The organism is Sphingomonas phoenicis (assembly GCF_047238005.1).
GTDB lineage: Bacteria > Pseudomonadota > Alphaproteobacteria > Sphingomonadales > Sphingomonadaceae > Sphingomonas.
Window position 1 is genome coordinate 1 of the sequence record NZ_JBDFMC010000002.1, and the last position, 225,099, is coordinate 225,099.

At 67.1% G+C, this 225,099-nt stretch carries 218 protein-coding genes, 4 tRNA genes and 4 pseudogenes (1 of these 226 only partly in view); 111 read left to right on the plus strand and 115 right to left on the minus strand.

The window, feature by feature from the left end; genetic code table 11:
• Positions 1-62 precede the first annotated feature (62 nt).
• A protein-coding gene (locus ABC319_RS00680; protein ID WP_413068384.1) for an IS3 family transposase occupies positions 63-1,192 on the plus strand; the annotation gives its coding sequence in 2 pieces (ribosomal slippage) (positions 63-315 and positions 315-1,192; 1,131 coding nt in all).
• Between the two features lie 80 nt (positions 1,193-1,272).
• On the opposite strand, the gene ABC319_RS00685 is transcribed toward ABC319_RS00680, so the two are convergent.
• The 11 genes from ABC319_RS00685 to ABC319_RS00735 form a co-directional block, all read right to left on the minus strand.
• The gene (locus tag ABC319_RS00685) at positions 1,273-4,173 is read right to left on the minus strand and encodes a TonB-dependent receptor (protein ID WP_413068385.1); all 2,901 of its coding nucleotides are present in this window, start codon (positions 4,171-4,173) and stop codon (positions 1,273-1,275) included.
• An 82-nt stretch (positions 4,174-4,255) separates the two neighbouring features.
• Complete coding sequence (locus ABC319_RS00690) at positions 4,256-5,164, minus strand: FecR family protein (RefSeq protein WP_413068386.1); 909 nt, start codon at positions 5,162-5,164, stop codon at positions 4,256-4,258.
• Positions 5,161-5,649: an RNA polymerase sigma factor gene (locus ABC319_RS00695; RefSeq protein ID WP_413068387.1), complete on the minus strand. Its 489-nt coding sequence runs from the start codon at positions 5,647-5,649 to the stop codon at positions 5,161-5,163. Before ABC319_RS00695 ends, ABC319_RS00690 begins: the two co-directional genes overlap by 4 nt.
• 69 nt (positions 5,650-5,718) lie before the next feature.
• Positions 5,719-6,231 (minus strand): DUF6880 family protein, encoded by a 513-nt coding sequence (locus tag ABC319_RS00700; RefSeq protein ID WP_413068388.1) that lies wholly within the window; start codon positions 6,229-6,231, stop codon positions 5,719-5,721.
• Positions 6,232-6,236: 5 nt separating this feature from the next.
• Positions 6,237-6,311 (minus strand) — tRNA-Glu (locus ABC319_RS00705).
• Between the two features lie 40 nt (positions 6,312-6,351).
• Positions 6,352-8,109: a single-stranded-DNA-specific exonuclease RecJ gene (gene recJ / locus ABC319_RS00710; RefSeq protein WP_413068389.1), complete on the minus strand. Its 1,758-nt coding sequence runs from the start codon at positions 8,107-8,109 to the stop codon at positions 6,352-6,354.
• 765 nt (positions 8,110-8,874) lie between these two features.
• Positions 8,875-9,555 (minus strand): prolyl hydroxylase family protein, encoded by a 681-nt coding sequence (locus ABC319_RS00715; protein WP_413068390.1) that lies wholly within the window; start codon positions 9,553-9,555, stop codon positions 8,875-8,877.
• A gap of 96 nt (positions 9,556-9,651) precedes the next feature.
• Positions 9,652-10,602 (minus strand): RcnB family protein, encoded by a 951-nt coding sequence (locus ABC319_RS00720; protein ID WP_413068391.1) that lies wholly within the window; start codon positions 10,600-10,602, stop codon positions 9,652-9,654.
• Positions 10,603-10,753: 151 nt separating this feature from the next.
• Entirely contained in the window at positions 10,754-11,338 is a 585-nt protein-coding gene (locus ABC319_RS00725) for a hypothetical protein (protein ID WP_413068392.1), read from the minus strand.
• 49 nt (positions 11,339-11,387) lie between these two features.
• On the minus strand, positions 11,388-12,338 hold the full coding sequence (locus ABC319_RS00730; protein ID WP_413071576.1) for an aldo/keto reductase: 951 nt from the start codon (positions 12,336-12,338) through the stop codon (positions 11,388-11,390).
• Positions 12,339-12,395: 57 nt separating this feature from the next.
• Positions 12,396-12,710 (minus strand): hypothetical protein, encoded by a 315-nt coding sequence (locus ABC319_RS00735; protein ID WP_413068393.1) that lies wholly within the window; start codon positions 12,708-12,710, stop codon positions 12,396-12,398.
• A gap of 122 nt (positions 12,711-12,832) precedes the next feature.
• On the opposite strand from ABC319_RS00735, the gene ABC319_RS00740 reads away from it, so the two are divergent.
• The 4 genes from ABC319_RS00740 to metH all read left to right on the plus strand — a co-directional run bounded on the left by ABC319_RS00740 (position 12,833) and on the right by metH (position 18,643).
• Entirely contained in the window at positions 12,833-13,795 is a 963-nt protein-coding gene (locus tag ABC319_RS00740) for an ArsR/SmtB family transcription factor (RefSeq protein WP_413071577.1), read from the plus strand.
• Complete coding sequence (gene metF / locus ABC319_RS00745) at positions 13,792-14,736, plus strand: methylenetetrahydrofolate reductase [NAD(P)H] (RefSeq protein ID WP_413068394.1); 945 nt, start codon at positions 13,792-13,794, stop codon at positions 14,734-14,736. Before ABC319_RS00740 ends, metF begins: the two co-directional genes overlap by 4 nt.
• A 75-nt stretch (positions 14,737-14,811) precedes the next feature.
• Positions 14,812-15,858, plus strand: a complete 1,047-nt coding sequence (locus tag ABC319_RS00750) for a homocysteine S-methyltransferase family protein (protein WP_413068395.1) — start codon at positions 14,812-14,814, stop codon at positions 15,856-15,858.
• Positions 15,859-15,970: 112 nt separating this feature from the next.
• Positions 15,971-18,643, plus strand: coding sequence for a methionine synthase (gene metH / locus ABC319_RS00755; protein WP_413068396.1), 2,673 nt, complete (start codon positions 15,971-15,973; stop codon positions 18,641-18,643).
• Between the two features lie 43 nt (positions 18,644-18,686).
• Here the strand turns inward: metH and ABC319_RS00760 are convergent, their stop codons facing one another.
• The gene (locus ABC319_RS00760) at positions 18,687-20,375 is read right to left on the minus strand and encodes an alkaline phosphatase family protein (RefSeq protein WP_413068397.1); all 1,689 of its coding nucleotides are present in this window, start codon (positions 20,373-20,375) and stop codon (positions 18,687-18,689) included.
• Positions 20,376-20,453: 78 nt separating this feature from the next.
• On the opposite strand from ABC319_RS00760, the gene ABC319_RS00765 reads away from it, so the two are divergent.
• The 4 genes from ABC319_RS00765 to ABC319_RS00780 all read left to right on the plus strand — a co-directional run bounded on the left by ABC319_RS00765 (position 20,454) and on the right by ABC319_RS00780 (position 25,831).
• Positions 20,454-22,469, plus strand: coding sequence for a protein-disulfide reductase DsbD family protein (locus ABC319_RS00765; protein WP_413068398.1), 2,016 nt, complete (start codon positions 20,454-20,456; stop codon positions 22,467-22,469).
• Between the two features lie 81 nt (positions 22,470-22,550).
• Entirely contained in the window at positions 22,551-24,056 is a 1,506-nt protein-coding gene (locus ABC319_RS00770; protein WP_413068399.1) for a circularly permuted type 2 ATP-grasp protein, read from the plus strand.
• Entirely contained in the window at positions 24,056-24,991 is a 936-nt protein-coding gene (locus ABC319_RS00775; protein WP_413068400.1) for an alpha-E domain-containing protein, read from the plus strand. The genes ABC319_RS00770 and ABC319_RS00775 overlap by 1 nt, the downstream gene beginning before the upstream one ends.
• 42 nt (positions 24,992-25,033) lie before the next feature.
• On the plus strand, positions 25,034-25,831 hold the full coding sequence (locus ABC319_RS00780; protein WP_413068401.1) for a transglutaminase family protein: 798 nt from the start codon (positions 25,034-25,036) through the stop codon (positions 25,829-25,831).
• A gap of 16 nt (positions 25,832-25,847) precedes the next feature.
• Here the strand turns inward: ABC319_RS00780 and ABC319_RS00785 are convergent, their stop codons facing one another.
• Positions 25,848-26,609 carry an arginyltransferase gene (locus tag ABC319_RS00785; RefSeq protein WP_413068402.1) on the minus strand — a complete coding sequence of 254 codons (762 nt, stop codon included), beginning with the start codon at positions 26,607-26,609 and terminating at the stop codon, positions 25,848-25,850.
• A gap of 214 nt (positions 26,610-26,823) precedes the next feature.
• Here ABC319_RS00785 and ABC319_RS00790 point away from each other — a divergent pair, with 214 nt between their 5' ends.
• On the plus strand, positions 26,824-27,078 hold the full coding sequence (locus ABC319_RS00790) for a hypothetical protein (protein ID WP_413068403.1): 255 nt from the start codon (positions 26,824-26,826) through the stop codon (positions 27,076-27,078).
• 56 nt (positions 27,079-27,134) lie between these two features.
• Here ABC319_RS00790 and ABC319_RS00795 read toward each other — a convergent pair whose 3' ends face one another.
• Entirely contained in the window at positions 27,135-28,385 is a 1,251-nt protein-coding gene (locus tag ABC319_RS00795; protein WP_413068404.1) for a threonine ammonia-lyase, read from the minus strand.
• Positions 28,386-28,441: 56 nt separating this feature from the next.
• Here ABC319_RS00795 and ABC319_RS00800 point away from each other — a divergent pair, with 56 nt between their 5' ends.
• Both ABC319_RS00800 and ABC319_RS00805 read left to right on the plus strand, forming a co-directional pair.
• Positions 28,442-30,106 carry an amidohydrolase gene (locus ABC319_RS00800; protein WP_413068405.1) on the plus strand — a complete coding sequence of 555 codons (1,665 nt, stop codon included), beginning with the start codon at positions 28,442-28,444 and terminating at the stop codon, positions 30,104-30,106.
• Between the two features lie 35 nt (positions 30,107-30,141).
• Positions 30,142-31,028: pseudogene (locus tag ABC319_RS00805) on the plus strand (glutaminase).
• Positions 31,029-31,044: 16 nt separating this feature from the next.
• On the opposite strand, the gene ctrA reads toward ABC319_RS00805, so the two are convergent.
• The 3 genes from ctrA to ABC319_RS00820 all read right to left on the minus strand — a co-directional run bounded on the left by ctrA (position 31,045) and on the right by ABC319_RS00820 (position 34,417).
• On the minus strand, positions 31,045-31,746 hold the full coding sequence (gene ctrA, locus ABC319_RS00810; protein WP_305172173.1) for a response regulator transcription factor CtrA: 702 nt from the start codon (positions 31,744-31,746) through the stop codon (positions 31,045-31,047).
• Positions 31,747-31,841: 95 nt separating this feature from the next.
• Positions 31,842-32,948 (minus strand): AI-2E family transporter, encoded by a 1,107-nt coding sequence (locus ABC319_RS00815; protein WP_413068406.1) that lies wholly within the window; start codon positions 32,946-32,948, stop codon positions 31,842-31,844.
• A 557-nt stretch (positions 32,949-33,505) separates the two neighbouring features.
• Positions 33,506-34,417, minus strand: a complete 912-nt coding sequence (locus ABC319_RS00820) for a LysR family transcriptional regulator (protein WP_413068407.1) — start codon at positions 34,415-34,417, stop codon at positions 33,506-33,508.
• A 120-nt stretch (positions 34,418-34,537) separates the two neighbouring features.
• On the opposite strand from ABC319_RS00820, the gene ABC319_RS00825 reads away from it, so the two are divergent.
• Together ABC319_RS00825 and wrbA are read left to right on the plus strand one after the other, a co-directional pair.
• Positions 34,538-35,251, plus strand: a complete 714-nt coding sequence (locus ABC319_RS00825) for a pirin family protein (protein ID WP_413068408.1) — start codon at positions 34,538-34,540, stop codon at positions 35,249-35,251.
• Positions 35,252-35,382: 131 nt separating this feature from the next.
• Complete coding sequence (wrbA, locus tag ABC319_RS00830) at positions 35,383-35,985, plus strand: NAD(P)H:quinone oxidoreductase (RefSeq protein WP_413068409.1); 603 nt, start codon at positions 35,383-35,385, stop codon at positions 35,983-35,985.
• 89 nt (positions 35,986-36,074) lie between these two features.
• Here the strand turns inward: wrbA and ABC319_RS00835 are convergent, their stop codons facing one another.
• Positions 36,075-36,776, minus strand: coding sequence for a M15 family metallopeptidase (locus tag ABC319_RS00835; RefSeq protein WP_413068410.1), 702 nt, complete (start codon positions 36,774-36,776; stop codon positions 36,075-36,077).
• A gap of 50 nt (positions 36,777-36,826) precedes the next feature.
• Between ABC319_RS00835 and ABC319_RS00840 the strand changes: the two genes are divergently transcribed.
• The 4 genes from ABC319_RS00840 to ABC319_RS00855 all read left to right on the plus strand — a co-directional run bounded on the left by ABC319_RS00840 (position 36,827) and on the right by ABC319_RS00855 (position 38,958).
• Positions 36,827-37,465, plus strand: a complete 639-nt coding sequence (locus ABC319_RS00840; RefSeq protein ID WP_413068411.1) for an RluA family pseudouridine synthase — start codon at positions 36,827-36,829, stop codon at positions 37,463-37,465.
• A 10-nt stretch (positions 37,466-37,475) separates the two neighbouring features.
• A complete protein-coding gene (gene arfB / locus ABC319_RS00845) occupies positions 37,476-37,898 on the plus strand; it encodes an alternative ribosome rescue aminoacyl-tRNA hydrolase ArfB (protein ID WP_413068412.1) in 423 nt (140 codons plus the stop codon).
• A gap of 40 nt (positions 37,899-37,938) precedes the next feature.
• A complete protein-coding gene (locus ABC319_RS00850) occupies positions 37,939-38,418 on the plus strand; it encodes a GAF domain-containing protein (protein WP_413068413.1) in 480 nt (159 codons plus the stop codon).
• 357 nt (positions 38,419-38,775) lie between these two features.
• Positions 38,776-38,958 (plus strand): hypothetical protein, encoded by a 183-nt coding sequence (locus ABC319_RS00855; RefSeq protein ID WP_413068414.1) that lies wholly within the window; start codon positions 38,776-38,778, stop codon positions 38,956-38,958.
• A 33-nt stretch (positions 38,959-38,991) separates the two neighbouring features.
• On the opposite strand, the gene ABC319_RS00860 is transcribed toward ABC319_RS00855, so the two are convergent.
• Positions 38,992-40,311, minus strand: coding sequence for an MFS transporter (locus tag ABC319_RS00860; protein WP_413068415.1), 1,320 nt, complete (start codon positions 40,309-40,311; stop codon positions 38,992-38,994).
• Positions 40,312-40,440: 129 nt separating this feature from the next.
• On the opposite strand from ABC319_RS00860, the gene pgsA reads away from it, so the two are divergent.
• The 3 genes from pgsA to ABC319_RS00875 are packed head-to-tail and all read left to right on the plus strand — an operon-like array spanning position 40,441 to position 41,720.
• A complete protein-coding gene (gene pgsA, locus ABC319_RS00865) occupies positions 40,441-40,992 on the plus strand; it encodes a CDP-diacylglycerol--glycerol-3-phosphate 3-phosphatidyltransferase (RefSeq protein WP_413068416.1) in 552 nt (183 codons plus the stop codon).
• Between the two features lie 3 nt (positions 40,993-40,995).
• A complete protein-coding gene (gene moaD, locus ABC319_RS00870; protein ID WP_413068417.1) occupies positions 40,996-41,253 on the plus strand; it encodes a molybdopterin converting factor subunit 1 in 258 nt (85 codons plus the stop codon).
• Positions 41,250-41,720: a molybdenum cofactor biosynthesis protein MoaE gene (locus ABC319_RS00875; protein ID WP_413068418.1), complete on the plus strand. Its 471-nt coding sequence runs from the start codon at positions 41,250-41,252 to the stop codon at positions 41,718-41,720. The genes moaD and ABC319_RS00875 overlap by 4 nt, the downstream gene beginning before the upstream one ends.
• Before the next feature lie 65 nt (positions 41,721-41,785).
• Here the strand turns inward: ABC319_RS00875 and ABC319_RS00880 are convergent, their stop codons facing one another.
• The 3 genes from ABC319_RS00880 to ABC319_RS00890 form a co-directional block, all read right to left on the minus strand.
• Positions 41,786-42,448, minus strand: a complete 663-nt coding sequence (locus ABC319_RS00880) for a fasciclin domain-containing protein (RefSeq protein WP_413068419.1) — start codon at positions 42,446-42,448, stop codon at positions 41,786-41,788.
• An 89-nt stretch (positions 42,449-42,537) separates the two neighbouring features.
• Positions 42,538-43,440 (minus strand): hydrogen peroxide-inducible genes activator, encoded by a 903-nt coding sequence (locus ABC319_RS00885; RefSeq protein ID WP_413068420.1) that lies wholly within the window; start codon positions 43,438-43,440, stop codon positions 42,538-42,540.
• A gap of 14 nt (positions 43,441-43,454) precedes the next feature.
• Entirely contained in the window at positions 43,455-44,222 is a 768-nt protein-coding gene (locus tag ABC319_RS00890; RefSeq protein WP_413068421.1) for a sulfite exporter TauE/SafE family protein, read from the minus strand.
• Between the two features lie 150 nt (positions 44,223-44,372).
• Here ABC319_RS00890 and epsC point away from each other — a divergent pair, with 150 nt between their 5' ends.
• Both epsC and ABC319_RS00900 read left to right on the plus strand, forming a co-directional pair.
• Positions 44,373-45,071: a serine O-acetyltransferase EpsC gene (epsC, locus tag ABC319_RS00895; protein WP_413068422.1), complete on the plus strand. Its 699-nt coding sequence runs from the start codon at positions 44,373-44,375 to the stop codon at positions 45,069-45,071.
• An 11-nt stretch (positions 45,072-45,082) separates the two neighbouring features.
• Positions 45,083-45,418: a DUF2794 domain-containing protein gene (locus ABC319_RS00900; RefSeq protein WP_413068423.1), complete on the plus strand. Its 336-nt coding sequence runs from the start codon at positions 45,083-45,085 to the stop codon at positions 45,416-45,418.
• Here the strand turns inward: ABC319_RS00900 and ABC319_RS00905 are convergent.
• From ABC319_RS00905 to ABC319_RS00950, 10 genes are all read right to left on the minus strand, one after another.
• A complete protein-coding gene (locus ABC319_RS00905; protein WP_413068424.1) occupies positions 45,399-46,448 on the minus strand; it encodes a hypothetical protein in 1,050 nt (349 codons plus the stop codon). The genes ABC319_RS00900 and ABC319_RS00905 overlap by 20 nt on opposite strands.
• Positions 46,449-46,613: 165 nt before the next feature.
• Entirely contained in the window at positions 46,614-47,066 is a 453-nt protein-coding gene (locus ABC319_RS00910; RefSeq protein ID WP_413068425.1) for a hypothetical protein, read from the minus strand.
• Between the two features lie 115 nt (positions 47,067-47,181).
• Positions 47,182-47,877, minus strand: coding sequence for a phosphate regulon transcriptional regulator PhoB (gene phoB / locus ABC319_RS00915; protein ID WP_413068426.1), 696 nt, complete (start codon positions 47,875-47,877; stop codon positions 47,182-47,184).
• A complete protein-coding gene (gene phoU / locus ABC319_RS00920) occupies positions 47,877-48,563 on the minus strand; it encodes a phosphate signaling complex protein PhoU (RefSeq protein WP_413068427.1) in 687 nt (228 codons plus the stop codon). Before phoU ends, phoB begins: the two co-directional genes overlap by 1 nt.
• Before the next feature lie 11 nt (positions 48,564-48,574).
• The gene (pstB, locus tag ABC319_RS00925) at positions 48,575-49,330 is read right to left on the minus strand and encodes a phosphate ABC transporter ATP-binding protein PstB (RefSeq protein WP_413068428.1); all 756 of its coding nucleotides are present in this window, start codon (positions 49,328-49,330) and stop codon (positions 48,575-48,577) included.
• Positions 49,330-50,628 carry a phosphate ABC transporter permease PstA gene (gene pstA / locus ABC319_RS00930; protein ID WP_413068429.1) on the minus strand — a complete coding sequence of 433 codons (1,299 nt, stop codon included), beginning with the start codon at positions 50,626-50,628 and terminating at the stop codon, positions 49,330-49,332. The genes pstB and pstA overlap by 1 nt, the downstream gene beginning before the upstream one ends.
• A complete protein-coding gene (gene pstC / locus ABC319_RS00935; protein WP_413068430.1) occupies positions 50,621-51,994 on the minus strand; it encodes a phosphate ABC transporter permease subunit PstC in 1,374 nt (457 codons plus the stop codon). The genes pstA and pstC overlap by 8 nt, the downstream gene beginning before the upstream one ends.
• Complete coding sequence (locus tag ABC319_RS00940; protein ID WP_413068431.1) at positions 51,991-53,055, minus strand: substrate-binding domain-containing protein; 1,065 nt, start codon at positions 53,053-53,055, stop codon at positions 51,991-51,993. Before ABC319_RS00940 ends, pstC begins: the two co-directional genes overlap by 4 nt.
• A 59-nt stretch (positions 53,056-53,114) precedes the next feature.
• On the minus strand, positions 53,115-54,302 hold the full coding sequence (locus tag ABC319_RS00945) for an ATP-binding protein (protein ID WP_413068432.1): 1,188 nt from the start codon (positions 54,300-54,302) through the stop codon (positions 53,115-53,117).
• A 5-nt stretch (positions 54,303-54,307) separates the two neighbouring features.
• Complete coding sequence (locus ABC319_RS00950; RefSeq protein WP_413068433.1) at positions 54,308-54,997, minus strand: HAD-IA family hydrolase; 690 nt, start codon at positions 54,995-54,997, stop codon at positions 54,308-54,310.
• A gap of 63 nt (positions 54,998-55,060) precedes the next feature.
• On the opposite strand from ABC319_RS00950, the gene glmU reads away from it, so the two are divergent.
• Positions 55,061-56,464, plus strand: a complete 1,404-nt coding sequence (gene glmU / locus ABC319_RS00955; RefSeq protein ID WP_413068434.1) for a bifunctional UDP-N-acetylglucosamine diphosphorylase/glucosamine-1-phosphate N-acetyltransferase GlmU — start codon at positions 55,061-55,063, stop codon at positions 56,462-56,464.
• Positions 56,464-57,381, plus strand: coding sequence for an ROK family protein (locus ABC319_RS00960; RefSeq protein ID WP_413068435.1), 918 nt, complete (start codon positions 56,464-56,466; stop codon positions 57,379-57,381). The genes glmU and ABC319_RS00960 overlap by 1 nt, the downstream gene beginning before the upstream one ends.
• 66 nt (positions 57,382-57,447) lie before the next feature.
• On the opposite strand, the gene ABC319_RS00965 is transcribed toward ABC319_RS00960, so the two are convergent.
• Both ABC319_RS00965 and dinB read right to left on the minus strand, forming a co-directional pair.
• Positions 57,448-57,813 (minus strand): DUF4440 domain-containing protein, encoded by a 366-nt coding sequence (locus tag ABC319_RS00965; RefSeq protein ID WP_413068436.1) that lies wholly within the window; start codon positions 57,811-57,813, stop codon positions 57,448-57,450.
• 56 nt (positions 57,814-57,869) lie between these two features.
• A complete protein-coding gene (gene dinB / locus ABC319_RS00970; RefSeq protein ID WP_413068437.1) occupies positions 57,870-58,970 on the minus strand; it encodes a DNA polymerase IV in 1,101 nt (366 codons plus the stop codon).
• Positions 58,971-59,036: 66 nt separating this feature from the next.
• Between dinB and ABC319_RS00975 the strand changes: the two genes are divergently transcribed.
• From ABC319_RS00975 to ABC319_RS00985, 3 genes are read left to right on the plus strand one after another with little or no spacing between them, the layout of a single operon-like run.
• A complete protein-coding gene (locus tag ABC319_RS00975) occupies positions 59,037-60,500 on the plus strand; it encodes a phospholipase D-like domain-containing protein (RefSeq protein ID WP_413068438.1) in 1,464 nt (487 codons plus the stop codon).
• Positions 60,501-60,545: 45 nt separating this feature from the next.
• Entirely contained in the window at positions 60,546-61,679 is a 1,134-nt protein-coding gene (locus tag ABC319_RS00980) for a DUF47 family protein (RefSeq protein WP_413071578.1), read from the plus strand.
• 13 nt (positions 61,680-61,692) lie between these two features.
• Positions 61,693-62,697, plus strand: a complete 1,005-nt coding sequence (locus tag ABC319_RS00985) for an inorganic phosphate transporter (RefSeq protein ID WP_413068439.1) — start codon at positions 61,693-61,695, stop codon at positions 62,695-62,697.
• A 431-nt stretch (positions 62,698-63,128) separates the two neighbouring features.
• Here ABC319_RS00985 and rpsI read toward each other — a convergent pair whose 3' ends face one another.
• From rpsI to ABC319_RS01000, 3 genes are all read right to left on the minus strand, one after another.
• Positions 63,129-63,686: a 30S ribosomal protein S9 gene (rpsI, locus tag ABC319_RS00990; RefSeq protein ID WP_413068440.1), complete on the minus strand. Its 558-nt coding sequence runs from the start codon at positions 63,684-63,686 to the stop codon at positions 63,129-63,131.
• Entirely contained in the window at positions 63,686-64,165 is a 480-nt protein-coding gene (rplM, locus tag ABC319_RS00995; RefSeq protein ID WP_413068441.1) for a 50S ribosomal protein L13, read from the minus strand. Before rplM ends, rpsI begins: the two co-directional genes overlap by 1 nt.
• Before the next feature lie 117 nt (positions 64,166-64,282).
• The gene (locus ABC319_RS01000; protein ID WP_413068442.1) at positions 64,283-65,341 is read right to left on the minus strand and encodes a COX15/CtaA family protein; all 1,059 of its coding nucleotides are present in this window, start codon (positions 65,339-65,341) and stop codon (positions 64,283-64,285) included.
• Positions 65,342-65,457: 116 nt separating this feature from the next.
• Here ABC319_RS01000 and ABC319_RS01005 point away from each other — a divergent pair, with 116 nt between their 5' ends.
• Together ABC319_RS01005 and dxs are read left to right on the plus strand one after the other, a co-directional pair.
• Entirely contained in the window at positions 65,458-65,925 is a 468-nt protein-coding gene (locus ABC319_RS01005) for a Fur family transcriptional regulator (protein ID WP_413071579.1), read from the plus strand.
• A gap of 58 nt (positions 65,926-65,983) precedes the next feature.
• Positions 65,984-67,906: a 1-deoxy-D-xylulose-5-phosphate synthase gene (gene dxs, locus ABC319_RS01010; RefSeq protein WP_413068443.1), complete on the plus strand. Its 1,923-nt coding sequence runs from the start codon at positions 65,984-65,986 to the stop codon at positions 67,904-67,906.
• Positions 67,907-67,963: 57 nt separating this feature from the next.
• Here the strand turns inward: dxs and ABC319_RS01015 are convergent, their stop codons facing one another.
• Genes ABC319_RS01015 through gntA form a run of 3 tightly spaced genes read right to left on the minus strand, consistent with a single transcriptional unit; the run spans position 67,964 to position 70,182 of the window.
• Entirely contained in the window at positions 67,964-68,842 is an 879-nt protein-coding gene (locus ABC319_RS01015; protein ID WP_413068444.1) for an SAM-dependent methyltransferase, read from the minus strand.
• A 51-nt stretch (positions 68,843-68,893) separates the two neighbouring features.
• Positions 68,894-69,499 (minus strand): DUF1989 domain-containing protein, encoded by a 606-nt coding sequence (locus ABC319_RS01020; protein WP_413068445.1) that lies wholly within the window; start codon positions 69,497-69,499, stop codon positions 68,894-68,896.
• Positions 69,496-70,182: a guanitoxin biosynthesis heme-dependent pre-guanitoxin N-hydroxylase GntA gene (gene gntA, locus ABC319_RS01025; RefSeq protein ID WP_413068446.1), complete on the minus strand. Its 687-nt coding sequence runs from the start codon at positions 70,180-70,182 to the stop codon at positions 69,496-69,498. Before gntA ends, ABC319_RS01020 begins: the two co-directional genes overlap by 4 nt.
• Positions 70,183-70,266: 84 nt before the next feature.
• Here gntA and ABC319_RS01030 point away from each other — a divergent pair, with 84 nt between their 5' ends.
• From ABC319_RS01030 to ABC319_RS01045, 4 genes are all read left to right on the plus strand, one after another.
• Positions 70,267-70,995, plus strand: a complete 729-nt coding sequence (locus ABC319_RS01030; RefSeq protein WP_413068447.1) for a Crp/Fnr family transcriptional regulator — start codon at positions 70,267-70,269, stop codon at positions 70,993-70,995.
• A gap of 19 nt (positions 70,996-71,014) precedes the next feature.
• A complete protein-coding gene (locus ABC319_RS01035; protein WP_413068448.1) occupies positions 71,015-71,197 on the plus strand; it encodes a hypothetical protein in 183 nt (60 codons plus the stop codon).
• A gap of 81 nt (positions 71,198-71,278) precedes the next feature.
• The gene (locus ABC319_RS01040; RefSeq protein WP_413068449.1) at positions 71,279-73,393 is read left to right on the plus strand and encodes a M3 family metallopeptidase; all 2,115 of its coding nucleotides are present in this window, start codon (positions 71,279-71,281) and stop codon (positions 73,391-73,393) included.
• Positions 73,394-73,504: 111 nt separating this feature from the next.
• A complete protein-coding gene (locus ABC319_RS01045; RefSeq protein ID WP_413068450.1) occupies positions 73,505-74,533 on the plus strand; it encodes a LacI family DNA-binding transcriptional regulator in 1,029 nt (342 codons plus the stop codon).
• Between the two features lie 6 nt (positions 74,534-74,539).
• On the opposite strand, the gene ABC319_RS01050 is transcribed toward ABC319_RS01045, so the two are convergent.
• The 7 genes from ABC319_RS01050 to ABC319_RS01080 form a co-directional block, all read right to left on the minus strand.
• On the minus strand, positions 74,540-75,844 hold the full coding sequence (locus tag ABC319_RS01050) for an ATP-binding protein (protein WP_413071580.1): 1,305 nt from the start codon (positions 75,842-75,844) through the stop codon (positions 74,540-74,542).
• A 38-nt stretch (positions 75,845-75,882) separates the two neighbouring features.
• Complete coding sequence (locus ABC319_RS01055) at positions 75,883-76,602, minus strand: response regulator (RefSeq protein WP_413071581.1); 720 nt, start codon at positions 76,600-76,602, stop codon at positions 75,883-75,885.
• A 65-nt stretch (positions 76,603-76,667) separates the two neighbouring features.
• A complete protein-coding gene (locus ABC319_RS01060) occupies positions 76,668-77,102 on the minus strand; it encodes an EF-hand domain-containing protein (protein WP_413068451.1) in 435 nt (144 codons plus the stop codon).
• A 124-nt stretch (positions 77,103-77,226) separates the two neighbouring features.
• Positions 77,227-78,003, minus strand: a complete 777-nt coding sequence (locus ABC319_RS01065) for a thioesterase family protein (RefSeq protein WP_413068452.1) — start codon at positions 78,001-78,003, stop codon at positions 77,227-77,229.
• Entirely contained in the window at positions 78,000-78,695 is a 696-nt protein-coding gene (locus ABC319_RS01070) for a glutathione binding-like protein (protein ID WP_413068453.1), read from the minus strand. The genes ABC319_RS01065 and ABC319_RS01070 overlap by 4 nt, the downstream gene beginning before the upstream one ends.
• Positions 78,692-79,915, minus strand: coding sequence for an MFS transporter (locus ABC319_RS01075; RefSeq protein WP_413068454.1), 1,224 nt, complete (start codon positions 79,913-79,915; stop codon positions 78,692-78,694). The genes ABC319_RS01070 and ABC319_RS01075 overlap by 4 nt, the downstream gene beginning before the upstream one ends.
• A 66-nt stretch (positions 79,916-79,981) precedes the next feature.
• On the minus strand, positions 79,982-80,770 hold the full coding sequence (locus ABC319_RS01080) for a tryptophan 2,3-dioxygenase (protein ID WP_413068455.1): 789 nt from the start codon (positions 80,768-80,770) through the stop codon (positions 79,982-79,984).
• Between the two features lie 68 nt (positions 80,771-80,838).
• Here ABC319_RS01080 and ABC319_RS01085 point away from each other — a divergent pair, with 68 nt between their 5' ends.
• The gene (locus ABC319_RS01085; protein WP_413068456.1) at positions 80,839-81,213 is read left to right on the plus strand and encodes a VOC family protein; all 375 of its coding nucleotides are present in this window, start codon (positions 80,839-80,841) and stop codon (positions 81,211-81,213) included.
• Here ABC319_RS01085 and ABC319_RS01090 read toward each other — a convergent pair.
• On the minus strand, positions 81,194-82,429 hold the full coding sequence (locus ABC319_RS01090) for a TetR/AcrR family transcriptional regulator (RefSeq protein ID WP_413068457.1): 1,236 nt from the start codon (positions 82,427-82,429) through the stop codon (positions 81,194-81,196). The two genes, ABC319_RS01085 and ABC319_RS01090, sit on opposite strands and share 20 nt — an antisense overlap.
• Before the next feature lie 142 nt (positions 82,430-82,571).
• Here ABC319_RS01090 and ABC319_RS01095 point away from each other — a divergent pair, with 142 nt between their 5' ends.
• The 4 genes from ABC319_RS01095 (at position 82,572) to ABC319_RS01110 (ending at position 86,815) form a co-directional block, all read left to right on the plus strand.
• Positions 82,572-83,834, plus strand: coding sequence for an acyl-CoA dehydrogenase family protein (locus tag ABC319_RS01095; RefSeq protein ID WP_413068458.1), 1,263 nt, complete (start codon positions 82,572-82,574; stop codon positions 83,832-83,834).
• Entirely contained in the window at positions 83,831-84,895 is a 1,065-nt protein-coding gene (locus ABC319_RS01100) for a phosphotransferase family protein (protein WP_413068459.1), read from the plus strand. The genes ABC319_RS01095 and ABC319_RS01100 overlap by 4 nt, the downstream gene beginning before the upstream one ends.
• Positions 84,892-85,683, plus strand: coding sequence for an SDR family NAD(P)-dependent oxidoreductase (locus ABC319_RS01105; protein ID WP_413068460.1), 792 nt, complete (start codon positions 84,892-84,894; stop codon positions 85,681-85,683). The genes ABC319_RS01100 and ABC319_RS01105 overlap by 4 nt, the downstream gene beginning before the upstream one ends.
• A 109-nt stretch (positions 85,684-85,792) precedes the next feature.
• Positions 85,793-86,815, plus strand: coding sequence for a methyl-accepting chemotaxis protein (locus ABC319_RS01110; RefSeq protein WP_413068461.1), 1,023 nt, complete (start codon positions 85,793-85,795; stop codon positions 86,813-86,815).
• Between the two features lie 9 nt (positions 86,816-86,824).
• Here the strand turns inward: ABC319_RS01110 and ABC319_RS01115 are convergent, their stop codons facing one another.
• The 5 genes from ABC319_RS01115 to ABC319_RS01135 form a co-directional block, all read right to left on the minus strand.
• Positions 86,825-87,715 carry an acyl-CoA thioesterase gene (locus ABC319_RS01115; protein WP_413068462.1) on the minus strand — a complete coding sequence of 297 codons (891 nt, stop codon included), beginning with the start codon at positions 87,713-87,715 and terminating at the stop codon, positions 86,825-86,827.
• A gap of 31 nt (positions 87,716-87,746) precedes the next feature.
• Positions 87,747-88,874 carry an acyl-CoA dehydrogenase family protein gene (locus ABC319_RS01120; RefSeq protein WP_413068463.1) on the minus strand — a complete coding sequence of 376 codons (1,128 nt, stop codon included), beginning with the start codon at positions 88,872-88,874 and terminating at the stop codon, positions 87,747-87,749.
• A gap of 114 nt (positions 88,875-88,988) precedes the next feature.
• Positions 88,989-90,185, minus strand: coding sequence for an acyl-CoA dehydrogenase family protein (locus ABC319_RS01125; RefSeq protein WP_413068464.1), 1,197 nt, complete (start codon positions 90,183-90,185; stop codon positions 88,989-88,991).
• Positions 90,186-90,234: 49 nt separating this feature from the next.
• A complete protein-coding gene (locus ABC319_RS01130; protein WP_413068465.1) occupies positions 90,235-92,265 on the minus strand; it encodes a 3-hydroxyacyl-CoA dehydrogenase NAD-binding domain-containing protein in 2,031 nt (676 codons plus the stop codon).
• Positions 92,266-92,446: 181 nt separating this feature from the next.
• The gene (locus ABC319_RS01135) at positions 92,447-92,995 is read right to left on the minus strand and encodes a glycine zipper 2TM domain-containing protein (protein WP_413068466.1); all 549 of its coding nucleotides are present in this window, start codon (positions 92,993-92,995) and stop codon (positions 92,447-92,449) included.
• A gap of 215 nt (positions 92,996-93,210) precedes the next feature.
• On the opposite strand from ABC319_RS01135, the gene ABC319_RS01140 reads away from it, so the two are divergent.
• The gene (locus ABC319_RS01140; RefSeq protein ID WP_413068467.1) at positions 93,211-93,438 is read left to right on the plus strand and encodes a hypothetical protein; all 228 of its coding nucleotides are present in this window, start codon (positions 93,211-93,213) and stop codon (positions 93,436-93,438) included.
• Positions 93,439-93,451: 13 nt separating this feature from the next.
• Here the strand turns inward: ABC319_RS01140 and ABC319_RS01145 are convergent, their stop codons facing one another.
• Entirely contained in the window at positions 93,452-95,731 is a 2,280-nt protein-coding gene (locus ABC319_RS01145) for an ATP-dependent helicase (RefSeq protein WP_413068468.1), read from the minus strand.
• Between the two features lie 196 nt (positions 95,732-95,927).
• On the opposite strand from ABC319_RS01145, the gene ABC319_RS01150 reads away from it, so the two are divergent.
• The 3 genes from ABC319_RS01150 (at position 95,928) to ABC319_RS01160 (ending at position 98,611) form a co-directional block, all read left to right on the plus strand.
• Positions 95,928-96,257, plus strand: coding sequence for a UrcA family protein (locus ABC319_RS01150; RefSeq protein WP_413068469.1), 330 nt, complete (start codon positions 95,928-95,930; stop codon positions 96,255-96,257).
• A 161-nt stretch (positions 96,258-96,418) separates the two neighbouring features.
• Positions 96,419-96,817 carry a GFA family protein gene (locus tag ABC319_RS01155; protein ID WP_413068470.1) on the plus strand — a complete coding sequence of 133 codons (399 nt, stop codon included), beginning with the start codon at positions 96,419-96,421 and terminating at the stop codon, positions 96,815-96,817.
• 510 nt (positions 96,818-97,327) lie between these two features.
• Positions 97,328-98,611, plus strand: coding sequence for an MFS transporter (locus ABC319_RS01160; RefSeq protein WP_413068471.1), 1,284 nt, complete (start codon positions 97,328-97,330; stop codon positions 98,609-98,611).
• Here the strand turns inward: ABC319_RS01160 and rsmD are convergent.
• Both rsmD and ABC319_RS01170 read right to left on the minus strand, forming a co-directional pair.
• Positions 98,586-99,125 carry a 16S rRNA (guanine(966)-N(2))-methyltransferase RsmD gene (gene rsmD, locus ABC319_RS01165; RefSeq protein WP_413068472.1) on the minus strand — a complete coding sequence of 180 codons (540 nt, stop codon included), beginning with the start codon at positions 99,123-99,125 and terminating at the stop codon, positions 98,586-98,588. The two genes, ABC319_RS01160 and rsmD, sit on opposite strands and share 26 nt — an antisense overlap.
• Before the next feature lie 3 nt (positions 99,126-99,128).
• The gene (locus tag ABC319_RS01170) at positions 99,129-100,370 is read right to left on the minus strand and encodes a pseudouridine synthase (RefSeq protein WP_413068473.1); all 1,242 of its coding nucleotides are present in this window, start codon (positions 100,368-100,370) and stop codon (positions 99,129-99,131) included.
• 101 nt (positions 100,371-100,471) lie between these two features.
• Here ABC319_RS01170 and ABC319_RS01175 point away from each other — a divergent pair, with 101 nt between their 5' ends.
• Positions 100,472-100,903 (plus strand): response regulator, encoded by a 432-nt coding sequence (locus ABC319_RS01175; RefSeq protein ID WP_413068474.1) that lies wholly within the window; start codon positions 100,472-100,474, stop codon positions 100,901-100,903.
• A gap of 94 nt (positions 100,904-100,997) precedes the next feature.
• Positions 100,998-102,332 (plus strand): AmpG family muropeptide MFS transporter, encoded by a 1,335-nt coding sequence (locus tag ABC319_RS01180; RefSeq protein WP_413068475.1) that lies wholly within the window; start codon positions 100,998-101,000, stop codon positions 102,330-102,332.
• Here the strand turns inward: ABC319_RS01180 and ABC319_RS01185 are convergent.
• The 10 genes from ABC319_RS01185 to ABC319_RS01230 all read right to left on the minus strand — a co-directional run bounded on the left by ABC319_RS01185 (position 102,329) and on the right by ABC319_RS01230 (position 111,823).
• Positions 102,329-102,748, minus strand: coding sequence for a DUF6628 family protein (locus ABC319_RS01185; RefSeq protein ID WP_413068476.1), 420 nt, complete (start codon positions 102,746-102,748; stop codon positions 102,329-102,331). The two genes, ABC319_RS01180 and ABC319_RS01185, sit on opposite strands and share 4 nt — an antisense overlap.
• Before the next feature lie 106 nt (positions 102,749-102,854).
• Entirely contained in the window at positions 102,855-104,162 is a 1,308-nt protein-coding gene (locus tag ABC319_RS01190) for a bifunctional folylpolyglutamate synthase/dihydrofolate synthase (protein ID WP_413068477.1), read from the minus strand.
• Positions 104,163-104,173: 11 nt separating this feature from the next.
• Positions 104,174-105,034, minus strand: coding sequence for an acetyl-CoA carboxylase, carboxyltransferase subunit beta (accD, locus tag ABC319_RS01195; protein ID WP_413068478.1), 861 nt, complete (start codon positions 105,032-105,034; stop codon positions 104,174-104,176).
• Positions 105,031-105,846, minus strand: a complete 816-nt coding sequence (gene trpA, locus ABC319_RS01200) for a tryptophan synthase subunit alpha (RefSeq protein ID WP_413068479.1) — start codon at positions 105,844-105,846, stop codon at positions 105,031-105,033. Before trpA ends, accD begins: the two co-directional genes overlap by 4 nt.
• The gene (gene trpB, locus ABC319_RS01205; protein ID WP_413068480.1) at positions 105,843-107,075 is read right to left on the minus strand and encodes a tryptophan synthase subunit beta; all 1,233 of its coding nucleotides are present in this window, start codon (positions 107,073-107,075) and stop codon (positions 105,843-105,845) included. Before trpB ends, trpA begins: the two co-directional genes overlap by 4 nt.
• Positions 107,072-107,707 carry a phosphoribosylanthranilate isomerase gene (locus ABC319_RS01210; RefSeq protein ID WP_413071582.1) on the minus strand — a complete coding sequence of 212 codons (636 nt, stop codon included), beginning with the start codon at positions 107,705-107,707 and terminating at the stop codon, positions 107,072-107,074. Before ABC319_RS01210 ends, trpB begins: the two co-directional genes overlap by 4 nt.
• A 72-nt stretch (positions 107,708-107,779) precedes the next feature.
• Complete coding sequence (gene pyrF / locus ABC319_RS01215) at positions 107,780-108,454, minus strand: orotidine-5'-phosphate decarboxylase (protein WP_413068481.1); 675 nt, start codon at positions 108,452-108,454, stop codon at positions 107,780-107,782.
• On the minus strand, positions 108,451-108,810 hold the full coding sequence (locus ABC319_RS01220) for a hypothetical protein (protein ID WP_413068482.1): 360 nt from the start codon (positions 108,808-108,810) through the stop codon (positions 108,451-108,453). The genes pyrF and ABC319_RS01220 overlap by 4 nt, the downstream gene beginning before the upstream one ends.
• A 51-nt stretch (positions 108,811-108,861) precedes the next feature.
• Complete coding sequence (locus tag ABC319_RS01225) at positions 108,862-111,099, minus strand: patatin-like protein (protein ID WP_413068483.1); 2,238 nt, start codon at positions 111,097-111,099, stop codon at positions 108,862-108,864.
• A 1-nt stretch (position 111,100) separates the two neighbouring features.
• Positions 111,101-111,823: an endonuclease/exonuclease/phosphatase family protein gene (locus tag ABC319_RS01230; protein WP_413068484.1), complete on the minus strand. Its 723-nt coding sequence runs from the start codon at positions 111,821-111,823 to the stop codon at positions 111,101-111,103.
• 219 nt (positions 111,824-112,042) lie between these two features.
• On the opposite strand from ABC319_RS01230, the gene ABC319_RS01235 reads away from it, so the two are divergent.
• Both ABC319_RS01235 and ABC319_RS01240 read left to right on the plus strand, forming a co-directional pair.
• Positions 112,043-112,732, plus strand: a complete 690-nt coding sequence (locus ABC319_RS01235) for an Npun_F0296 family exosortase-dependent surface protein (RefSeq protein ID WP_413068485.1) — start codon at positions 112,043-112,045, stop codon at positions 112,730-112,732.
• Positions 112,733-112,833: 101 nt separating this feature from the next.
• Positions 112,834-113,136 (plus strand): hypothetical protein, encoded by a 303-nt coding sequence (locus ABC319_RS01240; RefSeq protein WP_413068486.1) that lies wholly within the window; start codon positions 112,834-112,836, stop codon positions 113,134-113,136.
• Between the two features lie 297 nt (positions 113,137-113,433).
• Here the strand turns inward: ABC319_RS01240 and ABC319_RS01245 are convergent, their stop codons facing one another.
• Positions 113,434-114,903: a hypothetical protein gene (locus ABC319_RS01245; protein ID WP_413068487.1), complete on the minus strand. Its 1,470-nt coding sequence runs from the start codon at positions 114,901-114,903 to the stop codon at positions 113,434-113,436.
• Positions 114,904-115,289: 386 nt separating this feature from the next.
• On the opposite strand from ABC319_RS01245, the gene ABC319_RS01250 reads away from it, so the two are divergent.
• The 6 genes from ABC319_RS01250 to ABC319_RS01275 all read left to right on the plus strand — a co-directional run bounded on the left by ABC319_RS01250 (position 115,290) and on the right by ABC319_RS01275 (position 120,840).
• Entirely contained in the window at positions 115,290-116,489 is a 1,200-nt protein-coding gene (locus ABC319_RS01250; RefSeq protein WP_413068488.1) for a tyrosine-type recombinase/integrase, read from the plus strand.
• 64 nt (positions 116,490-116,553) lie between these two features.
• The gene (locus ABC319_RS01255) at positions 116,554-117,282 is read left to right on the plus strand and encodes a hypothetical protein (RefSeq protein ID WP_413068489.1); all 729 of its coding nucleotides are present in this window, start codon (positions 116,554-116,556) and stop codon (positions 117,280-117,282) included.
• Between the two features lie 85 nt (positions 117,283-117,367).
• A complete protein-coding gene (locus ABC319_RS01260; RefSeq protein ID WP_413068490.1) occupies positions 117,368-117,547 on the plus strand; it encodes a helix-turn-helix domain-containing protein in 180 nt (59 codons plus the stop codon).
• A 1-nt stretch (position 117,548) separates the two neighbouring features.
• Positions 117,549-118,445, plus strand: coding sequence for a hypothetical protein (locus ABC319_RS01265; protein WP_413068491.1), 897 nt, complete (start codon positions 117,549-117,551; stop codon positions 118,443-118,445).
• Positions 118,446-118,682: 237 nt separating this feature from the next.
• A complete protein-coding gene (locus ABC319_RS01270; protein WP_413068492.1) occupies positions 118,683-119,651 on the plus strand; it encodes a DUF927 domain-containing protein in 969 nt (322 codons plus the stop codon).
• Positions 119,652-119,710: 59 nt separating this feature from the next.
• Positions 119,711-120,840, plus strand: a protein-coding gene (locus ABC319_RS01275) for an IS3 family transposase (protein WP_413068384.1) whose coding sequence is annotated in 2 segments (ribosomal slippage) — positions 119,711-119,963 and positions 119,963-120,840 — 1,131 coding nt in all. Because the reading frame shifts where the segments join, the coding sequence is not laid out codon by codon here.
• Positions 120,841-120,868: 28 nt separating this feature from the next.
• Here the strand turns inward: ABC319_RS01275 and ABC319_RS01280 are convergent.
• Positions 120,869-121,042: pseudogene (locus ABC319_RS01280) on the minus strand (TetR family transcriptional regulator); the annotation flags it as partial.
• Positions 121,043-121,668: 626 nt separating this feature from the next.
• On the opposite strand from ABC319_RS01280, the gene ABC319_RS01285 reads away from it, so the two are divergent.
• A complete protein-coding gene (locus ABC319_RS01285; protein ID WP_413068493.1) occupies positions 121,669-122,652 on the plus strand; it encodes an SDR family oxidoreductase in 984 nt (327 codons plus the stop codon).
• Between the two features lie 234 nt (positions 122,653-122,886).
• Here ABC319_RS01285 and ABC319_RS01290 read toward each other — a convergent pair whose 3' ends face one another.
• From ABC319_RS01290 to ABC319_RS01310, 5 genes are all read right to left on the minus strand, one after another.
• Positions 122,887-123,609 carry an EAL domain-containing protein gene (locus ABC319_RS01290; protein ID WP_459565468.1) on the minus strand — a complete coding sequence of 241 codons (723 nt, stop codon included), beginning with the start codon at positions 123,607-123,609 and terminating at the stop codon, positions 122,887-122,889.
• A 553-nt stretch (positions 123,610-124,162) separates the two neighbouring features.
• Complete coding sequence (locus tag ABC319_RS01295; protein WP_413068495.1) at positions 124,163-124,963, minus strand: ATP-binding protein; 801 nt, start codon at positions 124,961-124,963, stop codon at positions 124,163-124,165.
• A gap of 15 nt (positions 124,964-124,978) precedes the next feature.
• Complete coding sequence (locus ABC319_RS01300) at positions 124,979-125,707, minus strand: PAS domain-containing protein (RefSeq protein ID WP_413068496.1); 729 nt, start codon at positions 125,705-125,707, stop codon at positions 124,979-124,981.
• A 502-nt stretch (positions 125,708-126,209) separates the two neighbouring features.
• Positions 126,210-126,587, minus strand: coding sequence for a response regulator (locus tag ABC319_RS01305; RefSeq protein ID WP_125994301.1), 378 nt, complete (start codon positions 126,585-126,587; stop codon positions 126,210-126,212).
• A gap of 9 nt (positions 126,588-126,596) precedes the next feature.
• A complete protein-coding gene (locus ABC319_RS01310; RefSeq protein ID WP_413068497.1) occupies positions 126,597-128,132 on the minus strand; it encodes a sensor histidine kinase in 1,536 nt (511 codons plus the stop codon).
• 406 nt (positions 128,133-128,538) lie between these two features.
• Here ABC319_RS01310 and ABC319_RS01315 point away from each other — a divergent pair, with 406 nt between their 5' ends.
• From ABC319_RS01315 to ABC319_RS01330, 4 genes are read left to right on the plus strand one after another with little or no spacing between them, the layout of a single operon-like run.
• On the plus strand, positions 128,539-128,922 hold the full coding sequence (locus ABC319_RS01315; protein WP_413068498.1) for a DUF305 domain-containing protein: 384 nt from the start codon (positions 128,539-128,541) through the stop codon (positions 128,920-128,922).
• A 1-nt stretch (position 128,923) separates the two neighbouring features.
• Positions 128,924-130,363: a YVTN family beta-propeller repeat protein gene (locus tag ABC319_RS01320; RefSeq protein WP_413068499.1), complete on the plus strand. Its 1,440-nt coding sequence runs from the start codon at positions 128,924-128,926 to the stop codon at positions 130,361-130,363.
• 1 nt (position 130,364) lies between these two features.
• A complete protein-coding gene (locus ABC319_RS01325; protein ID WP_413068500.1) occupies positions 130,365-130,874 on the plus strand; it encodes an RNA polymerase sigma factor in 510 nt (169 codons plus the stop codon).
• Complete coding sequence (locus tag ABC319_RS01330; protein ID WP_413068501.1) at positions 130,871-131,641, plus strand: anti-sigma factor family protein; 771 nt, start codon at positions 130,871-130,873, stop codon at positions 131,639-131,641. Before ABC319_RS01325 ends, ABC319_RS01330 begins: the two co-directional genes overlap by 4 nt.
• A 51-nt stretch (positions 131,642-131,692) precedes the next feature.
• On the opposite strand, the gene ABC319_RS01335 is transcribed toward ABC319_RS01330, so the two are convergent.
• Together ABC319_RS01335 and ABC319_RS01340 are read right to left on the minus strand one after the other, a co-directional pair.
• Positions 131,693-132,142 (minus strand): MgtC/SapB family protein, encoded by a 450-nt coding sequence (locus ABC319_RS01335; RefSeq protein ID WP_413068502.1) that lies wholly within the window; start codon positions 132,140-132,142, stop codon positions 131,693-131,695.
• 59 nt (positions 132,143-132,201) lie between these two features.
• Entirely contained in the window at positions 132,202-133,269 is a 1,068-nt protein-coding gene (locus ABC319_RS01340; RefSeq protein WP_413068503.1) for a molybdopterin-dependent oxidoreductase, read from the minus strand.
• Positions 133,270-133,415: 146 nt separating this feature from the next.
• Here ABC319_RS01340 and ABC319_RS01345 point away from each other — a divergent pair, with 146 nt between their 5' ends.
• The 4 genes from ABC319_RS01345 (at position 133,416) to ABC319_RS01360 (ending at position 137,258) form a co-directional block, all read left to right on the plus strand.
• A complete protein-coding gene (locus tag ABC319_RS01345) occupies positions 133,416-134,288 on the plus strand; it encodes a LysR family transcriptional regulator (protein WP_413068504.1) in 873 nt (290 codons plus the stop codon).
• Positions 134,285-135,436, plus strand: a complete 1,152-nt coding sequence (locus ABC319_RS01350; protein WP_413068505.1) for a TDT family transporter — start codon at positions 134,285-134,287, stop codon at positions 135,434-135,436. The genes ABC319_RS01345 and ABC319_RS01350 overlap by 4 nt, the downstream gene beginning before the upstream one ends.
• Positions 135,437-135,525: 89 nt before the next feature.
• Entirely contained in the window at positions 135,526-136,761 is a 1,236-nt protein-coding gene (locus ABC319_RS01355; protein ID WP_413068506.1) for a molybdopterin-dependent oxidoreductase, read from the plus strand.
• Between the two features lie 14 nt (positions 136,762-136,775).
• Positions 136,776-137,258, plus strand: a complete 483-nt coding sequence (locus tag ABC319_RS01360; protein ID WP_413068507.1) for a c-type cytochrome — start codon at positions 136,776-136,778, stop codon at positions 137,256-137,258.
• A gap of 214 nt (positions 137,259-137,472) precedes the next feature.
• On the opposite strand, the gene ABC319_RS01365 is transcribed toward ABC319_RS01360, so the two are convergent.
• Positions 137,473-137,865, minus strand: coding sequence for a winged helix-turn-helix transcriptional regulator (locus ABC319_RS01365; RefSeq protein WP_413068508.1), 393 nt, complete (start codon positions 137,863-137,865; stop codon positions 137,473-137,475).
• 91 nt (positions 137,866-137,956) lie between these two features.
• Here ABC319_RS01365 and ABC319_RS01370 point away from each other — a divergent pair, with 91 nt between their 5' ends.
• Positions 137,957-138,691 carry an SDR family NAD(P)-dependent oxidoreductase gene (locus ABC319_RS01370; RefSeq protein WP_413068509.1) on the plus strand — a complete coding sequence of 245 codons (735 nt, stop codon included), beginning with the start codon at positions 137,957-137,959 and terminating at the stop codon, positions 138,689-138,691.
• A gap of 262 nt (positions 138,692-138,953) precedes the next feature.
• Here the strand turns inward: ABC319_RS01370 and uvsE are convergent, their stop codons facing one another.
• From uvsE to mgrA, 4 genes and pseudogenes are all read right to left on the minus strand, one after another.
• On the minus strand, positions 138,954-140,117 hold the full coding sequence (gene uvsE / locus ABC319_RS01375; protein ID WP_413068510.1) for a UV DNA damage repair endonuclease UvsE: 1,164 nt from the start codon (positions 140,115-140,117) through the stop codon (positions 138,954-138,956).
• Complete coding sequence (locus ABC319_RS01380) at positions 140,114-140,821, minus strand: hypothetical protein (protein ID WP_413071759.1); 708 nt, start codon at positions 140,819-140,821, stop codon at positions 140,114-140,116. Before ABC319_RS01380 ends, uvsE begins: the two co-directional genes overlap by 4 nt.
• Positions 140,822-140,833: 12 nt before the next feature.
• A pseudogene (locus ABC319_RS01385) lies at positions 140,834-141,184 on the minus strand (DHH family phosphoesterase); the annotation flags it as partial.
• Positions 141,185-141,467: 283 nt separating this feature from the next.
• Positions 141,468-142,547, minus strand: coding sequence for an L-glyceraldehyde 3-phosphate reductase (gene mgrA, locus ABC319_RS01390; RefSeq protein WP_413068511.1), 1,080 nt, complete (start codon positions 142,545-142,547; stop codon positions 141,468-141,470).
• An 855-nt stretch (positions 142,548-143,402) separates the two neighbouring features.
• Between mgrA and ABC319_RS01395 the strand changes: the two genes are divergently transcribed.
• Complete coding sequence (locus ABC319_RS01395) at positions 143,403-144,782, plus strand: YeiH family protein (protein ID WP_413068512.1); 1,380 nt, start codon at positions 143,403-143,405, stop codon at positions 144,780-144,782.
• A 303-nt stretch (positions 144,783-145,085) separates the two neighbouring features.
• On the opposite strand, the gene ABC319_RS01400 is transcribed toward ABC319_RS01395, so the two are convergent.
• Complete coding sequence (locus ABC319_RS01400; RefSeq protein WP_413068513.1) at positions 145,086-145,493, minus strand: hypothetical protein; 408 nt, start codon at positions 145,491-145,493, stop codon at positions 145,086-145,088.
• A gap of 300 nt (positions 145,494-145,793) precedes the next feature.
• Here ABC319_RS01400 and ABC319_RS01405 point away from each other — a divergent pair.
• A pseudogene (locus ABC319_RS01405) lies at positions 145,794-146,958 on the plus strand (IS3 family transposase).
• A 118-nt stretch (positions 146,959-147,076) separates the two neighbouring features.
• On the opposite strand, the gene ABC319_RS01410 reads toward ABC319_RS01405, so the two are convergent.
• The 3 genes from ABC319_RS01410 to ABC319_RS01420 all read right to left on the minus strand — a co-directional run bounded on the left by ABC319_RS01410 (position 147,077) and on the right by ABC319_RS01420 (position 152,939).
• Positions 147,077-148,096, minus strand: coding sequence for a LacI family DNA-binding transcriptional regulator (locus tag ABC319_RS01410; RefSeq protein WP_413068514.1), 1,020 nt, complete (start codon positions 148,094-148,096; stop codon positions 147,077-147,079).
• A gap of 19 nt (positions 148,097-148,115) precedes the next feature.
• On the minus strand, positions 148,116-149,681 hold the full coding sequence (locus ABC319_RS01415; protein WP_413068515.1) for a tryptophan halogenase family protein: 1,566 nt from the start codon (positions 149,679-149,681) through the stop codon (positions 148,116-148,118).
• Between the two features lie 111 nt (positions 149,682-149,792).
• Complete coding sequence (locus tag ABC319_RS01420; RefSeq protein ID WP_413068516.1) at positions 149,793-152,939, minus strand: TonB-dependent receptor; 3,147 nt, start codon at positions 152,937-152,939, stop codon at positions 149,793-149,795.
• Positions 152,940-153,411: 472 nt separating this feature from the next.
• Here ABC319_RS01420 and ABC319_RS01425 point away from each other — a divergent pair, with 472 nt between their 5' ends.
• The 15 genes from ABC319_RS01425 to ABC319_RS01495 all read left to right on the plus strand — a co-directional run bounded on the left by ABC319_RS01425 (position 153,412) and on the right by ABC319_RS01495 (position 170,063).
• Positions 153,412-154,779 (plus strand): sugar porter family MFS transporter, encoded by a 1,368-nt coding sequence (locus tag ABC319_RS01425; RefSeq protein WP_413068517.1) that lies wholly within the window; start codon positions 153,412-153,414, stop codon positions 154,777-154,779.
• Positions 154,776-157,112, plus strand: a complete 2,337-nt coding sequence (locus tag ABC319_RS01430) for a hypothetical protein (protein WP_413068518.1) — start codon at positions 154,776-154,778, stop codon at positions 157,110-157,112. Before ABC319_RS01425 ends, ABC319_RS01430 begins: the two co-directional genes overlap by 4 nt.
• Positions 157,113-157,153: 41 nt before the next feature.
• Complete coding sequence (locus tag ABC319_RS01435; protein WP_413068519.1) at positions 157,154-157,903, plus strand: SDR family NAD(P)-dependent oxidoreductase; 750 nt, start codon at positions 157,154-157,156, stop codon at positions 157,901-157,903.
• The gene (locus ABC319_RS01440; RefSeq protein ID WP_413068520.1) at positions 157,900-159,093 is read left to right on the plus strand and encodes an aldose 1-epimerase family protein; all 1,194 of its coding nucleotides are present in this window, start codon (positions 157,900-157,902) and stop codon (positions 159,091-159,093) included. The genes ABC319_RS01435 and ABC319_RS01440 overlap by 4 nt, the downstream gene beginning before the upstream one ends.
• Positions 159,090-159,863 carry an enoyl-CoA hydratase/isomerase family protein gene (locus ABC319_RS01445; protein WP_413068521.1) on the plus strand — a complete coding sequence of 258 codons (774 nt, stop codon included), beginning with the start codon at positions 159,090-159,092 and terminating at the stop codon, positions 159,861-159,863. Before ABC319_RS01440 ends, ABC319_RS01445 begins: the two co-directional genes overlap by 4 nt.
• A gap of 3 nt (positions 159,864-159,866) precedes the next feature.
• Complete coding sequence (locus tag ABC319_RS01450; protein WP_413068522.1) at positions 159,867-160,223, plus strand: CoA transferase; 357 nt, start codon at positions 159,867-159,869, stop codon at positions 160,221-160,223.
• A gap of 17 nt (positions 160,224-160,240) precedes the next feature.
• Complete coding sequence (locus ABC319_RS01455; protein WP_413068523.1) at positions 160,241-161,437, plus strand: CaiB/BaiF CoA transferase family protein; 1,197 nt, start codon at positions 160,241-160,243, stop codon at positions 161,435-161,437.
• On the plus strand, positions 161,434-162,555 hold the full coding sequence (locus ABC319_RS01460) for a type 2 periplasmic-binding domain-containing protein (protein ID WP_413068524.1): 1,122 nt from the start codon (positions 161,434-161,436) through the stop codon (positions 162,553-162,555). The genes ABC319_RS01455 and ABC319_RS01460 overlap by 4 nt, the downstream gene beginning before the upstream one ends.
• Positions 162,556-162,615: 60 nt before the next feature.
• The gene (locus tag ABC319_RS01465; protein ID WP_413068525.1) at positions 162,616-163,659 is read left to right on the plus strand and encodes a glycoside hydrolase family 5 protein; all 1,044 of its coding nucleotides are present in this window, start codon (positions 162,616-162,618) and stop codon (positions 163,657-163,659) included.
• A 1-nt stretch (position 163,660) separates the two neighbouring features.
• Complete coding sequence (locus ABC319_RS01470; RefSeq protein WP_413068526.1) at positions 163,661-165,976, plus strand: glycoside hydrolase family 3 C-terminal domain-containing protein; 2,316 nt, start codon at positions 163,661-163,663, stop codon at positions 165,974-165,976.
• Positions 165,977-165,978: 2 nt separating this feature from the next.
• Positions 165,979-166,935 (plus strand): glycoside hydrolase family 43 protein, encoded by a 957-nt coding sequence (locus ABC319_RS01475; RefSeq protein ID WP_413068527.1) that lies wholly within the window; start codon positions 165,979-165,981, stop codon positions 166,933-166,935.
• A complete protein-coding gene (locus tag ABC319_RS01480; protein ID WP_413068528.1) occupies positions 166,932-167,582 on the plus strand; it encodes a sugar kinase in 651 nt (216 codons plus the stop codon). Before ABC319_RS01475 ends, ABC319_RS01480 begins: the two co-directional genes overlap by 4 nt.
• Before the next feature lie 78 nt (positions 167,583-167,660).
• Positions 167,661-167,948, plus strand: coding sequence for a PfkB family carbohydrate kinase (locus ABC319_RS01485; protein WP_413068529.1), 288 nt, complete (start codon positions 167,661-167,663; stop codon positions 167,946-167,948).
• 310 nt (positions 167,949-168,258) lie between these two features.
• On the plus strand, positions 168,259-169,383 hold the full coding sequence (locus ABC319_RS01490; protein WP_413068530.1) for a catalase family protein: 1,125 nt from the start codon (positions 168,259-168,261) through the stop codon (positions 169,381-169,383).
• A 146-nt stretch (positions 169,384-169,529) separates the two neighbouring features.
• Entirely contained in the window at positions 169,530-170,063 is a 534-nt protein-coding gene (locus ABC319_RS01495) for a sigma-70 family RNA polymerase sigma factor (RefSeq protein WP_413068531.1), read from the plus strand.
• A gap of 16 nt (positions 170,064-170,079) precedes the next feature.
• Here ABC319_RS01495 and ABC319_RS01500 read toward each other — a convergent pair.
• From ABC319_RS01500 to ABC319_RS01550, 11 genes are all read right to left on the minus strand, one after another.
• Positions 170,080-170,837 (minus strand): IS5 family transposase gene (locus tag ABC319_RS01500; RefSeq protein ID WP_413068532.1). Its coding sequence is split into 2 segments (ribosomal slippage): positions 170,080-170,504 and positions 170,504-170,837, totalling 759 coding nucleotides; the frame shifts between segments, so codons are not numbered across the junction.
• 199 nt (positions 170,838-171,036) lie between these two features.
• Positions 171,037-171,663 (minus strand): PEPxxWA-CTERM sorting domain-containing protein, encoded by a 627-nt coding sequence (locus ABC319_RS01505; RefSeq protein WP_413068533.1) that lies wholly within the window; start codon positions 171,661-171,663, stop codon positions 171,037-171,039.
• Between the two features lie 89 nt (positions 171,664-171,752).
• Positions 171,753-172,595 (minus strand): hypothetical protein, encoded by an 843-nt coding sequence (locus ABC319_RS01510; protein WP_413068534.1) that lies wholly within the window; start codon positions 172,593-172,595, stop codon positions 171,753-171,755.
• 36 nt (positions 172,596-172,631) lie between these two features.
• A complete protein-coding gene (locus ABC319_RS01515) occupies positions 172,632-172,928 on the minus strand; it encodes a hypothetical protein (RefSeq protein WP_413068535.1) in 297 nt (98 codons plus the stop codon).
• A gap of 511 nt (positions 172,929-173,439) precedes the next feature.
• Positions 173,440-174,270, minus strand: coding sequence for a hypothetical protein (locus ABC319_RS01520; protein WP_413068536.1), 831 nt, complete (start codon positions 174,268-174,270; stop codon positions 173,440-173,442).
• Positions 174,270-174,620: a DUF3768 domain-containing protein gene (locus tag ABC319_RS01525; protein ID WP_413068537.1), complete on the minus strand. Its 351-nt coding sequence runs from the start codon at positions 174,618-174,620 to the stop codon at positions 174,270-174,272. Before ABC319_RS01525 ends, ABC319_RS01520 begins: the two co-directional genes overlap by 1 nt.
• Before the next feature lie 46 nt (positions 174,621-174,666).
• Positions 174,667-175,245: a tyrosine-type recombinase/integrase gene (locus ABC319_RS01530; RefSeq protein WP_413068538.1), complete on the minus strand. Its 579-nt coding sequence runs from the start codon at positions 175,243-175,245 to the stop codon at positions 174,667-174,669.
• 1,030 nt (positions 175,246-176,275) lie between these two features.
• A complete protein-coding gene (locus ABC319_RS01535; RefSeq protein ID WP_413068539.1) occupies positions 176,276-176,434 on the minus strand; it encodes a Flp family type IVb pilin in 159 nt (52 codons plus the stop codon).
• 318 nt (positions 176,435-176,752) lie between these two features.
• The gene (locus ABC319_RS01540; protein ID WP_413068540.1) at positions 176,753-177,313 is read right to left on the minus strand and encodes a PEPxxWA-CTERM sorting domain-containing protein; all 561 of its coding nucleotides are present in this window, start codon (positions 177,311-177,313) and stop codon (positions 176,753-176,755) included.
• Positions 177,314-178,021: 708 nt separating this feature from the next.
• Complete coding sequence (locus ABC319_RS01545; RefSeq protein ID WP_413068541.1) at positions 178,022-178,657, minus strand: SOS response-associated peptidase family protein; 636 nt, start codon at positions 178,655-178,657, stop codon at positions 178,022-178,024.
• Complete coding sequence (locus tag ABC319_RS01550) at positions 178,657-178,881, minus strand: hypothetical protein (RefSeq protein ID WP_413068542.1); 225 nt, start codon at positions 178,879-178,881, stop codon at positions 178,657-178,659. The genes ABC319_RS01545 and ABC319_RS01550 overlap by 1 nt, the downstream gene beginning before the upstream one ends.
• A 124-nt stretch (positions 178,882-179,005) precedes the next feature.
• Between ABC319_RS01550 and ABC319_RS01555 the strand changes: the two genes are divergently transcribed.
• Positions 179,006-179,677 (plus strand): Npun_F0296 family exosortase-dependent surface protein, encoded by a 672-nt coding sequence (locus ABC319_RS01555; RefSeq protein ID WP_413068543.1) that lies wholly within the window; start codon positions 179,006-179,008, stop codon positions 179,675-179,677.
• Between the two features lie 146 nt (positions 179,678-179,823).
• On the opposite strand, the gene ABC319_RS01560 is transcribed toward ABC319_RS01555, so the two are convergent.
• Positions 179,824-181,092, minus strand: a complete 1,269-nt coding sequence (locus tag ABC319_RS01560) for a Y-family DNA polymerase (protein WP_413068544.1) — start codon at positions 181,090-181,092, stop codon at positions 179,824-179,826.
• A complete protein-coding gene (locus ABC319_RS01565; protein WP_413068545.1) occupies positions 181,089-181,514 on the minus strand; it encodes a LexA family protein in 426 nt (141 codons plus the stop codon). Before ABC319_RS01565 ends, ABC319_RS01560 begins: the two co-directional genes overlap by 4 nt.
• 172 nt (positions 181,515-181,686) lie before the next feature.
• Between ABC319_RS01565 and ABC319_RS01570 the strand changes: the two genes are divergently transcribed.
• From ABC319_RS01570 to ABC319_RS01580, 3 genes are read left to right on the plus strand one after another with little or no spacing between them, the layout of a single operon-like run.
• The gene (locus ABC319_RS01570) at positions 181,687-181,860 is read left to right on the plus strand and encodes a hypothetical protein (RefSeq protein WP_413068546.1); all 174 of its coding nucleotides are present in this window, start codon (positions 181,687-181,689) and stop codon (positions 181,858-181,860) included.
• On the plus strand, positions 181,861-182,067 hold the full coding sequence (locus ABC319_RS01575; protein ID WP_413068547.1) for a hypothetical protein: 207 nt from the start codon (positions 181,861-181,863) through the stop codon (positions 182,065-182,067).
• A 2-nt stretch (positions 182,068-182,069) separates the two neighbouring features.
• On the plus strand, positions 182,070-182,435 hold the full coding sequence (locus ABC319_RS01580) for a thermonuclease family protein (RefSeq protein WP_413068548.1): 366 nt from the start codon (positions 182,070-182,072) through the stop codon (positions 182,433-182,435).
• Between the two features lie 166 nt (positions 182,436-182,601).
• On the opposite strand, the gene ABC319_RS01585 is transcribed toward ABC319_RS01580, so the two are convergent.
• The 4 genes from ABC319_RS01585 to ABC319_RS01600 all read right to left on the minus strand — a co-directional run bounded on the left by ABC319_RS01585 (position 182,602) and on the right by ABC319_RS01600 (position 185,381).
• Complete coding sequence (locus ABC319_RS01585) at positions 182,602-182,784, minus strand: hypothetical protein (protein ID WP_413068549.1); 183 nt, start codon at positions 182,782-182,784, stop codon at positions 182,602-182,604.
• Positions 182,785-183,098: 314 nt separating this feature from the next.
• A tRNA-Thr gene (locus ABC319_RS01590) sits at positions 183,099-183,174 on the minus strand.
• Between the two features lie 18 nt (positions 183,175-183,192).
• Positions 183,193-184,014, minus strand: coding sequence for a hypothetical protein (locus ABC319_RS01595; RefSeq protein WP_413068550.1), 822 nt, complete (start codon positions 184,012-184,014; stop codon positions 183,193-183,195).
• Positions 184,015-184,067: 53 nt separating this feature from the next.
• Positions 184,068-185,381: a replication-associated recombination protein A gene (locus ABC319_RS01600; protein WP_413068551.1), complete on the minus strand. Its 1,314-nt coding sequence runs from the start codon at positions 185,379-185,381 to the stop codon at positions 184,068-184,070.
• A gap of 154 nt (positions 185,382-185,535) precedes the next feature.
• Between ABC319_RS01600 and ABC319_RS01605 the strand changes: the two genes are divergently transcribed.
• On the plus strand, positions 185,536-186,117 hold the full coding sequence (locus ABC319_RS01605; protein WP_413068552.1) for a PadR family transcriptional regulator: 582 nt from the start codon (positions 185,536-185,538) through the stop codon (positions 186,115-186,117).
• A complete protein-coding gene (locus tag ABC319_RS01610) occupies positions 186,114-186,404 on the plus strand; it encodes a DUF2218 domain-containing protein (RefSeq protein ID WP_413068553.1) in 291 nt (96 codons plus the stop codon). Before ABC319_RS01605 ends, ABC319_RS01610 begins: the two co-directional genes overlap by 4 nt.
• Before the next feature lie 16 nt (positions 186,405-186,420).
• Here the strand turns inward: ABC319_RS01610 and ABC319_RS01615 are convergent, their stop codons facing one another.
• Entirely contained in the window at positions 186,421-187,611 is a 1,191-nt protein-coding gene (locus tag ABC319_RS01615; RefSeq protein ID WP_413071583.1) for a glycosyltransferase family 4 protein, read from the minus strand.
• A gap of 131 nt (positions 187,612-187,742) precedes the next feature.
• On the opposite strand from ABC319_RS01615, the gene radA reads away from it, so the two are divergent.
• The 5 genes from radA to ABC319_RS01640 all read left to right on the plus strand — a co-directional run bounded on the left by radA (position 187,743) and on the right by ABC319_RS01640 (position 192,276).
• A complete protein-coding gene (radA, locus tag ABC319_RS01620) occupies positions 187,743-189,113 on the plus strand; it encodes a DNA repair protein RadA (protein ID WP_413068554.1) in 1,371 nt (456 codons plus the stop codon).
• Positions 189,114-189,186: 73 nt separating this feature from the next.
• Positions 189,187-189,753, plus strand: a complete 567-nt coding sequence (locus ABC319_RS01625; protein WP_413068555.1) for a CvpA family protein — start codon at positions 189,187-189,189, stop codon at positions 189,751-189,753.
• Positions 189,750-190,193 carry an iron-sulfur cluster assembly scaffold protein gene (locus ABC319_RS01630; protein ID WP_413068556.1) on the plus strand — a complete coding sequence of 148 codons (444 nt, stop codon included), beginning with the start codon at positions 189,750-189,752 and terminating at the stop codon, positions 190,191-190,193. Before ABC319_RS01625 ends, ABC319_RS01630 begins: the two co-directional genes overlap by 4 nt.
• A complete protein-coding gene (locus tag ABC319_RS01635) occupies positions 190,193-191,953 on the plus strand; it encodes a cation:proton antiporter domain-containing protein (RefSeq protein WP_413068557.1) in 1,761 nt (586 codons plus the stop codon). The genes ABC319_RS01630 and ABC319_RS01635 overlap by 1 nt, the downstream gene beginning before the upstream one ends.
• Entirely contained in the window at positions 191,950-192,276 is a 327-nt protein-coding gene (locus ABC319_RS01640; RefSeq protein ID WP_413068558.1) for a DUF423 domain-containing protein, read from the plus strand. The genes ABC319_RS01635 and ABC319_RS01640 overlap by 4 nt, the downstream gene beginning before the upstream one ends.
• Positions 192,277-192,337: 61 nt before the next feature.
• Here the strand turns inward: ABC319_RS01640 and ABC319_RS01645 are convergent, their stop codons facing one another.
• From ABC319_RS01645 to ABC319_RS01660, 4 genes are all read right to left on the minus strand, one after another.
• Complete coding sequence (locus ABC319_RS01645) at positions 192,338-192,964, minus strand: PEPxxWA-CTERM sorting domain-containing protein (protein ID WP_413068559.1); 627 nt, start codon at positions 192,962-192,964, stop codon at positions 192,338-192,340.
• A 224-nt stretch (positions 192,965-193,188) separates the two neighbouring features.
• Positions 193,189-193,329, minus strand: a complete 141-nt coding sequence (locus ABC319_RS01650; RefSeq protein ID WP_413068560.1) for a DUF2256 domain-containing protein — start codon at positions 193,327-193,329, stop codon at positions 193,189-193,191.
• Positions 193,314-194,426 (minus strand): 3-dehydroquinate synthase, encoded by a 1,113-nt coding sequence (aroB, locus tag ABC319_RS01655; RefSeq protein ID WP_413068561.1) that lies wholly within the window; start codon positions 194,424-194,426, stop codon positions 193,314-193,316. Before aroB ends, ABC319_RS01650 begins: the two co-directional genes overlap by 16 nt.
• A complete protein-coding gene (locus ABC319_RS01660; RefSeq protein WP_413068562.1) occupies positions 194,423-194,953 on the minus strand; it encodes a shikimate kinase in 531 nt (176 codons plus the stop codon). Before ABC319_RS01660 ends, aroB begins: the two co-directional genes overlap by 4 nt.
• Before the next feature lie 83 nt (positions 194,954-195,036).
• Here ABC319_RS01660 and ABC319_RS01665 point away from each other — a divergent pair, with 83 nt between their 5' ends.
• The 4 genes from ABC319_RS01665 to ABC319_RS01680 are packed head-to-tail and all read left to right on the plus strand — an operon-like array spanning position 195,037 to position 198,775.
• The gene (locus ABC319_RS01665) at positions 195,037-195,171 is read left to right on the plus strand and encodes a hypothetical protein (RefSeq protein WP_413068563.1); all 135 of its coding nucleotides are present in this window, start codon (positions 195,037-195,039) and stop codon (positions 195,169-195,171) included.
• Positions 195,155-196,915, plus strand: coding sequence for a hypothetical protein (locus ABC319_RS01670; protein ID WP_413068564.1), 1,761 nt, complete (start codon positions 195,155-195,157; stop codon positions 196,913-196,915). Before ABC319_RS01665 ends, ABC319_RS01670 begins: the two co-directional genes overlap by 17 nt.
• Positions 196,916-196,917: 2 nt before the next feature.
• On the plus strand, positions 196,918-197,817 hold the full coding sequence (locus ABC319_RS01675) for a tyrosine-type recombinase/integrase (protein WP_413071584.1): 900 nt from the start codon (positions 196,918-196,920) through the stop codon (positions 197,815-197,817).
• A gap of 10 nt (positions 197,818-197,827) precedes the next feature.
• Complete coding sequence (locus ABC319_RS01680) at positions 197,828-198,775, plus strand: acetyl-CoA carboxylase carboxyltransferase subunit alpha (protein WP_413071585.1); 948 nt, start codon at positions 197,828-197,830, stop codon at positions 198,773-198,775.
• Between the two features lie 20 nt (positions 198,776-198,795).
• Here ABC319_RS01680 and ABC319_RS01685 read toward each other — a convergent pair whose 3' ends face one another.
• Both ABC319_RS01685 and ABC319_RS01690 read right to left on the minus strand, forming a co-directional pair.
• A complete protein-coding gene (locus tag ABC319_RS01685; RefSeq protein ID WP_413068565.1) occupies positions 198,796-198,996 on the minus strand; it encodes a hypothetical protein in 201 nt (66 codons plus the stop codon).
• 49 nt (positions 198,997-199,045) lie between these two features.
• Positions 199,046-199,119 (minus strand) — tRNA-Cys (locus ABC319_RS01690).
• 137 nt (positions 199,120-199,256) lie between these two features.
• Between ABC319_RS01690 and ABC319_RS01695 the strand changes: the two genes are divergently transcribed.
• The 9 genes from ABC319_RS01695 to ABC319_RS01735 all read left to right on the plus strand — a co-directional run bounded on the left by ABC319_RS01695 (position 199,257) and on the right by ABC319_RS01735 (position 211,213).
• On the plus strand, positions 199,257-199,439 hold the full coding sequence (locus ABC319_RS01695) for a Flp family type IVb pilin (RefSeq protein WP_413068566.1): 183 nt from the start codon (positions 199,257-199,259) through the stop codon (positions 199,437-199,439).
• Between the two features lie 120 nt (positions 199,440-199,559).
• Positions 199,560-199,721: a Flp family type IVb pilin gene (locus tag ABC319_RS01700; RefSeq protein ID WP_413068567.1), complete on the plus strand. Its 162-nt coding sequence runs from the start codon at positions 199,560-199,562 to the stop codon at positions 199,719-199,721.
• Positions 199,722-199,913: 192 nt separating this feature from the next.
• On the plus strand, positions 199,914-200,597 hold the full coding sequence (locus ABC319_RS01705; RefSeq protein ID WP_413068568.1) for a protein-L-isoaspartate O-methyltransferase family protein: 684 nt from the start codon (positions 199,914-199,916) through the stop codon (positions 200,595-200,597).
• Between the two features lie 5 nt (positions 200,598-200,602).
• Positions 200,603-202,126 carry a TolC family outer membrane protein gene (locus tag ABC319_RS01710; RefSeq protein WP_413068569.1) on the plus strand — a complete coding sequence of 508 codons (1,524 nt, stop codon included), beginning with the start codon at positions 200,603-200,605 and terminating at the stop codon, positions 202,124-202,126.
• Between the two features lie 26 nt (positions 202,127-202,152).
• On the plus strand, positions 202,153-202,737 hold the full coding sequence (locus ABC319_RS01715; RefSeq protein ID WP_413068570.1) for a DUF2497 domain-containing protein: 585 nt from the start codon (positions 202,153-202,155) through the stop codon (positions 202,735-202,737).
• 78 nt (positions 202,738-202,815) lie between these two features.
• Positions 202,816-204,429, plus strand: a complete 1,614-nt coding sequence (locus ABC319_RS01720; protein WP_413068571.1) for a histidine kinase famiy protein — start codon at positions 202,816-202,818, stop codon at positions 204,427-204,429.
• Positions 204,430-204,495: 66 nt separating this feature from the next.
• The gene (locus ABC319_RS01725) at positions 204,496-206,535 is read left to right on the plus strand and encodes a S9 family peptidase (protein WP_413068572.1); all 2,040 of its coding nucleotides are present in this window, start codon (positions 204,496-204,498) and stop codon (positions 206,533-206,535) included.
• A gap of 58 nt (positions 206,536-206,593) precedes the next feature.
• Positions 206,594-209,515, plus strand: a complete 2,922-nt coding sequence (locus ABC319_RS01730; RefSeq protein WP_413068573.1) for a valine--tRNA ligase — start codon at positions 206,594-206,596, stop codon at positions 209,513-209,515.
• A gap of 303 nt (positions 209,516-209,818) precedes the next feature.
• The gene (locus ABC319_RS01735; RefSeq protein WP_413068574.1) at positions 209,819-211,213 is read left to right on the plus strand and encodes an MATE family efflux transporter; all 1,395 of its coding nucleotides are present in this window, start codon (positions 209,819-209,821) and stop codon (positions 211,211-211,213) included.
• Here the strand turns inward: ABC319_RS01735 and ABC319_RS01740 are convergent.
• Entirely contained in the window at positions 211,176-212,075 is a 900-nt protein-coding gene (locus ABC319_RS01740; protein WP_413068575.1) for a diacylglycerol/lipid kinase family protein, read from the minus strand. The two genes, ABC319_RS01735 and ABC319_RS01740, sit on opposite strands and share 38 nt — an antisense overlap.
• A 70-nt stretch (positions 212,076-212,145) precedes the next feature.
• Here ABC319_RS01740 and hemB point away from each other — a divergent pair, with 70 nt between their 5' ends.
• Positions 212,146-213,135, plus strand: a complete 990-nt coding sequence (gene hemB / locus ABC319_RS01745; protein WP_413068576.1) for a porphobilinogen synthase — start codon at positions 212,146-212,148, stop codon at positions 213,133-213,135.
• The gene (locus ABC319_RS01750; protein WP_413068577.1) at positions 213,132-215,357 is read left to right on the plus strand and encodes a spermidine synthase; all 2,226 of its coding nucleotides are present in this window, start codon (positions 213,132-213,134) and stop codon (positions 215,355-215,357) included. The genes hemB and ABC319_RS01750 overlap by 4 nt, the downstream gene beginning before the upstream one ends.
• On the opposite strand, the gene ABC319_RS01755 is transcribed toward ABC319_RS01750, so the two are convergent.
• A complete protein-coding gene (locus tag ABC319_RS01755) occupies positions 215,354-215,854 on the minus strand; it encodes a hypothetical protein (protein ID WP_413068578.1) in 501 nt (166 codons plus the stop codon). The genes ABC319_RS01750 and ABC319_RS01755 overlap by 4 nt on opposite strands.
• A 103-nt stretch (positions 215,855-215,957) precedes the next feature.
• Between ABC319_RS01755 and ABC319_RS01760 the strand changes: the two genes are divergently transcribed.
• The 3 genes from ABC319_RS01760 to ABC319_RS01770 all read left to right on the plus strand — a co-directional run bounded on the left by ABC319_RS01760 (position 215,958) and on the right by ABC319_RS01770 (position 218,454).
• Positions 215,958-216,034: transfer RNA gene (locus ABC319_RS01760), tRNA-Arg, on the plus strand.
• 262 nt (positions 216,035-216,296) lie between these two features.
• Positions 216,297-217,217, plus strand: a complete 921-nt coding sequence (locus ABC319_RS01765) for a pirin family protein (protein WP_413068579.1) — start codon at positions 216,297-216,299, stop codon at positions 217,215-217,217.
• 67 nt (positions 217,218-217,284) lie between these two features.
• Positions 217,285-218,454 (plus strand): alpha-hydroxy-acid oxidizing protein, encoded by a 1,170-nt coding sequence (locus tag ABC319_RS01770; protein ID WP_413068580.1) that lies wholly within the window; start codon positions 217,285-217,287, stop codon positions 218,452-218,454.
• 383 nt (positions 218,455-218,837) lie between these two features.
• Here ABC319_RS01770 and ABC319_RS01775 read toward each other — a convergent pair whose 3' ends face one another.
• The 4 genes from ABC319_RS01775 to ABC319_RS01790 all read right to left on the minus strand — a co-directional run bounded on the left by ABC319_RS01775 (position 218,838) and on the right by ABC319_RS01790 (position 223,161).
• Complete coding sequence (locus ABC319_RS01775) at positions 218,838-219,938, minus strand: acyl-CoA dehydrogenase family protein (protein WP_413068581.1); 1,101 nt, start codon at positions 219,936-219,938, stop codon at positions 218,838-218,840.
• Positions 219,938-221,134 (minus strand): acyl-CoA dehydrogenase family protein, encoded by a 1,197-nt coding sequence (locus tag ABC319_RS01780; RefSeq protein WP_413068582.1) that lies wholly within the window; start codon positions 221,132-221,134, stop codon positions 219,938-219,940. The genes ABC319_RS01775 and ABC319_RS01780 overlap by 1 nt, the downstream gene beginning before the upstream one ends.
• An 84-nt stretch (positions 221,135-221,218) precedes the next feature.
• Complete coding sequence (locus tag ABC319_RS01785) at positions 221,219-222,202, minus strand: Gfo/Idh/MocA family protein (RefSeq protein WP_413068583.1); 984 nt, start codon at positions 222,200-222,202, stop codon at positions 221,219-221,221.
• Positions 222,199-223,161: an MDR/zinc-dependent alcohol dehydrogenase-like family protein gene (locus tag ABC319_RS01790; protein WP_413068584.1), complete on the minus strand. Its 963-nt coding sequence runs from the start codon at positions 223,159-223,161 to the stop codon at positions 222,199-222,201. Before ABC319_RS01790 ends, ABC319_RS01785 begins: the two co-directional genes overlap by 4 nt.
• Before the next feature lie 51 nt (positions 223,162-223,212).
• Between ABC319_RS01790 and ABC319_RS01795 the strand changes: the two genes are divergently transcribed.
• Complete coding sequence (locus ABC319_RS01795) at positions 223,213-223,719, plus strand: DUF1003 domain-containing protein (RefSeq protein ID WP_413068585.1); 507 nt, start codon at positions 223,213-223,215, stop codon at positions 223,717-223,719.
• A gap of 7 nt (positions 223,720-223,726) precedes the next feature.
• On the opposite strand, the gene ABC319_RS01800 is transcribed toward ABC319_RS01795, so the two are convergent.
• On the minus strand, positions 223,727-224,344 hold the full coding sequence (locus tag ABC319_RS01800; RefSeq protein WP_413068586.1) for a histidine phosphatase family protein: 618 nt from the start codon (positions 224,342-224,344) through the stop codon (positions 223,727-223,729).
• A 196-nt stretch (positions 224,345-224,540) separates the two neighbouring features.
• Here ABC319_RS01800 and ABC319_RS01805 point away from each other — a divergent pair, with 196 nt between their 5' ends.
• A protein-coding gene (locus ABC319_RS01805) for an NAD-dependent epimerase/dehydratase family protein (protein WP_413068587.1) crosses the window boundary here: on the plus strand, positions 224,541-225,099 show its 5' portion. The gene runs 557 nt beyond the window's last position; only the first 559 of its 1,116 coding nucleotides appear in the window; its start codon is at positions 224,541-224,543; its stop codon lies off the right edge, out of view.

Here is a 225,099-nt window from a genome sequence, read left to right on the forward strand (position 1 = left end):
TGACGTGCTCCCCTGAAACTCTGCCAGTTTGAGCTAGAGTCCGCCTTCGTGAGGAGACGGACGTGAAGAAGACCAGGTTCAGCGAGGAGCAGATCATCGCGGTGCTGCGCGAGCAGGAAGGTGGGATGAAGACCGCCGATGTGTGTCGCAAGCACGGGATCAGCAGCGCGACGCTGTACGCGTGGAAGGCCAAGTATGGCGGCATGGACGTGTCGCAGGCGCGCAAGCTGAAGGTGCTCGAGGAGGAGAACGGCCGGCTCAAACGGCTGCTGGCCGACGCCATGCTCGACAATGCCGTGCTGAAGGAAGTCGCGGCAAAAAACTGGTAAAGCCCGCCGCTCAACGGAAGGCTGTCGAGCATGCTCGGCAGTTGTTCGGCATCAGCGAGCGTCGGGCGTGTACCATCTTCAGCGTGGACAGGACGTCGGTGCGCTACGCGCCCCGGCGTAGTGATGATGGCGACCTTCGGTCGCGGCTGCGCGAGATCGCGGCGGAACGTCGGCGCTTCGGCTACCGGCGGCTGGGGATCATGCTGGCTCGCGAGGGTCTGGTCATGAACCACAAGAAGCTGCTGCGGCTTTACCGCGAGGAGAACCTGCGGGTCAGGCGTCGGCGTGGCCGCAAGCGAGCGATAGGCACCCGAGCACCCATGACGCTGCCACAGGGACCGAACCAGCGCTGGAGCCTCGACTTCGTCAGCGACACGCTGATCAGCGGCCGGCGCATCCGTATCCTGGCGGTGGTCGACGACTTCACGCGCGAGTGCCTCGCGCTGGTGGCGGACACCTCGCTGTCAGGCGCGCGTGTCGCTCGTGAGCTCGACGCCATCATCGCGCTCAGGGGCGTACCGCCGCTGATGATTGTCAGCGATAACGGCACCGAGCTGACCAGCCTGGCGATCCTGAGATGGACGCAGGAACGGCCTCTCGAGTGGCACTACATCGCGCCGGGCAAGCCGCAGCAGAACGGCTACGTCGAGAGCTTCAACGGTCGTCTGCGCGACGAATGCCTCAACGAGACGCTGTTCGTATCGCTCGGCCATGCCCGCTCGGTGCTGCGGCTCTGGCGCGACGACTACAACCATGTGCGGCCGCATAGTGGTGTTGGCGGGCTGACGCCCGCCGATGCTGCCAGGCGGGTTGTGCAACACCGCCCCGAGGGGCACCATACCAACCCCGGACTCCAGTTATGACTGGTAGGGCTTTGGGGAGCACGTCATTACCTCCTTGCGTTGATGTTGAAAACGGAGTCGCTTGATGTGCCTCCAGCGCATCAGAGCCGCGCCCGTACGCCGCCGATCAGCGTGGGGCCGTAATTGGTGTAGCCGCTGAAGCGATCGTCGCGGACGTATTGCCATTGCCGGCCACCGGCGACGTTGATGCCTTGCAAGACGAAGGTCAGCCGCGGCGTGACCTTGTACGAAACGTCGAAGTCGAGACTGCCGAACGGACTGTCGTTGTTGGCCGTGAGCCCCGCGCCGCCCACGTCCCGCAGCACCTTGCCGCGCCAACTGTAGCTCGCCCGTGCCCCGAGCGGGCCTTTTTCGTAGAACAGGGTCGTGTTGAACGTGTCGCGGGCCACGTCGACCAGCGCGTCGCGGAAGATGGCGCCGCCGGCGGTGGCATAGGTGCCCTTGCTGTCCGTATGCGTATAGTTGAGCTGCGTGCCGAGGCCGTCGAACGGCGAGGGCAGGCCGCGGAACAGCTGCTGATAGGCGATCTCGAACCCCGCGACATGCGCATTGCCGCCGTTCTGCGGTGCGGTCAGCCGGTAGGTGGCGCCGTCGAGCGCGAAGTCGCGCGTCTGCTGGAAGACGAAGGTCGTGATGTCCTTGTAAAAGACCGCGCCGATCAGCGCACCACCCGGCGCGGGATACCATTCGGCGGCGCCGTCATACTGCCACGCCTCGAACGGCCTGAGCTGCGGATTGCCGCCCACCGCGGTCAGGATCGTCGGATTGGAGTTGATCGTCAGGCGCGGTGCGAGATCCGCCAGCGACGGACGCGTGATGACCTTCGACGCGGCGAAGCGCAGCTGCAAGCGATCGGTCAGTTCGCCTACGACGTTCAGCGAAGGTAGCCAGTTGCCGTAGTCGCGCCGGATGCTCACTGGCACGGCGACGGTGCCGTTATCGGCGTAACCCGAGGATGTCTGCCTCGTATGCGCATAGCGTACGCCGATATCGCCGCGCAGCGTCATGCCGCCCGCCGGGATGCTGAAATCAACCCTGGCGTAGCCGGCGGCGATCCGCTCGGAGATGTCGTAGCTATTGCGCAGGTCGCTGCGGCTCAGCGGGGCGGCGAGCAGCGTGGCGACGCCCGTGGCGGCGCCGAGAAAGGCCGCGGTATCCGGCATCAGCCAACGGCGCGGGAGTTGGCCATCGACCCCGTCGAGGAAGCCGCGAACCGGAAAGGGATCGAAGAAGCCGGCGTCGAAGCGGCGACCGTTGATGCCGCCGGTGAAGTTCAGGTCGCGGCGGTCGAAATCGCGGTCGCGACGCTGGACCTTGGCGCCGGCGTTGAGTGCAGTAACGACGCTGCCGAGTTCGCGTACCAGGTCGAACTTCGCGGAGCGCTCGGTGTCGATCGAACCGTTGACGCGATATTCGATCCGTCGCCCCGGCAGCGTTCTCGGCTGGCCCAGATCGGCGGACAGGAAGCGAAGGTTCGGCAGGCGCTCGCCCGCCTTGCCATAGTCGAACGCGACATTGCCCACCGTACCCAGCAGGCGCGTGCGGTAGATCGGGGTCGGCGTGTCAGACACTGCGCGGCCGAAGCTGATGTCGGTGCCCGCCGTCCAGCCGTCTGCGTGCCAGCGTGCGTTGCCGCCGATCAGCCAGTTCGCATATTCCAGGGTCGACGTTTCGCGCCCGATCTGGGTTGATGTGCCGACCGTTCCGGCCGTCAGGATGCCGTCAGTGACGACCGCTGTGCCCGGCACCAGGGCGCGTGCGGTCGTATTGGCGAAGTCGGTCGAATAGGTCAGTTCGTCATAGTCGATGTCGAGCCGGGTCCACAGCGCGTCGAGGTTGAGCTCGAACCGGTCGTCCGGCTTCCATTGCAGCGCGCCGTTCAGGCCGATGCGGCGCCGGTCCTCGCGCTCCAGCGTTGGGCGGGTACTGGTTGGCACGAGGATCGTGCCTGGATCGAGCGTCCCGTCGCCGTTCGCGTCGATGCGGCCGTCGGTCCACCCGACGCCGGTGACGCGATCCTGCCGCGTCGTCCGCTCGTCATAGACCGCCGCCACCAGCGCGCCGAACGTGCCTGCCGGGTTCATCCAGCTGGCGAGGCCCGACAGCCGCGGATTGCCTTTGCCGGCCAGCAACGGCGCGCTCATGTTGGCCGACAGGTTCAACATCGGCTCCTTGAGGTCCATCGGCCGGAAGGTGCGCAGGTTGACGATGCCGCCGATCCCGCCCTCGTCCAGGTCGGCACGCGGGCTCTTGACCACCTCGACCGCCGACATCAGCTCCGACGGCAGCGTGTCGAAGCGGAACTGGCGCCCGCTCTGCCCGCTGTCGCGCACGTTCTCATTCACCGCGACGGTACGGTTGTTGAGCGTCACCACCTGGAAGCTGGCGCCGAGACCACGAATGCGCACGAACACGCCTTCGCCGCGGTCGCGCACGATCGATACGCCGGGGACGCGCTGCAACGCCTCAGCGATATTCTGCGCGGGAAACTTGCCGATGTCCTCGGCGCGCACCACGTCCACCACGTTCGTCGCGGATCGCTTCTCGTCGAGAGCGCGGGACAGGCTGCCGGCATAGCCGGTGACGACGATGTCCGCCCCGGCCTGCTCTTCCGGCAAAGACCCGGCGGTCTGGGCCGCGCCCGACGTGACGGCCGTCGTCACGGTGAGGACGAGCAGCGTCCCGTCGGGCTGCCGCTGGACGCGGAGCGGCCGTCTGGCGATCAGGCGATCCACGGCCTGACGCGCGCTCATCCGCCCGCTGACCGCGGGTGCGCTTGCGCCGGCGACGATGCCGGGCGAGAAGAGGACGTTCACGCCCGTCTGTCGTGCCACCGCCTCCAGCGCCGTCGCGAGCGGCTGCGCCGCGATCGTGACCGTCCGTGTCGTGTCCTGCGCAACGGCCGGCGTGGACAGCAGGGCGAGCAGTCCTGCGGACAGGGCCAGCGAACGGCGCAGGCGAGATAGATGACGGTGCTTCACGAAATTGTCCCCCGGATGGTCGCGGCCCCCTCGCCGCATCCATCCGACGCGCGAGCCGCGATCTACCCCACCCCCGGAGGGTTCAGATTTTCCTGCGCAGCACGATCGCGTCGGCGCGCTGCTCCACCGTCAGCCCGTGCAACGTCGCCAGCGCTTCGGCGAGTGCGGCATTGTCGCCCATTCTGTAGACGCCGCTGACCCGCATCGCTGCGGCAGTCGCGTCGCCGGCCACGAGCGGCATGGCACTGTATCGGTTCGCCTCCCGCGCCACGTCAGCGATGCGATCCGCGTGGAAGACGGCGCGACCGTCGTGCCACGCACGTGTAGCGGCAAGATCCTGCGGTTCCACCTTGCCGCCCGCGCGGTCCGCGGTCCATCGGAGCCCGGCATGCAGCGCGTGGACGGTCCGCGACGCGAAGACCTGCGCCTGTCCGGCGATGCCGGTGACCATAACGGTGTCGCCGGGATCGCGCCGCACGTCGAACCGACCTCCCGTCGCTCTCAGCACGCTGCCGCCCGCTGTCGCGACGAAGGGACGCTCACCGGGTGCGATCGCCAGCTCGATCCGGCCTGCGTCCAGCCACATGCGGCGATAGTCCGGCCATCCCGCGAGGGTCACCTGCGTGAGCGCGTCGAGGACGAGGTGCGAACCATCCTGCAGCCGCAATCCGCGCCGTTCGCCGATGCCAGTCGACACGCGGGTGCCCGCCGTGGCCATCTGTCCGCAGAGCATCGCGCCGCCGGTCGCGACGGTGGCGCCGAGCCCGGCCATCACCCGTCGGCGTGTCAGCGCGGGTCGCCGTGTCGTGGTCGCGGCCCCGCTGCCCGGTACCAGATCCCACAGCAGCGACAGCCGCTCGAAGGCGGCGCGGTGGGCTGGGTCCGTCTCCAGCCAGAGGCGCCAGTCGCGCTGGTCCTGAACCGTCCGGTCGTCCGCCTGCAATCGGGCAATCCAGCGGGCGGCCATGCGTTCGGCGGCGTCGGGGGTCACCAATGCTCCGTCCATGCGGCGAGATGGGTCATCGCCTTCGCCATGTGCTTTTCCACCGCGCTCTGGCTGATGGCAAGCCGAGTCGCGATCTCGCGATAGGTGCAGCCCTCTATCCGCTGCATCAGGAACACCTCCCGCGTGCGCGGGCTCAGCCGTTCGACGCCCTCGCGGACGCGATCCAGTCTCGCACGCATGATGAGCACCTCGTCCTGGAGAGGGAAGGGGTCGGCGACGTCCCCGGCCGGGTCATCGAGAGCCTGCCCGACGCGGACGCGCTCGCGCCGATACGCATCGCGACCGGTGTTGATCGCCGCGCGGACGAGAAAGGCTTCGACATTGTCCGGGCAGGTCACCCTTGCCAGCAGGCGCGCGCGCGCCTCCTGCAGCAGGTCCTCGGCATCCGACCGCCGCGTGGCGAGTTCGATCTGACGAACCAGCCGCTGCCATATCGTTGCGGGCGGATCCGCGGCGGCGGACCGGCCCACGACCGGTTCTTTCGCATGAAACATGCGGCGGCACTACTGTCGCCGGCCGACATCTTCATTGCGGAGCGATTACACTTCGAAGTCGATGACGGATATCGACCGCAACACTTCCCGATGCGTTTGCGCGCCCGCGCGGTCCAAAGCTTCTGTCATTATGTCTGAAAGGGCGTCGAGCGCATCGCCGACCCAGCGGAACGCCTGCGCATCCTCGTGCCGCCCGAGCGTCTCCAGCACGTCGAGGCGCGCCTGATCCCATTCGGGCGGCACCCAGCCGCCGCGGCCCGCCTCGCTCGCCTCGATCGCGGCCCGTGCTTCATCGACGCGGCCGGCGACAAGCAGCCGCTCGGCGATCCCGGCCGCGATCGCGGGGACGCGGCGCGTCTTTGCGTCATATTGCGCGATCCACGCCTCGACGTCGCCGCAAGCATCGGCGACTGCCTTCAGAAGCTGCGCCGAGGCATGCTTGCGGTGGCCGGCATCGACCTGGTCGGCATACATCGCGCCGCCGCTGCCCCATCCGATCGCCTTCCGCTCGTTGTGCTGCTCCCACGGACATTGCAAAAATTCTGCAATATCAATCATTTAAATGGTGACCCCTACGGGAATCGAACCCGTGCTTCAGCCGTGAAAGGGCCGCGTCCTAACCGCTAGACGAAGGGGCCTCGCGTGGTGGGGGTCGGTTAGGCCAGTGTTGCGGGCTCGTCAATCCGCCCAGGCGGCATCGTCGAGATGTAATTCGGCGGCGGGGCGGCTGCCCCACTCGTCGAGGCGGACGCGGCCGGCGAGCCAGAGGCGGCGGTGGGGCGGGGCGGCGAGGAGGGCCTGGCCGAGCGGCGTGTCGGCGGCGCGGAAGGCGATCGCCTTGACGGTGTGGCCATCGCCGCCGGCGGCGAGGAGGCGGACATGCCCGTTGCCGACGACGTCGACGCGGACGGGCCGGAACGGGCCGGCGGCCACGCGGGGCGAGGGCCAGCCGGCGCCGTAGGGCCCGCCGGCGTCGAGCGATTCGACAAGGCCGGGATTGACGCCGCCGGGCGCCAGGACGGCGTCGACGAGGAGAGCCCGGTCCTCACGCGCGCGATCGACAGTAGTGCGCAGGCGTTCGTCGAGGAAGGCGGCGAGGGCGGGGAGGGCATCCTCGCGCATGGTCAGCCCGGCAGCCATCGCGTGTCCGCCGCCGGCGACGAGCAGCCCATGCTCCTTCGCAGCGAGGATCGCGGCGCCCAGATCGACGCCGGCGATCGAGCGGCCCGAGCCCTTGCCGATACCCCGTTCGTCGATCGCGATCACGACGACCGGGCGGCCGAGCCGCTCCTTCAGCCGCCCGGCGACGATGCCGATCACGCCGGGGTGCCAGCCATGGCCGGCGACGACGACGACCGCGGCGGACGGATCGATCCGCATATCCGCCTCTGCCTGCACCGCCGCCTCGATCGCGCGACGTTCCTCGTTGAGGCGGTCGAGATCGGCGGCGAGGGCCTGCGCCTCGTCCGGATCGCCGGTGGTGAGCAGGCGGACGCCCAGATCGGCGCGGCCGACGCGGCCGCCGGCGTTGATGCGAGGCCCCAGCGCGAAGCCGAGATCGGTGCAGGTCGGCGCGCGGGTGAGCCGCGAGGCGGCGATCAGCGCCGACAGGCCGATATTGGCACGGCGGCCCATCACCTTCAGCCCCTGGGCCACGAAGGCGCGGTTGAGGCCGCGGAGCTGGGCGACATCGGCAACGGTGCCGAGCGCGACGAGGTCGAGCAGGTCGAGCAGCCGCGGCTCGGGCCGATCGGCGAAGAAACCGCGGGCGCGCAGCGTGCGGACCAGCGCGGCGGCGAGCAGAAAGCACATGCCGACCGCGGCGAGATGGCCGTGCGCGGCGGCGTCGGCCGCCTCGTCGAGGCGATTGGGGTTCACCAGCGCATGGGCTGGGGGCAGGCTGCTGGCGCATTGGTGGTGATCGACGACGAGGATGTCGACGGCGGTATCGCGCAACGCCTCCAGCGCATCGAACGCCTGCGCACCGCAGTCGACGGTGACGATCAGGGTCGCACCCTCGGCAGCGAGGCGGTGGAGCGCAGGGGCGGTGGGGCCATAACCCTCCGTGAGCCGGTCGGGGATATAGGCGCGCGGATCAAGCCCGCAGTCGCGCAGCACGCGTACCAGCAGCGCCGTGGAAGTCGCGCCATCGACATCGTAGTCGCCGAAGATCGCCAGCTTTTCCCCGACGGTGACGGCATCGGCGAGGCGTTCGGCGGCGCGGTCCATGTCGCGGAAGATCGACGGATCGGGCATGAAGGCACGGATGGAGGGTGCCTTGTGGTCGTCGAGCAGATCGGGCGGACAGCCGCGCGACAGCAGCAGCTGATCGATCAGCGCATCCTGCCCCATCATGCCGTCGCGCGCGTCGGCGGACAGCGATCGCCAGTGCCACGGCTGGCCGGCGAGCGAGCGGGTGATGCCGAGGACGGTCATGCGCGAATGTTGAGGAAGTTTAGGGATGCGGCGGTTCCGGCGCCAATGTTGTGACGGCGCATCGAGCCGGTGCAAGCCCGCTTTATCAATGGCTTGCGGCGTAAACCTCGAATGTTGAGGCTGGTCCCGATGGCGCGAACGTTGAGACGGTCGAATGTTGAGGCGCGAATGTTGAGGGTCCCGAATGTTGAGGCGTGGTCGGTCGGTAGCGGTGATCCCGCGAGGGCGACCGACGGCGCATCCGCGGGGCGGTGAATGCCGGGACGACGCCGGCGCGGGGCGGCGGGGAGGGGCGGGTGGGGGGATGCCAGAGGGTGATCCGTCAAGGCCGATCCGCTCACGACGACCACCCCGCAAGGACGACGGCCGGCGTCGGGCTGGCGGAGATTGGCGTTGCGCATCGTCAAGCCGGCCATCCCAACTGGACCCCGGCCTTCGCCGGGGTGGTGCCTTATCCTGGATGATCCGCACTCCAGGACGGATCGGCATTCAGCGCTTTCGCCTGTTTCGGTCGTTCGCGCGCAGGCGGAAATCCTTGGACGCACCGCGTTCGCCTGAAAATCGTTCGTTGGCGCGTATGGATACCCGCCTGCGCGCGGACGACGGAGGTTTTGCGGGCCCATGATCCGCGCCGAAAGCCGAATGGCGATCGGCCCTAGTCCTGCTTCCACGCTCCCGCTCCGATCTGGACCCGGGCGGACGAAGGAAGCGGCGAGGGGGGACGGCATGGCTGCCCATCGCACGAACCGGCCCGGGTAGGACAGGTCATTTGATCCAGCGATCCTCGCGAAACCATTTGGTGACGATGTACTTTATGCCGGCGACGACCGGCATGCCTTCGTGGATGGTGGCCTCGTTCGGGCTGCCGTCGGGCTTCATGTTGTTCCAGGCGAGCAGCATGCCGCGGCGCGGGGCGACCTTGATCCCGGCTTGCGGAAACCAGGTGGCGCCGCCTTCCTCGACATCGTTCAGATAGATCATCGCCGTCCAGGTGCGCTGGCCGCCCTCCTTCTGCATCCGCTCCCAATAGCTTTCGGACGAGTGGAAATAGTCGTGGTGGGCGCGGAAATGCTGGCCGGGGGCGTAGCGCTGGCCCTGCATCGTCTCCCCGAAATCGGGATCGATGCCGAGCAGACGGGCGATCGCCTCGTCGGTCGGCTGCACGTCGGGCGACCAGCGATCCATGTCGCAGCTGTCGCTGGTGCGGAAACCCTGGTCGTTGCGGTCGGACAGCAGGGTGGAGGGGCGGCGATGCGCGTCAATCATCGCGATCAGCCGGTCGCAGGTGGGACCATCAAGGAAGTCGGGATAGTGATAGACCTGCGCCAGATCGATGGCGGCGCGCCGGACGGCAGGATCGGCATCCAGGCGGGCCGCGACCTGCAACCCGACCAGCTGGCGCACGGAGGAGGTCGCAGGCTTTCGGGCGCGGGCGAACATGCTCATGCGGGTATTTTCGTGTTCCGCAGGACGATGCGCAAGGGCGAAGCGCCACGAACAGGCCCGACGGCGACGCAGGAACGCCGTCGCCGGGCCACCCCGTTACCAGAAGATGCCGTAGACCGCGTCGACGACCTGGCCGCTGCGAACGTCGACCAGCAGCGCGTCGTCGTAATAGCGGACCCAGCGATAGGGGCCGTAAACCTCGGGCAGGCGATAGGCGTAGGGATCGGCGATCCAGTAGTTCCGCTCCCACAGCGCGCCGGACAGGCTGAAGCCGATGCCGAAGCGGCGGTAACCGCCGTTCCACCCGCTGGGCGCATAATAGCGCGGCAGGCGGAACGCGCCACGGTTCGCGTCGCGGTAGCGGGTCCAGTCGTAGCGGCTCTGCCCGTGCCAGCCCCGGTCCCAGCGATTGCCGTCGCGGCCGCTCCAGCCGATACCGTCGCGGCCACGGTCATCCCAGCCGGCCCGGCCGCGGTCACCGCGGTTCCAGCCGTCGCGGTCGCCGCGGCGATCATCGCGCCAGTCGCCACGGTTGCCGTCGAATCGGCTGCTGGTCCAGTCGCGCCCACGACCGTCGTCACGCCCGCGACCGTCGTCGCCGGGGCGACGGTCACGATAGCGGCGATCGTCGTTTGGGCGACCGGCGCGCAGGTCGGCACCGCGCGGGATGCCGTCGCCGCGCCCCTCGACGCCACGATCGCGCCGCCAGTCGGCCCGGTCGCGATCGCCACGATTATCGGGGCCGGCGGACCACCGGTCGCCGCGGCCATCGTCGGGACGCGGTGTTCCGTAACCGCGCCGATCGGGGCGGGGTGTATCGGCACGAGGTGCGTCCGGGCGTGCCGGATCAACGGACGGCGCGTCCGGCCGGGACCGGTCGGGGCGGAACCCGTCGGGTCCGCGATCGGGCCGGTTGCCGCCGTCGCCGCGCGGACCGCCCCGCTCTACCCGCCCGGCGGCGTCGCCGCGATATCCTTCGCGCTGGGCCTGTGCCGTGGCGGGCGCCAGTATCGATGCCGCCAGCAATACTCCGATCAGCCTACGCATCCTCGTCGATCCTCAACAACCGGCGACCCGAACGACCAGCATGGCCGATCCGCCTTGCGACCGCTTGTGGCAGATCGGCGGTGAGGCGAAGCTGAATGATGGCGTCAGCGATCGGAAAGGAAGCGGAGGGGCGTGCATCGTGCCGCGCCTCCTATCGCGAGGCGGCCGGCACGGAGGGAAGCGGGGGCAGGGTGGAAAGGTACGCCTTGCCCGGGATGCCGAGCGCGATGACGCGGCCCTGGTTCGCGATCGTCACCGCCTTCAGGTAGGAGCGCGGCTTCTTCATCAGCTTCGGCTGGTCGAGCCCGGTCAGGCCGATGCGGCGGGCGGCCTCCTGCACGAAATGGACGCAGTTGCGGCGGTTGAGATTGTAGCTGTTGTCGCCACCCTCCTCGCTCCATCCGCGGGCGAGGGCGAGCAGCGAGGCGTATTGCGCATCGGTGAGGACGACGGCGAACTGTGCGTCGCTGCCGCCGATATAGCTCGGCTTCACCGCCTCCAGCCGGCCGGCGACGGTGCCCCACAGGATCGCCGGGCTGAGCGTGCGGGCGGTGAAGCCATAGGCGAGATCGACCGCAGGGCCACCGGCATCGGGCGTGCCGCGGAGGGTGAAGAAGGCGTGGGGAAAGCTGTTGCCCAGTTCGTGGCTCCAGAAGGTCGCCGTCACCGCCGCCTGCGCGGGGAGGGCGGCGACCAGCCAGACGAGGACGATCAGGAGCGGGCGAAACAACGTCACGCGTTCGAGGATATGACAGGCGCCGGCCGGATGCCAGCGCCGACGCCGCTCAGGCGCCGGCGTTGGTGAGGCGTTCCAGCTGGTCCTTCGACAGGGCCAGCGTCATCGCGGGCAGCAGGTCTTCGACCTGGCCGGGGCGGCTTGCGCTGGCGATCGGCGCGGTGATGCCCGGCTGGGCGATCAGCCAGGCGAGCGCAATCTGGGGCAAGGTGGCGCCGGTCTCCGCCGCGACGTCGTCCATCGCGGCCAGGACGGCGCCGCCGCGACCGGCCAGCAGATCCGCCATGCCGGCGCCGCGGACGCTTTGCGCCAGATCGGCCTTCTCGCGGTACTTGCCGGTCAGGAAGCCGGCGGCGAGCCCGTAATAGGGGAGGACGGCGATGTTCTCGGTGACGCAGAAATCCTGCAACTCGCCCTCGAACCGGTGGCGGCTGACCAGATTGTATTCGGGCTGGAGGACGTGGATGCGCGGCAGGTCGCCGGCGCGCGACAGGTCGACGGCGGATTTCAGGCGGCCGGCGGTGAAGTTCGACGCGCCGAGCACGCGGATCTTGCCCGCGTCGATCAGGCGGGCGAAGGCGGCGAGCACCTCTTCCTGCGGGACGGAGTCGTCGTCCTGATGGGCGTAATAGAGGTCGATACGGTCGGTGCCGAGCCGCCGGAGCGAGGCGTCGCAGGCGGCGGCGATCCGGGCGGACGCCAGCTTCTCGCCACCCTCGCCGGGCAGCATGCCGACCTTGGTGGCGATCTGCACCTTGTCGCGTTTACCGGATGCGCGCAGCCATTCGCCAATCATCGTTTCCGATTCACCGCCGCTGTGGCCGTCGATCCAGGCGGAATAGACGTCGGCGGTGTCGATCATCGTGCCGCCACCGTCGACGAATGCGTCGAGCACGGCGAAGCCCGCCTCGCGGTCGGCGGTCCAGCCGAAGACGTTGCCGCCCAGCACCAGCGGCGCGATCTTGAGGTCGGTGGAGCCGAGGCGGCGCAGGGTCATGATGTCGTCCGGATCACGGGTAAACCCCCTTCGCCCGGATGGGCGAAGGGGTAGACGGTATCAGTCCTTGATCGCCTTGCCGGTGTTCTCCAGCGCCTGGCCGGTCGCGTCGGCGGCATCGTCGGTGGCGTTGCCGATCGCGGCGCCGGCACGGTCGGCGTTGCGGTCGATCGCGGCGCCGGCATTGTCGAGGCTCGTCTCCGCCCGGTCGAGCGCGCGGTCGGTGGCGGCATCGACATCGGCGGCGGCGTTGCTGGTCGTCGCATCGACATCGGCGGCGACGGCGCCGGCGGCCTCCGACGTCTCGTTCTGCGCGTTCTGGCTGCAGGCGGCGAGGGCGACGGCGGCGAGCGCCGGGATGATGAGCTTCTTCATGACATTCTCCCAGGTTGATACGTAGCAGGTCGGCGTGGGGGTCGTAACGCAAGCGATCCCAATCGGCTCCCTGCGCGCACTCGATTGACCGCATATAAAGATTTCTTTATATGTTGATCGTGATGGTCGAGCCTCTCAACATCTTCGGTGCCCTGGGCGACGCGACGCGGCTGCGCATCCTGGTGCTGCTGCGCCGGATGGAGCTGTCGGTCGGCGAGCTGGCGCAGGTGCTGGGGCAGAGCCAGCCGCGGGTGTCGCGGCATGTGAAGATCCTGTGCGACGCCGGGCTGGCGGAGCGGCGGAAAGAGGGCAGCTGGGTGTTCGTGGCGCTGGGCGACCCGGTCGTGGTGGCGCCGATCGCGGCGGCGCTGGACGGCTGGGCCGGGGGGCAGGCGGATCACTGGGCGGTCGCCGATGCGGCGCGGCTGGCGGCGGTGCGCGCCGACCGGGCGGCATCCGCGGCGATCTGGTTCGAGACGCATGCCGACGAGTGGGACGCGATCCGCTCGCTCCATGTCGCCGAAAGCGAGGTGGAGGCGGCCATCGCGCAGCTGCTGGGGACGGACGGCGACGGTTCGCTGGGGACGCTGATCGATATCGGCACGGGTACCGGGCGGATGCTGGAGCTGTTCGCGGGCCATGCCGACGCGGCGCTGGGGATCGACCGCTCGTCGGAGATGCTGCGCCTGGCGCGGGCGAAGCTGGCCGGCGCGGCGAACACGGAACTGCGGCAGGCGGACCTGTACGCGCTGCCGATGGCGGACGGCGCGGCGGATGTCGCGATCATCCACCACGTGCTGCATTTCGCGCAGCAGCCGGGTGCGGCGATCGGCGAGGCGGCACGCGTGCTGGCGCCGGGCGGGCGGCTGCTGATCGCGGATTTCGCCCCGCACGACCGCGAGGAGCTGCGCGCGCGCGACGCGCATGTGCGGCTGGGCTTCGCCGACGAGCAGATCGCCGGCTGGGCCGAGGCGGCGGGCCTGCGGATGGTGCGCGTCGAGACGCTGGGCGGCGGGGAACTGACGGTGAAACTGTGGCTGGCGCGAAAAGGTGCGACGGTCCTGCATGAGGTGAAGGCGGCATGACGATCTCGGTCAACCAGCTGGCGGAAGCGCGCCGGGCGCTGGAAACCCCGCTGTACGCGGATGTGGGCGGCGACCTGGACGTGAGCTTCGAATTCTTCCCGCCGAAAAGCGAGAAGATGGAGGAGCAGCTGTGGGACGCGGTGCGGACGCTGGAGCCGCTGGGCCCGCGCTTCGTGTCGGTGACCTATGGCGCGGGCGGCACCACGCGCGAGCGGACGCATGCGACGGTGGCGCGGATCCAGCGCGAGACGTCGCTGGCGGCGGCGGCGCACCTGACCTGCGTCGAGGCGACCAAGGCCGAGATCGACCAGGTGGCCGAGGAATATTGGGCGGCGGGCGTGCGCCACATCGTCGCGCTGCGCGGCGATCCGCCGCAGGCCGGCGCCCGCTTCGCGAGCCATCCCGGCGGGTACGAGAATGCGGCGGCGCTGGTCGCGGGCCTGAAGCGGCTGCACCCGTTCGAGATCTCGGTCGCGGCCTATCCGGAATGCCATCCGGATTCGGCGGATGCGCGCGCCGACCTGGACAATCTGAAGCGCAAGCTGGACGCGGGCGCGAGCCGGGCGATCACCCAGTTCTTCCACGAGCCCGAAACCTTCTTCCGGTACCGCGACGCGGTGGCGGCGGCGGGGATCGCGGCGGAGATCGTGCCCGGGATCATGCCGGTCGCCAACTTCGCCAGCGTGAAGCGGATGAGCGCGATGTGCGGCACCGACGTGCCGGCATGGATGGCCCGCCTGTTCGAGGGGCTGGACGACCATCCCGCGGCGCGCCAGCTGGTCGCGGCGACGGTGGCGGCGGAACTGTCGCGCCGGCTGTACGCGGGCGGGGTGAAGCAGCTGCACTTCTACACGCTGAACCGCGCGGAGCTGGCGTTCGCGATCTGTCACCTGCTGGGGGTGCGGGCGACGGCGGTGGACGCTGCGGTAGCGGCCGAGTGACCCTGATGTGCTCCCGCGAAGGCGGGAGCCCAGCACTGGGTCCCCGCCTTCGCGGGGACACATGAAAGTTTGACCATGACCATTCGCGATACATTCCTGGCCGAGGCGGCGAAGCGCATCCTGATCACCGACGGCGCGTTCGGGACGGAGATCCAGAACTGGAAGCTGTCCGAGGCGGACTATGCGGGCACGCTGGGCCTGAGCCACGACCAGAAGGGCAACAACGACATCCTGGCGCTGACCAGGCCCGAGGTGCCGGCATCGATCCACCGCGCCTATTTCGAGGCGGGGGCGGACATCGCGGAGACCAACACTTTCTCGGCGAACCGGATCAGCCAGGCGGATTACGGCGCCGAGCATCTGGTGCGCGAGATCAACGTCGAGAGCGCGGCGATGGCGCGGCGGATCGCCGACGAATTCACCGCGCGCGACGGAAGGCCGCGCTTCGTCGCCGGCGCGATCGGGCCGACCAACAAGACGCTGTCGCTGTCGCCCGACGTCAACGATCCCGGCTATCGCGAGATCGATTTCGATCACCTGAAGGGCGTGTACCGCGAGCAGATCGACGCGCTGGTCGAGGGCGGTGCCGATTTCATCCTGATCGAGACGGTGTTCGACACGCTGAACGCCAAGGCGGGCATCATGGCGACGCTGGATGCCGCCGACGATCTGGGCCGCGACCTGCCGCTGATGCTGTCGATGACGTTGACCGACCTGTCAGGGCGCAACCTGTCGGGGCACACGGTCGAGGCGTTCTGGCACGCGGTGCGGCATGCCAAGCCGGTGACGATCGGGCTGAACTGTTCGTTCGGGGCGGAGCAGCTGCGGCCGCACGTGAAGACGCTGTCGGAGATCTGCGACACGCTGATCATGGTCTATCCCAACGCCGGCCTGCCCAACGAGCTGGGCGCCTATGACGAGGCGCCGGCGACGACCGCGGGGCTGGTCGGCGAATGGGCGCAGGCGGGGCAGGTCAACGTGCTGGGCGGCTGCTGCGGATCGACGCCGGCGCATATCCGGGCGATCGCCGAGATGGCGCGCGGGGTGACGCCGCGGACGATCCCGACGCCGGCGGTGCGGACGCGGCTGGCCGGTCTCGAACCGTTCACGATGGCGGCTTAGCCCCCCCCGCTTGCGGGCGGGGGTCGGGGGAGGGGCCATCCTCCAGCGCTCCACCTGCCGACCTTCCCTCCCCCAGCCCCTCCCGCAAGCGGGAGGGGAGAAGAAGAAGATCATGACCACTTCCTCGACCCAGTTCGTCAATATCGGCGAGCGCACCAACGTCACGGGCTCCGCGGCGTTCAAGAAGATGATCATGGCGGGGGATTATACCCGCGCCGTCGAGGTCGCGCGCCAGCAGGTCGAGAACGGCGCGCAAGTGGTCGACGTCAACATGGACGAGGGGCTGCTCGACGCCGAGTTCGCCATGACGACGTTCCTGAAGCTGATCGCCGCCGAGCCCGACATCGCGCGCGTGCCGATCATGATCGACAGTTCCAAATGGAGCGTGATCGAGGCGGGGCTGAAGTGCGTCAGCGGCAAGCCGATCGTCAATTCGATCAGCATGAAGGAGGGCGAGGAGGCCTTTCTGTATCATGCGCGCAAGTGCATGGCGTACGGCGCGGCGGTGGTCGTCATGGCGTTCGACGAGGTCGGACAGGCGGACACGCAGCAGCGCAAGGTCGAGATCTGCGCGCGCGCCTATGACCTGTTGACGGGCATCGGCTTTCCGCCGGAGGACATCATCTTCGACCCCAATGTATTCGCGGTGGCGACGGGGATCGAGGAACACAACAACTACGGCGTCGATTTCATCGAGGCGTGTCGCGCGATCAAGGCGCGCTGTCCGCACGTCCATATCTCGGGCGGGCTGTCGAACCTGTCGTTCAGCTTCCGCGGCAACGAGCCGGTGCGGCGCGCGATGCATTCGGTGTTCCTGTATTACGCGATTCCTGCTGGCATGGACATGGCGATCGTCAACGCCGGGCAGCTCGACGTCTACGACACGATCGACCCCGAGCTGCGGCAGGCGTGCGAGGACGTGGTGCTGAACCGCGATCCGGAGGCGGGCGACCGGCTGGTCGCGCTGGCGGAAAAGTATCGCGGCACCGATGCGGTGGCGGAAAAGGCGGCGGCGGAATGGCGTTCGCTGCCCGTCACCAAGCGGCTGGAATATGCGCTGGTGAAGGGCATCGACGCGCATGTCGTCGACGATACCGAGGAATGCCGCCAGCAGTTCGCCCGGCCCATCGAGGTGATCGAGGGACCGCTGATGGACGGGATGAACGTCGTTGGCGACCTGTTTGGATCGGGCAAGATGTTCCTGCCGCAGGTGGTGAAATCGGCGCGCGTGATGAAGAAGGCGGTGGCGCACCTGCTGCCCTTCATCGAGGCGGCGAAGGAACCGGGCGCCAAGGGCAAGGGCAAGATCGTGATGGCGACCGTGAAGGGCGACGTGCACGATATCGGCAAGAATATCGTCGGCGTCGTGCTGCAGTGCAACGGCTTCGACGTGGTCGATCTGGGCGTGATGGTGCCGTGGTCGAAAATCCTCGCCGCTGCGAACGAGAACGATGCCGACATGATCGGGCTGTCGGGCCTCATCACGCCGTCGCTCGACGAGATGGTGACCGTGGCGGAAGAGATGAAGCGGGCGGGCATGACGATGCCGCTGCTGATCGGCGGGGCGACGACGTCGAAGGTGCATACCGCTCTCCGCATCTCGCCCGCCTATGACGGGCCGATCGTGCATGTGCTCGACGCGTCGCGGGCCGTGGGCGTGGCGACGACGCTGGTCAGCGACACGCAGCGCGACGCCTATGTTCTGGGCATTGCCGAGGATTACGAGAAGGTGCGCGTGGCGCGCGCCAACAAGGGGCAGAACGACCTGTTGCCGCTGGCCGAGGCGCGCGCCCGCGGACTGAGCGTCGACATGGCGCTGAAGGCACCGCCGGCGGCGCAGCCGGGCGTGCATGTGTTCGACGACTGGGACCTTGCCGACCTGCGCGGCTATATCGACTGGACGCCGTTCTTCCGCGCGTGGGAGCTGGCCGGCAATTTCCCGGCGATCCTGACCGACGAGGTGGTCGGCGAGAGCGCGAGCGGCCTGTACGAGGACGCGCAGGCGATGCTCGACCGGATCGTCGCGGAGAAGTGGCTGACCGCGCGCGGCGTCTGCGGCCTGTGGGCGTGTCACCGCCACGACGACGACGTCTGGGTCTATACCGAGCATCGCGAGTCGCACCGCAGCCCGGATGGCGCGAGCATTCCCGAGGGGTTCCACATCCCGAACCTGGACCGCACGCAGGAGGCGACCGTGCGGCTGCCGTTCCTGCGCCAGCAGATCGCCAAGCGGGAGGGGCGGGCGAACATGTGCTTGGCCGATTTCATCGATCCGGCGGGCGACTGGATGGGTGGCTTCGCGGTGGGCATCCACGGCATCGAGCCGCATATGGCGCGCTACAAGGCGGACAACGACGATTACAACGACATCCTGCTGAAGGCGCTGGCGGACCGGTTGGCGGAGGCGTTCGCGGAGCGGCTGCATGCGCATGTCCGCACCGACCTGTGGGGCTATGCGCCGGGCGAGCAGCTGACCAACGACGCGCTGGTCCGCGAGCAGTATCGCGGCATCCGCCCGGCGCCGGGCTATCCGGCATGTCCCGAGCATTCGCTGAAGACGACGCTGTTCGCGATGCTGGATGCCGAGGCGAACACCGGGCTGGAGCTGACCGAAAGCTTCGCGATGCTGCCGACGGCGGCGGTCAGCGGTTTCTACTTCGGCCACGCGCAGGCGGAGTATTTCGGCGTGGCGCGGATCGGCGAGGATCAGGTCGCGGATTATGCCGCGCGGCGCGGGGTGGACGTGGCGCAGGCGACGCGCTGGCTGCGGCCGAACCTGGACTGAGCATTCACGCCACCCCGACTGACCGCCGGGGTGGCGGATACGTCTACCGCCGGCAGGTGTCCGCCGGACCGGGATCTAGGTCGAGGCAGCGGCCGTCCTGGCCGGACACCTTCAGCCCGATCGTGGCGGCGAGGGTGGGCATGATATCGACCGTCTCGACCGACAGCGGCTGTTCGAAGCCGGTCATGCCCTTGCGCCAGAACAGGATCGGCACGCGGCGATCATAGTCCCACGGGCTGCCGTGCGTCTCGACATAGCCGGTGGTCGGCTTCTCGATCGAGGTGACGCGCGGCTTGAGGAGGACGAGGAGGTCGCCCGAGCGCTGCGGATCGTAGCTCGCTCGCGCGCGCTCGAGCAGCGTCCAGGTTTCGGGCGGGCCGGCGGGCATCGGCGACGCGGCGATCTCGGCACCGGTGAAGACGGCGGCGACCTGCGGCAGGGCGCGGTAGCGGCGAATGGCCTCGGCCAGCACGCGGGGGCGCTGCGCCGCGGGTACGGTGTCGGCGACGTAGATGTCCCCCTCGGTACCCAGCAGCACCGGACCGGCGAGCTTCAGGTCGCGCGCGATGGCGCCGCCGACGGCGGGCGCGAGCGATTCGGGCGCGACGTGCGCCTCCATCGGCATCGCGCGCTGCTGTTGCCGCTCGGTCATGTCGTGGGCGCCGTGGTCGGCGGTCAGCATGACCTCGTAATCGATGCCCGTTTCGTCCAGCACCGCGAAGAAGCCGGCGAGCGACTGGTCGAGCTCGTTCATCTGGATGCACATCTCGGCACCCTGGGTGCCCAGCGAATGGCCGATATAGTCGGTGGCGGACAGCCCGACCGCGATCAGGTCGGTCGCGGCACCGGTGCCGAGCTTCATGTCCTGGACCAGCCCGGCCGCCATGGCGAGCACCGCCGCATCGGATGCGGGCGAGGCGCGGAAGGCGTGGGCATCGCCGGCGGCGCGGACGAAGCGGCCCTGGCCCAGCTGCTGGTCGCCGACCGCGATGCTGCGGTCGACCGGCCGGCACCAGCCGGGCAGCGGCAGCGCCGCCTGCGGACGGGCGATCAGCGCGGCCACGGCGTCGCGGGTGCGCTGGACCACCGGCGGTACGGCGCGGCCGGCATAGGAAGTATAGGTCTTGCCGTCCCACCACCACAGCTCGTCGACCTTATGGCCGCCCATCATCACCGCTGCCCGGTCCTTCCCCGCGACCGAGACAACGCGGGCGGCGGGGTTCGCCGCCTTCATCCGTTCTCCCAGTGTCGGCACCTTCAGGTGCATATCGGACACGGTGTAGCGTTCGTGGGTCGATTCCGGCACCCGCTCGTCCTCGGAGCAGTACACGGTCTTGTCTGCGCGGCCGGCGCGCTGGTCGATCCAGTTGTTGGCGATGATCCCGGTATGGGCGGGGCGATAGCCCGTCAGGATCGTGGAGTGGCCGGGGCAGGTCTCGGTCGCTGCATGGCTCTGGTAGCCGGAGGGAAAGACGCCGCCGGTCAGCAGGCGGGCAAGGCCGCCGGTGTAATGGTTGCGATACTGCGCGAAGAGGTCGGCGGAGAACTGGTCGACCGAGATCGCGACGATCAGCTTCGGAGGCGCCGCGGGGAACGGTGGCGGCGGCGGCGCGGGCACCTGCTGCTGCGGGGGGATCGGCGCGGTGGGCGGGGGCGAACCGGTCTGTGCGGCGAGCGGGCCGGCCAGGACGCTGGCGGCGAGGAGGGCGGCAGTCAGGGAAAGGGCGTTCATGGGTCGTCCTTGGTAAGGCGGCGCCGACCGGCTATGGAGTGCCGCATGTGGCGACGCAACCGGCCACGAGCGGGGCCGATGAGCGCGATTTTTTGCAGGATGATGACGCTGCTGGCGATGCTGGTGGCGTGCGGTACGGCGGTGGCGCAGGCGCCGGGCGAGCGGCACCTGGCGATGCGGCTGATCGCGGAGAGCGCGGCGCCGGCACCGGGATCGACGGTGACGCTGGCGATCGATGCGACGCCGCAGCCGGGATGGCATGGATACTGGCAGAACCCGGGCGATGCGGGTTTTCCGATGCAGGCGGCGTGGACGCTGCCGAAGGGCGCGGTGGCGGGCGCGCTTCGCTATCCGGTGCCGCAACGGCTGACCGTCGCGGGACTGATGAACTATGTTTACGAGCGGCCCTATGCGGTGCTGGTCGACGTCCGCATTCCCGACGACGCGGCGGTGGGCACTGCCCTGCCGATCGGGCTGAAACTGGATTATCTGGTCTGCACGACGCAGGTCTGCGTTCCCGAGAGCCAGACGCTGTCGCTGGCGCTCACCGTCGGCAGCGGTGCGATCGAGCCGGCGGTGCGGACGCGCTTCGATGCGTGGCGGCGCGCGTTGCCACGCCCGCTCGGGTCGACGGCGACGTATCAGGTCGAGGCCGGCGCGCTGCGACTGGCGGTGCCGTTCCCGGCGGATGCGGCGCTGGGCGAAGCCTATTTCTACCCGGCGGCGACGGGCGCGATCGACATGGCCGCGCCGCAGACGGTGGTGCGGCAGGGCGACCGGGTGACGATCGCGACCAGGGCGGCGGCGAAGCCGCCGGCGGGACCGATCGAGGGGGTTCTGGCGACCGGCGACGGGCGCGGGCTGGCGATCACGGCGACGCCGGGCGCGGTGCCGCGCGCGACGGGCGGCGATGCCGGCTGGGGCGTGGCGCTGGCCGCGTTCGCGGGCGCGGTGCTGGGCGGACTGATCCTGAACGTGATGCCCTGCGTCTTCCCGATCCTGAGCCTAAAGGCGCTGAGCCTGGCGAAGAGCGGGGGGACCGAACGGGCCGCGAGGGCAGAGGCGCTGGCCTATACCGCGGGTGTGGTGCTGGTGTGCCTGGGGCTGGGAGCCGGACTGCTGGCGCTGCGGGCGGGCGGCGCGACGGTTGGCTGGGCGTTCCAGCTGCAGGATCCGCGCGTGATCGGCGTGCTGCTGCTGCTGGTGACCGGCATCGCGTTCAACCTGGCGGGCCTGTTCGAGCTGCCGACCCCGCGGTTCGCCGGACGGGGCGGCACCGGCGGGGCGTTCATGACGGGCGCGCTGGCGGCATTCGTCGCGACGCCGTGTACGGGACCGTTCATGGGTGCGGCACTGGGCGCGGCGCTGGTGCTGCCCGCGGCGGCGGCGCTGTTGGTGTTCGGCGGGCTGGGGCTGGGCATCGCCTTGCCGTTCCTGCTGCTAGGTTTCGTTCCCGCGCTGCGACGCCGGTTGCCGAAGCCGGGGGCGTGGATGGCGCGGCTGCGGCGGATCCTGTCGCTGCCGATGTTCCTGACCGCGCTGGCGCTGGCCTGGGTGCTGGGGCGGCAAGCGGGCGTCGACGGGATGACGATCGGGCTGGCAGCGGTGCTGCTCGCGGTATCGGGGCTGTGGTGGACCGGACGGCGCCAGCTGGCCGGGCGCGAGCGAAGCTGGATCGCGGCGATCCCGGCGCTTGCCCTGGCCGTGATGGCGGTGGTGACGATACGGCCGGCACCGGCGGGCGTAGCGACGGCCGCGGCGGCTGGCGAGGCCTTCACGGAGGGGCGGCTGGCGGCGTTGCGCGCGGAGAAGCGGCCGGTCTTCGCCTATTTCACCGCCGACTGGTGCCTGACGTGCAAAGTGAACGAGAAGGCGGCGATCGAGCGAGAGAGCGTACAGGCTTCGTTCGCGCGCCGCAAGGTGGCGGTGCTGGTCGGCGACTGGACCGACGGCGATCCGGCGATGGGCCGCTTCATCGAGCGGCACAATCGTGCCGGCGTTCCCCTGTATCTCTATTATGCGCCGGGCGCGTCGACGCCGCGTGTGCTGCCGCAGGTACTGACCCCGTCGATGCTGGAGCAGCTGGGCATCTGACCGGCGGTCAAAAGCGCTCTTGTGCGCTGCAACGATTGCGCGCAGCATGGAACCCGGCGGACGGGAGCGTTTTGAGGGTAGATGGGGCAACACGCGTTCGACGAGATCATGGGCACGAAGGGCGGTCCGCCGCCGCGTGCCGAACTGGCTGCACTGGGGCGATGGCTGGAGGCCACGCCGCCCCAAGAGCTTCGCCGCCGCCAGCAGTCCGCCGAGGCCGCGTTCCGCCAGCTGGGCATCACCTTCGCGGTCTATGGCGACAGCGACGCCAGCGAGCGGATCATCCCGTTCGACATCGTGCCGCGGGTCTTCCTGCCCGACGAGTGGGAGCGGTTGTCGCAGGGGCTGATCCAGCGGGTCGAGGCGATCAACGCCTTTTTGAACGATATCTATGGCGATCGCCGCATCCTGAAGGAGGGCGTGCTTCCCGCCGACCTGGTGCTGGGCAATCCGCAGTTCCGGCCCGAGATCGCCGGCATGCGGCCACCGCATGGCGTCTGGGCGCATATCTGCGGGATCGATCTGGTGCGGACGGGTCCGGACGATTTCTTCGTGCTGGAGGACAATGCCCGCACACCGTCCGGCGTCAGCTACATGCTGGAAAACCGCGAGGCGATGCTGCGGCTCTGCCCGGAGCTCTTCCGCGAATTCCGTGTCGCGGCGGTGGACAGCTATCCCGACCGGCTGCTGGAGACGATGAAGTCGGTGGCACCGCACGGGGTAGCGGCGCCGACCTGCGTCGTGTTGACCCCTGGCCACTACAACTCCGCCTATTACGAGCATAGTTTCCTGGCCGACTCGATGGGGATCGAACTGGTCGAGGCGGCCGATCTGGTGGTCGACGACGACATCGTCTGGATGCGGACGATCGCGGGCCGGGTGAAGGTGGACGTGATCTATCGGCGGATCGATGACGACTTCCTCGATCCGCTGGTGTTCCGACCGGATTCCGCACTGGGCGTGCCGGGACTGATCGCCGCCTATGCCTCCGGCAATGTCGCGATCATCAATGCGCCGGGCAACGGCGTCGCCGACGATAAGGCGATCTATAGCTACATGCCCGAGATCGTCCGCTTCTATTCGGGCGGCGAGGCGAAGCTGCCCAATGTCGAGACGTGGCGCTGTCGCGAGCCGGACGCCCTGAAATACGTGCTGGAGCATCTGGACCAGGTGGTGGTGAAGCTGGTCGACGGATCGGGCGGTTATGGCATGCTGGTCGGCCCGACCGCGAGCAGGGCGGAGATCGAGGCGTTCCGCGCCGCGCTGGTTGCCGAGCCGCACCGCTATATCGCGCAGCCGACGCTGGCTCTGTCGACGGTGCCGACGATGGCGGAACAGGGACTGGCGCCGCGACACGTCGATTTCCGCCCGTTCGTGCTGACGGGATCGCGCGGGGTACAGGTGGTGCCGGGCGGGTTGACCCGCGTGGCGCTGCGCGAGGGTTCGCTGGTGGTCAATTCGAGCCAGGGCGGCGGGACCAAGGATAGTTTCGTGCTGATGGACGATCGGCCACGCCAGTCGCAGGGGCTCGCGGGCATGACCCAGACGATGGGCGGGATGAGCCAGTCGATGGGAGGCGAGGCCTGATGCTGAGCCGGACCGCATCGTCGCTCTACTGGCTGGGCCGCTATTTCGAGCGGGCCGATTTCATCTCGCGCCTGGTCGAGGCGACCGTGAGGCTGGACGTGCTGTCGGCGCGACCGGCGGGGCAGGCGGCATGGGCTTCGGCACTGACCGTCACCGAAACGGACGGCGCGTTCGATTCGACCGGCGGCGAGATCAGGCGGCGCGAGGTGGCGCGGTTCCTGACCGTGGATACCAGTCACCCGGGATCGATCATCCGCTGCACCGAGATGGCGCGGCTGAACGCCCGTGCGGTGCGTACCGCGCTGACGCGCGAGGCATGGGCGGCGATCAACCGCGCCTGGCTGATCTTCGACGGGCGGCCGTCGGCGGACGACCCGACATCGGTGCTGAACCTGGTCGACGCGGTGAAGAACGAGACGCGGGGGTTCGAGGGCGCGGTCCACCGGATGCTGCGCAACCAGACCACATGGTTCATCCGGCTGGGCCAGGCGATCGAGCGAGCGGACAATACCGCGCGGCTGCTGGACGTGAAATATCACATCCTGTTGCCCGAGGGCGAACGGGTCGGTGGCGTCGTCGATCGCGATCAGTGGACGACGATCCTGCAGACAGTGTCGGCGGTGACCGCGTATCGCTGGCTCTACTCCGACGGGCTGCTGCCAGCGAACGTCATCGATCTGCTGGTCGCGCGGGGCGAATTGCCGCGGAGCCTGGCGGCATCGGTGGAGGAAACGGTGGACGTGCTGGGACTGCTGGCGCGGCGGACGGGCCAGCACGGAGAGGCGGACAGGATGGCACGGGTGCGTGCGACCCGCATGGCCCGGACCCGATCGGGGGAGGTAATCGCATCGGGCCTGCACCAGTTCCTGCAAAGCTTCATCCACGAGAACGCGCTGCTCCACGGGGCGATCGGGCGGCAGTTCAAGTTCGGGTAGGACGGTTATCGGGTCGGCATCGGGGCGGGGGACGCGTAGGGTATGAGACTGTCTATCCAACATCGCACGGAGTACCGCTTCTCGGCGCCGCAGGCGCGGCTGGTGCAGATGCTGCGCCTGACCCCGCAGAACTCGCACGACCAGACGATCGCCCGCTGGCGGATCGACGTGGATTGCGACGCCAGGCTGCGCGACGGTCGCGACGGGTGGGGCAATGCGGTGACGATGCTCTACGCCGACGGTCCGCTCGACGGGCTGGAGATCACGATCACGGGCGAGGTGCTGACCAGTCATTCCGACGGGGTGCTGCACGGTGTGCCCGAGATGCTGCCGCCATCGGTGTTCCTGCGCGGGACCGTGGCGACGGCGCCGGATGCGTCGATCGGCGCATGGGCGGCGTCCATCAAGGGCGGCGATAACCTGCTGGCCGGGTTGCACCGGATCAATGCGGGTATGCACGAGCGCTTCGCCTATGACGGCGACCGGCCCGAGCCGGGGCTGACCGCCGGCGATGCGTGGGGCAGGAGCAGCGCGACGCCGCGCGATGCGGCGCAGATGTTCGCGGTCGCCGCGCGGAGCATCGGTGCACCGGCGCGATACGTTTCCGGCTATCGCTTCCTGGCCGGGGAGGAGCGGACCACGCCGCACGGCTGGGCGGAGGCGTTCGTCGAGGGGCTTGGCTGGGTAGGGTTCGATCCGTGCACCGGGCTGTCGCCGCAGGACGATCACGTCCGGGTCGCGGTGGCGCTGGATGCCGCGGGGGCGGCACCGGTCGCCGGATCGCGGCTGGGCGAGGGCGAGGAGCGGCTGGACGTCGAGGTGCGGGTGTCCGAAGCGTGAGGGGGCCGGCCGGATCTTATCGTGCCGGCAGCGTCACCATCTCCTCGTCGCGCAGCAGCCGCCAGCCGGCCGGGCCGAGCACCTCCAGCGGGCGATAGCGCGTCTTGTATTCCATGCGCGACGATCCCTTCACCCAGTAGCCGAGATAGACATAGGGCAGGCCCGCATCGCGGGCGCGCATGATGTGATCCATGATGATGAAGTTGCCGAGCGCCTGGCGGGCCGGATGGTCCGGCTCGAAGAAGCTGTAGATCATCGACAGGCCGTCGGCCTGACGGTCGGTCAGGCAGGCGCCGACCAGCTTGCCGCGGCGACCGTTCACCGTCGGCTCCCGGTACTCGACGATCAGGGAGTTGACCGGCGAATGCTCGATCATGTCGGCATAATCGTCCTCGTCCATCCCCGCCATGCCGCCGGCGGGATGGCGCAGCGCGAGATATCGGCGGAGCAGCTGGAACTGCTCGTCGGTGGCCCAGGCGCGGCAGGCGACGACCTCCAGGTCGGCATGGCGGCGCAGCAGCTTGCGCTGGGTACCGTTGGGAACGAAGTCGGCGGTGACGACGCGAACGGAAACGCAGGCGGTGCAGCCTGCGCAGGACGGGCGATAGGCGACACCCTGGCTGCGGCGGAAGCCGATGCGGCCGAGCGCGTCGTTCAACTCGGTCGCATGCGGGCCCGTCAGCTCCGTGAACACCTTTCGCTCCTGCCGGCCCGGCAGATAGGGGCATGGCGAGGGGCTGGTGACGAAGAAGCGCGGAAAACGAAAAGGCGCAGTCACCGCCGGCAGACCCCCAAGGAACGTGTGCGGCACCGTATATGTCGTCGCCGGGCCCGCGTGGGAAGCGCTTTACCATCCATTTGCGTCGAGGACCTTAACGTCGGACGTGGCGGATCGGGTCGAACTGCCTCCGGAACGGGACCGAAAGCTGTTGCACTGCGGAACGGTTGATGCGAGGCGGCGTTCGGAACCGAACATGCATGGGAGTAGCTATATGAAGATGAAGAACCTGCTGGCCGCGACGGCCGCCCTGACGCTGACCGCCTCGCCGGCGATGGCCGCTGCGGCCAATCCGGCCGCGTCGCTGTCGGTCGCGAAGTCGGCGCGCGCGAGCGCGTCGGGCACGAAGTCGAGCAAGCTGGGTGCGGGCGCCGGTGGCATTGCCGCCGCCGTGATCGCAGCGGGCATCGCCGCGATCGGCGTGATCGCGATCGTGAACGACAGCGACGACGACTCCGACAGCAACTGATCGGTCTCGTCTAGCGGAAAGGGCTCGCCTGTCTGTCAGGCGAGCCCTTTTTCGTGTCAGGCGAGTTCGACCTGCGTCGTCTCGTACCCCGCGCCGCGCAGGGCGGTGATGAGGCGGTCGAGATGTGCACGATCGCGGGTCTCGCACTCAATATCGGTGATCAGGCCCTTCGCCGGCAGCGTCGTGAAGACGCGCTGGTGGTACACCTCGATGATGTTGACGCGTTCCTGATCGAACAGGCGGGCGACGTTGAACAGGGCGCCGGGCTGGTCCTGCAACCGGATGCGCAGGCGGGCGAGCCGGCCGGAGCGGGCGAGATCGCGTAGGAGGACGTTGGCGAGCAGGCGCGTGTCGATGTTGCCGCCGCACAGCACGACGCCCACCGTCTTGCCGGCGAACCGGCCCGGATGGGCGAGCAGCGCCGCCAGCCCCGCCGCGCCCGCACCCTCCACCACGGTCTTCTCGATCTGGAGCAGCAGGCTGACCGCCTCTTCCAGATTGCGCTCGTTCACCAGCAGGATGTCGTCGACCAGCGCGGCGACCATGCGGGCCGTGATGCCGCCCGGCTCCTTGACGGCGATACCCTCGGCCAGCGTATCCCCGGCGCAGGGCAGGTCGGTGCCGTTGATCCGGTTGTACATCGACGGGAACAGCTCCGCCTCCACCCCCACGACCTCGATCGCGCGATCCTGCGCGCGCGCGACGACCGCCATGCCCGAGATCAGGCCCCCGCCGCCGATCGGCGTCAGCAGCGTGTCGATCGCCGGCACATCCTCGAACATCTCGATCGCAGTCGTGCCCTGACCGGCGATGATCCGGGGATCGTCGAACGGGTGGACGAAGGTATAGCCGCGCTCCGCCTCCAGCACGCGGGCATGGGCATATGCGGCGTCGAACGTGTCGCCCTCCAGCACCACCGTCGCCTTGTGCCCCTCTGTCTGGACGACCTTCACCGTCGGCGTGTTGCGTGGCATCACGATCGTCGCCGGCACGCCCAGCCGGTTGGCATGATAGGCGAGGCCCTGCGCGTGATTACCGGCGGATGCCGCAATCACGCCCTTCGCCTTCGCCTCGTCGGACAATTGCAGCAGCGTGTTGAGCGCCCCCCGCTCCTTGTAGGCCGCGGTGAACTGAAGGTTCTCGAACTTCAGATAGACGGTCGCGCCGGTCAGCTCGGACAGGGTGCGACTGATCAGCGTGGGCGTGCGGACGATCGAATCGCGGATGCGCGCGTGCGCCGCGCGAACATCGTCGATGGTGACGGGGAGCGCCTCGTCGGCAGGGGCGGGCTTTATCTGCGTTGCCATGGCGCCCGCGTTAGACCGTCTGGCGCGGTGGGGGAACACCGCTTATGCCGGCCGGCATGTCAAAGCCGACCTCGCTCCTGATCACCGCCGCCTGCCTCGCGATCCTGCTGCCCTGTCCTGCAATGGCGGAGGCGCTGGTCGACAATGTCAACGGCATGACGCTGGATGCGGACGGCAAGGTGGTGCGCTTCACCGGCATCCTGATGACGACGGACGGCAAGGTGGTGAAGCTGCTGACCGCCAGGGACAAGCGTCCCGAGCGGCTGGACTGGCGGGCGGACATGAAGGGACGGGTGCTGCTGCCCGGCTTCGTCGACGCGCACGGGCATGTGATGGAGCTTGGGTTCAGTGCGGTGCTGCTGGACCTGTCGGACACGAAGTCGCTCGATCAGGCGAAGGCGAAGATCGCCGCCTATGCCGCCGCGAACCCCGACCGGAAATGGATCCTGGGCGGCGGCTGGAATCAGGAGGCATGGGGGCTCGGCCGCTTCCCGACCGCGGCCGACCTGGACGGAGTGGTGGCGGACCGGCCGGTGTTCCTGTCGCGGATCGACGGGCATGCCAGCTGGGCGAACAGCGCCGCGATCAAGGCGGCGGGGGTGACGGCCGCCACGGCCGCACCATCCGGCGGGCGCATCGAGAAGGGTGCAGGCGGAGCGCCGGCCGGCGTGTTCGTCGATGCGGCGCAGGATCTGGTCCGCCGGGCCGCGCCGCCGCCGTTGCCGAAAGATCGCGACACGGCGTTCCTCAGCGCCCAGGCGATGTTGCTGTCGATGGGGGTGACCAGCGCGGCGGACATGGGCACGACGGTGGACGACTGGCTGAGCTATCGCCGGATGGGCGACCGGGGCAACATGCGGGTGCGCATCGTCAGCTATGGCGCGGGGATCGAGGATACGGTGCGGATCGGCGGCACTGGGCCGACACCGTGGCTGTACGGCGACAGGCTGCGGCTGGCGGGCGTGAAGCTGTACGGCGACGGGGCGCTGGGATCGCGCGGTGCCTGGCTGAAGGCGCCGTACGCCGATGCGCCGGGGCAGAGCGGGCTGGGGTTCATGACCGACACGGTCATCCGCAACCTGATGAGCCGGGCGGCGATGGACAATTATCAGGTAGCCGTCCACGCGATCGGCGACCGCGCCAACGCACAGGCGCTGGATGCGATCGAGGAGTTGTCGGCGACCTACAAGGGTGATCGCCGCTGGCGGATCGAGCATGCGCAGATCGTCGATCCGGCCGACCTGAAGCGGTTCGGCCAGCATGGCACGATCGCCTCGATGCAGCCGACCCACCAGACCAGCGACCGGACGATGGCCGAGGCGCGGCTGGGCCCGGCGCGGCTGGCGGGCGCCTATGCATGGAAGACGATGCTGGCGAACGGCGTGCCGCTGGCGTTCGGGTCGGACTTTCCGGTCGAGCGGCCGGATCCGTTCGCCGGCTGGGCGGCGGCGTTCACCCGGCAGGGTGCGGACGGTCAGCCGTCGGGCGGTTGGCGGCCGGAGGAAGCGGTGACGCGCGAGCAGGCGTGGCGCGCCTTCACGCAGGGCGGGGCCTATGCCGCCTTTGCCGAGGACAAGTTCGGGCGGCTGGCGCCGGGGCAGCGTGCTGACTTCATCATCGTCGACCGCGATCCGCTGCTCGCCAGTCCTTCCGACCTGCGCGCGACGAAGGTCGAGGAGACGTGGGTCGGCGGCGAGAAGGTTTGGGAGCGCAAGCCATAGACCTGTCCGCGATCGTCGCCGATATCGCGGCAGAGATGAAGGCGGCGCCCGAACGCGGCGCGCCGGCCGACTACATACCCCCGCTCGCTGCGGTCGATCCGGGCAAGTTCGGGATCGCGGTGATCGAGGCGGACGGCACCTGCCATCTGGCGGGCGATGCGGAAGAGGCGTTCTCGATCCAGTCGATCGCCAAGGTCTTCGCGCTGACGCTGGCACTGGGGCATGTCGGCGACCAGCTGTGGAAGCGGGTGGGGCGGGAGCCGTCGGGCAGCGCGTTCAATTCGATCGTCCAGCTGGAATTCGAGCACGGCATCCCGCGCAATCCGTTCATCAATGCCGGCGCGATCGTGGTGGCCGACGTGCTGCTGGGACGGAACGAGCCGCGGGAGGCGATCGGGGAGATCCTGCGCTTCGTACGGAGCGCGGCCGATGACGATGGTATCGTGATTGACCGCGCGGTGGCCGAGGCGGAGATGGCGACCGGGCACCGCAACCGGGCGCTGGCGAGCTATATGCGGTCGTTCGGGAATATCGAGCACGACATCGAGCGGACGCTGGGCGTGTACGTCCATGAATGCGCGCTGGCGATGAGCTGCCGGCAGCTGGCGCTGGCGGGACGGTTCCTGGCGATGGAGGGCGTCAATCCCGGGACCGGCCGGCGGCTGGTGTCGGCGCAGCGAGCGAGGCGGATCAACGCGCTGATGCTGACGTGCGGCCATTACGACGGATCGGGCGAGTTCGCCTTTCGCGTCGGCCTGCCGGGCAAGTCGGGCGTCGGGGGCGGCATCCTGGCGGTGGCGCCGGGGCGGGCGAGCACCGCGGTGTGGTCCCGGGCCTGAACGAACGCGGCAATTCGCAGCTGGGGACGCTGGCACTGGAGCGGCTGGTACAGCGGACCGGCTGGTCCGTGTTCCAAGGCTGACCGCGGGCCTGCCCCGTCAGGCGACCGCGGTCGCCACCACCTCGTCGGATTCGCGCAGGACGTAGCCGCGGCCCCAGACCGTCTCGATGTAGTTCTCGCCGTCGCAGGCCATGCTGAGCTTCTTGCGCAGCTTGCAGATGAAGACGTCGATGATTTTCAGCTCGGGCTCGTCCATGCCGCCATAGAGGTGGTTGAGGAACATTTCCTTGGTGAGCGTGGTGCCCTTGCGAAGCGAGAGCAGCTCCAGCATCGCATATTCCTTGCCGGTCAGGTGGACGCGGGCACCATCGACCTCGACGGTCTTGGCATCCAGGTTCACGGCCAGCTTGCCGGTGCGGATGACCGACTGCGAATGGCCCTTCGACCGGCGGACGACGGCGTGGATGCGGGCGACCAGTTCCTCGCGGTGGAACGGCTTGGTGACGTAATCGTCGGCGCCGAACCCGAAGCTGCGGACCTTCGAATCCATCTCGCTGACGCCGGAGAGGATGAGGACCGGGGTGGTGACACGAGCGACGCGCAGCTTTTTCAGCACGTCGTACCCGTGCATGTCGGGCAGGTTCAAATCGAGCAGGATGATGTCGTAGTCATAGAGCTTGCCGAGGTCCAAACCCTCTTCGCCCAGGTCAGTCGTGTAGCAATTGAAACCTTCGGCATGGAGCATCAGCTCGATCGCCTTGGCAGTCGTCGGCTCGTCCTCGATCAGCAGCACGCGCATCAACCAGTCCCCTAGTCGCGGAACCGCCCCCTGTTCGAGCGGTCGATCCGATCCATTAACCAAATGACATCTGAAGGCAAAAGGTTAATTCAGGGTTAAGTGCGCGATCCGCGATCGTTGCGGGGCGGCAGCAGACGATCATGCGCGGCGCGCGGAATGTCTTCGCCCAGCACTTCGCGCAAGTAGAGGCTGCGGACCAGCGTGAAGATCACGACGAGAAGCGCGGCAGAAAAGAAAAGACCGAACAGTCCGAATATCACACCGATGCCGATGATCGCGAATACGGTGACGGCAGGCGGAATGGAGATCACCCGCTGCTGGACATAGGGGGTGATGAAGTTGGTCTGGACGAGGCGGACGACCGCATAGGTGACGAGCGTGCCGACCAGCGGCCCGGTGCCCCTAGTCGCCGCCAGACCCAGCGCCGGGACCATTGCGGCGGTGGGGCCGACATAGGGGATGAACTCGCTCAACCCTGCGAGCAGGCCGAGGGCGGCGGCGGAGGGCACGCCCGCGAACCACAGTCCCGTGCCGATCAGGATGCCCATGCTGGTCATCAGGATCAGCGACGAGCCGAGCCACAGCCGCAGCACGCGGCCGACGTCGAACAGCGCATCCTCGAACGCGGGGCGTTTCGACGGGGGGACGAGGAGGAGGAGGCCGCGCTCGTACACCTTCGGGTCGCCGGCCAGGAACAGCGCGCCGATCAGGAGGAGGAGGCAGTTGAGCACGAACTCGCCGCCACCCTCCACCAGGCCGCCGATATCCTGTGCGGCGCGGCTGCCGGCATAGGTCTGGCGAACGGCATCGGCGATCTTGGCACCGACCGGCGTTTGCGATGCCCAGGCGTCGAGCTGGTCGAGGAGACCCGGCAACTGGGTGACGAGGACGTTGACCTGCTGGCGGAATTCGACCCCGAACAGCCAGACGAGGAAGCCCAGTACGCCCAGCACGGTGGCATAGCCGAGCACGAGACCAAGCTTGCGCGAGGCGTGCAGATGGTCGCGGTAGAGGTCGGCGACCGCGTGGATGACGATCGCGCCCAGGACCGATCCGAAGGCGAGGATCAGGAGATTGCCGGCGCGGTAGAGCGCGGCGGACAGCGCGACGATGACGATGAAGAGGACGACGCGGCGGATGAAGCGCGCATCGTCGGCATCCGGCGCGAGGCGGGGACGCGGTGGAGGCGGCATCTCGGTCATGCGCGAATGTTGAGGAAGTTGCGGGTTGCGGAGGGTGAATGTTGAGGCTTGCGACAGATCGCCATCGCCGCGGTGGGATTCGATTGCCGGTATAAGTAGCTGTTATGGCGAGACGATGATGCCTGCGACCGCAGGAGCGCGATGAAGTGGTGGCGGATGTTGAGGGCGCCGAGGTCTAGGGCAGTTGCGGGCGAATGTTGAGGCGCCTCAACATTCGCGATCACGGTGGCCGGGCCGCGGGCGCACGGCGAGCTTCGAGAGGGTGAGCGGCGGGCGTCTGGCATGGACGGGTGATGGCAGATCGGGGGCGGGTAGGACAGTGCGGACGGCGGGATGCGTCGTTTCGCTGGCGTGGCCCCGTATTCAGCAGTCACCGGCCTTACCGTCGCCCCGGACTTGATCCGGGGTCCCGCTATTCATCGGGCGCTCGACGGAAGCTGGGCCCCGGATCAAGTCCGGGGTGACGACGGGTCGGTGGGGGTGCCGGCCGGTTTGCAACAGTGGCGGGAGGTTTGTGGAGTGAGACAGGCGCCGGCCTCAGTCGAGGTCGGCGGGCGTTACCGCGACACTGCGCTTGCACAGGGATCGCGGAGACGGTCGCCGAGGAAGGCGATCAGCGCCTCGACGCGTTGCGGGCGCAAGGGGCTGGGCGGGGTCAGGAGGTGGAGGCCGACGGGCGGCGGCGTCCAGTCCGGCAGGATGGCGACGAGCGCTCCGCTGGCGAGATGGGGGCCGACGATGAAGCCGGGCAGGGGCGCGATGCCGAGGCCGGCGAGAAGAGCCGGAACCAGCGCGTCGCCGCTGTTCGCGATCAGTGGGCCGTCGGGCCGGATCGACACGTCGGCGCCGCCGGGACCGTGAAAGCGCCAGTTGCCGGTGATGTTGGCATAGCGGAGCAGCCGATGGTCGGCGAGGGCGGCGGCATCGGCGGGGGTTCCGGCGGCCGCGAGATAGGCGGGGGCGGCGACGATGTGGGTGGCGATGTCGCATAGCCGGCGCGCGCGCAGCGAACTGTCGGCAAGGTCGCCGATGCGGAGCGCCACGTCGAATCCCTCGGCGACGATGTCGACGCGGGCATCGGAGAGATGGAGGTCGATGTCGACCGCCGGATTGCGGACGAGGAAATCGGCGACGAGCGGCGCGACGTTGGCGATGCCGAAGCTCATCGGCGCGGCGAGGCGGACGGTGCCGGAGGGGGAACTGGCGGCGTCGCGTGCCGCCTCCTCGGCGGCGCGGGCCTCTGCGACCATGCGGCGGGCATGCTCGGCAAGGGGGCGACCCGCCTCCGTCAAGGCCAGGCGGCGCGAGGTGCGATGGAACAGCGACTGGCCCAGCGCCGCCTCCAACCTGGCAATGATCTTCGACACGGTCGCCTTGCTGAGCCCGATCGATTCGGCCGCGCCGCTGAACGACTGGCGGTCGGCGACGGCGGCGAAGACCGCCCATGCTTCCAGATCGGGCAGGCGCATCGACAGGCACTCCGGCGGTAGATGGTGTTCGAATCGGAAACGATCCTATTCCATCGTTTCCGTTTACGCGACCCTGCGACAACCTATCTTGAGCGGGACGGAAACACGAGGAGCTTTCCCATGCTCGACACCAAGAACCGCATCGACCGCCGCCCCTTCGCCAGCCTGGGCCATGCCAATCATGGCTGGCTGGACGCGCGGCACCATTTCTCGTTCGCCTCCTATCACGATCCCGCCCGGATGGGCTGGGGCGCGATCCGGGTGTGGAACGACGACGTGATCGCAGCCGGCGCCGGCTTTCCGCCGCACCCGCACCGCGACATGGAGATCATCACCTATGTCCGCACCGGTGCGATCACGCATCAGGACTCGATGGGCAACAGCGGCCGCACCGCCGCCGGCGACGTACAGGTGATGAGTGCCGGATCGGGCGTGCGCCACGCCGAATACAATGCCGAGGACGAGGCGACGACGCTGTTCCAGATCTGGATCGAGCCGACCACCAGCGGCGGCGAGCCGAGCTGGGGCGCCAAGCCCTTTCCCAAGGGTGAGCGGTCCGGCCAGCTGACCGTGCTGGCGAGCGGGTTCGCCGAGGATGCCGGCGCGCTGCCGATCCGGGCAGAGGCACGGGTGCTGGCCGCCACGCTGAAGGCGGGCGAGCGGGTGACCCATGTCGTGGGCGACGGCCGCCACGCCTATCTGGTGCCGGCGACCGGCAGCATCACGATCGACGGCGAGGCGGTGAACGCCCGCGACGGTGCCGCGTTGTCGACGGGCAGCTACACGATCGTCGCAACCGACGATGCGGAGATCGTGCTGGTCGACGCGAAGTAATCCCCCCGTCCTCACCCCTCGGGCGCTGACGCGCCTGCCTTCCCTTGCCCGATGGGCGAGGGAAGGGACCACCCGGCCGGTACGGGCGGGAAGGGCGAGAGCGCCACCGGTTTCCCCTGAAGGAGCATATGATGACCAAGGTTCTCGTCCTCTATTACTCGTCCTACGGCCATATCGAGCAGATGGCGGATGCGGTCGCCGAGGGTGCGCGCGAGGGCGGGGCCGAGGTGGACATCCGCCGCGTCGCCGAGACGGCGCCGGCCGCGGTGGTCGCCGCGGCGCACTTCAAGACCGATACCGCGCATCCCGAGATCGAGTCGCCCGACGCGCTGGCCGGGTACGATGCGATCATCGTCGGTGCGCCGACCCGCTATGGCCGGATGCCGAGCCAGATGGCCGCGTTCTGGGACACCACGGGCGGGCTGTGGATGAAGGGTGCGCTGGTCGGCAAGGTAGGCGGTGCGTTCACCTCGACCGCGAGCCAGCATGGCGGGCAGGAGACGACGCTGTTCTCGATCATCACCAACCTGTTGCATCACGGGATGGCCATCGTCGGACTGGACTACGGTTTCCAGGGACAGATGGGAGTCGACGAGCTGCGCGGCGGATCGCCCTATGGCGCGACGACGATCGCAGGCGGTGACGGATCGCGCCAGCCGCAGGCGGAGGAACTGGCGGGCGCGCGGTACCAGGGCAAGCGGATCGCGGAGACGGCGGCGAAGCTGGCGCGCTGATCTTCAGGCGGGCGAGGGGCCGGGTGCCTCTCGTCTGTCGTCGTCCCGGATTTCGTAGGATGACGTGCGACGGTGGACGGGGATGGCCGCTACCGCCGCCGGCGCTTCTTCTTCAGGTCGGGCGCCGTCAGCTGGAACGGCGGCTGCGGCTGTGCGGTCAGCACGATGCGGAGCGGCGGGTAGATCGCGGGCTCGGCGGGAAAGGCCGCCCGCGCTTTGGCGAAGATGAAGCGCGATCGAGCGGCCCCCAGCGCATCGGCGGAGGTGCCGACCCAGCGCCAGTGCCACGGCTCCCACTTCACCTGCTGCCGGTTGCCGGGCGGAAAGCTGAGTTCGAACCCGAAGCGCGGCGCGTTGGCGATCAGCCAGCGGGCGGCGGGCAGCGCGGCCATGCACGCCTCCGCATCCGGACATCCGGGCGAAGGCCGGACGGCGAAGTCGATCGCATAGCCGGTGGTATGCTCGCTATGGCCCGGCGGCGCGACCGAGATGGCCCGCTCCGCCGCATCACCCTGACCACCGCTGGCGAAGACGCCGCCCTGCCGCGGGATCGAGCGGTGGCACGACAGGCCGCGGATGATGCCGCCGGTCGCCGGATCGGCCGCGGCGGCGGCGATCAGGCGCTGGAGATCCGGATACACGTCGCGCCGGATGCGGCAGGCGTGGAGGGAGAAGCCGACGGGCGCGTCGACCAGGTCGCCGGGCGCGACGTCGCCGTACGGGAAATGGCCGAGGACGCGGCCATCGCCGCCGGCGGGCGCGATCATCTGGGCAAGGAGGAGAGCGAGCATCGCACCGCCGCCTCTGGCATGCGGGCGTGCGTGGTGGCAAGGAGCCCGACATGCATGGTGACCGCGTATTGTTCCTCGATGGCGAGGCCCTGGTGATCGACAAGCCCGCCGGGCTGCCGGTCGATCCGCCCCGCGACGGGTCGATCAGCCTGGAGAACCATCTCGATTCGCTGCGCTTCGGCTTCCAGCGCTGGCCGAGCGCGGTGCACCGGCTGGACCGGGATACCAGCGGCTGCCTGCTGCTGGCGCGCAACCCGAAGGCGCAGGCGCGGTTCCAGCAGGCGTTCGAGGGCGGAACGGTCGAGAAGCGGTATCTGGCGGTGCTGGACGGCGTGGTGAGCGGCGAGGGGGAGATCGACCTGCCGCTGGGCAAGACGAGCACCGCAGAGGCGGGATGGCGGATCGTACCCGACCCCGCCGGCAAGAAGGCGCGGACGGCGTGGCGGGCGATCGGGACGCGCGAGGGGCGGACGCTGGTCGAGTTCCGGCCCGCGACCGGGCGGACGCACCAGATCCGCGTCCATGCCGCCAGCGGTCTGGGGGCGCCAGTGGTGGGCGATCCGGTCTATGGCCGCGCGGCGAAGGAGGGCATGATGCTCCATGCCGCCGAGCTGGTGGTGCCGCGGCCGGGCAAGGAGCCGATCCGGGCGGAGGCACCGCTGCCGGAGCGGTTCGGCGACTGGCGCTGAGGCGACGGCGATGGTCGCGATCCCCATCACCCGGTCGATCGCGATCGACAGCGACGAGCTGGACGAATCGTTCACGCGCGCCGGCGGGCCGGGCGGGCAGCACGTCAACACCACCGACAGCGCGGTGCTGCTGCGGTTCGACGTGGCGCGATCGCCCGGCCTGCCCGAGCTGGTGAAGGAGCGGCTGGCGGTGCTGGCGGGATCGCGGATGACGCGCGATGGGGTGCTGGTGCTGCGCAGCGAGGGCGCGCGCAGCCAGCTGCTGAACCGGCAGGAGGTGCGCGAGCGGCTGGTCGCCCTGATCAAGGAAGCGACGATCGTGCCCAAGAAGCGGCGCCCGACCCGCCCGACTAAGGCATCGCAGACCCGACGGGTGGATGCCAAGGTGAAGCGGAGTTCGGTGAAGGCCGGACGTGGCAAAGTGCGGGAGTGATGCCCATCTCGGCGCCCCGGACAGAATAGAGAGTGGATCGATGTACGAGTTCGACGTGGCCAACGGTTCGAAGGCGGAGCTGTACCGCGACATGCTGTCCGCGCTCGACGCGCTGACCGGCGACGAAAGGGACGCGACCGCGAACATGGCGAATGCGGCGGCGTTGCTGTGGCAGTATCTGCCCGGCCTGAACTGGGCCGGATTCTATCGCATGGTCGATGGCGAGCTGGTGCTGGGGCCGTTCCAGGGCAAGGCGGCGTGTATCCGCATTCCGCTGGGCAAGGGCGTGTGCGGCACCGCGGCGGCGACGGCGACGACGCAGATCGTGGCCGACGTGCACGCGTTTCCGGGCCATATCGCCTGCGACGCGGCGAGCCGGTCGGAACTGGTGGTGCCGATCGTCCGCGATGGCGCCGTGGTGGCGGTGATCGACCTGGACAGCCCGTTGCCCGCGTGGTTCGACGAGGCCGACGCATCGGGGTGTGAGGCGATCGCGGCGCTGCTGGCGACGCGGGTCTGATCCAGATCGGGACTCACATCGGGATGGCGGCGAACGATCGGCGGGCGTAGCTTTCGAGTCGGCCAGAGCGCGTCGCCGCCGAACGGGGGTTTGGGGACGGCGACCGAGGCCCACGGTCTCTTGCGCGAGGGGCCGTCGCGATGCCGCTCCGCACGAACTCCCGCGGGGCGGCATTGTCGTGTCCGGGGCGGCGCGACCCTTTATCGCTTCGATGGAATGGAACGGCGTCCGCGGCACGGGCGATTGCCGCCGCCTGGCGATCGTCGGACCGTCCCGTTACGTGGCGTCCCGGATCGACACAGGCCTTAACCATCCTGTGTGATGGCTAAAAATCCTAAATGAGTCGTTAACAGCAGCATGACGACGAGCAGCCTTACCCGACGCCTGGTTTTGACCAACGAGGCCGCCCGCCACCCGCTCCGCCGCGCCCTGCCACCGGTGAAGCCGCTGGCGCCGGTCCGCGAGGACGATCAGGACCTGAAGCTGTTCGCGCTGAGCTTCGCGGCGTTCTTCGTCTGCTTCTACAGCTTCATCTTCTGAACCCGCCGGGCGGCCGGCCCGGCCGCCGCGTGCTCAGTCGCCGCAGGCGAGGCAGGCATCCTCGCGGTCGCAGACGCGGTGGAGGCGCCGGGCGATCCACGCCGAGATCAGGCACATGCCCGCCACCAGGAACAGCATGTCCTCCGGCGTGACGCCCAGCCCGCTGATGAACAAGACCGCGATCGCGCCGATCGTCATCGCGCCGGCGTTGACGACGTTGTTGGCGGCGACGGTGCGCGCGGTCTGATCCTTTTCCACCGTCGTGGTCAGGAAGGCATAGAGCGGCACGACGAACATGCCGCCGGTCACCGCGATGGCGAGCAGCGTCGCCAGTACGGCGAGCGCGCCCGGATGGGCCATGAAGGCCGACCAGCCGAGCAGCTGTCCCGCCGGTGCGGGCTGCCAGTTGCGGGCGATGAGCGAGAACAGCACGACGAAGCCGCCCATGCCGATCACCGAGGCGGGGGCGTAGCGGGCCGAGATCCGCCCCTTCAGCATGGTGTTGATGATGACCGAGCCGATCGCGACGCCGACCGAGAAGACGGCGATGACGCCGCTCGCCACCCGCTCGTCCGCGGTCAGCACGTTCTTCACCAGCGGCGGGAAGACGATGATGAGGACCGAGCCGATCGTCCAGAAGAAGCTGATCGCGCAGATCGCCAGGAACAGCCGCGGGATGTGCATCGTCGCCGCGATCAGTCGCCACGAGGCGGTGAAGGGATTGTAGTTGAGCTTGAGCGGCGGTCCCTCACGCGGCGCCGGCGGCACCTGGCGCCCGACCAGCCAGCCGATCACCGCGATGGCGAGCACGGTGGCGGCTGCCCCCTCGATCGGGATCCAGCCGGCGACCACCGTGCCGGCGAGGATCGCGAGATAGGTACCGGCCTCCACCAGCCCGGTCCCGCCCAGAACGTCGCACGGGGCCAGATGCTGCGGCAGGATCGCGTATTTGATCGGGCCGAAGAAGGTCGAGTGGATGCCGAGCAGCAGGACCGCGCCCAGCATCATCACCAGCCCGGCGTTAATATACCCCTCACGCGCGAGCAGCAGGCCGCTGGCCCCGACGACCATGATCGCGATCTCCGCCGCCTTGACGATGCGGATGATCCGCGCCTTGTCGGTCGTGTCGGCGAGCTGGCCGGCCAGCGCAGAGAGCAGGAAGAAGGGCAGGATGCCGATACCCGTCGCCAGTGCGTTGAAATTGGCTTCCTTCGCGGCATCGTTGAAGATGGCGTAGGTCGCGAACAACACCATCGACGTCTTGAACAGGTTGTCGTTGAAGGCACCGAGGAACTGGGTGACGAAGAGGGGCAGGAAGCGACGCCGCTTCAGCAGCCCCAACGCATTGATCATGACGCGGCCTTGATGCGGTAAACTGGCCGCGCTTGTAGACCAGTCGCGCCGGCCTGCAAACGCTTTGCGCGCCGGCCCGTCCGCGCCGGGGTTCCCGCTGGACGATTAGGCGGATAGGGAGGTGCGGTCATGCTGACCCTGCCCAACCTGTTGACCCTGTCGCGGATCGTCGCGCTGCCGCTGCTCGTCGGGCTGCTGTGGTGGCCGGGCTGGGCCGCGGGATACGGCATTGCGTTCGCGCTGTACTGCCTGATGGGGATCACCGATTATTTCGACGGGTACCTTGCCCGTTCGAACGGCGCGGTGTCGCGGCTGGGCGTGTTCCTGGATCCGATCGCGGACAAGATCATGGTCGCGGCCGTCATCCTGATGCTGGTGGGGACGCGCGACATCGCCGGCCCGCACCTGATCGCCGCGCTGGTCATCCTGCTGCGCGAGATCGCGGTATCGGGCCTGCGCGAGTTCCTGGCGCCGCTGCACGTATCGATGCCGGTGTCGAAGCTGGCCAAGTGGAAGACGACGCTGCAACTGGTGTCGCTGGGCGCGCTGATCCTGGGCGGGGCGTTGCCCGCGGCCGAGTGGATCAAGGCGGTGGGGCTGGCCAGCCTGTGGGGTGCGGCGGTGCTGACGGTGATCACCGGCTGGGATTACCTGCGCGTCGGCCTGAAGCATATGGACTGAGCGATGGCGATACGGGTGTTGTATTTCGCGTGGGTGCGCGAGCGGATCGGGACCGGTGAGGAGCTGGTCGACCCGCCGGCGGACGTGAACACGGTGTCGGCCCTGATCGACTGGCTTATAACACGCAGTGCCGGGCATGCGCTTGCCCTGGGCGAGCGAGGCCGGCTGCGTGCCGCGGTGGACCAGGCGTTCGTGCCGCTGGATGCGCCGCTGGGCGAGGCCCGCGAGGTGGCGATCTTTCCCCCGGTGACGGGCGGATGACCGCGGGAGGCACGATCCGCGTCGTCGTCGACCGCGCACCGATCGACGCGGCGGCGGAACTGGCGCTGACGGAGGCGGCGGGGGTCGGCGCGGTGGCGACGTTCACCGGGCTGGTGCGCGCCGACGCCGGCGCCGGCGGCGATGTCGAGATGCTGGAGCTGGAGCATTACCCCGGTGCGACCGAGGCGGCGTTGCGGTCGCTGTGCGACGAGGCGATGCGGCGCTGGTCGCTGGCGGGCGCCACGATCGTCCACCGGGTGGGGCCGATGCGACCGGGCGAGCGCATCGTCTTCGTCGTGGCGGCGGCGGCACATCGTGGTGCGGCGCTAGAGGCCTGTGCGTTCCTGATCGACCGGTTGAAGACCGACGCGCCGTTCTGGAAACGCGAAGTACGCGGTGGCGAGGCGGCGTGGGTAGAGGCACGCGAGACGGACGATGCGGCCGCGCGGCGGTGGCTGGCAGGGTGACGTTCGTCAGATCGGAAGAGTGACGGGCAGGAGAGGCGGCCCGCAGTGCCGCCCCTCCCCGGTCATCAACCAAGCTTCGGCAGGCTGATCCCGTTGGTGGAGTGGATCACGCCGTTGGTCTGCTTCAGGTCGGGCTTGTCGATATAGCTCTTGTTGCCGACCGCGTCGGTGAGCAGGATCGCCTGACCCTCCAGCGAGGCGGTGATCGCCTGACCGGACAGGGTGGTGAGGGTGGCCTTGCCACCGCCGGCGGTGATCGCGGCGCGGATCTGGTCCGAGGTCATGGCGCCTGCCACGACATGGTTCTTCAGGATCGTCGTCAGGCTGGCGACGTTCGCGGGGGCGAGCAGCGTATCGAGCGTGCCGGCGGGCAGCAGCGCGAACGCCGAATCCTTCGGCGCGAAGACCGTGTACGGTCCCGGCCCGGCCAGCGTCGCTTCGAGCTTGGCGGCCTGGACCAGACGCAGGAGCGTCTTGTGATCGGGCGAGGCGGCGATGGCGGCGGCGATCGTGGTCGTCGCGGCGGGCGCAGCCGCGGCGCCTGCGGCCGGGGCGGCGGTCTGCGGCTTGGCGGTGGTCGCCGGCGCCGTACCGGGCTGGGTCGTCGCGGGCGCCGTCGTGGTGGTGGGGGCCGTGGCGGGCGCGGCGGTGGTCTGAGCGGACGCCGGGCCGGCCAGGATCGTCGCGGCAAGCAGGGCGGGGGTCAGGAAGGTGGCGGTCGAACGCATCGAGTCACTCCGGCTGTTGAATGCGCCATATTCCACGCGCGAAGGCGCGGATCGTTCCCCGATTCCGGTCAATCGGGCGCGCTATACGGTCAATTGATCTCCGCCAGGACGCCCGCGAGCAGGCGAAAGTCGCTCTCGCGCGGCGACGCGCGACGCCAGACCAGGGCGACGTTGCGCACGGCGTTGTCGGCGGCAAGTGGGCGCGCCGTGATGCTGGTATGGTCGAGAATGCCCGCCTTCAACGCCATTTCGGGCAGCACGGTCACGCCCAGGCCGTTGTCGACCATCTGGACGATGGTGTGGAGCGAGGTGCCCAGCATCGTCGCCTCGGCACGAAGTTCGGGACGGTTGCAGGCGGCGAGCGTGTGATCCTTCAGACAATGCCCATCCTCGAGGAGGAGCAGGCTGGCGGCATCGATCGCATCGGCGTCGATCGTCGCGGGTGCGGGCTCGTTGCCGCGGGTCTGGAAGGCGACGAACAGGCGATCGTCGAACAGCGGTGCCGAAGCGACCTCGCCGCACGCGAAGGGCAGGGCGAGGAGGACGCAGTCGGTGCGGCCGGCATGCAGCCCCTCGCACGCCTGGGCGCTCGATTCCTCGCGCAGGAACAGGCGCAGTTCGGGATAGTCGGCGCGCAGGCGGGGCAGGATCCGGGGCAACATGAAGGGCGCGATGGTGGGGATGACGCTCATCCGCATCTCGCCCGTCAGCGGCCGGCCGGCGGCGCGGGCCATGTCGCCCAGCTCCTCCGCCTCGCGCAAGACCTTGCGCGCCTTGGCGACGATGCGATCGCCCAGCGGGGTGAAGCGGACTACGCGGCGCGTCCGCTCGACCAGCACGACGCCGATCAGGCTTTCCAGATCGCGCAGGCCCGCGGACAGCGTCGACTGGGTGACGAAGCAGGCCTCTGCGGCACGGCCGAAATGGCCGTGGTCGCGCAGGGCCACGAGGTACTGGAGCTGCTTGAGCGTCGGCAGGTAGGTGGCGGCCATCGGCTGCCGTTAGCTTACCCGTGCAGCGCGCGCCACAGGCCGAACAGGCTGGTGACGACCAGCACGACGCCGACCATCAGCATCAGCGTCCTGGCCGGCACGCGCTTGGCCAGCATCGCCCCGAACGGCGCCGCGACGACGCCGCCGATCAGCAGGCCGACCGTCGCCATCGTGAAGGCCGCCCAGCCGAGCTGGGTCAGGAAGGTGACCGAGATTGTCGCCGTGACGAAGAACTCGGCGGTGTTGACTGAGCCGATCGTCGTCCGCGGCGAGGCGCCCTGGACCAGCAGGTTCGACGTCACCACCGGTCCCCAGCCGCCGCCGCCCGCCGCATCGAGGAAACCGCCGGCGAGGCCCAGCGGCTCGACCACCTTCGGCTCGCGCTGGGTAGGGGGATAGTGCAGGCCGCGCCACAGCAGGTAGACGCCGATCGCCGACAGATAGGCGAGGATGAACGGCTTGGCGACCGCGGCATCGATGTTGGACAGGACATAGGCGCCCAGGATGCCGCCGATCACGCCGGGGATCATGATCCGGAAGAACAGCCGCCAGTTGACGTTGCGGTGGGCGACATGGCTGATCCCCGACACCGCGGTCGTGAAGGTCTCGACCGTGTGCACGCCGGCCGAGGCGGCGGCGGGGGGCACGCCGATCCACAGGAGGGCGGTGTTCGAGATGACGCCGAACGCCATGCCGAGCGCCCCGTCGACCACCTGCGCCGCGAACCCGATCAGGATAAAGGGGATGACCTGCGCGAGATCGAGGCTGGATAGATCGGGCATGACGTTCCTTTCACCCTGACGAATGACCTGCCCGGCCAAACTCCACAAGAAAGATAGGCTTTAGTGCCGCTGCAGCGCGGCCATTGCCGGTCGCCGGAGCTGACCCTAGATGCGAGACGGCGCGACGGGAACGCGCCAGGGAAATTTTCTATGCCGAGCCGCCTTGCCGCCTATCTGGATTCGATCCGTGCACGCGATCCCGCGCCGCGGAGCCGGGCCGAGGTGATGACCTATCCGGGTGTCTGGGCGCTGGGCGGTCACCGGGTGGCCCACCGGCTGTTCCGCGCCCGCCTGTTCCTGCTGGCGCGGATCGTCAACCACTGGACGCGCGCCTGGACCGCGATCGACATCCATCCGGGCGCGACGATCGGGCGACGGTTCTTCATCGACCATGGTTTCGTCGTCATCGGGGAGACGGCGGTGATCGGCGACGACGTGACGATCTATCAGTGCGTCACGCTGGGCGGGACCAGTCCCGACAACGGCGTCGGGGGCAAGCGGCATCCGACGCTGCTGGACGGGGCGATCATCGGATCGGGCGCGCAGGTGCTGGGCCCGATCGTCGTCGGTCGCGGCGCGCGGATCGGTGCCAATGCGGTGGTGACCCGCGACGTGGCGGACGGGGCCGTGATGGTCGGCATCCCGGCCCGGCCGACGATGGTCGAGGGCGGGGCGGCGCCGAAGCCCGATTTCCTGCCCTATGGGACCAAATGTTCGGAGACGTTCGATCCGGTGACGCAGAAGACCGAGCTGCTCCGCTGCGAGGTCGACCAGCTGCGCAAGCGGCTGGACGCGCTGCTGGCCGAGCAGAAGGCGGACGCCGGCGAGGCCGCGCGCGACCGCGCCTGACGCCCGCATCCATGGGTATCCTCCCCTTTCCGGATCGTCGCGCGACCCAGGTCGGTTTCGACCGGGCCGAGCTGACGCGGATCCTGGACCTGTACGGCCGGATGGTCGCGGCGGGCCATTGGCGCGACTATGCGATCGAACTGGGTCGCGAGGCGGCGGTCTTCTCCGCGTTCCGCCGGGCGACCGAGCGGCCGGAGGTGCGGATCGAGAAGCGGCCGGCACTGCGCCAGCGGCAGGGCATGTGGGCGCTGGTCGGCGAGGCGGGGGCGGTGCTGAAGCGGGGCCATGAACTAGGCCCGGTACTGGCGCCGGTCGAGCGCCGCCTGCTCAAGCTGGTCGAGGACTAGGCGCGACGCCGACGTCCTGCACCGGTGGCAGGCGCGCACCGGATGGGCCGAGCAGCCCGACCACGCGCTTGCGGATCGGATGCCAGAAGGCGGACAGCGTCAGCAGCGCCGAGCCGATCGCCAGTGCTGTGAAGGCGGCGGACAGCTCGACCGCCCCCGCCGTCCGGAACAAAGAGAACATCGCGTAGAGGACGTAGATCAGGCTGGACACCAGCAGCGCGCGGCGATCGATCGCCAGCGCCACGAAGGCGAACATGCCGTAGAGGATCAGAACGAGGATCGCGGTGCCGACGCCGATCCGGTCGCCGAAGATGCCGAGCATCTGGAACACGGGATGCGCGATCATCGGTGCGGCGGTGAGATGCAGCCAGAAGGCGACGTCGGCGCGGCGGGTGCGCCGCTCCCGGTCGCTGAAATCCCAGCGCATCGCCAGCGCGAACACGGCCAGTCCGCTGACGAGCAGCAACGGCCAGCCAAGCGCGGGATGGGCGGGAAAGGCGGCGAGGACGATCGCGAAGACGAGCGTGACCACGGCGGCGGCCCCGGCGGCGATCGTGATCGGCACCATGAACGAACGCCAGTGAAGCCACGCAGCGGCAGCGGCGGCCAGGGCACCGCCAGCGGCCACGAGCGCCTGACCCCGGTCCGACTCCGTCGCGACGACGCTGCCGAGACCCAGTGCGACGGCCATGCCGACCCCGCCGACAAACGCCGCGAGCAGGATGATGCTGGGCAACGCCATGCGTCGGCGGGCGGTGAAGAACGTCGCCAGACCCCATGCAACGGCGGCGACCAGCGCGGCGGCCAGCGGCGCGGCCAGCGTTGCCCCGATCTGTCCGACGGCGACGAGCAGCAGGACGATGGCGATCGAGACGAAGATGTCGTTGAACCCGGTGAGCAGCCTGAAATGCTCCTCGTCGACGGCGGGGGTCGCGCGCATCGCCGCGACATGCCGGCGGAACGCATCGGCCGCCGACGGGCTCAATACGCCCGCGCCGACCGCACCATCGATATCGCCTTCGCTGTACATGCCGTTCGCCCCCCGGGTGCCTGACACGTCAGACTATCGAAAGAAGCCGTGTCGTCCAGCCATCACCGGGCCGGAACCTGCGAGATACAAAAAAGGGCGCTCCATCTGCTGGAGCGCCCCATACTGGCGCCGGTCGCATAGGTGCGACCGGCGGACGACCGGTACTTACTTGCCGCCGCGCTGGCGGCACTTGTCGTACTGGCCCTTCTTGCAGATCGGGTAGCTGGCGAGCGGCGCGGGGGCCGGGAACGCCTGCGCCGGGCTGGCCGAGGGCTGCACCGTCACCGGTCCGCCGCCGGGCGCGGGCGCCGGGCCGGTCGTGCTGGGCTGATAACCGCCGACCGGGTCGCCGGTGGTCATGCCGCCGGGCGACGCGCCGCCGGTCGCCGGTGCGGCCGGTGCCGTATCCGTCGTCATCGGTGCAGCAGGGTCGGCAGCGGGCGGGGGAGCGGCAGTCGTCGCGTCCGAAGCGGGCTGCGACGCGTCGGGCGCCGTGGTGGCCTCAGGCGGCTGCGCCGTACCGGTCGCGGTCGTCGGGGCTGCGGTGGTGCTGGTCGTGTCCTGAGCGAAGACGGGCGCCGCGAGCAGGGCAGTAGCGGCGAGAAGGGCGAATTTCATTGAGGATCTCCTCGAGAATTATTTCGTGCGCGATTCTATTCGTCACGCCGCGGCCCAACGCCCCACTTCGCCAATGTGTCCTTCACGCAACGGTCGGTGCAGTAACGATCATGAATCAACCTTCTGCATCAAGGGCATAGCCGGCAGAACGGACGGTCCGGATAATATCCGACCTGCCCCCGACATTGATCGCCTTGCGCAAGCGGCGGATGTGGACGTCGACGGTCCGGCTTTCGATGTCGCTGTCATGGCCCCAGACACTGTCGAGCAGTCGTTCGCGCGAGAAGACATGGCCGGGATGTTCGAGAAAGTGCTTCAGCAGGCGGAATTCGGTAGGCCCGAGCGCGACCGTGTCGCCACCGCGCTTCACCTTGTGGCCGACCGTATCCATCTCGATGTCGGAATAGATCAGTGCCTCGCCTGCCAGCGCGGGGCGGACGCGGCGCAGCACCGCGCCGACGCGGGCGACCAGCTCGCGCGGGGAGAACGGCTTGGTCACGTAATCGTCCGCGCCGGTTTCCAGCCCGCGGACCCGGTCCTCCTCCTCGCCGCGCGCGGTCAGCATGATGATCGGCACGTTCTGCGTCTCGGGCGCGCGGCGCAGGCGGCGACACACCTCCAGCCCGGAGATCACGCCCTCGATCATCCAGTCGAGCAGGACGATGTCGGGGGTCCGCTCGCGCGCCAACAGGAGGGCCTCCTCGCCATCGGCGGTGTGGACGACCTCGAAATCCTCGCGGCGGAAGTGAAAGGTCAGCAGTTCGGCGAGGGCGGCATCGTCCTCCACCAGCAGCATCGTCACGCGTGCCATCAGTCCCGCTCCCCACCGCCGCGCTCGCGATCGGCGAGGTGTTCGCCGGTCGCCGCGAAATAGACCATCTCGGCGACGTTGGTCGCATGGTCGCCGATCCGCTCCAGGTTCTTCGCGATGAACAGCAGGTGGGCGACCTGGCTGATCGTCGCCGGATTCTCGACCATGAAGGTAACGAGGGTGCGGAAGATCGAATCGTAGAAGTCGTCGAGCGGCGGGTCGCTGTGCCAGACGCGCGCCGCGCTGTCGGCATCGCGCGCGGCGAAGGCGTCGAGCGCGCTCCTCACCATCTCGGCCGCCATGCGGCCCATCGCAGGCAGGATCGACACGGGCTCGATCCGGTGCTCGCTCTCGATCAGGGGCACCCGCTTGGCGATGTTCTTGGCATAGTCGGCGATCCGCTCGACGACGCCGGCGATCTTCATCGCCGCCACCACCTCGCGCAGGTCGATCGCGAGCGGCGCCCGCAGCGCGATGATGCGGACGGCGAGGCGCTCTACCTCCGCCTCGAGTTCGTCGATCTTGCGGTCGCCGGCACGCACCTCGGCAGCGAGTTCGAGGTCGCTGCGCTGGAGCGCCTGCATCGCCTTCGCGATGGCGTCCTCGGCAAGGCCGCCCATCTCGCTGATCAGGCCGCGGAGCTGGCCGATATCGGTGTCGAACGCCTTGACGGTATGCTCGTTCATATAACCCCCACTCAGCCGTACCGGCCGGTGATGTAATCCTTCGTCCGTTCCTGGCGCGGATTGGTGAAGATATCCGACGTGGCGCCGTATTCGACCAGCGTACCCAGATGGAAGAAGGCGGTTTTCTGGCTGACGCGCGCCGCCTGCTGCATGTTGTGGGTGACGATGGCGATGGCGTAGCGGCCGCGGAGTTCGTGGATGAGCTCCTCGATCTTCGCGGTGGCGATCGGGTCGAGCGCGCTGCACGGCTCGTCCATCAGGATCACCTCCGGATCGACGGCGATGGCGCGTGCGATGCAGAGCCGCTGCTGCTGTCCACCCGACAGCGCGGTGCCGCTGTCCGACAGGCGATCCTTTACCTCGTTCCACAGGCCGGCGCGGGTCAGCGATCGCTCGACCACATGATCGAGATCGGTCTTGCCCGCGGCGAGCCCGTGGATGCGGGGACCGTAGGCGACGTTCTCGTAGATCGACTTCGGAAACGGATTGGGCTTCTGGAACACCATGCCGACACGCGCGCGCAGCTGCACCACATCCATTTCCGGCGCGTAGATGTCCTGCCCGTCGAGCCGGATGTCGCCGGTGACCCGGGCAGAGGCGACGGTGTCGTTCATCCGGTTCAGCGTACGCAGGAAGGTGCTCTTGCCGCAGCCGGACGGCCCGATGAAGGCGACGACCTTGTCCTGCTCGATATCGATCGACACGTCGTCGATCGCCTGTTTGGCCCCGTAGTGTACGTGCACGTTCCGGGCGGTCATCTTGGTCATCACCAGCGGGTCTCGAAGCGGTTGCGGAGGTAGATGGCGATGCCGTTCATCGCCAGCAGGAATACCAGCAGGACGATGATCGCCGTCGAGGTCTTCTCGACGAAGCCGCGATCGACCTGATCGGACCAGAGGAATATCTGGACCGGCAGCGCGGTGGCGGGGCTGGCGATGCCGGACGGCGGCGCGGCGATGAAGGCGCGCATGCCGATCATCAGGAGCGGCGCCGTCTCGCCCAGCGCGCGCGCCATGCCGATGATCGTGCCCGTCAGGATCCCGGGCAGGGCAAGCGGCAGGACGTGGTGGAAGACCACCTGGATGGGAGAGGCACCGACGCCCAGCGCCGCGTCGCGGATCGAGGGTGGAACCGCCTTGATCGCGTTGCGCCCGGCGATGACGATCACCGGCATGGTCATCAGCGCGAGCGTCAGCCCCCCGACGATCGGCGCCGAGCGCGGCAGCCCGAAGGTGCCGAGGAAGACGGCGAGGCCGAGCAGGCCGAAGATGATCGAGGGGACTGCCGCCAGATTGTTGATCGATACCTCGATCAGGTCGGTCCAGCGGTTCCGCGGGGCATATTCCTCGAGATAGAGGGCGGCCAACACACCGATCGGGAAGGCGAGCAGCAGCGTGACGAGCATCGTCAGCAGCGATCCCTTGAACGCGCCCCAGATTCCGACACGGGTGGGATCGGTGGCATCGGCGCCCGAGAAGAAGTTGCGGTTCAGCCCGCGCGAGAGGACGCCCGCGGCGCGCAATTTCGTCACCGTCGCCTCCGCCGCGGCGGTGCCGTCGCCCTTGTTGGCGATGTCGATCGCGCTGGCGGCGGGCAGATCGAACGTCGACCGCCGCGACAGGAGCGACGGATCGCGCTTGATCGCGTCGCGGACGCGGATCCACGCGCCGGCGGACAGGAGGGAGGGATCGCCATAGGCCGCCGCCGCGGCGGCACCGACCGTACCCTCCAGCCCGGCGCCGGCGAGCGCAAGGTCGGCGCGGCGGCCGTCCAGCTGCTGCGGCGTGACCGGCAGGCGGGCGGCGGCGAGATCGACCGGCACCGCGATGCGCGTCTCGGTGAACCCGCCGATGCCCTGGATCAGCATCGAGACGAGCAGGAAGGCGAGGAAGCCGGCCGACATCACCACCGCCGCCAGCCCCATCAGGCGAAAGCGGCGCTCGGCAGCGTAGCGGCGGCGGATGCGGCGCTGCATCGACCGGGTAGTCCAGTCGGTCGGCGCCCGCGGAGCAGGGTCGTGCGCGGTGCCGGCCGTCGGCAGCGGGGCGACGAGCGAGCTACTCATAAGCCTCCCGATAGCGCTTCACGACGGTGAGCGCGACGATGTTGAGGAGCAGGGTGACGACGAAGAGCGTCAACCCGAGGGCGAAGGCAGCGAGCGTCTTCGGACTGTCGAATTCGGCCTCCCCGGTCAGCAGGTCGACGATCTGGCGGGTGACGGTGGTCGCCGAGGCGAACGGGTTGGCGGTGAGCGTGGCCACGCCCGACGCGGCCATGACGACGATCATCGTCTCGCCGATCGCACGGCTGACCGCGAGGAGCACGCCGCCGACGACGCCGGGCAGGGCGGCAGGCAGCATGACGCGGCGGATCGTCTCCGACGAGGTCGCACCCATGGCCAGGCTGCCGTCGCGCATCGCGCTGGGAACGGCGGCGAGGCTGTCGTCGGCCATCGACGAGACGAAGGGGATGATCATGACGCCCATCACCAGCCCGGCGGCGAGCGCGCTTTCGGACGAGGCCCAGCTGATCCCCAGCCACACGGCGAGGTCGCGGACCGCGGGTGCGACGGTCAGCGCGGCGAAATAGCCGTAGACGACGGTCGGGACGCCGGCGAGCACCTCCAGGATCGGCTTCATCCAGCGCCGGGTACGGGGCGCGGCATATTGCGTCAGGTACACCGCGCTCATCAGGCCGAACGGGATCGCCACCGCCATGGCGATGATCGCACCGATGAAGAAGGTGCCCCAGAACAGCGGCACTGCGCCCAGATTGGCACCGGGATCACGCGCGTCGATCACCTGCGGCGACCAGTGGGTGCCGAACAGGAAGTCGGTGACCGGCACGACCGAGAAGAAGCGCCCGGCCTCGTACAGCAGCGAGGCGACGATGCCGATCGTGGTGAGGATCGCGATGAGCGACGCGGAGAGCAGCAGCCCCATGACGATCCGCTCCACCCGCGTCCGCGCGGCGAAGCCGGGCCGTACGCGCGTGAAGGCGAAGGCGCCGCCCGCAAAGGCGAGGAGCAGCGCCAGCCCGGTGGCGATCCAGTCGTAGCGGTTCTGCGCGGCGGCATAGGCCGGCGTCAGCCGTTGCGCGAGATCGTTGAACGCGCCGTACGCGCGACCCGACGCCAGGGCGCGCGCCTCCGACAGGATCGACGCGCGATCGAAGCCGGGCGGCGGCAGCTGCGCCGCGGCCGGCGTGGCCAGCACCGCCTCCGTCACCATCGCCGGCGAGACGGCCGACCAGATGGCGAGGAAGATCAGCGGCGGGACCAGCGTCCACAGCGCCACGTACCACCCGTGATGGCCCGGCAGCGAGCTGAACCGCTGCGTCCCGTCGCGGAAGGCGGCGGCGCGGGCACGCGCGACCAGCCAGCCGATCAGCGCCAGACCGACCACGACGAGGAGGAGGGCGACGGCGCTCATTTCAGTACCGCCGGATCGAGGGTGACATCGCCCGCGATCACCTGCGCCGCGCGGGCGCGCACGTCGTCGGGAGCGGCGATCAACCCGCGCTTCACGAGGGGGCCGTCCGGGCCCCAGCTGGCGGCATAGAGCGTCAGGAAGGTGCGCAGGTTGGGGATCGCGGCCAGATGCGCCTTCTTCACGTAGATGTAGAGGGGGCGGGAGCCCGGATAGCGACCGTCGGCGATCGCCGCATAGGTGGGCGCGACGCCACTGATCGGCACCCCGTTCACCGCGTTGGCATTCTCGTCGAGATAGCTGTAGCCGAAGACGCCGATGGCGTTCGGATTGGATTGCAGCTTCTGGACGATCAGGTTGTCGTTCTCGCCGGCGTCGACATACGCGCCGTCCTCGCGCACGCGGGTGCAGAGCGCCTTGTGCGCATCGGGATCCGACTTGGCGAGCGGCCTGGCGGCGGGGTTCGACGCCTCGCACCCCTTGGTCAGGATCAATTCCGCCAGCGCGTCGCGGGTGCCGCTGGTGGCGGGGGGACCATAGACCTGGATTGGGATCGCCGGCAGCGACGTGTCGACATCGCGCCAGGTGCGGCGTGCGTTCGGCTTGCCACCCGGCGCGGCGGCGAGCGCGAGATAGAGTTGGGCAGGCGTCAGCACCATCTTCGGACCGTTCTTCGCCTCTGCGAAGGCGATGCCGTCGATGCCGACCTGCACCTCCATGATGTCCCTGACGCCGTTCGCCGCGCAGTCCATGTACTCGCTGGCCTTCATCCGGCGCGACGCGTCCTCGATGTCGGGGTGCGCGGCGCCGATCCCTGCGCAGAACAGCTTCATGCCGGCGCCCGTCCCGGTCGATTCGATCACGGGGGCGGCGGCGTCGGGATCGGCGGCGACCAGCTGCTCGGCGATCATCGTCGTGAATGGGTAGACCGTCGACGATCCGACGACGCTGATCTGGTCGCGCGCACCCGCCCCGCCGCCGTTCGCCTGATCCCGGCAGCCGCCCAGCAGGCACGCGCCCGCAGGCGCCAGCAGCAACAGGCCGGAGAGGAGGTGACGGCGCATCGGGTTCCCTGTCGCGGCGGCGAGTGCCTCCGTTCGCCCGAGCCTATGTGACCGGGCGGTTACGCTTTGATGACAGGCGCCTCGGGCGGCGCGCCGGGCAGGGTCACCGTCACCGTTGTGCCGACACCGACCTTGCTCGCGATCTCCAGCCGCCCGCGGTGGCGCTCCGCGATGTGCTTGACGATCGCGAGGCCGAGGCCGGTGCCGCCCAGCGACCGGCTGCGCCCGGCGTCTACCCGGTAGAACCGCTCCGTCAGGCGGGGCAGGTGCTCGGGCGCGATCCCCTCTCCCTCGTCGGCGACGGCCATGACCAGGCCGGCCGGCCCCGTCTTCAGCGTCACCGTCACCGGGGTGCCGGCGCGGCCGTACTTCATTGCGTTGCCGATCAGGTTGTGGAACAGCTGCGACAGTTGCGCCCGGTCGCCTGCGATCGGCGGCAGCTCGTCGAACTCGGCGCAGATCAGATCTGCCGCCCGCTCCCGGCCGGAACTGCGCAGCTCGGCGCAGACCTCGTCCAGCAGGACGCCGAGATCGACCAGCCGGTCGGGCAGCCGGTACTTGTCCGCCTCGATCCGCGACAGCGAGAGCAGATCCTCGACCAGCCGCTGCATGCGCCGGGCCTCGTCCATCATGATCTTCAGGAAGCGGGCGCGCAGTGCAGGCTCCTCGCCCGCATCCTCCCCCAGCGTCTCGATATAGCCCATGATCGATGCCAGCGGGGTGCGCAGTTCGTGGCTGGCATTGGCGACGAAATCGACCCGCATCCGCTCGGCGGCGGCATGCTGCGTGCGGTCGACGAGATTGACGACGGAAAGGTCGCCGGCGATCGCCTTGACGCGCATCTCCCAGCGGCGATCGCGACTGCCGATGCCCATCAGTTCGACCGGGTGGCCATCGGCGGCGGCGAGTGCCTGCGCCGCGGCGGGGTGGCGGATGGCGACGCGGGCATCCTCGCCGATGACATGGGCGCCCAGCACGGCACGGGCGGCGGCGTTGGCGATCGACACGCGGCCGTTGGAGACGAGGAGCACGGGATCGGCCACCCCGTCGAGCATGTCCGCCAGCGACGGGGCAGCAGGCACGGGGGGCGGCGCAACGTCGACGACCACCTCTCGACGGCGACCCAGCAGCACCGCCGCCACCGTGCCGACCAGCGCCACCGCGAATCCTTCCCAGACGCCGGTGACCAGGAACACCGCGAGCGCGGTGACCGCCGCCAGGGCAAGCGCGGGAACGGGCGTACCCACGACGATCAGCCCAGCCGTTCCAGCGTCGGCACCAGTTCGTCGAAGCCGTCGATCACCGCATCGGCGCCGAGCTCGGCGGCGGGACGGTCGAGGAAGCCGAAGCTGCACGCCACGACGGGTATGCCCGCCGCCTTCGCCGCCCGCACGTCATACACAGAGTCGCCAACGAACGCGGCGCGCCCGCCGCCGCAGCGGGCGATCATCTCGACGATCGGGTCGGGCGCGGGCTTGCCGCGGCCCGGACCCATCGTGTCGCCGCCGATCAGGCAGGCGAACCGCGCGGTGAGACCAAGGGCGTCGAGTACCTGCGAGGCATAGCGTTCCAGCTTGTTCGTCACCACCGCCACCCGGACGCCGCGCGCCGCCAGATCGTCCAGCGCGTCGAGCACATGGGGGTAGGGGGCGGTGAGCACGGTCATGTTCGCCTCGTAGAAATCGAGGAGGACGCGGTGCAGCCGATCGAGCTCCGCGTCGGTGCATCCGCCCGTCTGCGCCATGCCCTGCGCCAGCATGTGGCGCGCACCGCCGCCGATCATCGGCTTGATGCGGTCGACCGGCAAGGTTGGGCGACCGGCGGCGGCGAGCGCATGGTTCACCGCCGCGGCGAGATCGCCGCTGGTGTCGAGCAGGGTTCCGTCCATGTCGAAGCCGACGATGGCGAAGGGGAAGCGGGCGCTGGCGCGAAAGTCCGTCATGGGGTGCGCGGTGCCAGCAGGGCTATGGCGTTGGCAAGGCATTCGTGCCAACCCGCGCGTTCCATGAACGACCCGATCGCCCCCGCCGCGCCCGCCTCGCCCCCTATCGCGCCCCTCGCGGCGGTGATCCTTGCGGCGGGCAAGGGGACGCGGATGAAGTCCGACCTGCACAAGGTGCTGCATCCCGTCGCCGGCCGGCCGATGCTGCTGCACCTGATCGCCGCGGTCCGCGCCCTGTCTCCCGAGCGGATCGTGGTGGTGACCGGTGCCGGCCGCGAGCAGGTGGAGGCGGCAGTTGGCGGGCAGGGCGTGGATGTTGCGCTGCAGGCGGATCAGCTGGGCACGGGCCATGCCGTGCGTCAGGCGGAGGCGGCGTTGGCCGGGTTCGTGGGCGACGTGCTGGTCCTGTACGGCGACGTCCCGCTGGTCGCGGCCGGTACGATGCGGCGGATGGTCGAGCGGCTGCACGGCGACGATGCGCCCGCGGCGGTGGTGCTGGGCTTCAGGCCGGCCGATCCGGGTGCCTATGGCCGGGTCATCGCCGATGCCGACGGGCGAATCGCGCGCATGGTCGAGTTCAAGGACGCCAGCGATGCCGAGCGGCAGGAGACGCTGTGCAATTCGGGACTGATGGCGGTGCGCGCGGCCGACCTGTGGGCGCTGCTGGCGCGGGTCGGGAACGACAATGCCGCGGGCGAATATTACCTGCCCGACATCGTGATGCTCGCCGCCGCCGACGGTCGCCGATCCGCGGTGATCGAGACGACGGCGGACGAGGTGGCAGGCGTCAACAGCCGGGGCGAGCTGGCGACGGTCGAGGCGGGCTGGCAGCGCCGCCGCCGCGAGGAGGCGATGGCGGCCGGCGTGACGCTGCTGGCGCCGGAGACGGTGTGGTTCGCGCACGACACGGTATTGGGCCGCGACGTGACGGTGGCGCAGAACGTCGTCTTCGGACCGGGCGTGACCGTCGCCGACGGCGCCACGATCCACGCATTCAGCCATCTGGAGGGCGCGACCGTCGGCCGGGCGGCCGAGGTCGGCCCCTATGCCCGATTGCGGCCCGGCGCGGTGATGGAAGCCGGGTCGAAGGTCGGCAATTTCGTCGAGATGAAGAAGGCGGTGCTGGGCGAGGGCGCGAAGGCGAACCATCTCACCTATCTGGGCGATGCCGACATCGGTGCCGGCGCCAATATCGGCGCGGGCGCGATCACCTGCAACTATGACGGTTTCCTGAAATACCGGACCAGCATCGGCGCCGGCGCCTTCATCGGGTCGAACAGCGCGCTGGTCGCGCCGGTAGCGATCGGGGCGGGCGCGATCGTCGGCGCCGGATCGATCGTCACGGCGGACGTGCCGGCCGATGCGCTGGCGCTGGCCCGCGGACGGCAGGAGAACCGCGACGGCTGGGCCGCCCGGTTCCGCGACATGATGCGCGCCAGAAAGGCCGCCCGGCAGGAGAGAGCTTGATGAACGACGACGCGCCGCTGGTGGCGGGGATCGAACTGGGCGGCACGAAGTGCATCTGCATCCTGGCGCGGGGACCCGACGCGATCGAGGATCGGGTGCAGCTGCCGACCACCCGGCCCGAGGAGACGCTGGAGGCGATCGAGGCGGTGCTGGACCGGTGGAGCGGCTTCGTCGGGCTCGGCATCGCCAGTTTCGGGCCGGTGTCGATCGACCGGCATTCGAGCGATTACGGACACATCACCTCCACGCCCAAGCCGGGCTGGGCGAACCAGAACGTCGCCGAGCGGCTGCGCCGCCATGCGCGGGTGCCGACCGGTTTCCATACCGATGTGGTGGGCGCCGCCCTCGCGGAGGCGCGCTGGGGCGCGGCGAAGGGCCTGGCCGATATCGCCTATGCGACCGTCGGCACCGGGATCGGTGTCGGCCTGATCGCGGGAGGCCGACCGGTCGACGGGCTGACCCATTCGGAGTTCGGCCATATCCGGCCCGTCCGTGTCGCGGGCGACGAGTGGATCGGCAACTGCCCGTATCACGGTGCCTGCTGCGAGGGGCTGGCCGCCGGCCCGGCGATTCAGGCGCGGACCGGCACGGCGGGGCCCGATCTGGGCGCGGAAGATCCGGCCTGGGACCTGGTGGCGCACGCACTGGGGCAGCTGCTTCATACTTTGGTGCTGACCGGTGTGCCGCGGCGGATCGTGATGGGCGGCGGGGTGATGGTCGGTAACGACCACCTCTTCCATAAGGTGCGCGCGGCGATGGCGCGCAGTCTGGCCGGCTATATCGCGCTGCCCGAGGTGGCCGATCCCGAAACCTATGTCGTGCCGCCGGCGCTGGGCGGCAACGCCGGACCGCTGGGTGCCATCGTGCTGGGTGGGCAGGCGATCAACGAGCAGCTGCACACGTCATACATCGGCTGATCGGGTCGCTCTCCGCATCGTCGTTTACGGAACGATGCGGAAGGCGACCGGATGCGGTGCCGTTTGTCAGACCACGGAGGCGACCGGCGGCGGCGTCTGCTGGTGCTGGACTACGCGCCAGACGTCGTGTTCCAGCCGGCGCATCGTCGTGGTGCAATAGGCGGTGTAGCCGTTGCTGCCGTCACGCTCGGCCTGCGCCTTGTAGGCGATGGTGATCAGGCCTTCCTGCGGCCGCATGACCTGCTGCTCGCTGAAGGTCACCGACGACCAGCGGGGCGTCCGGGCGACCGCCTCGATCGCGGCATCGCTCTTCAGAACGAAGGGCTGCTCGGGCAGCACCATCACGCACTCGTCGTCGATCAGTTCACGGTAATGGTCGGCATCGCCGATCCACAAGCTTTCCTCGAACGCCCAAACCCGATTGTCTTCCACGACTTGTCTCCCGATCGTTACCGTCGAAGCGCGGGATGGCGGCGATCGTTCCCGCCCTAGAATGGCAGTGCGGGCTGCAGCTCCTCGACCGGCTCGCCGCGACCGAGGGCCGACAGCGTCAGGCCGAGCAGCCGGACCCCGGTCGTGACCGGTAATTGCATGTCGAGCAGCGCGATGCCGGCCGCCAGGAAGGCGGTCCGGTCCACGATCGGGGAAGCGAACGACCGGGCGCGGGTGATCGTCGTGAAGTCGGCCCGGCGCAGCTTCAGCGTGACGGTCCGCCCGGCGCCCTCCGCGCGTTCCACCCGGTCCCAGGCGGCGTCGGCGACCAGCGCCAGCTTGTCGTGGAGCGCGGCCCGGTCGGTCAGGTCCTGCTCGAAGGTGCGTTCGGCCCCGATCGACTTGGCGATCCGGTGGGAACGGACCGGGCGATGATCCTCTCCCCGTGCGGCATTGTAGAGATAGGATGCGAAGCTGCCGAAATGCTGCTGGAGAAACGCCAGCGGCCGGTCGCGCAGGTCGGCGCCGGTGTGGATCGCCAGCGCCTCCATCCGCCGCGCCGTCACCGGGCCGACCCCGTGGAACCGCGCGACCGGCAGCGAGGCGACGAAGGCCGGCCCCTTGTCCGGCGGGATGACGCATAGGCCGTCGGGCTTGTTATGGTCCGACGCCAGCTTGGCGATGAACTTGTTGTAGCTGACCCCGGCCGAGGCGGTGAGGCCGGTATCGGCGAGGATGCGGGCGCGGATCGCGGCCGCGATCGCCCGGGCCGAGCCGAGCCCGTGCCGATCGTGCGACACGTCGAGATAGGCTTCGTCCAGGGAAAGCGGCTCGACCAGGTCGGTATAGTCGCGGAAGATCGCCCGGATCTGCTGCGACACGCTGCGATACACCTCGAACCGCGGCTTGACGAAGACGAGGTCGGGACAGCGCCTCACCGCGCTCGACGACGGCATCGCCGATCGCACGCCGAATGCCCGCGCCTCGTAACTGGCGGCGGCCACCACGCCGCGCGCCCGGCTGCCGCCCACCGCCACCGGCCGGCCGCGCAGGGCAGGATCGTCCCGCTGCTCGACCGACGCGTAGAAGGCGTCCATGTCGACGTGGATGATCTTGCGGGGGGGCATGTCGGCCATGTCGATGGAGATAATAGGCATATTCGCCGTTTGCAGCCGTAACGTGCAGGCGCCATTGGGGGCGGGCAGTGCATTGATGGAGGCGGCATGGAGCCGGGGGACGAATTCTGGCGGGTCGAACGTGCCGACCGGCTGTCGGTGATCGTCGATGCCGACGATTATTTCCGCTTCGCCCGGCGAGCGATGATGCAGGCGAGACGCCGTATCCTGCTGATCGGATGGGATTTCGATGCGCGGATCGTCCTCGATCACCAGGCCGCACCCGATGAGGGCGTGGGTCGCTTCATCTACAATCTGGTCGAGCGGAATCCCGAGCTGGAGGTGTTCCTGCTCCGCTGGGATCTCGGCGCGCTGAAATCGCTGGGGCGGGGGTCGACCATCTTCACCGTGGTCAAGTGGATGATGCATCCGCGCATCCATACCAAGCTCGACGGGCACCATCCCACCGGCGCGTCCCATCACCAGAAGATCGTCATCATCGACGATTGCCTGGCGTTCTGCGGGGGCATCGACATGACCGGCGACCGCTGGGACACGCGGGAGCATCTGGACGAGCAGCCGCTGCGACGACGCCCGCTCGGCCAGAAGTACAAGCCGTGGCACGATGCCATCACCGCCTTGCAGGGGCCGATCGCACACCAGCTGGGCGTGCTGTTCCGCGAGCGCTGGCGTGCCGCAGGCGGCAAGGACGAGCTGTTGCCGGCGGCGGTGCCGCCGGCGACGCCGTCGTGCTGGCCGGAAGGACTGGCGGTCGACTTCGACGACATCGACGTGGGCGTCGCGCGGACCTTGCCCGAGATGCCCGGCCAGCCCGGCGTACACGAGAGCGAGGCACTGTTCCTGGCGCAGATCGCCGCGGCGAAGAAGCATCTGTACATCGAGAGCCAGTATTTCGCGGCGCGGCGGATCGCGGAGGCGATCGCCCGTCGGCTGGACGAGCCGGACGGCCCCGAGATCGTCATCATCAATCCGACGACGGCGCAGGGATGGCTGGAGCCGCTGGCGATGGACACGGCGCGTGCGCGGCTGATGACCGCGCTGAAGCGCCGGGACGTCCATGGACGGTTGCGGATGTACCATCCGTTCACCGCCGGCGGCACGCCGATCTACTGCCATGCCAAGATCCTGATCGCGGATGACCGCGTCCTGCGGCTGGGATCGAGCAACATGAACAACCGGTCGCTGCGGCTGGATACCGAGTGCGACGTGTCGATCACCGCCTCGTCCGACGCACAGGCGGTCTGCGTGACGACGATCCGCAACGGCCTGATCGCCGAGCATCTGGGCGTCGACCGGGCGAAGGTGGAGACGGCGATCGAACGGACCGGATCGTTGATCGGGACGATCGAGGAGCTGCGCGGCAGCGGCAAGACGCTGCGGCCTTACGAGGTGCCCGACCTGACCGCGGTCGAGGAATGGCTGGCCGATAACGAGGTCCTCGATCCGGAAGGACCGGAGGAGATGTTCGAGCCGCTGTCGCGGCGCGGCCTGTTCAGGCGGCTGTCGCTCAGCGGACGGTTCAAGCGCAAGGCGGCGGTCACAAGCGGCTAGGCGAATACAGTTTTCTTGCCTTCACCGCGTCCGCATCGCATCGTGATGCGGATGTTACGCCAGATCGGCGCCTTACCCTATCGGATCGGAACCGGCGGCGCGGCGGAGGTGATGCTGATCACCTCTCGCGATACCGGGCGGTGGGTGGTGCCCAAGGGCAATATGATCGTCGGCCTGTCCCCGCACGAGGCCGCGGCGGTCGAGGCGTGGGAGGAGGCGGGCCTGCGCGGCCATGCCTGCGCCGCGTCGCTCGGCGAATATGATTACGACAAGCAGCGTCGGCGGGGCGCCGTGGCGGTCACGGTGGCCCTCTACCCGCTCGCGGTGACCGGGCAGGAGGCGGACTGGCCCGAGCGCCACCAGCGCGAAACGCGCTGGTTCGCCCTGCCGGACGCCGCCGCCGCGGTTGACGAACCCGCCCTTGCTGCGCTGATCGCTGGATTTCGCCCGCCGCCTGCGCCATCGGGCGTGGTAGAACGGATGGTCCCGGCAGTTCGCACCGGGATAAGGAGGCGAATTCCGATGCTTGGCTGGTTTCAGTCGTTGATGCCCCAACAGGGCCGATTCTTCGAGCAGTTCGAGGCGCACGCCGCGACGCTGGTCGGTGGCGCGGATGCGCTGGCCAGGCTGCTGCACGGTGGCGGCGACGAGCCGGGCACCGCGCAGGCCGATATGATCGCGCAGATCGTGGCGCTGGAGCATCAGGCGGACGACATCACCCGCGACGTGCTGCAGGATGTGCGCCGCGTGTTCGTGACGCCGTTCGATCGCAGCGCGATCATCGACCTGATCGGGGTGATGGACGACGCGATCGACCAGATGAACCAGACGGCGAACTCGATCGCGCTGTACCGCGTCGCCGAGTTCGAGCCGCAGATGCGCGACATGACCGGTATCATCGTCGAGGCCGCCCGCATCACCGCGGAAGCGATGCCGCTGCTGCGATCGGTCAACAAGAACGGCGACCGGCTGAACGAGCTGACCGCCCGGCTGATCCGGATCGAGGGCAAGGCCGATGACATCCACGAGGACGGGCTGCGCGCGCTGTTCGACAAGCGACAGAACGAGCCGATGGCCTTTATCGTGGGCCGCGAGATCTACAGCCATCTGGAGCGTGTGGTCGACCGGTTCGAGGATGTCGCCAACGAGATCCAGGGTCTCGTGATCGATCACGCCTGAAGGGTCGGCGATCATGATATCCCTTCCGCTGCTGATCGCGCTGGTCGGCTTCGCGCTGCTGTTCGATTTTCTGAACGGCATGCACGACGCCGCCAACTCGATCGCCACCGTCGTGTCCACGCGGGTGCTGAAACCGCAGTATGCCGTCATCTGGGCGGCGTCGTTCAACTTCCTGGCGCTGTTCGTCTTCGGCGAGCATGTCGCCAACACCGTGGGCAAGGGGATCGTCGACGCCAACGTGATCGACGCGACCGTCATCTGGGCGGCGCTGTGCGGTGCGGTGTTCTGGAACGTGCTGACCTGGATCCTGGGTATTCCGTCCTCGTCCAGCCATGCGCTGATCGGCGGGTTGCTGGGTGCCGGGCTGAGCAAGGCGGGGCTGCACGGCATCGTCTGGAGCGGGATCTTCAAGACGGTTGCCGGCATCTTCGTCGCGCCGGCGGTCGGGATGATGCTGGCGCTGGTGCTGGTGCTGGTCGTCGCGTGGACCAGCCTGCGCATGACGCCGCTGGGCGTCGACAAGCGGTTCCGCAAGCTCCAGCTGGTCTCCGCCGCATTCTACAGCCTGGGCCATGGCGGCAACGACGCGCAGAAGACGATGGGGATCATCGCCGTGCTGCTGTACAGCCAGGGGGTGCTGGGCGACACCTTCTACGTGCCGCTGTGGGTGGTGCTGTCCTGCTACGGCGCGATCGCGCTCGGCACGATGTCCGGCGGGTGGCGGATCGTCCATACGATGGGGTCCAAGATCACGCGGCTGACGCCCGCACAGGGCTTCTGCGCCGAAACCGGCGGGGCGATCACGCTGGCGATCGCCAACATCGGCGGCATCCCGATCTCCACCACGCACACGATCACCGGCTCGATCGTCGGCGTCGGCGCGGCACGGCGGGTGTCGGCGGTCCGCTGGAACGTCGCATCGACCATCGTCATCGCCTGGTTCGTGACGCTGCCCGCGGCGGGGCTGGTCGGCGCCGGCGTCTATTGGCTGACCCGGCTGGTCGCGCGACTGGTGTAACGCGGGCGGAGATCGCCCCGCCGGATCGTGGGCGAGGTTGCCGGGATCATCGCCCACGACATGAGGGCCTCGTCGACGCAGCGTCGGAAAGCGACGCGGGCTGCCCTTCGGCTTTCCAACCGATGGTCATAGGACAGGGGGGAGGGGGCTTCACCGCCCGCGCTGCCCGAAGTGGATATGTGTCAAGGCAGACGCCGGACAGGGCGGCATCTTCAAGGATGCCGACGATGCGATCATGCGAAATGCGCAGCGCACGTCGTGTCGCGCTGCCGCCCGTCGAGTTTCTTCGTGGTATCGCCGGCCGGGTTCTCGCCCGGAACTGACACGGCGATCGCCGACGTTAAAAGGGCGGCCTCTCACGAGACCGCCCCTCATCGTACCGCCCGGGAATACCGGCAGCTGGGTGGACCGCCGCAGCGATCCGCCTTCGCTTAGCGCTTCGAGAACTGGAAGCTGCGGCGTGCCTTGGCGCGGCCGTACTTCTTGCGCTCCACCGTGCGGCTGTCGCGGGTCAGGAAGCCGGCGGCCTTCACCGGCGCGCGCAGGATCGGCTCGTACCGGGTCAGCGCCTGGCTGATGCCGTGCTTGACCGCGCCGGCCTGACCGGAAAGGCCACCGCCCTTGACGGTGCAGATCACGTCGTACTGCCCCTCGCGCTCGGTGATGCCGAACACCTGGTTGATGACGAGGCGCAGCGTCGGACGCGCGAAATAGGTTTCCTGATCGCGACCGTTGATCGTGATCTTGCCCGAACCCGGCTTCAGCCAGACACGGGCGACCGCATCCTTACGACGACCGGTGGCATAGGCGCGACCCAGCTTGTCGATGATCTGCTCGCGCAGGGGCATCGTCGGTGCGGTCGGCGTGGGCGTGTTGCCCGCGAGATAATCCTCGGCCTCGGTGCCCGACGAGGATGCCGGGGCAGCGGCGGGTGCCGGCTGCGACGTCAGGTTCGCGAGATCGGCGAGGGACTGGCGGTTGTCGGACATTATGCACCCACCTTGTTCTTGCGGCTCATGCCGGCGATGTCGAGGACCTCGGGGTTCTGGGCGGTGTGCGGATGCTCGGTGCCCTTGAAGATGCGCAGGTTGCGCATCTGCTCACGACCCAGGGGCCCGCGCGGGATCATGCGCTCGACGGCCTTTTCCAGAACGCGCTCGGGGAAGCGGCCTTCCAGCACCTTCGCGGCGGTCACGCCCTTGATGCCGCCGGCATAGCCGGTGTGCTTGTAGTAGATCTTCTTCGCCGCCTTGTTCGACGTGAAGCGGATCTTGTCGGCGTTGATGACGACGACGTTGTCACCGCAGTCGACGTGCGGAGTGAACGACGTCTTGTGCTTGCCGCGCAGGACGTTGGCGATCACCACCGCCGCACGGCCGACCACCAGGTCGGTGGCATCGACGATATGCCATTTCTTCTCCACCTCGTGCGGCTTTACCGACTTGGTGGTCTTCATGAGCGCCTTCATGGGCGAGACCTTTCGAAACGAGAGCGCGCCACCCGTAAGGGCGGCGCGGACGAGTGGCCATTGCCGCCGGGCGGCCCGAAAGTCAAGATTTCCGCGCGATTGCTGACGGGTATTTAATTACCCGTATCGATGAAAGGTCGCGCCGGTGGCCCCGATCCGGTGGCTGGCGACGATCGTCGCGATCAGCAGCAGCGCCGCATTCGCCTGATGCGCCACCGCGATGTCGATCTTCACACCGGTCAACAGCGTCGCCACGCCGAGGAAGATCTGGAGGGTGACCAGCCCGACCACGACGAAGCCCGCCCGCGATCCCGTTCGCGTCGTGCGCACCGCCAGCCACAGCAGCGCAATCGCCGCGGCGAACGCCAGCCAGCGGTGGATGAACTGCACGACGACGGGGTTGTCGATCGCGTTCGTCCAGCCCGGCACCAGCATCGTGACACCGGCCGGGAAGAAGGTGTCGCCCATCCGCGGCCAGGTGGAGAAGGCGTATCCCGCATCGAGCCCCGCGGTGAAGGCGCCCCAGATGATCTGGCCGAACAGCAGGGCGAGGGCGGCGATGGCGACCGGCGCCAGCCGGGCCGGCGAGGCGGATGCCCCATCACGGTTCAGGCGGAGCAGGTCCAGCGCGGTCCAGACGATCCCAGCCAGGATGACCAGCGCGGTGACCAGATGGACCGCGAGCCGCAGGTGGCTGACGTCGGTACGCTGCGACAGGCCGGAGGCGACCATCCACCATCCGATCGCGCCCTGAAGCCCGCCCAGCGCCAGCAGCGCCGTCAACCGCCAGCCATAGCCGGCGGGAATGCGGCGCTTCACCGCGAACCAGATCAGCGGCAATGCGAAGGCGAGGCCGATGACCCGGCCCAGCAGGCGATGCAGATACTCCCAGAAGAAGATCGCCTTGAAGCCCGCCAGGTCCATGCCGCGGTTGAAGGCGGCATATTCGGGGATCTGCTTGTACCGATCGAACTCCGCCTGCCACGCCGTGTCGGTCAACGGCGGGACGATGCCGCTGATCGGTTTCCACTGGGTGATCGACAGTCCCGATTCGGTCAGGCGGGTGATGCCGCCGACGACCACCATGGCGACGATCAGGGCGGCGACGACGAACAGCCAGCGCGCGAGCATGCGCGGGCGGGCGGTGGACATGAAGGCGGCGCTCGGCTGAAGCATGACCCCATCTAGGAATGAAAGCCGCCAAGGACAACGCCGCTGGGACGGGCGCGACCGGGATCGCCGCCGGGCATCCGCTTGCCAGCCGGACCGGCACGACCTACCTCGCGATCATCATGGCCCACGCCCATCTTCATACCGAGCCCCGGGGCGAGGATCTGACCGCCGCCGCCCGTACCGCGCTGGAGGCGGCCGGCGAGCAGTGGACCGCGATGCGCGCCAGCGTCTACGCCGCCCTGGCCGAGGGCAGCAAGGCGGCCAGCGCCTATGACATCACCGAAGTGGTATCGCGGCGCGAGGGACGGCGGGTGGCCGCCAACAGCGTCTATCGCATCCTGGACCTGTTCGTGGCGACCAATCTGGCGCAGCGGATCGAAAGCGCGAATGCCTATATCGCCAATGCGCATCCCGGCTGCCTGCACGACTGCATCTTCCTGGTCTGCGACAGCTGCGGCCGGACCGAGCATCTGGACGACGACCGCATCACCCGCGACCTGCGTCGCGCCGCCGGCGCCGCGGGGTTCACGCCGGTCCGCCCCGTCGTCGAGATGCGCGGAACCTGCACGGCCTGCACGGGACGGTGATCGAATTCCGGCGATGCCGGCAATCGACACCCATGTCCGGCTGGAGTAAGCCCCGGCGATGGTTGACCTACCCGTAACGCCGCTGCTGGATACCGTACGCACGCCCGAAGAGCTGCGCTCGCTGAAGCCGGAACAGCTTCGCCAACTGGCCGACGAACTGCGTGCCGAGACGATTTCCGCGGTCGGATCGACCGGCGGGCATCTGGGATCGGGGCTCGGCGTGGTCGAGCTGACGACCGCCATCCATTATGTCTTCGATACGCCGCGCGACCGGCTGGTCTGGGACGTCGGCCACCAATGCTATCCGCACAAGATCCTGACCGGCCGGCGCGACCGCATCCGCACGCTGCGGCAGGGCGGCGGCCTGTCGGGCTTCACCAAGCGCAGCGAGAGCGAGTACGACCCGTTCGGCGCGGCGCACTCCTCGACATCGATCTCCGCCGCGCTGGGCTTTGCCGTGGCCAACAAGCTGGCCGGCACGCCGGGCAAGGGCATCGCGGTGATCGGCGACGGCGCGATGTCGGCCGGCATGGCGTACGAGGCGATGAACAATGCCGAGCAGGCGGGAAACCGGCTTGTCGTCATCCTGAACGACAACGACATGTCGATCGCACCGCCGGTCGGCGGGCTATCGGCCTATCTGTCGCGCATCGTGACCAGTCGCGAGTTCCTGGGGCTGCGCGAACTGATGAAGAAGTTCGCGCGCAAGCTGCCGCGCCCGTTCCACACCGCGGCGCGCAAGACCGACGAGTTCGCCCGCGGCATGACGATGGGCGGCACGTTGTTCGAGGAGCTGGGCTTCTATTATGTCGGGCCGATCGACGGACATAATCTCGACCATCTGATTCCGGTGCTGGAAAACGTCCGCGATGCCGAGGAGGGCCCGATCCTGGTCCATGTCGTCACCAAGAAGGGCAAGGGCTATGCCCCGGCCGAGGCGGCGGCGGACAAGTATCACGGCGTCCAGAAGTTCGACGTCATCACCGGCACCCAGGCCAAGGCGCCGCCGGGACCCCCGCAGTACCAGAACGTGTTCGGCGAGCAGCTGGTGAAGGAAGCGGAGCGCGATCCGATGATCTGCGCGATCACCGCGGCGATGCCGTCCGGCACCGGGCTCGACCGGTTCGCGCAGGTCCATCCCGACCGCTTCTTCGATGTCGGCATCGCCGAACAGCACGGCGTGACCTTCGCCGCCGGACTGGCGGCGCAAGGGATGCGGCCGTTCTGCGCGATCTACTCGACCTTCCTCCAGCGCGCCTATGACCAGGTGGTCCACGACGTTGCGATCCAGAACCTGCCGGTGCGATTTGCGATCGACCGGGCCGGGCTGGTCGGTGCCGACGGCGCCACCCATGCCGGCTCGTTCGACGTCACCTATCTGGCGACGCTGCCGAACTTCGTCGTGATGGCCGCCGCCGACGAGGCGGAGCTGGTCCATATGACCCATACCGCCGCCTGCCACGACAGCGGGCCGATCGCGGTCCGCTACCCGCGTGGCAACGGCGTCGGCATCGAGCTGCCCGCCACGCCCGAGCGGCTGGCGATCGGCAAGGGCCGGATCGTCCGCGAAGGCAAGACGGTGGCGATCCTGTCCCTCGGCACCCGACTGGCAGAGGCGTTGAAGGCGGCGGATCAGCTGGAGGCGAAGGGCCTGTCGACGACGGTGGCGGACCTGCGTTTCGCCAAGCCGCTGGACGAGGAGATGATCCGCCGGCTGCTCGCGACGCACGAGGTCGCGGTGACGATCGAGGAAGGCGCGGTCGGCGGCTTCGGCGCCCATGTGCTGACGCTCGCGTCGGATGCGGGGCTGATCGACGGCGGATTGAAGCTGCGCACGATGCGCCTGCCGGACACGTTCCAGGATCAGGACAAGCCCGATGCGCAATATGCCGCGGCCGGGCTGGACGCAGAGCATATCGTCGACACGGTGCTGACGGCGCTCCGCCACAATTCCAGCGGGGTCAACGAGGCGCGGGCGTGACCGGAACGACGAAGGCGATCGCGATCATCCTGCTTGCGATCGTCACGCTCGTCTGCCTCAACGTCGCCCTCTACCGTCGCTTCCGGGCGACCGTGGCAGAGGGGCATCGGCGCCGGACGGTGGATGAACCGTCTGCCGATGTGCCAGCCAGCCCGATCCCCTGATCGTGTTGCCGGCGACGATGCCGGCGTAGCGGCGGGCGCCCGCGGTAAAGCGGATGCGGTCGCCTTCCAGATGCACGTCGGCCAGCGCCGCCGCCACGCCGCCGCTGGTCATGAAGCCGGCGACATCCTGGAAACGCTGATGCAGCGACAGGCGGGCACCGTCAGCCAGCAGCCACTGGCCGTCGACGGCGGCGGGAACCCGCCACAGGTACAGGTGCGAACCGCCGACCCGGGCCGTCGCGTCGGGCGGCCAGTCGCCCATGTCGAACGCATGGCTGACGATGCGGCTGCCGGGTGCCAGCGTCCGCAACAGGTGCGGGCGTAACCGCAGGTTGACGCGCGGCAGCAGGAACAACGTCACCACCGAATAGCCGTGGAGCGGTGTCGCGAACAGGTCCTGCGCCACGAAGCGGACGCGGGCCGACACCCCCGCCCGTGCGGCGGCGGTCGTCGCCTCGCCGATCAGCACCGGGTCGATGTCGACGCCGGTCCCCGATGCGCCGCGACGTGCGGCGGCGATCAGGATGCGGCCATCGCCGGTACCCAGATCGAGCACCCGGTCATCCGGCCCAACCCCGGCCAGGTCCAGCATGCGCGCCACTACCTCTGGCCGGGTGCCGAGATACGGCACGTCGAGGTCTGGGCCATGGCCGGTCAGCGACGCCCACGAACACCGCGCCACGCCGGGCGACAGGCACCGGGCGCCGACCGCCACGCTGCCGCTGGCAAGCAGCGTCAGGGCCAGTGCGGCGATGTTCGGACGGCGTGGCATGACCCGGACCAGTTACCGCGCCATACGCGGCGCCGCCAGCGTCGCGGCCGGCTATGCCGGTACGGCGTCGTCGATGCGGTACTGGATGGGCTTGAACGAGCCGCCGTTGGATTGCAGCGCGGAGCACGCCGTCAGCGCGACGACGAGATCCATCTCCGCCCTGAAGGTGATGTGGTCGCCGGCGCGGCTGAGGGGTGGCTCGACGGTGAAGGCACCGGTCGCCCCGTCGACAGGGACGTTCATGAAACAGTTGAACGCGGTCGGGATCCGGTCCGCCTCGATCCCCCACGGTGCCAGCGCTGCGAGCAGGTTGCCGAAGCAGCCGCGATGCGGATCGGTGTCGCCGTAGATGATCCGGAACGTGTCCTTCGAACACGGAGTCAGCAGGAAATCGTGTCGGCCGACCGTATCCTCGACGATCGTCAGCATCACGTTCGACCGATTCGAGTAGAGCGGGTCGCCCGTCGTCAGGTAGATGCGGCTGGCATAATCCAGCGTCCGCCCGGACGAAATGACCTCGTCCACATCGTCCGCCGAAAACGCGAGCAGGTCGGATACCTGCTGCCCCTCGGGATCTATGACGGTCAGTCGCTGGCCGCGGCGCAACGTGAAGGCGGCGCCGGAGCGGGGCGGGATGGTCTGCACGGCGTCGCTCACCCGGCGGCACCGCCGCGACGGAACGGGCACTTCCAGTCGTCGTCGACGGCGCGCCCGCTATACTGCCGTGCCTCGCTCGTCTCGCCGTGGCGGGCGAGCATCGGGTTGGGCGATCCCGCCAGCGCCTCGTCGCGGGCCAGAATCGACGCGCGCAGCTTCTCGTACCGCTGCTGCTCGCGCAGTACCTGGAACTGGTCGTGCAGGTTGAACACCATCGCCGGCGTCTCGAACCGCCGGGCGGGCCGGCTGGCGTGCGGATGCAGCCCCACCACGAAGAATGCCTCGCCGGCGAAACTCAGCGAGAAATGCGGATCCTCTGGATCGGACGACACCGTCGGATCCGGGCGATAGCCCAGCCACTCGTCCTTGTCCGACAGGGACTGGGCACGCGCCCACAGATGCCGTTCGAACTCCGCCTCCGTCAGATCGTCCGGTCCCTCGAACAGGACGACCAGGGTGCGGAACAGCGCGCGGTCCGCCCGGTACTTGGCCACGGTCGACGCGAGCGCGGGCGTGATCCGCATGTCGTCCCACCCCGACCGGACGTCGCGCGCGACGAGAATGTCCATCTGTCCCTTGCCCAGCGCGGACTTGGCACCGACGCAGGGGAATGCCGGCGCCTCGACCGACTTGACGAAGCGAACGGCGAGAGGGCTATCGTTCTGGAACGTGATATGGTGCATAGGCACAGCGGAACACCCGGTTCCCGCTCCTTGTTGCGTCGTTCAACATGGATCAAGTCGATTTCCGGAAGGTCGGAGGAGCTTATGTCGAAATTCGGCCATGTCACCCGGCTGTTTCTGTTGAATTGGACCAGTGGACGCCTGAAGGACGAGGATCGGGCGGTTCTGGACGAGAGTTGCGACCAGGTGCGCGACCTGCCGGGCCGTCACATCCTCGTTCGCGCGGGCGAGCCGGTACACACCAGCACGCTGCTGCTGGAAGGGTTCATCTGCCGCTACATGGACGACCATGCCGGCGCGCGGCAGTTGGTGGCGATCCATGTGCCGGGCGATTTCGTCGACCTGCACGGCTTTCCGCTGAAGCATCTGGAGCACGACGTGGCGGCGATGGGCCCGGTAAAGATTGCCGGCTGGTCGCACGAGACGCTGGTGCGCGTGACCGGGACGCGCCCTCATCTGACGCGGATGCTGTGGTACGCCACCCTGCTCGACGCGGCGATCCACCGCGAGTGGATATTCCGCCTCGGCCGGCTGGGTGCCGAGGGGCGGCTGGCACATCTGATCTGCGAACTGCACGCTCGCCTGTCCGCCGTCGGGCTGGTCAGGGACGATCGCTTCGCCTTGCCGCTGAAGCAGGCCGATCTGGCAGAGGCGTGCGGGCTGACCAACGTTCATGTCAATCGCGTGCTGCGATCGATCCGGGAGCAGGACATCATGACGATCCGCGGCGGCGAGGTGACGGTTCACGACCTCACCCGGCTGCGGGCGATCGCGCAGTTCGATCCGTCGTACCTATATCTGGATGCGGAATGACCACGGTCTGGAGAGTGGAATGACGATCATGCAACCGGAGAACAACGCGGGTGTCGCCTCTGTCGAGGACGGCTTCGTGTTGCTCGACGGACCCGACGGCGTCGCCTTGTCGATGACGCCCGATGCCGCCGAGGAGACCGGTCGCCGGCTGATCGAGGCGGCAGCGGAGGCGCGGCGACAGCTCGGAGCCGCGTCGGATTGACGGCGATGGGGCAGGAGAGTTTACGCTTCTCGGTGAAGGGGTTATGCTCGTGAAAACCCGGATGATCGGAGAATTTCTGCCTTGCGAATCCTGTTTCTCGCTGCCGCTGGCCTGGTCCCGATGCTGACCGTTCCCGCGCCCGCGCAAACGCCTGCCACCGCGCCCGCCGCGAACCCGCTGACCGCGGAGTGGAGCGGCCCCTATGGCGGGGTGCCGCCCTGGGACAAGGTTCGTCCCGAACTCTTCCCGGCGGCGTTCGAGGCCGGGCTGGCGGAGCGCCGCGCCGATTTCCGCAAGATCGCCGACAATCCTGCCGCGCCGACCTTCGACAACACGTTCGTGCCCATGCAGCTGGCCGGCCGCATGCTGGGCCGGGTCAACACGCTGTTCGGGGTCATGACCGGCAACATGAACTCGCCCGCCTATCAGGCGCTCGATCGCGAGTGGTCGCCCAGGCTGTCCGCGGCGCAGGACGAGATCACCTTCGATCCCAAGCTGTTCGCCCGGATCGAGACGGTGTACCGCAATCGCGCCTCGCTCAATCCGCAGCAGCAGCGGCTGGTGACCCGCACCTATGACAGCTTCGTGCGTCAGGGCGCCAGGCTTACGGCTGCGCAGAAGACCCAATTGTCGCAGTACAATCAGGCGCTGGCAACGGCGTTCACCGAATTCTCGCGCAAGCTGCTCGCCGACGAGAGCACCGCGATCGTCGTCACCGACGAGGCGCAGCTGGCGGGTGTTCCCGACAGCGTGAAGGCGGTCGCCAGGGCGGCGGCGGCGGAGCGGCAGCAGACCGGGTGGGCGATCGTCAACACCCGCTCCGCGGTCGATCCCGTCCTCACCTTCGCCACCGATCGCGCCCTTCGCGAGAAGGTGTGGCGCGCCTTCGTCAACCGCGGCGACAATGGCGGAGAGACCGACACGAACGCGACGATCGCCGCGATCGTGAAGCTGCGTGCCGACCGGGCCCATCTGCTCGGGTTCAAGACGCATGCCGACTGGCGGATGCAGGACACCATGGCCAAGACCCCGGCCGCGGCGATGGACCTGATGATGCGCGTCTGGCCCGCGGCGAAGGGGCGTGTCGCCGAAGAGGTCCGCGACATGCAGGCGATCGCCGACAAGCAGCCGGGCGTGAAAATCACGATCGAGCCGTGGGACTACCGCTTCTATCAGGAGAAGGTGCGCAAGGCGCGCTACGACCTCGATCAGGCGCAGCTGAAGCCCTATTTCGAGCTGAACAACATCATCCAGGGCTCGCTCTACGCGGCCAACCGTCTGTACGGGCTGGAGTTCAAGGAGATCACCGGCACGGTGCCGGTGTTCGAGCCGAACATGCGCGTGTGGCACGTCACCCGCGCGGGCAAGGAAGTCGGCCTGTTCTACCGCGACGATTTCGCGCGGACGGGCAAGCGGTCCGGGGCATGGGCCAACACCTATCGCGGGCAGCGCAACCTGCCGCCGGTGCAGACCGTGCTGTCGTCGAACAACAACAATTTCGCCCGGCCCGCTCCCGGTGAGCCGGTGCTGATCAGCCTGGACGACGCGCAGACTCTGTTCCACGAATTCGGGCACGCGATCCATGCGATGCTGCAGAACGTCTATTATCCCGGCCTTGCCGGCACGCCGCGCGATTTCGTGGAATATCCCAGCCAGGTGAACGAGCACTGGCTGCTGACCCGCGACGTGCTCGACAAATACGCCCGCCACTATCAGACCAAGGCGGCAATGCCGCAGGCGCTGCTCGACAAGATCGAGGCGTCGAAGACCTTCAACCAGGGCTTCGCGACCACCGAGTATCTCTCGTCGGCCATCGTCGACATGAAGCTGCACACGATCGCCGACGGCGTGGTCGATCCGGACGCGTTCGAAAAGGCGACGCTGGCCCAGATCGGCATGCCGCGCCAGTTGGTGATGCGTCACCGCCTGCCGCAGTTCAATCACCTGTTCTCGTCGGACAGCTACTCTGCCGGCTATTACAGCTATCTCTGGTCGGAGACGATGGACGCGGATACCTTCGCCGCGTTCGAGGAGGCGGGCAGCCCGTGGGACAAGGCGACGGCGGATCGCTTCGCCCGGGTGCTGCTGTCCACCGGCAACGAAACCGACCGGGCAGAGGCGTACCGCGCCTTTCGCGGGCGCGATCCGGACGTGAACGCCCTGCTGAAGAAGCGGGGGTTCGCCCCGGCGAAGTAAGGTCCGCTGGCGGGCGGCGATGCCGTCCGCCCGTTGACGGGCGCGGCGATATCGGCTGTGGTCTTCGCCACCGGCCGCCCCAGAGCGGCGGCGAAGAGGAACGCCCATCCCGTGACCGGCCAGCGTAGAGCGACATCGTTCGATATCGCCCAACTGGCCGGCGTGTCGCAACCGACCGTATCGCGCGCGCTGCGCGGCAGCCCCACGGTCAGTGCCGCGACGCGGCAGCGGATCGAGGCGATCGCGCGCGAACTCCACTACACCGTCGACCGGGCGGCCTCGAACCTGCGCTCCGGCCGGTCGCAGACGATCGCGCTGCTGCTGTTCCGCGATCCGACGCCCGACGAGACGCTGATCAACCCCTTCTTCCTCGCAATGCTGGGTTCGATGATGGCGACGTGCGGCGCGGCGGGGTACGACCTGCTCGTCTCGTTCCAGCAGCCCTCCAGCGAGTGGGACGATGACTATGCCGACCACTCGCGCGCCGACGGGCTGATCCTGCTCGGTTACGGCGACTATGCGGAGTATCGCCCCCGGCTGGAGGCGATGGCTCGGCAGGGAACGCATTTCGTCTGCTGGGGACAGGTGCAGCCGAGCCAGCCGGGCGTCACGATCGGCTGCGACAATGTCGCGGGCGGGCGGTCGGCGACCGAATTGCTGTTGTCGCGCGGACGGCGGCGCATCGCGTTTCTGGGCCAATCCGGCGACAGCTATCCCGAATTCCGCGACCGGTGCGTCGGGTATCGGAACGCACTGGCAGCGGCGGGCATGACCGTCGATCCGGCGCTGCAGGTCGACGCCATCTCTACGACCGAGGACGGCATTCGCGCCACCCGCGAACTGCTGGCTCGCGCGGCCCCGTTCGACGCCATCGTCGCGGCGAGCGACCTTATCGCGCTGGCGGCGATGCGGGTGCTGGCGGAGGAGCGGATCGCGGTTCCCGATGCGGTTGCCATCGTCGGCTTCGACGACATTCCCGCCGCGGCGCTGGCCAATCCGCCGCTCACCACCGTCACGCAGGATGCGGCCATCGCCGGTCGCAAGCTGGTCGAGGTGCTGCTGGCGCAGATCCGCGGTGAACCGGTCGAGCCGCTGATCCTGCCGACCCGCCTGATCGTCCGCCAGTCGTCGGAAGGATAGGGCCGCTCAGCGCGGCAGGGTGATCGTCGCGTTCAGGCCGCCTTCGTGCCGGTTGGTGAGGGTGATGTCGCCACCCGCCTCGCGCACGATCGCGCGGGCGAGCGCCAGGCCCAGGCCGATGCCGCCGGTGTCGCGATTGCGGGATGTTTCCAGCCGCGTAAACGGGTCGAACACGTCCCCCAGCCGGTCCGGCGGGATGCCCGGGCCGTGATCCGCCACCATGATCGCGACGGCGTGTGGATGGGTGACGATCCCCACCTCCGCCCGCTCGCCATATTTCACCGCATTCTCGATCAGGTTCCGCACCGCACGGCGGATCAGCGCGGGGCGCAGCCGCATGCGCAGCCGCCCCGTCTCGGCAAAGGTTACGGGCGCGTCCAGATCGCGGAAGTCCTCGACCACCGCATCGACCAGCGCGGACAGGTCGACCTCGGTCAACGGCTCGCTCGGGCGCCCCAGCCGGGCGAGCGACAGGATGTCGTCCAGCGTGCGGTTCATCTCCGCGATCGTTTCCGTCATCCGGGTGCGGTCGGTATCGTCCTCAACCGATTCGACGCGGACGCGCAGCGCGGCCAGCGGGGTGCGCAGGTCGTGGCCGATCGCGCCCAGCATCCGGTCCTTCTCGTCCAGCATCGCCGCCACCCGCAGACGCAGCGCATTGAACGCCGCGATCAGCGCCGCGACATCGTCCGGCCCGCTTTCCGCCAGCGGCTCCGCCGCCTCGCCGGGGCCGAAGCGCTCCGCCGCCAGTCGAAGGTCGCGCAAGGGTCGGGACAGGCGACGGACGATCCACAGGACCGGCAGCAGCACGATCACGTACAGGATCATCGTCTGGCCCAGCAGCGCCCACAGCAGTCGCGGGCCGGGCTGCGGCCACGGCACCACGATCGTCAGCCAGCCGCGGCCCGGCTGCTCGACCGCGATCACCAGTTCGTCGACCGATCGTTCGCCCTGCCGGCGCCCGGCACGCCGCCCGGCATCGTCCCCCTCGTCCGAGTGGGTCCGCAGGCCCGTGTCGATCCGTCCCACGCGCAACCCCTGGTCGGCCAACTGGCGACGCAGCTCGCTCTCGACTTCGGGATGCCGCTCCATGGTCCGTGGTGCGATGGGATCCAGCGGGACCCGGCGGATGCGTCCCCGATCGGCGGTGATCGCGCGCTCGCCCCGCGCTTCGCGCTCCAGCGCATCGGCCAGCCGCGTCGCCACCGGGCGCGTGGCCTGCGCCAGGCGGAACTCGGCCCTGTCCCGCAGGATCAGTGCGAAGTTGATCGCCTGCGCGACGAACAGCGCCAGCGCGATCAGCAGGGCCATCTGCCCGGCCAGGCTGCCCGGCCAGGGGCGGCGCAGCGTCACAGCCGGGTGACGCCAGCCGCCAGGGTATATCCTCCGCCCCACACGGTCTTGATGATCTCCGGGTTCTTGGGATCGGTCTCGATCTTGCGGCGCAGGCGGCTGACCTGATTGTCGATCGCCCGGTCGAACGCCGCCGCCTCGCGACCCTGGGTTAGGTCGAGCAGCTGGTCGCGGGTCAGCACCTGCCGCGGCCGGGTGACGAGCGCGAGCAGCAGGTTGTACTCGCCCGTCGACAGGGGCACCGACACGCCCTCCCGGTCGACCAGCGCCCGCTCGCCGGATTTTAGCACCCAGCCGGCAAAGGCGTAGGAGCCCGCTTCCGGCGCATGCTGGCGGCTGCCGCCGGCCTGGGTCCGCCGCAGCACCACCTTGACGCGCGTCGCCAGTTCGCGGGGAGAGAAGGGCTTCACGACATAATCGTCGGCGCCCATCTCCAGCCCGACGATCCGGTCGGTCTCCTCCGCCTTGGCGGTCAGCAAGATGACCGGCACGTCGCTGGTCGCGGCGATGTGGCGGCACAGGCTCAGCCCGTCCTCGCCCGGCATCATGATGTCGATGATCGCGAGATCGATCGCATAGGCCGCCAGGCGCGAGCGAGCACCCTCCGCATCGCCCGCCTGGGTGACGCGAAAGCCCTGCTTGGTCAGATAGACGGCGAGCGGCTCGCGGATCGAGCGCTCGTCATCGACCAGAAGGAGGTGGGGCAGGTCTCCCATCGGCTCGGGCTTTAGCATGGACGCCTCGGCGGAACAGCGGGGAAGCGCGTCCCCGGCAAATGGCGTCAGCGGGCGGGAGCCGATGGCGGAGGCGGCCCGTCGCCGCGGGGGCCGCGGCCCGCATGCCACTCGGTGGCATCCACCTTGCCGTCCCGGTTCGTGTCCAGCCGGTCGAACTGCTCACCCGCGCGCGCAAGGAAATCGGCACGCGTGGCGTCTTCCATCGGCGGGCGACCTTGCCGGCCGCGCGGTCCATGTCCCGTCATGTCGCCGGGACGCGCACCGGCCCGCGACATCGACGCCCGTCGCTCCTCACGGGTCAGCTTGCCGTCATGGTCAGCATCCATCCGGTCGAACCGCGCCATATACTCGGCGCGGCTGATCGCGCCGTCGCCGTCGGCATCGGCGCGCGTCGTCGCCGGCACTGGCGCGGGCGGCGGCGGGCTTGCGGTGCTGGTCTGCGCGAGGACGGCAGCAAGGATCAGGGTGAACGGCTCCATCGGGCGGTATCTCCGGTCGGCGGGGTCGATCCACGCACCGAACATGCGCCTTGTCGGGCAGGATCGTCGCGCGCCTGTGTCGACGGCCGGGAAATATGTCGCAAGGCGTGTCAGCCGGCCCCGCTCAGCCGAACAGGGCGACGCTCTGCATCTGCGCCGCGACGGGCTCGCCGGCCGCATTCCAGATCGCCATGCGCTGGCTCGATCCGCCGTCACGCGCATGATCGGTCGCCGCATCGAGCAGCCACCAACCGTCGTTGGTCGCCGCCGCCGGTGCCAGCAGGTCGATCTGCCACGTCAGCGAACTGATCGGGATCAGCGCGCTGGCCAGCTTGAGGGCGGCGGGCGGCAGGCAGTCGCCGATCGCCATCAACTCGACCTCGGGATCGAGCCCGTCGCGATCGTTCAGCCGGACCCAGCGCAGCCACCGGGCGGGGCCCGCCGCATCGCCACGATCGACGAACGAGAAATTGCCGGTGAAGGCCACCGCGGCGATGCCGCCGGTCACCGCATCGTCGGCACCCGGCGCCGGGACCGGCGCGGACGGGGAATGCGGATGGTCGATGTGCGAGGTCGCCTGCCGCATGAAGACGAAGGTCGCCGACAGGCCCAGCCCCGCCTCGCTCTCGATCGCCGCATGCACGAACGCGGCATTGCGCCCGCGGCGAAGCAGGCGCGCGCGCACGGAGACGGTTCCCGACAGCGGACCGACGAACGCCACCTGCGCCGATCGAAGCGGCGGCAGGTCCGGCGCGGTCTGCTTGGCGACGTGCAGCGCCAGCGCCGCCGACAGTCCGCCATAGCAGGTGCGGCCCTGCAGCCAGTTGTCCGGGATGGCGACGCTGGCGCTGCCGTCATCCTGCGGCGACAGCGCCGCGATCAGCGCGGGCAGGCCGGTCATCGCGGCGCGTCGCGCGTGCCGAACAGCACCCGCTTCGCCTCGTCCTCGTCGATCACGTTCGCATCGGTGATCGCCTGTCCCTTGCGATACGCCTCCACCGTGGCCGGCCGCACCGCGATGCGGTCGAACCAGCGCTTCAGGTCGGGGAAGTCGTCCAGCTTCTGCTGCTGGAGTTCGTGCGGCACGATCCACGGATAACACGCCATGTCGGCGATCGAGTACTCCCCGGCGATGAAGTCGCGTCCCGCCAGCCGCCGGTCGAGCACGCCGTACAGCCGCGCCGTTTCGCGGACATAGCGGTCGATGGCGTAGGGTATCTTCTCGGGCGCGTACCGGTTGAAATGGTGGTTCTGGCCCAGCATCGGGCCCAGCCCGCCCATCTGCCACATCAGCCACTCGGTCGCCTCCACCCGGCCGCGGGGATCCGTCGGCAGGAAGCGGCCGGTCTTTCCGGCCAGATAGAGGAGGATCGCGCCGCTCTCGAACACGCTGATCGGCGCGCCGCCGCCCTCGGGCTGATGGTCGACGATCGCCGGCATCCGGTTGTTGGGTGCGATCGCCAGGAAATCCGGCTGGAATTGCTCGCCCTTGGCGATGTTCACCGGGTGGATGCGATACGGCAGCCCGGCTTCCTCCAGGAAGAGGGTGATCTTGTGGCCGTTCGGGGTCGGCCAGTAATGAAGGTCGATCATGGCGTTGCTTCCGCTGGGAGGGAGGGGACGCGGCGCGCGGCGCCGAGGATCAGGACGCCGGCGGTCGCGACCAGTGCGCCGGCGACGAGGAAGGCGGCGCCCGGAAATCCCTTCCCGGTGCCGAACGCCAGCGACTGCGCGGCGAGGACCGGGCCGATGATCTCGGCGACGCTGTTGATGCTGGCCAGCCCGCCCTGCAGCGCGCCCTGCCGGCTGGCGTCGACCATCCGGCTGGCCAGGCCCGACAGCGCCGGATAGGCGAACGCGCCCAGCGATCCGACCAGGAAAATGGCATAGACTTGCCAGCCGGCGGTCGCGAACGCGCAGGCGATCAGGCACGCGGCGCCGGCGAACAGCGCGATCGCCGCCGCCCCGACCTCACCGAAACGGCGCACGACCCGGTCGGTCAGCCCGACCTGCGCGATCACCGTCAACAGCCCGACCCACGCCAGCGACCAGCCGATCTGCCCCGGCGTCCAGTCGAACCGGATCGTCGCCCAGAACGACCAGGTCGCCGGATAGACCATGCTGCCCAGCTGCCACAGGAACCACGCGACCAGCAGGGGCAGGGCGTTGCCCGCGGCGAACAGCGGCCTGAACGATCCGACGACATGCGCCTCGCGCCAGCGGAATGGGCGGCGGTGGTCGTCGTCGAGCGTCTCCGGCAACAGGACGATCATGGCGACCGCGTTGGCGGCGGCCAGCACGGCCGCGACGACGAACGGCGCGTGGATACCGAACCCGGCCGCGATGCCGCCCATCGCCGGGCCGATGATGAACCCGATCCCGAACGACGCACCCAGCAGGCCGAACGCGGCGGCCCGCCGGTCTGGCGGGCTGACGTCGGCGATCACTGCCCCCGCCGGGCCATAGGTCGCCCCCGCGATCCCGGCGACGATGCGACCGACGAACAGCCATGCCAGCGTCGGTGCGAACGCCATCAAGGCATAGTCGAGCGCGAACGCCACCATCGACGCGATCAGGACCGGTCGCCGGCCGAACCGGTCGCCCAGCTGCCCCAGTACCGGCCCGGCGAAGAACTGCGCAACCGCGAACGCGGCGAGCAGCCAGCCGCCGATCCGCGTCGCCTCTTCCAGGCTCGCATGCCCCAGCCGGGTGATGAGGGCGGGCAGCACCGGCATGACGATGCCGAACCCGATCGCGTCGATCGTCACCGCGACCAGCACGATGGGTATGGCACGGTGATCGAAGCGCGGCATCGAGTGCGTCTTAGTGAACGCGGCCGCCGATGTCGCCTGCCCAGGTCGCGGAAAGCGAGGCAGCTGCTACAGCCGCGTCCGCATCGACGACAGCTCGGGAAAGAAGCCGCTCTCCAGCACTTTCGCCAGATATCCCACTCCGGCGGTGCCACCCGTCCCGGTCTTGAAGCCGATCACCCGCTCGACCGTCTTCAGATGTCCGAATTGCCACAGCTGGACCCGGTAGTCGAGGTCGACCAGCTTCTCGGCCAGCTCGTACAGGTCCCAGTACCGCGCCGTATCGGCATAGATCGCCGTCCACGCGGCCTCCACTGCCGGATGCGCGGCATAGCCTTGCGTGAAGTCGCGTTCGACATGTTCGTCGGGGATCGCGAAGCCGCGCCGGACGAGCAGGCGCAGCACCTCGTCGTACAGGCCGGGCGCCGCCAGGTCGGCCAGCAGCGTCGCATGGACCGCCGGCTCGCCCTCGTGCGGGCGCAGCATCGCGGCGTTCTTGTTGCCCAGCAGGAACTCGATGCGGCGATACTGGTCCGACTGGAAACCGGAACTGGTGCCCAGCCGCCCGCGCATCGCGGCATAGTCGGCGGGCGTCATCGTCGCCAGCACCTCCCACGACTGGATCAGCTGCGCCATCACACGCGCCACTCGCGCCATCATCTTGAATGCCGGCGGCAGGTCGTCGGCGGCGATCCGCGTCCGTGCCGCGAACAGCTCGTGCAGGGACAGCTTCAGCCAGATCTCCGAGGCCTGGTGGATCGAGATGAACAGCAGTTCGTCATGCGCGTCCGACAGCGGCGTCTGGCAGTCGAGCAGCTCGGGCAGGCGCAGATAGCTGCGATAGGTGATGGTCGTCATGCCGCCCCTGATAGCCGCGAAGCCATGTCGCGGTCATGTGCGTTCGTGCCCTGGCAAGGGAGGTTGGCATGATCCATCACGTTTCGGTCGGCACCGACGATCTCAATCGATCGATCCGCTTCTACGACGCTGTGCTGCCCGGCCTCGGTCTGCGGCGCATCCTCGACGATACGGGGGAGGGGATGCATTACGGCACCGGCCATATCGAGTTCAGCACCATCCGCACCGATGCACCGGCCACCGCCGGCAACGGCGTGCACATCGCCTTCGATGTCGAGCGCCGCGCGATGGTCGACGCCTTCCACCGCGATGCGCTGGCGAACGGCGGCAGCGATGCCGGCGCGCCCGGCCTGCGCCCGCATTACGACGCGAACTACTATGCCGCCTTCGTGCGCGATCCCGATGGCAACAAGATCGAGGCGCTCACCTATTCCGCGGCATAGCGGCACGATCGTCGAACATCCCGAACAGCAATGTCGACGCATACATCGCCACCGCCCGCTCCCGGTCCATGGTCGACGCCCATTTGCGCATGTCGAACGCAGCGTTCTGGAGCGAGGTCAGCGCCTGCGCGGCGATCAGCGCGTCGACCGGCCGGCATGATCCCTCGGCCACGCCGTCCATGATCGTGCCGGCATAGCGGCGCGCGATGCGGTTGGATCGATCGACCATCGCCTCGCGCTCGCCGGCCGGCAGGCCGCTCAGCGCCGTGGTGCGCAACAGCGGTGCCGCCTCGGCGAACTGCACCTCCAGCAGCGTGGCGATCGTGCTCGACAGGCGGTGCCAGTGGCTGCCGCCACCCCTGTCGGCCAGTTCCTGCGCCGCGGAGATCGTGTCGAAGCTGCGGCGGTAACAAGCGAGTACCAGTTCGTCCTTGGCATCCAGATGGTGATAGAAACTGCCCTTGGTCACGTTAAGCTCGGACGCGATCCGCTGGACCGATGCGCCGCGATATCCGAGCGAGTTGATGAGCCGCGTCGCCGCCAGCAGGAAGGCGGCACGCCCCGGCTCCGCCTCGTCATGCGTCAGGTCCAGCAGTTCGGGCGACCATTCCACCTTCGGACCGGCGATGCCGTTGGCGAAGACGTCGATCAGCCGCGCCTCGACCCGGTCGTACTGGTCGAGGTCGTAGCGTGCGATCCACACCGTCAGCCAGAACGTGTTTTCCAGCAGCACATGGGCCCGGGCGCTGTTCAGGTCCTTCTGCGCGCGGCTGGCCGGGTCGCCCCACAGCGCGCGCGTCGTGCGGAACACCCGTTGCCAGCCCGCCATCAACCGGCTCCTGATCGGGTCCTCGGTCGCGCGCAGATCGGACAGGACGGCGAAGTCGCTCTCCTCGCCCGCCGCGATCCGGCCCAGCCGCGCCATGTTCAGCGACAGGTATCGCGCCACCCGGCGCTGCGGCGTGGGTTCGACCAGCGCCTCTTCCAGCATCGCCGTCAGCCGGTCGAGCGTGTTCTCGAACGCCGCCGCGGCCAGTTCCTCCTTGCGCCGGAAGTAATAGGTGACGCTGGTCGTGTTCAGTCCGACCCGGCGGGCGACGTCGGCAAAGGTCATGCCCTTGGCGGATTGCTCGTTGATCGCACCGGCGGCGGCGGCCAGGATGGCGTCCCGCTTCGCCCGGAAACGCCGCGTCCCTGCCGGTACCTCCCCCGTCATCCCGTCTTCTTCGGCTTCCATCCCGACGATGTACCAGCTTCTTTTTGAAGGTACAGTGCGTTTCTTTGGTGGTGCGATCCATGGCTTTACCGAAAAACCGGTACGGTCTAAGTCCGGTGCCACGCTAAGGAGAGGCTGCGCGATGGACTTCACGCTCAACGACCGCGAGACCCATTTCCGTGATCGGGTGAGGACGTTCATCGATCGCGAGATTCGTCCCCGCGATCCCGACTATCACCGCCAGTCGCACGAGGGCGAGCGGTGGAAGGTGCTGCCGGTGATCGAGGAGGTGAAGGCGAAGGCGCGTGAGGCCGGCCTGTGGAACCTGTTCATGCCGCCCCGCTCGGGCCGCGCGCATGTCGACGACGCCTTCGCGTTCGAGGGCGAGCAGCTGACCAACCTCGAATATGCCCTCTGCGCCGAGGAGATGGGGCGGATCGGCTGGGCCAGCGAGTGCTTCAACTGCTCCGCACCCGATACCGGCAACATGGAGGTGTTCCATCGATACGGGACGCTGGAGCAGAAGGAGCGTTGGCTGCGTCCCTTGATGAACGGCCAGATCCGTTCCGCCTTCCTGATGACCGAACCCGCGGTCGCCTCGTCGGATGCCACCAACATCCAGACCGCGATGGTCCGCGACGGCAACCATTATGTCGTCAATGGCCGCAAATGGTGGTCCAGCGGCGTCGGCGATCCACGGTGCAAGGTCGCGATCCTGATGGGAAAGACCAGCTTCGAGGGTTCGCGCCATCAGCAGCAATCGATGCTGATCCTCGACATGGACACGCCCGGCGTCCGTATCGAGCGCATGCTGTCCGTCTACGGCTACGACCATGCTCCCCATGGACATGGCGAGGTGGTGCTGGAGGACGTCCGCATCCCCGTCGACGACATGCTGCTGGGCGAGGGGCGGGGGTTCGAGATCGCGCAGGGGCGGCTCGGGCCCGGCCGTATCCATCACTGCATGCGGACGATCGGCGTCGCGGAGGCGGGGATCGAGGCGATGGCGCAGCGGCTGCTGTCCCGCGTCGCCTTCGGCAAGCGGATCGCCGATCACAGCGTCTGGGAACAGCGGATCGCCCGCGCACGCATCGACATCGAGATGACGCGCCTGCTGTGCCTGAAGGCCGCCGACATGATGGACAAGGCCGGCAACAAGGCCGCCCAGCTCGAAATCGCGATGATCAAGGTCCAGGCGCCGACGATGGCGCTCCAGATCCTCGACGATGCGATCCAGGCACATGGCGGCGGCGGCGTCAGCCAGGATTTCGCCCTGGCACACGACTGGGCATCGCTTCGCACGCTCCGCTTCGCGGACGGCCCGGACGAGGTGCACAACCGCGCCATCGCCCGTGCCGAGTTCGGCAAGTATCCGGATTCCCGCGTCGAGTTGCCGGCCCGATGAGCGCAGGAGCGCCGACCGGCGGCGACACCGTCCCGGTCGCCGACAAGGACCGGCTCGATCTCGACGCGCTTGACGGCTGGATGGCCGCCTATGTCGACGACTATGCCGGGCCGCTTTCCTATGTCCGCTTCGCTGGTGGACAGTCGAATCCCACCTATCGGCTGGACACGCCCGCACGGTCGTATGTCCTTCGGCGCAAGCCGTTCGGGCCGATCCTTCCTTCCGCCCACGCGGTGGAGCGGGAGTACCGCGTCGTGGCCGGGCTTCATCCGACCGGCTTTCCCGTGCCGCGCCCTTTCGGCCTGTGCGAGGATGCCGGGGTGATCGGCGCCCCCTTCTACGTCATGGAGATGGTCGCGGGGCGGACGATCTGGGACGGGGCGATGCCGGGCATGACGCCCGCCGGCCGGCGCGCCCATTACGATGCGATGATCGACACCCTGGCGGCGCTGCACAACACCGACCATGTCGCCGCCGGGCTGGAGGATTACGGCCGTCCCGGCAACTACTTCGAACGCCAGGTCGCCCGCTGGACCAAGCAGTACCGCGCGTCGGAGACGGAGCGGATGGAGCCGGTGGAGCGCCTGATCGACTGGCTGCCCCGCACCCTGCCGCTGCAGACCCGCACCTCGATCGTCCACGGCGACTACCGCGTCGACAACCTGATCTACGCGCCCGATGCGCCGCGGGTCGCGGCGGTGCTCGACTGGGAATTGTCGACGCTGGGCGATCCCATCGCCGATTTCTCGTACCTGCTGATGAACTGGGTGACCGAGCCGGAGGGGCGCTCGGGCGTGAAGGGACTGGCAGGGCCGGAAACCGGCATTCCGACCATCGAGGAGGTGGTGGAGCGCTATTGCGCGGCCACCGGGCGTGACGGCGTGCCGCAGCTCGACTGGTATTTCGCCTACAACCTCTTCCGCCTGACCGGCATCGTCCAGGGCATCAAGAAGCGGATCATCGACGGCAACGCCGCCAGCGCGAAGGCGGCGGAGACCGCATCGCGGGTCGGTGCGCTTGCCGACGCGGCATGGCATTTCGCCGAAAGGGCAGGGGCATGAACCGGTTCGAGGGCAAGTCCGTGATCGTCACCGGCGCCGGCTCGGGCATCGGCCGCGCCGCGGCGATCGCGTTCGCGGCAGAGGGCGCCCGCGTCGTCGTCGCCGACCTGACCGACGGCGCGCAGGCGACCGCCGACGCGATCGGCCCGGCCGCTGTCGCGATCCGGATGGATGCGGGATCGGAGGAGGATGTGGTCCGCACCGTCGATCTGGCCGTGGCGGCGCATGGCGGGCTGGACGTGATGTTCGCGAATGCCGGCATCTCGGGCGGCATGGCCAACCTCTTCGATACCGACGTGGCGCTGATCACCGAGGTGTTGCGGGTCAACCTGATCGGGCCGTTCCTGGCGGTGAAGCATGCCGCGCCCCGCATCGGTGCGCGCGGCGGCGGCGCGATCGTGCTGACCGCCAGCGTCGCCGGGCTGCGATCGGGCGCCGGATCGCCCGCCTATTCCGCGTCGAAGGCCGGCGTCATCAACCTGGCACAGGTGTCGGCGCAGCAGCTGACCGGCTCCGGCGTCCGGGTGAACGCGCTGTTGCCCGGCCTGACCGAAACGGGGATGACCGCGCCGGTCTTCGATCACGCGCGCGCGGCCGGCAAGATCGACCGGGTCGGCAGGCTGAATCCGCTCGGTCGTGGCGCCCAACCGGAAGAGCTGGCGCGCGTCGCCCTGTTCCTCGCCTCCGACGACGCCGGCTATGTCAATGGACAGGCGCTGGCGGTCGATGGCGGACTGTCTTCCAGCCACCCCGTCGTGCGCCAGGAATACGGACGAACGGCGGCGTAATTAGGATATTCCGGCGGAGTTGCCAGGCATTTGTTAGCGTTGTCACTGTTGGTAATGTATTTTCATCCATTGCGGTGACATTCGTGAAGCCATGGAAAACCCACCGTTAATGATGGACTGGTCCAGAGAGGGCGCGCTCTGGCACGCGATGGATCGATCGCAATTGATGGTGGAATTCGATCTGGGCGGGAACGTGGCCTGGGCCAACGACCGGTTCCTGCAGGTGATGGGCTATGATCTCGCCAACCTGGTGGGGCAGCATCACCGCATCTTCTGCGACCCCGCCTACGCGGCGTCGCTCCAGTATCAGCGCTTTTGGGAGAGACTGTCGGCCGGCAAGTTCGATACCGGCGAGTATCGCCGTCGCTGCCGTCAGGGTCAGGTGGTGTGGTTGCAGGCCAGCTACAACCCGATCCTGACCGCGGAGGGGCGCCCCACCCGCATCCTGAAGGTGGCATCGGACGTCACCGCCCGCCACGTCGCCGAGGAGGAATCGGCCGCGCGGCGCATCGCCATCGATCGGTCGCAGGCGGTGGTCGAGTTCGACCTGGAACGTCGCGTCGTCGCGGCGAACGACAGCTTCCTGCACCTCTTCGGCTATCGGCGAGAGGCACTGATCGGCCAGCCGCACGCGATCTTCTGCAGTCGCGAGGAGGCGGCATCGCGGGGCTACGCGCTGTTCTGGCGGCGTCTGTGCGCCGGCGAATACGCCGCCGGCCGCTTCCAGCGTCTGGCCGCGGACGGCACCACGCGGTGGTTGCAGGCGACCTACACACCCATCCTCGACGCCTCTGGCAGCCCGTTCAAGGTCGTGAAGTTCGCCACCGACATCACCCAGCAGGTCAGGATGGAAAGTGAACTGGGCGAGCGGTTGCAGGAGAGCCAGCGACTGCGCGACGACGCGGAACAGCGCCGCCGGCGTACCGACGAGGTTTTGGGCCAGCTGTCCGACATCGTCGACACGATCTCCGCCATCGCCGCGCAGACCAATCTCCTCGCCCTGAACGCCACGATCGAGGCGGCACGCGCCGGCGATGCCGGCCGCGGCTTCTCGGTGGTGGCGAGCGAGGTCAAGAAGCTGGCGGAAAGCACGCGCAAGGCCACCCGCTCGGCGCGCGAGATGCTGATCTAAAGCAGCGGCTCAGCCGCGGCGGCGAATCAGTCCTTCCTGCGCCACGTTCGCCACCAGCCGCCCGTCGCGGGTGAACACCCGTCCCCGGTTAAAATCGCGGCCATGGCCCGCCCACGGGCTGTCCATCGCGTACAGCAGCCACTCGTCCGCCCGAAACGGCTCGTGCAGCCACAGCGAATGATCCAGACTGGCGACCTGCATCGCCGGGTTCATCCAGCCGACGCCGTGCGGGATCATGCCCGTGCCCAGCAATCCCAGATCGGATGCATAGGCCAGCATGGCGCGGTGTAGCGCCGGCTCGTCGACGATCGGCGCCGACAGGCGGAACCAGACATGGTTCACCGGCTCGCCCGCCACCGGGTCGATCCAGTCGCGCGGCGCGACCGGGCGCAGTTCCAGCGGGCGCGGGCGCAGCAGCACGCGGTGGTGCCGTTCGGGCACCCGGTCCGCCATCGCGCGGCGCAGCTCGGCCTCGCTGGCAAGGTCCTCGGGCGGCGGCACGTCGGGCATGCCGTCCTGATGGGCGAAGCCATCCTCGGGCTCCTGGAACGAGCAGGCCATGTTCAGGATCGGCTTGCCACGCTGCATCGCGATCACCCGACGCGTCGCGAAGCTGCGGCCCTCGAAATCGCGGACCACGCGGTAGACGATCGGATAATTCTCGTCGCCGGGACGCATGAAATAGGCGTGCAGAGAGTGCGCGACCTTGGTCCCCTCGGTCGATCGCTGTGCCGCCTGCAATCCTTGCGCGATCACCTGCCCGCCGAATACCCGGCCCTCGCCGCCGGGCTGGCGGCCGCCGCGGAACAGGTCGGTATCGATCTCCTCGACATCGAGCAGCGCGACCAGATCGGCGACCAGCCGCTCGGGCGTCGCGTCGTGCGGTGTGTTCAGGTCCATCGCCGCGACCTAGGCGGTGGCACGGCGTCGCTCAATACCCGGCCGCGACCGCCAGCCGGTCCGCATGATAGTTGGCGTCGCCCCACAGTTCGGCCAGCGTCCGGGCGCGCTTCATGTAGAAGCCCAGATCATACTCGTCGGTCATGCCGATGCCGCCATGCATCTGCACGCCCTCGTTGACGCTCAGCGTCGTCGCCATCGCCGCCATCGCCTTGGCGACCGACACCGCCTCGTCCGCGGCGTCGCTGCCGGCATCCAGCAGTTGCTGCGCCTTCAGCACGGCGGCCCGCGCCACCTCCATCTCGCCGTACAGATGCGCCGCGCGGTGTTGCAGGGCCTGGAAGCTGCCGATCGGCACCCCGAACTGCTTGCGCTCCTTCAGATATCCCATCGTCATCGCCATCGCGCCGCCGCCGACGCCCAGCAGTTCCGCCGCCACCCCGGATCGTCCTGCGCGCAACAGGCGGTCGAGCGGGTCGCGCCCGGCATCCACCTCACCGATCACCGCATCCGCATCCACCTCGACACCCTCGAACGTCAGGTGCGCCGCCAGCCCGGCATCGGCCAGCCGCTCCGCCCGAACGTCGATCCCCGCCGTCTCGCGCGGCACGGCGAACAGCGTCACCCCGTCCGCGTCGTCGGCACCGCCGGCCGTGCGCGCCGCGACGATCAGCAGGTCGGCGACATGCCCGTGCTTGACGAAGCGCTTGGTGCCCGACAGGCGAAAGCCGTTGCCGGCGCGCGTCGCCGTCATCGCGATGGCATCGCGATGCTTGGCGCCCTCGTCCACCGCGATCGCCGCCACCGTCTCGCCGGCGACGATCCCCGGAAACCAGCGTGCCGCCTGCGCGCTGCCCTGCAATGCCGCGACGCTTGCGACCGCGGTGGTGAGGAAGGGGGAGGGGGACAGGTTGCGGCCGATCTCCTCCAGCACCAGCCCCGCCTCGACATGGCCCATGCCGAGGCCACCATGCTCCTCGCCGATCATGATCCCGGTAAAGCCCATCTCGGCGAACCGCTTCCACAGGTCGCGGCTGAAACCAACGGGATCGTCGGCGTCGCGCAACGCGCGCAGGTGCGACACCGGCGCGGCATCGGCGACGAACTCGCGGATCGTGTCCTGCAGCATGGTCTGGTCGTCGGTCAGGTAGAGAGGCATGGATGGGGCCTTTGATCCGGTGCCGTCACCCCTGCGCAGGCAGGGGTCGTTCGCGGCGGGAATAGCGCGTCGGGGCGGAGAGGCCCCTGCGTATACAGGGGCGCGGGCGGCGGATCAGGAGGGCAGTTCCAGGATCCGCTTGGCGACGATGTTCAGCTGGATCTCGCTCGTCCCGCCCTCGATCGAGTTCGCCTTGGTTCTCAACCACGCGCGCGGCGCCGCGCCGCCACGGCTGGCATCGCTTTCCCACTCCAGCGCGTCTGATCCGCCCGCTGCCATCTGCAATTCGTGGCGTTCCTTGTTCAGCTCGGTCCCGTAGTATTTCATCATCGATGGTTGCGCGGGATGCGCGCGGCCGGCCTTCAGCTCGTCGATGAAGCGTTCCGACATCGCCGCGAAGGCACGCGCGCGGATCTGGAACCGCGCCATGTCGGCGCGCAGCAACGGATCGGCCAGCCGCCCGTCCGCGCCCGTGCCGATCGCCGCCACCGCTCCCGACACCAGCGTGTCGCGTCCGCCCTCGCCCAGTCCCATGCCGGAGATCATCTCCCGCTCATGGCCGAGCAGATATTTGGCGACGTCCCAGCCCTTGTTCTCGTCATGCACCCGGTTGCGCTTGGGCACCTTCACCCGGTCGAAGAACGTCTCGCAGAACGGGGAATAGCCGGAGATCAGCAGGATCGGTTTGGTCGATACGCCCTCGGAGTCCATGTCGAACAGCACGAAGCTGATCCCGCCCTGCTTCGATTCCCTGCTGGTCCGCACCAGGCAGAAGATCCAGTCGGCCTGGTCGGCATAGCTGGTCCAGACCTTCTGGCCGGTGACGACATAATGATCGCCCAACTCCTCATCGAAGCCATCCTCGGCCGCGGTGGCGAGGCCGGCCAGGTCGGATCCGGCATTGGGCTCGGAATAACCCTGGCACCAGCGGATCTCGCCCCGCGCGATGCGGGGCAGATGCTCCAGCTTCTGGTCTTCCGTCCCGTATTTCAGCAGGGCAGGGCCCAGCATCGAGATGCCGAAGCTGTTCAGCGGCGATCGCGCACCGATCGCCTTCATCTCCTCGCGCAGGACCTTCGTCTCGGCCGGGCTCAGCCCGCCGCCGCCATAGGCGACCGGCCAGTCGGGCACCGTCCAGCCGCGGCCGGCCATCGCATCCAGCCACTGCTTCTGCTCGGGGCAGGAGGGGACGTAGCGGCGTCCGCCCCAGCAAACATCCTTCTCCGACCGGATCGGCCGGCGCATCTCGGCGGGGCAATTCTCCTCCAGCCAGGCGCGGGTATCGGTACGGAACGTGTCGATATCGGTCATGACATCCTCTCTGGCTCCCCTCCCCTGAAGGGGAGGGGCTTGATACAGCCTACTTCAACCGCCCGCCGCCGCTCGCCGCATCCTTCAGCGTCCGCGCCACGGTGAACCCATGCGCCTCCAGCCCGTCGACGACCTTCTGCAGTCCCTCGCTCTGGGCCCAGAACATCGGGCCGCCGCGATAGACCGGCCAGCCATAGCCATAGATCCAGACGACATCGATGTCCGACGCGCGCTGCGCCTTGCCCTCTTCCAGGATCAGCGCGCCCTCGTTCACCATCGTGTAAAGCGTGCGGGCGACGATCTCCTCGTCGCTGATCTGGCGCGGCGTCACACCCTCGCGCTTCCGGAACTCGTCGATGATCTCGGCGACGCGGGCGCTGTTCGACGGGGTGCGCTTGTCGTCGTAATCGTAGAAGCCGGCCTTGGTCTTCTGGCCCCAGCGGTTCTCGGCGGCCAGCGCGTCGCGGATGTTCTCGATCCGGGTCGGGTCGCGGTGCCAGCCGATGTCGACGCCGGCCAGATCGGCCATCTGGAACGGCCCCATCGGCATGCCGAACGCGACATGCACGCGGTCGATCTGCTCGGGCGTGGCGCCTTCCAGCAGCAGCTTGGTCGCCTCCACCTGGCGCGGCATCAGCATGCGATTGCCGATGAAGCCGTACGTCACGCCCGCGACCACCGCGACCTTCCGGATCTTCTTGGCCAGCGCCATCACGGTCGCCAGCACGTCGCCCGCGGTCTTCTCGCCGCGCACCACCTCCAGCAGCTTCATGACGTTGGCGGGCGAGAAGAAGTGCATGCCGACCACGTCCTGCGGCCGGCTCGTCACCGCGGCGATCTCGTCGATGTCGAGATAGCTGGTGTTCGACGCCAGGATCGCGCCCTGCTTGGCGATCTTGTCCAGCCGGGTGAAGATGTCCTTCTTCACCTCCATATTCTCGTACACCGCCTCGATGATCAGGTCGCATTCGGCCAGATCGTCGAAGTTCAGGGTCGGCGTCAGCGCGCCCATCGCCGCCTCGACCTGCGCCGGGCTCATCCGGCCCTTCGCGGCCGTCGCCTCGTAGTTCTTGCGCATCGTGCCGGTGCCGCGCTCCAGCGCCTCCTGCTGCATCTCGACGATCGTGACCGGGATGCCCGCGGACAGGAAATTCATCGATATGCCGCCGCCCATCGTGCCGGCACCGATCACGCCCACCCGCCTGATCCCGCGCAGCGGCGTCTCGGCGGGAACGTCGTCGATCTTCGATGCCTGGCGCTCGGCGAAGAAGATGTGGCGCTGCGCGGCGGACTGCACGCCCATCATCAGCCGCATGAATTCCTGCCGCTCGAACGCGATGCCCTCGGCGAAGCTGGCGCCGGACGCCGCCTTCTCGACGCAGGCGATGTTGGCGGCCGGTGCGTCGAAGCCGCGGAAGCGCCGGGCGTTCTCGCGCTTGAACGCCTCGATGGCGCCGGCATCGTCCTGCACCGGCTTCTCGCTGGCGCGCGGCGTCGGCCGCACTGCCTTGATCTCGCGGGCGAAGGCGATCGCGTCGGCCTCCAGCGTATCCTCGCCGGCCAGCCGGTCGACCAGCCCGGCCTCGTGCGCGCGCTTCGCCGCAATCGGATCGCCCTTGGCGGTCATCTCCAGCGCCAGCTTGATCCCGGCGGCGCGCGGCAGCCGCTGCGTCCCGCCCGCACCGGGCAGCAGGCCCAGCTTCACCTCGGGCGTGCCCAGCTTCGCAGAGGGGACGGCGATGCGATAGTGGCAGCCCAGCGCCACCTCGCACCCGCCGCCGAGCGCAGTGCCGTGGATCGCGGCGACCACCGGCTTCGACGACGCCTCGATCATGTCGACGACCTGCGGCAGCAGCGGATCGACCGGCGGCTTGGTGAACTCGGTGATGTCGGCGCCCGCGAAGAAGGTGCGCCCGTCGCAGCGGACGACCATCGCCTCGATCGAGGCATCGGCGACCCCCTCCTTGATCGCCGCTTCCAGACCCTGGCGGACCGCGGCGGACAGCGCGTTCACCGGCTGGTTGTCGGACACGATCACCAGGATCTCGCCGTGGCGTTCGGTGCGGATGGGGGACGTCATCGGCTGCTCTCTCCTCAGGCGGGCCATACCCGTGCTTCTAAGATGGAGCGTTCTATCGCCTTGACGGAAGCGTAAGGCAAGCGGAGATCGACGGCGCGAGCGCCAGACCCGATCTTCGACAGCGTAATCGAAAGCTGCCCGTCGCCCCTGTTCGGATCCGGGGCGACGGACCAGGATGGCCTCAGCGGCAGCGGACCTGCTGCTGGTTCTGGTCGACCGCGCGGCCCGCCAGCGCGCCCGCCGCGGCGCCCAGCAGCGTGCCGACGGTGCGGCTGCGCCCGCCGTCGATCACGTTGCCCAGCACGCCGCCCGCCGCGCCGCCGACGATCAGCCCGGTCGTCCCGTCGCCGCGCTTGCAGTAATAGCGGCCGTCGTAACCGGCGTAGACGCGGTCGTCGGTCGACAGGGTGCGCTCGCGATACTGCGTGCCGGCGCGATAGTCGCGGGCGGGGTCATAGGTCGGCGCGTCGTCGTACCGCTCGTCCTGGTAGCGGCCGTCGTCGGGGTAGCGATCCGGCGCCTGCCGGTACCCACCCTGATCGCCGCCACGCGACGCACGGTAACGGTCCACCTCCTGGCGGTACAGATCGTATTCGCGATCGAACCGGTCCTGCGCGGCGCGGAAGCGGGCATCGGCGCCCGCGCTCTGCGCGGCGGCTGGCGCACCGGCCAGCATCACCATGGCGCACGCGCTGCCGATCAGGGTGACGGAGCGAAGACGGCTGAACATGACGGGTCCTCCTGCCCGCGAATCGGGCGCTGCCGGATCGATACGCGCGGCCACCCGGACGGTTGCTGAACGACCGATCGGAACAGTTGCGAAACCATGCGGAAATCGGTTGCAACCATGCTAGTGCACTGGCGTCACCCGGCCGAGACCCCAGGCATCCGGGCGACGACGGCGTCATCCAGTCGCCATCGCCTGTTCGTGCAAGGAGCGCCCGCATGGACGCCGACGACCTGCCCGCCCGCACGCTGTCCACGGTCGAGCGCGCCTATCAGCTGGCGCGCGAGGGGCCGTGCACCAGCCTCGACGACATTCGCCGCCAGCTGGAACGCGAGCGCTACGCCTCGGTCAACGCGCATCTCGCCGGCCCCACGCTTCGCCGCCAGCTGCGCCAGCTGTGCCGCGACCGGGTGACGAAGGGCGTCGCGGCACCGGCCGCGGACTGAGCCGCGCGCCCGCTCACCCCAGCGAGACGAAGCTGTCCATCACCCGCTTGCGTCCCGCCGTCTCGAAATCGATTTCCAGCTTGTTGCCCTCGATCTCGGCGATCCGGCCGTAACCGAATTTCTGGTGGAACACGCGCATGCCCGTCGACAGGTCGTCGCGGCCCTTGTTCCCCAGGCTGACCGCACTCGATCGTGCCTCGACGATCCGCTTCGGCGCGGTGGTGAAGCTGGAGGCGCCCAGCTGCCCCGCCGCCCGCTGCCAGCCTGGCCCGCGCCCGGTGCCGCGCGCGACATCGGCGAACGGATCGGCCCGCTCAGACCAGTTCGCCCGCCACAGGCTCTCGCCGCCCGACATCGTCGTCTCGGTCTCGATATGCTCGGGCGGCAGCTCGCCGACGAAGCGGCTCGGCATCGACGACGTCCACTGGCCATAGATGCGGCGGTTGGCGGCATGCATGATCGTCGCCCGCCGCCGCGCCCGGGTGATCGCGACATAGGCCAGCCGGCGCTCCTCCTCCAGGCTCTTGGTCCCGCCCTCGTCCATCGCCCGCTGCGACGGGAACAGGCCTTCCTCCCATCCGGCGAGGAACACGGTGTCGAACTCCAGCCCTTTGGCCGCATGGATCGTCATGATCGTCACCTGCGGATCCTGCCGCCCGGCCTCGTTGTCCATCACCAGCGACACATGCTCCAGGAACGCGCCGAGCGAATCGTACTCCTCCATCGCCCGCACCAGCTCGGACAGGTTCTCCAGCCGTCCTGCCGATTCCGCGCTCTTCTCGGCCTGCAGCATCGCGGTATAGCCGCTCTCGTCCAGCAGCTGGCGGGCCAGTTCGGGATGCGGCAGGTCGCCCGCCTTGTCCCGCCACCGCGCGATGTCGCCGACCAGATTGCCCAGTGCGCGACGCGCCTGCGGCGTCAGTTCGTCGGTGTCGAGGATGCGCGCCGCCGCGGTGGTCAGCGGCTGCCCCGTCGCCCGCGCCAGCTGGTGGATGCGCGCCACCGCCTTGTCGCCCAGTCCGCGCTTCGGCACGTTGACGATCCGCTCGAACGCCAGGTCGTCGGCCGGCTGGTTGACGACGCGCAGATAGGCCAGCGCATCGCGGATTTCCGCACGCTCGTAGAAGCGGAACCCGCCGACGATCCGGTACGGCAGGCCGATCGCGATGAAGCGGTCCTCGAACTCGCGGGTCTGGTGCTGCGCGCGCACCAGGATCGCGACATCGTCCAGCGAGGTGCCGCTCCGTCGTGCCGCCTCGATCTCGTCGCCTACCCGGCGCGCCTCCTCCGGCCCGTCCCACACGCCGATCACGCGCACCTTCTCGCCCGCGTCCAGCTCGGTCCACAGCATCTTGCCCAGCCGCCCGCTATTGTGCGCGATCACGCCGCCGGCCGCGCCCAGGATGTGCGGGGTGGAGCGATAGTTCTGCTCCAGCCGGATCACCTTGGCGCCGGGGAAATCCTTCTCGAAGCGCAGGATGTTCTCCACCTGCGCGCCCCGCCACGAATAGATCGACTGGTCATCGTCGCCCACGCAGGCGATGTTGCGCCGCTCCTGCGCCAGCAGCCGCAGCCACAGATACTGGACGCTGTTGGTGTCCTGATACTCGTCGACCATGATGTACCGGAACCGCTGCTGGTAATGCTCCAGCACGTCTCGATGCGTCTTCAGGATGACCAGCATGTGGAGCAGCAGGTCGCCGAAGTCGCAGGCGTTCACCGCCTTCAGCCGGTCCTGATACTGCTGGTACAGCTCGCCGCCGCGGCCGTTGGCGTATCGCTCGCTCTCGCCGGCATCGACGTCGCGGGGGGAAAAGCCCTTGTTCTTCCACTCGTCGATCAGCCCGGCGAGCGACCGTGCCGGAAACCGCTTCTCGTCAATGTCCGCGGCCAGGATCAGCTGCTTCAGCAATCGCAGCTGGTCGTCGGTGTCCAAGATGGTGAAGTTCGACTGGAGCCCGACCAGCTCGGCATGCCGCCGCAGCATCTTGGCGCCGATCGCGTGGAACGTGCCCAGCCACGGCATCCCCTCGACCGCGTCTCCCACCAGCCGGCCCACCCGCTCGCGCATCTCTCGCGCGGCACGGTTGGTGAAGGTCACCGACAGGATCTCGCTCGGCCATGCCTTGCGCGTGTAGAGCAGATGCGCCAGCCGCGCGGTCAACGCCGCGGTCTTCCCCGTGCCCGCGCCCGCCAGCATCAGCACGGGGCCGTCGGTGGTCAGCACCGCCTCGCGCTGCGGCGGGTTCAGGCCCTTCAGATAAGGCGGGTCGGCAAGCTGGCTGTCGGTCACCACGAACAGGTAGGGAACGCGGCCCGCGGCGGCAACCGCGGAAATGGCGCGGGGGCGATCGACGGCACGTCACCGAACCGTCGCGCGATCGTCTCACTGGCGCAACGACTCGGGTCTAGCGGCGCCGTGGCCGGGGGGTGAGCAGCGACAGCAGAGCGCGGCCGCCCCGGCTCGCAGATATCGAGGGAGCATCGTCATGACCATCAATCGTTCGACCATCGCCGCGGCGGTGGCCGCCGCCGCTTGCCTGTTCGCCAGTCCTGCCGTCGCCGACATCGCGGTCGGGCGGGAGGCGGTACGCGTCCGCATCGCCCATGCCGACCTGGACCTGTCCGCCGCCGCCGGCCGCGCCACGCTGCAGACCCGCATCGAGCGGGCGGTGCGGAATGCCTGCCGCTCGTCGTTCCGCGGCGTGGACGGCGTGATCGACCAGTCGCGCTGCCGCGCCGAAATGCTGCGCGATGCCGACGTTCAGGTTGCTGCGATCAGGCAGCGTGCGCCGACGGAGCTTGCCGCCCGCCGTTGAGCGGTCGGGAGGGGGGAAGGGCGGCGGTATCCCAGGCACCGTCGTCCCTTCTTCCCGCCGCCGGCTGTCATCGACCCGCGCCCTTGCCTCACCGTCGTTCACCCGCCACGATCGCCGCGGGACGCGGTTGGACCGGACGACCGGAGGAGGAAGGGAGTACCATGACACACACCGGTGCGTGCCGCTGCGGCGCCATCACCTGGCGCGCGAAGGGCGATCCGATCCATTCCAGCCTGTGCCACTGTGCAGACTGCGTCCATTCGGCCGGTGCACCGGTGATCGGCTGGGCGCTGTTCGCCCGTGATGACGTGACGATCGCCGGCACCCCGCGCGATTACGAAAGCTCGCCCGGCACGATCCGCCAGTTCTGCCCGACCTGCGGCACCGGCCTGTTCTACCTGAACGAGGCGATCTTTCCCGGCCAGATCGACATCCAGTCCGCCACAGCCGACGCGCCGGATGCGCTGGCGCCGCAAGCCCGGATCCAGGTGGCCGACGCTCCCGCCTGGTTCGCCGGTTTCGCCCATCTGCCCGTGTTCGAGCGCTTTCCACCGGAATGATCCGCCGATCGCTGTCCTGAAGTTGGGCCCCGATCCACACCACGGCGAGGATGCCGGCCAAGCGCCGGATCCGGCCTCATCGGCATCGACCGGCCGCGCGAATGGTGATGCATCATGCGCGGCATGCGCGCCTTCCTCTCCATCGCGACGGCGGGCACCGCATGATGTCCTACGTCGGGCATAAACGCTATGACGGCGCATGGCCGATCGCATGCGCTCCCCCAATCCCGCACGGGACAAGTTACGTCAGCATGACTGTCGAAACACTCGCAGCCCGGACCTGCCATCCACAACTCTCAGCCAGTCGAAGGAACTGCGGCTAACCGACCAAGAAATATGTAAAAAGGGCAATGTTGCGGGTCGCCTCAAGAGTCGCCGCATCCCGCAACTTCCTCAACATTCGCAGCCGCGATCCGTTCGTGACAAGCGGCGGTTTGAGGAGGCCCGGCGGGGCGATCCGGTTGACCGTCCAGGATCCGCACGCCACGACGACTGAGGGGGAGAGTCCGAATGTCCGCACCATCGCACCGCCGCGTGCTGCTCGCCAGCTTCGTCGGCACGACCATCGAATTCTACGACTTCTACGTCTACGCCACCGCTGCCGCGCTGGTGTTCGGGGAGCTGTTCTTTCCGATGGGCGAACCCGGAACGCAGCAGCTGGCCGCCTTTGCGACGCTCGCCGTCGCCTTCTTCGCGCGGCCGGTCGGCAGCCTCGTCTTCGGTCATTTCGGCGACCGGATCGGGCGCAAGTCCACGCTGGTCGCCTCGCTCCTGACGATGGGTGTCTCGACGACGCTGGTCGCGTTGTTGCCGACCTACGCCACCGCCGGCTGGATCGCGCCGGCCGCGCTGTGCGTGCTGCGCTTCGGGCAGGGCTTCGGCCTGGGCGGCGAGTGGGGCGGCGCGGCGCTGCTTGCGGTCGAGCATGCGCCTCCGGGCTGGCGCGCCCGCTATGGCAGCGCGCCCCAGCTGGGCGCGCCCGCGGGTTTCATCGCCGCCAACGGGCTGTTCCTCCTGCTCGGCCTCTGGCTCTCGCCCGCCGAGTTCCGCGACTGGGGCTGGCGCGTGCCCTTCGCGATCAGTGCGGTGCTGGTCGGGCTCGGCCTGTGGATCCGCCTGAAGCTGACCGAAACGCCCGAATTTTCGGCGGCCCTGGCAGAGGCGCCGCCACCGTCGGTTCCGATCGCGGAGCTGCTCGGCCGGCACCTCGGGGCGACCCTGGCCGGCACGGTCGGGGCGATCGCGTGCTTCGCCGCCTATTATGTCGGCACCGCGTTCCTGCTCGGCTATGGCACCAAGACGCTCGGCTTCACCATGCAGCAATTCCTGTTGATGCAGCTGGGCGCGATCCTGTTCATGGCCGTCGGCATCTATGCGGCGGCGTGGCTGGCCGACAATCGCTGGGACGAGCGGCGGGTGCTCGCCGGCGGCTGCGTGGCGACGATCCTGGTCGGTTTCACCATCCAGCCGCTGATGAACGGCTCGGCGATCGGTGCCTTCTCGTTCCTGTCGCTGACGCTGTTCGCGATGGGTTTCGTCTACGGTCCGCTCGGCGCCTGGCTACCGTCGCTGTTCCCCGCCCGCGTCCGCTACACCGGCGCGTCGATCGCCTTCAACGTCGCCGGCGTCATCGGCGGCGGCCTCACCCCGCTGATCGCGCAAGGGCTGGCGATGGAGCGCGGGCTTGCCGCGGTCGGCTGGTATCTCAGCGCGGCGGCGGGGTTGAGCCTGGTCGCGCTGCTGGCGCTCCGCCCGCGCAAGGGAGCGGTCAGTCCGATCGACGCAACACTGTGATCCGCGCCTTGCCATGGACCCGCGTGGCGTCGACGGCATATCCTTCCGGCGCGATCTCTTCCTGCTTGGCGGTCTCGATCGTCACCCAGGTCGCCGGGCCAATCCATCCCAGCCGCGTCAGCTTGTCCAGCGCGACGCTGCCGGCGCCCGTGCCATAGGGGGGATCCATCATGATCAGGTCCAGCGGCGCCGCCGCCGGGCCCAGCGCCATGACCGATGTCGCGCGAACGTCGCTGCGTGCGCCCAGCTTGGCCAGGTTGCCCTTCAGCGCGTCGAGCGCCGCCCGGTCCTGCTCGACGAACAGGCACGACGCCGCACCGCGCGACAGCGCCTCGATCCCCAGCGCGCCCGATCCGGCGAACAGGTCGGCCACCGCCAGTTCCTCGAAACTGCCCAGCCGGCTCGCCAGCATCGAAAACAGCGCCTCCCGCGTCCGGTCCGCGGTCGGCCGCGTCGCCTCACCCTTGGGCGCCACCAGCGGCCGCCCACGCCATTGCCCCGCGATCACCCGCATCGCTCAACGCCCCCCGCGCTGCCCGCCCCGCGGCGGCGACTTGCTTCCCGGCTTTCCGCCACGCGGCGGATGCCCGCGACCACCCGAGGGGCCCTTGCCCGGCGCGGAGGGTCGGGGCGGATGGCCGCGCCCGCCCACGGCGCCCTTGGCCGTGCCCTGTGGCCCGTCCTCCCGCTCGCGCCGCGGGTCGGTGTCGGTGCGCCCGGTGCGCGGCGAACGGCCGGCACCGCTCGCCGCTTCGGGACGTGGCCCGCGGCCGGCCCGCGACGATCCGGCCACCGGCTGCGGCTGTTGCTGCGCGACTGGCCGGGCGGCATTGGGTCGGGTCCGCGTTCCCCAGCCGGCCGGCTTCGCCGACGCTGCGACCTTCGGCGCGACCGGGGCAGGGCGCGGCTTGGCCGGCTTCGGTTCGGCAACGGGCTTCGGCGCCGCCTCCTTTGGCCTCGCGGTAACCTCGACGGTCGCGCCCAGGTCGGCGCCCTTGGCACGGCGCGGCCCCAGCGTCTGGCGGAATGCGACCAGGTCGTTCTGCCGCACCTCGCCGATCTCGCCGGGGGGCAGGTCGCCGAGCACGAACGGGCCGTACCGGGTACGGATCAGGCGGCTGACCTGCAGGCCCAGATACTCCAGCACACGGCGCACCTCGCGGTTCTTGCCCTCGGTCAGGGTCAGCTCGATCCACACGTTGGCCCCGGTCCGCCGCTCCAGATTGGCGTCGATCGATCCGTACCGCATGCCCTCGATCTCGACGCCTTCGATCAACTCCTCCAGCATGGCCTGGGTGATCTCGCCATATGCCCGTGCGCGGTACGTCCGCTCGACGCCGGTCGCCGGCAACTCCAGCTCCCGCTTCAACCCGCCGTCCGACGTCATCAGCAGCAGTCCCTCGGTGGCCAGATCCAGGCGCCCGACCGGCATCAAGCGCGGCAGGTCCTTCGGCAGCCGGTCGTAGATGGTGGGCCGGCCGGCGGGATCCCACTCGGTCACCAGCGTCCCCGGCGTCTTGTGATAGACGAACAGCTGGGCCGGGGCGGGGGCGTCGACCGGTTTGCCGTCGACCGTCACGCCGGTCAGCGAGCGCAGGATGGTAGCCGGGGTGTCCAGTACCACGCCGTCGATGGCTACGCGGCCCTCGGCGATCATCCGCTCGATCTCCCGGCGAGAGGCGATGCCGGCACGCGCGAGCAGCTTGGCGATGCGGTCGCCGGCCGGCCGGCTCGGGTTCGAAGGGGCGGAATCGGTCATGGGCGGCGAATACAGGTGTTTCTACGTCGGAGCGAAAAACTTTTGCGACTCGTCGCAGGGGAATGCGTTAGAGGCCGAGCGCGTAACGAACGGAAACCACCATGTTGTTCGGGAGGAAGAAGCGACAGATCGTCCGGCTCCTCGTCGTCGAGGATGAGCCGCTGGTCGCGTTCGATACCGAGCATGTCCTGTCGGAAGCCGATTACGAGATCGTCGCGACGGTCGACCGGGTGGTCGACGCCATCGCGGTGCTGGAGGGCGTGGCCGCGATCGATCTGGTGCTGGTCGACGTCAACCTCGCCGACGGCTCCGGGCTCGACGTGGCTCGCGCCGCCCGTGCCCGCGATGTGCCGGTCCTGTTCGTCACCGGCGCCTTTCCTCCAGAGGCCGCCGTGCTGGCGGCCGGCTGTCTTTCGAAGCCATATGCCCAGCGCGACCTGCTAGCGGCGATCGGCGCGATCGAGGCGGGAATGGCGGGCAAGCCGCCGAAGCGCTTGCCGCCCGGATTTCAGCTGTTCCAGCCCGCCGCCTGATCGGCGGAAAGTCACCCGCGTCCTGACAGGTTCTTGAACCTGCCATGCGCGCGCCGCCGCTTCCCTCGGCGATATAGCGCGCTATGGTCGCGCCATGCCAGATACTCTTGCCGGTCGCCGCCCCGGTTTTCTCGCGACGCTTGCCCCCTATCTGCGTCCGCGCCCGCTTGCGGCGCTGGCACTGGGCATCGCCAGCGGCTTCCCCCTGACGTTGCTGCTCGGCACGATGACCTTCTGGCTGGCACGCGAGGGCATCGACAAGAAGACGATCGGTTTCGCCGTCGGGCTGACGACGCCCTACACGCTGAAGTTCCTCTGGGCGCCGTTCATCGATCGCATCCGGCTGCCGGTTCTGACGGGCTGGTTCGGCCAGCGCCGGGCGTGGTTGTTCTTCGTCCAGGCACTGTTGTTCGTGTCGGTGTGGATGCTCGGCGCCAGCGACCCGGCGCGGAGTTTGGGCTTGTTCGCCTTCTGGGCAATCGTCACCGCCTTCCTGTCGGCGACGCAGGACATCGTCATCGACGCCTATCGCATCGAGATCCTGCCGGAGGCGGAACTGCCGCACGGCACGGCGAACAACCAGTTCGGCTACCGACTGGGCAACTTCGCCGCCGGAGTCGGCACCATCGCCGTCGCGTCGCCGCAGGGCCTCGATCTCGGATGGGCGCTCGGCTACGGCCTCACCAGCCTATGCATCATCCCCGCGGTGATCGCGGCGCTGCTCGCCGGTCCGGGACTGCACGAGCGCATGGTATCGACCATCGGTGATCGCGGCATGGGGACTTGGTTGCAGGAGACCGTGGTCGGGCCGTTCCGCGAATTCTTCGGCCGCCGCGGCGCGATGCTGATCCTGTTGTTCGTCCTGATCTACAAGCTGGGCGACGCGATGGGGCAGGTGATGCTCAATCCCATGATCGTCGATCTCGGCTTCACCGACGCGGAGTTCCTCGCGATCAACAAGGTCGTCGGCTTCTGGGGCCTGATCGTCGGCACGGCGCTGGCCGCGCCGTTCATGGCATGGTTGGGGATGGGACGCGCACTGTTCGTGTCGGGCGTGCTGATGATGGTCAGCAATTTCGCCTTCGTCGTGCTGGCCTGGCACGGCCATTCCAACCTGTGGCTGACAATCGCCGTCGCGACCGAACAGGTGACGAGCGGCATCGGATTGACGGTCTTCGTCACCTATCTGTCGGGTCTTTCCAACCTCGCCTATACCGCCACCCAGTTCGCGCTGCTCTCGTCGTTTGCGGCAATGGGGCGAACCTGGCTGTCGACGCCTTCCGGCTACGCCGCAGAGGCACTGGGTTGGCCCGGCTTCTGGATGCTCACGATGGTCGTTGCCCTGCCGGGCCTGGTGCTGCTGTGGATATTGTGGCGGCGCGGGTTCGTCGTCTCGGGTGTCCGTCAACCCGGCACGATCGACGCCTAACAGCAGACGGGACGGCCCTCGTCCGCAAAGGCCGCGGCCAGCGCGGCGGCGGACATCAGCGTCGATTCGACGCGGCGTATGCCGAGCAGGTCGGCCATCAGCAATCGCGCCGTCTCCGGCGCCGTCTCGATCCGGGCAAGCACCGCCAGCAGCGCCGCTTCGGCAGGGGTCATGCGCGCGCAACAGCATGGCGCAATCGCGATCGTCCCCGCCGCCTGCACGGCAAGGTCGGTCATCATCGCCCGCATCAGCACCAGCGGCCGGCGAAAACTCTGGCCGAAAGCGGTGAACATGGCATGCGCAGCGCGCGCGTCCGCCAGGCCATGTGCGCCCATCCTCCTGATCGCGAACAGCGCGATGCGCGCATTGGGACAGGCCGGCAGGGCATGAGGAAGAAGGGTGATCGTCGGGGTCATCACGCGCCTTTCTTTGGGCATGCCCCACCGTCGCGCGTCAGTTATTGCAAGTCAATATCATTAGTGGCGAAGCGAGGCTGTCGCCGGACGGAGCCCATTGCCACCGCTATACCGGCGTCTCGCCATTGGCGGCCAGCACCTCGCCGGCCAGGTAGAGCGAGCCCGCAACCAGGCACACCGATGGCTGATCGACGGTCGCCAGAGCCGCCCCGACCGAATCCGCCGTCGTGGCCGCGAGATCCTCTGCCCGCGCCAGATCGGCGAGTACCGCCGGCGCGTGGTGGTCATGACCCCCGACCGGTACGGCGATCACCCGGTCGACTGACGACGCGAGGAAGCGCAGGACTCCGCGGGCGTCCTTGTTGGCGAGCATGCCGGTCACGAGCACCACGGAACGGCCTCGCCGCATGCTTCGCAGGGCCCGCGCGACCGGCGTGGCGGCCGATGGATTGTGCGCGCCGTCGAGCCACAGTTCGGATCCGTCAGGCAATATGTTCGCCAATGGTCCGGGCGACAGGCGCTGCATCCGGGCCGGCCATTTCGCCCAATCGGCGGCCGCACGCAGGGCGGCCTCCGGAATGCGCAGAGCGCCCTGATGGCGGAGCATCGCGATCGCCAGTGCCAAGTTGCGCGACTGATGCGCCCCGACCAGCTTGGGCCGGCGGGTCACGACGGAGAAGCCGGCGTCTTCGTACCGGACTGTCGACCGTCTGGTCTCGCTGGTCCAGTCGCGACCACGCGACAGCACGGGCGCACCCGCCGCGGCGGCGACGGCGGCGATCCGTTCCCGTAGCGGACGGGGATAGTCCATCGTAACGAGCGATACGCCGCGCTTGGCGATCCCCGCCTTCTCGCCGGCGATGGTAACCGCCGATCGACCGAGAAAGGCCTGATGGTCGATGCCGAGCGCGGCGATGCCCGTGACCACGGGATCGGCGATGATGTTGGTCGCATCCAGACGGCCGCCAAGGCCCACTTCGACGATCGTCGCGGCGGCGGGCGTCCGGGCGAACGCCAGAAAGGCCGCGGCGGTCGTCACCTCGAAGAAGCTGGGCGCGATGCCGTCCGCCACGTCCAGCACCTCGGCGAGCAGCGCCGCCAGCATGTCGTCGTCGATCAGCCGTCCTGCCACCCTGATCCGCTCGTTGAAGCGGACGAGGTGCGGGCTGGAATAGACATGTACCGACAGCCCTGCGGCTTCCATCGCCGCGCGCAGGAAAGCGCAGGTCGATCCCTTGCCGTTGGTGCCCGCGACGTGGAAGACGGGCGGCAGGGCAAGATGCGGATCGCCCAGCCGCGCCAGCAATGCCCCGATCCGCTCCAAACCCAGCACGTCGGCACCGGGTGACAGCGCGGAGAGCCGGTCGAGTTGCGCCTGGACTGCGGGTGACGAAGAGGTTGCGTGGTCCGCCACGGCAATCGGGCTCAGGCCGCCGCCATCGCCCGCTGCGCGCAGAGATAGCCGATCACCTGCCCGATACGCTCGCGCAGGTCGCGGCGATGGACCACCATGTCGAGCATGCCATGCTCCAGCAGATACTCGGCACGCTGGAACCCTTCGGGCAGCTTCTCGCGAATCGTGCTTTCGATGACGCGCTGGCCGGCGAACCCGATCAGGGCATTGGGCTCCGCGATCTGCACGTCGCCGAGCATCGCGTAGCTGGCGGTGACGCCGCCCGTTGTAGGATCGGTGAGTACCACGATGTACGGCAACCCGGCATCATGCAACATCTGGATGGCGACCGTGCTCCGCGGCATCTGCATCAGGCTGAGGATACCTTCCTGCATGCGGGCGCCGCCCGCCGCGGTGAAGATGATGTACGGACAGCGATCCGCGATCGCCGCTTCCACGCCGCGGATGAACGTCTCACCGACGGCAAGTCCCATCGATCCGCCCATGAAGGCGAAATCCTGAACGCCCATCACCACCCGGTTACCCAGGATCGTCCCGCGCGCGTTCAACAACGCGTCCGGTTCGGCCGTGGCGGTACGGGCGGCCTTGATGCGGTCGATGTACTTCTTGGAATCCCGGAACTTCAGCGGATCCTCGGGCACCTTGGGTGCGGGGAGTAGCTGGCAACTGCCCTCGTCCAGCATCTGCTCGAAACGGATGGCGGGACCGATGCGCTCGTGATGCTCGCACTTGGGGCAGACATACAGGTTCTCTTCCAGCTCGCGCGTGAAGATCATCTGTCCGCAGCCCTTGCACTTGTGCCAGAGATTGTCGGCGGTCTCCTTCTTGGTACGGAAGGCGAGGGCGTTGCGGACACTGTTCAGCCAGGTCATGCCCGGTTCTCCTGACGATCGGCCGCACGCGCGGTAGCGACTGCGTCGGCCAGGCTGCGGACGAAAGCGGCGATCGGCGCGGGCGCACCCCGATGCGTCGCGACCAGTTCGACGATGGCAGAGCCGACCACGACGCCGTCCGCGACCCGCGCGACCGAAGCGGCCTGATCGGGGGTGCGGATGCCGAAACCCACGGCGACGGGCAGGCGGGTGGCTCCCTTCAGCCGCGCGACTGCGTCCTCGATCGATCCCTGAGCCGCCTGCTGCAGGCCGGTGATCCCGGCCACCGACACATAGTAGAGGAAGCCCGACGCTCCCTCCAGAACGCGGGGCAGGCGCGCCGCGTCCGTCGTGGGCGTTGCCAGCCGGACAGGGTCGATCCCGACGGCACGCAGGGCCGGGCCGAGTGCGTCGTCCTCCTCCGGTGGGATGTCGACGCAAATGACGCCGTCGACGCCGGCAGCGGCGGCATGCTCCGCGAACCATTCCGGTCCGCGACGCACCATGGGATTGGCATATCCCATCAGGACCAGCGGAACGTCCGGATGACGGTCGCGGAACGCGGCGGCGATCGACAGGACGTCAGTGGTGCGCGTGCCCGCCGCAAGGCTGCGAATGTTGGCGTTCTGGATCGCCGGCCCGTCCGCCATGGGATCGGTGAAGGGCATGCCGAGTTCGATCACGTCCGCCCCGCCGGCCACGATCGCGTCCAGGATCGCGGCGGTGTGCTCTGGGGTAGGATCACCGGCGGTGACGAACGCGATCAGCGCCGCTCGATCCCGGGCGAACGCGGCGGCCAGCCGAGCGCTCATATCGCCACGCCCAATGCGGCCGCGACGGTGAAGATGTCCTTGTCGCCGCGTCCGCACAGATTGGCGAGGATGATCTGGTCGTCACGCATGGTCCGCGCGCGGCGAGCCACCGCGGCAATGGCATGCGCCGGCTCCAGCGCGGGGATGATGCCCTCTGTCCGGCAAAGCAGCTGGAACGCGTCGAGTGCCTCCACGTCGGTGGCGCTGTCATACTCTACCCGGCCGATATCGCGGAGCCACGCGTGCTCCGGGCCGATGCCGGGGTAATCCAGTCCGGCGGAGATCGAATGGCCCTCCGCGATCTGCCCGTCGTCGTCCTGCAGCAGATACGTCTTGTTGCCATGCAGCACACCGGGGAAGCCGCCCGCCAGCGACGCCGCATGCTCGTTCCCCTCGAGCCCGTGACCCGCCGCCTCGACGCCCAGCATGGCTACGTCGGCATCGTCCAGGAAGGGATGGAACAGGCCGATCGCGTTCGATCCTCCACCGATCGCGGCGACGAGCATGTCGGGCAGCCGACCGGTGCGCGCCAGCATCTGCTCGCGCGCCTCGCGGCCGATCACGCTCTGGAAGTCGCGAACCAGTTCCGGGTAGGGATGGGGCCCGGCCGCAGTACCGATGATGTAGAAGGTGTCGTGGACATTGGCGACCCAGTCGCGCAGCCCCTCGTTCATCGCGTCGGAGAGAGTGGCGGCACCACTGGTCACCGGGCGCACCTCCGCACCCAGCAGCTTCATCCGGAACACGTTCGGCTGCTGCCGCTCGACATCCTTGGCGCCCATGTAGATTACGCAGGGCAGGCCGAAGCGGGCGCAGACCGCCGCAGTCGCGACGCCGTGCTGCCCGGCGCCGGTCTCGGCGATGATGCGCGTCTTGCCCATCCGGATCGCCAGCAGGATCTGGCCGATGCAGTTGTTGATCTTGTGGGCGCCAGTGTGATTCAACTCGTCGCGCTTGAACCACACCTGCGCACCTATCCCGGGCTCCGCACCGGTGCGCAGCGCCTGCGACAATCGCTCGGCATGGTAGAGCGGGCTGGGTCGGCCGACATAATGCTCCAGCAGATCGTCGAACTCGGCCTGGAACGCCGGATCGGCCTTCGCCGCGCGGTATTCCCGATCCAGATCGAGGACGAGCGGCATCAGCGTCTCGGCGACGAAGCGGCCGCCAAAGGCGCCGAAATGCCCGCGCTCGTCTGGCTGATTACGGAAGGAGTTGGGAGCGTTCATGCCGCGGTGGCTTTAAGGAAGGCGGCGATCTTGTCCACATCCTTGACGCCGGGCGAGCGCTCGACCCCGGACGACACGTCGACGAGCGGTGCGCCTGTGCGGCGCCGGGCCTCTCCGACATTGCTCGCATCGAGCCCTCCGGACAAAGCCCAGGGGGCCGGATGGCGGAAGCCGTCGAGCAACGACCAGTCGAATCGCAGTCCCATGCCGCCGGGCAGCACCGCGCCCGGCGGCGTCTTCGCATCGTAGAGGAGGCGATCGGCGGCACCGGCGAACCGGTGCGCCGCGTCCAGATCCGCGCGCGTCTTCACCGGCACCGCCACCCACGTCTCCGACCCGGTTCTGGCCCGCAATGCAGCGACACGGTCGGGCGCGGTGCCGTGCAACTGGATGACATCGAGTCCTCCGGCGCGAACGGCTGCGGCGATCAGGTCGTCATCCGGGTCGACGAAAACACCGACGCGACGAACCTGCGGCGGCACGCGAGCGGCGAGCTGCTCCGCCAGGTTCAGGCTCACGTTACGTGGCGATGGCGGGAAGAAGACGAACCCGACATGGCTCGCCCCCCCAGCGATCGCCGCGTCGAGCGTGGCGGCGGTGGACAGGCCGCAGATCTTCGTTGGTGTGGGCATGATCGTCAGATCGTCGTCGGCGCTGGCCATTGCAAGCGCACGACGATGCCCGCCGCCGCTATTGTGGCGATGTCAGAGCGTCGCCGCGATCGCCCGGGCTGCGGCGTCGGGATCCTCTGCCTGCGTGATCGGCCGCCCGATCACCAGGATCGATGCGCCCGCGTCCACCGCGGCTCGCGGCGTGACGACGCGCTTCTGGTCGCCTGTCGGCCGTCCGGCCGGGCGGACGCCGGGCACCACCAGAAAGCCCTTCGGCCAGCGGACGTGCACCGCACCCACCTCCTCGCCCGAGCAGACGATGCCATCGATGCCGGCTTCCGCCGCCAGATCGGCCAGGCGAAGCACCTGGTCGTGCGCGCTGCCGACGACGCCGGTCGCGGCCAGATCAACCGTATCCAGGCTGGTCAGCATCGTCACCGCCACCACCTTCGTTCCCAGCGGGGCGGCGGCCTTGGCGTCCTCCAGCATCGCACGACCGCCACTGGCATGAACGGTGAGGATCGCCGGTTCGACGGGGCCGAGCGCCTGGACTGCCTTGGCAACCGTATTCGGAATGTCGTGCAGCTTCAGGTCGAGGAAGATCGGCAGGCCCAGCCCCGCCATCTCGCGAACGCCGGCCTGGCCATGGGCGCAGAAGAACTCCAGCCCCAGTTTCAGCCCGCCGACATGGGTGCGGACGCGCTGCGCCACGGCCTTGGCGCGGGCGAGATCAGGCGTGTCGATCGCCACATAGACGCGGCTGGTCATCGCGCGGGGGGTGCCAGCGGCGCGATGGCGAGCGTGGGCTCTCCGGAGGTGATGCCGGGCCCGCTCGCCGGCATTCCACCCGCCGGCAGCGGCGCCGCCGTCTGGGCCGCGCGGGTTTCCGCCAGCACGCGCTCGCACGTCGCGAGCCGCTGTCGCAGTCGCCAGCGCTTGGCGGTGTGCCACCCCAGCGTCGGCAGCAATCCGGCCAGGAACGTCATCAGCAGCAGAAATGGCAAATTCACGTCGGCGATCAGGCCGCCGGGCAACCGGACCGGCACCGCCACCCAGTTGCCGATCGTGAACACCGCCGCCAGAAAGGCGAGCAGGCACCAGAACAGGATCTTCAGGAACTGCATCGATTTCTCCAGTGACGGTTGCTAGCTCCACGGAACCCGCTTGACCAGTCGTCAGCCGATCTCCCCGCGCAGCGAGGCGATCAGCGGCCCGATGGAGGTCAACCTGGCCTCCTCCTCGTCGAGGATCGCGAGGAACGCTTGCCGCTTGATCGCGGCGACCCGGCCGGCACGCAGCCGGACCGACGAGGGCAGGGAGGATATGACGATGTCGATCAGCCGCTCCGTCCCGTGCAGCCGGCCCCACAGATAATCGTTTTCGCGGTAAGCCCTGCTGAAGAAGGCGCCGAAACTATTGAACTGAATGCCCTTTAACGTCGCTTCCGCCCCGCCGGCGCGAATCGCCACGGCGTCGTCCGGTGCGATCCGATCGACGCGGATGGCATCGAACTCGTCGATGCCCTCGCCCTGCAGCAGCGGCAAGGTTGCGGCATCGAAGAAGGGAAAACCGAGATAGGCCAGCAGCAATGGCCGGCGCGCATCCCGGTCGAGGGCGGCGAGCGCAGCGGCGAGCCGTTCGTCGGTAGCCGCATCCAGGCGAGCGAGATCGAGTGAGGCGGACAGTGCGTCGAGGAAGTCGGCGGGTGCCGCTCGCAATCTCCTTGCCGCGGGTCGCAGCGCCTCTCTCGTGTCGGTACGCTGGGCATCCAGATAGTCGGCCAACGACAGGTAGATCGCCTCGCGGATGGGTTCCAGCAGTGCGGCGGTTCTCTCCTCCAGTTCGCCCAGACGGCGGGCCAGCAGCCTCAGGCGACGAACGCGATAACCGGTGTCGAAGCGGCGGAAGAAGTCGATGGCCTCTGGCCCGGTCGCATCGGCAGGGGCGACGCCGGACAACGCCTCGCGCGTCTTCCGCCCGGCGCCCGCTCCATCCGCGAGTGCCGCAAGCGAATCGATAACGCCCGCAAGCTTCAGGTGACCATAGGCCGCGAAGCCATAACCCGCCTGCGTCGCTGCAGCGGCTTGGGCTCGGGCACGCCACGCGGATAACCGGCGCGGCGTCGGACGGTCGAGGAACAGGGTGCGGCCGAAGACCGTCTCCACCTCACCCTCGACGGCGGGTCGGATGGCGTCGAGGATCCCTCGCATCCGCTCGATCGCCCGGCTGCGGCTCGCGAGTGCGTCCAGATTGTCGCGGATCGGCTGCTGGCGCGGCAATTCGCTCAGCGCGCCCAGGATCGTCTGGAAGAAGCCGGGCGTCTCGCCGCGTCCGCCGACGCGAAACTTCAGGCCGGGCGACGGATCGATATAGACGAACCGCCGATCGACCTGTCGGCGCGCAGGCCGATCGCGCAGCGCATCGATCGCGGGGCGAAAGGGTGCGTTCGCCAGCACCGACCCGTCGATCAACACTGCCTTGTCCGCTGCTTTCGCCGCTGCCTGACGGGGCAGGATGCGAGCAAGAAACGCATCGCGACCGGGCCATCCAACCTCCCGCGCTGCCAGCACCGTGTCCAGCTCGGCAACCGTGAATGGCGGAAAGGCGCCGGGAAAGCTCGACGTCGCGCGTGCCGCGAATGCCAGTTCCGGCATCGCAGCGAGCATATCGACCGACTCGCCCTCGTCGGAGAAGCCGACGACGACGCGGTGTTCGGTTTCGATGACCTCCGGCGGCGAGTTCAACGGCAATCGCTCGGGATGGCCGCCGAAGTCGGTGACCGTAACGAACAGGTCGAGCGGTTGGCCGGCGGGCAGCAGCCGTGGACCGCGGTCGCCAGCCGCCATTAGGCCCAGCGCATCGAGCAGCAGGCCGGTGAAGATCTCGCCCCCGAACGGTGGATCGAACCATCGCGAGCGGACGAAGCGTGACAGCTTGGCTCGCACCTCGTCGCGGGTGGCGGCATCGTCGAGCGCGTCTACCGCATCGGCGCTGCGCCCCGCCGCCATCCATGCCAGCGGCAACGCCCACATCTTGGAGAAGCGCGACGACGGGGCCGCTGCCGGATCGATCAGCGCATCGACATCTGCCGACGACAGCCACAGGTCGGTCAGCGGGTCCAGGCTCTGCCCGGTACTGATCGCCTGGGCCAGGAAGATGCCGTTGATCCCCCCGGCCGAGGCCCCGGCGATAATGTCCGCCAGCACCCGCAGGCGCAGCGATCCACGCTCTTCGATCTCGGCAAGCAGGGCGTGGTACACCGCATCGGTGCCGGTCAGCGGGCGTTCGCCATCGTGAAAGGACCGGCTCGCCCGGGCCAATCGCCAGATTTCCTTGGTGATGCCGTGCATGTAGACGGCAAGGCTGATGCCGCCATAACAGACCAGGGCGAGGCGCAGCTCCTTCTCCCGCATGTCAGGCCGGCGCAACCTCCGCCCAGATCGGCAGGTGATCGGACGCGCGGCGTGCCGCCGCGCTGGCATGAACGCCGCAATCGGTGATCGCCAAGTCGCGGGAGACCATGATCCGGTCCAGCCGACCGATCGGCCGGCGCGCATGGAACGACGGTCCCGTTGACGCGAACTGGAAATCGCGGCCGAAATCGCGCAGGCAGCCGGACGCAGCCGTCCAGTCGTTCAGGTCGCCCATCATCACCGTCGGATGCGAGGTCGGCCGCTGCGCGACATGAGCCAGGATCGCCGCGGCCTGCTTCCTTCGCCACAGCCCCGACAGGTCGAGATGCATGCCCACGATGCGCAGTGTCGCGCCGCCGATTACGATATCGGCGGTCACCGCCCCCCTTGGCTCCAGCGCGGGCAGGTGGATCGCCTCGCAGTGTGTGATGCCGGCATCCTTCCTCACCAGCAGGGCGTTTCCGTGCCAACCCATGGACGCCACCCGCTTGCCGACGGCGACCGGCTTCCAGTCGGTATGCTCCTCCAGCAGATGAAGGGGGATCACTCCCTCGCGGGTGCCGAATCGACGGTCCGCTTCCTGCAGCGCGATGACATCGGCGTCGATCTCGCGCAGCACCTCGATAATCCTCTCCGGGTTGCGACGCCGGTCCGTGCCGATGCCCTTGCGCATGTTGTAGCTGGCAACCCGGATCGGGGACAACGGAGTGTTTTGGCGGTTCATCTGGCCGGAGCAACGCCGTGCAGGGCAGGGTGGTTGCAGCGGCGACGATTGCGAAAAAGCGGATAATACTGAATTAACTACAATCCGTCCGGTTATGGGAAGTCCCACATCGGTACGCATGTTCATCTGGCAGACAGCAAAGCGTTCGGCGACAAGCGGCTCATCGGATCGAGCCGCTCCGAAGTTACGGCGGCGACACCAAGTCTGAAAGGAAGAGACATGAAGAACATCATCCTCGCCGCAACTGTCGCCGTCGCCGCTTTCGCCGCAGCTCCTGCCGCTGCGCTCGACATGACCCGGGTTTCGGGTTCGGCGGAACTGTTCACCCAGTCGGCGCAGAACGCCCAGTTCACGTTCGAGAATGCGGCGACCGGCAACGGCGGCAATCCCGCCGGCTTCACTCGCACCGGCGGCAACATCCTTGACCACAACTCGACCAACGTCGGTGCCAATCCCTTCGGTGCCCCGGCCGGCAATTCCTATCTCTACGTGATGGCCAACCAGATCGCCACGATCACCGCCAACACCAGCGCGATCGCCGGTTACAAGATGATCTCGTTCTACATGGGCTCGATCGATGCCGGCAACACCGTCGAGGTGCTGGGCGCCGGCGGTGCGGTCATCCAGTCGTACAATGGCACCTTGCTCGCCAAGCCGACCGATGCGACCGGCGACCAGACGTCGGGCGGCAACAACCGCTTCATCACCTTCACGGCGCAGGGCAACGAAGTGCTGACCGGCATCCGCTTCAGGTCGACGGTGAACTCGCTCGAGGCTGACAATGTCCGCTTCACCGCCGCGGTGCCGGAGCCGGCCACCTGGGCGATGATGCTGGTCGGCTTCGGCATGGTCGGCGCAGGCATGCGCTACCGCAGCCGCAAGGGCGCGGTGAAGTTCGTCACCGCCTGATCGCGACGGCCTTTCAGAAGGGCAGCGACGCCCGGCATCGCAAGGTGCCGGGCGTTTTCGCGCGTCGCGCGTTGATCGCGCGTCATCTCGGGAGAAACGCAATGGACAGGATCAACCCACCGGCCAGCGACGATACCCAGGAGGTTCGCGGCAACAGGGACGGCAGCAAGGGCGAGCATTTCGGCAACGAGTATGATTCGCACGACCATCCGTCGCCGGAGCGGGTGCTGGTCGGCTCCGGCAATGGCGGAATGGAGGCGGGATCGGGCGCCGGACGCCGCGGTACAGTCGATCAGCGGACAGGTGAGGTACACGGCAGCGGCGCCGGCGCGGGCGGCGGGTCGGGCGAGGAAGACCTGGATCAGGACGATGCCGGCGGCGGTGCGACGCAGCGGCCGGACTGATAGCGGTGCCGGTTGACGGATCGAACCCTTGACCCTCGGTTTACAAAACCGGGTGCTGGATCAGCCGGATGCTGCTGGAAACGGCAGAAATCCAGCATCTCCGCTTCGAGAGGGAACGCTGATACTATAGCCGCCCCGGCGCCGAACTATTGAGCGAAGCTGGCGGCTCGACGCTGGCCACATGCGGTGGTTGCAAGCCGATGCAATACGCTCGCACTGGCAAGGCACGATCGAGCCGGCACGATCTTATGATTGCGTGAAAGGAAGGGGGAGCCGGCCATTGCCAGCTCCATCAGCTCACCGCGCCGGCGCCATCTCGATCGCCGCACGCCGCTTGGGCGTCTGGCTGAGCGGCTGACCCGCAAACTCGCGAATGCCCCAGGCACCGTACGGACCCATCCTCCCGGTGGCGTTGTACAGCACCATCACGTCGCCGACATTGTCGCGCCAGGCGGCGATGTAGCGCTTGTAGGCCTCGTACATGGCCGGGTCCCGGTTAAGCTCGGCCATGGCATCGCCGCCGACGATGTGCTGGCCGGCTTCGTATGCCACCAGTCGGACCTTGAACCGTTCGGTCACTGCCTTCTGCGCCTTCATTTCCGCGATCGCCTTGTCAACGGCCGCGTTCATGGCGACGATCCGCTCGCGTCGGTTGGTCACGGTCTTCAGCTGTTCGCCCAGATCATGGCCGAAGTACGGAGCGATCGCGACGGCATCGACATGCCCGCCGACTTTGCCCTCGTTGAAGGCGAGTTCGGTGTGCCACGGACTCGCTGACCAGGCGCCGTAGATCCGCACGAGTTGGCCGGGACGATCCTTGAAGACGTCGGACCAGATGGCCATCGTTGCCTTGACGTGGTTGGCATAGGCGAGGTGCCCGGCGATCCAAACATTCTCGTTAAGCTTCTGCTCCTCGCCGACTTTTCGAGCCTGTGCGTTTGCAGCGAACGTCGGGTTCCAGACCTCGTTGCCGTCCTCCACATAGACCGGCAGGCTGGGGTCGAGGCGGTCGTGGACCATCTGCGCCAGGCTGCGATGGTACGAGGCGCTGGCGTTGTACGGCAGGGTGAACCACGGCGAGGACCTGTTGCCGTTGTTCAGGTCGACGAACAGCTCATAGCTCATGTGACCATTGCGCAACTGATCGATCGAGCCGGCCCGGGTGCGGGTGTCCCAGACGATCTGATCGGTTGGCTGATTGCCGTTGGCCGGGCTGATATCCAGGTTGCGCAGCACCGAGAATGGCTTGATGCTCTGGCGGAACTCGGCGCTGAAGATCTGCTTGGGGTCCGCCTTGGTGTCCAGACACTGCAGATCGGCGACGTTGCCCCCGCGAAAGTCGATCCAGGTGTTGATCCCGGCGTCAGGCGCGAGGCCATTCCACTCGAACGTCAGCCTGCCCGGCACCATGGTCCATGGCTTCGAGGCGCGGTGCATTCCGTCGACAAAGCCCTTGGCCCCGCCTCGCCAGGTACACACGACTTGCACCTTGGCGGTGTGGTTCAGCACCTCGACAGGCGGATGCAGCAGGCGACGTGCGGTCTTGCCGGCAGGGATGGTGATGTTGCCGAGGCTGTCGGGCTTGAACTCCGCCGGCCATTCGTCCGACGTGGCGAGGTTGTTGAACAACTGCTCGCCCGACCAGTATACCCCGCTGACCAGATTGATGCCCAGCTGGAACGGCTTTTTGATGATCGGCGGTTGCACGGGCTCGGGAGCAGGCGACGCGACGACCCCCCCGCCGATCACGACAGCCACGGCCGTCATGCAGCGCTTCACTATGCCAGGATGGGAGTCACCGAACACGCTGTTGTCGCAACTGATCTCGCCCCTTGCCGACTTCGTAGCCCATTGCCACCAGCGCCATAGCGGATCGAGGCCGCATCCTCAAAGCGGCACTTATCACCTTCGGGCAAGCGAAGCAGGCGCGCCTCGTCGTTCGACAGCGACGTCGACCAGCCGCCACTCGCAGGCTTGGCCGTATTCCGGGCCGGATGGTGCCGGTTGCAAACCTCCAACCAGGGTTCGCCATGGCTCGCCGGTGATCGCTAAGCCCTTGTAGGGCTTGCAAAGATCATTGACCATTGTTCGGGATAGATCGTTGACGACCGCCCACAGCCGCCGCATAGTGAGGGAACCAATGGGGGTATGTTTTGGCTCGTCTCACTGCAATCAGCATACGGAATGCAAAGCCCGGCCGGTACGCTGACGGCGATGGATTGTACCTGCTCGTCAAGCCCGGTGGTAGTCGATCATGGCTCTTGCGGATCCAGGTCGATGGACGACGTCGCGACATCGGATTGGGCTCGGTCGAACTGACGCCGCGGTCGAGCGACGCCCTGATTGACATCCCATTGCTACACCGTCGCCGACTGTCGCTGGCCGAGGCGCGGGACAAATGCGCAATCCTGCGCAAGGCCGCTGAGGCGGGTCTGGATCCGGTGCTGGAGAGGGACCGCGATCGCCGTGGCATCCCTACCTTCGAGAAGGTCGCCGAACAGGCCTTTGAGGACCTCAAGAGCCAATGGGCGCCGCGTCAGCAGGAGGCTTACATGTCGTCGCTTCGGCGCCACGCCTTTCCGTTGCTGGGCAAGCGGCGGATCGACCACATAACGGTGGCAGATATTCAAGAGGCTCTGAAGCCGATCTGGGTCGAGGTCCCCGACATGGCCCGCAAGGTGCGCCAGCGGATCGGCATGGTGTTGAACTACGCCCATGCCAAAGGCTGGCGACCGATGGAGGCACCGGTCAAGTCAGTGTCGATCGGGTTGGCCAAGCGGGCGAAAGGGGGCAACTATGCGGCGAAGCCCTATGCTGAAGTGCCGGCATTCGTCTCCTCGCTTCAGGCTGCGCCAGAGTCGATCGGGCGGCTCGCGCTGCTGTTCACGATATACACTGCGGCTAGGTCGGGAGAGACGCGCCATGCACGCTGGTCGCACATCGATCTTGAACGGAAGCTATGGGTACGGCCCGCCGAGCTGATGAAGATGCGGGTGGCCCACACCGTCACGTTGAGCGATGCGGCTGTTGCGATCCTGCGGCGTGTAGAGCCGCTCAGGCAGGGTGCTGATGACCTGGTCTTCCCGGGCACCAAGGGGCAGCCGCTATCGGACATGACGCTGTCCAAGATCATGCGGCAAGCCGAACAGCCTTATACCGTTCATGGCTTCCGAAGCTCTTTTCGCGATTGGGCGGCGGAGAAGATGTCTTCGATCCCTGATGCCGTGGCGGAAGTAGCGCTAGCCCATGCCGTGTCCGACAAGGTGGAGGCAGCATATAAGCGTACTGATTTCATCGATATGCGTCGCAAGCTACTTTTTGAGTGGTCGACCTTCATCGCTGCGCAATCATAAGTATCGATAATCTCGGCCTCTCCAAGAAAATTCGCCAAATGGTTGGCTTAGCTGGGGACAATAAATGAAAAATAACTCTATTATCAATACGCATGACAATGATGGTCTCATATCGCCAAGGGAAGCGATAGCTAAAATCATTCATTATGTAGGAAGTGAGTTGGAAGCCAAGCAGGTGCTTGCTGATGGGTTAAGGTCTGGAAAGGCTCGGCTAGTGGCTGCGTATATGTGGGAGACTGACGTCGGCGATGTGCAGGATGAATGGGTTCCGAGGCGGAGAAAAGGCTTTGACTACGACGAAGACGTCGAGATCCATTCCAGCTACTTCACCGCGAGTATGCAGTGGCCAAAGGAGTTGCTAGATTGGCGATGGGATAATGCTGAGTTCGTTGTTTATAACACGCCGGGACACGATCCTAAGCTGAACCGATGCTACTTCAAGGGTGTCAGGTTTGTTGAGGAAGATGTTTTGAAGCTAGTCGGCCGTTCCGGCCGCTCTGGAGGTCCCAAGTCCGATCGAGAACGATGGGCTATGTTTTGGATCAATGTGTTATGGGATTTTACGGGCGCAAATTATGACTGGACGCAGTACGAAACCCCATATGAGCTAAAGCAAGCCTTGTTGAGCGCGAACGAGGATGCGGCGAATGAACCGGGCGTCCGTGGCGATAAAACGATGTTCGCCGACAGCAATATCGATTTTGCGGTTGAGCTCGCTTGGAAGCATTTGGTCCTGCGCAGCGCCCGGGAAGCCATCCGCGCGGACCTCGCCTCAGTTAGTGAGAGTCACTGAATAGGGGTCGCGGCCGTTCGCCATAGACCGTCCTCACCCGCTGCAGACCACTCCGGTCGTCAGACAGCGGGTGAGGAGAATGACAATGGAACGTACCTCTAGCATCGCTGCCTCAGCCAAGGCGCTGGGGATCGGCCGAACCAAGCTTTACGAACTGCTCAAGGCCAATCGTCTGGCGAGCATCCGCATTGGCCGTCGTCGCTTGATCCTGGCCGATAGCATCGATGCGCTGATTGCCGACACTTTGGTTGAGGAGGGTCGCTGAGATGCCCCGCCTCAACATTGAACATGCGCAGGTGCGCGACGCGCGGTACGATCCCGCAATTAACACTCACACCGCAGACCTGTTCGAGTCTGTGGAGGATGCCTACGCATTGCGGAAGGAGCGGGTCGACTTGATCCGCGGCGTCACGGACAAGCTTGACGATCAGGCGTTGGTCTACTCTATGCGTCGGCTTGCCCGAAGGTTGACGCATCCGGAGGTCGAATGCACGCTTGCCGATCCCGTCTACATGCGAAGCGTCCGGCGGCAGATGGCCAGCAGTCTAGGTCACTTCTTGAACCTGCCCGAGAATCGAGAAACGGTCCGGTTCGTGACGATCGTACCGCGTGACGCGCAATATCGTGCTGACGCGCCCATCCCTTTGAGTCCCAACCGGCTCCAGCGGTCGCTTCGTACTAGCCTTAATCGGTGCGGGGCGGGTGAGGCGAACGGACTCTTTATCGCGTGGCTTGAAGGCGATTATGATCCGCGCACCGGCATCGGGCAGTTACACTGGCACGGCTTCGTCGCGGAAGGAATGATCCAAGTCGTGCAACGCCTCATGGACACGGATAAGTATCGGAGCGAGCGTGCACCCTCGGCAAGGGCACGCTATCAGACCAAATTTGGTGCTCGTGTCGTGGACCCCATCAAGATCAGCACCCAGCTCGATCGGCTGCCGCGCGCCATCCTGTACTGCTTGAAGCAGCGGTGGTGGGCTCGCCCGATCGGCGCCAGCGGAGAAACCGGAGAATGGTCCTCCTTCGCTGCACGCGGCAAGCATATGCCCCCGCTCGTCGAAGCCCACAGCCTCCTGTGGCGTGACAAGTGGAGCTTGAGCGACATCACGCTCATGATGGGCATGTACATGGGGGCTGACGGGCTAGCTCTCTCCAAATAGCCCAACTCGCGTATTCGAATGAGGGGCATGAAGAGCAGCTAAGTGCCTGATTGAGCCAACTACACCTCTCACCAGGCACTCACAGCCCCAACTACCCTATACCAACTGTCACCCCCTCAAAACTGCCCATCTCCGGTGGTGCAGCGCGACGTTTCGTGCCTGCACGAGCGATGCTGCGCGCCGGAGAAAGTGGAGAAAGCGGAGAAAGCGGCGTGACGCTTATAAAGGATCTGAATCATGAGCCTGCAAATCATCAAGCAAGCGTCGCTGACCGGCACGTCCTGCCTTGGATACTCGAATAGCTCGAAAAATGAGCATTTTGTTTGGCGACCGGAGGATGATGCGCCGTTCACAGATGCACAGCACCTCTCCTATTTGAATAATCTTGGGTTTCGAGCATGGAGTACCCGCAATCCGTTGGCCGAGCTTCACAGCGCCCTTGAACAGGTCCAGGATGTGACCGGCTATCGCATAGCGGATCGCCCCGGTGACTGGAATGGAGGCAGCTTTGCGCTACCCACCGGTGAAGTCTTCTGCCCCGCCGGAGTAACGCCAGCGTCGATCGCTTTTAAGCCGCGACGCCAGGCGAGGGCGCCACGGGCATCGTTGCGTCGCTGGAAGCGTACCGTTGCGGTCGCCGTACTCGAGCAACCCGTGCTGCTGACCTGTTTGGCTGTGGCGTTTGCCGCCTTATTGAGAAGCATCGTCGGACAAACGCAGCCCACGGTAATCCAACTCTGTGGCCCGAGCAGCTCGCACGTTAGTGTGGCCGGAAAGTTGATAGCTTCGCTGTTCGAGCCGCCAGAAGGCAATGCCGGCATCTACTTCACGACATGCAGGGCGTTGCACGAGCACAGCACTGCGCGTGTTTACGGTGGGTTGGCAACTGTGATCAGCGAGATCAGCCTCCATATGGCTCGGCTTAGCAGCGGGCAGCGAGCAAATGCGGCGGTCGACATCATCGAAGCGATGCGATCTGCGGGAGCAGTTGTGATGATCGATCGTGTGCCTGTAGCAGCTACCATCCCAGACAGCCCAGAAATCGTGGCCGAACTTGATGAGCGAGTAACGACAATCCTAATCGCTAGCGATCGCGAACATGGCGTCTTCGACAGCGTCCCCGAAGGTGTCGCTTCGTCGACTGACTTTGCACGATATTTAAGTGCCGCGGCGGCTCGCTCCTGCGGGCAAGCGGGACGGCATTGACGTGCTCCCCTGAAACTCTGCCAGTTTGAGCTAGAGTCCGCCTTCGTGAGGAGACGGACGTGAAGAAGACCAGGTTCAGCGAGGAGCAGATCATCGCGGTGCTGCGCGAGCAGGAAGGTGGGATGAAGACCGCCGATGTGTGTCGCAAGCACGGGATCAGCAGCGCGACGCTGTACGCGTGGAAGGCCAAGTATGGCGGCATGGACGTGTCGCAGGCGCGCAAGCTGAAGGTGCTCGAGGAGGAGAACGGCCGGCTCAAACGGCTGCTGGCCGACGCCATGCTCGACAATGCCGTGCTGAAGGAAGTCGCGGCAAAAAACTGGTAAAGCCCGCCGCTCAACGGAAGGCTGTCGAGCATGCTCGGCAGTTGTTCGGCATCAGCGAGCGTCGGGCGTGTACCATCTTCAGCGTGGACAGGACGTCGGTGCGCTACGCGCCCCGGCGTAGTGATGATGGCGACCTTCGGTCGCGGCTGCGCGAGATCGCGGCGGAACGTCGGCGCTTCGGCTACCGGCGGCTGGGGATCATGCTGGCTCGCGAGGGTCTGGTCATGAACCACAAGAAGCTGCTGCGGCTTTACCGCGAGGAGAACCTGCGGGTCAGGCGTCGGCGTGGCCGCAAGCGAGCGATAGGCACCCGAGCACCCATGACGCTGCCACAGGGACCGAACCAGCGCTGGAGCCTCGACTTCGTCAGCGACACGCTGATCAGCGGCCGGCGCATCCGTATCCTGGCGGTGGTCGACGACTTCACGCGCGAGTGCCTCGCGCTGGTGGCGGACACCTCGCTGTCAGGCGCGCGTGTCGCTCGTGAGCTCGACGCCATCATCGCGCTCAGGGGCGTACCGCCGCTGATGATTGTCAGCGATAACGGCACCGAGCTGACCAGCCTGGCGATCCTGAGATGGACGCAGGAACGGCCTCTCGAGTGGCACTACATCGCGCCGGGCAAGCCGCAGCAGAACGGCTACGTCGAGAGCTTCAACGGTCGTCTGCGCGACGAATGCCTCAACGAGACGCTGTTCGTATCGCTCGGCCATGCCCGCTCGGTGCTGCGGCTCTGGCGCGACGACTACAACCATGTGCGGCCGCATAGTGGTGTTGGCGGGCTGACGCCCGCCGATGCTGCCAGGCGGGTTGTGCAACACCGCCCCGAGGGGCACCATACCAACCCCGGACTCCAGTTATGACTGGTAGGGCTTTGGGGAGCACGTCATCCTTGTTGCCGAATAACGTCCTGACATGCTGCTGAGACACGGCAGCGGAACGTGCAACTGCCGCAATCGTGATGCTAGCTGCTCCGTCTTGCGTCAGCAGTGCCTCTGCAGCGTCAAGGATCTGCTCCCGCGCGCTGCAAATACTGCTTGTGAGAGATTGTTCGAAGGGTGTCACGACGACAGCAGGTACGACTAAAGTCTAAACAAAACATGGTTAAAACCTGCAAGCTCGGGCGAACTGCAGCAACCAGGACCGCTAATTTGAGGATAAAACTACCGTAAACGACGGGGCCAGAGTGACTGGCGCATGGTGCGACGAAGCTCGCTCGCCTTTGTACCGCCACGCTACGAATGGCGACGATTGTCAGTGTACCCACATTCGTATTTAAAGCTGACCTTGGTTGACCAGCTTCGATGCTGCAATGCACAACTTATACGCCTTTCAGGCATCCTCTCCAAACTTGCAGGGCTGGTGTTCGCACCGGCCCTTCTTTTTGCCTTGCGGATACCCCTCGCGGCGCCTGTTAAACGTCAGGGTGTCGGCGTTCTTGGAGTATCTGCGGCAATCCTCTACGAACGGGACGGCCGAGGAACTCGCGGCCTATCTGGATGAGCGGTGCTGACCGTCAGTGACTCGCCGATCATGACCCGTCACCTGAACGAACGACGGCTTTCGGGCAGCCCCTGCCTCGCTGCGAATGGCGGAATGTGGGTCAGCTCACTCCAGACCAACGATGCGAGCTTCTTGGAACACAGCGGCGTTACCAACGCTTCTGATCCAAGCCAAACTGGAGCGCACCCATGCCCGATACCGATCGCCGCACCTTCGTGACCGGCGCCGCCGCAGTTGCCGCCGCTTCGGCCTCCTCCGCTGTCGGCCAAGAAGCGCAGGTTACCTCGGCCTCGACCACGCCGGCCGCTGCCTCGTATCCAAAGCCGCCGTTCCCGGTGCAGCAACAACCGTGGCCGGGCCTCGCCTCCAAGATGAACCCGCGTCCCGATCATGGTGAGCGGAGCTACAAGGGCTCGGGCAAGCTGGTTGGAAAGAAGGCGCTCATCACCGGCGGCGACAGCGGGATCGGCCGGGCGGCGGCGATCGCATATGCGCGGGAGGGGGCGGATGTCGCGATCAACTACCTGCCCGCTGAGGAGCCGGATGCGCGTGAGGTGGTCGCGCTAATCCGTGCCGAGGGTCGCAAGGCCGTGTCGATCCCCGGTGACCTGCGCGACGAGCGGTTCTGCCGACGGCTGGTCGCGCAGGCCGCCGATCAGCTCGGTGGCCTCGACATCCTCGTCAACAACGCCGCGCGCCAGCAGACGCGGCCGACGATCGCCGACATCTCCAGCCAGGATTTCGACGATACGATGAAGACGAACGTCTATGCCCCCTTTTGGCTGACCAAGGCAGCGCTGGAGCGAATGGGGCCGGGCGCTGTCATCGTGAACACATCATCCGAGCAGGCGGGCGATCCGTCGAAGGACATCATCGACTATGCGATGACTCGGGCCGCCGTCCTGAACTTCACCAAAGGCATGGCGAAGCAGCTGGCGGAGCGCGGCATACGCGTTAACGCGGTGGCACCGGGGCCGTTCTGGACGCCGCTGCAGGTTAGCGGCGGAGCGACGCCTGAAAAGCAGCGCGTCTTCGGTCAGACGGCACCGCTCGGCCGCCCAGGGCAGCCTGCGGAAATCGCCGCGCTGTACGTCGCGGCGGCAGATCCCTCTCTCAGCTTCTCGACCGGGCAGATCTTCGGCGCCACCGGTGGCAACGGTCAGCCGGCCTGACATGATGACGGACCCGGCGACACTCGCGGAGGCGATCGACCAGTCAGCGCCTTGTCAGGCAGCTTGATTGCGGTGACGGCGAGCCTCTCGCGCAGCCGCGCGACGGCCTCTTGGCTAGATGAACGGACGTTCGATTCGAGAAAGCGTATGCTGGCGCGCGCGTGGCGGGTTGTGGGTCCTTGCGGCGGCGCGGCTGAGGCTAGGCGGCGGACCGTTGCCAGGTTTGGCTGGCGGTTATGCGGTACGCTTTAACGCCATGGCCTCAGGCAGGATGTGCTCCGGCAGGATTTTAAAGCCGGGCCGCGCCAGCAGGTGGCCCTGCATGTAGCGAATCCCCATGCCACGCAGCAACTCGTACTCGGCGATTGTTTCAATCCCTTCTGCCACCGTGGTAATGCCCATGCGGGCGAACATCGCGACTAGGCCCTCGACGATCATGCGGCGCGGCATGCTGATGTCGATGCCACGTACCAACTCCATGTCCAGCTTGATGATGTCCGTCTGCAGCCGCGCCAAGAGCGAAAGGCCGGCGTGCCCTGCACCGAAGTCATCCAGCGCCGTTGCAAACCCCATCCGGCGGTAGGTCTCAATGATGTTGGCGACATGTGCCGTGTCGGCCATTTCCTCGTTTTCAGTGAATTCGAAGATCAGCCGGTCTGTAGGAAAGCCGACCGCAGCAGCAGTCTTTAATGTCAGCTGAATGCAGGCGAGCGGAGAGTACACCGCGTTAGGTAGAAAGTTGATGGATAGTTGTGCTCCGGTCTCGATGATGCCCGCCTCCACGGCTTGCGTGATCGCTGCGACGCGGCACTGTTGATCGAAGGCGTAGCGGTTCTCGCTGTTCACGGAGGCTAGAACCTCCATTGCACCTTGACCATCCGCTCCCCGAACGAGCGCCTCGTACGCCCAGGCTTGCCCCGTCTCAACGTCGACGATTGGCTGAAAGGCCATGGCCAAGTCGAATTGCTTTTGCCCATTCCGGCAACCGTCACACGCACTCATGCAATCTCATCCATTCGGCTGAGCATGGGCACTAATTGCTAATTTACCGTGTGCGTTTGCAAGGCGGAAGACGACAGCCCATTTCGCGATGAACGAACGGCCGCTTGCGGGAACGAGTGTTAAGCGGTTGAACATCCGATTGTGGGTCTCCGCAGCCGCGGAGTGGCTGACCGCCTAATAGCCCATCTCGGCCGTTCCCAATGCCCGTCGGTTTCCCAAAACTTGCGGCTTTGGAAAGCTCGCGACTTACCCATTTCTCCGTTTCCACTTAGCCGTTTCGGGAAAGTGCATTCGGGAACATGTTTTGGGGAAGCGGGTGCCCCGGGCGCCTGGGGTCGATCGGCGCCGTCTCTTTCCCACGTCGCGTTCGTTTTAGAGAATGGATGGAGGGTTAGACTATGGGGACAACTCACTTGCGAACTTGCCAGGTGATCGCCTTGCGCAGCACGTGGGATAGCTGCTCGACCGAGTAGGGCTTATGCAGCAGCTCGAACCCGTGCTGCCCATTTTACGCAAGTACGTGACTATAGCCGCTGGTCAGGATGATCGACACGTCGGGATAAAGGCGGCGGACCTCGCCGCCCAGCTCGCTCCCGCCCATGCCGGGCATCACTACGTCGGAGAAGATGACGTGGAAGCGGTCGCAATCCTCTTGTAGCAGGCCGAGCGCTGCACGACCGTCCGTCGCCAGCACACTGTCATAGCCCAGCTCCGCCAGTGCGGCCGTCGCGAACTCGCCGACCTGCGCGTTATCCTCCACCACGAGGACGTACACCCCTTCACCATCGACTCGCTCAATCGCTTCCAGATCGACCGCCTCGCTGCCGTCCGGATAGGTGCGTGGGAGATAGAGGGTGAAGGTTGTGCCCTTGCTTAGCACGCTGTCCACCTTGATATCGCCGCCCGACTGCTTGGCAAAACCAATGACCTGACTAAGGCCCAAGCCAGTGCCTTCGCCGACGCCCTTCGTGGTGAAGAACGGCTCGAAGATACGCTCAACCACATCGGCGGGAATGCCACTGCCCGTGTCGGTAATCGTGAAGGCCACGAAGTCGCCAATCTGGGCGGCATGCCCCCGAAGCGCCGGGATGCCGGACACTGGTCCCGTCGCGATCGTCAGAAGCCCTTCGCCATTCATCGCATCACGGGCGTTGATGCCCATGTTGATGATCGCCGTGTCGAACTGGCTGCGGTCCGCATCGATGAAGAAGGCTGCTTCGGGTACCTTGATGTCGAGGACGATGCGCGACCCGGCCATGTTCCGCACCATGGTGGTGACTTCCCCCAGCGAGCTGCCGGCGTCGAACACCTCCGACCGGAGCGACTAGCGACGCGCGAAGGCAAGAAGCTGACTGGTCAACTTGACCGCTCGCTCCGCCGTATCGCCGATCGCATCGATGTAGCGGGTTCGCTTCTCTGCCGGCAGGTTGTCGCGACGGAGCAGATCAACCGAGCCCCGGATAACGGTCAGCAGATTGTTGAAGTCGTGCGCCACCCCGCCCGTAAGCTGGCCGATGGCGTTCAGCTTCTGGCTTTGCTCCTGCGCTTCGGCCAACTCCTCCTCGGCGCGGACCCGGTCGTTGATATCGACGCCATGCTGGACCGCACCGACAATGTGGCCCTCGGCATCGCGTAACGGATTGTAGGATATCTCCCACATCGGCACTGCGTAGTCCGGGTGACCGAACCGCTGGGTGACGGTGAAGTCCTCGCCCGCCAGCGCGCGGTCCAGATAGCTTCCGATCAGCACGCCCTGGTCGGGCAGGAACAGCTTGGGGAAGGTGTCGCCGATCCGGGCGCGGTGCCCGTAGACCCGGAAGAACTCGTCGCTGAATGCCTTGTTGAAGGCGATCACGGCATGGCGCGCGTCGAACGCGCATACCGGGTTGGGGTCGGATCGAACGATAACCTGGTACAGCTGCAACGCTGTCGACCCCTCCCGCTCGCGTTCCTTGCGCTGGGTTTCCTCCATGGCGGTGCACAGCAGCGCCACGATCTCGCCCTGATCGCCGCGCACGGGCGAGAAGGCGAAGGTCCAGAAGGTCTCGACCATGCCGGCCGTCGCGATCCATAAGCAGCGGCCGTTCGGTGAACTTCGATGCAGTGCCCGCGAACGTCTGGTCGATCGCGTCGCGCACGTCCTCGTACACGTCGGCCCACACATCCGCGAAACGGCGTCCGATCGCACCAGGCAGCTTGTTGCCGAGCTGCGGCACGTAAGCGTCGTTGAAGAAGAATAGCCGCTCCGGTCCCCATGCGAACCACATCGCTTCCGGCGATGCGAGGATCAGCGACAGCAGGAAGCGGAAGGTCGCCGGCCATTGTTCCTGCGAACCGAGCGGGGATGCACCCCAATCGAACGCGCGCAACTGGCATGACGCCTTGCCATCTCCAGCGAACGAAAGCGGATCAGTCATTTACGATGCGTAGTGCATTCCCTCTAGATCCGACCATGACTTGCCAGCTCTCAATGATCGTCATTCAACCGTGCTGTGGGAATGCTCCAATCCTCATGATCCCCGACCGTCAACTGGAAATCCAGATCTGAAGAAGCCTTATGCGGCCAACTTGTGGAGCGAGGCGATTACACGATCCTGTCGGTAAGGTTTGGGAAAGAACACCGTTTCGGCTGGCATGACCGTCCGCGGCGGTAAGGGCTTTCCGGATGTCATGATGATCTTGATCGGCGGCCACCGGTCGCGGATGCACGCGGCCAGTTTGATGCCGTCCAGCCCGCCGGGCATGTCGATGTCGGTGAAGACGATCCGGATGTCCGGTCTGCTCTCCAGAATCGTGATAGCCTCGGCAGCATTCGCCGCTTCCAGCGGTTCGTAGCCGGCGTCCTCGACTACTTGGGCCGCGAATAGCCGCAGCAGCGGCTCGTCCTCGACGACGAGGACAATCGGTACGGAGCCTTGATGGGAGATGGTCATCGATCCCTGCTACGCCTGTGCCAGATGCTCGACGGAGGCCCGCAGGTCGGCCTCGAATCCATCCGGTTCATAACGAAGTTCGGTTCCGCCCGTTCCGGTCAGGCCGAGCCGTATCAGCTTGGAGCCGAAGCCTTTCCGGCTCGGCGCGACGACCGGCGGACCGCCGCACTCGCGCCAGCGAACGATCAGCGATGCAGTGGGACCGCTGCCCTCGATGATCCATGTGAGTTTGACGTGTCCGCCCTCCATACAGAGTGAGCCATATTTGCACGCATTCGTCATCAGCTCGTGAATGACGAGCGAAAAGGACAGCGCGGCGCGCGCGCCCAGCGGCACCGAAGGACCATCAAGGGTCACGCGCTCGCCGAAGCCGACCGTTTCCACCACCGCTTCGGCCACGGTCCGCAGGTCCGCGTCCTTCCAGCTTTTCTGCAACAGCACGTCATGCGCGGCGCTCAGCGCGACAAGGCGACGCTCGAAAGACTCTACCGGCTCGCGGTCGGACACAGCGCGCAGGGTCTGGCTGGCGATCGCCTGCACCATCGCGAGCATGTTCTTGAGGCGATGGTTGATCTCGCCGTTGAGGATGCTTTGCTGCTGCTCGGCACGCAGGCGGGCGACACCGGCTTCGAGACGGTCCGCAACGCTGCGCAGGAACAGCAGCTCGTCGGGCGTCCATGTCCGTGGTCGTGCGGCATTGACGATGAAGATGGCGACCGTGCGCCCGCGTTCCCGAACCGGCATGTTCACCAGCGCGCCGATATCGAGTGCGTGCATCGCAGCGGTATTGGCCGAGGTGCGGTGATCGGTAGCCACGTCCTCGATGACCAGTGGTTCGCCGGCTACCAGATCGGCGCGCAAAGCGCCGTAATCCGCGAAGCGGTGACGCCCGGCGATGCTGGCGACGCCCGGCGCGGTCCAGTCCGCTTCGACATCGACGATTTCCACGTCAGGATCGACTAGGCCGAAGCTCGCTCGCTCCACCTGAAGGACGCGACCGACGACGGCAGCCGCTGCGGAGGTCATTTCGACGGCCTCCTCGCTGGCGCGGATGCACTCGCCGATTTCGATCAATGCCGATTGCAGTTCCAGCAGGCGGGCGCTGATCTGTCCGGCGCGTCGAAGGTCAAGCTGGTCGGACACCTGCCGTCCGAGCGCGCGCAGGAGCGTCAACTGTTCGGGCGTCAGGCCCTCCGGGCGCGGTACCGTATCGATCACGCATAGACGTCCGACGACGACACCGGAGCGCAGAACCAGCGGCGCGCCGGCGTAGAAGCGGAACGCCCGCTCGCCGGTCACCAGCGGATTCTCCGCAGTGCGGGGATCGCAGGTCAGATCGGGTATGACGAGCATATCGGCTTCATCGACGTCGATCTGGCACACCGACTGGGCAATTTCTGTCTCACTCACGTCCAAGTCGACGCGCGCCTTGAACCATTGCCGGTCATGATCGAGGAGACTGATAAGCGCGATTGGCGTGTCACACGTTCGCGACGCAATGAACACGATGTCGTCGAACGCCTGCTCTGCGGGAGTGTCGAGCACCGCCAATTCTCTTAGCGCGCCTGCACGACGCGCGGCCTGACTCTGTGGCAATCCCCGCCCCTTTCAATAGCCTGGCCGTCCCCCCGGACTTCCGGACCTGCATAGCCTTAGCCGGGTATGAGGCGGGCGGATACGAGCGAATTGCAGCACAGGACGCCGGCCAAATTCGATTAAGCGGGTGCGCGGCGGAGGCCGTCGTTTCAGATCAAGGCTGCCGGCGTATCAACTCGGACATCGTAGCGAGATTTTGAGAAGGTCATTCCTTTCCCGATATTCGATCGATTCCGAGAACGTCGGCGCTGTCTCGCTCGCCCTTTCCGATCGGGAAGGCTGATAACCGGCTCACCCATGGAATAAAGCCGGACGAGCGTCGTCTATCCTTTCGAGACTGATGCGCCGGAGGCTTATGCGTAGACGAAACTGGCTGCTGGGTCTCACTGCTTTAGCCCTGCTCACCGGCGCAGCCGCGGCCGCCCCCGCTGATGGCTACGCTAATATGGTGTCTGCCGCGATGGACCGGATGATGGCGGGCATGATGGTCAAGCCGTCCGGCGACGTCGACCGCGACTTCGTGGCGATGATGCTCCCGCATCATCAGGGTGCCATCGATATGGCGGTGGCGGAGCTGCGCTACGGCCACAACGAGCAGCTCAAGCGCATCGCGCAGGAGATCATCATCGATCAGCAGCAGGAGATCGCTGCCATGAAGCTGGCGATCGGTCAGCCGCTACCCCCTTCGACGCCAGCCCCGACGCAGGGCGGCGACCACCACAGCCATATGGAGCACTGACATGATCCGGACCTTCCTGCGCTCGGCTGTCTTGCTGATGAGCGCCGCACCGAGCATCGCCATGGCCCAGCAGGCACCGTGGAACGCCAGGGACGTGCCTGTCAGCCACCGCGACCGTGTCTATGCATCCGAACAATTCTCCAACACGGTGTCGGTGACGGACCCGGCCGACAACCGGCTGCTCGGCGTCATCAAACTCGGCGATCCGCAGCCGATGAACTTCTCGCCGCTCTACAAGGGGCAGGTGTTGGTTCACGGCCTCGGCTTCTCACCGGACGGGAAGACCCTCGCGGTCGTGTCGATCGGGTCGAACGCCGTGTCGTGGATCGACACCGCCACCAACACCGTCAAGCACACGACCTATGTCGGGCGCAGTCCGCATGAGGCGTTCTTCACACCGGACGGCAAGGAGGTCTGGGTCACCGTCCGCGGCGAGGACTATATCGCCGTGCTCGACCCTACGACGTACAAGGAAACCGGGCGCATCAAGACGCCCGGTGGTCCGCGTATGACGATCTTCTCGCCCGATGGCCGCTACGGCTATGTCTGTTCCTCGTTCAATCCGGTGCTGGCCGTGTTCGACGTCGCAACCCACGCGCAGGTCGGGCAGGTGGCGCAGCCGAGCCCCTTCTGCCCCAACATTGCCGCAACGCCGGACGGCAAGCAGGTGTGGTTCACGCTGAAGGACATCGGCAAGACGGTCGCATTCGATGCCAGGCCACCCTTCGCGATCCTCAAGGTGCTGGATACCGGGCCGATCACCAATCACGTCAACTTCGCCCGCACGACCAGCGGGCAGTTCGCCTATGTCACGGTCGGCGGGGAAAACGCAGTGAAGGTGTTCCGCACGTCCGATTTCGCGCCCGTCGCCACCATCCCGGTCGGCAAGATGCCGCACGGGGTCTGGCCATCGGGCGACGGCCGGCGCATCTACGTCGGGCTGGAGAATGCCGATGAACTCGCCGCGATCGACACCGCCGGCAACACGGTCGTTGCCACCGTGCCGGTCGGACAGGCACCGCAGGCGATCGCTTATGTGCCGAACGCTGTCCCGACAGGCCCCGGCACCGACAATCTCCAACCGCTCGGGACGGCCGGCAAGGCGGTGCATCTGACCATGGGGCCGGTTGGCGGCAACGGTACGGCAAGCAGCATTACCCTCTTCGACCAGGGCATCATTCAGGTCGTGCAGAGTGCCGTGACCGGTTTGCAGCCGAAGAAGCCTTACATGCTCGTGCTCACCGCCAACGCGGATGGCAGCGGCGCGGTAGAGCCGCTTGCGAACTTCATGAGCAACCCGGCAGGTGCGGCGATCGTCAACGCATCGGGTCCGATCCGCCAGATCGTTCAAGGCAGCACCGCGGCACCCCGGCGTTTTCTGGCGGTCACCGAGGTGGTGAATGGCGCGCCGGGCCGCATCGTGCAGGTGCAGCGCGACTGAGATGGACCCGCTTGCCGCCGCGATCGAGCCCCTAATCCCCGGTCTCCGCCGCTATGCCCGGTCGTGGTTGCGCGATCCGGCGATGGCGGATGACGTGGTGCAGGATTGCCTTGAGCGCGCGGTCGGCCGCTGGCAGCAACGACGCAGGACGGAGGTTCGCCCCTGGGTCTATGCGATCCTGCATAATCTGTTGGTCGACCATAAGCGGCAGCATATGCGACGAGGTACGGCGGTTCCACTCCACCTCGTGGACGAAGTCGCGCTCGGCCGCCCAGCCGATCAGGATACAGGCCTGCACCACCGCGACCTGCTGCGCGCGCTTGATGCGTTGCCCGAGGAGCAGCGAACGGTGCTGCTCCTCGTCTCGGTCGAGGGGCTGCCCTATGCGGAGGTCGCTGCCGTCGTCGGCGTGCCGCTGGGCACGGTGATGTCGCGCATATCGCGGGGGCGCGACCGTCTGGCAACCCTCCTCCGGGAGGGGGAACGGCCGCGATTGAGGAGCGTGCAATGACCAGCCCGATCGGCGAGGACGATCTGGCCGCGTGGATCGATGGCAGGCTGTCGCCCGAGCGGCAGCGCGCGGTCGACGCCTACCTTGAAGGCCAGCCGGACGTGCATGCCCGTTTGCGGGAGCAGGCGGAGCAGGCGCGAGCCCTTGCATCGCTGTTCGCTCCCATCGCGGATGAACCGATCCCGGCGACGATGCGCGTCGCAGCCATCAGGGGACGGCAACGCCAACCGCGTTGGCAACTCGCCATCGCCGCGTCGCTTCTCCTGGCGGTCGGGTTTGGCGGGGGCTGGTCGAGCGCGCGTTGGAGCGGCGAACCTCGCGCGGGCATCGCGGCGCTGGCCAACGAGGCAAGTGACAATTTCCGGGTCTATGCCGCCGACCGGATACGACCGGCGGAAATCGGCCCCGACCAGCGCGCCATGCTGATCCGGTGGACCTCCGCCCGACTGGGTGAGCGCGTGACCATCCCGGACCTCAGCACAGCCGGTTACCGCTATGGCGGGGGGCGATTGGTCGCGACGCCTCACGGCCCTGCGGCACTGCTCCTCTATGATGGACCGCATGCGTCGAAGCTTGCGGTGCTGACGAGGCCTATGCAGATCGACAAGACTGCGAGCATGACCAGCACGTCCAGCGGGACCATGGGCCGGGTCACATGGGCGGTCGACGGGATCGGCTACAGTGTGGTGGGCGAGCGCCCCGCTGCCGAGCTGCATCCGATCGCCGATGAAGTCCGGCGCCAAGCAGATGCCGCGCTTGTGTCCTGATAGCGCCTTGCCGCTTCCCGGCGCCGACAGGCACCGGGCGGGCCAGCGCGATCACGGCTTGCGTTCGGCGTCCTTCCTGTCGGCCTCTGCCGGAGTCAGCCTGGCGCGCTCGCGAATGCGACGTTCGAGCGGAGCGCCCACGAACAGGACGAGCATCGCAAGGCTCAACCCGCCGATGATGAGCGGCCACACCGCCAACCCTGCTGCCGCGCCAATCGTGGCCGTGACCCAGATGCACGCGGCGGTCGCCAGTCCATGCACTTCCTGACCCTGGCCGACCCGCAGCACCGCGCCGGCACCGATGAAGCCGACGCCGGACAGAATACCCTGCATCGCCCGCCCTGCGGCATCGGCGTTCACGCTCGGCAAGCCACTGTGCACGATCGCCTGCACGGCGATGCAGCTCGCGAGACCGACCAGACCCAGCGTTCGCAACCCCATGATCTGCCGGTTCTCGCGCGAGCGTTCCCAGCCGAGCACCATCCCGGCCGCGGTCGCCACCACTAGCCGCCCGATCGCATCGATCCAGAAGCCGATGTCCGATGCCGCTGACGCTTCGATCATTCGACCAGCACGTGGACGTGATGCCAGGCGGTGCACAGGTAACCGGCGAAGTTCCACATCGTGTCCGGACGTTCGGGCTGTCCCTGTCCAGCCCCGTCGAAGGCGCGCACGACAAGGTGCTGGCGCCCCCTGGCGAGCGTGGCGTCGATGGTCCAGCGCCGCCAACCCCAGTGGGTCTCCGGATCATCGGCGAACGTCGCCTGTTGCCAGTCGCGACCACCGTTTACCGACACTTCGACCCGAGAGACGCGGCGATCATAGGCGATGGCATAGCCCTCGATCCGAACCTCCCCGGCCGGCAGGCTTTCGCCAGAGCCGGGCGCGCAGATCGCGGCGTTGAGCGGCATGGCATTGATGGTCAGACCCTGGCTCCAGTCGACGGTGTCGCTCGTCACATCGGCAGGAAAGAGCTTGTAGTCATGCACCTGGATCGGTGCGTCGGATGGCGTGTTGCGCACCTCGATCCGTGTCAGCCATTTGGCGCTCCGCACTCCGGCATAGCCCGGCACCACCATGCGGAGCGGTGCGCCGTGTTCGGGCGTCAGCGGCTCGCCGTTCATCGCCCAGGCAATGAGTACGTCGGGTTGCCGCGCCTTGTCCATGGCAATCGAAACCCCGAACAAGGCTTCCTCGCCTTCGACGTCCACCTCGTCCGCGCCGGTGAACGCCACGAACAGGTCGGACGCGTCCGGCGCACCAACCGCATCCAGTACGTCGGACAGTCGTACGCCGGTCCACTCCGCATTGCCGATCGCGCCTACGTCCCACGGGTCGCCGGACGTCTTGGCTACCTGCTGGAGATCCGTGCGCCGGTTGCCGGCGCACTGGAGAGCCGCCGTCACCGTGAGCGTGACAAACGCGCTCTTCAGATCCTCCACCGAGAAGGAGCGACCTGCCAGGCCTATGCCACTTACCTCGATCTGGTGATCGGCGGACAGATCGGGCACCGCACCATGGCTGCGCACATAGAACAGCGCCTGCGGCGTCAGGAACCGCTCAATCAGCGCGCCGGGCGTCGGCTCGGCGTTGAAGGGATCGGATTTGCGCTCGATCATATCGGTCATGGACGATTAAACGCTGCGGGCGCGCGTATCGCTTCAGGTCTTCGAGACTATCGCAGACGAAGGGTTGCCGATCGTTCCGATATCCAGATTGGAACAAACAGATCAAACGGTTGGTCGTATCGATCAGTTTGCGCGATATACGCTGCATGACCCTGGAGCAGCTCAGAATCTTCGTCGGTGTCGCCGAGCGCGAACACGTCACCAAGGCAGCGGAGGTGCTGAACGTCACGCAGTCCGCTGCCTCCGGCGCGGTCGCGGCCCTCGAAGCGCGCTACGGGGTTCCTCTGTTTCACCGCGTCGGGCGTGGCATCCAGCTGACCGAAGCGGGCCGCGGCTTTCTGGAGGAAGCGCGCGCGGTGCTGGGGCGGGCAGCGCATGCCGAGACGATGCTGGCGGACTATGCCGGGCTTGCCCGTGGTTCGTTGCGGATCGTCGCCAGCCAGACGATCGCGAGCTACTGGTTGCCGGCAAAGCTCGCCGCCTTCCACGAACGCCACCCGCAGATCGCGGTCGAACTGGCGATCGACAACACCGAGGGCGCGGCAGCGCAGGTCCTGAGCGGCGCGGCGGAGCTCGGTTTCGTCGAGGGCGAGGTGGACGAACCGGCGCTCGCCCACTGGAATGTCGGGCATGACCCGATGGTGCTGGTCGGCCGCGAGGACGCCGGGCGCGTCGACGAGGACTGGCTTCGCGCTGCACGCTGGATCGTCCGCGAGCAGGGTTCGGGCACGCGCTCGACCTTCGAAGACGTACTGCGAACGCGCGGGTTTGATCCGGCCCAGCTGACGGTAGCGATGACGCTGCCGTCGAACGAGGCGGTGCGTACCGCGGTCGAGGCCGGTGCCGGCGTCGCTGTGTTGTCGCGATTGGTCGTCGCACGCGCGCTCAAGGCCGGCGATCTGGTCGAGCTGCCGCTTGGTTTGCCCGACCGCGCCTTTCACGCGCTGCGCCACAAGGAGCGCTATCGCACCCGCGCGGCCGACGTGCTGACGGACCTTATCAAGGAGCAGGTCGCATGACTGCCGACACGCACTCCGTTCTCAGCGGCCTCAAGCCCCTCAGCCGGCTCGATCACCCGCGCGAGATGATCCGCCAGTTCACGCCCAACTGGTTCGCCGCGACGATGGGAACGGGCATCCTTGCGCTCGCGCTGCCGCAGGTGCCAAGCATCGGACCTGCGCTGAAGCCGGTCGGCGAGGTGTTGTGGTTCTTCAACATCGCGCTCTTCGCGCTGTTCGCCGGCCTCTATGGTGCGCGCTGGGTGATGTTCGGGCACGAGGCGCGGCGTATTTTCGGGCATAATACCGTGTCGATGTTCATCGGGACCATCCCGATGGGCCTGGCGACGATCATCAATGGCTGCCTCGCTTTCGGGATCGCGCGCTTCGGTAACGGCATCGTGCCGGTCGCGCATGTCTTGTGGTGGATCGACGTCGCCATGTCGCTCGCATGCGGCGTGCTGATCCCGTACCTGATGTTCACCCGCCACGAGCACAGCCTGGACGGCATGACCGCGGTATGGCTGCTGCCGGTCGTCGCTGCCGAAGTGGCGGGTGCCAGCGGCGGGCTGCTCGCGCCGCATCTGGTTGATCCTCACGCGCAGATGGTGACCCTTGCGACATCCTATGTGCTGTGGGCCTATTCGGTGCCGGTCGCGTTCGGCATCCTCGCCATTCTGATCCTACGCATGGCGCTTCATAAGCTCCCGCACGAGAGCATGGCGGCATCCTCCTGGCTGGCGCTGGGGCCGATCGGCACCGGGGCGCTAGGTATGCTGGTGCTCGGGGCCGATGCGCCGGCGATCCTCGCGGCGCACGGGCTGGCCGGTGTCGGTACCGTCGCACAAGGGATCGGCGTCGTCGCCGGGCTCTGCCTGTGGGGTTTCGGCCTGTGGTGGCTGGCGCTCGCGACGCTCATCACCATCCGCTATTGGCGTGCCGGCGTGCCGTTCAACCTGGGCTGGTGGGGCTATACCTTCCCGCTCGGCGTCTACACCGTCGCCACCTTTCGTCTCGGCACGACGCTGAACCTCGGCTTTTTCGGTATCGTCGGCACGGTGCTGACGATCGCGCTCGCTGCGATGTGGCTGCTGGTTGGCGCCAAGACGCTCGCTGGGGCCTGGCGGGGCAACCTGTTCGTCTCGCCCTGCATCGCCACCCCGAACTGATCCGCCGTGGTGATCGGATCAGTTGGTCCGATCACTTGCAGAACGTCCCTTCGATCCGCCAGCGTGGCTGGCCACAGGAGAGCCTTGTCATGGACAATTTCGACGCCGGGCTGGCGAGTGAGACCAGCCGTCGCCGCTTTCTCAGGCATGCCGCGCTCGGCAGCGCCGGCCTTGCCGCAGCACCTGCGCTGGCACAGCAGCTCGTCGACCTGAAGCTGCCTGGCGGCAATGCCGAACGGCCGATGACCAGCGCCTTTCCCGGCAAGGGCAGCATGATCCTCCAGCGTGTCCATCCGCCCTTGCTGGAGACGCCGATGGACGTGTTCGACAGGTCGGTGTTCACGCCCAACGACCAGTTCTTCGTTCGCTGGCACTGGGCCGACATTCCGACCTCGATCGATGTCGAGACTTTCCGCCTCAACGTCTTCGGCCACGTCAACCGGCCGCTGTCGATCAGCCTCGCCCAACTGCTGCGCCTGCCGCGGGTCGAGATGGCGGCGGTGAACCAATGCTCGGGTAACAGCCGCGGTCTGTTTCAGCCACGTGTCGCCGGCGCGCAATGGGGCAACGGCGCGATGGGCAATGCCAAATGGCTCGGCGTGCGCCTGCGCGACGTGCTCGACCTCGCTGGGGTAAAGGCGGGCGCGGTACAGGTGCGCTTCGGCGCGCTCGACCAGCCAGTCGTCGCCGGCGCCCCCGACTTCGAGAAGGCACTCGACATCGATCATGCCCGCGACGGCGAGGTGATGATCGCCTTCGGCATGAACGGCGAGCAGCTGCCGCTCCTCAACGGCTTTCCCTGCCGACTGATCGTCCCGGGCTGGTATTCGACCTACTGGGTCAAGATGCTGAACGCGATCGAGGTGTTGCCCGGCCCCGACGACCAATATTGGATGGCCAAGGCCTACAAGATCCCCGCGACACCCGGCGCGAATGTCGCGCCCGGTGCCAAGGACTTCCCGACCGTCCCCATCAACCGGATGATCCCGCGCAGCTGGATGACCAGCCTGCCTGATGGTCAGGCGATCGCCTATGAGGCGTCGATTCCGGTCGGCGGGATCGCGATGGGCGGCGACTGCGGTGTCGCCAAGGTCGATGTATCGTCGGATGGTGGCCGCACCTGGTACAGGACGGCGCTTGGAGCGGACGAGGGCAGGTACAGCTTCCGGCGCTGGGACGGGCGCGTGCCGCTCCGACGCGGCCCCAACCCGATCATGGCGCGCTGCTGGAACACCAACGGGGTCACCCAGCCGATGAAGCCGATCTGGAACCCAGGCGGGTTCATGCGCGGCAACATTGAAACCACCACCATCATCGCGGCCTGAGGAGCGAGCAAATCATGAAGACTCCATCTCCCGGCGTGATGGCCGCTGGCCTGATCGGCCTGACCGGCATCATCCTCGTCTCGATCGGCGCGCCGAGCAGCCGCAAGGCGCCCGTTCCGATCTCCGAGACGTCTGAGCCGGCACCGGCTGCCAGCGTGTCAGCGCGCGGCTTCTCGCTTGCCTCGACCAGCGTCGACCTGCCGGCCGACGACGCGACCTACCCCGACGGTCCGCACGCCGACGTCATCAATGCTAACTGCACCTCGTGCCACTCAGCCAGCATGGCGCTGACCCAGCCTGCGCTATCGGCGGATCAGTGGAAGGCGACCGTCACCAAGATGCGTGAGGTGTATAAGGCGCCAGTGGCCGAGAAGGACGTCGATGCGATCGTCGCCTATCTCATCGCTATGCCGAGCCAGAAGGTGGCACCCGCAACTGGCAAGGCGCAGGATCCCGACCCCAAGGTGGCTCCCGATGTCTCAGGTGGAACCGGGTAACCGATCTACTTCCATAATCCCGAAATAACATCCCAATCGGGACAGCTGACGGCGTAGCGAGTAGGGATGGCCTCATCGCATCCTCCGCTGCAAACATGAACGGATGGCAGAAGATGGGGAGCCGAAAAGAGGCCGCGAATGACTGGATGTGGGTCAGGCTGATCCAGAAGCGATGGGTGCGATGCTCATCGATTCAGGCGCAACGACCTGCTAGTCACCCACGCCCACGCCCCCAACCGTCACGCTCAGCGAATAGCTTCTGCATTACGACCATGTTGTCCGTGCCCCACTGGCATAACGGCTCAAGCGCCCGGGCGAGACTCTGGCCAAGTGCGGTCAGCGTGTAGTCGACCCGCGGCGGCACCTCCTTGTAGTCGTTCCGGCGCAGGACGCCGTCCGCTTCGAGTTCCTTGAGTTGCTGGATCAGCACCTTGTCACTGACGTCGCGGATCGCGCGCTTCAGTTCCCCATAGCGGGTGGGCCCGCGCAGCAAAAAGTACAGGATCAGGGGCTTCCACTTTCCCGAGATGACCTTGAGCGTGGCGTCGAGCCCGCAGGTGAAGGCAGGCGCGATGGGGGCAACGGCATGATCGTCGACCAGTGGCATTTCAGACATTATAGGTACTTACCAAGAGGTGTATACTTGTCCTTAGGTAGGCCGTAAGCCAACTGCGTGCAACCAAGGAATGGAGGCACTTATGACCAGACTGAACGGGAAGATCGCTGTTATTACCGGGGGTGGCACGGGGATTGGCTTGGCGTCAGCGAAGCGGTTCATCGCCGAAGGGGCGTTCGTGTACCTCTTCGGACGCAGGGCAGATAAGCTGGAAGCAGCTGTGGCGGCGCTCGGCGGTAATGCACGGGCGGTCCCAGGATCGGTTACCGATGCTGAAGATCTCGACCGGCTGTACAACACGGTGAAGCAGGAGCACGGCAAGCTTGACATCCTGTTCGCCAATGCCGGCACGGGGGCATTGTTGCCCTTGTCCGAGATCACGCCCGACCATGTCGACGCGACGTTCGACGTCAATGTGAAGGGCACGATCTTCACGGTTCAAAAAGGCCTAAAGCTGATGGAGGCCGGCGGTTCGGTCATCCTCACCGGCTCGACCACAGGCGTCATGGGGACTCCGGCATTCAGCGTCTACAGCGCCTCAAAGGCGGCAGTCCGCAACCTGGCGCGCAGCTGGGCGCAGGATCTGCGGGGCACGGGTATCCGGGTCAATGTCCTGTCACCGGGGCCGACTTTAACCGAGCTTGCCGCCAAGGTCGTTGGCCGTGATGCCATGATCGAGATGGGGGCGACGACGCCGATCGGACATGTTGGCGAGCCGTCAGAAGTCGCGGCTGCTGCTGCCTTCCTGGCATCATCAGACAGCAGCTTCATGACGGGCAGCGAGCTGTTTACCGATGGTGGCCTGGCGCAGATTTAACGAAGTGCTCCAGCCGGCTTGAGGTCGGCTGGCACCATCAAACCAGCCCGCGGAGTGCCACACCAATAGCAGCTGCGACCTTCCGGCTACCGCGCCACGCGATGACCGTGCCGGAAGGCCGACATGAAAGAATGGCAGAAATCGGTAACGTGAAAACCGGCCGTGGATGACCGCAACTGGGTCTGTTCCGCCGCTGGCTGGCTGCCCGAGGCGCTACCGTATTGCGAGGTCCACTACGCATTCTAACCTCCGCCCAGCCGGGCTACGCCGCCCCTGCCAGCTCCCCCTCGTCGACGTCGGCCTCCGCCTCCGCATCGACACCACGCTCCAGCCTCGCCTCGTCGGCGGCTAGCCCCGCGGCGTCCTGATCCGTGATCCCGAACCTGGCGGCGACATCGGGGGCAAAGCGCAGCAAGTCCGGGCGCAGGCGCAGCAGACTGAGATCCTTGGACTTGCCTTCCATCATTACGTCGAACACCAGCCCCTCGGCCATGCGCATGAAGGTCGCGAATTCAAATGGATTGGTGAAGTCAGCATGTCCCGTCCAGATGGGTGGACGCAGCACGGTCTTGACGCGGGCGGTCGGCTTGACCGGCGCTTTTAGCAACTCACCCTTCTTCGTCTTGGCCGTTCCTGCCTTGGCAGCCGCACGCGCCTTCGGCGTGATCTTCTGCTTGATCTCGCGCAGCTCCGTACGTGGCGAGGAGAAGTGTATCTTCGGTCGGACGCCAGTGGGCCAAGTGGCGAGGAAACGCTCCAGCGTCCGGCGCATATCCAGCCGCTCAGGGTTGAGGCACCACATGTGCTGATAGTCAAAGATCAGCCGCACGCCGGTGCGCTCGTGGATCCACAGCACGTCGGCAGCCGAAAAACGAATGTCGTCATTCTCAAGGACGAGCCGGCGCCGGACGTGCTCGGGGCATTGCTCCCAACCCTCGATCCAGCGGGCGCGGCTCGCCTCGTGATCGTCGTACACGCCCCCGACGTGGGTGATCATCACTGCCTCGTCATCCAGTTCCATCCGGTCGAGCATCTCGGCCTGGCTCGACAGATCCCAGATGCTTTTCTTCGTCAGCTTCGGGTTGGGCGAGTTGAGCAGGACGTATTGCGACGGGTGGAACGACAGTCGAATGTCGTTTTCCTTTGCCTTGGCTCCAAACGCGCAAAGCTCTGCATCGCTATCCGCGACCATCGAGTGGAACTGCGGCATGTCGGGATGGGTGGCGTAGGGGGCGATGTCCGAGGACAGCCGGTACATGTCGAGCTTCTCGGACTTGAGGTAGTCGAGCACCTTGTCGAGTAGCTCCAGCGAGCATTTCAGGTGCGGATCCTTCTGCCACCGCCGTGTATCCTGGCTCTTGAGGTCGGGCCTGCCCATCACCTTGACGGGGAAGCCGAGACGCAGGGGACGGTTCGTGGCGGTCATGCTTCTACCTGCGCTTGAGGCAGGCCGAGGCCCGCGATGAACTCGTTCCAGACGGCGATTGGCAGCGCGCCGCCCGTCGCCTGAGCATGTCCGTTGCCATAGCGGCCGTCGGCGCCGGCGGGGCGGTGTGCAGCGAGGAAGGCAATGAGGTCGCGGCCCGATGCCGAACGCGCGGCGAAATGCACCCAGCCGGGCCGATATCCCCGGTTGGCGGCGATCACGATCTTGTCCTTGAGCCGGCCGCGCCACTGCTGCGCGATCAGTGGGTGGATCTGACACGGCGAGTCGAGCCGGATCAATGCGACGTCGCCAACGACCAACGGGGGTACGCGTTTGCCCTCATCCATCGCGGTGCGGACCTCCGCTTTGGCGGCATGCAGTGCCCGGGCGTCGGCATCATCACCCTTGGTGATGCGTTTAGGTCCGTCGGCGTCGAGCAGGAGCCGCAGCGCCGGTCCGGCGTTGGCCTCGGCGGTGCGGCGCGGCGCGTTGATTAGAGACGTCGCGTCCCGCAATGCCGTCTTTCCCCAGCGTGCCTGCGCGTCCGCCAGCTCTGGAAAACCCAACCCGTCAGCCATGTCGCCTATGAGGCCGACGGCCGCCAGCCACAGGAGGTCAGATTGGTCACCAAGAGCCCCCGCTGCCCACCATGCTAGCAGCGCCGACGTTGGCTCGGGATCAAGCCCGTTGCCGCTGATCGTCACCGCTCCTTGCGGTTCTCCCGTTGGTACGTGATGATCTATAACCAGAGTAGGGCAGCCAGGAAGCACCGGCTGCGGGCGGGTGCCTAGATCCACTACGATCAAGCCCGCAGGCTTCAGCGTTGCCAGGTGGTTGCGGGTGTCCTCTTCCCAAGGAGATGCCGTCTTGCCGATGACTATCGGCTCCGCTGACCGGCCCGCCTGTCGAAGCGCGCGCACAAGGATCGCTGCAGCGCCTAGCCCGTCGGCATCGAAATGGCTCAGCACAGCGACGGGGCCACTCTGTCGGAATAAGCCTATTGCGTCGGCCATGGCGTTCCGGGTCGCAACCCGAACGTCATCGTCTTGAGAAAGCCTGCCGATCATCAGACCTCAACGCGGTACGAGCCTCCCGGCTCCGCCATATCCCCAAGCGCAAAGGTGCACCCGCTCGGTAAGCCGCTGCCTGCAATCTGTTGATCTCAGCTTACTTGTATGGGCAGGGCGGAAAGGCCGTGCCGAAGCTAAACGAATGGCGGGAAAAGGGAGCACCCAAGCGGACCACGGATGTCTGGTTGTGGGGCTGTACGCTGCCAGCGCCAGCTTGACGCCTACGTGCTGGCGAGCGTGGAATATCGGTGATCGGGTGATCACCAAACAGCGTGAGACATTAGCGCTCGGGTGCGCCCTGCGCGGAGGGTAAGGCGCTGATGTCGGATGACTCAGCCCATAGGTTGATCCCGCCGTCCTCGGCTGCCTTGTCGATCGCGGCAAGGTCATCGGCCGATAAGTCGAGCGCCTTCACCGCATCGAGCGAGCCGTCGAGCTGCTCAACTGTGCGCGCGCCGATCAGCGCAGAGGTGACGCGCGGATCGCGCAGAACCCAGGCGATCGCCATTTGTGCCAGCGACTGCCCGCGCCCGGACGCAATGTCGTTGAGCGCTCGAATCGCCTCCAGGTTCTGATCGGTCAGCATCCCCTGCGACAGCGAGCCGCCGCGGCCGGCACGTGCGCCTTGCGGGACGCCGTGTAGATATTTGTCGGTCAGCATGCCCTGTGCCAACGGCGAGAACGCGATACAGCCGGTGCCGAGGTCGTCCAGGGTGGCGAGCAGCTCGCGTTCGATCCAGCGGTTGAGGATCGAATAGCTCGGCTGGTGAATGAACAGCGGCACCTTCTCCTCGGCGAGGATCTGCGCAGCCTTGCGGGTCAGCCCCGGATCGTAGGAGGAGATGCCGACGTACAGCGCCTTGCCCTGCCGGTGAAGCTGGACCAACGCGCCCATTGTCTCTTCCAGCGGGGTCGCCGGATCGACGCGATGCGAATAGAAGATGTCGACATAGTCGAGCCCCATCCGCTTCAGGCTCTGGTCGCAACTGGCGATCAGATATTTCCGCGACGAGCCGATGTCGCCGTACGGCCCGGGCCACATGTCCCAGCCCGCCTTGGTCGAGATCACGAGCTCGTCACGGTGCGCGCGCAGATCGGCGGCGAGCACGCGGCCAAAATTCTCCTCCGCCGATCCGTAAGGCGGGCCGTAATTGTTGGCGAGATCGAAATGGGTGACGCCGCGATCGAACGCGCGGCGTAGGATCGCGCGGCCGGTTTCGAACACGTCCGCGCCGCCGAAATTCTGCCATAGGCCGAGGCTGATCGCGGGCAGCCGCAGCCCGCTACGCCCGGTGCGGCGATAGGGCATCCGGCCGTCATAGCGGTCGGGAGAGGCGTCATAAGGCGGGTCGAATGGCATGTAGGTTCCTTTTTCAACTGGTTAACGCACGACGGCGCGTGCGTTTCAACTGCGACGTGTCAACCGCGCGCGGCGGATGTCGCGGGTTGTGCCTACCAGTCGGCATAGCGCGCGGTGCGCGGCAGACGACGGGTTGAGGTCGGGCGTGTCAACGCTCCATTAGACCGGACCGTGCTCGCTCAGCGCGACCGCGGCCGCTTTGAGGCGCGCGCGGCGAGCAGCGCGATTGGATCGTCGTGGCGCAGCGCGGCATGCACCGCGCGGCATGCGGCCATCAGCTCCTCCACGAGCGCCCGCTGCGTGGCCGGCGACAGCGCGGTTGTTTCGGCGCCAGAAGCGCCAGCGCAACCCGGTGCTTCAACAACTCGCCGTGGAGCGCCTCGCTAAAATCGCGCATCCCGAGCTTGCTGGCCGCATACGCCATCACCGTTATCGCGCGCGTGGATAGCCAGGGCAGCAGGTCGTGCTCGGGTCCGCGATGTGAGGTTGTAAGGTTGCGGCAGAAATTAAACACATGTTTTGAACACCACGACAGCGGAGTGCTCCATGCGCTACACTGTCCTCGGGTAAGCATGTGCGATCTGCCAGCTCGTTCAAAGCATGGAGCCGAACCGCAGATCCTCTGGAAGATTGGTCACAAATACCTGGTCCGCTGTAGCCCGCTCGACGATAGCTGCGACCTCGTCAGCGGCGCAATGAGCGTCTGGGACGATGAAGGCTCTAAAATGACCGTTGCTGTGCAGGTGAAGGACCCCGTCGGCTACGCGGGATGGACATGCTAGACACCGTTAGCCTTGTCTTCGAGTAAGGGCTTCATAGCGCATACGCTGAGGTCCGCTATTTCGGAGGGACACCATGACCGACACTGCCGCCGAAACTCACCCCACACCATGGGCCGAGCTGTGGCGGAAGGAAGACTGGTGGGCGATCTGGATCGGCGTTGCAGTGGTAGCAATGGCAATCGCGCTGTTCTCCGGTGGGGCAAGTCTGCGCTGGCTGGCGGTCACACCACCGAAATGGGCAAGCTTCGTACAAATTCGCTCCGATATGGCGACCAGTTGGCATCGTTATCTGGCGCAGTTTGGATTTTGGCTGCTAGCGTTCTCTATTCCTCTTAAGGCGCTGGGCTTTAAGTTACAAAACTTCGTTCTTGCCTTTGCGCTGCTCTATGCAACTGCATGGGCCGTTTTCGTTGCCGGGCAATGGGAGCAGGCCACGGCTTATAATCTCGAGCCCCCGCTGCTTGCTCTCTTCATCGGCTTGGTTGCAGCCAATCTGCTGCGATTACCACGTTGGCTCGATGCAGGTTTCCGGGGCGAGCTCTACGTCAAGACAGGCATCGTGCTGCTAGGTGCCACCGTGCCGCTGTCGCTCATCGCTCTGGCTGGGCCGATCGCCGTCGTTCAGGCGTCAATCGTCTCGGTAGTTACTTTCAGTGTTATCTTCGTTGTTGCGAGGCGGCTCGGTCTTGAGCGTCCCTTTGCCGCAACGCTGGGGGTTGGCGGTGCAGTCTGCGGGGTCTCCGCGGCCATTGCGATAGCAGCCGCTGTGGGAGCGAAAAAGGAAGAAACAGCTGTCACCATCTCGACAGTGGTGCTCTGGGCCATCGTGATGATCTTCGTATTGCCCTTCGTGTCGCGCGCACTGGGCCTGCCGACTGGGGTTGCGGGAGCCTGGATCGGAACCTCGGAATTCGCCGATGCAGCCGGTATTGCCGCGGCCCAGGCATATGGCGGCTTTGCGGGCAAATTCCCTGGCATCGCCGGCACGGCGGATCAGGCGGTTCAGGCTTTCACGTTGGTGAAGGTAGTCGGCCGTGACGTGTGGATTGGGATTTGGGCTGTCGCGCTCGCTATCGTGTCGACGACACGCTGGGAGAGGCAGTCAGTTGGCAGCGCACCGGATGCACGGGAGATCTGGCGGCGCTTCCCCAAGTTCGTGCTGGGTTTCTTCGTCACCTCCGCACTCGTCACCGCAGCGACCGCAAGCTACTCGCTTGCACAGTATAATTCGGTGGCATCGCCTGGGTTCATCGCACCGGTGAAGGATCTGCGCACCTGGTGCTTTATCTTTTGCTTCCTTTCGATCGGACTTACCACACGCTTCCGCGACCTGGCGGCAGCAGGGCGCAAACCGCTGATCGCCTTTACGGCGGGAGTGGCAGTAAACGTTCTGCTCGGATACGTCTTATCCGTTCACGTCTTTGGATGGCACTGGGCGACGCTTGGCCAGTGACGCTCTTGTCCAAATGGTCAGCCGTTCGTGCAGCCTTCGCAACCGGTAAAGGCGGCTGTGGACCATGTCGACATTATTGCCGAGACCCTGCGCAGATAGAGGCGGCGCTGCCCGGTCTTGCAGTTCTTGCGTCGGCGCATTCGTCGACTTGGGGAAGCAGCGGACTGTGCCTTTATCACCGACGCCTGACTAATGGGGTACGTCGGTGTTCGGCCTTTGCCGTTTCTACGGGAGACAGCCCAGCGCGTATGTTGAAGTAGTAGCTTGGAATAAGGGGCGTTGTCCGTGTTGTAAGACCGATAGCTATCGCAATTGCGGTAACAATCTCGCCACTTGCTCTGTCCAAAGCGGCTCGACCGTCCCGCGCAGCGTCAGCATGCCAACATCCACTTCGGGGCGGACCTTGCCGGCGAGGATCGCCTCGGTGACGGCAGGTGCGAGGAAGGCAAGCCGCAGGACCCGGGTGAGGTAAGCCGGCTGAATGCCCTCGCGTGCTGCCAGCGTCGAGATGTCGAGCTCACCCTCGCGTAGCGTCGCCCACCAGCCACGTGCCTTGAGGAGCAGGCGAGTGAGGGCAGCACTGGCGCTCGGCGTCACGCCTGCGCCACTTGCCTGCACCAGCCGCATGACCCGTCCCGAGCGGGTCAGCCTTACCTCTGCGGTGAGCGTGATGGTCACAGCACTGAAGGAACTTGGCTGGCGTACTGCCATCGTCTGGGAATGCAGCTTGCGGCGCAGGGCCGCTGCTCAAGTGGCAGAGCAGCTGGCGGCTTGGCTTCGTTCGGACGAGCAGCATCTAGAAGTCGGGGAAATGTCCGACGGAGTCGCAGGCGATCAGTAACATACTGGTCGCCAGCGCGGCTGGTATCTCGGCGGGGCGCTGTCAGACTTAACGCACCGGCTCTGTTCACGCGATTGCTAACTCGATATGTAGCGCCTGCGGCGTACTGAGCTGCGCCCTTCTGAGTGTTCCATCAACTATGAGAGTCTGGATCAAGGAAGGGACGACAAATGCCTGCCAAGAAGCACAAGCCCGAGGAGATCATCGGGAAGCTGCGTGAGGTTGAGATCATGCTGGGCCAGGGCGGGACGACCGCGGAGGCATGCCGCCGGATCGCGGTCAGACTTACTACCGCTGGCGCAAGGAATATGGTGGCCTGAAGACGGATCAGGCTCGGCGAATGAAGGACCTGGAGAAGGAGAACCTGCGGCTGCGCCGTGCGATCTCGGACCTGACGCTCGACAAGCTAATTCTGCAGGAGGCCGCGCGGGGAAACTTCTGAGCCCCGCACGGCGCCGGCGCTGCATCGATCAGGTGAAGGAGACGCTGGATGTGTCCGAGCGACGGGTGTGCCGCGTGCTTGGCCAGCATCGGTCGACGCAGCGCAAGGTGCCGTGCGGGGCAGGCGACGAACAGACCCTGACCGAGGACATCATCGAGTTGGCCAGGCAGTACGGGCGCTACGGCTATCGTCGGGTGACCGCGCTGCTGCATGCCGCGGGGTGGTCGGTGAACCACAAGCGTGTCGAGCGCATCTGGCGTCGTGAGGGGCTGAAGGTACCGCAGAAGCAGCCGAAACGCGGCCGGCTATGGCTGAACGATGGCTCGTGCGTCCGGCTGCGGCCCGAATATCCGGGACATGTCTGGGCATACGACTTCGTCGAAGGGCGGACGCATGATGGCCGTAAGTTCCGCATCCTCACCATCATCGACGAGGCGAGCCGCGAGTGCTTGGCGCTGATCGTTGCGCGCCAGCTCAAGCATGAGGACGTATTGGCAGCACTTGCCGATCTGTTCATTGCTCGAGGCCCGCCGGCGCACATCAGATCGGATAATGGCAGCGAGTTTATCGCCATCGCGGTCCAGAAATGGCTCGGGCAGGTCGGCGTGAAGACGCTCTACATTACGCCGGGCTCGCCATGGGAGAACGGCTACAACGAGAGTTTCAACGGGTCGCTGCGCGACGAGCTGCTCAACGGCGAGATCTTCTACAGCCTCGCCGAGGCAAGATTGCTGATCGAAGCATGGCGACGGCACTAGAACACCGTCCGGCCGCACAGCAGCCTGGGCTACAGGCCGCCGGCGCCGGAAGCGGCGACACCGCCATTACCGGTCTCCGGTTCCGCTTCGCTCCACCTCCGACCGGCAATGGCGGCGGAGACGACAATGCACTAACTATATACCCGGACCACCCGGTGGGGGCTGCTCACCTCGTTCTCCAGCGAAGGCGGGAGCCCAGTCTGGATCCCCGCTTTCGCGGGGAAACAAAAGTGTGTGTTTGCCTGGTTGAAAATCAGAACCAGTCGACCGGGATGTTCTCGCGCATGATGACCCGTGCGTCCTGCGGCGTGCAGATCCCCAGCATTCGGTGGCGCGCTGCGGTCGCAAGACGCGTCACCGCGCGATCCGCCAGCGCGGGCAGATTCTCGTCGACCACCGCATCGATCACGCCCGACAGCAGGTACGGCTTGGTCTCCGCCGACAGCTCGTGCGCGACGAAGGTCGGTTGCGCGCCCGTGGTGCAATCCTCGATCGCCCGCGCGATGCCCTCCGACCCGGCACCGATGTTATATACCGCACGCAGATCCGGGTTCGACGCCAGCATCTCGGTCATCACGCGGTAGCCGGTTTCGGGATCTTCCCCCGTTTCTAACGTCGGCAGGACGTGGAGATGCGGATATTCGGTGCGCAGGATGTGACGGAAGCCCATCTCGCGCTCCTCGTGCCCGCGATAGCCCTGCGAGCCGGTGAAGATCGCGACTTGGCCGCCGCCCGTCGCCAGCCGGCCAATCAGATAGCCGACCAAGCGCCCTGCGAGCCGGTTGTCGACGCCGATATAGCCCTGGTGCGGCAGGCTGGAGATGTCCGACAGCATCGTCACGACCGGCACGCCGTGCTCGATCGCCGATTTCAGTGCGTCGCGGATCAGGATGTGATCGAGCGTGACGATGCCGATCCCGCTCGTCTCGGTACGGATCTTCGCCAGCAGCCGCGCGACCTGTTCGGGCTTGTCATAGTCGATATGGTGGATGCGGACGCTGGCCGCGTCGGTCTCGTTCGGCGACGCGGCCTCGGCGCTCGCCTTGCGCAGCAGCACCGCCATCTGTTCCATGAACACCGCGGGCCGGGTGGGTAGCAGGAAGTCGAGCCCGGCCATCTGCGCCGCGACATGCGTGTAGCCCATCACCGCCGCGGTCTCCAGCACGCGCCGCCGCGTCGCCTCGCGCACGCCCTGCCGGCCGTTCAGCACACGGTCGACGGTCGCGGTCGAGACCTTCGCCGATTTCGCGACATCCTTGATCGTGAGTATCATCAGCCCGTTCCAGATCCGTTCAGCGCGCAACCGCGGCTGTCGTGGTACCGCTCCCGACGGGAGACAAGTTCGCGCGGAGAAAGTCCAGATGCGGGACGGCGCGCGTCACCTCGCGTTCGATTTCGCCGCGGATCCTGGCCAGCGCCGCGGCGATCTCGGCGGCCGGGAAATAGTCCGCCATCGGATCCCAGCGATCGGGCAGGATGCCGAGGCCCGCATAGATTGCGAGCCAGCTCGGATCCTGGAAACTCTCCCATTCGTAGCGGATCAGTGCCCCGCGGGCGCGGAACAGGCGGATCTTGTGTGCGAGTGCATCGGGCAGCGTGAGTGCGCGCATCGCGTCCCAGAACGGTTCGCCGTGGCGCGCATTGCCCCAATAATGCAGCAGCAGGAAATCGCGCACACGCTGATATTCCAGCGTCGTGATCCGGTTGAACTCGTCGGCAAGCGCCGGATCGCAGTCGCGCTCGGGGAACAACTGCAACAGGCGCTCGATGCTCGAATGGATCAGCGTGATGCTGGTCGATTCGAGCGGCTCCATGAACCCAGCGGCCAGCCCCAGCGCGACGCAATTGCCGCGCCAAAACCTTTCCCGGTGGCCGGTCGCGAAGCGGAGCAGATTGGGGTCGGCGAGCGGTTCGCCTTCCAAAGTGCCGGTGAGCGTCGCGACGGCCTCGTCATCGGAGAGATGGCGGCTGGAATAGACATAGCCGTTGCCGACGCGGTGCTGGAGCGGGATACGCCATTGCCAGCCTGCGGCGCGTGCCGTCGCGCGCGTGTACGGATCGGCCGGGCCGCCATGCGCGCACGGGATCGCGACCGCGCGGTCGCAGGGCAGCAGATGCGTCCAGTTGACGAACGGCGTGCCGAGCGCCTGGCCGAGCAGCAGCGAGCGGAACCCGGTGCAGTCGACGAACAGGTCGCCCTCGATCTCGCCCGCCTCCTCGGTGTCGATCGCGACGATATGCCCGGTCTCGCCGTCGCGCCGGATATCGCGGACGCGGGCGTCGACATGCCGCACGCCGCGCTCGATCGAGACCTCGGCGAGGAAGTTGGCGAACAGCCCTGCGTCGAAATGCACCGCCCAATCGAAGACCTGCCAGTCGGCCTTCGCCGCGGATGGCGGCGGCATGAACCGTCCGCCGTCGGCAAGACGGCTGCACAACGAATAGCGGTCGAACGGCGTCGGATCGCCCCCGGCGCGCTGTTTCAGCCAGTAGTGATGGAAGGCGACGCCGTTGGAGGGCATGCCGTGCAGCCCGAACGGGTGGAAGAAGCGACTGTCGTCGCCGGACCATCCGTCGAACCGGATGCCGAGCTTGATCGTACCCTGGCTCGCGCGCAGCACGTCGGCCTCGCCGATCCCGGCAGCGGCGAAATAGTCCCGGATAGCAGGCGTAGTTGCCTCGCCGACGCCGACCGTGCGGATCGCCGAACTCTCGACGACAGTGATCCGGACGCCCCGGTCTTCAAGCCGTGCCGCGAGCAGCGTCGCCGCCATCCAGCCCGCGGTACCGCCGCCGACGATCACGATCGAACGAATCGCGCGGTCCGAATCCGGGATGCCGATCGGCCGGTCAGTCATCGCGCACTCTCTCCCGCAGTCGTCGTATCGATATCATAGCCCTCGAAAAAGAGAGGCTCACCGATCCAATTTCCGGATCGGTGAGCCAAGGGGCTTCGGGGATGAAGGTCGTCAGAACTTCACGCGCGCGCCGGCGGTGAAGCGGCGTTCGAAGATGTTGTTGTAGGCCCGCTCGTCCTTCCACGTGAGGTAATAGCGCTCATATTCTCCGGTCAGGTTCGATCCCTGGCCATAGATCGTGAAGTTCGGCGTGATGTCGTAGCTTACCGAGGCGTCGACATAGCTGGTCGGCGCCTGATAGACCTCGAGTCCGGTCAGGCCGCCAAAATCCGACTGGACCGCACGCTTCGAACGGTAGTTCCATGCGACGCGGGCCTGGAACTTCGCGTCCTGGTAATAAAGCGCGGCATTGTACTGGTATTTCGAATTGTCTTGGAACGGGATGGCCTTGCCGGCGAGGTCGGTCTGGCCCGAATCCGACGGCGAGAATGTAGCGTTCGCGTCGATGCCGAAATTCGACAAGAACCCGTTCGACAGGAAGCCGATGTCGCCGAACGACAGCTTGGCGCCGGCCTCGACCCCCTTCAACGCGCCGCCCTCGCCCTGGATCGGCGTCGAAACCGACACAGTGCGGCCGCGGACCACGCCATCATTATCAGGCAGGTCGGTACGCTGCACGTTGCCCGCCTGGATAAAGCTGTCGACCGCGATGTAGAAGGCGCCGACGCTTACTAGCGAACCGCGTCCGAGGTACCATTCGAGCGATCCCTCGACATTGGTCGCGCGCCAGGGATCGAGTTCGGGATTGCCCGCCTGGCTACCGCCCGTGACGCGGAAGATTGGCGTCGCACCCGAAGTGTCGATTGCATAGTTCGGCGTCAGCCCACCGCCCCATTGGTTGAGATCGAGCAGCGTCATCGTCTTGGCGAAGGCGAAGCGGAGCTTCAAATTGCTGGCGAAGTCAAACGCAAGGTTGAACGCCGGCAGAATGTCGGTGAAGCCGCGCCTGGTCTGCACTGTGCCGTTAGGAAGGTTGGGCAGACCGTAGGACTGCGGGCTGCCGGTCACGCCCTGAACAATGTTGAGCCGGGTATCGATCACCTTGACCCCAGCATTGCCGGTCACCGGTATCCCGAATACCTCGCCCTTCACGTTCATCTCGGCATAGCCCGAGATCTGCTTTACGCCGACGGTGTAGCTAGAACCGGGGACGGCCACCTCGATATTGCCGGGATACAGACTGTTCTGGAACGCGACTACGTCGTCCATTGCCTTGGGATCTAGCACGTACATAGATGGCACGCCGGCGACTTGCGGATCAAACAGTTTGACCGCGCCGTTGAACGAGGAATCGTTGGCTTTTCGCGTGTGCCCGGCGGTGAAGAAACCGCCCGCGTTGCCTGCACTGCACGTGGAGGTGTTATTGAGCGGAACGTCAAAGGCCTTCCACTTTACCAGGCAACCAGCGGCATTCGACGCGCCCTGGCCAGCATAAAGTGGTGCAGCGCGATCGAACTGGGAATTGCTTGCCGATCGATCGCTATATCGTCCACCGAACGCGAAATTGAGCGCGTCGGAGGCGGTGTACGAGGTATCAAGCCTAACGATCTTCTGGTCAGAACCGCGGCGATAGTTGTTTTCCGACGCGACTGTCTTAAGCGCATAATTTTGAATATCGCCGAGTTCGGCTACCAGTTGCTGCGGAAGCGTGAAGACTGGCTTGTTACCGGAAAAGTTGACCGACGCGGGCAGCGAACTGAGCCCGGCGATCGTACTGACGGTGTAGCCGTTCGGATTGAAGGCGATATCGCCGTCCGGATAATGGCCGATGCCGTTATTCCACTGCCGGCCGTTGTTCAGGCTGAACTGGAGATAGCTCTGGTCATACGCCTGACTGGCCTTGCCGTAGACGCCGCGCAGCGTCGCCTTGAACGGACCGCCCTTATCCCATTTCAGCTCGGCATTGTAGTTCTGCGACTGCGAATCGTAGTGATCGAGCTGCGAGTAGGAGTCGAAGCCTCCCAGGTCATAATCATAGCGTTGAATGGTATTGAGGTCGAACAATGCGAAATCATTTGCGCCAGACCCGGTTCGGCGCCGCACCTGAACCCCCGTATTGCGCGATACGCCCGGCTGGAACTCGCCCGCCTGCCAGTTGATCGCACTCATCTGGAAACCGGCGGTGCGGCCATATTCCTGCTGCTTCGTATAGAACGCGTCACCGGTCAGCGTCAGCGCGTCGCTGATCTCGAATTGGAGCGATCCGTTGAGGCCGAGGCGCTTGCGCTGGTTGGTCTTCTCGAAGCCGTTGAAGCCTTCGGAGACGATGAACACGTCCTTCGCATCGCCGTCGCCGTTGATGTCGACGCCGCCGGTGACCGGCGTGCCACGCGGGCGGTTGGCAGGCGAGAAGCCGCCCGAACTCTTGGCGTCGTATGTGCCCTCGTCGTGATAGGTCGCGCCGTAATCGCGCAGGATTCCGTTGCTGGCATTGTAGAGCCGCACGTTCGAATAGGCGGCCGAAACGAGGATGCCGAACTGGTCGCCATGATACGACAGCAGACCGTTGAAATTGGGATCGAACTTGTTCTTGCTCTTGTCGCCGTAAGCACCTTCGGCGGCAGCGGCAAAGGTCAGACCGCGCTTCAAATCCATGGGGCGGCGAGTGCGCAGATTGACGGTCCCGGTGATGCCCGCGTTGAGCTGGTCCGCTGTGGTCGCCTTGATGACGTCGGCGCCGGCGAACAGCTGCGACGGGATGTCGTTAAAATTCGGCTGGATGTTGGTGATCGAATTGGCGCCGAGGAACGCCTCGCCGTTCATCAGCGTCGTCACCTGCGGCAGGCCGCGGATGTTGACGTTGGCGCCCTCGCCCGCGCTTCGGCGAATCTGCACGCCGGGAATACGCTGGAGGGAGTCCGAGATGGTGACGTCGGGCAGCTTGCCGATATCTTCCGCGGAGATCGAGTCGGTAACCGACGCGGCCTCACGCTTGATATTGACTGCGCGGCGCTGCGACGCACGGATGCCAGTGACGACGATGTCTGAACTCTCGGCATCCGCTTGTCCCGCAGCGGACTGTGCCTCCTCGACGAAAGCCGAATTGGCGGGCGATGAATCGGTGGGTGTCGGGGTGAGCTGCGTCTGGACCGCCGGGTCCTGACTTTGCGGCATCGACGCCTGGGCCTGCGCCATGAGCGGACAAACCGCTAGGAGCGATGCTGCCCCGAGCAGACGTGCGCGGACGGAATTTGTCATGTGATCCTCCCTACAATCTTGGCCTATCGATATTCCCCAACGGCATGAGCGGTCGGAAACTGGCTCTTTTCCATGCCGAAAAACATCAACTGACGCATCTTCGTCAACAATCATCTTCGCCGTATATTCCATCATCATGCATCAGATGCGACAAGCACCATGCATGAGCTGTAAAGGTCGGAGATTGCAAAAATGGATATTTTGGGGTCGGTAATCGGCCAGTTTAAGCTCAGCCTGTCAAAGGTTTGCCGGCTATCTGGCTAACGAAGCGATGATAGTCAAATGATGTTATCTGGTGTTTAATACATCATAGTACATCATATTTGATGATTGACTTGGAGGGTCCATTTGCTGGTAAAGCAGCAGTAACGGGCAAAATTGACCATGCGCTAATCGATAAGCGCGGGCGTGGAGAGGTGGGTGCTACATCGTGCATGCGTTGGGAGATCGCAGAATAGCTGCCACCGATCCGGTGGGGGTTGGGTCCAGCATGGGCCGACTCCTTACGATAGCGGGATCGGCCGCCTTTGGCGGATTGATGTTCGGTTTCGACGTTGCCATCATCACCGGCGCCGGACCATTTATCGAGCGGGATTTCCATCTTAATCCGCTCGCGCTCGGCTGGGCATTCAGCGCGTTGCTGTTCGGCTGCGTGGTCGGGGCCGCAGCGGCAGGGCCGCTCGTCGAGCGGGTCGGGAGGCGGCCGACGCTGATCGCGGTCGCGCTGATTTTCGCGCTGACGACGCTGGCGACCGGTGCGGCGAGTGCCTTTGCGGTGTTCGTAATCGCTCGGTTCCTTGGCGGGCTCGCGGTCGGCGCGGTGTCGCTGGCGGCGCCGATGTACATCTCGGAAATCGCGCCGCCACGCTATCGCGGACGTCTCGGCGCGCTGTACCAGATGGCGCTCGTGACCGGCATCCTGGTGTCGTATCTAATCAACTTCGGGCTCAAGGACGCCGGCGCTGATGCATGGCGCTACATGTTCTACACCGGCGTTCTGCCGGCCGGCGTTTTCCTGCTGCTGATGCTCGTCGCACCTGAAAGTCCACGTTACCTCGTCAAAAAGGGGCGCGACGGCGATGCGCTAGCGGTATTGGCCTCAGTATCCGGGCCAGCGCAGGCGGAAACCGATCTGCGCGCAATCGCGAATTCGACGTCCGGAACGCACAGAGCCGCGGTCCGCTGGACCGCGCGCAGCGTCATGCGGCCGCTCTGGGTGAGCTTCTGCCTCGCGATTCTGATTCACCTTAGCGGCGTCAACACGGTGATAGATTACGCGCCGCGGATCTTCGCTTCGGCGGGGCTCGACCTGCACCAGGCGCTGCTGCTGACGATCGTGCTGGGCGTCGCGAACTTCACCTTCACCGCGATCTCGTTCTGGACGATCGACCGGTTCGGGCGGCGCTCGCTGTACCTGATCGGCTCGGTCGGCATGGGACTGTCGCTCACCGCTCTGGCCGGCGCGGCGATGGCGGATGCGTTCAGCGGGCCGGTCGTGCTGGCGCTGATCATCCTCTACCTGCTGTTCTTCGCATCGTGCATCGGCCCAGTGTTCTGGACGCTGCTGCCCGAGATATTCCCCAATGCGGTGCGGGGCGCGGCGATGACCGTACCCGTGCTGACGCAGTGGGTGGCGAACGCGGTGGTTGTGCTGTTCTTCCCCGCGGTATTCGACGTGATGGGGCAGGCAACAACCTTCGGCTTCCTAGCGGTCGCGTGCTTCGGGCAGGGGCTCTTCACCTTCTTCTTCCTCCCCGAGACTCGCAACGTCGCGCTGGAGGACATGGAAGACCTTTGGGGCCGTCGCCCCGGATCGATCGACAAGGGAGTTGCCCTGTGAGCAACCAAGATATGCACGTCACGCGCCGGTCGGCTTTGATCGGAGCCGCAGCGGGTGCCAGTGTGGTGGCCGCGAGCGGCGTGACGGCCGCGGTGAAGGCGGTTGCCTCGCCGTTCGGCGAGTGGGCGACGGACGATGTCGGTCTGCCGACCTATCGTTTCACCGCCGCGGTGCCGGTCGCGACGAAGACGCCTGCGGGCAAACCCTATCCGCTCGAGGCCGATCCGTTCTTCCTGATCGGTAACGACGGGCTTTCGCTGTTCACCTATGCGAGCGGCCATTTCCTGTTGATGTCGGGCGAGCGCGGCTGGGTGCGGCTCAATTCTCCCGCCGGCGACACGGAGTCGAACGGCGCCACGTTGACCGTGACACGCGGCGGTGCGCGCAAGACCTACAAGCTGCTCGGCGACGACGGCCTGTGCGCCACGGCCGCGGCGACGCGCGAGTTCGGGTGTGGCTCGGCGCGCTATCGGATGACGCCGGAGACAAAAGTCACCGTCGAACGGACGCTGAGCGTCGCACCGTCGAGCGCCACGGACCACGGGGCCCCTGCGTTCGTCGTCACGATCCGTATCACCAACGCCGACACGACGCCGATCGAGATCGACTATGTCGAGACGGTGCTGAGCCACCCGACGCTGACGCTCAATCGCGCGCCGGTCGGCGGCACGGTGCCGGTGCGGTTCGTCAATACCGCCACCGCGTTACCGGGCGGAATCGTCTGCGATCCGAAGGCGACTAGCGACGATCCACTCGTAATGACCGCCCCAGACGCGCCGAACCGCTACAATCTCTACCCACCGTCGCTAGCGCTGCTCGCCTCGCCGCGCTCGCAGGTGCCGCTGCAATTCGAGCAGCGCGAAGTTGCGGACGGGGGCATCGAACTCGCCGCCCGCGCCCGCGTGTCGCTCGCGCCGGGTGCGTCGAAGGACATCGTCTTCATCACCGCGCTGAAGCCGCACGGCGAGACGCTCGACGCGGCGAAGCGGTTCGCCGATGCGCTCCCCGCCTCGCGAACGGGCGCCTATTTCCGGACCGACTGGGCGCGTGCGCTGGCGACCTTCGCCAAGGTGCCCGATCCGAAACTGCGCGCCGAACTCGCTTGGGACGGCCACGCGCTGCTCGCGATGGCGACGTATTCGGGGTATCACGGCAAGACGTTCATCCCGCAAGGGATGACCTATGACTACCACATGGACCTGACCGCAGCACCGCGCGATCACCTCCAGCATTCGATGGCGGCGGCCTATTATGCGCCGCATCTCGCCAAGTCGACGTTGCTCTACACGCTCTGCAAGATGACCTATCAAGGCGAAATCAAATACACCGATTTCGGCAATGGCGAGACGTCGAACAGCGCGTGGAACACGTCGGACCAGCAGCTGTATCTGTTCCAGGCGATGGGCGAATATCTGCGCATCACGCGCGACTGGAGCATCCTCGCCGACAAGACCGCGTATCTGCCCAAGGAGGCGAAGTTCGGCGGCACCACGCTGGAGAAGCTCGAACGCGCGTTCATCTATCTGCGCGACGAGGTGTCGACCGGGGCGCACGGCCTGATCCGGCTGATGAACTCCGACTGGAGCGACATGGTCTATGTCGACACGTCGGTGCTGAAATATTTCCATACCGCAGAATCGCAGATGAACACCGGGATGGCGATGGCCGTCATCCCCAATCTGATCGAGCAACTCACCGCCTATTCCAAGACTGCGGGCGCACCGGTAGAAGTCGCGCGGCTGATCAAGGCCATGCAGCTCTATGTCGACCGGATCGCCGCGGCGATGACCCGCGACATGGAAGGGCGCGTCTTCGCCAAGCGTATCTATCTCGACGCGAACACCGCGATGGGCGACGACACGATGCACCTGGAGCCGCAATCATTTTTGTTGCAGGCGCCGGGCTTCCCACTGGAGCGCAAGCGGGCGCTGTGGAAGGCGATGCAGGACAAGCTGATCGCGGGAGAAGTGCTCGGGCCCCGGCAGCGCGAGAAGCCGGTGGTCGGCGGCGGCATGGAGCCGGGCACTAGCGAGAATGGCGGCTTCTGGTACGCGCTGTCGGGCCAGACAGTGATCGGCGTCGCGACGTTCGATCGCACCGCCGCGCTGGCGCTGCTCGACCGAATGACGTTCCGCAATTTCGCCAGGCATTACCCAAGCTACTGGGTTGGGCAATGGACCGCGCCGGACACGATCAACGCCGAGTTCTGCGGCGATCTCGCCGGGCTGCCGCGTCCCGATAACGACGGGCTGTGGAGCAAGTTCGCGGGCTACTGCGCGCACGCGCACGCCTGGCCGATCTACGGATATTACCGGATCCGCGATCTTGCCTGACGCAAGCGTGTGCTCCTTATCTGTTTCATGGATGCTGCTGAATGTCTGATCTAAAGGGCAAGAGAATCCTCGTGACGGGGGCGGCCGGCGGGCTCGGCTGCGCGCTGGTCACGACGCTACTGGCGGCTGGGGCCGAGGTCTGCGGCCTCGTCCGCGACGAAACCGATGCCGCGATGTTGCGTGACCTGCACCCGGTCGACGCCGCGCTGCATGCGATCGTCGCCGATCTGTCGCAACCCGACGACGCGCGGACCGCGGTCACTGCCGAGATTGCTGCGCGCGGACCGATCTACGGGCTCGTCAACAACGCCGCGATCTATCCCAAAGCGGAGGCAGCGGATCTCGACTCCGCGGAGATCACCGCAGTGCTCGGCGTCAATGCGGTCGCAGCGGCGGCGATGGTGCGCGCGTGCGCGGCCGGAATGAAGACGCTCGGCGAGGGGCGGATCATTAACATCGCCTCGAACACGTTCGACACGGGCATGACTGAGCTCAGCGCCTATGTCGCTTCGAAGGGGGCGCTGATCGGGCTTGCGCGTGTCTGGGCGCGCGAACTGGGGCAACATGGCATTACCGCCAATGCGGTCTCGCCCGGCGCCTTCTGCACCGATGCCGAGAAGATCCACGCCGATCAGGAGGCCTATAGTGCTTCCGTCATCGCGCTCCAGGCGATCAAGCGTCGGGGATATCCCAGTGAGTTCGCCGATCTCGTCGCGTTCCTGCTGAGCGGCAAGGCGGGCTTCATCACCGGCCAGACGATCCGCATCGACGGCGGGGTGGTGACGCAATGACGACCCTCCACGGCGCGACCCTTACGCGCACAGATATCGAGCGCCGCTGCGGCGCACTTGGCCAGCTGGCGGGCGTGCGGCTGATGACGCTCGGTGACGGGCTGGAGCGCGGCATCCGCATGCTGGAGTTCCGATCGGGTACCGGCTTGCGCTTCACCGTGCTGGTCGACCGCGCGATGGACATCGCCGACTGCGACCACAACGGCCGCGCGATCGGCTGGCATTCGCCGGCCGGCTTCCGTCACCCCGGGCTGCACGAACCCGAGGGTGAGGGCGGGCTCGGCTGGCAGCGGTCCTTTTCCGGCCTGCTGGTCACCTGCGGGCTCGACCACATCCTGTTCATGGACGAACGCGACGCATCGAGCTTCAACTATTCGCCCAAGACCGTCGTCAAGAATTCAGTCCACGGCCGTGTCAGCGCAATCCCCGCAAGGCTGACCGGCTATGGCGAGCGCTGGGAGGGGAACCGCTGCTTCCTGTGGTGCGAAGGGGTCGTCAGCCAGGGGACGGTTTTCGGCGAACACCTGGAGATGCGCCGCCGGATCGAGATCGAGATTGGCACCGACGTCATCCGCCTACACGACGACGTCACCAACCGCGGTTTCTACGAGACGCCGCACATGTTCTGCTACCACATCAACCTATCCTACCCACTGCTCGATGCGGGCGCGGAGTATGTCGCGCCGATCACTGACGTGGTCTGGGCCGCGCACGAAGGCGAGCGATACGAGGCGCAGGGCGTTGGCTACCGCGAGATGGTCGTGCCGCAGGATCGGTTCCATGAACAGGTCTGGCAGCATGGGTTGCAAGGGGAGGATGACGGCCGCGTTTCGGTCGCGTTGCTCAACGACGCGCTCGGGCTCGGCTTCGAACTGAACGTCGACCAAGCGCAGTTCCCGTGCATGTACGAGTGGCAGAATTTTCAGGCCGGCCAATACGCGCTGGGGATGGAACCCTCGACGCATCACGTGCTCGGCGCGAGCGGCGCACGCGCGCGGGGCGAGGAGATCCTCCTCGTCCACGGCGATACCTGCAGCTATCGCTCGGAATTCCGCATCCTAGCCGATGCCAATGCAGTCGCCGACGCTCGCACACGGATCCGTGCCTGCGCGCAGCAGCCGGATGGACCCTATCCCATTCCCTCCCATAATTTCGCGCCGCTGCGGCAGGCGCAGCGAGGCCAGTTATGACCGGTACAGTCGACTTCCGCCGCGATGGCATGGTCGGGCACATCACGCTGAATCGACCCGAGAAGCTTAACGCGGTGTCGCGTGAAATGGCGCGCGTTCTCGAAACCATCGTTGCGGAGTGCAACGAGGATTCGACGATCCGGGCAGTCGTCCTCTCGGGCGCGGGTACGCGCGCGTTTTGCGCCGGTACCGACGTCAGCCAACTCGATCAATTCGGCGACGAGGCTTGGGCCTTTCGTAACCGGGAGGATTATTGCAAATCGGTCCGCCAGATCGTGAAGCCCGTCGTGTGCGCGATCAACGGATATGCGCTCGGCGGCGGCCTCGAGATGGCGCTTTCCTGCGACGTACGGCTGGCGGCCGACACGGCCCGGCTCGGCGCGCCGGAGATCAAGCTGGGCTGGATCGGCGGTGGCGGTATGGCCACCATGCTCTGTCGTTCGGCCGGATCGTCGAACGCGGCGTTGATGCTGATGACCGGCGACCCGATCGACGCCATAACGGCGAAGGACTGGCAACTCGTCAGCGAGGTACTGCCTTCCGCTGCGCTTCTCGATCGCGCGGGCGAGATCGCCACGATCATCGCGTCGCGGGCGCCGATCGCCGCCGAGCATGCGAAGATCAACCTCGCCAACGCGGCGAACATGCCCGCGATCCTGGCGACCCAGTACGAACTTGATCTGCAGGCGATCTGCTTCGCGACACGGGATGCGGCAGAAGGTCGCCGCGCCTTTGCCGAGAAGCGCACACCCCGGTTCGATCGGCGGTGAGGAATGCGCACCGACGTAGCCCCCCTTACGGGCGTGCACATCCTGGACTGCCTGACCTCGGTTGTCGGACCCCTGCGGCCGGAACGATGGCGTGACCAGGGTGCGCTTGTATCCAGGGTCAGGCTCACCGTCGGACAGGCATCGTCGCAAACGAGAATGCCGGTGCTGGATTACGAGGATCCCTTGGTCTTCGACATGTCATGTGATGCCGCGCGCGCCAGTTTCTACGAACTGGTCAGAAACAGTGATGCGCTGGTTCACAACTATCGCCGGGGCACGGCCTCGCACCTTGGCGTGGACCGAGAGGCGTTGAAGGCCGTCAATCCCAATCTTGTCTACCTGACGGCTTATCGCCGCTGAACAATCTGGATGAACCCATGAACATTCTCGAAGGTATAAAGGTGCTTGATTGCTCTATCGCGATGGCCGGTCCGTTCTGTGGTCAGCGACTAGGCGATCTCGGGGCAGACGTCATCAAGGTCGAGCCGATCACGGGCGAGTGGCAGCGTCACGTCTCGGCGGGTGGCCTGAAGGGCAACAAGATCAACGTCAGCTTTCTGTCGCTCAATCGCAACAAGCGGTCGCTGGCGGTGGACCTGAAGGCCGATGAGGGGCGACAGGCTCTCTACGAACTCGTCAAAACTTGCGATGTATTCATCCAGAACTATCGTCCGGGCGTCGCGAAGCGGCTGGGCGTCGATTATGAGACGCTGAGCGCCATCAACCCGCGCCTCGTCTACGTCTCCATGTCGGGCTATGGTGAGACGGGACCCTACGTTGATCGCCCCGGACAAGATCTAATTCTGCAGGGGATGTCGGGCGCGATGCTGTCGGCAGGCCGGGCGGGAGAGCCGCCGCTCGCGGCTGGTCAGTTCCTGGTCGACGCAGTCGCGGCCTATACTGCGTTTGAAGGCGTACTCGCCGCGCTCTTTCATCGGGAGCGGACCGGCGAGGGGCAGAAGGTCGAGGTCAACATGCTCGACGCCATCGCCACGCTGCAGATGCAGGAAATCTCCGTCCACACCGTGGGTGGCAAGCCGCAGGAACGCTCCGCCGAGCCTCATGCCCATGTGTTCATCCGCGCGCCCTATGGCAGCTTCGCCACGTCGGACGGCTACATCATCGTCGCGTTCCCGCCGTTGGCGAAGTTCGGCGAGCTGATCGGCGAACCCGCCTTTGCCGGGCTCGAGGACGAGGTCGACGGCTGGAAGCAGCGCGACATGATCTTCGCAAAAACCGGCGAGCGGCTCCGGACGCGTACGTCGGCGGAGTGGCTCAAGCTGTTCCGCGAGCACGACATCTGGTCCGGGCCTGTCTATTCCTACGATGATTTGGTCAACGATCCGCAAATCCAGCATAACGGCACCTTCATCGAATACGATCATCCGACCGAAGGACGCATCCGGACCCCGGGCTTTCCCATCAAATTTTCGGCGACCCCGTCGACCGTGCGACGGGGCGCCCCGTTGGCGGGCGAGCATTCCGTTGAGGTGCTCCGAGAGTTCGGCTTCGACGAAGCCCGGATTGACGAGCTGGTTAGCAGCGGCGCCGTGAAGGCGGGCGATCCTTCGTGAGCAGGTTCCGGGGGCTGACCTGGGATCATCCGCGCGGCTACAATTCGCTTGCGGAGGCGGCGTCGAGTGTCCCGGATCTGATCCAATGGGGCAGGCAGCCTCTTGAGGGGTTCGAGAGCAGGCCTATCGAGGAGATATGCGCCGAGTACGATGTCGTCGTGCTCGATCATCCGCACCTGGGCGATGCGCTGGGCGCGGCGTGCCTGCAACCGCTCGACAAGCTCATCGCTTCCGAGAAGCTTGCTGCGATCCGGGACCGGACGATCGGCCCCTGTTTCGACAGCTACGTGATGGACGGGCACACCTGGGCGCTGCCGCTGGACGCGGCGGCCCAAGTCTCCGCCGGTCGGCTCGACCTGATGAATGCTCCCATGCCGGACAGCTGGACCGACGTGCAGCATTTCGCCAAGGGTGACGCCGGCTTCGTCCTGTCGCTTGCGGGGCCTCACGCCTTCCTGTCGCTGCTCTCGATGTGTGCCACGTTCGACGAACGCTTCGGCACGATCGCGCAGGGGCTGCTCGAACCGCATCACGACGCTGCCGTGGCGCTGTTTCTCGATCTTCTCTTTCGATCGCATCCGATCGGGTCGATCCATAACCCGATCGGGATTCTCACGGCCATGGCGGCCGGAGAGGGTCCGACCTACTGCCCCCTGATCTTCGGCTACGTTCCGTTCGCGGAAGAAAGCGCGGTCGAGCCGGTCGTCTTCCGGAACGCTCCCTCGGTGGGTGGGGCTAGGCATGCCGTGCTGGGGGGAACGGGCCTCGCCGTAACTGCGCGTTGCGTTCCGGATCGGGAACTGCTGGACCACCTCGTCTGGTTGATGTCCGCCGATGTGCAGGCGGACTTCCTGCCTCGGCACAGCGGTCAGCCGAGCGCCGAGGCCTCATGGGCGTCTCCTGCCCTGAACGGCGGCAACAACGGCTTCTACGCCCATACGCTGGCGACGCTCAGGCATGCCTTTGTCCGACCGCGGGTGCCGGCCATTGTTCCGGCGCAAAACCGCGCCGCTTCATGGTTGCGCGACCTGCGCGGAGGACCGGCGCCATCCGCGTCGGTGGTCAGGGACCAGGTCAATCGCATCCTCGCTAAGGAAACTGCGGACTTCGGCGCCTGATCGCGCCGGCCAGCACCGGGCACCCCGAAATGGGCGGCGTCGAAGAAGGGAAGAGGCAGGATGTTCAGAAGTTTTTCCGCGCTCGCGATAGCCTTCGGGGCGTTGGCGGTCAGCGTGGCTGCCGCCGCGCAGACCTCTCCTCGAACAGCAGCTGCTGCGGGCGCCATACACCGGGGGGTGAACGTGCTCGGCTACGACCCGCTCTGGGAGGATTCCTCGCGAGCCCGGTTCAGGACGTCGCACTTCAGGATCATTCGCGACGGGGGTTTCGACTTCGTTCGGATCAATCTTCAGGCCTTCCGGCACATGGATGCGCAGAACCGCCTGCCAGCGCGCTGGTTTTCAATCCTCGATAAGATGGTCGCCGCAGCGCGCGAGGCCGGATTGTCGGTCATCCTGGACGAGCACGACTTCGAGGCTTGTGCCAAGTCGGTTCCCGAATGCCGTACCAGACTGCTGGCGTTCTGGGAGCAGGTGGCGCCGCATTACGCGCGCCAGCCTCAGTCGGTGCTGTTCGAGCTGCTGAACGAGCCGCACGGCAAGCTGGACGACGATGCCTGGAACGATCTTCTCGTCGAAGCGCTCGGCCTGGTGCGCAGGACTAACCCGGAGCGCACGGTCGTCATCGGCCCGTCGTCCTGGAACAGCTTCCGCAACCTCGAGAAGCTCCGGCTGCCTTCGGGTGATCACGACATCGTGGTCACGATCCACTACTACGAGCCGTTCAACTTCACTCATCAGGGCGCGTCTTGGACCGACCTGAAGAAGCTTCACGGGGTCGCATGGGGGAGCGCCGCCGAGCGGGCGCAGCCGGCGGCCGACTTCGCCAAGGTTGCCGACTGGTCGCGCATAAACAAGCGCCCGATCTTGCTCGGTGAGTTCGGCGCCTATGACGCCAGCGGTACGCCGTTGGCATTGCGCACGGCCTACATCGGTACCGTGGCCCGTGCGGCGGAGGCGAACGGCTTTTCCTGGGCGCACTGGCAGTTCGACAGAGATTTTGAGCTGTACGACATCGACCGGGGGCGCTGGGTCGATCCGATCAAGGACGCGCTGATACCGGCGGAGCGCCAACCTCCGTCCCATCCTGCCAAGGGGAATTGAGATGCCAGCCGTTGTCGCAAGAAAGTCGGTGCTCGCCGCCTGGGGTACGTTGGCGTTCTGCCTGGTCATCCCTGCTGCTGCCGCGCAGACCACGAACAATGCGCCTGTGGCTGCCGAGGCGCTAAGGAGCGGCCCCGCAGCTCGCCCCTGGATGGATGTCGGTCTCGATCCTGCCAAACGCGCGGAGCTGATCCTCCGCGAGATGACCTTGTCGGAGAAGCTGACGCTGGTATTCGGCTACTTCCCGACCGAGGCTGCATGGCAGAGGACGGCTACGAAGAATTGGGTCTTCCCGAAAGACGGCCGCCCAGCCTCTGCGGGGTATGTGCCCGGGATCGACCGCCTCGGCATCCCTCCGCAGTGGCAGACCGACGCCGGCGTGGGCGTAGCAAGCCAGCGCGGGCCGACGCCACGCCTACGCACATCCCTTCCCGCCGGCATTGCGACGGCGGCCACGTGGAACCCGGAGCTCGCCGAAGCCGGTGGGGCAATGATCGGCCATGAAGCCTTCCTGTCTGGCTTCAACGTCCAGCTCGCCGGCGGTGTAAATCTCACGCGCGAGCCGCGCAACGGCCGCAACTTCGAATATGCAGGGGAGGATCCGTTGCTGGCAGGCACGATGGTCGGCCACACCATCAAAGGGATCCAATCGCAGTACGTCGTCTCCACCATGAAGCACTTCGCCTTCAACGATCAGGAGACGAACCGCTTCACGATCGACGTCAGCATCGGCGAGCAGGCGGCGCGCCAGTCGGACCTGCTCGCCTTCGAATTCGCCAACGAGATCGGCCGTCCCGGATCGGTCATGTGCGCCTACAATCGGGTGAACGGCGCCTATGCATGCGAGAACGACTGGCTGCTGAACAAAACCCTCAAACACGATTGGGGTTTCCAGGGCTACGTGATGACCGACTGGGGCGCCGGTCATTCGACCACGCAAGCCGCCAATGCCGGGCTGGATCAGGAATCGGGTTGGGCCTTCGACCGCTCGCCATACTTCGAGGAAGCACTGCGCGAGGCGGTCAACAACGGCCACGTACCTGAGGCTCGTGCGACCGACATGGCACGCCGAATCCTTTGGGCCATGTTCGCGAACGGCCTGTTCGACCATCCAGTGGCAGGGGACAGGGCAGACGCGATCGACTACGCCGCAAACGCCGCGGTGGCGCGGGCCGACGCCGAGGAGGGAATCGTGCTCCTCAAAAATGCTGGCGGTTTGTTGCCGCTCGCGAATACCGCACGATCGATCGTTTTGATCGGCAGCCATGCCGACGTGGGAGTACTCTCTGGCGGCGGATCGAGCCAGGTTTACCCGCATGGGGGGCCGCCCAGCGGCCTTGTCGTTCCCGACGAATACGGGAAGGGCTTCCCAGGCCCCAAGCTGTATCATCCCTCTTCACCAATGATGGCGCTACAGGCGGCCACGGGTACCCGGGTTACCTATGTCGATGGAAAGGACGTCAAGGCGGCCGCGGCCGCGGCCAAATCCGCTGACGTCGCGATCGTGTTTGCAGAGCAATGGACCGGAGAGTCGATCGACGTTCCCAATCTGAATTTGCCGGACGGGCAGGACGCATTGATCGACGCCGTTGCGCGCGCGAACCGCCACACAATCGTGGTGCTCGAGACTGGAGGCCCGGTCGTCATGCCATGGCTGCCTCGCGTCGGCGCGGTCCTGGAGGCATGGTATTCTGGCGCGGGTGGCGGCGAAGCGATCGCGCGCGTTCTGACCGGAAAGGTCAATCCTTCGGGTCGGCTGCCGGTGACGTTTCCGGGTTCGACGACGCGGCTTCCACGGCCGAAGATGGACGGTGACCCCAAGCTCGACCGTGACGCGCATCCTGCCAGCGACTACAACGTCGAGGGTGCTGCCGTGGGATACAAATGGTTCGAACGTTCGGGCGCCAAGCCGCTCTTCCCGTTCGGGTATGGCCTCTCGTACACGACATTCGCGTTCTCTGGACTGTCTGCGCAACGGCAGGACACGGGCGTCGTTGCCCGCTTCAAGGTTGCCAATACAGGCAAGGTAGCCGGTCAGGCAGTGGCGCAGATCTATGTAGGAGGAGCGGGCTTGGAGGCACCGCGCCGTCTCGGCGGATTTCGCAAAATCCGCTTGGCTCCGGGCGAGAGCAGATCCGTTTCGGTGGCGATCGATCCACGCCTCCTCTCCACCTTCGATCCTAAGTCCCGATCATGGCGGATCGCAGCAGGCGACTATCGCGTCGATCTGGCGTCCTCGTCGGCCGATCGGGCGCAGAGCGTGGGGCTGCGTTTTGACGAAAGCACCATCGAGCAAACCGGCATAAAAGGGGAATGAGAATGGGGCTTGATCTCAGCAAACGCGAGCTGTTGGCCGCGAGCGGGGCGCTCCTGCTCGCCGGCCCAGTAGTGGCTGGGCCGGCGGCGGACGACGTCCTGCTACTCTGCTATTTCCAGGACAAGGATGAGGGCCGTGAAGGGCTGCGGCTAGCAACAAGTCGGGACGGTTACGTCTTCGAACCGTTGCGCGGTGGCGCTCCGTTCCTGAAGCCAATGATTGGCGATAACCGTCTGATGCGCGATCCGTCAATCACCCGCGGTCCGGACGGTGTCTACCACATGCTCTGGACGACGGACTGGTTCGGCGAGGTCATCGGTCATGCCAGTTCGCGGGATCTGCGAAACTGGTCGCCGCAGCAGGCAATTCCAGTGATGCGATCGTTCAGCGGGGTCCGCAACACTTGGGCTCCGGAAAGCTTCTACGACCCGGTGCGCCGCCATTTTGTAATCTTCTGGTCCAGCAGCGTCGCCGGACGGTTCGGAGCGACGGACGAGAAGGAGTTTGCCGGGATGAATCATCGCCCCTATTGCACGACCACGCGTGACTTCAGAACGTTCACGCCCACCCGGCTGTGGTTCGACCCGGGCTACGACTCCATCGACTTCACGCTTCTGCGGCTCGCCGATGGGGCCTTGAGACTCGTGTTCAAGGACGAGCGGCACGGAAAGGTGCTGCAACGCAATCTGCGCACCGCCGAGGCAAGGACTCCGCTGGGCCCGTTTGGACCCGCGAGCCCAGCATTCACCCCTCCCATGACCGAGGGCCCCACCGCCACCCGCCTGGGCAATCGCTACATCGTCTATTACGACATCTACGAGGAGCACCGGTTTGGGGCCAAGATGACCACCGAATTCGTCGTATGGGAGGATGTGTCCTCTCGCGTTTTGTTCCCAGTCGGCGCCCGTCACGGAACGGTGCTCCGGGTTCCCTCCAAGCTCGTCGACGCGCTGATATGAGGGGGGAAGGTCGTCTGGTGGCCTTCGGAGAGGCGATGCTCAGATACTCACCGCCCGGTCGAGAGCGAATGCTGCAGTCTCCACGGTTGGACGTCTGGGTAGGCGGCGCAGAAGTGAACGTCGCGACACAGATAGCCCGTTTCGGAGGCCGTGCAGGATTCGTAAGCGCCCTTCCGTCGGGACCACTGGCGGACGCCGCGCTGTTCGCGCTTCGCGGCAACGGCGTCGAGTTGGACGGGATGGTGAGACGTCCCGGTCGGATGGGGCTGTATTACGTAACGGCGGGTACCGGCATGAGAGCGACGGAGGTGCTCTACGATCGCGCCGGCACGGCGTTCGCCACCGCACCTGCGGATACTTGGGACTGGGCTGAGGTGCTGCAAGACGCAAACAGGCTGCACCTGTCCGGCATAACTCCGGCTCTCGGCGCACAAGGCACCTCCGCCGCGCTTACGGCTGCCAGCGCCGCGAAGCGTCTCGGCGTCCCGGTTTCCTTCGACGGCAACTTCAGGGCCCGGCTATGGGACGCGTGGGACGGAAGACCTGACCGGACGTTGCCGAAGCTCGCCGCGCACGCTGACGTGCTCTTCGCCAGCCATCGGGACATCTCACTGCTTCTTGGCACAGAGTACCGCGGCGACAATTAAGAAGATCGCCGTGCGGCAGCCAAGGCGGCGTTCGCACGGTTTCCGAGCCTGTCGCTCATTGCGTGCACCATTCGGCAGGTGCACGATGCCGACAGCAACAGCCTAGCGGCCAGGATTGATATGCGGGACAGGTGGGTCGAGACCGAACCGGTCCGGATCGACACGATCATCGACCGTATTGGCGGTGGGGATGCGTTCGCTGCTGGGGTGCTCCATGGCCTAAGTACCGGCATGTCGACGGAGGAGATCGCGGACTTCGCGCTGACCACGAGCCTCCTCAAGCATTCGACGCCGGGAGATGCCGGCGTGTCGAGCGTTTCGGACGTCGTTGCGGCGATGGGATCGGAGTTCGACGTGCGCCGATAGCGGCCACCCCACCCTGATTGCGAGTGGGTCAGCGCGGGTGGGCGAGCGATCTGTCCCGCAAACATTCCCACGTGAGAGATGATGTCGAAAGCATCTTACTTTTTCAACAGCCACGGACGGTTGTGACACCAACCCCCCATCTCCGGCCAAATTTGTTTTAAGCAAAAAGCTGAACAGTCGCGCCCCCCCTCCACGACACGACACAAAGAAATTTGCGGTCTTATGTGCGGACATCGGCGTTCAGGCGTTTGGAGTCGTAACGACTTGGTCCGCGATGCAGGCCGTGTACATCTCCAGCGAAAGAACCCTCATGACCGACGCGATCTCCCATTCTGCGATCCGCTACACGCCTACGGTCGAAAAGCCCGAGGCTGACGAGGGGGAGACTATCAGGGGCCTGAACGAGCAGTTCCACCTCATCCAGGAGCAGACGGCCAAGGATTATGGATCGGCGGTGCGCGGCGTCCATGCCAAGGCGCACGCGATCGTTAAGGGTCGGATTGAGGTCTTGGACGGGTTGACGGCACCGCTCGCACAGGGGCTTTTCGCCTCCGCCGGCTCCTACGACGTCCTGATGCGCTTTTCGACGCTGCCGGGTGACATTCTCGATGACAGCATCAGCGTCCCGCGCGGCCTGGCGATCAAGCTGTTCGATGTTCCCGGTGATCGCCTGTCTGGTTCCGAGACGGACAGCACGCAGGATTTCGTTCTCGTCAACGGACCTGCGTTCGCCGCTCCCACCCCCAAGGCGTTCCTCGCCAACCTGAAGATGCTGGCCAAGACGACCGATACGGGGGAAGGGCTGAAGAAGGCTCTGTCGGCGACGTTGCAGGTGGTCGATGCCGCGCTGGAAACGGTAGGGGTCAAGAGCCCGACCGTCCAGACGTTGGGCGGCGCGCCCAACACGCATCCGTTGGGCGAAACCTACTACACCCAAGTGCCCTTTCGCTACGGCGACTATATTGCGAAGCTGTCGCTTGCGCCCGTGTCACCGAACATGACGGCGTTGACGGGTGACAAGGTCGAGACAGCGGGCCGCCCCGACGCGCTGCGCGAGGATATCGGCGAGGTCTTCATCGAGCAGGACAGCGTGTGGGAGTTGCGGGTGCAGCTTTGCACCGATGCGGAAACGATGCCTATCGAGGATGCGTCGGTCGTCTGGGACGAAAAACAAAGCCCTTTCGTCGCGGTCGCCCGCCTCACTGTCCCCGCACAAGTGAGCTGGGAGCATGGCGCCAGCGACGGCCAAGACAAGGCCATCGCGTTCAGCCCTTGGCATGGGCTTTCGGCGCACCAGCCGATCGGAGGCGTCAACCGTGCTCGGAAACCGACCTATGAGGCCTCGGCCAGGTTCCGCGGCGACTTCAACGGGTGCCCGATGCACGAGCCGCGCTCGCTCGGCGATGTTCCGGCAAAGGCCATGACGATCGATTGAGTGCGTGCCGCACCAGCCCGCTGCATTCCAGGCCGGGCTGTGCGGCCGTGGCGGCTGATCCACGCCTTGCAGCCGTCCCTCCCGTTACGGTCTCGCCGATGAAATCCAGTCCGGTTCTTACTCAATCGTCTGTTGACGGTGCACGAATGCACCTGGTCGAGCAGTTGGCCAGAACCGGTCTGGAGGACCAGGCGGCGTTCCGCGATGTGTATGTCCTGACATCTGCAAAACTGTTCGGCATCTGCCTGCGGATATGCGGTGAGCGAGCAGCGGCGGAAGACGTGCTGCACGAGATCTATTTGATTGTCTGGAAGCGTGCAGGTGCGTACAAGCCATGCTTGGGCAGTCCGATTACTTGGCTGGCTACCATCGCGCGCAATCGCGCGATCGATTGGCGACGTAGTCAAATGTCGCGCAGCACCCTTCCACTTGCCGATGCACCGGATTTTCCAGATCCTGCATTAAGCGCGGAAGCGCTGATGCTTGCGGATGAAACATCCCGCCGTCTTCACCTTGGTCTCGCCGAACTGGACAGCCGCCACAGCGATGCGATCCGACATGCATTTTTCCATGGCTACACCTATGCCGAACTCGCCGAAGTCGAAGGCGTCCCGCTCAGCACGATGAAAAGCTGGGTGCGTCGCGGCCTGCGCCGGATGCGGGATCACCTCGAGGCCTAGGGTCAGGACTCGTTGATCACAGCCAGAAGATGACGGTGGCAGCGAGGGTGACGGCAGCGAAGAAGGCCGTGGGGCAGCGATCGTAGCGGGTGGCAACGCGCCGCCAGTCTTTGAGACGGCCGAACATGATCTCGATGCGGCTGCGGCGCCGGTAGCGGCGTTTGTCATATCTGACCGGCTCGTTGCGCGATCGCCGGCCTGGGATGCAGGGCTGGATGCCCTTGGCATGGAGAGCGTCCCTGAACCAATCGGCGTCGTAGCCCCGGTCGCCGAGCAGCCACTGCGCTTTCGGCAGGTCGTCCAGCAGCGCTGCCGCGCCGGTATAGTCGCTGACCTGTCCGGCCGTCATAAAGAAGCTCAAGGGGCGGCCGTTCGCATCGGCGACGGCATGGAGCTTGGTGTTCATGCCGCCTTTGGTTCGCCCAATCAGGCGGCCGAGATCCCCTTTTTAACCCGCAGGCTCGATGCAGTGCGGTGCGCCTTGAGGTAGGTCGCGTCGATCATGACCGTCTTGCGCTCGGCGCCGGCCGCAGCCAGCCCCTCCATCATCCGCGTGAACACGCCCGCCTCGCCCCAACGCTTCCAGCGGTTGTAGAGCGTCTTGTGGGGCCCGTAGGCGCTGGGTGCATCGCGCCAGCGCAGGCCGTTGCGGTTAACGAACACGATGCCGCTCAGCACTCGCCGGTCATCGACACGCGGCTTGCCGTGGCTCTTGGGAAAGAACGGCCGCAGCCGCTCGATCTGCTCGTCCGTCAGCCAAAACAGGTCGCTCATCCCGGTCTCCTCACGGAGCCTGAATCAGATCGCACCCCTCAGATCAATAGGTCCTCACCCTAAGTGTCGCAGAGCGTAGCCAGGGTTTGGACGATCCGCTCTCTCGACGGAGAGCGTCGATCGCCTCTGGAAGCCGCATTCATGCCCTGCTTCGGCTCAGGTAGTAGCGGACTGGCCGGAACCTGCCCGCCATCATTGATCATGCCACCAACAGGCGCGCGCCCCGCCGGCGCAGCTGAAGCCCAGCAACACCAAACCCTGCCAGCATGAGCGCCCATGTGGACGGTTCAGGCACGGTGATAGCGACGTTGATCAAGCCAAGCTGCGCGGTGTCCTGGTCGAATTGGCTGATCCGGACATCAGTGACGCGGCCGGCATAGCGAGTCTCACGGCGATGGCTGATGGCGTTGTAGGTGACCGACGAACAGCCGGGATCAGACACGAAGCTGTTGACTGGCAGGACTGCGGCGCCGGGAGCGGTGTAGCAGGCGGTGGCGATGAATCCAGCACTCTGGTCGCCCTGCTCGATGTGGAAGGCGGTGCTGGTCGCTGTCAATCTGGTGAAGGCGGGATAAAGCAGAAAGGGATCTCCGACGAAGGAGAGGCTGTCGGCGCTGCTGCTGATCACGGCAGGGTCTCCCGCGGTGGGCACGACATAGGTGAAGGTGAGGTCGCGCAGCGCCGACTGGTTGCCAGCAAAGACATCGAGACCTGAGCCGCTGGTCAGAAGTTCGATGCGGGTGAAGGTGAAGGTGGCGGCGGCAGCTGCCGGCGCCACGGTGATGGCAGCAACAGCAGCCAGCAGCAGGTGTTTGGTCGAGGTCATGTCATTCTCCCTGTTCATGGTCTTTGGTTATGGGTGGGGGCGCTGCGCTACGCGCTGCTGCCAGCGGCGCGGCGATCAGCTTGCGTTTCTCACTGCTGCGGAGCTGGGTTAGACGTAGCGTCGGCTTCGCTCTCACCATTTCCCTCTGCATACTCCTCCTCGTCGGCGCGCTGCGCAGCCGCGGCAGCCTGTAATTCGGGGCGCGTGCAGCGGCGGTGCCGCGCAGTCTGGCCATCGTCGTAGGTGGCGGTGAGCTCGTTCGTGTCGGCGTCGGTGATCGCCAGCCGCAGGGTCTTGGCGCTTCCGGTCACGATGACCTGCGTACCCGTCATTGACCAGCGCGCGTCACCATCTTCGGTTTTCAGCTCGCCCTTGCGGCCAAAGTCGAAGTACGGTCCGGTAATGCAGGCGTCCGTCCCCGCATTGCCGTCAACCCAGCGCCCGATCAGCCAGCCAGGCTTGACCAGCGCCTCAAGCGCTGCCGTCGCCGCTTGCTCACCGGCCCGGCTCTCCTCGATGCTGGCGCGGGTCTCGACATCGTTGGTGATCCGCTGGCGCAGCGGCGTGGTCGGTGCCGTGACAAGGAAGGTGTCGGCATTCTGTGCCGAGGGCGAGACAATGAAGTCGATCGCCACCGGCTCGATGAGCGTGCCGTCGGGTCCGTCGACTTTGACCCACGCTTTGCAGTGTGCCTTGGCAACGACTTTGTCGAAGCTCTCCAGCGACGCCCGGTCGAATGAGATGGTGTAGTCCTTGCCAGCCTGGGCGTTGCCCTCAGGCAGGATGAGCTGGCGCAGCGAATCCTCGATGTCGCTGGCCACACAAACCTTGGCATCGCCAGCACGTAGCAACGTCATGGTGGGGTTGGTGTCGGTGCTGGAACAGGCACAAAGCCAGGCAGTGGCGGCGAGTGCCGTAAATGTTGAGCGCATGATGTGATCTCCGAGATGTTTTGGCGCCGAGACGGGTCAGCGACCTGCTTGGGATCGAGATGCATCCTGGGACGGCACCTCGTGCGCCCACTTCCAATAGTCTTTGCCAGTCTCGCGAAGGAGATAGTTGGCTCGGCGATAGAAGCGCCCGGCTTCCTCGAGCCCCACTTCGCGCGCCAACGAGGCACGAAGTTGATCGAGCTGGTCGTTGCAAGAGATAGCAGCCAGCTGTCCCGCTTCATCGCCACTCTTACCAGCAAGTTGGACCGCCCAAGCGATGGTCTTGTCGCCGCACGCTGCCCATTCTTTGTAAGAAGCGTAGTACGGCGCCATAAACACGAGCTCGTAAGTCCGTTTCTCAGGGACTTGCGGTCCGGTCGTTGCTGCTTGCGTTGGCGAAACAGCGGGTGCCGAATGCGTCTGCGCGTGTGATGCTGCCGATGTCAGCGCCAGCACGATGGCTGCAGTTGTCCATGACCGACCATGGCCGGTAGTCGGGCCTCGTCGTCTCATATCCTGGATCATTCTGTGCTTCCCCTTCGTCGGGGCGCACGTCGATCTCCGTGCGCCGCCCCTATGTCCGTTCGGGGCGGCGGCCGAAGCCGGATGTTGGAAACCTGATCAGCGAGCAGGCGCATGCGCCTTTATCGACCGAAGCCGACTGGACATACGCGCATGCCACCCGGCCCCCAGTTTCCTGGTGACCCGGTCATGCTGATCGAGGTTTCCACGCCCCGCACCGCGGCTTTCACGCGGTGCAACAGTGATGCTAGGCGGCTGGCTCCGCGCGTGCAAGCGCGAGCGAGCCGCTCCTCTGACCCATGATCGACTTAGTGCTTTTGGGTCAGTCTGCACTAAGTGGCGCGGAGGCTGGTGGCGGCCGTGCGAGATCGAGGCGCCAGCGTCGGTAGACGAAGCCAAAGGCGCCATCTGCCAGCTCGTCATAGGCGAGCGGCTGACCCGATACATAGACGGTGTGCAGGGTAGGGGAGGGGTGCTGGACCCGCCCGTTCAGCCCACATGCTTCCCAGTTCGAGCAGGAGACGTAGGCGCGAGGACTGCCATCGGCGCCAGCCTGAGACAGAAAGCGCCGTTTGGCGTCCAACATGGCCGCGCGGCTCATCCGGTCGTGGGTGGGATTGATGATGATCGTGGCAGCGATGATCGCCGCACCTGCTGCCGGGTCGATGAAGCGCGGGTGCTCGCGGCCTTCGACGATGTTGAGTTCGCCACAGCACAGCCCGAACAGCGTGCCCGCTGGTGTATGCAGGCGGCGTTGATCGACTGCCCGCGCGAACCGGTCACGACCGGGATGGGCAGATTGCCGCGTCTCGGCCCTGGTCGCGAAGGCCTGGCGACCGAAGCGGTGCAGCGCACCGTCGGGCAACACCGCCCACATGGCGTGAAGGCGGCCAAGATCGCGACGAGGGCGCCCGTCATGGTGAACCTCGGTGATGATGGTGGTGCCGCTCTCCTCGTCGGCGAGACCGGCGGCGAGCTCGTGCAGCTGCCGGCGGGTGCGGAGTGCATAGCCGGCGGTGACGAGAAGGTCGGGGGCGTATGCCTCGACCGCGGCCAGGATGAGCCGTACCCGCTCGGCTGGTGCCAGCAGCATCTCACTGCGGCAGCGGGCAAAGGACAGCGTACCGACCGATACGGCGCGCTGCGTCCCCATCAATACTCCTCCGCCAGCATGATGGTGAGGACGCGGCAGGTAAGGGCAGGGTCGGTGGGATCTGCCGATCCGAAGCGCAGGGTCGGGTCGTAGTAGCTGATCTTCCAGAACAGCCGTCGACCGGCCCAGTCGAAGGCGCCGAAGTCATGCTCGCCGTATGGGTCGTTGTCGGGCGAGAAGGCATCGAAGCTGCGCACGCACGCGTGAATGGCAGCAACCGCAGAATTCCCGAGTTGAGCTATACCGCGAGTAATAACGATCTGACCGCCCAGCCCGGTACGGCGGAAGCGGTCGTTCAATGCGGCCAGTGACCGCGGTGCACGCAAGGCATGAGTCGTCGACGTCGCCATGAGGCAACTCCTTTCATCGGTGATGGTGGCAGGGTAAGGGGAGCTGTTAGAGCAGGCGCACGAGCTTGCGCTGGGCGTCGCGATCGCCCTCGATGTAGCGTTCGGTGGTGGTCAGGTGCCGATGGCCGGCAAGCTCCTGGACATCGCGCAGCGATCCGCCGGTGCGCGCAACCAGGCGCGCGGTGCGAGTGATGAAGGTACGCCGGCCCGAATGCGACGAACAGCCATCCAGGCCGAGCTCGGCATAGGCCGCGGCGAACCAATTGACGATGCTACCAGCGGTCATCGCGCGGCCTCGTTCCGACAGCACGACGGGCCCATCGCGGGGCTGACCCATGGCGCGGTGCAGCCGGCCCAGCGCTTGGCGCAGGTCAGGGTGGAGCGGCAGGCGGCGGGCATGGCCACCCTTGGCAATGCTGCCTGCGACCAGCAGCTGGTCACCCAGGCCGCCGCGCGGCTTCAGCACCATCGCCCAGGTCAGGCCGGCGATCTCGCAGGCTCTCAGGCCTGCCTTGTAGCTGAGAAGAACGATGACGCGATCGCGCACGGCATGGCGGCGCGTGTCGGCATGCCGAAGCAGTCGACGCACGTCCGCACCTGCCAGCACCCGGGCCGGGTGGGGCATGATGATCTCCAATGATGGTGGAAGGCCGCGCAATGGCGCGCCAGCATTATTGTAGCATGGCTTATCGACCAAGGCAAGTTGTTGTATCTGAACGGAAATTTGACGCATTCATCACTGAAGCTTCCTCTAGGGATGATGCCGCAGCGAACATCCGGCGCTAAGAGTCTCCCGCCGATTTAGCCGACATGGTAGCGGAAGGCAGCTACAGAGGATTGTCGACGAGTGCTGCGACGGTGACACGTGCGAGCACATCGTCCTCTCCAGTGGCGGTATGTACCAACTAGGTCGCTGTGGTACCGTCCTGCCCGAGGAGGATGCTCCGGACCTGCTTGCAAACGCAGCCATCTCTAATCAATGATTATCGGGCTTCTAAAGTAGAGACGCTGAACAACAATCGACGGCGATGGCGCTTGGGGCTGCCAACGATGTTAGCTGTTGGCGGCGTTGGCATCCGTGCTCAGGCGGGCAAGTAGCAGACACGCCCCCGGCCCAATTGCCAAGCTGCGTCGGGGGGGGGGCCGGAGCCCCGTCGGGACCGGCTTGGGATCAACAATCCAGATCAATCGAGTTCGATCCGTGACGCCCCCGACCGAGCGTGGGGCTGGTCGGGGGCGGAGGCCTAACCCTGCGAGCAGCCTCGATACAGACACGTTCAACTCTCGTGCGCAGACGCACAGTTCAGGAACTGCAAAACGCTCCCGGCGAGAAAGGAGCAAACGCCGGGAGCGCCCAGTCGCGCCGCCCTGCATAGCGCGCCTGTTCTGCCGCAACGCACAAACACTTTAAAGGTCCAATGCGATCGCAGACCGTGGATGCGGATCTGCGTTCCGAGGCGGTGCGCCTAGCACTGCGGGTGATTTGGCCGCACTGTCGCGAGCGATGGCCGCTTGTGACGCAGCGGGAGGCTGAGGGTTACGATTACGAGATCGGTCGGCGTCAGTTAACGACCGCGACGCTCAACGGCATCGTACATCAGCTGAGGCAGGCGGGCGGGTATCAGGACTAGATACCCGACAGCACGAAGCGGGGCTTACTTCATGTTGTTGCCCACCTTAGTGAAGGTGTTGCCAACCGAGGTGCCCACTCGCGACATAGCACCGATCGCGGCGACGGCGATCAGGGCTGCGATCAGCCCGTACTCGATTGCGGTAGCGCCTCGACGATCATGCAAAGCTTTGATGAAAAACATTTCATATCTCCTGCTCACTGGCAGTGGCAGGAGGAAGCGAATAGTCCGTTAACGGTACGAGATCGCCTCCCACACTGAGCCTCGCCGTCGAAGCACGCGCGCCGCGGAGACGCGTCCGGCAGTCTTGATCCCAGGGGGCCTGCCGAACGCGCGGCGGTCCACAGGGAGGGGGATCGCCGAGCATTTCGGTAGCACTTACGACGATAAAGTCAGGTCGATCTATGTGTCTAAAATGCAATTAAACTAATCTTTACAGCGCAACTGTAAGTGGCCGCCGGATCGCTCCGACGGCCTCCTCTCGATCGTCCTGAGGGAAAATCAGGCGTAGGTGACGTTGCTGCTGCGGCGACGATAGCGTGCAGCTGCACCAACCATGCCGAAGCCCAGCAGCATCATCGCCCAGGTGGCGGGCTCAGGTACAGCCGTCGTAGCGGTAATCGCCGTGTTGGCTGTGGTCTCGAACCCGTACCCTTTGAAAATGTTGTTCGTGGTAAAGACGAAGCCATAGTAATTGTCAGTGCCAACTGTCGCACGGATACCGAGAAAATTGTTACCGTTCGAAAAGTTCACAGGAGTTGGACTGGGGAACGATGCATAGCTGCCGAATACATTCGGGCCATACTGCACCGTTCCGCGGTCAACGAAGCTCGACGACGGATTGCCGAAGACAGAGGAGAAAGCGCCGCCCGTCCCGTTGGAAACAAGAAGAGGAGCGGAGAAGCTATCTACTGCAGAAAGAGTGAACGACACGCCTTGCACGGCGAAAGTGAACGGCGAGTTGAGGATGTTTGCGTTGACCTCAGTCAATACCGGTGCGGCATTAGCTGGAGCTGCTACGAACGCGACTGCTAACGCAATCGCCGAAACCATGGCTTTCATGAGGTCACTCCCTGTGCGGTACCACGTGGCACGTCCGCCGCGCGTGGAGAAGTACGGTTAATCATACAGAAAGGTTTCAGGCGCTGTTTGCAGACTTGTGCCATTTTGGGCCGAATGGCGGGCACCTCGCTAGCACTTTTGCCATAAGCCGCATTTCTGAGCCATCGGCTTGGTCGGGAACGCGACGGCAAAACGACCCGATGAAGTTTGACTCGCCGGGCCATGAACGTGCCGTTGACGGGGCTGTTCACTGACGGCTGGGCGTCGTTTAGGTTACCTCAGTCGCTCACTGTATTGAAGATTGCTTCAGCAACAAAACGTCACAAATCAGTTGCGACGGAGCAAACGTTAAACGCTAATCATCTCGGATGAGGTTAGGGGATCGGTACATACTGTGAGTGAGAGGTTTGCCTTCCCAAAGCCGCCGACCCCGGCAGTTGTCGAGCGGATGAGGACGCTTGCCAAGGTGGCGCTCAGGCGCCGCGGCTTCTCAGAATTCGAGATCTCAGCTTACTTCAACACAGGCGTCATGCCGATCTCGCCTAAGTCGCGATCGGGGCCTAACCTTGAGACTTAGCCCGCTAATAGGGGTGCGAGGACGGCGCGACCCCGTCGGACCGCTTCAGCATAACCGAAAGGACGAAGCAGCCCATAATTCCGACCAGCCCCACCATCAGCACCGCGGCGACTCACACCAGGCGGCGCTCTCTAGGCGTCACCCTTTCGCCTGGTCGGGAATACAGGCCCGCGTACCGTCATAGGCTCGGTTGGGTACGGCTTCTGCAAAGCGACGATGTCGTCGTAGCTGCCCTGCAACCAGCGATCATGATCCTCGGGCGCTAGGATGGTGATCATCGCCTTGGGATGGATCGGCGCGACCAGCTCGTTCGGATCGCAGGTGACCATCGTGAAACCGGCACCTTCCTTTGTATGCTGCCAGAACCCAGCTACGGCGAAGGTCGGCTGGTCGGTGACCGCGAACCACATCTCGCGCTTCAGCGGCGGCTTTCCGTCGCCCAGATCGTGCTTGTCGGGCGTCCACTCGCAAAATTCTGTTAGCGGTACGAGGCAGCGGTTCTCGGGCTTGTCCGCAAGCTTCCGCCACTGCGGCAGTCCAAGGTTGCGGACGTTGGTCATCGGCCAGGGTGCCTGACCGCCTAGGACATCCCAGCTCATCACGTCCCAGCCGCGGATGCCGTCCTGCTCGCGAATGACATAGTTGCGTCTCTTGGGGCGCAGCTCCTGCGGGTTGAATGTGTTTTCGCGGGGGCGCTCGTCGAAGAGTTTGCCCGTCGAGCTGAACAGCGTCTCGGGTTCACCCTTGTAGCGCGCCCGATTGCACATCAGCGACTGTGATCCGGTCGGCCGCCATCCTTGCTGTCCGGCGCTTCTTGCCCGTCGAGGGTCGCGGCATAAGCAAGCAGCGCGTCGACAACTTCAACCACAATGGAGCGCTTGCCTTCCATTCCAGAGGACGCCGGTACAGCTTGGAGCCGGTCGGCGACTTCGTTAGCGTCGAACGGCCATGACGGGGCCGCACTGGTTCCGCGATCGGTGCCTTGGGTCATCCAGCTTCTCTAGTCTCAAGGCATGCGCTCTGCCAGCGATGTCGCCCTTTAAATTGAGTCGTTTACGCCCTGTTAACCATTCCTGCCGTCTACACCGTCGGCGAAACGGACAGGAAGATTAAGTATGCGGACCACTATCTACGCTGCTGCCATAGCCGGCAGCCTGGCTGCCACCTCGGCTGGAGCCGTGACGTTCACTGCGACGAACGGCGGCCCCGGCACGTTTGCAGCCTCTGCTGCTGACGCGCAGTATACCTTCGAATCTGCCGTAACGGGTAGCGGTGGCGAGCCGGCTGGCTTTGCCCGTACGGGTGGTCAGACCACGAATGTTTCGATCAACGGGATTGCCGCCAATCCGTTCGGCGCGACTTCCGGCAACGGCTTTCTCTACGTCACCGCCGGGGGCATCTCGACCATCTCGGCGCTGGCAACGACCTATCAGATCATCTCTTTCTACGTTGGCTCGATCGATCTCGGCAACACGGTGTCGCTGCTCGCCGCTAATGGGAGCATCCTTGCGTCTTACGATGGCGATGCGCTCGCTTCACCCATCGCGCCCGATGGGCAGCAGACCTTGCCGCAGACCAATCGCCTGATCACGTTCGTCGCGGATGCTGGCGAGGCCTTCTCGGGCATCAGCTTCTCATCGAGCGTCAACTCGCTGGAGGTCGACAACGTCCGCTTCGCCACCGCGGTGCCAGAGCCGGCAACGTGGGCGATGATGCTGGTGGGCTTTGCGATGGTGGGTGCGGCAGCGCGTTACCGCCGTCGCCTGACCAATGTTCGTTTCGCCTAGGTTGCTCCCTGTTTCATAGGCGCTAACTCTGGCCGTCGGGAGCGATCCCGGCGGCCTTCTTTGCACACAATCTGCCCGCCACAACCGCAGACTGGCTCTTGTTGCCGGTGCGTACGGTGCTTTGGTGCTGCCTTGTGCTCATACCATTACGCTCGGACCGTCGGCACCTCAGCGATACTCGTCGTCCATGCAGGGGATCGCATTTCCGACCGCAGCTTCCATTCGCGCCTGAACCCCTGTGATGCAGTTACCGCGGTCCATCTGCCGAACCGTCCGTTAATCTCGTCGAGGGCCCCCATGAGCCGGTTGCGCTTGTCGGTGTCGCCCTCGAACAGCGTGCGCGGCCGCAGATCGGCGGCGACCAGATCATCCAGCATGATGCCAGCCTTGGTATAGGCGTAGCCATCCCGCCACGCCCGCTCAGCCCCCCGCCTGGCGGCGGCGATCAGTTCCAGGCTGTCGTTGGTCATCGGGTGCAGCGTCACGGTGCGCGATCCGGCATACTGCGGCCGCTCGGGCTTGTGCCGGTTTGTATGAAAGAAGGCCGTCAGCCGCGCTGCGACCAGGCCGTGGCTCCGTAACTTCTCGCCAGCGCGTAGAGCATACTGGCTGAGCGCTCCCATCAAACCGTCGAACGTCGTCACCGGTGTTCCAAAGGACCGGGTTACCGCCATTCCCTTCCGCTGCGGCTCGATCATCTCCACAGCGGACGAGGGCACGCCCCGCAGTTCAGCGACGAGCCGCTCCAGCACGACGGTGCCGACCGCCCGTGCCTGCTTCATCGGCATGTCCCTGAGCGCCTCAGCCGTGTCGATGCCAAGCGCTGCCAGCTTGCGTGCAGTGGCGCCTCCCACTCCCCAGACATCGCCAATCGGAAAAGCGGCCATGACCTGCTGTCGGGTATCCTGATGGCGCAGATCGGCAACGCCATTGAACCGCGCATCCTTCTTCGCGGCGGCGTTGGCGAGCTTGGCGAGCGTCTTCGTCTCCGCAATGCCGACGCAGGTCGGGATGGTCGTCCACTGGCGCACCTGGTCCCGCATGGCATGGGCGTGGGCTACCAGGTCGCGGCTCTCGAAGCCGGCAAGGTCAAGGAAGGTCTCGTCGATCGAGTAGATCTCGAAGTCGCGGGCGAATGCCTCGCAGGCGGCGATCACCCGGCGCTGCATGTCGCCATAGAGCGTGTAGTTCGACGACAGGACACGGATGCGGTGCTGGCGTACCTTGTCGCGCAGGTGGTGGATGGGATCGCCCATCTTGATCCCCAGCGCCTTTGCCTCTGCCGACCGAGCGATGGCGCAGCCGTCGTTGTTGGAGAGGACGATGACCGGCACCCCGACCAGACTGGCGTCGAACGCCCGCTCGCAGGACACATAGTAGTTGTTGCAGTCGATCAGCGCGATCGGCGGGCTCATGGCACCTGGCGAGCGACGCCCACCACCACTCCCCAGATCTCCACATGCTCATCGACCAGGATGTGCGAATAGCCTTCAGCCTCGGGCACCAGCCAGTGGCGGCCATCCATGTGACGCAGCCGCTTCAAGGTGCGTTCGCCGTGCACCAGCGCGACCACGATGGCACCCGCCCGCGGTTGCTTGGCGCGGTTCACGACGATCAGATCTCCGTCGTTGATCCCAGCGCCGCTCATCGACTGCCCCTCGACCCGCATGATGTAGCTGGCGGCAGGGTGCTGGACGAGCCAGGCGCCAAGGTCGATCGGCTCCTGCATGTCGTCCTGAGCTGGAGACGGGAAGCCGGCGGGAGTGCGGCACAGGAAGAACGGCACCTCCCGCGGCACCAGTTCGTACGGTATGTCGTGGAGCCGTAACCCGCTCATGCATCAGTCCCTTTTCTGACACGCCTTGTAACGCCAGCCAGAACGTAAAGGGAACAATGATTCTTGCAGAAGCCGGCTGCCGCTCGTATTTGGCCGCTCAAGAACCGGCTCGCAGGTCGTTGCTCGATCACAATCGAGCAGCACGGATGCAGTCGGATCGGCGGAGTGGATGATGCTGAACGACAAAGAGCGGGGTTACTATGCACGCCGCGCTGAAAAGGAGCTGCTGATGGCCGCTGCGACCGAGAACCGGGGCGCCTGTGCCAGCCACTACGCGCTGGCCAACCTGTACCTGAACCTGGCCTCCGCTGCGGAGGCCGAGGAGAAGCTTGCCCAGGCCGAGTAGGTGGCGCTCCATTTCATCGGCTTTCGCGGAGACGAATATACCCGAGCGGTGCGCCTGTTTGGCCTACCCGACTTCATCCATATCGGTTGGGATAGATGGGCAAAGCAGGAGGTGATGCTGGACGACGTGGCGGTGTTCGCGCGGGACACAGCTGATGATGCCCCATCCGCCTACAGCTTTCCCGACATCCGAGAAGACCAGCCCTGACGATGCCCGTCCTACCGCCACCCTTCATCTGTGCCGTCGTCTCGGTCTACGACGCTGACGGACCCATCCGGTGCGTCAACGGCATCAAGGTGCGCGTTGCCGGCATCAATGCCCGCGAGACGGACGGATCCTGCCGCATCAACGCCCCGTGCCCAACGATGCCCCACGAGCAGGCAAAGCCGATCGTCGAGCGCCTGGTGCTGCACAAGCGCCTGTTCTGCCAGCCGGTAGGGCGCAGCTACCATAGGGTTGTCGCCCGCTGCACGCTGCCGGATGGTCGATCGCTGTCGTGTGCGATCATCGCGGCCGGAGCAGGGGTCAGGTGGGACCGCTACTGGCAGCAGTACCGCATGGGCGAATGCCGCTGATAGCTGGCGTGGGGGAGGGGGCGAGAGCATCATTGGATGCTGCGTGCCGGCGCCTTGCAACCAAAAGAGTAAGTGGAGCGCCACCGGATCGCGCCAACGGCCTCTGAACCTTCAGCGGGCATCAGCACCCCCTGAATCTCGCTGCCGCCACCGCTCCGCCTGGTGATCAGTCGTCGTCTTCATCGTCCACGGTGTCTGCTTCGAGCCCAAGGTCGCGACTGAACGTCAGCGTTACCGTGTCTCCATCTTCATCAGCCTCGACCAATTCGTAGTGCTCCTCGGCAGCTGGCTCCATGACAGCTTCTACAAGCGCGCGGACTTCGGGCGAGAGGCCTTTTAGGTTCATCATCAAATGCCTTCTTGGTTCAATCGAACGCGCAACGAAGGTCAATGTAGAAGTGTCCGTTACCGACTTGTAGAACCCGACTCAACGGCAAGGAAACTGGTGTGAGTGGCTAGAGCACCGAGACCACTTACAGCTGAGGATAGGTCGGGCGACGGGATAAATGATTATCGATACCTCGCCCCAGAAGCTGAGATGGTGACAATCGCAGCGAAAAGAAGGTGCGCCCGCAATCGAACCGCTCTGAGGGGTGATGCGAGGTAACGATCCTCTCCCCTCGAGAAAACTGTTAACTCAATCAATGGCTTGAAAGCCAGAAGTGGTGCCGGTTGCAGGAATCGAACCCGCGACCTTCGGTTTACAAAACCGCTGCTCTACCAGCTGAGCTAAACCGGCGTACCGGCGCCCCATGCGTCAGGTGACGCCGAAGGTCCAGCCCTCCGTGTCGGCCACCGCGTCGAGGCCGGGTGGATGCCATAGCGTCGGGTCCTCCGCATGCCGGCGCAGCCACGCCGCGCTGACGATCGCATCGGTAGCGTGATCGTCATAGCGGTTGAGCGACGCATGGGGCGCGGTACCCAGTCGCGCCAGGGCATGGTCCAGAGCGGCAGCGTCGCGGATCTTGCTGCGGCCCGGACGAAGCCCGGCGGCGCGTGCGGCGATCGTGGTATAGATTTCGACGATCACCGGCCCGGATGGTGGCAAGGGATCGAACGGCCATACGGGAATGACATCTCGCAGGCGGTCGAGGATGCGCATGCCGGTCAGGCTCGCCTTGCCGACCTGACCCGCGCCGACCAGATTGAAGCAGCTCGACGGACGGAGAGCCGACAGATCGCGCATGCGACGCTCGCAGCGACGCAGCCGCCCGGTGCCGCCACCGAACAGATCGCCCTCGGCGCGTTGATGGCGAAAGTACCGCGCGGTCGTGGGTCGATTCAGGAAGCTGCCGACCCCCAGATGCGGATCGTCGATGCAGGCGTCGTCTATCAACCGCCACAGCTCCTTGGCAGTCGGCGGCGACTCGGGCCAACCCGGAAAGAAGGAGCCTCGGTCTTCGAAGGGCAGACCGAAAGACAGGTCCATGCCGACCAGCATGTCGGTGCGTGCCGCCGCGTGATCCAGCAGCCAGCCGAGTACGGCAGACCGCGACCAGCCTTGGCCGGGCTGCAGCAACACCGGCGCCTCGGCTCCGATCCCGGCCCGGGCGACGGCGATGCCCTTCGGCCGTTCCACCGCCTGCCCCGACCAGTCGATGGCGACAAAATGCGAGAAGTGGGTCGGGGTGGCTATGAGTGCTCGTCCCGCAACGCGTCCCAATGCGCCATCCGCTCCGCGATGCGCTTCTCGAACCCGCGCTCGCTCGGCTCGTAGAAGCGTTGGGGCGGCAATTCCTCGGGCCAGTAGTCGGCACCGGAGAACGCCCCGTCCTCGTCATGGTCGTAGCGATAGCCCTTGCCGTAGCCCAGATCCCGCATCAGCCGGGTCGGTGCGCCGAGGATCGACTTCGGCGGGCTGAGCGATCCGCCTTCCTTCGCCGTCCGCCATGCCGCCTTCTGCGCAAGATAGCTGGCGTTCGATTTGGGCGCGGTGGCGAGGTACAGGCAGGCCTGAACGATCGCCAGCTCCCCTTCCGGACTGCCGAGGAAGTCGTAGGTGTTCTTGGCGGCGATGCACTGAACCAGCGCCTGCGGATCGGCGAGGCCGATGTCCTCCACCGCGGCCCGCGTCAGCCGGCGCAGCACGTAGAGCGGCTCCTCGCCGGCGACCAGCATCCGCGCCAGATAGTAGAGTGCCGCCTGCGGATCGGAGCCGCGAATCGACTTATGCAATGCCGAGATCAGGCCGTAATGCCCCTCGCGATCCTTGTCATAGACCGCCACCCGCCGCTGGAGCAGCGTCGATAACGCCGCGGGATCGAGCGGGGCCGGCAGCCGGATCGCGAACAAGGTTTCCGCCTGGTTGAGGAGGAACCTGCCGTCGCCATCGGCACTGGCGATCAGTGCGGTGCGGGCGTCCGCGTCCAGCGGCAGCGGTGTGTCCGTCGCGGCCTCCGCCCGCTGCAACAGCTGGTCCAGTGCGGCCGGACCGAGGCGGTGAAGTACCAGGACCTGCGCCCGGCTCAACAGCGCGGCATTCAGCTCGAACGAGGGGTTCTCGGTCGTCGCGCCGACCAGGACGACCGTCCCATCCTCGACGAATGGCAGGAAGCCGTCCTGCTGCGCCCGATTGAAGCGATGGATCTCGTCGACGAACAACAGGGTCTTCTTGCCGACGCGGCCATGATCCTTCGCCTCGGCAAAGACGCGCTTCAGGTCGGCCACACCCGAAAAGACCGCCGAGATGCTGGCGAACCGAAGGCCTACCGCGTCGGCGAGAAGGCGGGCGATGGTGGTCTTTCCGGTACCGGGCGGTCCCCAGAGGATCATCGACGACAACCGACCTGCCGACACCATCCGTCCGATCGCACCGTCGGGCCCGGTCAGGTGATCCTGCCCCACGACCTCGGCGAGCGAGCGCGGCCTCAGCCGGTCGGCGAGCGGCGCATCGGCCGGCGTTTCGGAAGATGTCGGGGGTTCGAACCCGGCGAACAGGTCGGCCATGCACCGGAATGTAGGGCGGAGAGGGGCAGACGTCACCCGCGAAGGTGAGACGGACGTAAGGCGTGCGGCAGTTGCAAAGATATATCACCGACACTCTTGACGCTGGATTGTTGCGATATATCTTAGTTGCATCGAAACGTGTTAGGGACCGGTTATGTTCTTCCATCATCATCACGATCATCGGGATCGCCGCTGCGGGTCGATGGGCGGTGGCGGCCGCTGGGCGCGCGGGCCGTTCACCGGCGAGGGCCGCCATGGCGGCGGCGGACGGCGCGGTCGCATGTTCGATGGCGGCGAGTTGCGGCTGGTGTTGCTGCGCCTGATCGCCGACGAGCCTCGTCACGGATACGACCTCATCCGCGAGATCGAGGCGATGACGGCCGGTGCCTATGCTCCCAGTCCCGGCATCGTCTATCCGACGCTGACCCTGCTCGACGAGATGGGGCTGATCGACGAGCAGCAGTCGGAAGGCGCCAAGAAGCGGTTCGCCGTCACCGATACCGGACGTGCGCAACTCGCCGAGCAGGCCGAACTGGTGGACGCGCTCATGGCGCGCCTGCGATCCCTGGGCGAGCACCGCGAACGAACCGACGGAGCGCCCATCCGCCGGGCGATGGGCAATCTGAAGGTGGCGCTTGCCGATCGCCTGGGGCGCGGCGAGTTTTCGGAACAGACGCTCCACGATGTCGTCGCATTGATCGACGAGGTCGCACAGAAGATCGAGCGGCTGCGGTGAACGTGTCGGTCGCACGGGTGCCGACGGGGTCGGCCAGCCGCTATCTCCAGCAACTCGCCAAGCACTGGGGCCACAAGATGACGGTCGCGTTCACCGCGGAGGAGGGAACGATCGACTTCCCAAACGGTGCGCGGCTGGCGATGCGCGCCGAAAGCGAGACGCTGGACGTCGTGCTGTCCGTACCCGATGGCGAGGACAGCGCGCGGATGCGCGACGTGGTGGCGAGCCATCTCGATCGCTTCGCGTTTCGAGAGGCGCCGCTGACGTTCGACTGGCAGGAGGGATAGGTCCGGCTGCCCGGCTTTACCCGGTCGCGATTGACGCAGGCGTGCTGCGGCGAGCGAGGAGCGTCAGGTAAGCATCCAGCACCGCCTGGTTCACGCTGTCCCACCGGTATTGCGCCGCCCGCGCATGCCCCGCTGCGCCAAGCTTGTCCCGCAGGCAAGGCTCGCCGACGATCCGGCCGATCGCATCGGCATAGGCGCTGGCATCGCGCGGCGGCACGAGGAACCCGGTAACCCCTTCCTCGACCAGATCGATCGCGCCGGTGGCGCGGGCGGCGACCACCGGCACGCCCGCGGCCATTGCCTCCAGCGTCACGTTGCCGAACGTTTCGGTGACGGATGGGTTGAAGAACACGTCCATCGAGGCGACGGCCTGGCCCAGCGCAGCGCCGCGCTGGAAGCCGGCGAACACCGCATCGGGAACCTGGGTGGCGAACCAGTCGCGCGCCGGGCCGTCGCCGATCACCAGGATCTTGTGCGGCACGCCCCGCGCGGTCAGCGCGGCCGCGACCTGCGCGAAGACGTCAAGCCCCTTCTCCTTCACCAGCCTGCCGAGGAAGCCGATTGCGACATCGCGGTCGCCGATTCCCAGTTCGCGCCGCCACGCCGGATCGCGGCGGTCGGGCGAGAACCGGTCGTGGTTCACCCCGCGCGACCAGATATCGATCGACGTCGTCACGCCCCATCCGCGCAGGATCGCGGCCATGCCGGGGGTGGGGACCAGCACCTCGTCCGACCGGTTGTAGAATCGCGTCAGCAGCCGTTCGACCGGCCGTTCGAGGAACTTCATGCCGTAATAGCGCGGATAGGTCTCAAATCGGGTATGGAGCGAGGCGACGGTGGCGATGCCGTGCCGCCGGCCCCAGCTCAGCGCGCGGTGGCCGAGCAGTTCGGGCGCCGAGACATGGACGATGTTGGGCGAGAACGCCGCCAGGTCGCGCCGTATCCTGCCCGGCAAGCCACGCGCCATCCGGTACTCGTCCCGTCCCAGCGGCAGCGGCAGTGCCGGCACGTCGACCAGATCGCCTGTCGCCGGGAACGCGGGCCGTGCGACCGTGGGTGAATAGACCCGCACCGTCACCCCCCGCGACATCAGGTGCGCCACCAGCAGGTTCAGCGCCTGATTGGCCCCGTCGCGAACATAATTGTAGTTGCCGCTGAACAGGGCGACGCGCAGGTCCGTGGCCGTCGGGGTATCGTTGACCTGCATGGGCCGGGGGCGATACCCGCGCACATCGCCGAGCGCCAGCCGCATCACCCGTTTGTGACCGATTTATTGCACATCGCCATGGGCCGCCGCCGGGTGTTGTGTTCCCGTCCCGTTCCGCTACATCGCGAGCCATGGCAAAGCCGCAGAAGCGATATGTGTGTCAGGCATGCGGGTCGGTGGCGTCGCGCTGGCAGGGCCAGTGCGGCGACTGCGCTGAGTGGAACACGCTGGTGGAGGAGGCCGGGGCGGTCGTCACTCCGTTCGCGGCGAAGCATAATCTGCACGGCGGTGGCCGGTCGATCGTGCTGACCTCGCTGGATGCGGAGGTGACGCTGCCGGCGCGGATGGCGACGGGGATCGCCGAGTTCGACCGCGCACTGGGCGGCGGCTTCGTCGAAGGATCGGCGACGCTGATCGGCGGCGATCCCGGGATCGGCAAGTCGACCCTGTTGCTCCAGGCGGCGGCGCGGCTGGCCAGTGCCGGGCGCACCGTCGCCTATGTCTCGGGCGAGGAGGCGGCGGATCAGGTCCGGTTGCGGGCACGACGGCTGGGGCTTGGGAACGCTCCGGTGCAACTGGCTGCGGCGACCTCTACCCGCGACATCCTGACCACCCTGTCGGCCGGTCCGCCGCCGGCGCTGCTGGTGATCGATTCGATCCAGACGATGCATTCCGACCTGATCGAGGGTGCGCCGGGCACGGTCAGCCAGGTCCGTGCCTCGTCGCAGGAGTTGATCCGTTTCGCCAAGGAACGCGGCACCGCACTGGTACTGGTCGGCCATGTCACCAAGGACGGCAGCATCGCCGGCCCGCGGGTGCTGGAGCACATGGTCGATACCGTGCTGGCGTTCGAGGGAGAGCGATCGCACCAGTACCGCATCCTGCGGGCGATCAAGAACCGGTTCGGCGGCACGGACGAGATCGGCGTCTTCTCGATGCAGACCGAGGGGCTGTCGGAGGTCGCCAATCCCTCCGCACTGTTCCTTACCCACCGCGAGGAGGGCGTGACGGGCGCGACGGTGTTTCCCGCGCTGGAGGGGACGCGGCCGGTGCTCGTCGAGATCCAGGCGCTGGTCGTCCGGCTCGCGAGCGGCGCGACACCGCGACGATCGGTGGTGGGGTGGGATTCCGGACGGCTGGCGATGATCCTGGCGGTGCTGGAGGCGCGCTGCGGCCTCTCTTTCTCGTCGTGCGAAGTCTATCTGAACATCGCCGGCGGCTACAAGGTGCAGGATCCCGCCGCCGATCTGGCCGTGGCCGCGGCATTGGTGTCGGCGTTGTCGGAGCGACCGGTCGCGGCGGAATCGGTGGCGTTCGGCGAAGTCGCCCTGTCGGGTGAGATCCGGCCGGTGGCGCACGGACCGTTGCGGCTGAAGGAAGCGGGCAAGCTGGGGTTCGAACGGGCGCTGGTGCCCGGTGCGATGGCGAGGGACGATGGACCGCTGCGGCTGACCGGCTTCCGGACGCTGGGCCAGTTCGTCGATCACATGCTGGGCCGTTGAGCGTCGGCGATCTTCATCCGCCCGCTGAAATTCTCTCTCGACTTCGCGGGCCGGTGCCGGTCTTAAGGCGGGCATGGCCCTGACCTCGCTCGACGTGATCGTCCTTCTCGCCGTTGCCGGTGCCGCGGTCATGGGCGCGGTACGCGGGTTCGTGACGGAGGTGCTGTCGCTCTTCGCGTGGATCGCGATCGTCGCCGCGCTGAAGCTGTTCCACATTCCCGTCGCGCAGGCACTGACGGGCGTCGTCGGCACCGTTTCCGGCGCCGCCGTCCTCGCCTTCGCCCTGCTGGCCGGCGTGACCTATATCGGCGGCAAGCTGGTGGCGAACGCGATCGGCCGGCGCACGCGGACCTCGGTGCTGGGCCCGGTCGACCGTGCGCTGGGTTTCGGCTTCGGCGCGCTGAAGGGGCTGATCCTGGCCAGTCTGGTTTTCCTGCTGACCGCGCTGGTGATCGATACGGTCGGTGGCGGGCCGGCGCGACGCCCCGCCTGGATGGTCAAGAGCCGCACCTACCCACTCCTGAACGCGACCAGTGCCGGCATCGCCGATTTCGTCGACCGGCGCCGGCGCGGATTGCCGGTGTTCGGCGCGCGCCCGCTGTCGGATCCCGCCGCGAACGCGACGGGCAGCGAATCATGAGCGGCACCCTCTACAACACCGATATCCTGCGGCTCGCTGCGACGATCCCGCATCACGAACGGCTGGTCGCGCCGATGGGGAGCAGCGAGCGCCGGTCGCCGATCTGTGGCAGCCGGGTGACCGTCGACGTCGATCTCGGTCCTGACGGTCGGGTCGCGGCGGTGGGTCTGCTCGTCCGCGCATGCGCCCTGGGCCAGGCGTCGTCGTCGCTACTGGCCGCCGGGATCGTGGGCCGTACGCCGGCCGAACTGGCCGCGGCGCGCGATGCATTGTCGGATTGGCTGGCGGCGGGGCAGGGGGAGGCACCCGACTGGCCCGGCGTCGCGATCTTTGCGCCGGCGCTGCCCCATACCGCCCGCCACGCCTCGATCCGGCTCGCGTTCGAGGCGGCGGCGGAGGCCGCGGCGATCGCGGCCACCGCGGATCGGGCGACCGGCTGATGCACGAGGCCGGAGAATTCTCGCTGCTGCGCGACGGGGCGGTCCTGCTGGGCATGGGGCTGGCGTTCGTGCTCCTGTTCCGGCGGCTCGGCCTGGGTGCGACGCTGGGCTATCTGGTCGCGGGCGCGGTCGTCGGGCCGCATGTCCTGGGGCTGGTTGGCGATGCCGAAGCGAAGATGGGCATCGCCGAACTTGGCATCACCCTGCTCCTCTTCATCGTCGGGCTGGAATTGAACCCCACGCGCCTATGGCGGATGAAGCAGGAGATCTTCGGCGTCGGGCTGATCCAGGTCGTCGCCTGCGGGCTGGCGATCACCGGGATCGTTCTGCTCGCCGGTTTCTCGCCGGCCGCCGCCCTGGCGCTTGGCCTCCCGCTCGGGCTGTCGTCGACCGCGCAGGTGCTGCCGATGCTGCAGTCCTCCGGCCGGATGCGGACGCCGTTCGGCGAGCGGACGTTCGCCATACTGCTGTTCCAGGACCTGTCGATCGTGCCCCTCATCACGATCATCGCCGCGATGAGCCGCAACCCCGCCGATGCCGGTGGTTCGCCCGGCTGGGTGTTGGCGCTGGAAACGGTGGCGGCGGTCGTCGGGCTGGTGCTGGCCGGCCGCTTCCTCCTGCGGCCGCTATTCAGGCTGATCGGCAATCTGGGCGAGCGCGAGATGTTCGTGTTCGCCGGGCTGTTCACCGTGATCGCCAGCGCCGCCGTCATGGAATTGCTTGGACTGTCGACCGCGCTCGGTGCCTTCATCGCGGGGGTGATGCTGGCCGACAGTCCCTACCGGCACGAACTGGAGGCGGATGTCGAGCCGTTCCGGTCGATCCTCCTCGGCCTCTTCTTCCTCGCGATCGGCATGATGCTCGACCTGAACGCGATCGCCGAGCGGCCGTTCTTCGTCGCCGGCATGGCCATCGCGCTGATTGCGACCAAGGCGCTGGTCATCTTCCTGATCGGGCTGGCGTTCCGGATGACGTGGCGGAGCGCGCTCGCGCTCGGCCTGTTGCTGAGCCAGGGCGGCGAGTTCGGTTTCGTCCTGTTCGCGCAGGCGCAATCGGGATTCCTGATCGCGCCCGACGCCGCCAGCCTGTTCGGTGCGATCATCACCCTTTCGATGGCGACGACGCCGTTCCTGATGAGCGCCACTCGCCGGTTCCGGGCGGAACCGATCGTCAAGGGCGGTGAGCGCGACGGACCGACCGCCGATGGTGCCAACGCCATCATCGTCGGCTATGGCCGTTTCGGCCAGACGGTCGGCCAGATGCTGCTGACGCAGGACATACCGGTGACGCTGATCGACCGCGATATCGAGATGATCGATATCGCAGGCGAATTCGGTGCCAAGGTCTATTACGGCGACGGCACCCGCCTCGACCTGTTGCGACAGGCGGGGGCTGCCGATGCCGAGCTGATCCTGTTCTGCATCGACGGCGACCAGATCGAACCGGCAATGGTCGAGGGCGTGCACGAGGCCTTTCCCAAGGCTGCGATCTACGTTCGCGCCTATGACCGGCGTTCCCTGATCAAGCTGAAGAACGGCCCCGCGGACTATGTCGTGCGCGAGGTGCTGGAATCCGCGGTCAAGATGGCTCGCCTCGCGATGCGCGGCCTCGGCATCGCCGCGAGCGATATCGACCGGGCGGAGGACATGTACCGCGCCCGCGACAAGGAGCGGCTGCGCATCCAGGTCGAGGCCGGCGATATCCGCGCGGCGCGAACCGAGACGGCGCAGCGCTTTCCATGGGGGAACGACCCGAGATGATATTGGGAATGCTGGCCGCCTTGTCCGGTGCCGTTGCGGTCGCTGCCGGTGCGTTCGGCGCGCATGGCGTGGCTGGCCAGCCGGCCGAGTGGCTGCGTACCGGTGGACAATATCAGCTGATCCACGCCGTTGCCGCGCTCGTCGCGCTCCGGCTGGAGGCGCGCGGCCCGGCGTGGCTTTTCGTCGCGGGCGGGGCGATCTTCGCGATCACGCTCTACGCCATGGCCGTCGGTGCGCCGCGGTGGCTGGGGGCGGTGACCCCGGTCGGCGGCGCGCTGATGATCGGCGGCTGGCTGTGGCTCGCCTGGCGCTTGCGCGGCTGACGCAAAAAGGGCGCCCCGACCGTCTGGTCGGGGCGCCTCTCCTGTACAATAGCGACGTCGATCAGGCGATCGCGGCGATCGTGCTGCGGCGGCGATAGCGGGCGGCGGCGCCCACCATGCCGAAGCCGACCATCATCATCGCCCACGTGGCGGGTTCCGGAACGGCGGTGACGCTGTAGTTCGCGGTCTCGAACGCATCCATCGGCACCGAGTTGGAGAACGACAGGCTGGTGATCGTCTCGCCCGCCGAGGTGGCGAACTGGACGTACTGCGACACGTTCTGGTTGCCGTCGGTGGTCGGGAAGCCCAGGCCGTTCGCGGTATACTCGTAGCTGTTCAAGTTCGTATTCACGGTCAGCACGTTATACGTGTCGGGCGAACCCCACAGGAAGCTGAGATAGGTCAGCGGGCTGGTGAAGGCGAGCAGGGCCGGCTGACCGGCGGTGGGGCCCACCGCGAGGAAGTTGTTGCCGAACACCGAACCGGCCGGAAGATCGGCGAACGGCATATCGCTGTTGTACACCTCGCCGCCGGTAAGCGTGGCGACGCTGCCGCCTGCCAGGCCTGCGGAGCTAAGCTCGAGAAAAGGTCCCGTGCCGCCACCCAGCGACGGGAAGATCGCTGCATCGGCAACGGCCGGCATCGCGCACATGGCGGACGCGGCAAGAGCGAGGGTCTTCAGACGCATACATAACTCCCTATTCGAAAAACGATGTCGCCATTGCGACAATCGCTGTCCGCCAAATGTGCAGAGCGGACGAAAGTTCATAAAAGACTCAGTCTTTGGGAACTTCTTTGCGGCTATGTTCCATTCTGGTGCAGAAATGGCGGCATCGTAGCGGCCGCCGCGCTGTCCCGGGCTGGTCGCTCGCCGCCACGGCGATCCCGTTGTCGAGCGACGAATAGGCGGCGTCAGCGTCGCCTGCGACAGCTGTCCGAGCAGTATACGACCTGTTCCCAGTCGCGCGCCCATTTCTTCCGCCATGCGAACGGCCGTCCGCAGGCCGGGCAGACCTTGGTCGGCAGATCGCGCTTGTCTACGCCGTTGGGCACGGGCGTGCGTCCGCGTCGAGGAAGCGTTCGACATCGGCCAGATCCACCGATCGATCGAGATAGGTCTGCCCGATCCCCCGCGCGAGCAGGAAGGGCAGGGTGCCCGCCGCCATCTTCTTGTCGTGCCGCATGTGCTCGACCAAACGTGCGCCGCTCGCTTCGGTCCCGGCCGCGGCGAGACCGTCGGGAAGCCCGATCGCGCGGAAGTGCGCCGCGACGCGCGCGGCATCCGCCGCCGTGCACAGGCCGCGCGCTGCGGAGAAGCGGAACGCCAAGGCGATGCCCGCCGCCACGCCCTCGCCGTGGATCAGGCTGCCGTCGAAACCTGCCTCCGCCTCCAGAGCATGGCCGAAGGTGTGGCCCAGGTTCAGGAGCGCGCGGGTACCATTCGTTTCATGCTCGTCGGCGGCGACGATGCGCGCCTTCGCGGCGACCGAATGAGCGATGGCATGGACACGCGCATCCACGTCGCCGCCCAGCAGGACGGGTCCGTTCGCTTCGCACCACGCGAAGAAGGCGGCATCGTCGATCAGCCCGTACTTGACGACTTCGGCATAGCCGGCGGCCAACTCGCGCGGCGGCAGGGTATCGAGGACGGCCGGATCGATGAGGACGAGGGCCGGCTGGTGGAAGGCACCGATCAGGTTCTTGCCCGCCGGTGTGTTGATCGCGGTCTTGCCGCCGACCGACGAATCAACCTGCGCCAGCAGCGTCGTCGGAATTTGCACGAAGCCGCAGCCACGCTTCAGGATGGCACAGGCGAAACCCACCAGGTCGCCGATCACCCCGCCGCCCAGCGCGACGACGTGGTCACCACGCTCGACGCCGCGGCGCAACAGCCAGTCGCAAACCTCGGCCAGCCGCTCCCAGCTTTTCGTCGCCTCGCCCGGGGGCAGCACCAGCGCCTCGCTCGCGATGTCCGCGCGGGTCAGTGCGTCCTGCAACGTGGCGAGGTGGGGTCGGACATTCTCGTCGGTCACGATCGCCATCGGCCGCCCGCGCGCCAGCGGGCCGAGATGTTCGCCGGCGCGAGCCAGCAGTCCCGACTCGATGAAGATCGGATAGCTTCGATCGCCCAGCGCCACGGTCACCTTCATCGTCCGATCGCCTTCATTATCGCATTCACCGTTGCCTCGTGCGGGCCCCGCTGGCTGGAAACGTGGATATGGGCCATGGCGTAGAGCGGATCGCGCTTGGCGGCGAGATCGGCCAGTACCTGGCGCGGGTCCTTGCCCCGCAGCAGCGGGCGGGTGTCCCGGCGCCGTACCCGCTCGGCAAGGATGTCGGGATGCGCATTCAGCCAGATCGCGGTCGACTGGTCGAGGATCAGCGCGCGCGTCTCGTCGTTGACGAACGCGCCGCCGCCGGTGGCGATCACCTTGGGCACGCCGTCGATCAGCCGGCCGATCACCCGCCGCTCGCCATCGCGGAAATAGGGTTCGCCGAACCGGTCGAATATCTCCGCGATCGTCATGCCCGCCGCCGATTCGATCTCGTGATCGGCATCGACGAACGGCAGCTCCAGCCGGGCCGCCAGGCGGCGGCCGACCGTCGACTTGCCCACACCCATCAGCCCGACGAGCACGAGCGGCCGGCCGTTCCAGGGGGAGTGGCTTTGCATCATCGTTGCCGGCGCTATACAGCGACTGCGCGTCCACGCAAAAGCGGCGGCATCGCGCACGATTAATCGTTATCAAGGCTTATTCCATGTCCCGCCTGGTCGTCTTCCTCATCGTCCTCCTGGTCGTGATCGGGGGCGTGCTGTTCCTGCTCGCCGGCCGCGATTCGGAACGCCCGGCGGCACAGGTCGAAAAGCAGGTCTCGCTTGCGAACCTCCAATAGGGCGGCCCTGGCGGCGGCGCTCGGCGTCGTCGCACTGGGTGGCGCCGGTCTGGCGCAGGATCGGCCCGAATCGATCCTGCCGCCCGGCTTCGGCGATCCCGCGCCCGCGCCTCGGGCCACGGCCTCGCCACGGGCGGCGCCTGCCGTTCCCGGGGCTGTGCCGACACCCGACGTGGCCGGCGCGATCGTCCAGCCGCTGCCCTCGGACACGCCGTCGCCACTGCCCACGCCCAGTGCCACGCCGTCGCCGGTCGATCCGATGGCTCTCGCCGCATACGAGATGCCTCCCTTCGCCCGTCGCTCGCTGAACAGCGTCGGGATCGGCAACGGCATCGCGCCCGATGCCTTCGGCGGCGCGGACGGCATGTATGTGGAGCAGCTGATGCGGCGCATGGCGGCGCCCCTGCCGTCGCGGTGGCTGTCGATCGCGCTGCGCCGCGCGCTGGTCAGCCGCCTGGACACGCCGCGCCACCTGAACGGCGCCGATTTCGCGGCCGAGCGCGCCTGGCTGCTGCTCCGCATGGGCGAATCGATGGCCGCGCGTGCCGTCGTCCAGCAGGTCGACAATCGCAACTACACGCCCAAACTCTACCAGGTCGCGCTGAACGCGATGCTTGCGGCGGGCGATCCGGCCGGGCTGTGCCCGCTGGCTGAGGGTGGCCTGGCCGTCACCGGGGAGGGCGCCTGGGCGCTCGCCCGCCCGGTCTGCACCACGTTGGCCGGCAATCCGGCCGCGGCGCGTCAGACGCTGGCGTCGGTCCGCCGCCGTCGCATCGCGCCGACCTTCGACATCCGGCTGGCCGAGAAGGTGATGGGCGCCGCTGGGGGACGTCAGGCGGTGACGGTGGAGTGGACCGATGCCGATCGGTTGACGCCGTGGCGATTCGGGCTGGCGACGGCCACGGGCGTGGCGATCCCCGACGACTTCTATGCCGCCGTCGGCCCGCAGCTGACCGGGTGGCGCGCCCTGTCGCCGTCGATACCGGTCAAGGACCGCGTGACGATCGCCGAGCAGGCGGCGGCGCAGGGCGTGCTGTCGAACGTTGCGCTGGTCGACCTCTACGGCGCCGTGGCGATGGCGGACGACGCGCCCGCCGGTGCCGCCGCGACGGCATCGGACCTGCGCACCGCCTATGCCGATCCCGATCCGGCGGCCCGGGCATCGGCGCTCCGCCAGCTATGGGGCAGCACTCCCGCCTATGGGCGTCTGGTGTTGACCGCGCGCGCCGCGGTTCGCCAGCCGGCCGCGGCGAACAACGCCGATGCCGACCGGCTGGTCGCCTCGATGCTGTCGGCCGGGCTCGACCGGACGGCGCAGCGCTGGGCCGGGCTGGTTCCGGTTGGTGGTCAGGCATGGGCGTTGCTGGCGCTCGCCGACCCCGATGGCGGCCGACGCTACGCGTTCGGCGATGTCGAATCCTATGGCGGCGGCGAGCTGCGGCAGCGCTTCCTGTTCGCGGGGCTGGCCGGCCTCGGGCGTCTGCCGGCGGCGGAGATAGAGCGCGGCGCCGAGTCGCTCGCCATCCCCATCGGTGTGCAGAACAGCTGGACCCGTGCGCTCGATCGTGCCGTGGCGGAGAACCAGCCCGGCACGGTGCTGGTACTGGCGGGTATCGGGATGCAGACCGGTGCGTGGCGCGGTGTCCCGGCCGCCTATCTGTACCGCATCGTCGCGGCGCTGCGCGCCGTGGGGCTGGAGGGGGAGGCCCGGATGATCGCCGCAGAGGCGGTCGCCCGGGCGTGAGCATGCTGGCCGACCGGCCACTGATCGACCGCTTTCTCGAGATGCTGGCTGCCGAGGCCGGCGCGGCGCGCAACACGCTGGCCGCCTATCGCAGCGACCTGTCGCTGGCATCGACCGTGCTGGCCGGGCGGCTCGCCATGGCCGACGAGAGCGCCTTGCAGATACTGGCCAACGATTGGCGCGCCCTGTCGCGTGCCACCGTGGCACGCAAGGCGGCCGCGCTGCGTCGCTTCTTCGCGTTCCTCCACGACGAGGGGCATCGCCCGGACGATCCCGGCGTCGCGCTGCCCCGCCCCGGGGCCGTGCGCCCGCTGCCCCGGATCCTGAGCCACGCCGATGTCGACCGGCTGTTCGCCGCGATCGCCGCGCGACTGGCGGTGGAGCATCCCGCGGCGGCCGATCTGCGTCTGGCGGCGATCGTCGAGCTGCTCTACGGCTCGGGACTGCGCGCGACCGAGCTGGTGTCGCTGCCCCGCAACGCCGTCGCGCCGGACCGTCCCTATCTGATCCTGGCGGGGAAGGGCGGCAAGGAGCGGCTGGTACCCATTTCCGACCGCGCCCGTGCCGCCGTTGGTGCCTGGCGGCTGCGGGTGTCCGCCGACAAGCCGTTCCTCTTCCCGTCGGGCGCCCGGCACCTGACGCGCATCCGGCTGTATCAGCTGATCAAGGAACTGGCGGTTGTGGCCGGCATCCCGCCCGACCGGATCAGCCCGCACGTGCTGCGCCACGCCTTCGCCACGCATCTGCTGGCCGGCGGCGCCGATCTCCGCGCGCTCCAGACGATGCTGGGCCATGCCGACATCGCCACGACCGAGATCTACACCCATGTCGATGCCGGTCGTCTGGTCGAACTGGTCAACACGCGGCACCCGCTCGTTGACCTTGCGCCTCGCCAGCCTTAACCGCCGGGCGATGCCAAGCTTCCTCGAATTCGAGAAACCGATCGCCGAGCTGCAGGGGCGGATCGACGAACTGCGCGAGACGGCGGCCGACGGTGCCGTCGACATCGATGCGGAGATCGGGCGCCTGCAGGCGAAGTCCGACAAGCTGCTGCGCGACACCTTCGCCAAGCTGTCGCCATGGCAGAAGACGCAGGTCGCCCGCCACCCCGAGCGGCCGCACTTCAAGAACTACGTCGCCGGCCTGTTCGAGGAATTCCTGCCGCTCGCCGGAGACCGTGCCTTTGGTGACGATCAGGCGATCCTTGGCGGCTTTGCGGCCTTTCGCGGCCGGCGGATCATGGTGATCGGGCACGAGAAGGGCTCCGACACCGCCAGCCGCATCCGCCACAATTTCGGCATGGGCAAGCCGGAGGGTTACCGCAAGGCGATCCGCCTCGTCGAACTGGCCGATCGTTTCGCGCTGCCGATCGTGACGCTGGTCGACACGTCCGGCGCCTTCCCCGGCATCCAGGCCGAGGAGCGCGGCCAGGCGGAGGCGATCGCCCGTTCGACCGAGGCATGCCTGAACGCCGGCGTGCCGGTGGTCGCGGCGATCGTCGGCGAGGGTGGATCGGGCGGCGCGGTGGCACTCGCCGCCGGCAACCGGGTGCTGATGTTCGAGCACGCGGTGTATTCGGTGATCAGTCCCGAGGGCTGCGCGTCGATCCTGTGGCGCACCGCCGATCGCGCGGCCGATGCGGCAGAGGCGATGCGCGTGACCGCGCAGGATCTGAAATCGCTCGGCATCATCGATACGATCGTCGCCGAGCCGCTGGGCGGTGCGCACCGCGCCCCGTCGACGGCGATCGCGGCACTGGGCGACACGATCGAGCGATCGCTGAAGGATCTGGCACCGCTTTCTGCGCAGGAGCTGAAGGCCGATCGACGCGCCAAGTTCCTGAAGATGGGCCGCCTCTGACGCCGGCGGATCGTCGATGATCAGGCGTGGTCCTCCGGCCGGTCGGTAAGCCGCTTCGGCCCGGTCCACCGCCGCATCAGAACGCCGACCAGCCCGCCATTATGGAAATACTCCCGCCACCAGCGTGATCGCCGGCGCCGCTCCGCCCGCTCCATCCAGAACAGCACCGCCACAAGCAGCACGGCGATCGCGACGACGCAAACGGCAGCTTCGATGAGCATGGACCCGGTCTTAAGGCGATCGGTCGCCGGCGCAAGCGCCGCGACACCTTGGAGGCCCGACCGGGAATCGAACCCGGGTGCAAGGATTTGCAGTCCTCTGCGTCACCACTCCGCCATCGGGCCTCGATGCTCGGGAGGCGGGCTGATGGGGAATTTTGCCGGCGCGGTCAACCGGGGAAAGCGGCGGCGAGGGTCCGCTCCACCGATCGTCGTTGGTCAATCGTTAAGCAAGGCCTTGTAATCCCGGTTGCATGGTGTCCGTGAAAGCCGTCCGCCGCGTCGTTGCGCGTCTTCTGTCCGACAGCCGGGCCGCGACCGCCGTGGAATATGGCCTGATCATCGCCATGGTCGTGCTCGCCATGCTCGTCGCGCTGAACAGTGTCGCCAACGTCACGATCGGCATGTGGGGCAATGTCAGCACCCGGGTCGTCAATGCCCGCTGAAATGTCGAGCAAGCGCCTGGCCGATTTAAATCTTTTTAACCTGGGCCGATTATTCCGGTTGTTGCTGGACCGGACACCCGGTGCGGCCGGGTGACTGAAGTTTCGACGATGGAGATCAAAATGCAGACGATTCGCAACATGTTCAAGGACAAGAAGGGCGCCACCGCCATCGAGTACGGCCTGATCGCCGCGCTGATCGCCGTTGCCGCCATCACCGCGATGAGCGCGCTGGGCACCAAGCTGGGCAGCACGTTCAACCTGGTCGCGGCGAACATGAAGTAAGCATCGGCCATCCAGCCTGAATGTTTATTCGGGGGCGGCGAACCGGGCCTGGTTCGCCGCCCCTTCGTGTTTGCCGGCATTGCCGGTCACCCGATCCGCATGGCCCTTGGCGCATACCCGATCGCACGATACTGACGGCGCTACGACAACAGTGTATTGCATGACTAAGACGCTTCGCGTAGAGGGTGGGCCATGACGACGATCGACATCTCCGGCACCAGGGCGCCGACGACCGACAATGCGGCCATGCGACAGGCGATGGTGTCCAGCCAGCTGCGCACCACCGGGGTCGACGATGTCCGCGTCGTCGCCGCGATGGGCACGGTCCCGCGGGAGCGGTTCGTGCCGACCACCTCGGCGTCGATCGCCTATCGCGATGGCGCACTTCCGCTGGGCGGCGGCCGGGCGCAGAACCCGCCGATGCCGACCGGTCGCCTGCTGACCCAGGCCGAGATACTGGCGGAGGATCGCGTGCTGCTCATCGGCGCGGCGACCGGCTATACCGCGGCACTGCTCGCGCTGCTCGGTGCCCGCGTGACCGCGGTCGAGAGCGATCCGGCCCTCGCGGCACAGGCCCGCGACAATCTGGCAGATCAGGATGCGGTGACGGTGGTCGAGGGGCCGCTGCAGGAGGGGCACGCCGATGGAGCCCCGTACGACGTGCTGCTGATCGACGGTGCGGTCGAGGAGGTGCCGGTTCGCCTGATCGAACAGCTGCGGGTCGGCGGCCGGATCGCGACCGGCCTCGTCGAGCGAGGCGTTACGCGTCTGGCCAGCGGGCGCCGTACGGCAAATGGCCACGGCGTCGTTCCGTTCGCCGATGCGGAGTGCGTGGTGTTGCCCGGCTTTGCCCGGCCATCCGGCTTCAGGTTCTGATTTCCATGCGGGGGGCCGCCGTTCGTCGCGCCGTGCTGGCCGGGGTCGCGCTGCTGCCGCTGGCACCGGCGTCGGCCGAGACGCTGCGCGGCGCGCTGGCCAAGGCCTATGCCAGCAATCCGACGATCACGGCCGGCCGCGCCCAGCTGCGCGCCGCCGACGAAAACGTGCCGATCGCACGGTCGCAGGGGCTGCCGTCGCTGAACCTGAACGGGACGGCGACCGACAACGTCGTCCAGGCGAACAACAATTTCCTCAACCCCGAACGGTTCGCCAACGGACAGCTGAACTTCTCGGTGCCCGTCTATCAGGGCGGCGCGGTGAAGAACGCGGTTCGCGCCGCGGAGACGCGGGTGGAGGCCGGCCGCGCGCAGCTGCGCGGGACGGAGGCGAACACCTTCACCAACGTCGTCGCCGCCTATATGAACGTGATCCGCGACGAGGCGATCGTCGGGCTGAACCAGCAGAATGTCCGCGTGCTCGACGTGAACCTGAATGCCAGCCGCGACCGGTTCCAGGTCGGCGACCTCACCCGTACCGACGTCGCCCAGTCCGAAGCGCGTCTGGCGCTTGCCCGCGCCCAGCTTCAGCAGGCCGAGGCGACGCTGATCGGCAGCCGCGAAAACTATATCGCGGTCGTCGGCGCGCCGCCGGTGGAACTGGAAGAGCCGCCGACGCTGCCGAACCTGCCCAATTCACCGCAGACCGCCGTGTCGGAGGCGCTGACCAAGAACCCGACGCTGCTCGCCGCGCGCAAGGCATCGGACGCGAGCCGCTACGACATCGGCGTGGCCAAGGCGAACCGCCTGCCACGAATCGCCGCGATCACGACGGGTACCTATGTCAATTATCTGGGCTCGGCGCCGACGGTGGCGAATGGTCAGGTCTTTCCCGGTTCCACCACCGCCGCGACGGTCGGCGCGCAGCTGACGCTGCCCTTGTTCCAGGGCGGGCGCCCGGCCGCGCAGGTGCGTCAGGCGGAGGCGCAGCGTAGCCAAGCACTGGAAAACCAGACCGCGACGGAGCGTTCCGTCATCTCGCAGACCCGCTCGGCCTATGCCGCGTGGCAATCGTCGCAACAGGTGATCGCCTCCGCCGAGACGGCGGTGAACGCCAACAAGCTCAGCCTCGAGGGGGTTCGGGCCGAGAATAGCGTCGGCACGCGCACCATCCTCGATATCCTGAACGCCGAGCAGGAATTGCTCAACAGCCAGGTCACGCTCGTGACGGCGCGGCGCGATGCCTATGTCGCCGCGTTCGCGCTCCTCGCGGCGATGGGCGACGCAGAGGCGCGCGATCTGGGACTGGACGGGTCGACGCTCTACGATCCGACCATCAATTACCGTCGTGTCCGCAACCGGATCAACGACTTCGACAGCGACGGTGAGCCGGCGGCGGTCGCTCCCTCGACGGCAGCGACGCCGGCGCAAAATGCCGCGGTCAGGCCGCCTGCCGATCCGATGCTCGATACGAATGTTGACAGGAGCCCGGGATTAACCACAGGTGCGTCCTCGCCGAACCGTCAATAGGGACGGGCGAACAGGGTCAGTCGGGAATGGGGGACATGAGCGCCGAGCCGTCGATGGAAGAGATTTTGTCCTCCATCAAACGGATCATCGCCGAGGAAGGCGAGGGGCCCGTGCGCTCCCGTCGTGGTTCACGCGCACAGCCGGCACCGGCACCGGCGCCCGAGCCGTCGGCCTATGTCGATGACGACGACGCGGAGGTGCTGGAGCTCAGCGATCCGATCCCCGCTACCGCCGCCGACGATTTCCCGTTCGCTGATGCACCTGTCGAGGAAGACGTGATCATGCCGCAGCCGCAGGCCGAACCCCAGGTCGCCTCGATCCGGCCCGCGGCGTCCGCTCCGCGCCAGCCCGCCACGCCCGCGCAGGCGCCCGATCCGATCCTGTCGGACCGGACGGCGCAGGCCAGCCGCAGCTCGCTGGACAATCTGACCCGCCTCATCGCCCAGCCGGAACCGGTCGCGGCCGACCGGACGGACGATGGCAGCCTGGAGGGTGTCGTACGCTCCATGCTGCGACCGATGCTGCGCGAGTGGCTCGACGAGAACCTGCCGACCATGGTCGAGCAGATGGTCGCGAGCGAGATCGCCCGGATTACCGGCCAGACGCGCTGAGGTGACGGGAGTGGGAATACGGGCCGGCCGCGCCGCGTCGGCGCGGAACGACTTGTGTCTGGTTCGGTTGAAACGTCGATGAGCGAGTACGAGCCGGATCCTTCCCGGGAGTTCGAGGCGGGCATGGTGCCGCCGGCCCAGATCGCCGATGTCCGGCCGCCCCACCGCGCGCCGCACGACATCTTCTTCGCGGCGGTGAAGACGACGCGGATGCCGATGATCGTCACCGATCCGCATCGGCCCGACAACCCGATCATCTTCTGCAACGACGCATTCACCTTCATGACCGGCTATACCGAGGACGAGATCGTCGGATCGAACTGCCGGTTCCTCCAGGGGCCCGAAACCGACCGGGAGGTGATCGGCCAGCTGCGATCGGCGATCGAGAAGCGCGAGGAAGTCGCGGTCGAGGTCCTGAACTATCGCAAGAACGGCTCCACCTTCTGGAACGCGCTGTTCGTCTCGCCGGTGCTCGATGAAGCCGGCAACCTCCTGTACTTCTTCGGATCGCAGCTCGACATCTCGCGCCGGCGAGAGGCGGAGGAGGCGCTGCACGAGGCGCAGAAGATGGAGGCGGTCGGCAAGCTGACCGGCGGCATCGCTCACGATTTCAACAATCTCCTCCAGGTCATCCTGGGCTATGTCGACATCCTCGAGGCGCGGGTGGGGCAGGATGATCGCGCCGCCCGTCGCGCGGTCGAGGCGATCGCCACCTCCGCCAGCCGCGGCGCGACGCTGACGCAGCAGTTGCTGGCCTTTGCGCGCAAGCAGGAACTGCGGGACCGCCTGCTCAACTTCAACTCGCTGATCGCGGATTTCCGGCCGATCATGGATCGCACCGCGGGTGACCGCGTCACGATCCGCCGCCAGCTCGACGATCATCTCTGGAACTGTCGCATCGACCCGGTGCAGGCCGAGATGGCGCTCCTGAACATCGTCTCGAATGCGCGTGATGCGGTTGGCGACGGTGGATCGATCGCGATCCGTACCCACAACATGGTGCTGCCCGATGACGACGAACCGGCCGGCCAGAAACTGACTGCGGGCGAGTATGCGGTGGTCACGATCGCCGACGATGGTCCGGGGATCGATCCGGCGATCGTCGACAAGGTTTTCGATCCCTTCTTCACGACCAAGGAGATGGGCAAGGGTACCGGCCTCGGCCTGGCGATGGTCTATGGCTTCATGCGCCAGTCCGGCGGGCTGGCGACGGTGCGCAACGGCCCCGATGGCGGCGCGCAGTTCTCGCTGTTCTTCCCCCGCGCCAGCGGCGCGGTCGCGATGAGGCCGGCGCCGATCCTCCGCCAGAATGACGGCGGACGCGAACGGGTGCTGATGGTCGAGGATCAGGCCGATGTCGGCGAGCTCGGACGCGAGATGCTGCGTGATCTGGGATACGACGTGACGCTGGCGATGAACGCCCGCCAGGCGCTCGACATCCTTCAGCGCGATCCGCACTTCCAGCTGCTGTTCACCGACGTGCTGATGCCCGGCGGGATGAACGGAGTGGCGCTCGCCAACGCGGTCAAGCGCGACTATCCGCACACCGCGGTGTTGCTGACCACCGGTTTCGCCGACGAGGCGATCGACGAGGGCGCGCGATCGTACGAACTGATCCGCAAGCCCTATCGCCGCGCCGACCTGAACGAACGGATCCGGCAGGTGCTCGACAAGCCCGGTGCGCGGACCTGATCGCGGGCGAACGGTAACGATCGTTACCAGTTGAAGGGCCGGTATCGATCTGCTCTACTTGCCCGCATGAAGCATCTTCTCCTCGCCGGGCTGGCCCTCGTGCCGTTGCTCGCCGCACCCGCCGTCGCCCGTCCGCTGACCATCCAGGACGTGACCATGCTGAGCCGTGTCGGCGCGCCCACCGCGTCGAAGGACGGCCGCTGGCTGGTCTGGGCACAGCGCGAGATCGATCTGGCGGCCGATCGCGGCCGGTACGACCTGTGGCGGCTCGATCTCGCCAAGCGCGGTGCCAAGCCGGAGAAGCTGGCGGCCGAGCCCGACGTCAACGAGAACGATCCGCAGATCGTCGGCGACACGGTCTATTTCACCTCCGACAAGGGCGGTGGCGACGGCGCGGTGTGGGCGATCCCCCTCGCCGGCGGCACGCCGCGCAAGCTGACCGGCTTTCAGGGCGGCTTCGGCGGTTTCAGGGTCGCGCCCGATGCCAGCAAGCTGGTCGTCTGGGCGGACCGGAAACCGGGCGCGCCCAGCCTGGCACCGGCGATGGAGAAGAAGGCGGCGGATGCGGGCTCGGGCCGCACCTACGACCAGCTGTTCGTCCGCCACTGGGACACATGGGCGGACGGCACCCGCTCGCAGCTGTTCGTGCTGCCGCTGACCGCCGAGGGCGCGCCGGGGGATGGCACGGCGGTGATCGGCACGCTGGTCGGCGACACGCCCTCCAGGCCGTTCGGCGGCGTCGAGGAGGTGGCGTGGAGCCCCGACGGCCGGACCCTCTACTTCGCCCTGCGCGAGGCGGGGCGGATCGAGGCGACCTCGACCAACCTCGACATCTTCTCGGTACCCGCGGACGGGTCCGCCGCACCGACCAACCTGACCGCCGGCAACGACGCGACCGACAATCTGCCGACCGTATCGCCCGATGGCCGCCAGCTCGCCTATTTCGCGATGAAGCGGCCGACCTTCGAAGCGGACCGTCAGGTGCTGATGATCCGCGACCTCGCCTCCGGCCAGACCCGCGCGGTCACCGAGGCGTGGGACCGCTCCGTCGCCTCGATCGCCTGGGCGCCGGACGGTCGGTCGCTCTACGTCACCGCCGACGACACGCAGGAGACCCCGCTGTTCCGCGTCGATGCGGCGACGGGCAAGGTTACCCGCCTGACCGTTCAGGGCCATGTCGCCGCCGTCGCCGTCGTACCGAAGGGGGCGGTCGTCGCCCTCGACAGCCTGACCGCGCCCGACGATTACTACCTCGTCACCCGGCCGAACCGCGCGCAGCGGCTGACCAGCGTCAATGCCGATCGGCTGGCCGGCATCGACATGCCGACCGTCACCCGCTTCTCGTTCACCGGTGCCAACAGCGACACCGTATGGGGCTATGCCGTCCGTCCGGCGGGCACGACCGGCAAGGTGCCGGTTGCCTTCATGGTGCATGGCGGGCCGCAGGGATCGAGCAACAACAGCTGGTCGTACCGCTGGAACCCGGCGGTGTTCGCGGGCGCCGGCTACGGCCTGGTCGCGGTCGATTTCCACGGGTCGACCGGCTACGGGCAGGGCTTCACCGACTCGATCAGCAACAATTGGGGCGGCTGGCCGCTGGAGGACCTGCAAAAGGGTTTCGCCGCCGCGACGGCCAAATTCGGCTGGCTCGATGGTGACCGCGCCTGCGCGCTCGGCGCCTCCTATGGCGGCTATATGATGAACTGGATCGAGGGTCAGTGGCCCGACCGGTTCAAATGCATCGTCCAGCACGACGGCGTCTTCGATGCGCGCGCCATGGCATACGAGACCGAGGAACTGTGGTTCGACGAGTGGGAACATGGCGGCAAGACCTATTACGAGGATCCGCAGGCGTTCGAGAAATGGAACCCGGTCAACTTCGTCGACAGGTGGAAGACGCCGATGCTGGTCATCACCGGCGAAAAGGACTTCCGCATCCCGTATACGCAGGGGCTGGCCGCCTTCACCGCGCTCCAGCGCCGCGCCGTGCCGTCGCGCCTGCTCGTCTTCCCCAACGAGAACCACTGGGTGCTGAAGCCGAAGAACTCGCGCCAATGGTATGGCGAGGTGATCGGCTGGATGGATCGGTGGACCGCCGCGAAGTGATCGGGGCGGGCTGGGCCGGGGGGTGACGAACGGCCGTCGCCCCCGCTAAGGGGCGAGCATGACCGAGCTTCCCAAGACCTTCGACCCCGCCGCCATCGAACAGCGCTGGTACAGCCATTGGGAAGAGAAGGGCCTGTTCCGCCCCGACCGTCCGGGCGCGGAGCCGTGGACGATCGTCAACCCGCCGCCCAACGTCACCGGCTCGCTGCATATCGGCCACGCGCTCGACAACACGCTGCAGGACATCCTGACGCGCCATGCCCGGCTGAAGGGCAAGGATGCGATGTGGGTGGTCGGCACCGACCATGCGGGCATTGCGACGCAGATGGTGGTCGAGCGCCAGCTGAACGCCGCCGGGCAGAAGCGCACCGATTTCACCCGCGACGAATTCCTCGACAAGGTGTGGACGTGGAAGGCGGAGAGCGGCGGCCAGATCACCCGCCAGCTGCGCCGGCTCGGCTGCTCGATGGACTGGTCCAACGAGCGGTTCACGATGGACGAGGGTTTCAGCAAGGCGGTGCTGAAGGTGTTCGTCGAGCTGCACCGCCAGGGCCTGCTCTACCGCGACAAGCGGCTGGTCAACTGGGATCCGGGCCTCGGCACCGCGATCAGCGACCTCGAGGTCGAGACGCGCGAGATCAAGGGCCAGTTCTGGCACCTGCGCTATCCGCTGGAAGACGGATCGGGCTTCATTGAGGTCGCGACCACCCGGCCGGAGACGATGCTGGCCGACATGGCCGTGGCGGTAAACCCGGCCGACGAACGCTACACCGCGCTGGTCGGCCGCAACGTGCGCCTGCCGATCACCGGTCGCCTGATCCCGATCGTCGCCGACGAGCATGCCGATCCGGCGCTCGGCTCGGGCGCGGTCAAGATCACGCCGGGCCACGACTTCAACGATTTCGAGGTGGGCAGGCGCGCCGGCATGAAGGCGGGCGAGATGCTCAACATGCTGGATGCGAAGGCCAATGTCGTCCAGACGGCGGACGGGCTGATCCCCCCTGCGCTGATCGGCCTGTCGACCGCCGATGCCCGCAAGGCGGTGGTCGCCCGCCTGAAGGCCGACGGCTTCCTGATCCCGCACATCGACAAGAACGGCGCGGAGCACGACGCCGAGCCGCGCACCATCCAGACGCCTTATGGCGACCGGTCCGGCGTGGTGATCGAGCCATGGCTGACCGACCAATGGTATGTCGACGCCAAGACGCTGGCCGCGCCCGCGATCGAGGCGGTGCAGACCGGCGCGATCCGGCTGGTGCCGAAGACGTGGGAAAAGACCTTCTTCAACTGGATGGAGAACATCCAACCCTGGTGCGTCTCGCGCCAGCTGTGGTGGGGGCACCGCATTCCGGCATGGTTTGGGCCCCGATTGGATGCCGAAGGAAAGATCGGCATAGAAATCAAAGGCGCCGACGCCACCAATTTTCAAGGCAACTATGCCGTTTTCGTTGAAGAGACCGAAGCGCAGGCTCTGGACGCTGCGCGTGCGTATTACGGCGCCGAGATAGTCATTGGTAAATCACCTGAAGATGCCTTTGACGAGATGTTGATGGCTCCTTCCGAAGGCCGCTCGACGCGAGCGGTCATCTGGCAAGATGGCGATGTTCTCGATACTTGGTTCTCCTCCGCCCTGTGGCCGTTCGCTACGCTCGGCTGGCCGGAGGATCACCCCTCCCCTTCAGGGGAGGGGCCGGGGGTGGGGCGTGGCCGTCTCACCGAGACCATGGCGAGTGCGGAAACGCCGCACCCCAACCCCTCCCCTGAAGGGGAGGGGCACGCCATGCCACGCCTGGGCGGCCGCTACCCCAACGACGTCCTCATCTCCGGCTTCGACATCCTGTTCTTCTGGGACGCGCGGATGATGATGCAGGGGCTGCACTTCATGCACGACGTGCCGTTCCGCACCCTGTACCTGCACGGCCTCGTCCGCGCGGCGGACGGTGCGAAGATGTCGAAGTCGAAGGGCAACACCGTCGATCCGCTCGGCCTGATCGACCGGTACGGCGCCGATGCGCTGCGCTTCTTCATGGCGGCGATGGAGAGCCAGGGCCGCGACATCAAGATGGATGAGAAGCGGGTCGAGGGGTATCGCAACTTCGCGACCAAGCTGTGGAATGCCTGCCGCTTCGCGCAGGCCAACGGCATCGGCGGATCGTCCACGCCGGAACCGCCGGTCGCCACCCACGCGGTCAACCAGTGGATCGTCGCCGAGTGCGTCCGCACGGTACAGGCGGTCGATCTGGCACTGGGCGAATACCGGTTCGATGCCGCGGCCAACGCCATCTACCAGTTCGTCTGGAGCCGCTTTTGCGACTGGTATCTGGAGCTGATCAAGACCCGCATCGACGACGAGACGAAGGCGGTCGCCGGCTGGGTGCTCGACCAGATCCTCGTCGTGCTCCACCCGTTCATGCCGTTCGTCACCGAGGAACTCTGGCACGGTCTCGCCGCGCGCGACCACGACCTGATCGTCGCCCGCTGGCCGATGCCCGACGCCCGCGCGCTCGATCCGGAAGCGGAGCGGGAGATCGACTGGCTGATCCGGCTGGTTTCGGAAGTCCGCACCGCGCGCACCGAGCTGAACGTGCCGCCCGGCTCCCGTCTGCCGCTCCATGTCCGCGATGCCGGGGAGTTGACGACGTTGCGGCTGTCCCGGCAGCAATCGGTGCTGGCGCGTCTGGCCCGCGTCGATCTGACCGCCGGCGACGCGACGGGTGGCGGCGCCGCGCAGGTCGTCGTCGACGAGGCGACCTTCGTCCTCCCGCTCGCCGGCGTCATCGATCTCGATGCCGAGCGGACGCGCCTGACCAGGGCGATCGCCGCCGCCGAGAAGGAGCGCGATGCGCTGGGTGGACGCCTGTCCAATCCCAGCTTCGTCGAGCGTGCCAAGCCCGAGGCGGTGGAGAAGGCAAAGGCCGATCACGCCGACAAGATGGCCGAGGCCGCTCGCCTGCACGCCGCTCTCGGCCGGCTGGGATAGGGTCTCCGGGCCGCACCCCCGGTCCCCGGTGCAGGCCGGAGCCCGGGGGTGGGCCCTGAGCCGCGGGACGGCCATCCGTCACGACGGGCGACACATGGCTGTCCTACAGTCGGGCCGTCTGTCACCGTCGTCCGCGATGCACGCCCGCGACCGTCCCCGCCGACCGTCACCTCCCTGCGCGAATGTTGACACCCTCAGCGTTCGACCCGTCACGACCCGCAACTTCCTCAACATTCGCGGCTGCCCCTATCCGCCGCCGCGCCGATCGGGCATGGCCGCGCCGGACAGCGGGCGGGGTGGGTGATGGGCGGACAACGGGATCTCACCACCGGACCGATCGGCTCCACGCTGCTTGCCTTCGCGCTGCCGACGCTGGGATCGAACGTCCTCCAGTCGTTGAACGGATCGATCAACGCGATCTGGGTCGGGCGCTTTCTGGGGGAAGGCGCACTCGCCGCGACGTCGAACGCCAACATCATCATGTTCCTGATGTTCGGTGCGGTCTTCGGGTTCGGCATGGCCGCCACGATCCTTATCGGGCAGAGCTGGGGGCGTGGCGACGTGGACGGTGCACGGCGCGCGTTCGGCTCGGCGATCGGGCTGGTGCTGGCGACCTCGATCGTCGTCGCGCTGCTCGGCTGGGCGTTCTCGCACGATATCCTGCTGCTCCTCGCCACCCCGGCAGAGGCGCTGCCGCTGGCCGACGATTACCTGCGCGTGATCTTCCTCGGGCTACCCGCCTCGATGATCCTGGTGCTGGCGATGATGGGGCTGCGCGGCACCGGCGATTCGATGACGCCCCTGTGGTTCATGGTGCTGGCGGTGGTAGTCGACACCGGGCTGAACCCGGTGCTGATCCTGGGCCTCGGGCCGTTCTCGCGGATGGGGATCGCCGGATCGGCCCTTGCCACGCTGATCGCCAACGGCGTCGGCATCGTCGCGCTGGTCGCTTATTTGAACCTGCGCGACCTGCCGATCCGGCTTCGCGCGGCGGAGATGCGCTACGTCCTGCCGCAGGCGGCACTGGTGCGGACGATCGTCGGCAAGGGGTTGCCGATCGGCGCACAGATGCTGGTCATCTCGGTCGCCGGGCTCACCATGGTCGGGCTGGTGAACCGCGAGGGCGTGGCGACCACCGCGGCCTATGGCGTCACGCTCCAGCTATGGGCCTATGTCCAGATGCCGGCGCTGGCGATCGGCGCCGCGGTCAGTGCGATGGCCGCGCAGAATATCGGCGCGGGCCGGTGGGACCGGGTCGCGCAGATCACGCGGGTCGGCCTGATCTACAACGTCGTGATGACCGGGATACTCGTCGCCGCGGTAGTATGGTTCGATCGCACGACGCTGGGACTGTTCCTGGCAGAGGGCAGCGCGGCGATCCCGATCGCCCGGCGGATCAGCCTGATCGCCAGCTGGAGCTTCGTGCTGTTCGGCGCGACGATGGTGCTGTTCGGCACCGTCCGGGCGAACGGCGCCGTCTGGGGGCCGCTCGTTATCCTGTTCGTCGCGATGTTCCCGGTGCGGCTGGGGCTGGCACTGCTGGCGCACCGGGCGCTGGGCGCCGACGCGCTGTGGTGGAGCTTCCCGACCGGGTCGGCGGTGACGCTGATCGGGGCGGCGCTCTACTATCGCTATGCGTCGTGGCGCACGGGCGGGCTGTCTACATCGCCGGCCGCGCCGGTGCCGGCGGCGCCATGACCTCGATCACGCCGGCTGCGACCCGCGCGGTGACGGGGGTGCGGGCAAGGACCTCCCCGTCGATGGAGATCGGCATGCGTGGCTCGGTATCGACATGGACGCTCTTCGCCGAAAAGCTGATCGTGTCCTGGTGCCGGGCCTTCAGCCCCAATATGCTGGCCATCCAGTTATAGACCAGCTTGCGCTTGTAATGGCCCCGCACCGCCTGCACGACGATCTCGCCGGAATTGACCGACGCCTCGTCCACCAGCCAGGTGCCGCCGTGATAGGGCCCGTTGGAGATGCGGACCTCGACGACGCGCATCTTCCGCTTCTTGGTGCCGTCGTCGACGTGGAGGGTGAACGGCTTGAACCGTCCGAACTGATAACTCGCCCAGCCCAGATAGCCGATCATGCCCAGCACCTTCTTCAATCCGTGCGGCACCGTCTCGGCGATCTGCGGGCTGATCCCCATCGCCGCGCAATTGGCGAAGTAATCCTTGTCGATCATGCCCAGGTCGATGCGGCGGGTATGCCCCGCCTTAATGACGTCGACTGCGCCTTCGATGGTGCGGGGAATGCCCAGCGTCCGCGAAAAGCTGTTGGCCGTGCCCAGCGGCAGCACGCCCAGCACCACGTCCTTGCCGACCAGCAGGTCGACCAGACCGCTGATGGTGCCGTCGCCGCCGCCCAGGATCACCAGATCCGGATCCGCCGACAGGACGTCGCGCACCACCGCCTCCAGCTGGTCGGGATCCTCCACCGCCCGCGCATCCACCTTGTAGGGCAAACCCTGCATCGCCGCGCAGGCACGCTTGAACAGCTTCTGCCCCTTGCGCGACTTGGCGTTGACGACCATCGCCGCCGACCGGATCTCGCGCATAATCGATACACTCCCGCAACCATCACCCCAACGCTTGCCGGGGCGCGTACGATCCCGCATGGACGCGGGCATGTCGTCGTTTCCCGCCGTGCGCCTTCGCCGCACCCGCGCGTCCGCCTGGAGCCGCCGCCTCCATGCCGAGACCGTCCTGACCCCGGCCGACCTGATCTGGCCACTCTTCATCGCGGAGGGGCAGGGGGTGGAAGAGCCGATCGCCAGCCTGCCCGGCGTCTCGCGCTGGTCGGTCGACGGGATCGTCGCCCGGGCCCGCGAGGCCCGCGATCTGGGGATCGCCTGCATCGCGCTGTTCCCGAACACGCCTGCGCATCTGCGTTCCGACGACGGGGCGGAGGCACTAAACCCCGGCAACCTGATGTGCCGGGCGATCCGCGCGCTGAAGGATGCGGTGCCGGAGGTTGGCGTGCTGACGGACGTCGCCCTCGATCCCTACACCACCCATGGCCATGACGGCCTGGTCGACGCCGCCGGCTATGTCGTGAACGACCGTACCGCGGATGCACTGGCGGGCCAGGCGCTGAACCAGGCTCAGGCCGGATCCGACATCATCGCGCCATCGGACATGATGGACGGCCGCATCGGCGCGATCCGCACCGCGCTGGAGAGCGCCGGCCACCACAATGTCCAGATCATGAGCTACGCCGCGAAATACGCGTCGGCCTTCTACGGTCCGTTCCGCGACGCGGTCGGCAGCAGGGGGCTGCTGAAGGGCGACAAGAAGACATACCAGATGGACAGCGCCAATGCCGAGGAGGCGCTGCGCGAGGTGGCGATGGATCTGGCCGAGGGAGCCGACAGCGTCATGGTCAAGCCGGGCCTGCCCTATCTCGACATCATCGCGCGGGTGAAGCGGCGGTTCGAGGTGCCGGTCTTCGCCTATCAGGTGTCGGGTGAGTATGCGATGCTGGAAGCCGCGGTTGCCGCCGGGGCCGGTGATCGCGACGCGCTGGTGCTGGAGACGCTGATGGCGTTCAAGCGCGCCGGCTGCTCGGGCGTCCTGACCTATCACGCCGCCCATGCCGCGCGGTTGCTGACCGCATGACGGAGCCGCTGCGGCCGCCGGAGGGCGACGCGGTCTCGGCCGGGCAGGTCGCCGGGCGGGCGCTGTTCGTCCTCACCATCCTGGCCGGATCGTTCCTGTTGTTCCTGGTGCAGCCGATGGTCGCCCGCATGGCCCTCCCGCGGCTGGGCGGTGCGCCGGCGGTGTGGAACTCGGCGATGCTCGTCTATCAGGCGCTGCTGCTGGGTGGCTATGCGTATGCGCATGCGCTGGGCCGCCTGCGGCCGCGGGCGCAGGGCATGGTGCATGTCGCGGTGCTGCTAGTCGCCGCGCTGTGGCTGCCGATCGGGCTGATGGCGTCCGAACTGCCTGCGAGCGTCCAGCCGGCGCTGTGGGCGCCGTGGCTGCTGCTGGGTTCGATCGGGCCGTTGTTCTTCGCCGTGTCGGCACAGGCACCGCTGGTCCAGCGCTGGTTCAGTGTGGCGAGCGGCGGGCGTGATCCCTATGCGCTCTACGCCGCATCGAACCTCGGCAGCTTCGCCGGACTGATCGCCTATCCCCTGCTCGTCGAGCCGCTGATGCCGGTGCGCGTCCAGAGCCTTTCCTGGAGCGGTGGTTATCTGGTGCTGGCCGCGCTGATCGTCGCATGCGTGGCAACCCTGCCGCGCTCGACCGACCGCATGGAGGCGGAGGTGGCGGTGTCGCCCGCCCCGACGCGGCGGACCGTGCAATGGTGGCTGGCGCTGTCGTTCGTGCCCTCCGGCCTGATGCTGGCGACATCGACCTACATCACCACCGACATCGTGGCGATGCCGCTGCTCTGGGTCCTGCCGCTCGGACTGTACCTGCTCAGCTTCTCGATCGCCTTTGCGGAACGGCGCGCCGCGGCCGACTTCATCACGCGGATCGCGCCCATCACCATCCTGCTCTTCGGTGGCGTGATGATGGGCGGGTATCAGGAGGGGCCGTGGTTCACCCTGATCGTCGCCCTCGCGCTGTTGTTCGTCGCATCCGTCGCCTTGCACACTGCCATGTACAGGCGGCGCCCCGCGCCGGACCGCTTGACCGGCTTCTACCTCGCCATGGCCGCCGGTGGCGCACTGGGCGGCGTGTTCGCCGGGCTGGTCGCGCCGGTGGTGTTCGACTGGACGTACGAATACCCGCTGCTGATCCTGGCGGCCGGTGCGCTGGCGCCGCAGACGTTCCTGACGGCGGGCCTGCGCAACCTCTGGTGGGCGCGGCGGACGACCGCCACGATCGTGGTCGGCGTGCTGCTGGCGGCATTGCTGATCGCGGGGGGCGCGGCGCTGGCGCCGGGAGGGGTCGATCGTCGCGGGATCTTCTTCCTCGTCGTCGGTGCGATCGGGCTGGCCTCCGTGGGCGTGCGGGTTGCCTATATGGCGGTGCTGGCGACCGCGCTGATGCTGTTCGGCGGCTATCGCTCGCTGGCGCTGTCGGCCGAGCCGGGAGCCCGCACCCGCAGCTATTTCGGGGTCTACACGGTCAGGATCGGGCCACGCCTGCGCGAGCTGGATCATGGCACGACCGTCCACGGCATCCAGCTGGCGGGGACGGTCGCGCGGGAGCGGACGCCCACCACCTACTACGCGCCCGGCAGCGGCGTGGGGCAGGCGATGCAGGCTTTGCCGCAGCTGTACGGCCCCCGCGCAAGGGTCGGCGTGGTCGGCCTGGGGACCGGCACGCTCGCCTGCTACGCACGGCCGGGCCAGACCTGGCGGTTCTACGAAATAGATCCGGCGGTCGTCCGTATCGCCCGCGACACCGGCCAGTTCACCTATCTGTCGCGCTGCCTGCCGAACCCCTCGATCGTCATGGGCGACGCCCGCGTCAGCCTCGCGCGGGCGCCAGCGGGGTCGCTGGACATGCTCGCCCTCGACGCGTTCTCGTCGGATGCGGTGCCGATGCACCTCATGACGCGAGAGGCGTTCGCCACCTATGCCCGCGTCGTCGGCCGGCGTGGCCTGCTGCTCGTCCACATCTCGAACCGGTTCCTCGACCTGGAGCCGGTGGTCGCCGCGGCGGCGCAGGAGGGCGGCTGGGCGGCGACGCTGCTCGACTACAAGCCGTCGACGCTGGATGCCACGGCCTCCCACTCAATGTGGATCGCGCTGTCGCCGGACGCCGCCGTGCTGGCAGAATTGACCCGCGGCAGCAAGGAGTGGCGCGGGCCGCAGACCCGGCCGGGCATCGCCGCCTGGACCGACGATTATTCGACGATCCTGCCCCTGTTGAAACGGCCCTAGGCGCCGGGCAGCGCCGCCTGCAGCCGCTCGATCGCGGCGCCCTCGCGCCCGGTCTCGGCGGTCGCCGCCTGCTGCAGCGTCTCCAGCGCGGGATAGGGCGGCGCCAGCGTCGCCGCCCGCTCGGCACCGGCCGCCTCCGCATCGGCGGCGACGGCGGTCGCCTGTGCCCGCCAGTCGTCCAGCCCGGCCAGCGCGGTCTGCGCGTCCAGCCAGGCATCGCTGCCGACCGTCCTGGCACCCGCCGCCCGCGCCAGCCGATCCGCCTTGGTCGCATCGGCGTCAAAGCCGGACGCGACGGAGCGCAGCCGCGTCTGCAACGCCGCGATCCGGGCGTCGAGCGCCGGATCGGCGACGATCGGCTGTTCGGGCGGTGCAGGCGGATCGGTGAAGTCCATTGCCTCGACCGGCCGCTTGGCGAGCGACGGATAGCTGGTGGCATCCCGCGAGCAGGCGCCGAGAAACAGGGACAGCAGGACCAGTGACCGAGTGAGTGTCATGGCCAATTCCTACGATCAGCACCGACCCTGCACAACGCCGCAGATTTTTGCCGGAACGCCCTTGCGCCCTTCGCGAACCCTGCTATCAGCGCACCTCCATTGCGCGCCCGTAGCTCAGCTGGATAGAGCATCAGACTACGAATCTGAGGGTCGGACGTTCGAATCGTTCCGGGCGCGCCACTTCTTCCCGTGGTGATAATGGATGCGGACTTCGTGTAGAAGTTCGTCAGGCTTGCTTTCGCAAACTTGAATAAACCTCGCAGCAGACGCGACAGCGCCAGGCAGGTTTCGGGTACCACGATCAAATTAACAATTCCCACCCGACGATCGCATCGCCTGTGCGGTACGGCTGGCGGTTTGCGGCCGCCATGTCGCGGCTTCCACCCGGACCGGCGCGGCGTTAGGCTGCTTTTTCTATGACAGCGATCACGGAGATGCCGGCATGACGATCCGATTGAGCGACATCGAGGGTGTCGATCTGGTGATCCTGCCGCCGACGCGGGATCTGGGCGACGGCTTCACCGTGCGACGCGCGCTGCCATCGGCGCACCGGCGGATGGTCGGGCCCTTCATCTTCTTCGACCAGATGGGTCCGGCGGCGTTCCGGGGCGGAGAGGGGCTGGACGTGCGGCCGCATCCGCATATTGGGCTGGCGACCGTCACCTATCTGCTCGACGGCGAGATCATGCACCGCGACAGTGTCGGATCGGTTCAGCCGATCCGCCCGGGCGAGGTGAACTGGATGACGGCGGGGCAGGGCATCGTCCATTCCGAGCGGACGGGTTCGGAGCAGCGCGCCGGCGGCAGTGCGCTGTACGGGTTGCAGACCTGGATCGCGCTGCCCGCCGCGCAGGAGGAGGTCGCCCCCGATTTCGCCCATTACAAGGCCGATGCGATCCCGGTCGCCTCTGCCGATGGAGCGACGATCACCGTGATCGCCGGCGCGACGGAGGGGATGCGGTCGCCGGTCACCACCTTTTCGGACCTGGTCTATGCCGATATCGTGCTGGCGGACGCTGCGCGATACCGGCCGGCTGCCGAGCATGTCGAGCGGGCGCTGTACGTGGTGGAGGGCGCGATCGAGGTCGTGGGCCAGACCGGCGCCTTCACGGCCGGCGAGCTGGTCGTGCTGAAGCCCGGTGCCGAGGTGATCGTGCGATCGCAGGGCGGCAGCCGGCTGATGCTGATCGGGGGCGAGCCGTTTCCGGAGCAGCGCCACATCTACTGGAACTTCGTCTCGTCGCGGCCCGAGCGGATCGAGCAGGCGAAGGAGGACTGGCGCGAGCAGCGGTTCGCGGCGGTGCCCGATGAGGACGAGTTCATCCCGCTGCCCGCCGATCCGGCGCCGGTCCGCTATCCCTGATCCCGTCGCCTGACCGCTCTTTCCCGATCGCCGACGGCTGCTATCGTCGGCGGTGAAGGAGAGAGCGATGAGCGACGCGGCATTCCCCGGCCCGGGGCCGATCCGGCTGGCGCAGGCCTATGCCGCCGGGCTGATGGGCCAGCCACCGGTGGTGCCCTTCGCGATCGACGCGCTGGAGGCGGCGGCCGAGGCGGCGATGACGCCGGCGGCGTTCGGCTATCTGCGATCTGCCGGGACCGGGGCGACCGAGCGGGCGAATCGCGCGGCGCTGGACGCGGTGCGGCTGGTGCCGCGGATGCTCCGCGATGTCGGCAGTCGGCGGCTGGAAACCCGGCTGTTCGGGCGGACACTGCCCGCGCCGCTGTTGTTGGCACCGATCGGGGTGCAGGAGCTGGCCCATCCCGACGCCGACCTGGCCAGTGCGCGGGCGGCGGCGGCGCGCGGGGTGCCGATGGTCTTCTCGAATCAGGCGTCGGTGGCGATGGAGACGTGTGCGGCGGCGATGGGCGCCGCCCCGCGCTGGTTCCAGCTGTACTGGACGCGATCGGACGAGCTGGCCGAGAGCCTGGTGCGCCGCGCGGAGGCGGCGGGGTGCGAGGCGATCGTGGTGACGCTGGACACGACGATGCTGGGCTGGCGGCCGGCCGATCTGGACCACGGCTTCCTCCCCTTCCTGAAGGGACAGGGCATCGCGCAGTATACCAGCGACCCGGTGTTCCGGGCGATGCTGGCGCGGCCGCCGGAGGAGGATGGGCTGGCCGCGGCGCAGCTGTTCACCCGCCTCTATTCGGACCCGACGCTCGACTGGCAGCGGCTGCGGCGTATCCGCGACTGGACGCGGCTGCCGGTGGTGCTGAAGGGCATCCAGCATCCCGCCGACGCCGCGCGGGCGGCGGACGAGGGATGGGACGGGATCGTCGTGTCCAACCATGGCGGGCGGCAGGTGGACGGCGCGGTGGGATCGGCGGGGCAGCTGGCCGCGTGCGTCGATGCGGTGGCCGGCCAGGCGAAAGTGCTCTTCGACAGCGGCATCCGCAGCGGCGCCGATGTGGCGAAGGCGCTGGCGCTGGGCGCGGACGCGGTGCTGCTGGGGCGACCCTATGTCTGGGGGCTTGCGGCGGCCGGACAGGCGGGGGTAGAGGCGGTGATCGACAATGTGGTGGCCGAGCTGGACCTGACGCTGGGCTTGATCGGATGCAACGACGTCAACGAGTTAGGGCGGGAGTGGCTAGCCTGAGGCACGGAAGGTAAGGCTAAGGTAAGGCGTAGAAGCTGTTTTCGTGGCGATCGGCCTGCGGCTGTCAAGCGCGATGGACGACCGGGGACAATCGCAGATGCGGGCGGTGTAGGACAGGGGATTGTCGGCGGCGCTGGTCGAGCCGGGCTGCGGTTTGCGATCGGGCGTGCCTGGGCTGTCGTTCTCTCGTGCGGGGTTGGCCGTGCTGCAGTCTTCACCCGCTTTCCGTCGTCCCGGGCTTGATCCGGGGTGCTGCCGGTCTCCTCGTCGCTGCCGTTTTGGAGAAGAAGCGGGACCCCGGCTCGAGGCCGGGGTGACGGATGCCATGGGGCATACCGGCAGGCCGCCGGGCAGGAGACAGACGGCTCGCGCCGTCGCTTTCGCTACGCCGCGCGGCCGAGGGTGATGTAGCGCTGGAGGTGCTGATCCTGATCGCCCAGCTGCTGGTCGATCATCGTGATCCGCTTGGCATAGTGGGACAGCGGCAACTCCCAGGTCATGCCGATGCCGCCGTGCAGCTGGATCGCCTCCTCGGCGACCAGCTGGCCGGTGGCGCCGATGCTGTGCTTGGCGGCGGAGAGGATGCGGTCGCGGGCGGGGCCGGCCTCGTGGTCGAAGGCGTCGGCGGCGTTGATCACGGCGGAGCGCGCCTGTTCGACCTCCATCAGCACGGTGGCGATGCGGTGCTGGAGCGCCTGGAACTTGCCGATCGGCATGCCGAACTGCTTGCGGGTGCGCAAATAGTCGATGGTCGCTTCCTTGGCGACCTCCATCGCCCCCAGTGCCTCGGCCGACAGGGCGAGCAGGCCGGCCGCTTCCGCCTCCGCCAGCGCGGCGGTGCCGTCGGCGACGACGCGATCGGCGACGGTCACGCCGCGCAGCGACACCTCTGCCGAGCGGCCGCCATCGACATTGGCATAGCCGCGGATCGAGACGCCGGCCGCGTCGGCGGGCACCAGGAACAGCGAGGGCCCGTCGTCGGTCTGTGCCGATACCAGCAGCAGCGATGCCGCCTCGCCGTGCGCGACCACCGCCTTGGCCCCGTCGATCGACCAGCCGCCGTCGGTCTTCGTCGCATGGGTGGCGAGCGGGTCGGCGGGGCCGCGATCCTGCGGTTCCTGATGGGCGAAGGCGACGATCACGGTGCCGGCGACGATGTCGGCCAGCGCGGGATGATCGGGCGCCGCCATGGCCAGCGCCCGGCCGGCCATCAGCGTGCCGAGGAACGGCTCGACCGCCAGCGCGCGACCGATCTCCTCGAACACGACCATGATGTCGAAGCCCGAGCCGCCGAAGCCGCCCGCCTCCTCTGCGAACAGCGCGCCGGCGATGCCGAGTTCGGCCAGCCCGGACCAGACCGCCGGGGTGTAGCCGGTGTCGCCATAGGCCGCCCTGTTGCGCGCCTCCACCGGTGCTTCTGCAGCGAGGTAGCGGCGCAGCGTGTCCGCCAGCATCTGGCGGTCGTCATCGTGGTGGAAATCCATCAGAGCCCCACGATCATCTTGGAAATGATGTTCCGCTGCACCTCGTTCGAGCCGCCGAAGATCGAGAGCTTGCGGTTGTTGAAATAGGTCGGCGCGGCGGCGCCGGCATCCTCGGGGCCGACGGGCTCGCCGTTATACCCCTCCTCCAGCGCCTCGGGCACGAAGGGCTGGGCATAGGGGCCATAGGCGCGGCGGGTGAGGGCGGTGATCGTTTGGCGGATCTCGGTGCCCTTGATCTTCAGCATCGAGCTTTCCGCGCCGGGCGCGCCGCCCCCCGCCGCCGCGGCGACGACGCGCAGGTTGGTGGTCGTCATGTTCGCCAGCTCGATCTCGACACGGGCCATCCGCGCGGCGAACAGCGGATCGTCGGCGAGCGGCCGGCCGCCGCGGGTGAGGGTGCCGGCCAGCGCCTTCAGCCGGTCGAACGCCGCGGCCGACGATCCCACACCGGCGATGTTGGTCCGCTCATAGGTCAGCAGGTATTTGGCGTAGGTCCAGCCCTTGTTCTCCTCGCCGACCAGATTGCCGACGGGGACGCGGACATCGGTGAAGAACACCTCGTTCACCTCCGCATCGCCATCGAGCAGGACGATGGGGCGCACCTCTACCCCGGGCGTCTTCATGTCGATGAGGAGGAAGGAGATGCCCTCCTGCGCCTTGGCGGCGGGATCGGTGCGGACGAGGCAGAAGATCCAGTCGGCGAACTGGCCGAGGGTGGTCCAGGTCTTCTGTCCGTTGACGATATAGTGGTCGCCGTCCCGCACCGCGCTGGTCTTCAGGCTGGCGAGGTCGGAGCCGGCGCCGGGTTCGGAATAGCCCTGGCACCACCAGTCGGACCCGTCGAGGATGCGGGGCAGGATGCGACGCTTCTGTTCGTCGCTGCCATATTTGATGAGGACCGGGCCCAGCATCGAGACGCCGAACGGCACGACGCGCGGCGCATGGGCACGCGCCGCCTCTTCCTCGAAGATCGCGCGCTGCACGACCGACCAGCCGGGGCCGCCATGTTCGACCGGCCAGTGGTTCGCCAGCCAGCCGCGTTCGTTGAGGATGGCGTGCCATTGCTCCATGTCGGCCTTGGTCATCACGCGGTCGTGCCTGACCTTTTCGGCGAGTCGTGTGGGCAGCTTGTCGCGCAGGAAGCTGCGTACCTCGTCGCGGAAAGCCTCTTCCTCGGGGGTGAAGCGAAGGTCCATCGATCCTCTCCGGTCTCTTGTCGTGACCGGGATAGCAGGGCGATGCGATGGGGCAAGCGGAAACGTACCCGACCTTCGAAGTCGCTATTTGTCGTAGATCCGGTCGAGCGTGCGGGCGACCGTGACGAGCTGCTCCGCGGCCGGGTCGAACCGGTCGCCCGCCGCCAGCCGGCGGGCCCAGTCGACGGCGGCACGGGCACCCCAGTCGCTGTCCAAAGGGGCGAGTTCGTCGGTTCGGGTGCCTGCGAAGCGCTCGGCGGCGAAATCGTAGAAGGAACCGCCGACGTTGCGCAGCCGGGCACCGCCGGCGGTACCGTAGAAGGTGGCGCCGATCTCCGCCTCGACCCCCGCATTCAGGCGCCACGAACAGGCCAGGCGGACCGCGGTGCCGCCCGCCAGCGTCAGCGTGGCGACGGCATAATCCTCCACCGCGTCGCCGGTCAGCGGCGCTCCGCCGGCGAACAGATGCGGGTCGACGCCGTTCACCTCCGGGAAGCCCAGCGCCCACAAGGCGAGGTCGACGAGATGGACCCCCAGATCCATGACGCAGCCACCGCCGGACTGCGCGCGGTCGTAGAACCACGGCTTGTCGGGGCCATAGGCGTTGTGGAAGACCAGATCGACGGCGAAGACCCGGCCGAGATCGCCGCGGCGGAGCAGGTCGGCGATCGCCTGCATGCCCGTGGTAAAGCGGTACGAGAAGTCGACCGACAGCAGCCGGTCGGCGATGCGCGCCGCATCCACCACGCGCGCCGCCTCCGCCGCATCGCGGCCGAGCGGCTTCTGGCAGAAGACGGCGGTGCCGGCCGACAAGGCGCGGATCGACTGGTCGGCATGGAGCGCGCTGGGCGTCGCGATGACCACCCCGTCGAGACCGAGCGCGAGCATCGCGTCGAGATCGTCGACGATCGAGGCGCCGGGGGCGAGTGCCGCCGCCTCCGCGATCATCGCAGGCGAGGGATCGCTGATCGCCGCGGCCTCGATCGCGCCGGTGGCGATCATCGCGGCCATGCGGTGGCGACCGATCCAGCCGACGCCCAGGAAGCCGACGCGTGGCTTGCCGGTCATGCGAAGGTCACCAGCGCCTTGACGAAGCCGGCCGGCTTGTCGCGGGTGGCGGCGATCGCCTCTGCCACCCGGTAGAGCGGGTAGCGGTGGGTGAGGAGGGGGGCGAGGTCGATCCGGCCGCTCGCCACCGCGTCGATCGCCTCGTGCAGCCCGCGCATGCAGACGGCGTGGCTGCGTTCGTGCGCGTTGACGACGTCGATCCCCTTCCAGTTCCACATCTGCATCGACACCTGACGGGGCCCGTCCTGATGGTATCCGGCGATGACCAGCCGGCCACCCTCCGCCACCAGTTCACCGGCGAGGTCGAGCGGCCACTGCTTGCCCACCGCCTCGATCACGCGTTCGCAGCCATGGCCGCCGGTCAGGCGCTTGACCTCTTCGATGATCGCGTAATGGTCGTGCATCGGGATGGTCTCCGCCGCGCCGTAGCGGCGAGCGAGATCGAGCGATTCCTGCCGCCGCGAGATGGCGATGACGCGGGCGCCCGCCCCGGTCGCCAGCCGGGTGAGGACGGCGCCGAGAAAGCCGATGCCGACGATCGCGACCGTCTGGCCGGCGGCGATGTCGCTGCGGCGGAAGATGTTCATCGCGCAGCCGAGCGGCTCGCCGGGGAAGGGCTGGCCCGCCAGCGTCGGGGGCAGGATCGCGACGGCATCGGCGGCGGCGATGTCGTATTCGGCAAAGCTGCGCGACGACAGCGCGGCGACCCGGTCGCCGACCGAGAGATCCGTGACCCCTTCGCCCAGCGCGTCGATGATGCCCCAGCCCTCATGGCCCAGCCCGCCGGGCTCACCGGGGAAGGTCGACCAGGGCTGGCCCTCGAACGGTTCGATGTTGGAGGCGCAGACGCCGCATCCCTCCAGACGGATGCGGACCTCGCCCGGACCGGGCCAGGGAATGGCGATGTCGGCCATGGTCATGGCGGCGGGGGCGGCGAGGATCGCGGCGCGCATCGTCATCGTCGCGCCACCACGGCGGAGCCCCGGCGATTTCCGTTGGTTACGCTATACATGTCATCTCCGGATCTGAAGGCGCAGCTGCGCCGGAACATCGATACGCTGGGCGAAAAGCGGGCGCGGGACCGGGCCGCCGCCGCGCTCGGCGACCGGCTGGCGGGGGCGATCACCGGCTTTACCGGATCGATGACCTTTGTCGCCATCCACGGCGTGGTCTTCGGCGGATGGATCGTGTGGAACCTGTGGCTGGAGCCGAAGTTCGATCCCAGCTTCGTCGTCTTAGCGATGGTCGCCTCGGTAGAGGCGATCTTCCTGTCGACCTTCGTGCTGATCAGCCAGAATCGCACCGCGCGCCTGGCCGACGAGCGTGCCGATCTGGACCTGCACATCAACCTGCTGGCCGAACACGAACTGTCGCGACTGGCCGAGCTGGTCGGCCGCATCGCCGACCAGCTGGACGTCACCACCGACCGCGAGACGCTGCGCGACATCAGCCGTAACGTCCAGCCCGAACAGGTGCTCGACACGCTGCGCGACACCGACCCGCCCGCCACCGCCTGAACGGCCATCACCCGTCGTGCCGCAAGGGCGCCGGCTGCTCGTTCAGGCCGAGCAGGCGGGCGCCCCAGTCGCCGATCACCAGCGGACTGATCGAGGCGGGGTCGATATCGAAGCGGAGCAGATGGTCGAGCGGCAGGCCCAAGACCCACGCGATCGCCGCGCGGATCATGTCCGAATGGGTGACCAGCGCGATCGTATCGCCGGGGCGGGTACGGCCGATCCGCTCCAGATGGCCGACGATCCTCGCCTGCGCCTCCGCCATCGTCTCGCCGCCGGGGATCCGGGCGGTGCCGCGATGCTCGTTCCAGTCGCGCCACGCGGGATCGTCGTCGAAGCTGCCGAACGCGCGGCCGGTCCAGTCGCCCAGGTCGATCTCGACGAGCGCATCGACCGCGACCGGATCCGGCAAGCCCGCCGCGACGGCGATCGCCGCCGCCGTCTCGCGCGTGCGGTCCAGCGGGCTGCACTCGACCGCGGTCAGCCCCCGGCCGGCCAGCGCGCGCGCCAGTGCCGCGGCCTGGCGGCGGCCATCGTCGCTGAGCGGTACGCCCGGCATCCGCCCGGACAGCCGGCGATCGAGATGAATGTGTGCCGCATGACGGACGAGCAAGACCGTGGCCGTCATCGAACTAACCGGCCCGAAGTTAACATGGATCATCAAAAATGTGGCGCATCTTATTAGGAACAAAGAAGAAGATGCTTCGTTTCGTCTGAGTTCCAAAATAATTCCGCGTCGACCGCGGGGGCCTTGGACCGATGCAGCAGATCGACGGGAGCTTGTCATTGACGCAGATCAACTACGGCAGCGCGGGGGCGGTGCGTTGAGCGAGACCGTTCTGATCACCGGCGGCGCCGGGTTCATCGGCCGTTTCGTCGGTGACGAACTGCTGCGGCGCGGCAACAAGGTCCGCGTGCTCGACAGCCTGATCGAGCAGGTCCACGGCGACGTCGACCGGCCGGCGCTCCTGAATCCGGAAGCGGAACTGATCCGTGGCGACGTGCGCAACGGCGACGTGGTGGCCCACGCGCTGCAGGGCGTCGACAGCGTCATCCATCTGGCGGCCGAGGTCGGCGTCGGCCAGTCGATGTACGAGGTCGAGCGCTATACCTCGACCAACGATGTCGGCACCGCGGTGCTGTTCGAGAAGCTGATCGACCATCCGGTGCGCCGCGTCGTCACCGCCTCGTCGATGTCGATCTATGGCGAGGGGCTGTACCGCGACGCGGACGGCGCGCTGGTCGAGGGTGCCGAGCGGCACGGGCTGAAGGACGGGCTGTCCAACTGGGAGCCGGTCGACGGGCAGGGCCGACCGCTGGCGCCGGTCGCGACGCCGGAATGGAAGCGGCCGGCGCTGTCGTCGATCTACGCACTGAACAAAT

Excerpts from the sequence above, each read along its gene's own strand:
- ABC319_RS00700 (WP_413068388.1), bottom strand. The coding sequence starts at position 6,231 with ATGATTGATATTGCAGAATTTTTGCAATGTCCGTGGGAGCAGCACAAC.
- recJ (WP_413068389.1), bottom strand. The coding sequence starts at position 8,109 with ATGACCGTCCTCGGCATCACCCGCTCGCTCGCCGGCCAGCCGTGGCAC.
- ABC319_RS00715 (WP_413068390.1), bottom strand. The coding sequence starts at position 9,555 with ATGAGCATGTTCGCCCGCGCCCGAAAGCCTGCGACCTCCTCCGTGCGC.
- ABC319_RS00720 (WP_413068391.1), bottom strand. The coding sequence starts at position 10,602 with ATGCGTAGGCTGATCGGAGTATTGCTGGCGGCATCGATACTGGCGCCC.
- ABC319_RS00735 (WP_413068393.1), bottom strand. The coding sequence starts at position 12,710 with ATGAAGAAGCTCATCATCCCGGCGCTCGCCGCCGTCGCCCTCGCCGCC.
- ABC319_RS00740 (WP_413071577.1), top strand. The coding sequence starts at position 12,833 with ATGGTCGAGCCTCTCAACATCTTCGGTGCCCTGGGCGACGCGACGCGG.
- metF (WP_413068394.1), top strand. The coding sequence starts at position 13,792 with ATGACGATCTCGGTCAACCAGCTGGCGGAAGCGCGCCGGGCGCTGGAA.
- ABC319_RS00750 (WP_413068395.1), top strand. The coding sequence starts at position 14,812 with ATGACCATTCGCGATACATTCCTGGCCGAGGCGGCGAAGCGCATCCTG.
- metH (WP_413068396.1), top strand. The coding sequence starts at position 15,971 with ATGACCACTTCCTCGACCCAGTTCGTCAATATCGGCGAGCGCACCAAC.
- ABC319_RS00760 (WP_413068397.1), bottom strand. The coding sequence starts at position 20,375 with ATGAACGCCCTTTCCCTGACTGCCGCCCTCCTCGCCGCCAGCGTCCTG.
- ABC319_RS00765 (WP_413068398.1), top strand. The coding sequence starts at position 20,454 with ATGAGCGCGATTTTTTGCAGGATGATGACGCTGCTGGCGATGCTGGTG.
- ABC319_RS00770 (WP_413068399.1), top strand. The coding sequence starts at position 22,551 with ATGGGGCAACACGCGTTCGACGAGATCATGGGCACGAAGGGCGGTCCG.
- ABC319_RS00775 (WP_413068400.1), top strand. The coding sequence starts at position 24,056 with ATGCTGAGCCGGACCGCATCGTCGCTCTACTGGCTGGGCCGCTATTTC.
- ABC319_RS00780 (WP_413068401.1), top strand. The coding sequence starts at position 25,034 with ATGAGACTGTCTATCCAACATCGCACGGAGTACCGCTTCTCGGCGCCG.
- ABC319_RS00790 (WP_413068403.1), top strand. The coding sequence starts at position 26,824 with ATGAAGATGAAGAACCTGCTGGCCGCGACGGCCGCCCTGACGCTGACC.
- ABC319_RS00795 (WP_413068404.1), bottom strand. The coding sequence starts at position 28,385 with ATGGCAACGCAGATAAAGCCCGCCCCTGCCGACGAGGCGCTCCCCGTC.
- ABC319_RS00800 (WP_413068405.1), top strand. The coding sequence starts at position 28,442 with ATGTCAAAGCCGACCTCGCTCCTGATCACCGCCGCCTGCCTCGCGATC.
- ctrA (WP_305172173.1), bottom strand. The coding sequence starts at position 31,746 with ATGCGCGTGCTGCTGATCGAGGACGAGCCGACGACTGCCAAGGCGATC.
- ABC319_RS00815 (WP_413068406.1), bottom strand. The coding sequence starts at position 32,948 with ATGACCGAGATGCCGCCTCCACCGCGTCCCCGCCTCGCGCCGGATGCC.
- ABC319_RS00820 (WP_413068407.1), bottom strand. The coding sequence starts at position 34,417 with ATGCGCCTGCCCGATCTGGAAGCATGGGCGGTCTTCGCCGCCGTCGCC.
- ABC319_RS00825 (WP_413068408.1), top strand. The coding sequence starts at position 34,538 with ATGCTCGACACCAAGAACCGCATCGACCGCCGCCCCTTCGCCAGCCTG.
- wrbA (WP_413068409.1), top strand. The coding sequence starts at position 35,383 with ATGACCAAGGTTCTCGTCCTCTATTACTCGTCCTACGGCCATATCGAG.
- ABC319_RS00835 (WP_413068410.1), bottom strand. The coding sequence starts at position 36,776 with ATGCTCGCTCTCCTCCTTGCCCAGATGATCGCGCCCGCCGGCGGCGAT.
- ABC319_RS00840 (WP_413068411.1), top strand. The coding sequence starts at position 36,827 with ATGCATGGTGACCGCGTATTGTTCCTCGATGGCGAGGCCCTGGTGATC.
- arfB (WP_413068412.1), top strand. The coding sequence starts at position 37,476 with ATGGTCGCGATCCCCATCACCCGGTCGATCGCGATCGACAGCGACGAG.
- ABC319_RS00850 (WP_413068413.1), top strand. The coding sequence starts at position 37,939 with ATGTACGAGTTCGACGTGGCCAACGGTTCGAAGGCGGAGCTGTACCGC.
- ABC319_RS00855 (WP_413068414.1), top strand. The coding sequence starts at position 38,776 with ATGACGACGAGCAGCCTTACCCGACGCCTGGTTTTGACCAACGAGGCC.
- ABC319_RS00860 (WP_413068415.1), bottom strand. The coding sequence starts at position 40,311 with ATGATCAATGCGTTGGGGCTGCTGAAGCGGCGTCGCTTCCTGCCCCTC.
- pgsA (WP_413068416.1), top strand. The coding sequence starts at position 40,441 with ATGCTGACCCTGCCCAACCTGTTGACCCTGTCGCGGATCGTCGCGCTG.
- moaD (WP_413068417.1), top strand. The coding sequence starts at position 40,996 with ATGGCGATACGGGTGTTGTATTTCGCGTGGGTGCGCGAGCGGATCGGG.
- ABC319_RS00875 (WP_413068418.1), top strand. The coding sequence starts at position 41,250 with ATGACCGCGGGAGGCACGATCCGCGTCGTCGTCGACCGCGCACCGATC.
- ABC319_RS00880 (WP_413068419.1), bottom strand. The coding sequence starts at position 42,448 with ATGCGTTCGACCGCCACCTTCCTGACCCCCGCCCTGCTTGCCGCGACG.
- ABC319_RS00885 (WP_413068420.1), bottom strand. The coding sequence starts at position 43,440 with ATGGCCGCCACCTACCTGCCGACGCTCAAGCAGCTCCAGTACCTCGTG.
- ABC319_RS00890 (WP_413068421.1), bottom strand. The coding sequence starts at position 44,222 with ATGCCCGATCTATCCAGCCTCGATCTCGCGCAGGTCATCCCCTTTATC.
- epsC (WP_413068422.1), top strand. The coding sequence starts at position 44,373 with ATGCCGAGCCGCCTTGCCGCCTATCTGGATTCGATCCGTGCACGCGAT.
- ABC319_RS00900 (WP_413068423.1), top strand. The coding sequence starts at position 45,083 with ATGGGTATCCTCCCCTTTCCGGATCGTCGCGCGACCCAGGTCGGTTTC.
- ABC319_RS00905 (WP_413068424.1), bottom strand. The coding sequence starts at position 46,448 with ATGTACAGCGAAGGCGATATCGATGGTGCGGTCGGCGCGGGCGTATTG.
- ABC319_RS00910 (WP_413068425.1), bottom strand. The coding sequence starts at position 47,066 with ATGAAATTCGCCCTTCTCGCCGCTACTGCCCTGCTCGCGGCGCCCGTC.
- phoB (WP_413068426.1), bottom strand. The coding sequence starts at position 47,877 with ATGGCACGCGTGACGATGCTGCTGGTGGAGGACGATGCCGCCCTCGCC.
- phoU (WP_413068427.1), bottom strand. The coding sequence starts at position 48,563 with ATGAACGAGCATACCGTCAAGGCGTTCGACACCGATATCGGCCAGCTC.
- pstB (WP_413068428.1), bottom strand. The coding sequence starts at position 49,330 with ATGACCAAGATGACCGCCCGGAACGTGCACGTACACTACGGGGCCAAA.
- pstA (WP_413068429.1), bottom strand. The coding sequence starts at position 50,628 with ATGAGTAGCTCGCTCGTCGCCCCGCTGCCGACGGCCGGCACCGCGCAC.
- pstC (WP_413068430.1), bottom strand. The coding sequence starts at position 51,994 with ATGAGCGCCGTCGCCCTCCTCCTCGTCGTGGTCGGTCTGGCGCTGATC.
- ABC319_RS00940 (WP_413068431.1), bottom strand. The coding sequence starts at position 53,055 with ATGCGCCGTCACCTCCTCTCCGGCCTGTTGCTGCTGGCGCCTGCGGGC.
- ABC319_RS00950 (WP_413068433.1), bottom strand. The coding sequence starts at position 54,997 with ATGACGGACTTTCGCGCCAGCGCCCGCTTCCCCTTCGCCATCGTCGGC.
- glmU (WP_413068434.1), top strand. The coding sequence starts at position 55,061 with ATGAACGACCCGATCGCCCCCGCCGCGCCCGCCTCGCCCCCTATCGCG.
- ABC319_RS00960 (WP_413068435.1), top strand. The coding sequence starts at position 56,464 with ATGAACGACGACGCGCCGCTGGTGGCGGGGATCGAACTGGGCGGCACG.
- dinB (WP_413068437.1), bottom strand. The coding sequence starts at position 58,970 with ATGCCTATTATCTCCATCGACATGGCCGACATGCCCCCCCGCAAGATC.
- ABC319_RS00975 (WP_413068438.1), top strand. The coding sequence starts at position 59,037 with ATGGAGCCGGGGGACGAATTCTGGCGGGTCGAACGTGCCGACCGGCTG.
- ABC319_RS00980 (WP_413071578.1), top strand. The coding sequence starts at position 60,546 with ATGCGGATGTTACGCCAGATCGGCGCCTTACCCTATCGGATCGGAACC.
- ABC319_RS00985 (WP_413068439.1), top strand. The coding sequence starts at position 61,693 with ATGATATCCCTTCCGCTGCTGATCGCGCTGGTCGGCTTCGCGCTGCTG.
- rpsI (WP_413068440.1), bottom strand. The coding sequence starts at position 63,686 with ATGTCCGACAACCGCCAGTCCCTCGCCGATCTCGCGAACCTGACGTCG.
- rplM (WP_413068441.1), bottom strand. The coding sequence starts at position 64,165 with ATGAAGGCGCTCATGAAGACCACCAAGTCGGTAAAGCCGCACGAGGTG.
- ABC319_RS01000 (WP_413068442.1), bottom strand. The coding sequence starts at position 65,341 with ATGCTTCAGCCGAGCGCCGCCTTCATGTCCACCGCCCGCCCGCGCATG.
- ABC319_RS01005 (WP_413071579.1), top strand. The coding sequence starts at position 65,458 with ATGGCCCACGCCCATCTTCATACCGAGCCCCGGGGCGAGGATCTGACC.
- dxs (WP_413068443.1), top strand. The coding sequence starts at position 65,984 with ATGGTTGACCTACCCGTAACGCCGCTGCTGGATACCGTACGCACGCCC.
- ABC319_RS01015 (WP_413068444.1), bottom strand. The coding sequence starts at position 68,842 with ATGCCACGCCGTCCGAACATCGCCGCACTGGCCCTGACGCTGCTTGCC.
- gntA (WP_413068446.1), bottom strand. The coding sequence starts at position 70,182 with ATGCACCATATCACGTTCCAGAACGATAGCCCTCTCGCCGTTCGCTTC.
- ABC319_RS01030 (WP_413068447.1), top strand. The coding sequence starts at position 70,267 with ATGTCGAAATTCGGCCATGTCACCCGGCTGTTTCTGTTGAATTGGACC.
- ABC319_RS01035 (WP_413068448.1), top strand. The coding sequence starts at position 71,015 with ATGACGATCATGCAACCGGAGAACAACGCGGGTGTCGCCTCTGTCGAG.
- ABC319_RS01050 (WP_413071580.1), bottom strand. The coding sequence starts at position 75,844 with ATGGCCCTGCTGATCGCGCTGGCGCTGTTCGTCGCGCAGGCGATCAAC.
- ABC319_RS01055 (WP_413071581.1), bottom strand. The coding sequence starts at position 76,602 with ATGGGAGACCTGCCCCACCTCCTTCTGGTCGATGACGAGCGCTCGATC.
- ABC319_RS01060 (WP_413068451.1), bottom strand. The coding sequence starts at position 77,102 with ATGGAGCCGTTCACCCTGATCCTTGCTGCCGTCCTCGCGCAGACCAGC.
- ABC319_RS01065 (WP_413068452.1), bottom strand. The coding sequence starts at position 78,003 with ATGACCGGCCTGCCCGCGCTGATCGCGGCGCTGTCGCCGCAGGATGAC.
- ABC319_RS01070 (WP_413068453.1), bottom strand. The coding sequence starts at position 78,695 with ATGATCGACCTTCATTACTGGCCGACCCCGAACGGCCACAAGATCACC.
- ABC319_RS01075 (WP_413068454.1), bottom strand. The coding sequence starts at position 79,915 with ATGCCGCGCTTCGATCACCGTGCCATACCCATCGTGCTGGTCGCGGTG.
- ABC319_RS01080 (WP_413068455.1), bottom strand. The coding sequence starts at position 80,770 with ATGACGACCATCACCTATCGCAGCTATCTGCGCCTGCCCGAGCTGCTC.
- ABC319_RS01085 (WP_413068456.1), top strand. The coding sequence starts at position 80,839 with ATGATCCATCACGTTTCGGTCGGCACCGACGATCTCAATCGATCGATC.
- ABC319_RS01090 (WP_413068457.1), bottom strand. The coding sequence starts at position 82,429 with ATGACGGGGGAGGTACCGGCAGGGACGCGGCGTTTCCGGGCGAAGCGG.
- ABC319_RS01095 (WP_413068458.1), top strand. The coding sequence starts at position 82,572 with ATGGACTTCACGCTCAACGACCGCGAGACCCATTTCCGTGATCGGGTG.
- ABC319_RS01100 (WP_413068459.1), top strand. The coding sequence starts at position 83,831 with ATGAGCGCAGGAGCGCCGACCGGCGGCGACACCGTCCCGGTCGCCGAC.
- ABC319_RS01105 (WP_413068460.1), top strand. The coding sequence starts at position 84,892 with ATGAACCGGTTCGAGGGCAAGTCCGTGATCGTCACCGGCGCCGGCTCG.
- ABC319_RS01110 (WP_413068461.1), top strand. The coding sequence starts at position 85,793 with ATGATGGACTGGTCCAGAGAGGGCGCGCTCTGGCACGCGATGGATCGA.
- ABC319_RS01115 (WP_413068462.1), bottom strand. The coding sequence starts at position 87,715 with ATGGACCTGAACACACCGCACGACGCGACGCCCGAGCGGCTGGTCGCC.
- ABC319_RS01120 (WP_413068463.1), bottom strand. The coding sequence starts at position 88,874 with ATGCCTCTCTACCTGACCGACGACCAGACCATGCTGCAGGACACGATC.
- ABC319_RS01125 (WP_413068464.1), bottom strand. The coding sequence starts at position 90,185 with ATGACCGATATCGACACGTTCCGTACCGATACCCGCGCCTGGCTGGAG.
- ABC319_RS01130 (WP_413068465.1), bottom strand. The coding sequence starts at position 92,265 with ATGACGTCCCCCATCCGCACCGAACGCCACGGCGAGATCCTGGTGATC.
- ABC319_RS01135 (WP_413068466.1), bottom strand. The coding sequence starts at position 92,995 with ATGTTCAGCCGTCTTCGCTCCGTCACCCTGATCGGCAGCGCGTGCGCC.
- ABC319_RS01140 (WP_413068467.1), top strand. The coding sequence starts at position 93,211 with ATGGACGCCGACGACCTGCCCGCCCGCACGCTGTCCACGGTCGAGCGC.
- ABC319_RS01150 (WP_413068469.1), top strand. The coding sequence starts at position 95,928 with ATGACCATCAATCGTTCGACCATCGCCGCGGCGGTGGCCGCCGCCGCT.
- ABC319_RS01155 (WP_413068470.1), top strand. The coding sequence starts at position 96,419 with ATGACACACACCGGTGCGTGCCGCTGCGGCGCCATCACCTGGCGCGCG.
- ABC319_RS01160 (WP_413068471.1), top strand. The coding sequence starts at position 97,328 with ATGTCCGCACCATCGCACCGCCGCGTGCTGCTCGCCAGCTTCGTCGGC.
- rsmD (WP_413068472.1), bottom strand. The coding sequence starts at position 99,125 with ATGCGGGTGATCGCGGGGCAATGGCGTGGGCGGCCGCTGGTGGCGCCC.
- ABC319_RS01170 (WP_413068473.1), bottom strand. The coding sequence starts at position 100,370 with ATGACCGATTCCGCCCCTTCGAACCCGAGCCGGCCGGCCGGCGACCGC.
- ABC319_RS01175 (WP_413068474.1), top strand. The coding sequence starts at position 100,472 with ATGTTGTTCGGGAGGAAGAAGCGACAGATCGTCCGGCTCCTCGTCGTC.
- ABC319_RS01180 (WP_413068475.1), top strand. The coding sequence starts at position 100,998 with ATGCCAGATACTCTTGCCGGTCGCCGCCCCGGTTTTCTCGCGACGCTT.
- ABC319_RS01185 (WP_413068476.1), bottom strand. The coding sequence starts at position 102,748 with ATGACCCCGACGATCACCCTTCTTCCTCATGCCCTGCCGGCCTGTCCC.
- accD (WP_413068478.1), bottom strand. The coding sequence starts at position 105,034 with ATGACCTGGCTGAACAGTGTCCGCAACGCCCTCGCCTTCCGTACCAAG.
- trpA (WP_413068479.1), bottom strand. The coding sequence starts at position 105,846 with ATGAGCGCTCGGCTGGCCGCCGCGTTCGCCCGGGATCGAGCGGCGCTG.
- trpB (WP_413068480.1), bottom strand. The coding sequence starts at position 107,075 with ATGAACGCTCCCAACTCCTTCCGTAATCAGCCAGACGAGCGCGGGCAT.
- ABC319_RS01210 (WP_413071582.1), bottom strand. The coding sequence starts at position 107,707 with ATGCCCACACCAACGAAGATCTGCGGCCTGTCCACCGCCGCCACGCTC.
- pyrF (WP_413068481.1), bottom strand. The coding sequence starts at position 108,454 with ATGACCAGCCGCGTCTATGTGGCGATCGACACGCCTGATCTCGCCCGC.
- ABC319_RS01220 (WP_413068482.1), bottom strand. The coding sequence starts at position 108,810 with ATGCAGTTCCTGAAGATCCTGTTCTGGTGCCTGCTCGCCTTTCTGGCG.
- ABC319_RS01225 (WP_413068483.1), bottom strand. The coding sequence starts at position 111,099 with ATGCGGGAGAAGGAGCTGCGCCTCGCCCTGGTCTGTTATGGCGGCATC.
- ABC319_RS01230 (WP_413068484.1), bottom strand. The coding sequence starts at position 111,823 with ATGAACCGCCAAAACACTCCGTTGTCCCCGATCCGGGTTGCCAGCTAC.
- ABC319_RS01235 (WP_413068485.1), top strand. The coding sequence starts at position 112,043 with ATGAAGAACATCATCCTCGCCGCAACTGTCGCCGTCGCCGCTTTCGCC.
- ABC319_RS01240 (WP_413068486.1), top strand. The coding sequence starts at position 112,834 with ATGGACAGGATCAACCCACCGGCCAGCGACGATACCCAGGAGGTTCGC.
- ABC319_RS01245 (WP_413068487.1), bottom strand. The coding sequence starts at position 114,903 with ATGACGGCCGTGGCTGTCGTGATCGGCGGGGGGGTCGTCGCGTCGCCT.
- ABC319_RS01255 (WP_413068489.1), top strand. The coding sequence starts at position 116,554 with ATGAAAAATAACTCTATTATCAATACGCATGACAATGATGGTCTCATA.
- ABC319_RS01260 (WP_413068490.1), top strand. The coding sequence starts at position 117,368 with ATGGAACGTACCTCTAGCATCGCTGCCTCAGCCAAGGCGCTGGGGATC.
- ABC319_RS01265 (WP_413068491.1), top strand. The coding sequence starts at position 117,549 with ATGCCCCGCCTCAACATTGAACATGCGCAGGTGCGCGACGCGCGGTAC.
- ABC319_RS01270 (WP_413068492.1), top strand. The coding sequence starts at position 118,683 with ATGAGCCTGCAAATCATCAAGCAAGCGTCGCTGACCGGCACGTCCTGC.
- ABC319_RS01285 (WP_413068493.1), top strand. The coding sequence starts at position 121,669 with ATGCCCGATACCGATCGCCGCACCTTCGTGACCGGCGCCGCCGCAGTT.
- ABC319_RS01300 (WP_413068496.1), bottom strand. The coding sequence starts at position 125,707 with ATGGTCGAGACCTTCTGGACCTTCGCCTTCTCGCCCGTGCGCGGCGAT.
- ABC319_RS01305 (WP_125994301.1), bottom strand. The coding sequence starts at position 126,587 with ATGACCATCTCCCATCAAGGCTCCGTACCGATTGTCCTCGTCGTCGAG.
- ABC319_RS01315 (WP_413068498.1), top strand. The coding sequence starts at position 128,539 with ATGCGTAGACGAAACTGGCTGCTGGGTCTCACTGCTTTAGCCCTGCTC.
- ABC319_RS01320 (WP_413068499.1), top strand. The coding sequence starts at position 128,924 with ATGATCCGGACCTTCCTGCGCTCGGCTGTCTTGCTGATGAGCGCCGCA.
- ABC319_RS01325 (WP_413068500.1), top strand. The coding sequence starts at position 130,365 with ATGGACCCGCTTGCCGCCGCGATCGAGCCCCTAATCCCCGGTCTCCGC.
- ABC319_RS01330 (WP_413068501.1), top strand. The coding sequence starts at position 130,871 with ATGACCAGCCCGATCGGCGAGGACGATCTGGCCGCGTGGATCGATGGC.
- ABC319_RS01340 (WP_413068503.1), bottom strand. The coding sequence starts at position 133,269 with ATGACCGATATGATCGAGCGCAAATCCGATCCCTTCAACGCCGAGCCG.
- ABC319_RS01345 (WP_413068504.1), top strand. The coding sequence starts at position 133,416 with ATGACCCTGGAGCAGCTCAGAATCTTCGTCGGTGTCGCCGAGCGCGAA.
- ABC319_RS01350 (WP_413068505.1), top strand. The coding sequence starts at position 134,285 with ATGACTGCCGACACGCACTCCGTTCTCAGCGGCCTCAAGCCCCTCAGC.
- ABC319_RS01355 (WP_413068506.1), top strand. The coding sequence starts at position 135,526 with ATGGACAATTTCGACGCCGGGCTGGCGAGTGAGACCAGCCGTCGCCGC.
- ABC319_RS01360 (WP_413068507.1), top strand. The coding sequence starts at position 136,776 with ATGAAGACTCCATCTCCCGGCGTGATGGCCGCTGGCCTGATCGGCCTG.
- ABC319_RS01365 (WP_413068508.1), bottom strand. The coding sequence starts at position 137,865 with ATGCCACTGGTCGACGATCATGCCGTTGCCCCCATCGCGCCTGCCTTC.
- ABC319_RS01370 (WP_413068509.1), top strand. The coding sequence starts at position 137,957 with ATGACCAGACTGAACGGGAAGATCGCTGTTATTACCGGGGGTGGCACG.
- uvsE (WP_413068510.1), bottom strand. The coding sequence starts at position 140,117 with ATGACCGCCACGAACCGTCCCCTGCGTCTCGGCTTCCCCGTCAAGGTG.
- mgrA (WP_413068511.1), bottom strand. The coding sequence starts at position 142,547 with ATGCCATTCGACCCGCCTTATGACGCCTCTCCCGACCGCTATGACGGC.
- ABC319_RS01395 (WP_413068512.1), top strand. The coding sequence starts at position 143,403 with ATGACCGACACTGCCGCCGAAACTCACCCCACACCATGGGCCGAGCTG.
- ABC319_RS01400 (WP_413068513.1), bottom strand. The coding sequence starts at position 145,493 with ATGGCAGTACGCCAGCCAAGTTCCTTCAGTGCTGTGACCATCACGCTC.
- ABC319_RS01410 (WP_413068514.1), bottom strand. The coding sequence starts at position 148,096 with ATGATACTCACGATCAAGGATGTCGCGAAATCGGCGAAGGTCTCGACC.
- ABC319_RS01415 (WP_413068515.1), bottom strand. The coding sequence starts at position 149,681 with ATGACTGACCGGCCGATCGGCATCCCGGATTCGGACCGCGCGATTCGT.
- ABC319_RS01420 (WP_413068516.1), bottom strand. The coding sequence starts at position 152,939 with ATGACAAATTCCGTCCGCGCACGTCTGCTCGGGGCAGCATCGCTCCTA.
- ABC319_RS01435 (WP_413068519.1), top strand. The coding sequence starts at position 157,154 with ATGTCTGATCTAAAGGGCAAGAGAATCCTCGTGACGGGGGCGGCCGGC.
- ABC319_RS01440 (WP_413068520.1), top strand. The coding sequence starts at position 157,900 with ATGACGACCCTCCACGGCGCGACCCTTACGCGCACAGATATCGAGCGC.
- ABC319_RS01445 (WP_413068521.1), top strand. The coding sequence starts at position 159,090 with ATGACCGGTACAGTCGACTTCCGCCGCGATGGCATGGTCGGGCACATC.
- ABC319_RS01450 (WP_413068522.1), top strand. The coding sequence starts at position 159,867 with ATGCGCACCGACGTAGCCCCCCTTACGGGCGTGCACATCCTGGACTGC.
- ABC319_RS01455 (WP_413068523.1), top strand. The coding sequence starts at position 160,241 with ATGAACATTCTCGAAGGTATAAAGGTGCTTGATTGCTCTATCGCGATG.
- ABC319_RS01465 (WP_413068525.1), top strand. The coding sequence starts at position 162,616 with ATGTTCAGAAGTTTTTCCGCGCTCGCGATAGCCTTCGGGGCGTTGGCG.
- ABC319_RS01470 (WP_413068526.1), top strand. The coding sequence starts at position 163,661 with ATGCCAGCCGTTGTCGCAAGAAAGTCGGTGCTCGCCGCCTGGGGTACG.
- ABC319_RS01475 (WP_413068527.1), top strand. The coding sequence starts at position 165,979 with ATGGGGCTTGATCTCAGCAAACGCGAGCTGTTGGCCGCGAGCGGGGCG.
- ABC319_RS01480 (WP_413068528.1), top strand. The coding sequence starts at position 166,932 with ATGAGGGGGGAAGGTCGTCTGGTGGCCTTCGGAGAGGCGATGCTCAGA.
- ABC319_RS01490 (WP_413068530.1), top strand. The coding sequence starts at position 168,259 with ATGACCGACGCGATCTCCCATTCTGCGATCCGCTACACGCCTACGGTC.
- ABC319_RS01495 (WP_413068531.1), top strand. The coding sequence starts at position 169,530 with ATGCACCTGGTCGAGCAGTTGGCCAGAACCGGTCTGGAGGACCAGGCG.
- ABC319_RS01505 (WP_413068533.1), bottom strand. The coding sequence starts at position 171,663 with ATGACCTCGACCAAACACCTGCTGCTGGCTGCTGTTGCTGCCATCACC.
- ABC319_RS01510 (WP_413068534.1), bottom strand. The coding sequence starts at position 172,595 with ATGCGCTCAACATTTACGGCACTCGCCGCCACTGCCTGGCTTTGTGCC.
- ABC319_RS01515 (WP_413068535.1), bottom strand. The coding sequence starts at position 172,928 with ATGGCGCCGTACTACGCTTCTTACAAAGAATGGGCAGCGTGCGGCGAC.
- ABC319_RS01520 (WP_413068536.1), bottom strand. The coding sequence starts at position 174,270 with ATGGGGACGCAGCGCGCCGTATCGGTCGGTACGCTGTCCTTTGCCCGC.
- ABC319_RS01525 (WP_413068537.1), bottom strand. The coding sequence starts at position 174,620 with ATGGCGACGTCGACGACTCATGCCTTGCGTGCACCGCGGTCACTGGCC.
- ABC319_RS01530 (WP_413068538.1), bottom strand. The coding sequence starts at position 175,245 with ATGCCCCACCCGGCCCGGGTGCTGGCAGGTGCGGACGTGCGTCGACTG.
- ABC319_RS01535 (WP_413068539.1), bottom strand. The coding sequence starts at position 176,434 with ATGTTTTTCATCAAAGCTTTGCATGATCGTCGAGGCGCTACCGCAATC.
- ABC319_RS01540 (WP_413068540.1), bottom strand. The coding sequence starts at position 177,313 with ATGAAAGCCATGGTTTCGGCGATTGCGTTAGCAGTCGCGTTCGTAGCA.
- ABC319_RS01545 (WP_413068541.1), bottom strand. The coding sequence starts at position 178,657 with ATGTGCAATCGGGCGCGCTACAAGGGTGAACCCGAGACGCTGTTCAGC.
- ABC319_RS01550 (WP_413068542.1), bottom strand. The coding sequence starts at position 178,881 with ATGACCCAAGGCACCGATCGCGGAACCAGTGCGGCCCCGTCATGGCCG.
- ABC319_RS01555 (WP_413068543.1), top strand. The coding sequence starts at position 179,006 with ATGCGGACCACTATCTACGCTGCTGCCATAGCCGGCAGCCTGGCTGCC.
- ABC319_RS01560 (WP_413068544.1), bottom strand. The coding sequence starts at position 181,092 with ATGAGCCCGCCGATCGCGCTGATCGACTGCAACAACTACTATGTGTCC.
- ABC319_RS01565 (WP_413068545.1), bottom strand. The coding sequence starts at position 181,514 with ATGAGCGGGTTACGGCTCCACGACATACCGTACGAACTGGTGCCGCGG.
- ABC319_RS01570 (WP_413068546.1), top strand. The coding sequence starts at position 181,687 with ATGCTGAACGACAAAGAGCGGGGTTACTATGCACGCCGCGCTGAAAAG.
- ABC319_RS01580 (WP_413068548.1), top strand. The coding sequence starts at position 182,070 with ATGCCCGTCCTACCGCCACCCTTCATCTGTGCCGTCGTCTCGGTCTAC.
- ABC319_RS01585 (WP_413068549.1), bottom strand. The coding sequence starts at position 182,784 with ATGATGAACCTAAAAGGCCTCTCGCCCGAAGTCCGCGCGCTTGTAGAA.
- ABC319_RS01600 (WP_413068551.1), bottom strand. The coding sequence starts at position 185,381 with ATGGCCGACCTGTTCGCCGGGTTCGAACCCCCGACATCTTCCGAAACG.
- ABC319_RS01605 (WP_413068552.1), top strand. The coding sequence starts at position 185,536 with ATGTTCTTCCATCATCATCACGATCATCGGGATCGCCGCTGCGGGTCG.
- ABC319_RS01615 (WP_413071583.1), bottom strand. The coding sequence starts at position 187,611 with ATGCAGGTCAACGATACCCCGACGGCCACGGACCTGCGCGTCGCCCTG.
- radA (WP_413068554.1), top strand. The coding sequence starts at position 187,743 with ATGGCAAAGCCGCAGAAGCGATATGTGTGTCAGGCATGCGGGTCGGTG.
- ABC319_RS01625 (WP_413068555.1), top strand. The coding sequence starts at position 189,187 with ATGGCCCTGACCTCGCTCGACGTGATCGTCCTTCTCGCCGTTGCCGGT.
- ABC319_RS01630 (WP_413068556.1), top strand. The coding sequence starts at position 189,750 with ATGAGCGGCACCCTCTACAACACCGATATCCTGCGGCTCGCTGCGACG.
- ABC319_RS01635 (WP_413068557.1), top strand. The coding sequence starts at position 190,193 with ATGCACGAGGCCGGAGAATTCTCGCTGCTGCGCGACGGGGCGGTCCTG.
- ABC319_RS01640 (WP_413068558.1), top strand. The coding sequence starts at position 191,950 with ATGATATTGGGAATGCTGGCCGCCTTGTCCGGTGCCGTTGCGGTCGCT.
- ABC319_RS01645 (WP_413068559.1), bottom strand. The coding sequence starts at position 192,964 with ATGCGTCTGAAGACCCTCGCTCTTGCCGCGTCCGCCATGTGCGCGATG.
- aroB (WP_413068561.1), bottom strand. The coding sequence starts at position 194,426 with ATGAAGGTGACCGTGGCGCTGGGCGATCGAAGCTATCCGATCTTCATC.
- ABC319_RS01660 (WP_413068562.1), bottom strand. The coding sequence starts at position 194,953 with ATGATGCAAAGCCACTCCCCCTGGAACGGCCGGCCGCTCGTGCTCGTC.
- ABC319_RS01665 (WP_413068563.1), top strand. The coding sequence starts at position 195,037 with ATGTCCCGCCTGGTCGTCTTCCTCATCGTCCTCCTGGTCGTGATCGGG.
- ABC319_RS01675 (WP_413071584.1), top strand. The coding sequence starts at position 196,918 with ATGCTGGCCGACCGGCCACTGATCGACCGCTTTCTCGAGATGCTGGCT.
- ABC319_RS01680 (WP_413071585.1), top strand. The coding sequence starts at position 197,828 with ATGCCAAGCTTCCTCGAATTCGAGAAACCGATCGCCGAGCTGCAGGGG.
- ABC319_RS01685 (WP_413068565.1), bottom strand. The coding sequence starts at position 198,996 with ATGCTCATCGAAGCTGCCGTTTGCGTCGTCGCGATCGCCGTGCTGCTT.
- ABC319_RS01700 (WP_413068567.1), top strand. The coding sequence starts at position 199,560 with ATGCAGACGATTCGCAACATGTTCAAGGACAAGAAGGGCGCCACCGCC.
- ABC319_RS01705 (WP_413068568.1), top strand. The coding sequence starts at position 199,914 with ATGACGACGATCGACATCTCCGGCACCAGGGCGCCGACGACCGACAAT.
- ABC319_RS01710 (WP_413068569.1), top strand. The coding sequence starts at position 200,603 with ATGCGGGGGGCCGCCGTTCGTCGCGCCGTGCTGGCCGGGGTCGCGCTG.
- ABC319_RS01715 (WP_413068570.1), top strand. The coding sequence starts at position 202,153 with ATGGGGGACATGAGCGCCGAGCCGTCGATGGAAGAGATTTTGTCCTCC.
- ABC319_RS01720 (WP_413068571.1), top strand. The coding sequence starts at position 202,816 with ATGAGCGAGTACGAGCCGGATCCTTCCCGGGAGTTCGAGGCGGGCATG.
- ABC319_RS01725 (WP_413068572.1), top strand. The coding sequence starts at position 204,496 with ATGAAGCATCTTCTCCTCGCCGGGCTGGCCCTCGTGCCGTTGCTCGCC.
- ABC319_RS01730 (WP_413068573.1), top strand. The coding sequence starts at position 206,594 with ATGACCGAGCTTCCCAAGACCTTCGACCCCGCCGCCATCGAACAGCGC.
- ABC319_RS01735 (WP_413068574.1), top strand. The coding sequence starts at position 209,819 with ATGGGCGGACAACGGGATCTCACCACCGGACCGATCGGCTCCACGCTG.
- ABC319_RS01740 (WP_413068575.1), bottom strand. The coding sequence starts at position 212,075 with ATGCGCGAGATCCGGTCGGCGGCGATGGTCGTCAACGCCAAGTCGCGC.
- hemB (WP_413068576.1), top strand. The coding sequence starts at position 212,146 with ATGTCGTCGTTTCCCGCCGTGCGCCTTCGCCGCACCCGCGCGTCCGCC.
- ABC319_RS01750 (WP_413068577.1), top strand. The coding sequence starts at position 213,132 with ATGACGGAGCCGCTGCGGCCGCCGGAGGGCGACGCGGTCTCGGCCGGG.
- ABC319_RS01755 (WP_413068578.1), bottom strand. The coding sequence starts at position 215,854 with ATGACACTCACTCGGTCACTGGTCCTGCTGTCCCTGTTTCTCGGCGCC.
- ABC319_RS01765 (WP_413068579.1), top strand. The coding sequence starts at position 216,297 with ATGACGATCCGATTGAGCGACATCGAGGGTGTCGATCTGGTGATCCTG.
- ABC319_RS01770 (WP_413068580.1), top strand. The coding sequence starts at position 217,285 with ATGAGCGACGCGGCATTCCCCGGCCCGGGGCCGATCCGGCTGGCGCAG.
- ABC319_RS01775 (WP_413068581.1), bottom strand. The coding sequence starts at position 219,938 with ATGGATTTCCACCACGATGACGACCGCCAGATGCTGGCGGACACGCTG.
- ABC319_RS01780 (WP_413068582.1), bottom strand. The coding sequence starts at position 221,134 with ATGGACCTTCGCTTCACCCCCGAGGAAGAGGCTTTCCGCGACGAGGTA.
- ABC319_RS01785 (WP_413068583.1), bottom strand. The coding sequence starts at position 222,202 with ATGACCGGCAAGCCACGCGTCGGCTTCCTGGGCGTCGGCTGGATCGGT.
- ABC319_RS01790 (WP_413068584.1), bottom strand. The coding sequence starts at position 223,161 with ATGACGATGCGCGCCGCGATCCTCGCCGCCCCCGCCGCCATGACCATG.
- ABC319_RS01795 (WP_413068585.1), top strand. The coding sequence starts at position 223,213 with ATGTCATCTCCGGATCTGAAGGCGCAGCTGCGCCGGAACATCGATACG.
- ABC319_RS01800 (WP_413068586.1), bottom strand. The coding sequence starts at position 224,344 with ATGACGGCCACGGTCTTGCTCGTCCGTCATGCGGCACACATTCATCTC.